The organism is Stenotrophomonas maltophilia group sp. P373 (assembly GCF_053295075.1).
In genome coordinates, this window is the sequence record NZ_CM129994.1 from 2,066,109 (window position 1) to 2,288,469 (window position 222,361).

Below are 222,361 nucleotides of genomic sequence, written 5' to 3' on the forward strand. Positions count from 1 at the left end.
TGACGTCCGGCAGAGGGGTGGCCGGAGCGCCGGGCGCGGCCAACGCCAGCGCCGGCAACAGGCACAGGGCAAGCAACAGCAGCCACGGCATCAGGGTGGCAAGTCGGGTACGGGTGACACGCATGTCAGGGATCCTTGCGCAGCCGCTGCTGCAGCAGCTGGGCGAAATTCGGCAGGTTCTTGAAGTCCGGCACGCGCACCGGTGCCGGTGGCGGCAGCGGCTCGGGCAGGATATGCAGGGTATTGATGCCGCCGGCGGTGACGCCCAGCAGCAGTTGCTGGCCATTGACCTCCACCACCACCACGCGCTCCTTGGCGCCGACACTGAGGCTGGCTACCAGCTTCATGCCTTCGGCCGGGCGGAAGCCGCTGCCAGGCATGCGCTTGAGCAGCCAGCCCAGGCCGATCACCAGCGCCAGCACCGCCAGCAGCGCCAGCACCGCACCGAACAGGCTGGGTGCGGCGGCCGCATGCTGGCCGACCTGCGGGCCGATCGGCGCGGCGGCCTTGCCGACCGCCAGCAGGGTGGAGGCCAGCAGGCTCAACGCAGTCTCCGGATACGCTCGCTGGGGCTGACCACGTCGGTCAGGCGCACGCCGAAGCGGTCGTTGATCACCACCACTTCGCCGTGGGCGATCAGGGTGCCGTTGACGAACACGTCCAGAGATTCGCCTGCACCGCGCTCCAGTTCCACCACCGACCCCTGGTTGAGCTGCAGCAGGTTGCGGATCGGCAGGCGGGCACGACCGACTTCCAGCGACAGGGTCACCGGCACATCGAGGATCACGTCCAGGTTCAGGTCCGGACCATTCGCCTCATCGGCCTGCAGGCTGCTGAACTGGGCCGGGGTCGGTTCGAGGGCGTCGATATCGTTCATTGCGGGTCTTCCTGGATGACGGGTACGCGCGGGCGGGTGCCCGGCGGATGGGTAGCGGTGATCTTCACGGCGTTCATGCCGTTGGCGATGCCGAACTCGCCGGTGAACACGGGGATGTTCTCCACGCATAGCGGCACCTGCGGGCTGAGCTCGATCGGCAGGATGTCGCCGACCTTCAGCTGGGTCAGGTCGCGCAGGGTCATGCGCTTGCTGGCCAGCACGCTGGACAGGGTGACTTCGGCGACGTTGAGCTGCTCACGCAGGGTCTTGCCCCAGCTCTCGTCGCGGTCGTTGCGGTCGCTCTGGATGCCGGCGTCGAGCAGTTCGCGGATCGGTTCCAGCATCGAGTAGGGCAGGGTGACGTGGATGTCGCCGCCGCCACCGTCGAGCTCGACGTGCAGTCGGCACACCACCACATATTCGCGCGGGGTCACGATGTTGGCGAAATGCGGGTTGATCTCCGAGTTGATGTACTCGAAGTCGACATCCATCACCGGTGCCCACGCTTCGCGCAGATCGGCGAAGGTCTGCTTCAACAGCAGGTGGATGACCCGCATTTCAGTAGCCGTGAACTCGCGGCCCTCGATGCGGGTGGGGTAGCGCCCGTCGCCGCCGAAGAAATTGTCGACGATGGCGAACACCAAGGTCGGCTCGAACACGATCAGGCCGGTGCCGCGCAGCGGCTTGAAGCGGATCAGGTTCAGGTTGGTCGGTACATACAGCGAGTGCATGTAGTCGTTGAACTTGATCAGTTCGATGCCGCGCACCGACAGTTCGGCCGAGCGGCGGATCAGGTTGAACAGGCCGATCCGCCACAGGCGCGCGAAGCGCTCATGGACCATTTCCAGGGTCGGCATGCGACCACGGATGATGCGGTCCTGGCTGGCGAAGTCGTACGAGCGCGCTTCGCCTGACGGGGGTTCCGCATCGGTCTCGACCGCGCCACTGTCCACGCCGTGGAGCAGGGCATCGATCTCGTCCTGGGACAGCAGATCATTCATCGGTGGGCCCTTACTGGGTCACGAAGCTGGTGAACAGCAGATCGTCGGCGCCGTTGCTGCCGGTCTCGGCCTTGAGTACCTTCTGCACCTCGGCCAATGAGGCGGCCTGCAGCTTCTGCTTGCCGGCGACATCGGCGATCTGGTCCGGGCTGACCTGCGAGAACAGCATCAGCAGGCGCGCACGGATGGCCGGGGCGTGGGTCTTGATCGCTTCCAGCGCGGCCGGGTCGCGGGTCATCAGCTGGACCTCCAGCTGCAGGTAACGCGGGCCGTCGACCGGGCCATTGAGGTTGACCACGAAGGCCGGGTCCAGCGCGAAGTACTGTGCCGGGGCTGGGGTCGCGCTCTTCTTCGGCGCCTGCGCGGTCTTCTCTTCGTGCTTGGACTGGGTGAAGAACCACACGCCGCCACCGGCGGCAGCGGCGGCCAGTACGGCCACCAGCGCGGTGATCAGGATCGGACTACGCGGCTTGGCGGCCTTGTCCTTCTCTGCGGTCTTCTTGGTTTTGTCAGCGGCTGCGGCCACGGGTGAAGCTCCTGAGGGTTGCTTCACCGGGATATGCAAGGGGCGTGCCGAAGGCCGGGCAGCGGGATGCGACGGAATTCCGTCGGAAACCTGCGCTGGTGGGTGCCGACCCTGGTCGGCACGGCTGTCAGGCGTAGGCGTCCAGCAGTCCGCGCTGGCGGATCAACTGCGCCGACGACACGCTGGCATCGCCCGGCGTCGGTTCTCCGTCGCCGATGATGCCGCTGCCACCGGGCTGGCCCGGCGCATTGCCCTCACCACCCGGTGACTGGTGGCCGACATCGGCGTGGGCCAGCTGGAAGCCCTGTTCGCCCAGCAGCTCGCGCAGGCGCGGCAGGCTGCTTTCCAGCGCTTGCCGCACGTCCACGTGCGGGCTGCTGAAGCTGGCATGCACCTTGTCGCCGTTCAACTGCAGGCGCACGTCGACCGGGCCCATGTCGTCCGGGCTCAGGCGGATGTGGGCGTGGCCGATCTTCTGGTCGGCCAGCCAACCCAGGCGTGCGCCGATGGCCTGGTCGAAGCCATCGTCACCCAGCACGGGTTTCGGCGTCGGCTCGCCATTGAAGATCGCATTGCCGGCGGCGAGCGCCGCCTTGAGGTCCTGTACGGCGGCTGCTGCCGGGGCGTGCAGCAGGGGTGTGCTGGCGCGGTCGCCAACGGCGGCCACGTCACTGCCTTCGCCGCGCTCGCTGCGCTTGCCGGGCAGGATCATCTCCGGCAGTGGCAGCGCCGTGGCATCGTCCGCACTGGTCGCCGCCGGTTTGGCGTCAGCCGCCACTGGGGTTGTGGTGGCCGTCGCCGGCGCGTCTGCAGGCAGTGTCGGGTTCGTGGCGGGGGCAGCAGCAGGCAGCGCGCTACCGTCGCTGGCCAGCGCCGGTGCAGCGGTGGTCGGCAGAGCAGCGGCCGGATCGGCAGGCATCGGCATCGCCAGCACCAGGCCGGCCAGGCCGGGCGGTGGCCACGGGGCGTCCTCGGTCGCGGCGGGCTTGTCCTTCTCGGTGCCGGGTCCCGCTGGGGTCACGGCAACGGGCGGCAGCGACGGCGTTTCAGCGGTTGCCGCTTCGGCGCCCGCATTGCGTTCATCCGGTGCCTGGCCATTGCTGTCGGCAGTCGATGGCGGGCTCGGCGTGGATGGCGTCGGCGTCGTGGCGTTTCCCGCAGACGCGGGCGCGCAGGGCGCACCGCCCTGCAGCAGCTGGCTGAAGTCCTTTCCGCCTTCGCTGCGCGAGGCACGTGCGGCACTGTTGCTGGTGGCGGGCGTGGCCGTGTTGGCGCTGCTGGCGAGCGGGGCGGGCATCACGAGCGGCCTCCCTGCTCGGCGCCGTCCTGGTCTTCGGCCTGCACCAGGCGTGCACGCCGTGCACCAATGTCGTCCATCTCGCGCTGGTCGCGGCGGTCGGTCACCACCTTTTCCTGCGCCCGGTAGCTGGCGGCCAGCTGCTCCAGCACCGCCTTGTCACGGCTGGCCAGGATCAGGCGCGCGCGCTCGGCCTCCACTTTCTCGCGGTTGCCATTGACCGTGGCCTGCTGCTGCTCGACCGCGCTGTCCAGTCGATCGAGGAAGGCGCGGCGGTTGAGCAACTGTGCCGGGCTGGTCGCCGCCATCTGTGCGTTGGCGTACTCCTCGGCATAGCGGCGCAGTTCGTCCAGTCGCGAAAGATGGGTGTCGAGCACGCGCTGGCGTTCGGCCAGGTCGCGGGCGACTGCGTCCTCATGTTCCTGGGCTCGCTTGAGCAAGGGATCGATGCGCTTGGACTGGTTCATGGCTTAACTCTCTTGTTCCACCAGGCGCTGCAGCGCCGCCTGGCTGTGCGGGAGATCTGCGGCCTTGGCAACGTCCTGGCCGAGGAACTCCATGATTTCCGGCCAGCGTTCCAGGGCTTCGTCGGTGGCCGCGTCGTTGCCGCGCTGGTAAGCACCGATCGCGATCAGGTCCCGGTTGGCCGAGTAGGCCGAGACCAGTCGCTTCAACTTGCGGATGCGCAGGCGCCACGGTTCGTCGGCGATTTCCGTGACCACGCGGCTGACCGACGACTCGACGTCGATGGCCGGGTACAAGCCGCTGTCGGCCACGCGGCGCGAGAGCAGGATGTGGCCGTCGAGGATCGCGCGCGCGGCATCGGCGATCGGATCCTGCGGATCATCGCCTTCGGTCAGCACCGTGTAGAACGCGGTGATCGAGCCACGGCCCTTGGCGCCATTGCCGGCGCGTTCGACCAGTGCCGGCAGCTTGGCGAACACCGACGGCGGATAGCCGCGGGTGGTCGGCGGTTCGCCGACCGACAGGCCGATCTCGCGCTGCGCCTGGGCGAAGCGGGTCAGCGAGTCCATCAGCAGCAGCACGTTCAGGCCCTGGTCGCGGAACCACTCGGCAATGGCGGTGGCGCGGTAGGCACCATGCAGTCGCGCCAGCGGCGGCCGGTCGGCAGGGCTGGCGACCACCACGGCGCGGCGCAGGCCTTCCTCGCCCAGCGTGGTCTCGACGAAATCGCGCACTTCGCGGCCACGTTCACCGATCAGGCCGACCACGATCACGTCGGCGGCGGTGTAGCGGGTCATCATGCCCAGCAGCGTCGACTTGCCGACGCCGGAGCCGGCGAACAGGCCGACGCGCTGGCCGCGGCCGATCGGCAGCAGCGCGTTGATCGCGCGCACGCCCACGTCCAGCGGCTGGGTGATCGGTTCACGCGCCAGCGGATTGATCGACACGCCGGCCATGCCAACATGGCCTTCGGCGCGGATCGGGCCCTTGCCATCCAGCGGCACGCCGTCGCTGTCGATGACGCGGCCGAGCAGGCCTTCGCCCACTTCCACGCCGCCCCGGCGCGCCGATGGCACCACCCGGGCGTTGGGCAGCAGGCCATGCAGTTCGGCGCTGGGCATCAGGTAGGTGCGTTCGCCGGCGAAGCCGACCACTTCGGCGTCGACCCAGCCACCATCGACCACTTCCACCTTGCAGCTGGCACCCAGCGGCGCTTCGCAGCCGACCGCCTCCAGGGTGAGCCCGACCGCACGGCGCAACACGCCCTCGCGGATCAGGCCGCGACCATGCGCGGTGTCCACGCGCAGGCCATCCAGGCGCCGCGCCAAGCGCAGGTTGCGGGCTACGGCCCAGTCGGCCGGCGGCGGAGTGGTTTGCGGTCCGACGCTCATGCGGTGGCTCCGGTCTGGCGGATCACCGCATCCAGGGCCCCGCGCAGGCGGGCTTCCAGGGTGCCGTCGATGCGCACGGCTTCGGCGTGCACGCGCAGGTCGCCACGGCTGAGGCTGGTATCCGGTACCAGGCGCTGCACCGGTGAAAGGTTCAGCAGCGGGGCGAGGGCAGCGATGTCATCCGGGTGCAGCCGCACTTCCACCTCGCGGGTGCTGCCCCCCACGGCGTCGATCGCTTCGCCGACCAGCTGCGCCAGCAGTGCCGGCTCGGCTTCGTAGGCGCGGCCGACCAGTGCGCCGGCGATGCGAACCGCCAGTTCGCCGAGTGCACCGACCACTTCGTTCTCCAGCCGCACCAGCGGCCGGCTGAAGTTGTCCAGGATCCCTTCGATCTGCGCGGCGAGGCGACGTACTTCGGCCTGGCCCTGGCCGTAGCCGTCGGCATGGCCCTGTTCGAACCCTTCCTTCTCGGCGCTGTCCTGGATCGCCTGGATCTCTTCAAGGGTCGGCAGCTGCAGCGGCGGCTCCGGTTCGTGTTCCGGATCCGGCTCGGTGAGTTCGAACGCATCCTCCTGCTCCAGCACTGGTTCGGGCTGGGCCAGCAGGTCCGGGGCAAGCCAGCGCACGACGTTGCTCACAGCATGGCCTCCGCGCTGCCACCGATGGTGACGGTGCCTTCATCGGCCATGCGCTTGACGATCGCCAGGATCTCGCGCTGTGCGCCTTCCACGTCGGACAGGCGCACCGGGCCGCGGGCTTCCATGTCCTCCAGCAGGATCTCGGCCGCGCGCTGCGACATGTTGCGGGTGATCTTGTCGCGCACCTTGATGTCGGCGCCGCGCAGGGCCAGGCCCAGGCGCTCGCCGCTCACCTCGCGCAGCACCAGCTGCATCTCGCGATCGTCCAGGTCGACCAGGTCGTCGAACACGAACATCAGGTCCTGGATGCGGTTGCTCAACGGCGCATCGATGCGCGCGATTTCGCCCAGGATTGCCTGGTCCTGGCCGCTGTCCATGAAGTTCAGGATGTTGGCCGCGCACTGCACGCCGCCGATGTTCGACGACTTCAGGTTCTGGTTGCCGGCGAACTGGCGCTCCATGATCTCGTTGAGTTCATTGAGCGCGTTCGGCGGAATACCGTCGAGGGTGGCGATGCGCAGCAGCACATCCACGCGGGTACGGTCCGGCAGCAGCTTCAGCGCGTCGGCGGCCTGGTCGGTTTCCAGGTGCGCCATCACGATGGCGATGATCTGCGGGTGCTCGTTGCGCACCAGGTCGGCCACCGCACGCGGGTCCATCCACTTCAGCGCGTCCAGGCCGGTGGTGTTGCGGCCGAGCAGGATGCGGTCGATCAGGTTGCCGGCCTTCTCGCTGCCCAGCGCCTGCACCAGCATGTTGCGGATGTAGTCATCCGAGCCCACGCCCAGCGAGGTCTTCGAGCCCAGTTCCTGGCCGAACTGGTCCATCACCCGCTCCACCTGCTCGCGGGTGATGTCGGTCATGGTGGCCATGGCGATGCCGATCTTCTGTACTTCCTTGGGTTCCATGTGGCGCAGCACTTCGGCCGCATCCAGCTCACCCAGCGAAAGCAGCAGCACGGCCGCGCGCTGTACTCCGGTCAGTTGTGCCTCAGTCATTGGCCACCCAGCCTTTGACCACCTGGGCCACGCGCTTGGAGTCGGTCTTCACGGCTTCACGCGCCATCCGCAGTCGTTCCTCATATGAATCCACCGGCAGTGCGAGCGCATCCGGTCCGCCCAGGCTTGCCCGGTCGGTGCCCAGCGCTGGCAGCGCAATGCCATCGTCATCGACCAGCTGCACATCCGCGGTGTGCGGTTCCAGGGCCTGTTCGTCATTCTTCTTGCTCTGGCCGGTGATCGCGCGCAGCGCCGGGCGCAGCACGCCGAACAGCAGCGCCAGCACCACCACCGCGCCCAGCAGCATGCGGCCTGCATCGTGCACCCACGGCAGCTCCCACCAGGCCGGGCCTTGTTCGGGCGTGGTCTCGCGCACGAACGGGGCATTCATCACCGACACGGTGTCGCCACGCTCGGCGTTGAAGCCGACGGCCTGCTTGACCAGCGCCTCGACGCGGGTCAGTTCGGCGGCCGACAGCGGCTGCGGGCTCATCTTGCCGTTGGCGCCGGCGCGCGGCACGTTGTCCACCAGCACCGCCACCGACACGCGCTTGATGCGGCCGGCCGGCTGGCGGGTGTGCTGCAGGGTGCGGTCCAGCTCGTAGTTGCGGGTGGCGTTCTTGCTGCTTTCGGTCGGGGTCTGCGCGGTGGCCGGCGCGGCCTGCTGGCCCGGCGGACTGTTGCTGGTTGCACCCGGCACGCCCTGCGGACCCGGCGTGCTGGTGGTGTTCTCGCTCATCTGCTCGCTGCGCAGCTTCTGCGGTTCACCGTTGTAGAGCTCACGGGCTTCCTCGGTCACCGAGAAGTCCATGTCCACGCTCACTTCCGGGTTGACGCGGCCGGGGCCGGTCATCGGCTCCAGCAGCTCGCGGATGCGCTGGTTGAACGAGGTTTCCTGGCGTCGCACCTGCTCGAACTGCGCGGCGTTGACCGCCGCCTCGCTGTTCGGGTCGGTGATGCTGAGCATGCGCCCGCTCTGGTCGACCACGGTCACCCGTTCCGGCGCCAGGTCCGGAATGCTGGCCGCGACCATGTGCACGATGGCGTCCACCTGGCTGCGTTCCAGCTGCTGGCCGCCCCGCAGTTCCAGGGTGACCGAGGCGCTGGCCACGTCACGCTGGCGGGTGAAGGCGCTGGGCTTGGGAATGGCCAGATGCACGCGTGAATCACGTACCGGGCGCAGCGTGTTGATGGTGCGCGACAGCTCGGTTTCCAGCGCGTGCTGGTAGCGCGCGCTTTCCACGAACTGGCTGACGCCGAAGCCCGGGTCGCGTTCCATCAGCTCGAAGCCGAGCTTGCCACTGTCGGTCAGGCCGGAGCCGGCCAGCTTCAGGCGGGCGTCGTGCAGGTTCTTTTCCGGCACGGTGATGCCACCGGTGGCCGGATCGAGCGCGAACGGGATCTGCGCGGCGCGCAGCAGGTCGGTCGCCTCAGCGGTCGCCTTCTGGTCCAGGCCGGTGTACAGCGGGACCATGCCCGGCTTCTGTGACCAGAAGAACACGGACAGGCCTGCCGCCACCGCCACCGCGATCATCGCCATCAGGCCCAGCCGACGGGTGATCTGCAGACTCTGCAGGCGGTCGAACCATTGCCCGGCCTTCTCGGCGTTCAGGCTGTCCTTGGAGAGCGTCAGTGCCATGCGTCTCTATTCCTTACAGCGGCATGTTCATCACGTCCTGGTAGGCCTGGACGAGACGGTTGCGGACTTCCACGGTGGCGCGGAAGGCGATCTGGGACTGCTGCGAGGCGACCATCACCTTGGCCAGGTCGGCGCTGGGGTCGCCCATTTCAAAGGCCTTGGCGAGGGCGCCGGACTTCTGCTGCGCATCGTTGACGCCGGCAATCGCACCACGCAGGGTTTCGGTGAAGCTGGCCGGCTGGGCCTGCGGCGCGTCCAGCACCGTGCCCGGCAGGGCGTTGCTGCGCGGCGTTTCGCCCAGCGGGTTGAGCGCCGGCTGCCCCATCTGGGTCTGATAGGAGCGGATCTGCGAAAGGATCGAAGTGACGGAGTGGGACATCTGCAACGGTTCCAGAAACAGGGATGGGGTTGTCTGCTGGAACCAGTGCAAGTGCCGTGCCGAAACCGGTTTTCGATTCAGTGAAGTGAGGGTTGTGGGTGTACTGGCAGGGCTGCGCCCTGCACCCGCCGAATCAACGTCAACGTCAACGGCGGGCTATCCGTGGGGTGGCGGGGCGGGTCCGGTTGCGGGGGACGCTGCAAGTACCCCTCCGGGGCCCGGCCCAGCCGCTGGCGGCTGTGCGTTCGGGCGCTTGCGAAGCAGTGCTTCGCAAGCAAAGCGCCCTCACCCATGTAAGCTCGGTCGCCGCATCCATGCGGCTCACGCCCCCGCAACCGGACCCACCCCGCCTTCGACAGTTTCACGCTGCTGCCGGTAGATGCTGACCGCTGGTCGGCGCTGATCGGATGGGGTCAGATCCCGTTGCGACGCAACGGGATCTGACCCCATTGAAGGCGCCATTTATCCGGCGTCGGTTTTCTGGCCTACGGCTGCAGGGTCCAGCGGCCGGAATTCTGGCGCTGGCGCGGGGCGATGGGGCCATCGTGCTGGGTGTAGATGAAGCGACCCTGGCGGTCGCTCTGGCAGGTCAGCAGCAGGGTGTAGTGGGCGGGACCGGCCGGGTGGGCCTCGGTCATCTGGATTTCCGCGATATGCGGGGCCAGGCGCTGGTAGCGGTAGCTGCCGCCGATGCGCAAGTCAGTGCCGAGGATGTCCAGCACGTACTGGCTGCCGGCAAAGCTGAGCTGCACCATGCGTCCGGCGTTGGGGTTGTCCGGCGCGTACAGCGGGTCGCTGAGGTTGGTGAACTGGCGCTGGTCCAGCGTTGCGGGCAGGGTGCAGTTGGCGGCAGTGACCAGGGCCGGGTAGAGCAGGCTGGCGAGCAGGGCAAGGCGATGCATGGTGGAACCTCCATGGGTGTGTCCTTGCCATGCTCCGCACTGCGGCCGTGTTGTCTCTAGGAAAACATGCAAAAGCAATGGGCTCAGATCGCGTTCCGCAGCAAAGGGATGTGAGCCCAGGCGCCAGAAGCACCAACGCCCGGGCGAGCCCAGGCGTTCGTGCCCCCTTCATGCTGGTGGCGCGGTTCAGCCGGCCAGTTCGGCCTGCTCGCGTTCGATGCCGTACTTGCGCAGCTTTTCCACCAGGGTGGTGCGGCGCAGGCCGAGCAGCTGGGCGGCGTGGGCGACCACGCCCTGGGTGCGTTCCAGTGCTTCGTTGATCAGGCCAAGTTCGATGCTGGCCATGTGGTTGCGCAGGTCCATGCCTTCGTCGGGCAGTGCGGCCGGTGCCGCCGGGCGATTGACGGCGATACCGTGTTCCAGCGCCGGCTGGTTGCCGCTGCCGGGTGTGTGGAAGGAGAAGCTGCGCAGGTCCAGTCGCTCTTCGCTGGCGGCGGGCGGTGCCGGCGCCAGCGCAGCGACGGCGGCCAGTGCCGCATCGCCACGATAACGGGCCGGCAGGTCCTGTACGCGCACCGAGCCACCCGGATGCAGTACGGCCAGTCGTTCGACCAGGTTGGTCAGCTCGCGCACGTTGCCCGGCCATTCGTAGCCGGCCAGCGCCTGCAGGGCTTCCGGGGTGAAGCGCACTTCGCCACGGCCAGTGCGGGCCAGCTGCGCGGCGATGGTTTCCACCAGTGCCGGCAGGTCTTCGCGACGCTCGCGCAGCGCGGGTACTTCAATCGGGAACACGTTGAGGCGGTAGAACAGATCCTCGCGGAACTTGCCCTCAGCGATGCGGGTCTCCAGGTCGCGATGGGTCGCGGCCACCACGCGCACGTTGCAGCGGATGGTCTGGTTGCCACCCACGCGCTCGAAACTGCGCTCCTGCAGCACGCGCAGCAGCTTCACCTGCATCGGCAGGCTCATGTCGCCGATTTCGTCGAGCAGCAGGGTGCCGCCCTCGGCCATTTCGAAACGGCCCTTGCGCGCGGTGAGCGCGCCGGTGAAGGCGCCCTTCTCATGGCCGAACAGTTCGCTTTCCAGCAGGTCGGCCGGAATGGCGCCGCAGTTGATCGCCACGAACGGTCCGTCACGGCGGGGCGAACGCTGGTGGATGGCGCGCGACACCACTTCCTTGCCGGTACCGGATTCGCCCAGCACCAGCACGGTGGTATCGAATGCGGCCACCTGCTCGATCATGGTGCGCAGGGCGCTCACTGCCGGGCCGTTGCCGGTGGGTCCCTGGTCCTGCGCGGCGCCGGCCTGATGCTCGGCATCCAGGCGCTTGAGGCTGGCGCGGCGCAGCAGGGCTTCCATCTGCGCGTGGCGCAGCGGCGTTTCCAGCGGCCAGATATTCGCTTCATGCAGCCCGTGCTGCTGGGCAAACATTGCGGCATCACCATCGGCCAGCAGCACCGGAGGCGGCAGGCTGCTGCCGCCCAGCCAGTTGTACAGCGCGGTGCTGGCGGGGCTGTTGTCCAGGCTGCCGACGATCACCGCCATCCAGTCGTTCTGGCGCTGCCGGCCCAGGTCGAAGTCGGCCGCGTCGGAGACCCAGCGCGGATTGAAGTCCATGAATTCCAGCAGGGCAACGGTGCGCTCTGCGCGCACAGCGTCGTTGTCCAGCACCAGGATGCGCGATTCACTCACGACTGTTCCTCCCTGAGGCCTTCCAGGATTGGCATGACTTCCTGGATGTAGGACAGCTTGCTGACAAAGTTGTCGGCACCGGCACGCAGCGCGTGTTCGCGGTGCTCGGCGTCGTCGAAGTGGCTGGCGATCACGATGTACGGTGCATCGTCCTGCGACTTGATCAAGCGGGTGGCCTGCAGGCCACCCATCTCCGGCATGGCCAGGTCCATCAGCACCACCTGCGGGCGCAGCGTTTCCGAGCGCTCGATCGCTTCCAGGCCGTTGCCGGCACTGCCGACGATCTGCAGCCAGTCGATCTTGCGGAAATGGCGCATCGCCGCGTTGATGAAGCCCTCGTGGTCATCGACCAGCAGGACCGTGAGCTTGTTCATGTCCAACATCCTTTTCAGCCCACCCGGGCCAGCTGCGGTTGCCTGGCGCTGAGCCGGCGCCGTTCGCGGGCCGGGGCGATATCCAGTTGTTCTCGGTATTTTGCGACGGTTCGGCGGGCAATGTTCACCCCCTGGCGTGACAGCAGGCCGGCAATGGCCTCGTCGGCCAGCGGACGGCCGGCGGGTTCGGCGTCGATCAGGCGGCGGACCATGGCTTTCACCGCCTGGCCGGAGACGCTGGCGCCTTCAAGGCGCACCGCGAAGAAGTGCTTCAGTTCGAAGGTGCCGCGCGGGGTCTGCAGGAACTTGCCGGTGGTGATGCGCGAGACGGTGGACTCGTGCATGCCGATTTCCTCGGCCACTTCCTTCAGGGTCAGCGGCGCCATCGCCTCTTCGCCACGCACCAGGAAGGCGGCCTGGCGCTCGACGATCACACGCGCGGTGCGCAGCAGGGTGTCGTAGCGCATCGACAGGCCGCGGCTGAACCAGCGCGCCTCCTGCAGCATCTCGCGCAGTGCCGGCGCGGCTTCGCTGGTTTCTGCCAGCGCCTGTTCGTACTGGCTGTTGATCGAGACGCGGCGGCTGGTGGCCGGGTTCAGTGCCACCTTCCACTGGCCATCGGCATGCCAGGCGACCACGTCCGGTACCACCACCGCATTGCGTTCGGGCAGCAGGCTGTCGCCGGGGCGCGGCTGCAGCGAGAGGATCAGGCGCACCGCCTCGCGCACGTCGTCGATCTCGGCGTCGTGCTGGCGGGCGAGGGCGGGGTAGTCGTGCGCGGCCAGTGCCTCGAGCGCGCCATCGAGGATGCGGGCGGCCAGGTGACGCGCGGGGACCACGCCGTGCAGGCTGCGCAGTTGTGCCTGCAGGCCTTCGCGCAGGTCCTGCGCAGCCATGCCAGCTGGTTCACCGTGCAGCAGCTGCTGGCGGATGGCCTCGACGCCTTCGGCGGCGATGTCGAACTGGGCGCTGGCCACCAGCTGCAGCTGCGCCAGTGGCGCCTGCAGGTAGCCGGCCTCGTCGCAGTGGTCGAGCCAGAACGCGGCCACCGCCAGTTCGCTGTCGTCCATGTCCAGCGCCAGGCGCTGCAGCACGCGCAGCTGAGGGTCGGTCGACTCACCGGCGGCAATGCGCGCCATGCGGTCGTCGTCGCCGTCCTGCCAGCTGGCGCCGGCCACGTCCCACATCGAAGATTCCGGCAGCTCGTCGAACGCGGCGGTTTCCAGCGTGGCGGCGCTGACCTCGGTGGCATCAGCGGCAGGCGCTTCGGCCTCTTCGATCTCCAGCAGCGGGTTGGAGTCCAGCAGGCGCTGGATTTCCTGTTCCAGGTGCAGGCCATCAAGCTGCAACAGCCGGATCGACTGCAGCAGCTGCGGGGTGAGGTGAAGTTGTTGGCCCAGCTGGGTCGAGAGTGCAGCCTTCATCGTGATTCCCCGGCGCCGCTCCCCGGCGCCTTGTGGAACGCATCTTGCTTTTGATCCGGAATGGGCGGAATCGGGGGGTTCCTGAGGGGATTCGTGGTTGTCCCGACAGGATGTAGGGGTTATCCCTACATTGGCTCGGGATATTGACGAAACGGGCCGCCAAGTCATTGATTCGTCGTGCCGACGCAGCGGGTTTTGCAGCGGCCGGTGTACGGATTCCTGTCAGGGAATGTCGGGGCGACGGGAATTCGTCGCCGGTGCAGTGCCGGGCAGGGGTCAGATCCCTTTCCTGCGGAAAGGGATCTGACCCCATTCGCAGGCAATCACTCCAGCTCGTGCTGGTGGCGCGCGGCCAGCAGCAACAGGTCATTGGCGCGGCGGCAGCCCAACGACTCCATCATGCGTGCGCGATGGGTTTCCACCGTCTTCACGCTGATGCCGAGGTCCGCAGCGATTTCCTTGTTGCTTTCGCCCTTGCCGATGCGGCGCAGGATCTCGCGCTGACGCGGCGACAGCGCGGCAATGCCGGTAGGCTTCTCGCGGCCCAGCATGGGTGCCAGCATCTTGGCCGAGATCTGGGGACTCAGGAACACCTGGCCGGCATGCGCGGCGCGCAGCGCCAGTTCCAGCTCCTGCGGTGCTGCATCCTTCACCACGAACCCGACCGCACCGCGATCCAGGGCGTCGCGCACATGGGCGGCATCGTCGTGCATGGTCATCATCACCACCCGGGTGCCCGGGGCGCGCAGGCGGATGTCGCTGAGCGCTTCCAGGCCGGTGCGGCCCGGCAACGAGAGATCCATCAGCACCACATCCGGCGCATGCTGCAGGGCCAGCTGCAGTGCCTGTTCGGCGTTGCTGGCCTCGGCGACGAGCTGCACGTCGGCAAACCCCTGCAGCAGCCGCGCCAGGCCGGCGCGGACGAGGGTGTGATCGTCGACGATGAGAACTCGCACAGGCACGCAACAGATCCGTGTAGGGGAGTCCACCTTAACTTAGCTGAACGGGCGCGCCAAGGCTTGCCCGCCAAGCGTGATGGTGGCAGCTTTCAGCGCGCCCGGCGCGCCTCGGCCACCTGGCGGCGGTGCAGTCGGAACAGGTGCCGTTCCATTGCCATTTCCAGGCCGTCGCCCAGGCGTTGGAAGCGCAGCCACAGGAAGTGGCCGCCGCTGCTGTCGGCTGCCTCGGCGATCACTTCCACCGGCAGGTCGATGTGGTCGGGCAGCCAGTCGCTGGGCTGCAGGCGCACCACGCCGGCCTGTCCGGGGCTGGCACCACTGCGCGGGCCCAGCTGCAGGCGGATGCCACGGCGCGACCAGCGCACCGGGCGCAGGGGCAGTTCCAGGCCCTGCTGGCGCACCAAGCGGCCGAGCAGCACCATCGCCAGGTCCAGCTTGGCTTCAAGGCGTTGCAGCTGCAGGGTGGCCTCGTTGCGCTCGTCGTGCTCGTCAACACGGCTGTCTTCGACCAGTGCCAAGCTGCGCAGCAGGCCTTCGGCACCGCTGGTGCGTCCGGCCGCGCTGCCCGCCTGGAACTCGGCCGGCAGGGCCAGCTCGCAGCTGAGCGTTTCGTCGAACAGCTCGCTTTCGGCAGGATGGTGCAGCGACGTGGTCGGCAGCTGGGTCATGCCAGCGATTCTGCCTGCAGGTAGGCATGGGCGGCGCGAAGAGAGCGCTGGCCGTCATTCATCAGTGCGGCTGCTGCATCGCGGCGCTGGCGCAGCAGGCCCAGAAGGCTCTGCTGGCGCTCGAACAGGGCGCTCAGCGGCGCGTGGTCCGCAGCGGTCAGCGGCTGGCTGAGCAGGGCATGGAGGGTGCTGTCGTGCCCGTCGAGCAGGCTGTCGGCCTGGTCCAGGGCGTCATCGCCCAGTGCCTTCTCGAAGGCATCCAGCTGCGCGTGCAGTTCGGGCAGGCTCATGGCGCCACCGCGGCCGGGCGGCGCTGTTCGTGCGGGATCGCGTTCCAGGCGCTGTCGATCTCGCCCAGCAGCTGCAGCGATTCATCCAGCGCGGCGCGGTCGTTGTGCAGGTTGGCTTCGGTCAGGCGCTGCAGCACGTAATCGTACAGGGCCGACAGGTTGCCGGCGATCTCGCCGCCGGCCTCATGGTCCAGCGAGCCGTTGAGGTGGCCGACGATCGCGCAGACTTCGCCGATCGCCTTGCCCTTGCCGGCCTGGTCGCCGCGCTCGAGGCTGGCCAGGGCGCGACGCACGCGCTCCAGCGCGCCGGCCAGCAGCATCGCCACCAGCTTGTGCGGATCGGCATCGGCGACCGCACTGGTCACTCCCACCTGGCGGTACTGCTCGGCATATTGACGGCTGGAACCGTACATTCGTGATTCTCCTTGCGCGGGGTGCCGTCGGGCGATCGTGGGGATCGGTGCCGGCGGCGCGGCGATGATTGCTGTTGCGTCCGTTATCGGTGCATTGCGCGGCAAACTTGAGTGCCACGCACGCATCGTCAGCGGTTCAACTGTGCCAGCTGCTGCTGCAGCGCCGTGTTGCTCTGCTGCAACTTGCCCATCAGGCTGTCCAGCGCGATGAACTGCTTCTTGTAGCGCTCTTCCACGCTCTTCATCCGCGTGTCGAGATCCTTGCGGCGCTTGTCGATGTTGTCCAGCGTGGTGTTCAGTCCCTTGGTCCGCGCGACGAACGCGCCTTCCTTGCCGACCGTGGTGCTGACATAGCCGTCGACCAGCGTGTACAGCTTGCCGGCACCGCCGGTATCTCCGGTGATCGCTTGGCGCATCTTCTCCGGCTGGCTGGCCAGTGCGGCGGCGAACTTGGTGGTGTCCAGGATCAGCGTGCCGTCGGCATTGGGGTAGCCGCGGGTATCCAGACCGATCGCCTTGGCATCGAGCTTGTCACCAGCCAGGTCCTTGAGCACGCTCGACATCACCGAGCGCAGTTGGCTGATGGCGCCGCGCATCTGCGCATCACCGGTCAGCGTGGAGGCTTCCTTGGTCTTGGCGTCGTACTTGGTTTCGGTGTTGATCGCCGCCAGTGCGGCGTTGTAGGCGGTGACGAACTCCTGCATCACCTTGGTGGCTGCCGCAGTGTCGGTGCTGATGGTCACCGTGCTGGTGCCCGGCATCTTCAGGTTCAGGGTCAGGCCCGGAACCGCATCGGCCACCGTATTGCTGGCGCTTACGACCTTCACGCCATCGATGGTCAGCTCGGCGTCGGCGGCGGCGGTGTTCTGCTTGAGGCTGTTGACCAGTCCCCCCAGCTTGGCGTCGCTGCCTGCGTATTCGAGCTTGATCGCGTTGGCGGCACCGGTCTTCTCCTGGGCGATCGACAGGTACTGGTTGTCGCCGGAGCTGATCAGGGTGGCCTGCACGCCTTCCTTGCGGCCAGCCGCATCGATCTTGTTGCGGATGGTGGTCAGCGTGTCGCCGTCCTCCACCTCCACGTTCATGGTCTTGGCCTTGTCGCCCACGCCAACGGTCAGCGTCAAGGTTCCGGCAGCAAACGTGTCGGTCTTGGGTACCGAGGTATCGGCGATCAGTTTGTGCGCGGTGGCCAGCGAGGTGACATTGACCACGTGCGTGCCGTTGGAGGCCGCAGCCTTGGTTGTGCCGACGTCATACAGCGCGACCGACGCCGTCAGGATCTCGTCGGTGCCCTTGTCGCCGCCTTTGCTTGCGGTCACGGTGCGCGTGTCGAACGCCGTGGTGGCCTTCAGTGCGGTCAGCGCCGTCTTCAGCTTGTCGAAGGCCGAGGTGATGGTGCCGATCGACGACAGCTGCATCTTGGCCTTGGACTGCTGCAGGTTCAGCGCATTGTCGGCGGGCTTGCGGTCGGCTGCGACCAGCTGGTTGACGATGTCCGAGATGTTGAGCCCCGAGCCAATGCCACCGTATCCAAAGTCTGCCACGTCGTTTCTCCTGGTATCCGGGCCCGGCCGTCGTGCGGTGGCCCGTCGTCAACGAAAATAGCGGCCTGCGCCGCTGGGTCTTGAGGACTTCGTTGATGCACGTGCCGTGCCAATCGCCTGGCGCAGGTTCTGGCACGCGGGTTGCAGGAGGGCTGGGGCAGGGTGCGGGTGGGTTCACCGCGGGCTGCCGGGAGTCTGCAAAAAGCCCTCCCCCAATGCAGGGGAGGGATCAGGCTACTGACAATCGGGGGGAGACGAAGCCGCCCGGTACGTACAGTCAAAGGTACAGCGCTGAAAGAGAGGTCCGCAGGAGCGGGCGATGCCAAGCCGGTTCGGGACTGATCCCGGGCCGGGCATGGCCCGCGCCTTCGTGCATCGTGGCTTCCCGGTTGCCGCTACCGTCGGTTCGACCCGACGGTAGCGGCGCCTTCTTGCCGTGGATCAGCGCAGCAGGCTGAGCACGCCCTGCGGCACCTGGTTGGCCTGGGCCAGCATGGCCGTACCGGCCTGCTGCAGGATCTGGGTGCGGGTCAGCTCGGCGGTTTCCTTGGCAAAGTCGGTGTCCTTGATGCGGCTACGCGATGCCGACAGGTTTTCCGACGAGGTCTGCAGGTTGGCCACCACCGAGGTGAAGCGGTTCTGGATCGCACCGAGGTCGGCGCGGGTGCTGTTGATCGCACCCAGGGCCTTGTCGACCACTTCCATCGCCTGCTGTGCACCCTTCACGGTGGACACGTCGATCTTGTCGGCGAACTTGGCGGTCGGCGCGGCACCTGCGGTGAACCCAGCGATGGTGCTGCTGAAGGCCGTGAAAGCACCGGCATTGTTGACGCTGTCCTTGACCGAGGTCAGGGTGAGCGCGCCGGCCGCGTCGGCTTCGGCATAGACGCCGGTCTCGCCGATCTTGGCATTGATCGCGGTTGCGACGGCCTTGCCGGCTGCCGCGGTGTTGGCGGCCGCATCGCCGACGCTCTTCACGGTCATCGCGTCGAAGTTGACGACGGTGCCCTTGCTGTCGGTGATGGTGAACGCGGCAACAGCGGTATCAACGTTGTCGGCACCGGTGACGGCAGCAGTGGCCGTGGCGAACTGGGCACCACCGAGGGCGTTGGCCTTGGCGTCGATGGTCTTGTCGATGGCGATGGCCTGGCCGGCGTTGGCACCGACCTGGAACAGCTGGCTGGAGAACGAACCGTCCAGCAGCTTGGTGCCGTTGAAGTCCGACTGCTTGGCGACGCGGTCGATTTCCGAGACGAGCTGGGTCACTTCGGCCTGCAGCGCCTTGCGGTCGCTGGCCGAGTTGGTGGCGTTGGCGGCCTGCACCGACAGCTCGCGGACGCGCTGCAGGTTGTTGCCGATTTCGGTCAGCGAACCTTCGGCGACCTGGGCCAGCGAGATGCCGTCGTTGGCGTTGCGGATGGCGACGTCGGTACCGCGGATCTGCGTGCCGAAGCGCTCGGAGATCGCCAGGCCGGCGGCGTCGTCCTTGGCGCTGTTGATGCGCGAACCGGAGGACAGGCGCTGGATGGTGGTGGCCAGCGAGCTGCCGCTGGTGCTCAGGTTGCGCTGAGCATTCAGGGACATGGTGTTGGTGTTGATGACTTGTGCCATGGTGCTTTTCCTTTGGCGAAGGTGGAACGTGTTTCAGGATCCGGGCGCGGCGTCATGCGGCGCCCGGAGGTCGATCAGGGAGCGGATCAGCGCAGCAGGCTGAGCACGCCCTGCGGCACCTGGTTGGCCTGGGCCAGCATGGCCGTACCGGCCTGCTGCAGGATCTGGGTGCGGGTCAGCTCTGCGGTTTCCTTGGCGAAGTCGGTGTCCTTGATGCGGCTACGCGAAGCCGACAGGTTTTCCGACGAGGTCTGCAGGTTGGCCACCACCGAGGTGAAGCGGTTCTGCACGGCGCCCAGGTCGGCACGAGTGCTGTTGATCGCACTCAGGGCCTTGTCGACCACTTCCATCGCCTGCTGTGCGCCCTTGACCGTGCTGACGTCCAGGTCACTGGCGAACTTGGACGCCGGTGCGGCGGTCGCCAGCGTGGCGGTGAAGGTCGGTGCGGTAGCGCCGGTCCAGGTGCCCACCGAAGCGGTGATGGCCTTGAACGAGCCATCGGCGTTGACGCTGTCCTTGACCGAGGTCAGGGTGACGCCAGCGGTGCCGTTCACTTCGGCGTAGACACCGGTCTCACCGATCTTGGCGTTGATGGCAGTCACCAGCGCCTCGCGGGAGGCCTTGCCGGTAGCAGCGGCGTCGGCACCCTGCTTGACATCGACGTCGGCGATGGTGACGCCATTGATCTGCAGGCCAGTGACCTTGAAGTCGGCGTTGGCGCCCGGGTCGGCCAGTGCCAGCGAGTTGGTATCGAACTTGGCGCCACCCAGGGCGTTGGCCTTGGCGTCGATGGTCTTGTCGATGGCGATGGCCTGGCCGGCGTTGGCACCGACCTGGAACAGCTGGCTGGAGAACGAGCCGTCCAGCAGCTTGGTGCCGTTGAAGTCGGACTGCTTGGCAACGCGGTCGATTTCCGAGACCAGCTGGGTCACTTCGGCCTGCAGGGCCTTGCGGTCGCTGGCCGAGTTGGTGGCGTTGGCGGCCTGCACCGACAGCTCGCGGACGCGCTGCAGGTTGTTGCCGATTTCGGTCAGCGAACCTTCGGCGACCTGGGCCAGCGAGATGCCGTCGTTGGCATTGCGGATGGCGACGTCGGTACCGCGGATCTGCGTGCCGAAGCGCTCGGAGATCGCCAGGCCGGCGGCGTCGTCCTTGGCGCTGTTGATGCGCGAACCGGAGGACAGGCGCTGGATGGTGGTAGCCAGCGAGCTGCCGCTGGTGCTCAGGTTACGCTGAGCATTCAACGACATCGTATTGGTGTTGATGACTTGTGCCATGAGGAGAGGTCCTTGAGCGGTTGCACGTGAGTTGGGTCAGACGCCCCCGACGTGCCCCGGGGGCGGCTCATGTCAGCGCTGCAACAGGCTGAGCACGTTCTGCGGTACCTGGTTGGCCTGGGCCAGCATGGCCGTACCGGCCTGCTGCAGGATCTGGGTGCGGGTCAGTTCGGCGGTTTCCTTGGCGAAGTCGGTATCGCGGATGCGGCTGCGCGATGCGGACAGGTTCTCCGAGGAGGTCTGCAGGTTGGCGACCACCGAGGTGAAGCGGTTCTGGATCGCGCCGAGGTCGGCGCGGACGCTGTTGACCGATTCCAGGGCCTTGTCGACGATCGACATCGCCTTCTGTGCGCCTTCGGCGGTGGTGACGTTCAGGTCCTTGACGAAGCTGGCTGCTGCACCGGTCAGGGTGCCGCCGTTGGTGCTGGTCTCGGTCAGGCCGAGGCCGGCGATGGTCGCGGCGGTGACGCCGGCCGGCGGGGTTGCCGCGCTGACGCCCAGGGCGAAGGTCTGGCCATCCTTGACCGAAGCCAGGCTGATGACGCCGGCATTGACCGAGGCCACCACGCCGGTTTCACCCAGCTTGTTGTTGATCGCCGCAGCGGTGGCCGAGGTGATCGACTCGCCGGCCTTCACGGTGAAGTCGCTGATGGTGACCGTGGTGGCGGTGCCGCCCGGCGGGGTGACCGAGACCTGCAGGCCGGAGTAGGTGGTGTCGGCCGTGGCCTTGTCCACCGCCAGCGCGGTGCCGGTGTAGCCGTTGGCGAAGGTGGCAGCCCCCAGCGAATCGGCCTTGGCGTTGACCACGCTGTTGATGGCAATGGCCTGGCCGGCGTTGGCGCCCACCTGGAACAGCTGGCTGGTGAAGCTGCCGTCCAGCAGCTTGGTACCGTTGAAGTCGGCCTGCTTGGCCACACGATCGATTTCCGAGACCAGCTGGGTCACTTCCGCCTGCAGGGCCTTGCGGTCGCTGGCCGAGTTGGTGGCGTTGGAGGCCTGCACACCCAGTTCGCGGATGCGCTGCAGGTTGTTGCCGACTTCGTTCAGCGAACCCTCGGCGACCTGGGCCAGCGAGATGCCGTCGTTGGCGTTGCGGATGGCCACGTCCAGACCGCGGATCTGGGTGGTGAAGCGCTCGCTGATGGCCAGGCCGGCCGCGTCGTCCTTCGCGCTGTTGATGCGCAGGCCGGACGAGAGGCGCTGGATGGTGGTAGCGAGCGAGCTGCCGCTGGTGCTCAGGTTGCGCTGAGCGTTGAGCGACATCGTATTGGTGTTGATTACCTGTGCCATGGGGTCGTCTCCTCTTATATGGAACCCGTTGGTGAATGAAACGAAGCGCCGCCTGTTTTTTTGTGTGGCTGTGTGCTTCGCCGTTGCCAAATGAATAACGGCGCTTTGTCAACAACCTTTAGCCGTGAATTCCGCTGAAGCCGGAATTCGTTGCCTGAAGCTGTTTTCCCGGGGTTTTCAGCCCTGTTGCCAGGATGGAAGCGACCCCGGGAGGGGCGGTCGGGCAGGGCCTGACCAGCGCTGATGAAGGTATCGGCGGGGTGCGACCCGGCTTGATGGGCAATCACGGAAAATCGGCCGGAGATGGCCAGAGGGCCGCGTGGCGGCGGGCAGGCGCGCAAACGAAAAAGGCCGCGATGCAGGGCATCGCGGCCTTTCGGGAGTGACTCGGGCGTGGCGTCAGCGCAGCTTGTTGAACAGCGACATCGACTGCATCTGCGAGAAGATCGTCTGCGCCGCCTGCAGTGCGGTGCTCTGCAGCTGGTACTGGCTCAGCGCATCGGCGTAATCCAGGTCGCGCATCTGCGACAGCGTGGTTTTCAGGGTCACGCCATTGGCCTCGCGCATGTCCGCCGCGTTGTCCAGTGCCTTCAGCTGCGCGCCTCCCGCAGCGCGCGAATCGATCATCCGCTCCGAGGCGCGCGCCACGTCGCGCAGTGCGCTCTGCAGCTGATTCTGCTGCGCAGTCATCTGCGCGGTGGTACCGGTGTCGGCACCCAGCGCGGCGACCAGGTTGTCCATGGTGGCGAAGATGTCGCGGCTGCTGGCGGCCTGGACGCTGAAGCTGTCGCCCGCTGCGGGTGCACCCGTGATGCGCAGGCGTACACCGTTCACTTCCAGGTCGTCGCCAGCCTTGTAGGTGCCGGTGCCGGTCACGTTGCCCGCACCATCCACCACCTCGTACTGGGTGCCGGTGGTGAAGCGCACGCTGAAGCCCTGGCCGTTCCAGCTGTCGCTGCCGTCGCGGGTGATGTTGGTCAGCACGCCGTTGCCGGTGTTGCCGGCCGCGGCGCTGCCGTCAACGAAGCCGTCGCCGGTGGGAATACGCATGAAGATCTCGCTGCCGGGCAGGGCGTCGCGCACATAGGTATCGGGGCCGACTTCAACCTGGCGCTGGGTCTGGTCGCCGCGATAGACGACCTTGCCGTTGATCTTGGCAAACGGCGGGTCACCGTCGTTGGTGCCACCGAACACGTAGCGGCCGGTACCATCGTCGGCGTTGGCCAGCGACAGCAGGCCATCGCGGATCTGGTTGACCTCGGTGATCAGCGTCTTCTTGTCGGCCGCGCTCAGTGCCGGATTGCTGGCCTGGATGGTCAGATCGTTGACGCGCGCCATCAGGTCGTTGACCTGCGCCAGGGTGTTTTCCTGCACGCCCAGGCGGTTCTGCACATTGCCGGCGTTGAGCTTCATGCGGTCCAGTGCGGCCAGGCTGCGGTCAAGGCCGACTGCAGTGCCGGCGGCAACCGGATCGTCCTTGGCGCTGACGATCTTGCTGCCAGTAGCAATCTGCTGCTCCAGGTGGCTGAGCTTGGCCTGCTTGGCCATCATCAGCGACACCGACTGGTTGAACATCATGCTGGTGGAGATGCGGCTGCTCATCGGCGGACGGCCCCCAGGATGGTCTGGAACATGCTGTCGGCGGTGGAAATCAGCTGTGAGGCAGCCTGGTAGGCCTGCTGCAGGCGCAGCATGTCGGCGGCCTCTTCGTCCAGATTCACGCCGGAGACCTCGTCGCGGGCTTCCTGTGCCTTGTCATTGATCACCAGCTGCGCATCGAGCGAGTACTCGGCCGAGCGGGCGGCGGCGCCGACCTGGGTGGTCAGGCCACCCAGTGCACCGTTCAGTGTCACCGTTCCGGCGTTGAAGGCCTTCGTGCTTTCCACCTTGGCCAGCCTGGAGGCATTGCTGTTGTCCGACGAACCGGCCGGGGTCGGGGTGATGTTGAAGGTATCGCCCACCTTTGGCGCACCGTCCAGTACGAAGCTCCAGCCGTTGGCACTGATGGTCTGGCCAGGCGTATAGGTCTGAGGCGGGCCACCGTCGATGGTGTAGGTGGTCGCCGAGGTGAACACGATCGCCGACGGATTGCGCAGGTTCGCGTTGGCCGAATCGTTGACGGTGACGCCGCTCAGTTTGCCGGTACCGGTGTTGGCGGTGGCGGCTGCGCCCTTGACTGCGGCGGCCGCGGCAATGCGCGACGGATCGGTGATGGCCATCTCCAGGCTGCCGGCCACGCCGGCGGTGGGCTGCAGCAGGAAGCGGTCATTGGCCGCCGGGGTGCCGCCGACGACCAGGTTCACGCCGTTGATCACCAGCGGATCGGCGGCGGTGCCGGTACCGGTCAGGGGAATGCTGGCGCCGGTGTCGGCGCGGCTGGCCTTCCAGGTGGTGCCATCGAACTGCAGCACCACGTTCTGCGCGTCCAGTTTGCCCAGGTCGCCATAGGTGGCGCTGAGGCTGGCGGTTCCGGTATTGCTGTTGTTGCCGGTCACGCGCGGGCTGCCGATGTTGAAGAAGTCCCCGCCCATCTGGCCATACAGATCCACACCCTGGTGGTGGACCTGGTTGAAGCTCTCGGCCAGGCCCACCGCCAGCTTGCCCAGTTCGGCCTGCGCAGGCGTCAACACGGTGTCGCGGAATTCCAGCAGGCCACCGATCTGGCCACCGACCGCCTTCGGGTCGAGACGGATGGTGTTGCCCTGGGTCTCCAGTGCCAGCTGCAGGCGCTCGGGCTGGTAAGGATCGGCCACGGTGGTGACCTTGGTCGCCGTGGTACCCACCACCAGCGCGTTGCCGCCGGCAGTGTAGACATTCATGATGCCGCCGTCCTGGATCACCGCGGTGCCACCGGTGTAGCCGATCAGCTGGGTGATCAGCTGATCGCGGCGGTCGAGCAGGTCCGGTGCAGCCGAGGCAATGTTGGTGCCGATGGCACCGTTGATCTGCGCGATCTCCTGCGCAAGGCGGTTGACCTCGGTCGCACCGGCCAGCAGGCCGTTGTTGACCTCGCTGTTGAGATTGTTCAGGTGCGTGTTGAGCTGCACGAAGCGGTTGGCCAGCGCCTTGCCACCGTCGAGCATGTTCTGGCGGTCGGCGGTGCCGGCCGCGTTGGACGACAGGCCACTGACCGAGTCGAAGAAGTTCGACCAGACGCCGGCCACGTTGGTGGCGGCATCGGAGAACAGGGCGTTGACCCGGTCGGCCATGCCCGAAAGCTGCTTCAGGCGCGCCAGCTCACCGCTGCTGTCGAGCAGGCGCGAGATCGCCAGCTGGTCGGCCGTGCGACGGATGTCGGTGATGCGGGTGCCGTTGCCGACCGTGCCGTAGCCATAGTTCTGTGGATCGGCGGTGGCGAAGTTGACCTTCTGCCGGCTGTAGCCGGGTGTATTGAGGTTGGCCACGTTGTGGCTGGTGGTCGCCAACGCTCGCTGGAAGGCGAGCAGGGCACCGGTACCGGTGGAAAGTACGCTGGACATGGTGTTCCTCAACGACGGGTGATACCCAGCGCCGCGGTCGCGGTGCTGGCGAAGGTCTGGCCAAGGCGCGAGCCGGCGTCGGCCACGGCGGCTACGGCGCGCTCGATGGTCGGGCCGCCGGCGATCGCAGCGATCTTGGCGGCGTAGCGCGGATCGGTGGCGTAACCGGCGCGCTGGAGGCCACGGGCGAAGCCCTGCACGTCGGTGCCGGCCTGCAGGGCCTGCTGGTAGCGCGGGCTGGTCTTCAGCAGGCGCACGTAGTCGGCAAAGCTCTCGGCCGCTGAACCGTAGGCGCGGAAGCTGGCGGTTTCGTTGCGGCGCACGCCATCGACATATTCATGGGTGCCGGCCGTGGCGCGCTGGCCGTTCCAGCCAGTGGCCTTGATGCCGAACAGGTTGTGCGAGGTGCTGCCATCGGCATGCTTGATGTGGCGCTTGCCCCAGCCGGTCTCCAGCGCGGCCTGCGCGACCAGGGCGCGGGCATCCACGCCCAGTTCCCTGGCCGCGCTCTGTGCGTGCTGCCAGATACTGGCGACGAAGCCCTCCGGGGTATGCTCGCCGAGCTGGGCGACCGCGGTGCGCGTGGCCAGGGCATCGGCCGGGCTCACGGCCGTGCCGCGATTGCTGGCCGTCGCCGTCCACTGGTCGCTGTTGGCGGCCCAGTCCTCGCCCTGCAGGCTGCCGATGTACGGATCCTCGGTGCCCAGCGAGCGGTGCAGGCCGCTGCTCTCACGGCCGGCGATCAGGTCCAGTGCCTGCTCCATCGGTGCCAGCGCGGCCTGCGCACCGTGCTGCGCGCCTGCGGCCATCTGCTGCAGCATGCGCACGGCCTGGCTGCCATCTTCCAGGGGCAGCGACGGTGCCGGCCTGGCCGGCGCGTTGAGCTGGTAAGCGCGGCTGGCCTTGGCCGGATCCACGCGGGTATCCAGTGCCGGACCTTCGGCGGCCTGGCCGGACAGCTGGCGGGTGATCATGCCGGACAGGCCCAGGCCCTTGCCGCGGGTCATCGCCTCGGCAATCTTCTGGTCGTACATGTCGCGGAACATCTTGTTCTCGCCGGGAAACAGCGAGTCGCCGAAGCTGGCATCGCGCATGCTCTTGACCAGCATCTGTGCGAACTGGCCTTCCAGCTGGCGAGCGACCTTGTCGATCTTCGCCGGATCGTTCTGCTGCGCCGGGTGCAGGTCGAATGCGGGATTGATGCGCATGTCAGATCACCTCAAGCTCGGCACTCAGTGCGCCGGCCTGCTTCAGGGCTTCCAGGATCGCGATCAGGTCGCCCGGTGCCGCGCCTACGGCGTTCACCGCATGCACGATTTCGTCCAGGGTGGTGCCGCCGCTGAACTTGAACATGCGGCTGCCGTCGTTGGTGGCAGTGATGGTGGATTGCGGGCTGGCAACGGTACGGCCGCCCGACAGCGCATTGGGCTGGCTGACGTTGGTGTTTTCCTGGATGGTCACGGTCAGCGAACCATGCGATATCGCGGCCGGCCCCACGCGCACCTGCTGGCCGATGACCACGGTGCCGGTGCGTGAATTGACCACCACCTTGGCCGGGGCGCTGCCCGGGGTCAGTTCCAGGTTCTCGATGCGCGCCAGCAGGCCGATGCGTGCGCCCGGATCAGTCGGTGCGGTGACGGCGACGGTCACGCCGTCGATCGCGCGCGCCGCGCCTTCGCCGAATGCGTTGTTGAGCGCGGCGACCATGCGCGAGACCGTGGTGAAATCGTTGTTGTGCAGGTTCAGGGTGATGTCGCCGCCGTTGGCCAGCGGATCGGGCAGGGCACGCTCCACGGTGGCGCCGTTGGGAATACGGCCGACGCTGGGCACGTTCACCGAGACACGGGAGCCGTCCTTGCCCTGCGCGCCAAAGCCACCCACGATCAGATTGCCCTGGGCGATGGCATAGATCTGGCCATCGGCGCCGCGCAGCGGGGCCATCAGCAGCGAGCCGCCGCGCAGCGACACCGCGTTGCCGATCGAAGACACCGTGATGTCGATCGGCTGGCCCGGCTTGGCGAACGGCGGCAGTTCGGCGTGGATCGCCACGGCGGCCACGTTCTTCAGCTGCGGATTGACGTTCGGCGGCACGTTCACGCCCAGCTCGCCAAGCAGGTTTTTCAGGCTCTGCACGGTAAAGGGCGCCTGGCTGGTACGGTCGCCGCTGCCATCCAGGCCGACCACCAGGCCATAGCCCACCAGCGCATTGCCGCGCACGCCGCCGACCTGGGCCAGGTCCTTGATGCGCTCGGCGCTGGCAGGCGCAGCCATTGCCAGCAGAAGGAAGAATGATCCGTAGAGCGACGCCATGCGTCGCTGCCACGTAGAAGAGAAGAGAGCTTTCATGGCCATACTCAGAACGGCGTCAGGCCGGAATTGAAGAAGCGGCTCAGCCAGCCCATCGCGTTGGACTGCGCGACCGGGCCGCGGCCGCCGTAGACGATGCGGGCCTCGGCCACGCGGCTGGACGGAATGGTGTTGTCCTGGCTGATGTCGCCCGGGCGCACGATGCCCTGCACCTGCACCAGTTCATCGCCCTGGTTCAGCCGCAGGTTCTTCTGCCCCTGCACCACCAGGTTGCCGTTGGGCAGGCGCTGGATCACCGTGACCGTGACGCTGCCCTGCAGGCGGTTGCTCTGCGCGCTGTTGCCCTTGCCGGTGAAGTCACGCGCGCCCTTGGCGGTGGCACTGAGGATGTCCTTGCCGCCCAGGGTGACCGGCGCACCAAGGATGGACGGCGTGCCCAGGCTCAGGTTGGATTCCTTGTTGGTGGCTGTGTTGGCGCTGGTCTGCGCGGTGGTGTTTTCCAGCAGGGTGATCGTCAGCAGGTCGCCGACATCGCGTGCGCGGCGGTCCGAATACAGCTGCAGGGTCGGGCCAGCGGCGTAGATCGCACCGGCGGTGGGCGCGGCCTGCGGCGGCATGATCGGCTGGATCGGCGCCATCGCCGGATAGGGGCGCACGTCGCCCGCGATCACGCAGCCACCGAGCAGGGCGACCACGGTGCAGGCGAGGGCAGTACGGGCGAGGTTGGAAATGGGCGACATGGCGGTTTCCCGGTTGGGCCGGTCAGATCTTGTTGTTGAGATAGCCGAGCATCGAGTCGGTGGTGGAGATCGCCTTGGCATTCATTTCGTAGGCGCGCTGGGTTTCGATCATCGACACCAGCTCTTCCACCACATTGACGTTGCTGCCTTCCAGCGCACCCTGCACCACGGTGCCGAGACCGTTCAGGCCGGGATTGCCGTTCTGTGCCGGGCCCGAGGCCGTGGTTTCCAGGAACAGGTTCTCGCCGCGCGCCTGCAGGCCGGCCGGATTGACGAAGTCGGTCAGGGTCAGCGCACCGACTTCCACCGACGCGGCGTTGTCGGCCATCTTCACGCTGATGGTGCCGTCGCTGCCGATGGTGACCGACTGCGCGCCCTCGGGAATCTGGATGCCCGGCTGTACCGGGTAGCCGCTGTTGGTGACCAGTTCGCTGTCCTGGTTGATCTTGAACGAGCCATCACGGGTGTAGGCCGAGCTGCCGTCGGGCATCTGCACTTCGAAGAAGCCGCGGCCATTGACCATCACGTCCAGTGCGCGGCCGGTCTGCTGCTGGCCACCCTGCTCGAAGTTCTTGGCGGTGGCGACCACGCGCACGCCGGTACCCAGCTGCAGGCCGGTCGGCAGCTGCGTCTGCGCCGACGAAGAGCCGCCCGGCTGCCGCACCTGCTGGTACAGCAGGTCCTCGAAGCTGGCGCGGTCCTGCTTGAAGCCGGTGGTGTTGGTGTTGGCGAGGTTGTTGGAAACCACCGACATGCGCATCTGCTGCGCATCCAGTCCGGTTTTCGCGATCCACAATGCCTGGTTCATCTTCGGAGTCCTGTCTGGGTGAAGCCGGCCGCGCAATGCGGCCCTTGGTAGCGGGTGTGCAAGCGGTGTGCCAGCGCCGCGCCCGGGCGGCGCCGGAAATCCGTCAGCTGCCCAGGCGGAGCAGGCTGTTGGCGCTGCGCGCGTTGTCGTCGCCGTGCTTGATCACCTGAACCTGCATTTCGTACTGGCGCTGCAGCTGGATCATCTGCACCAGCGCACCGGCGGCATCGACGTTGCTGCCCTCCAGTTGCCCGCTGTGCACGACGGTGCCCTGTGCCGGTGCGAACGGCTGGCGCGGGTCGGTGTTGCGGAACAGGCCATCCAGGCCGCGCTCGAGGCGCTCGTCCGGCGCCTGCACCACCTTGATCCGGCCGATCTGCGCCATCGTCTGCGGGCCTTCGCCCTGCGGGATGATCGAGATCGTGCCGTCGGCACCGATCTCCATCGCCTGGTAGGGCGGAATGGCGATCGGGTTGTTGTTGTCATCCAGCACCGTGCGGCCGCTGGAGGTCACCAGCTGGCCGTTCGGCGTCACCGACAGGGCTGCGCCACGCGTATACGCTTCGCTGCCATCGCTCGCCTGCACCGCCAGCCAGGTGCCGCTCTGCAGTGCAAGGTCCAGCGGTTTGCCGGTGATGTGCTGCGCGCCGGGCCGGCGGTTGAAGCCGGCGTCGACGTGCAGCGCATCCACCCGCGAGGCAAAGCCCGGACCCTTGATCGGGAAGGCTTCGGTGTTGGCCAGCGCTTCCTTGAAGCCAGGAGTGTCCGAGTTGGCGAGGTTGTGGCTGAGCGTTCCCTGCGCCTGCAGGGAGGCGCGGGCACCGGTCATCGCCACGTAAAGGGCTTTATCCATGGGGGGAGTTCCGTGACAGGGTCAGCAGCTCATCAACGGATGTTGATGACGGTCTGGGTGATCTGGTCCTGCGTGGTGATCATCTGCGCGTTGGCCTGGAAGTTGCGCTGCGCGGTGATCATGTTGACCAGCTGCTCGGTGAGATCGACCGTGGACGCTTCCAGCGAGCCGGCCTGGATCTTGCCGAGATTGGAGGTGTCCGGCATTCCGGTGCGCGGCGTGCCTGACTCGAAGGTCTCCACCCACAGGTTGTTGCCCTTCGATTCCAGTCCCTGGGTGTTGTTGAAGGTGGTCAGTGCGACCTGGCCCAGCGGCTTGTCGTCGCCGTTGGAGTAGCGCGCATAGACCACGCCCGACTCGGACACAGTGATCTCGTTGAGCTTGCCGGCGGCATAGCCGTCCTGCTGGGTGTTGCGCAGGGCGAACTTCTCGCCGTACTGGGTCGAACCGCTGATGTCCAGCGTCATGTTCAGCTGGCCAGCGCCCGTGGTCGGGGTGAAGGTGCCGAGGCCAACCTTGCCGTTGGCCGGGACGGTCAGCTTGCCGCTGTTGTCGAAGGTGACCGCGGTCGGGGTGCCAGCGGGCTGGCCATCGACATAGTTGTGCACGGTCCATTCGTTGGGGTTGGCGCCCTTCACGAAGTACGAGACCTGGATGTGGCTCACGCCCAGCGAGTCGTACACGGTGATGCCGCCGCTGGAGTGGTTGTAGCTGTTGGAGTCGGTCGGGTCGAACGTGGCCACGGTCGGCTGCTTGGCGTTGGCCGGCAGGGTGAAGCCCACCTTCACTTCGCTGGTCTGCTTCGGCGGGCTGTCGGTGGTCAGCAACTGCAGGTCGACCAGGCGGCCGGCGTCGAAGTTGGTGCCATCGGCATTCGGCGCGAACACCTGCAGGCGCGCGCCCTGCGGATTGACCACATAGCCGGCCGAATCGGTCTGGAAGTTGCCGGCACGCGAGTACACACGCGAACCGTTCATGTTCATGGTGAAGAAGCCCTCACCGGAAATGGCCATGTCCAGGCTGCGCCCGGTCTGCTCGTTGTGGCCCTGGATGAACTGCTGGGCGACGTTGGAGACGCGCACGCCCGAGCCGGTCTGGTTCTTCGACAGGCCATAGCTGGTGGAGGCGAACAGATCGGCGAACTCGGCGCGCGACTGCTTGAAGCCGGTGGTGTTGACGTTGGCGACGTTGTTGGCGGTGACGCTCAGGTCGGTGTTGGCGGCATTGATGCCGGACAGCGAGACATTGAAGCCCATGGGATGCTCCTGGTTGATGCGGGATGTGCGGCTCAGCTGACGCGGAGCACGTAGTCGATCGGGGCCGTGCCCAGGCCCTTGAGGTTCAGGTACAGGCCGTCGGATCCGACGGTCACGCTTTCCACCGGCGCCTGCACATAGGTGGACAGCTTGGTGCTCTTGCCGGCGGTATCGACATGGTTGGCAACGATGGAATACTTGCCCGGCTCCATGCGCTTGCCGTTGGCGTCCTTGCCGTCCCACTGGAAGGCGGTTTCGCCTGCTGCGTTGGCTTCCACGCTCAGCGAGGTGACCTTGGCGCCGGTGGCATCGGTGATATCCACGGTGATGATGCCGGCCGACGGCGCGGCCACCGTGCCCTCGACGCTGCCTTCCTTCTCCAGCACCAGCTTTTCCGATGGCACCAGCACCTGGTGGCCGACCAGCGCCGCGCCACGCAGCACCTGGTCGCTGGCCATCGATTCCTGGAAGCCCTTCACCGTCTTGTTCAGATCGGTGATGCCCTGCACGGTGGACATCTGCGCCATCTGCGCGACCATCTGCGTGTTGTCCATCGGCTTCAGCGGATCCTGGTGCTGCAGCTGCTCGGTCATCAGGCGCAGGAAGTCGGCCTGGTCGAGCGTGTTCTTCTTTTTCGTGGCGTTGCTGTTGGGGGCGTTCAGGCCCAGCGCGGAATAGACGTCCTGGCTGGTCTGGTTGTTGACGGCGGTGGTCATGGCGGTATCCGGTGCTGCGGGCCTCAGCGGCCCATGGTCAAGGTGGCCAGGGCCAGTTCCTTGGCGGTGGTCAACATCTCCACGCCGGCCTGGTAATTGCGCGAGGTCGAGATCAGGTTGACCATCTGCGCCACCGGATCGACGTCGGGCTGGTAGATGTAGCCATCGGCGTCTGCCAGCGGGTGGCCCGGCTCGTAGCGCTTGATCGGCGCCGCCTCGCTCTGGGTGATCTCCTTCACCTTCACCGAGGTGATGTTGGGATCGTTCTTGCTGGTGACGGCCTGGAAGATCGGCTCCAGCGGCTTGTACACGGCGTCGGCAGAACCGGCGACGGTGTCGGCATTGGAGAGGTTGGAGGCGATGGTGCTCATGCGCACCGACTGCGCCTGCAGCGCGGAGCCGGCGATATCGAAGATCGGCAGGTTGCTCATGGCTTATTGCCCCGTGATCGCGGTCAGCATGGAACGCACCTTGCTCTCGACGAAGCTGAGCGAGGCGCGGTACTCGAGCGCGGCTCGGCCATAGGCGGCACGCTCGGCGTCGGGATCGACGGTGTTGCCGTCCAGGCTGGGCTGCACGCCCTCGCGCGCGATCTGGAACGGGTTCAGGCCACTACTGATTTCGTAGTGCTGCTCATGGGTGGTGGCCATCAGGCCGTTGGCATCCTGCCCCTGGGCATGGCGCAGGGCGGCATCGAAGTCCAGGTCCTGGGCCTTGTAGCCGGGCGTGTCGGCATTGCCGAGGTTGCTGGCGATCAGCTTCATCCGCTGTTCGCGCAACGGCATGGCCTGGGCGTGGACGCCCAGGTAGTCGGTAATCAGGTTGCGCACGGTGCACTCCCACGGGAACGTTGCCCGGGAAGCTGCAAGGGGTGTGCCAAGTTCGAGAGGGTAGTGCCGGCCGCTGGCCGGCTCCCCGATGGATCTGCGGTTGCCGGCCAGCGGCCGGCACTACCGGATCAGTGGCCGTCAGGCCGCCATCGCCACCTTGCGCAGGCGGTCCAGCACGAAGTCAGCCAGCTCGTGCGGCGAGTACTTGGCGACGAAGGCGTTGGCGCCGACACGCTCGACCATGGCGTTGTTGAAGACACCCGACAGCGAGGTGTGCAGCAGCACGTAGAGGCCGGCCAGGCCCGGGTGGCGCCGGATTTCCGTCGTCAGCGTGTACCCATCCATGGCCGGCATCTCGATGTCGGAGATGACCATGGCATAGCGTTCGGCCGGGTTCTCGCCCGAGGCGTGGATCTGCAACAGGTGGTCGAGAGCCTGCTTGCCGTCGGAAAGCAGGGTGGCACCCACGCCCAGCTGATCCAGCACGCTGCGGATCTGCTGGCGGGCCACGCGCGAGTCGTCCACCACCAGCACCTGCAGCTGGGGGCCATCGGCGGGCATTGCCATCGCCGGATCGAGTACGGCGTCACCGCGGACCTGGGCGATATCGGCCAGCACGCTTTCAACGTCGATCACCTGGATCAGCTCACCCTGGAAGCGGGTTACCGCGGTCAGGTAGCTCGACTCGGCGCCAAGCTCCGGCGGGGGGTGGATGTCTTCCACCGCGATGTTGACGATGCGTTCGACGCCGCTGACCAGGAACCCCTGGATCGAGCGATTGAATTCGGTGACGACCAGGTAACCCGGCGAGGTATCGGCATCGGGCTCACGTTCGGGGTGGCCGATGGCCAGGCCCAGGTCCAGCACCGGCACCGAGCGGCCGCGCACGTCGGCCACGCCGGCGAACTGGCTGGGCAGGCCGGGTACCTGGAACAGCTCCGGGCGCCGCAGGACTTCCTGCACCTTGAAGACATTGACGCCAAAAAGCTGACGTCCGCCGAGACGGAACAGCAGCAGCGCCAGGCGGTTGTGGCCGGCCAGGCGGGTCCGCTGGTCGATCCGGTTGAGCAGGTCATGGGACATGGCTGCTGTATCGGCGCGTTGGGCGCCAAACTTGAGGGCGCTCTGCCGCCCGCGCGCTCCAGATCGCTTTTGTAGAGCCGACTGCCAGTCGGCTGCTCGTCGATCCGATCGCGGGAAACCCCGCGCTTCGCGCGAAAGTCGACTGGCAGTCGACTCTACCCATCCGGTCGCCTCTCCATCCCGGACCCGACCAACAAGCCCCGTCGTTCTGGCACACCCCTTGCATGCACCTGGGCCAGCTCTTGCCGATTGAAGGAGGCGCCATGTGCCGGGTCACATCTCTATTCGCCATCGCGCTGGCCGTGGCCTCGCCGTGGGCGGCTGCCGCCGACTGGCAGCCGGTGGCAAGCATCCGCGCGGCGGCCTTGTCGACGCTGCCGGCGGGCAGCGAGGGCGAGGCCCAGGTGGCCGATGCGCTGCGCCTGCCGAAGTGCGGGGGGGCGTTACAGGTGCAGCCCACCGCCAACACCACGGTGGAGGTCAGCTGTCCGGATGCGGGCGGCTGGCGCCTGTTCGTGCCGGTAAAGGTGCGGCGCAACCAGACCGTACTGGTGCTCAACCGCGGAATCGGCACTGGAGAAACCCTCACTGCCGCCGATATCACCACTGCCCAGCGTGACGCTGCCCGGATTGCCGGCGCGGTGCTGTCCGATCCCAATGCAGCGATCGGCCGCGTCGCCCGCCGTCCGTTGCAGGCCGGAGCCCTGCTGTCGAACAACGATCTGGTGGTGCAGCGTCTCATCAAGCGAGGAGACAATGTGGCCCTGGTGTCGCGTCGCGGCTCGGTCGAGGTCCGCATTGCCGGCCGTGCGATGGGTGATGCCGGTGAGAACGAACGGGTCTCGGTCGAGAACCTGTCCTCGCGGCGGATCGTGCAAGGCACGGTCGATGCCGCAGGTGACGTAATCGTGGCGCGTTGAATTACCGCAAAATATCCCTAAAGATCACGGCCCTGCGGCCGTTATCCCTTGTGAACGGCAACTCCAGGACACCCCATGAGCCAGAAAATCGACGGCAACCTGCAGGTCCCCCAGGCACTGCGCAGCGTGACGACCCCGGCCAACAAGCCCGGTGTCAGCACCGATGCGGCGGCGCGCCCGGTCGAGGCGGCCGACAGCCTGCGCCTGACCGGCGAGGCCACCAATCTGCAGGCCATCGAGCGCGAGCTGACCACCGCCCCGGCGATCGACGCCCAGCGCGTGGCCGCCGTGCGCGAGTCGCTGCAGAACGGCACCTACAAGATCAATCCGGACGCGATCGCATCGCGCATGCTCGATCTGGACCAGCAGCTGCACGGATGACTGCGGCGATGAGCGAGCCGCTGCAGCGTCTCGCCCAGGCCCTGGACGTTGAACGCCAGGCCCTGGTCGAGCACGACGTGCACGCCCTGATCCGGGCTACCGGCGCCAAGCTGGAAGCGTTGCGTGCGCTGGAAGGCGCGCCACCGGTGGGCGAGGGCGAACAGCTGCAGGAACTGGCCGAGCGCAACCGGGCCAACGGCGTGCTGCTGTCGCGCCGCCGCCGCGAGGTGAACTGGGCGCTGCGCCAGCTCGGCCGCACCGAAGACGCCTCGGCCTACGATGCCAAGGGCCAGTCGCACACGGTCAGCATCGGCCGGCCCCTCGCCGTCGCCTGAGGCGACGGCGGTCGCATAACCCCTCCCGGCGGGCTGAAGCCCGCTGCATGACCGCGTATATTGGGCGCCTGTTCGAACGCCCCGAGTCGCCGTGTCCGCTGCCAACGCCCTGGTTACCGCCCCCCTTCCGCCGCAGCCGGTGCTGCAGGCCCTGCTTGAGCGCCTGCGCGAAGGCCTGCTGCTGTTCACCGATGACGGGCGGGTGGCCCTGGCCAATCCGGCCGCACAGAACCTGCTGGCCAGTGGCGAGGACGGCGGGTTGCCGCCGCCGCAGCGCCTGCGCGAACTGCTGCCGCCCGATGCGCTGGAACAGGCTCGCCAGCATGGTCACTGGAATGGCAGCCTGCCGCTGGGCGAGGGCGTGGTCATCGCCCATCTGTACCACCATGGTCCGGTCGGCCAGGGGCATTTCCTCGCCCTGTTTCGCCACATCGAAGGGCAGGAAGACTACGAACGCGAGCTGCAGCAGCGCCATGCCGAACTGCGCCAGGCCTACCTGCGCCTCAATGGCACCCAGGAAAAGCTGCTGCAGTCGGAGAAGATGGCGTCGATCGGCCAGCTGGCCGCCGGCGTCGCGCACGAGATCAACAACCCGATCGGTTACGTGCACTCCAACCTGGGCAGCCTGCAGGAATACCTGCGCAGCCTGTTCACCGTGATCGAAGCCTACGAGCGCGCCCTGCGCGCGCCGGACCCGAAAGCGCTGATTCCGGAAATCGATGATATCCGTGACCGTCTGGATATCGATTTCATCAGCCGCGACCTGCCACAGCTGATGGCGGAATCGCGCGAAGGCATCGAGCGGGTCACCCGCATCGTGCGCGACCTGAAGGATTTCTCGTATTCCGGCCGCGACGAGTCGTGGAAGCTGGTCGACCTGCACGCGGGCCTGGAATCGACCATCAACATCATCTGGAACGAACTCAAGTACAAGGTCACCCTGGTGCGCGAGTTCGGCCAGTTGCCCCTGGTGGAGTGCCTGCCATCGGAGTTGAACCAGGTCTACATGAACCTGCTGCTCAACGCCGGCCATGCCATCGCCGAGCGCGGCACGATCACGGTGCGTACCGGCGTTGATGGCGATCACGTTTGGGTCGAGTTCGAAGATACCGGCGGTGGCATCTCGCCGGAACTGCGCCAGCGCATCTTCGATCCGTTCTTCACCACCAAGCCGGTGGGCAGTGGCACCGGCCTGGGCCTGTCGATCTCCTACAGCATCATCAACAAGCACCACGGCCGCATCGACCTGGACAGCACGCCCGGCGTGGGCTCGCGCTTCCGCGTGGTGCTGCCGGTCAAGCAGCCGCGCTGACCGCTTCTGGCAGTGCCGGCCGCTGGCCGGCAACCTCATTGAACCCGATTTCCAGAGCAGCCGGCCAGCGGCCGGCTCTACCAGAGGGGATGGTTACCGCAATGGGCGCTCCTCGCCGCCATCTCCGCTCTCCACCGGCGCCGGGCCGGCATTGCTGCGGCGCTGTTCCTCGTACGTGCGGAACGCCTGGTGGATGTGCTTGCGCAGCTCGTCGTCGTTCCACGGCTTGGTCAGGAAGCGATAGATCGCGCCGCGGTTGATCGCATCGGTCACCGTGTTCAGATCGGTGTAGCCCGACAGCACCAGGCGGATCGTATCCGGGTACAGCATCTTCACCCGGCCCAGGAACTCGGTGCCGCTCATGTCGCTCATTCGCTGGTCGGACAGGATCACCTGCACGTCGTTGATCGCCAGCAGGTCGAACGCATCGCGCACGTTGCCGGCGGCCAGGATGCGGTAGCCGTCGCGGCGGAACAGGCGCACCAGTGAGCGCAGCACGTTTTCCTCATCATCCAGCAGCAGCAGCGTCCGGTCCGGGCGCGTCTCGGCGAAGGCTTCCGGGCGCAGGTAGCGGCGGCGCAGGGTCATGCCGGCGGCATCGGCCGACATCGGTTCGCCGAACAGGTAGCCCTGGAACACGTCGCAGTCGTTGCGGCGCAGGAAGCCCAGCTGCGCCTGCGATTCCACGCCGTTGGCGATCACGGTCATGCCCAGCTGGTGGCCCATGGCGATGATCGCGCGGGCGATGGCCGCTTCACGATTGCCGGCCGGCGCGCTCTTGATGAAACTGCGGTCGATCTTCAGCTTGTCCACCGGGTAGCGCACCAGCGCGCTGAGGCTGGAGTCGCCGGTACCGAAGTTGTCCAGGCTCAGGCTGATGCCTTCGTTGCGCAGGTTGGCCAGCGTTTCGTGGACGAAATTGACGTTGTTGGTCAGCGCACTCTCGTTGATCTCCAGCGTCAGCATGTGCGCCGGTACGCCCGCCGCCTGCAGCAGTGACATCACTTCGGCGAAGAAGTTCGGCCGCAGCAGCTGCAGGGTGGACACGTTCACTGCGATGGTGAAGTCATCGAAGCCCTGGTCGCGCCACAGCCGCGCCTGCTTCAAGGCGCCTTCCAGCACCCAGGTGCCGATCTGCACGATGATCCCCAGGCGTTCGGCGGTTCGCATGAAGCGCTCCGGCACCAGCATGCCCAGGGTCGGCGACTGCCAACGCAGCAGCGCTTCCATGCCCACCACGTGGCCGTCGCGCGCGCTTACCAGTGGCTGGTAGCGCAGCTTCAGCTCGCCATTGGGAATGGCATCGACGATCTGGCGCGCGATGATGCTCTCGCTGTGCGCGCTTGGCGGGGTGTCCACCGCATGGATGCGCACGGCATTGCCGCCTTCGCGGGCGGCCTGGTACAGCGCATCCTCGGCATGGTCGAGCAGGCGCGAGGTGCTGCTGGCATGTTCCGGGCACAGGCTCACGCCCAGCTTGCCGGTCATGAACAACGTGTACGGCAGCACCGACAACGGCAGCTCCATCTGTTGGCGGATCTCCTCGGCGAAATCCTCCGGCAACGGCAGATCGGCGGTGCGCGGCACCGCGATCAGGAACTCGTCGCTGCCATGTCGCCACAACTTGCCGCGCCCGCGCAGGTAGGACTGCAGGCGCTGTGCCACCAGCACCAGCGCCTGGTCGCCAACTTCGGCACTCATGTTTTCATTGACCGATGCGAAATGGTCGATGTCCACGTGCATCAGCATCAGTGCGATGCCGCCTGAGGCTGCCTCGGCAACCATTGCCTGCAGCTCGGGGTTGCCGGCGCCAAGGCGGTCGGGAGCGTCATCGATGCTGACCGGGGGCAGGTTGGGATTCCACATGGTTCAGTATTCCGGTGAATCGACGGCAGCCCTGCTGGCCGCCTGGTAGGGGAGGTGGACATCGACCAGGGTGCCTTCGCCATGCGCGGATTCAATCCGCACGTGGCCACCGACGCTCTGTGCGCGCTCGCGCATCACGATGAGGCCCAGGCCGCGCGGGCCGTCCGGATCGAAGCCTTCGCCGTCATCGCGGATCTGCAGGTGCAGGCCGCGCTGGCCGACATCGCGCAGCTGCAGCAGGACCTGGCTGGCGCGCGCATGGCGCAGCGCATTGGTCAGGCTTTCCTGTGCGATGCGGAAGCAGGCCTGTTCGATGCTGTTGTCGGGGCGATGCGGCAACGGCTCGATCTCGGCCAGCAGCTCCACCGGCGAGGAGCGGAACAGAACCCGCGCCTGCCAGCTGAGCGCTGCCTCCAGGCCCAGTGCATCCAGCTGCGGGGGGCGCAGCAGGGTGGAGATGTCTCGCAGTTTGGCCACGGTGGTGTCGGCCAGGCTGACGATCTGCGCCAGATCCTGCCCACGCCGCTGCGGATCGTCCTCTTCCAGCGCGGCGTGCGCCGACAGCTTGATCGCGGTAATGGCCTGGCCGATGTCATCGTGCAGGTCGCGCGAAATCGCACGACGCTCGTCCTCCTGCAGCGAGAACAGCCGCCCGGCCATCGCCTGCAGTTCGCGGTTGCTGGTTTCCAGCGCGCTGCGGATGCGCTCGGAATCACTGAGGTCGCGCACGATCAGCAGCTTGCAGTCGCGGCCACCGTAGCGCACGTCGCCCACCGCCAGGCCGGCATGGAAGCTGCGGCCGTCGCCGCGCTGCATGGCCACCACGCTGCTGTGGCCCGGTCCCAGGTGCGGCTGGCCGGCACGCAGCTGGCTGCGCACCCGCGGCAGGTCTGCGGCAGCGACCAGCGCCGACAAGGGCTCGCCCAGCAGGGTATGGCTGCCGTAGCCGAACAGGCCGGCGGCCCAGGCGTTGGCGTACAACACATGTTCGTCGGAGAGGATCACCACGCCGTCGGGCAGTACCCGCACCAGCTCGCGGAACTGCTCCTCGCGCTCGCGCAGCAGTCGCCGCGACTGCTCGCGTTCGGTCACGTCCTGCAGGGTGCCCAGCACGCGGTTGCGGCCAGCCTCATCGAGACCGCTGGCGGCGCGCAGGTGCACCATCAGCGCGCGCCCGTCCATCGACAGCAGCGGCAGCAGCACGTCCACCTGTACCGGCTCGCCGGAGCACAGCTCGGCCAGCAGCTGCTCGGTCTGGGTGGCGGTGGCCGGGTCGGCCGGCACCAGCAGTTCGTCGAAGCGGTGCCAGCGGCGGGCTTCGGGCGGGCGGCGGCCGAGCAGGCGATAGACCTGGTTGGAATAGCGGCCCAGCCCGGTGGACGGGTCCAGCTCCCAGGCGCCGATGCGGGCCAGTTCGTGGGCTTCTTCCACCCGTGCCAGCGCCTGGTCGCGGCGCAGCTGGGCCAGGTCCTCGGCAGTGCGATCGATGGCGATCAGCAGGCGCGCATTGTGACCGTCGTAACTGATCGCGTTGGAGCGCAGTTCCATCTGCCGCAGCGCGCCATCGCGCAGCTGCAGCTGCGCGCGCAGGATGCACAGCTCGTCGGGCGCCTCGCGGATCGCCTCCAGCTTGGCCTGCAGCGCCTGGCCCTGGCCAGGTGGCCACAAGGCGTCGATGGTCTGTTCCAGCAGCTCATCGCGCTCCCAGCCGAAAGCGGTGCAGGCGGCTGGGTTGGCATCGAGGATCGCCAATGTGTCCAGGTCATAGACGAGGATCGGGCCGGGGTTGCCCTCGAACATCTGCCGCAGGCGCAGCTCCGAGGCCTGCTGGCGGGCGTGGGTATGCAGCACATGCTCGGCCAGCGGGCGCAGCAGCAGGTACAGCAGGCCCGCGCTGGCCAGGGCGAAGAACGAGCCCTTCAGGCCCTGCCACAGGGCCGCCTGCTGCGGATCGGGCACCAGCGCCTGCACCACGCTGTCGGTGGAGATCATCCAGGCCAGCGCCATCACCAGGTAGCTCGACACCACCCGCCGCCGGTCACGGCTCAGTGCCTGCGCCATCCGCGGGTCGGGAACTGGGGCGTTGCCGGTCGGTTCTGCGGGCATGGACGGGGTGGGTGAAAGGGGCGCCGGTCATCTTACCCCGCAGCGTGCCGTCACCACTCAATTATCCGCCGCAGGCGCCGTTAACCACTGCGTGCCCCGCTGACGGGCGAGTCATCCGGAGCAAGATCGCGTGGACCAAGGGATCATCGCCAGCCTGCTGCAGCACCCGCTTGCGTCGGCGCTGGTCATCGTCGACCGTACCGGGCGCCCGCTTGCGGCCAATCCGGCCGCGCGCGAGCATGGCCTGCCGGCCACCGTGGCCGCCTATGCGCCAATGCTGGAAGATCTACGCCTGATGGCCGCTGATGGCGGCATCGTGCCCTGCACGCTGCCAGGCGGCCCGCGCGGCCACTACGACGGCCACCTGCGCGCCGTGCATGACGGTGCCGGCAACCTGCTGGCGTTCACCCTGAGCATTCCCGAGCCGGTGCCGGTCGATGGGGGTGGGCGCTGGGAACTGGCACTGGACAGCGCCGGTCATAGCCTGTGGGACTGGGACATCCCCAGTGACCGGGTGGCGCGCACGCCGGCGCTGGGCGACGAGACGGCCACCGAACTGCTGTCGCGCGTGCACAGCGAGGACATCGACCAGGTGCGTGCCGCGCTCGACGAGCACCTGCGCGGGCGCAGCGAGCAGTACAGCGCACAGTTCCGCTTCCGCCAGGCCGATGGCCAGTGGCGTTGGGTGCTGGATCGCGGCCGCGTGGTCGCGCGCACCGCTGATGGCCAGCCGCTGCGCATGGTCGGCACGCATACCGATATCGAGCAGCAGAAGCAGCTCGAATCGCTGCTGCAGGAACAGCAGCTGCACCTGAGCGAGGCCCAGCGCATCGCCAGCATGGGCAGCTGGTCGTTCGACCCCAACAGCGGGCACTTCTGGTGGTCGCCGGAACTGCGCTCGCTGCTGGCGCTGGAGCACGGCGCCGTGCCCGGCCAGCGGCGCTGGCTGAAGCAGCTGCATCCGCGCTCGCGTGGCGCGTTGCGTGCGGCATGGCGGCGGCTGTGGCGCGATGGTCGTGCCGCCAATCTCGAGCTGGAGCTGACCCGTGGCCATGAGCCATCACAGCACCTGCGGCTGTGGATGCAGCCGCTGCTGGACATGGACGGGCAGCCCAAGCGCCTGCTCGGCCAGGTGCAGAACATCACCGAACAGCACCAGACCGACGCGTTGATTCGCTGGCGCACCGAACTGCTGAACCGGGTTTCCGCGCTGGGCCGCATCGGCGGCTGCGAGATCGAGGTGCAGACCCGGAGCATGCAATGGACCGAGGAATGCTATCGCATCCACGGCCTGCGCAAGGAGCCGATCACCCTCGATCAGGCGATGGCGCTGTATACCGAAGACTCGCGCGATGCGTTCGAGGCGGCGCTGGCCCGCATCGCCAACGGCGGCCTGCCCGAGCAGCTGGACCTGTGCTTCTACCGCCAGTCCGGCCTGCGTGTCTGGGTGCAGGTGCTGATCGAGCTGGATCGTCGTGACGGACTGCCGCCGCGCTTCGTGGTGCTGTTCCGTGACATCACCCGCGAGCGCGAGGCCAACGAGCGCATTGAGCTGCTGGCCCACTACGACCTGCTGACCGGCCTGCCCAATCGCGTGCTGCTCGGCGAACAGACCGCCGAGGCCATCGAGGAGGCGCGTGATCGCGGCACCTCATTGGCGATGCTGTTCATCGACCTGGACGGCTTCAAGACCATCAACGACAGCTTCGGCCACGCCACGGGTGATGCGCTGCTGAAGGCTGCCGCGACCCGCCTGCACCAGAACCTGCGCAACAATGATCTGTTTGGCCGTTTCAGCGGCGACGAGTTCATCGTCGTACTGCGCGACCTGGCTGAGCCCGAGGATGCGGGACATGTCGCCCGCAAGCTGATCGCCTCGCTGGCCGAGCCGCTGCGCCGTGGCGAGACCACGCTGAAGGTCGGTGCCAGTGTCGGCATCGCGATGCTAGGCGATGCGCAGACCGATTTCGATTCACTGCTGCGCGCTGCCGACGCCGCGATGTACGCGGCCAAGGAAGCCGGACGCAACACCTACCAGTATTACAGTCAGGACGCACTGGCCCGCATCCAGCGCAGGCTGGAGCTTGAGCACGCGCTGCACGGTGCGATCGAGCGCGAGGAGTTCAGCCTGGCCTATCAGCCGCTGCTGCATGCCCACCAGGGCGAGCCGCCGGCAATCGAAGCACTGCTGCGCTGGCATCGCCCCGGCATCGGCTATTGCAGCCCGGCCGAGTTCATTCCCATCGCCGAGAAATGCGGCGAGATCGTGCGCATCGGCGACTGGGTTCTGAACGAAGCCTGCCGCCAGGCAACCGCCTGGGACCGGGCAGGACTGCATTTCGACCGCATCGCGGTCAACGTGTCGGCGGTGCAGCTGCGCGACCGTGGCTTCGCCGAACGTGTGATCGAGATCTGCCATGCCCACGGCTGGCCGCCGCAGCGGCTGGAGCTGGAGCTGACCGAATCGGCGCTGATCCGTGACACCGACATCCTGCGCCACTGCTTCGACGTGCTCGAACGGCACGGCGTGCCGCTGGCGGTGGACGACTTCGGTACCGGCTTCTCCAACCTCAATTATCTCAATCGCTTCCCGGTCGGGCGGCTGAAGATCGACCGTAGTTTCGTGCAGGGAATGCTGCACGATTCGGGCACGGCCGAAGTGACCCAGGCCATCGTGCACCTGGGCCACGCGCTGGGCATGAAGGTGGTGGCCGAGGGCGTGGAGACGCACCAGGAAGAAGACATGCTGCGCCGCCAGGGCTGCGACGAGATCCAGGGTTACCTGTACTCGCGCCCGCTCAGCCCGCGCGACCTGGCGCAGTGGCTGCGTCAGCAGCGTCCGTTACCGATGCGCACCGACGCCAGCAGCGAAGCAGTGCTGGTGCGCTGACAGCCATACTTTGGTGGGTGCCGACCTTGGTCGGCACGGATGCATGTACCTTGCGATCATCCACGCATGGCGTGGTTCTACTTGCAGCACCTGCAGTGGCGAGTGCCGGAGCCTGCCACGGTGGGTGCCGACCGTTGGTCGGCGCCGATGCCAGAGATCGCGACCAGCAATGAACGGCGCGGGTTTACCTGTCTTCAGCATCAGACCGCAAGGACCGTCTTGCTGCTGTCTGCTTGGCGAGTGACTTCAATTCAGCGAGACGATCCCGCTTGACCAGGTGCGCTGCCTGCCAGCCACCTTCAACAACCGAGGGTGAGAAGCTGTAGATCTCGTTGGGAGCCAGGTGGCCCAGTAAATCGAGTGCGCGTGCGTACAAGGGCTGCTCGTCATCGTCGGTTGCATCGAGATAGGGCCCATCCAGGTGGTGCAGCAGGAACTCCAGTTTCCAGTTGCGTTCAGTCGCGCCGGCAGTGGCTGCTACATCCGAGTCCGCCGAAACCTGTCCGCTGTGCGGATCGATGCTGATATGCATGGAGGTGTTCTCTCCACACAAGAGCATCTGGCCGAAAGGTGTCACCGCATAGGCATGGAACCGATCAGCACCTTCCATCGGAGTGCCCTGCAGGAAGGCTGCGACAACCCCTGAGTACAGATGCGGATCGACCAAGATGAGCCTGTCGTCGCGATAGCGTGCGAACCCGTCGCGTCGCCACAGCGCCAGCAGCAGGTCGGGCAGCACGCCCTTCCATGCGGCAAGAGTCGCCTCGGAGAGCGCCTCGCCCCGGGAGCTCGCACTGAAGCTCTCCATGAACGCCCTGGTTTCAAAGCTTGATTCCTGCGCTTCGATGCCTGGTTCCACCAACGCATTCCTCCCGGCGTCGAACGGCAGATAATCCAGGAATGTCAGCATTCGCTCGGCCTGTGTGGCTTCCTTGTTCGCCTCCTGAGTTGAGATGATGGCCGCTGTGTTTCCAGAGACGAGCAACAATGTTCCCGCCGAAAGGCTTTGCCAGGGCTCGTTCAGCACCAGATAGCGCTCGGGTGCCTCGTCTACATCCGCGTCCAGGATGATGACCTGTGGACCATCCCGCAGGCATCCGGCGGAGATCTCGACAGTTGCATCGATCGTACCTGCATCAGGATCGGCCACATCCACAGGTGCAGAGTAGGGCTGTTGAAATTCGCCGAAGGACTGGAGCGCTTGGTGAAGGGCGAGCAGGGAGTCGGGATCTACGGCAAGCGGTTCTGAAGCAACCGGGAGCTGCAAAGCGAGTGAAAGGCAGAGGGCGGCGCTGGTCATCGGGCTGATCTGAACCGGAATCGGCCCTTTACGATGAAGCGCCGAGCGCTCACGGTCCATGCAAACAATCCGAAATGCAGGCATCGCAGGGCACTATCAAAGCATGGCGTGGATCTACCTGGGAAACTCCGCCTTCAACTGCATGCGCAGCGCCTCGACAATGGCCGCATAGCGCCGCTTCTGCACCAGATAGCTGGCCAGGAACAGTGGCAGCACCAGCAGCATGGGCGCCACCATCGGGCGCATCGCCACCAGCGGCAACAGCAGCAGCGACAGGATGGCCACGAACCAGCTGCACAGTCCGATCACCCGCACCTCGTGCCGTCGCGCGTTGAGTACGATGCGACCGCGCATCACCGGGAAGTAGCGCAGGCCGAAGCTCGGCGCAAAGCTCTCACGGAACGCCATGCTGCCATCGGGCAGCGCATGGAAGGCCAGTTGCAGCCACTTGTCCTGCGGCAGGTCACGTTCCAGGCTGCCCAGCGAGAGGCGGGCCTGCATGGCGGGCGACGCTGCGATGCGTTCGTTGAACAGGGCGATGCCCCAGCTGAAATAGCCGGTCACCCAGGCCATCAGAAGGACGGTCTCGATCAGGAGCACTGCGATCAGGGCGATGGCCATCGGTCTTCCATGAACGGGACTTGGGCATCATGCCATGCGGGACGGTCCATCCACGCATGGCGTGGATCTACTTCAGGGCTTCGCCATCCAGCCCGAGATCCCAGGCCAGGCCCAGCAGCGCCTCGTCCGCCCGCGACGGGGCAGGGCGCGCGTCCGCCAGCTGCTGCAGCTCGCGGATCTCCTCGCGTGCCACATCCTCCAGCTGTTGCAGCTGCTCACGCACGCTCGCGTTGCGCGGGCGCTCGGTGTCGGTGAGGGCGGGCAGGGCGCGGATCAGGGTCATGGTGCGCGTACAGGATGCATCCAATGGCGGGTTACAGGCAAAAGCCCCGGACGAACCGGGGCCTTGCGGGCTGCCAGCGAGGGCAGCGGACATCAGGATCAGAACAGCTCTACCGTGCCGGCACCCATGCTCTGCTGGGCAACCGGCTTGTGCGGCGGGCGTTCCCATTCGCTGCGCAGTTCGCGCAGGCGGTTGCCGGTGCGCTGCAGGGCCGTGGCGATCTCTTCGTCGAACACGCCGCCATTGCGGTGCAGCAGTTCCTGCAGGGCCACCGCTTCACGGTTGATCGCGGTCAGGCGGTCCAGGTGGGTGTGCACGCCGCCCAGCGCCTGGGTGGCGATGTCTTCGAACTGCAGGGCGCGCACGGCTTCGGCCACGCTGCCATCGATCGCACGTGCGCACTCGGAGACTTCGCGCATGCCGTCGCCGAGCGAGGCATTGATCTGCGCGACATTGTCGAGCATTGCCGCCGCTTCCTGGCGTGCTTCGCGGGAGCGGTCCATGTCACGCGAGGCCATGTGCGAGACCGTCTCGCGCACCTTGGCGATGGCGTCCTTGGAGCTGTGCGCCAGCTTGCGGATCTGCTCGTTGAAGGTGGTCGAGCGCTCGGACAGGTTGCGCACTTCGTCGGCGACCACCGCGAAGCCTCGGCCGGCTTCACCGGCACGCGCGGCTTCGATGGCGGCGTTCAGCGCCAGCAGGTTGGTCTGGTCGGCGATCGACTTGACGTCTTCCAGCAGCGCGAAGATGCCATCCAGGTGCTGTGCCATCTGGTCGATGTGCTGCACGGTGGTGCTGCTCTGGCCGCTCACCTGTTCCAGCGCTTCCACCAGCTGTTCCATGCGGTGGCTGGCGTGCTGGGCGAAACGGGCAACGTCGAGGCCGGCATTGCCTTCATCGCCGGCGCGGTCGACGATGCGCGACAGCGCCTGGCTCTGCTGGCGCGACTTGCGGTTCATCGCATCGAAGCTGCCGCCCAGGCTGGAGACCGCCTGGCGGATCAGGTCGCGGGCGCGTTCCACTTCACCACGCGAACCGTCGATTTCGTTGCCGACGAAGTTGCGCAGTTCGGTCAGCAGCTGGTCCTGCTCACGCAGGACACGGGCATGTTCCGGGGAACGATGCGCCTGGGCGCGGGTGGTCCACCACGCAAAGCCGAGCCAGCTCAGCGTCATCGTGGTCAGGATCGCCCAGCGCAGGGCGGCCGGCCATTCGAAACCGATGGCGAAGGGGAGCAGCAGGGTCAGAGCCAGGGGGGCGGCCAGACGGATGAAAATGCGTGAGTACATGGACGTTCTCGGGAGGTGCACGGAGGATGTATCGGCCGTACCCCCTTTCTCTTTAACGTCGATGTGCTTGGAAGTGCATTCTGAATGCGCCGGTTTTCCGGCGCTTGGCGGCTTCGGGGTCGGAGCCCTTTCCGTGCCGGAAAGGGATCCGACCCCTGGGTAGGCAGCGGCGGGGTCGGATCCCTTTTCATGGAAAAGGGCTCTGACCCCACACCCTTACGCCAGCTGCCGGTCCACGGCCTCGATCATCGCCTTGCGGCCGAACAGGAAGTCCCAGTAGCTGCCGCCCAGCTGGCGCCACAGCACTGCCGAGCGCACCGCGGCCAACAGCAGGGCACGGATCTCGGCCACCACGCCGGCCTGGCCCAGGTAGTGCGGGTTGCCCTGCACCATCACCCGCGGCTTGAGGTGGCTGATGGTGTCCGCGTACAGGCTTCCCAGGCTGGCCAGCACATCCGGGTGGCCGCTGTCGCCCAGTTCGGTGGCCTGGCGCTGGGCACGCTCGATGCCCGAAGCAACCTTGTTCACGGTGGCGCCATCCTGAACGAAGCGGCGCTCCAGCTGCAGCACCGACAGCGCCAGCTTCGGCAGGATCGGATCCTGGCCCTGGTTGCGGAAATAGTTGTGCAGCAGGCGCAGCCCGGCCTTCAGTGCATGGCGGTCACCGAACACCGCCTGCGGCGAGGACGCATCGACACGGAACACGCTGTCCACGGCGGTGCGCACGGCGGCGGCGTCGGAATGGCCGGTATCGGCGATGCGGCGTACCTGCTGCAGGGCCTGGGCAATGCCGGCCAAGGCCAGGACGCGGTCGTCGACAGTGAAACTCATGCAGCGATTACCTCAAAAGGGGAGGGAGTGGTGCGCAGGCGCTGTTCCAGCGGCGCATCGGTGGCGGCGATCACCGCGCCACCCAAGCACACATCACCGTCATACAGCACCAGCGATTGACCGGGGGTAACGGCACGCTGCGGGCGCGCGAAGGTGACCAGCACGCTGCCATCGTCCAGCACGTCGACCGTACACGGCTCATCGGGCTGGCGGTAGCGGGTCTGGGCGGTGCATTCGAAGCGTCGCGCGGGTGGCGAGCCCGAGATCCAATGCGCCGGCTCCGATCGCAGGCGCTCGGACAGCATCCATGGGCTGTCGCGGTCCTGGTCGACGTACAGCACGTTGCTGGCCACATCCTTGCCGACCACGTACCACGGTGCGGCCGGGCGGCCGCGTACGCCGCCGATGTTCAGGCCCTCGCGCTGGCCCAGGGTGAAATAGAACACGCCCGGATGTTCGGCGATCACGCTGCCGTCGGCCGGGTCAAGGATCTGGCCGGGCCTGGCCGGCAGGTAGCGGCCGAGGAATTCGCGGAAATCCCGCTCGCCGATGAAGCAGATGCCGGTGGAATCCTTCTTGGCGTGGGTCGGCAGGCCGACGTCGCGCGCAATCCGTCGCAGGTCGGTCTTCTCCAGGTCGCCGATCGGGAACAGGGTGGCCGCCAGCTGCTCCTGGCCCAGCTGGTGCAGGAAGTAGCTCTGGTCCTTGGAGCGGTCGGCACCGCGCAGCAGCAGCCACTGGTGGCCGCGCTGGGTCACCCGCGCATAGTGGCCGGTGGCGATGCGCTCGGCGCCCAGCTCGCGGGCGGCATCCAGGAAATGCTTGAACTTCACTTCACGGTTGCACAGCACGTCCGGGTTCGGCGTGCGGCCAGCGGCGTATTCGGCCAGGAAGTGCTCGAACACGCCCTGCCAGTACTCGCTGGAAAAGTCCCGGAAGTGGAACGGGATACCGAGCAGGCCGCATACGGCGACCGCATCGCGGCGGTCATCCTCGGCACGGCAGTCACCGCTGCCGTCGTCGGCCCAGTTCTGCATGAACAGGCCGGCCACGGCCTCGCCCTGCTGGACCAGGCGCCAGGCGGCGACCGAAGAGTCGACACCACCCGATACGCCCACCATCACGCGCGGCGTGCTCATGCGACCTCCCGGACTAGCGAAAGCGGATGGCGCTGGCCACCCAGGTAATCCGCCACCACCTGCCAGACCAGCGGGCTGCGCTGGCGCTCGCCGGCGGCCTGCAGCTCGGCCGGGGTTAGCCACAGCGCGCGGTCGATGCCGGTGTCCAGCGGTTGGGCCGGGTCGTGCGAGACCGGGTGTGCTGCGTAGCAGAAGCGCAGGAAGGCGGTGCCGTCGCCGGCAGTCCACTGGTAGCAGCCGATGAAATGGGTCAGCTGCACGGTCCAGCCGGTTTCCTCCCGGGTCTCGCGCAGGGCTGCCTCGGCCAGGCTTTCGCCTGGCTCGAGGTGGCCGGCCGGCTGGTTCAGCACCTGGCGGCCTTCAATGGTCTCTTCGACCAGCAGCACGCGGCCGCCGTCAACCACTACCGTGGCGACGGTGGCGTGCGGTGCCCAGCGCGGGTCCGGCGTGGCGTTCAACTCAGAATTCGTCCTTCTTGGTCAGCTCCAGCTCCATCGCGTCGGCGGTGCGGATGGCCGCATCGATGGCGTCGCTGAGCTGGTCCGGGGTGGCATCGGCGTCGATCTTGACCACGAACATGGCGGTGGTGTCCTGCTTTACCCAGCCCCCCATCTTGGCGTCCTGCGAATCCTCCAGCAGGCGGTTGGCCACGGCCACCGGGAACTGCTTGGTCTTGGCGTTGTAGGCCGGCGACCAGATCTCACGGATGTTGTGGCTGCCGAAATCCTCCACCGCCGAGCGCACGTAGACCATCTGGGTGCGGTCACCCTCGACGTCGAACACCATGCGGTAGTCGCCATCCTCGTCGACTTCGTAGGTATAGCCCAGCTTGTCCAGATGGCGGGCCACGGACTTGTCGGCGCTGGTTGCGGCAGTGGCAGAGCCGGCAGCGGCCAGCGCGATCAGCAGGGCGGGAAGAAGGGTCCTTTTCATGAAGATCCTGTGAAACAGTGTTGGGAGAGGGTGCAATTGTGACGGTGGGCGTGCGTGCCGTCCAATCTGCGGCGGGCCGACGCAGGCCTGCCCGAGCCCCTATAATGGATGGATGCCCCATGAGTCCTCCCCCGATTCCCAGCACGAGCACGGCGTTGCCGTAGAGCCCGCGCGCCCGGAAGTGGCGCCGCCGCCGTTCTACCAAGTGATGCTGCTCAACGACGACTACACCCCGATGGATTTCGTGGTGGATGTGCTGCAGCAGTTCTTCAGCATGGACCTGGACAAGGCCACCCAGGTGATGCTGCACGTTCATACCCGCGGCCGCGGCGTCTGCGGTGTCTTCACCCGCGAAGTAGCCGAGACCAAGGTTGCCCAGGTCAACGAGTACTCGCGGATGAACCAGCATCCGCTGCTGTGCACGATGGAAAAGGCCTGACCGGCTGCCGATTCGCGTCCGGGCACAACGATCCCGGACCCAGTGTGCCCACCAAGGTGGGCACCTACCAAAGCAGAGGCCTGTATCGATCGTGGATGGAGCGCCCCCAGCAAGGTAGGCACCTGCCAAGCGCGGGTCTCAGCTCTCCGCCAGCGCCTCCAGCGCCATCCGCGCCACCGCCTCGTCCACTTCGGCCGGGTCGCCGTCATCCCTTGCCGACAGCGCCATGCTGGCCGCGATCCAGCGCAGCAGGCGCGTGCGCTCCAGGCCGGCCAGTGCGCTGACCTGTTCCAGCCGGGCAGCAAACCGTTCCGGCCGCGTGGCCACGTGGATGCCCGGGCCACAGAGATCCGGATTGCTGAACATCGTCGTGTAGTCGTACGCACGGTCGCCCAGCAACCGCTTCGGGTCGATCGCCAGCCAGCCGCGCGCGCCGAAATCGAGCACGTTGTCGTGGTGCAGGTCGCCATGCAGTGGCCGGACCTCGCGCTCTTCCTGCAGCAACCCCTCCGCCAGTGATCTGCACTGTTCCAGCAGTGGCGGCAGCGCAGCCCTTGGCTGCAGCAGATCGGCGAACCATGTACGCAGGCAGACCAGTTCCGCTGGCGGCGCGCTCCGTGGCCGGTGCAGCCGTTGCAGGACCTGGCACAGGATCGTGGTGCAGGCCTCATCGTCGCCCTCGATCGAGCGTTGCCGCAGCGAGTCGCCGCCGGCACGCTCGATCAGGATCGCCGGCCCGGCGTGGGCCAGCAGGCGGGCAGCGCCATCGCCGTCCCACCAGCGCAGCAGGCGATGGCTGTTCTGCTCCTCCGCTTCGCTGCTGATCTTCAGCATCGCCGGCTCGCCGGCAGCGGTCAGCACCGGCCAGAGCCGGGCATGGGGCGTTTCGATGGCCGGGCCATCACGCCGCAATCGCCAGCGGCTCAGGTAGGGTTCGCTCATGCCGGTTGAGGTCTTCTGGAGTGAACGAAGATCAAGCGTTCTGCAGTGCTAACGCCATCTGAACGCAGCAATCCGCTAGGGTGATGGAAATCGCGTAGTCAGGCCGCATATTGTTCCCATCTGCCGCCGGAGTAATCCATGTTCAGCAAAGACCTCGAACACACCATCGGCCAGTGCTACAAGCGCGCCCGTGAGGCCCGGCATGAGTTCATGACGGTCGAACACCTGCTGTTGGCACTGCTCGACAACCCGTCCGCCCAGGCCGTACTGAAGGCCTGTGGTGCCGACGCCGAACGCCTGCGCCAGGAGCTGGAGCAGGCCATCGAGGCCTCCGTGTCGCGCCTGGCCGAAGATGACGGCCGCGATACACAGCCGACCCTGGGCTTCCAGCGCGTGCTGCAGCGGGCCGTGTACCACGTGCAGTCCTCGGGCAAGAAGGAGGTCACCGGCGCCAACGTGCTGGTCGCCATCTTCGGCGAGAAGGACTCCCACGCCGTCTACTACCTCAACCAGCAGGATGTGACCCGGCTGGATGTGGTCAATTACCTGTCCCACGGCATCGCCAAGCTGGGCGAGGAAGGCGAGCAGCCGTCCTCCTCCTCCGACGGCGAGGGCCGCATGGAAGGCGGGGAGGGTGAGCCGAAGGGTGATGCCCTGACCGAGTTCGCCAGCAACCTCAACGAACAGGCCCGGTCCGGCCGCATCGATCCCCTGGTCGGTCGTGGTGACGAGATCGAGCGCACCATCCAGGTCCTGTGCCGTCGCCGCAAGAACAACCCGCTGTACGTGGGCGAGGCCGGCGTGGGCAAGACCGCCATCGCCGAGGGCCTGGCGCGCCGCATCGTCGAGGGCTCGGTGCCCGACGTGCTTGCCGACGCGGTGATCTATTCGCTCGACCTGGGCGCGCTGGTGGCCGGCACCAAGTACCGTGGCGACTTCGAGAAGCGCCTGAAGAGCGTGCTTACCGCACTGAAGAAGGTGCCCAACGCGGTGCTGTTCATCGACGAGATCCACACCATCATCGGTGCCGGTTCGGCGTCGGGCGGCACCATGGATGCGTCCAACCTGATCAAGCCGGCCCTGGCCTCCGGCGAGCTGCGCTGCATCGGTTCGACCACTTTCCAGGAATACCGCGGCATCTTCGAGAAGGACCGGGCACTGGCCCGCCGCTTCCAGAAGATCGACATCGTGGAGCCGACCGTTGGCGAGACCTACGAGATCCTGCAGGGCCTGAAGTCCAAGTACGAGCTGCACCACAGCGTGACCTATTCGGATGAAGCGCTGCAGGCGGCGGTGGACCTGTCGGTGAAGCACATCGGCGACCGCCTGCTGCCAGACAAGGCCATCGATGTGATCGACGAGGCCGGTGCCCGCCAGCGCCTGCTGCCGGAAGGGCAGCGCAAGGAGCTGATCGACGTCGAGGAAGTGGAGGCGATCGTCGCCAAGATGGCGCGCATCCCGACCAAGCAGGTCAGTGCCACCGACAAGGATGTGCTGCAGCACCTGGAGCGCAACCTGAAGATGGTGATCTTCGGTCAGGACCCGGCCATCGAGACGCTGTCCTCGGCGATCAAGCTGGCCCGCTCGGGCCTGGGCAATCCGGAAAAGCCGATCGGCAACTTCCTGTTCGCCGGCCCGACCGGTGTCGGCAAGACCGAGGTGACCAAGCAGCTGGCGCTGCAGCTGGGCATCGAGCTGGTCCGCTTCGACATGTCCGAATACATGGAGCCGCATTCGATCAGCCGCCTGATCGGTGCCCCTCCAGGCTACGTCGGCTTCGATCAGGGCGGCCTGCTGACCGAGAAGATCGTCAAGACGCCGCACTGCGTGCTGCTGCTGGACGAAATCGAGAAGGCGCACCCGGACATCTTCAACATCCTGTTGCAGGTGATGGATCGCGGCGTGCTGACCGATACCAACGGTCGAGAGGCCAACTTCAAGAACGTGGTGCTGGTGATGACCACCAATGCCGGCGCGGCGCAGGCCTCGCGGCGCTCGATCGGCTTCACCAAGCAGGACCATGCCACCGATGCGATGGAGACCATCCGGCGCAGCTTCACCCCGGAATTCCGCAACCGCCTCGACGCGGTGGTGCAGTTCCAGGCGCTGGGCTTCGAGCACATCCTGCGCGTGGTCGACAAGTTCCTGATCGAGCTGGAGATGCTGCTGCAGGACAAGCACGTCAGCCTGTCGGCCACGCCGACCGCGCGCGACTGGCTGGCCCACCACGGCTTCGACCCGCTGATGGGTGCGCGTCCGATGGCCCGGGTGATCCAGGACAGGATCAAGCGTCCGCTGGCCGACGAGCTGCTGTTCGGCAAGCTGGTCAACGGCGGCAAGGTGAGCATCGATGTGCGCGACGACGAGCTGGTGGTCGAAACCCAGGCCGAACCGGAGCGCCTGCTGCCGGTCACGGTGGAATGAACTGACCCCCGGCCGGTTTCGGCGGACCTGAAATGACAAGGGCGGCTTCGGCCGCCCTTGTTGTACGCGACGTCAGCGGCTGCGCTGGCGGGCTTTCTTCTTGAAGGTTGCCTCGTCAACTGGTTCGATCTGCGACACGATGCAGCGGCTGGAATCGGTGTTCAGCTGGCTGCGGCCGGCAGCGCACAGCAGACCCTGCTGGCCGTCCGTAGCGAAGCTCAGTTTCCGCGAGTAGCCTGCCGCCGAGCAGTCGTCCTGGAAATGCACGACGTAGTGGTCCTGGCCATTGCGCAGCAGGATGTTGCGCGAGGCGCCGGCGCGCACCAGTTGCTGGTCGCTGCCCAGCTGGACGCAGTCACTGGAGGTGGAAAGAGTATCGGCGGCGTGCACGGGCGCTGCGCTGGCGGACACGGCAAGGGCGACGAGCAGAGCGGTCAGCGGGAGCATGTTCATGGCGGGGCAGGGGATGGCGATCCGGACTGGACCGGGTCCCACGATGCCGCTACGGATGCAGATGCGAATCTGCCGCAAGCAGGGCTGACCGACGTCACGGTGAGTTCGGTCACGATGACCTCCGGCAGGGCCGGATTGCAGGCATGACAAAAGGCCAGCAACCAGGGCTGGCCTTGTCGAAGTGGCGCACCGCGCCGACCGCTTACTTCATGCGGTAGGTGATACGACCCTTGGTCAGGTCGTACGGGGTCATTTCAACCTTGACCCGGTCACCGGTGAGGATGCGGATGTAGTTCTTGCGCATGCGGCCGGAGATGTGGGCGATGATTTCGTGCCCATTTTCCAGACGAACGCGGAAAGTGGTGTTCGGCAGCGTCTCGCTGACGGTGCCCTCGAACTCGATGGAATCGTCTTTCGACATGTAGTCCTGTGCGGTTCAGAAAACGGCCACGCTGGGCCTAAGGCGCGGTATTTTACGCGTGACCGGCCCAGCTTGCAAAGTTTGTGTTAACCGCCGGCCAAACGCCGTGCTGGCAAGCGTCCGACCGCCTGGGTCCAGGGGCCTTCACGGCCGTCACGGTGTACGGCCTGACGGACGTGCTCCAGAAAGTCGGCGCGCGGCAGGTGCTCGGCGCCCATCCGCAGCAGGTGCGGGTTCTCCACCTGGGCATCGATCAGTTCCCAGCCCCAGCCGTGAATCGTGGACGCCAGTGCCGCCAGCGCGATCTTGGAACCACCGCTGGCGCCACTGAACATGCTCTCGCCGAAGAACATCGACCCGATGGCCACTCCGTAGATGCCGCCGACCAGCGACTGACGGTCCCAGACTTCGAACGAATGGGCGAAGCCGAGGTCGTGCAACTGGCTGTAGGCCTCGACCATCGCCGGGCTGATCCAGGTGCCGTCCTGGCCGGGCCGAGGTGCCGCCGCACAGGCGCGCATCACCTGGCTGAAGGCGGTGTCGGCGGTGACCTCCCACGTGCTGCCGCGCAGCTGGCGGCGGAAGCGGCTGGACAGGTGCACGCCGTCGGTGCGGAACACCATGCGCGGATCAGGCGACCACCACAGGATTGGCTCGCCCTCGCTGAACCACGGGAAGATGCCGCCGGCATAGGCGTTGAGCAGTCGCACCGGATGCAGGTCGCCGCCCACCGCGAGCAGGCCATCGGGCTGGCGCAGTGCGGTCTCGGCCGGAGGGAAGGGAGCGTCCGGCGCATCGGCCAGGCGCCAGGGCAGCTGGCGGGTCATGCCGTCATTGTATTCGTCGTGGCGGTCGCTGATGTCTGGCACCATCAGCGTCCAACGGCAAGGAGCCCACGCATGAGTGACGCGATCACCGCCATCCTCGATGTGCACGATATCCCGCGCACGCGCAACGACAGCCAGGGCATGCTGCTGGCGCTGGCCACTGAACAGCCCGGCCAGCTCGGTGCGCTGATGCTGCTGGCCCTTGCCCGGCGTTCACCCAGCTCGGCCTTTCTCGACATGGCGCTGGATCTGCTGCCCGATGAAGCGATTGTGCCGGTCTGTGCCGAGGCCTGGCGCCGCTATCGGGATGGCGAGCGCGGCGAACTGCTGGCCAGCGTGATCGAATTCACCAGCTACCAGGCGCCGCAGGTGCTGCAGGACGACTGGGAGGCCTTGCTGGCGCTGGCCACCGAAGACGAGCTGCAGCTGGCTTCGCAGGTATGGCAGGGCCTGCCCTCCGTCATTGCCGTGCAGTGGGCGCAGATTCTGGCTGAGGCCGACGACGATCGCGAGATGGCGCGGGCCAGGGCGCTGCTGCTGGCGGCGCAGCCCGAGCGCTATGCCGTTGCCCGCGGCTACCTCGCTGACTGGGGCGCGCTGGATGCTGAGGTCTGGGCGCACTGGGCCGGCGTCGCCGACGGACCGCAGCCGCGGCGCCTGCATGGGGAGCGGCCGCTGCACATCCGCTTCGACCGCGAGCAGCATCGCGCGCAGCAGGCGGACGAACCGAGCTGGCGCAAGCGCATCTGGCGCCTGCACCCGACCTGGAATGGCGGGCAGGTACAGTACGCCGGGCAGATGGGAGGGCCGCTGGAATCGTTGTGTGGCAGCTGCCATGCACCGCTGCAGCGCCTGCTGCGAACCGACGTTGCCGCGCTGCAGCCGGGCGCGGCGGGTGAGATCACGCTGGGCCTGTGCCTGGACTGCTGCGGCTGGGAAGATCCGCCCGTGCGTTTCTATCGCCACGATGCCAGCGGCCTGCCCAGCTGCCACCCCAGCCAGCGTCTGGAGGTGCCGGCGACGCCGACCGACAGCGGTGACCTCATGCAGGCCGAGGTCGGCCTGGTCGCCATGGACACCATGCGGTGGGAGCAGCAGGACTGGGGCCAGTCAAACCACCGGCAGAACCTGTCGCGCGTGGGCGGCGCACCGAGCTGGGTGCAGAGTGCCTGGTATCCGGCGTGCATCGATTGCGGTGAGGAGATGCCCTTCGTGATGCAGCTGGATTCGACGCTGCCGACCACCGGTGGAGGCGCGCTGCTATGGGGCAGTGGCGGCATGCTCTACACGTTCTGGTGTGCGAAGTGCCGGGTGAGCGGGCACTTCTGGCAGTGCACCTGACGGCCCCGGTTGTCGGAAGGCTTCCTTATTTTTTGAGATTTGTTGCATTCCCGTGGGATGCATCGCCAGTCACCCTCTTGGTTTACATGCCCTGAGCTGACCGCCATGACCTGTGTTGTCGCCATGCAAGAGCTGCTTGAATTGGCCCGAATGCCGGGAGGCTCAGATGGAGCATTGGTTGCGATGCTGGATCTCTATGGGCGTGATCCTGCCGCCCTCTCGACACTGCTCATCCTGGCGATGAAGTTTCAGGCGGAGAAGAGCGGGATGCTAATGGCTGCGGCGGAGTTGCTGCCGGATGAAAGTGTCGCAGAGGTGTGCCGATTTGCCTGGGGCGAGTTCAAGAGCGGTAGCCGCCATTGGCTGGCGGCCAGGATCGCGGCGCAGGCGGCCTATCGTCTCCCCGGATTGCTTCATGATGACTGGGATGCCGTCCTTCGCCTGTCGGCACACGAGCCAATAGAAGGCCCATTCTGGCGGGAGCTGCCGATTGAGGTCGGTCGGAGATGGATCCAGGAGGCAAGAGGGCCGTCGTCGTCTGATGCTGGCTTGCCCGGATTGCCGCTTGAAATGAGTGGGGTAGTGGAGTTCCAGGACGCCGTGCGTGACCCATCTGGTTCACGGGATGAACCTTGGGCGACAATCGGTAGGGAGGGATTGTCTGGCCTTGAGCTGGGCTCGGGACGCGCATTGCATGGAGAGCGTGGTCTCCACCTGCGTTTCAGTGCGCGACTTCAGCGCTTGCAACTGGCGGAAGCCACAAAGGTCGAGCGTCGCCTCCAGCGCTTTCATCCCACCTGGAAGGGTGGGAGTGCGAAGGCAACGGCGCATGTGGGTGGCCGCCTGGAAGGGAGATGCGGAATATGCGGCTCACCGCTGCAGCGTTTGCTGGAACTGGAGCTGGCATTGATCGGCCCGTGCACCCTCTCGAAGGTGACGCTCGGCATATGCCTGGACTGTCCCGACAATGGAGAGTCCGGTTGGTGCCACGGAGATCCCGTGTATTTCCGCCACGATTCGCAGGGCTTTCCCAACGCCCATGAATCGCAGGTATTCGATCCGCGGACATGTCCTGAAACGTCCACCACCCTGATGGAGGCGGAGGTCGATCTGGTCGAGCTTGCGGGTCGGTTCTGGCAACCGCCGAGTTATGTGGGTGGCTTGCAGAATTACAGCCGAGTGGGCGGATTGCCATCCTGGATCCAGAGCGGCTTTTATCTGTCCTGTCCCGATTGTTGCCGCACGATGTTCTTTGTGATGCAGCTTGATTCCCACATTCCATTGGACGATGGCTCCCTGATGCAGTGGATGAATGGAGGCATGCTCTACACGTTCTGGTGCGACCAGTGCAGGATCAGTGGGCACTACAGCCAGTACAGCTGAACCAGTCGAGCAGGTTCGATGCTACGGGAGAAATACCAGTAAGCCGCCGATGTCGGCTGCGCACGATCGTAGGCAGGCAGCTGCGGGGCTGCGCTGGCCGATTGGGCCCAATTTCAGGGCGCGCTGTTCTGGCTTGGCCAATTCTGGTGCTGGAAGATATGCAAGAAATCCTATTGAAGAAGTGAGAGGTGTTCGTCAGGCTGAGGGTTACATCCAGTCCCAGGTTGTTTGATGAAGTTCTTTGCAATGTCTCACGTCAAGGAGCCGGGCAGTCCCGGTTACGTGGAAGCCTTCATCGTTGACAAGGGACACCCGCACCTCTGCGATCACTACTATGCCGACAATGCGTACTGCAAACGTCCCTTATGGCATAGGAGAAGGGAGGGGGAATACGCCCCAGTCTTTCAGCCTGGAATGATCGCGGTGAACTGGGATCCTCGGTGGAGGTTTGACATCTGTAGCGCTAGTAATGGTGCGTACTTTGCGAGTGATCAATTCATGGAGATCACTCGCAACGCAGGGGCAGGAGTCGTCGATCAGTCGCCTCTTACGGTGCGATCGAAGCGCGGTGTTGACTTGGTGCAGTTCGGCTACAACGCGGTGATCTTCAAGGAGCTTGACGTTCTTGACGTTGCGGCAGCTGAGTCACTTCTAGTTCGGGACAGGACGTACGGCCACATCCATCGAGTGAAGAAACTTGTCGTCAGGGAGGGCTTTGTCGAGCCTATTTTTCGATTCAAGGGGATGTCGGGGAGCAGTCATACATTGATCTGCTCTGAGGAGTTTCGACAGGCTGCAGGTGAAGGGCTCAAGGGTGTGGAGTTCATCGACATCGATGGTGCCATCTGGCCGCATATCAAAATCATCTAGGCGCGCGCCACCCTTGAGTTACAAGCGGGCAGTGCCTTGTGAGGTCTCTCCTCGGAACGGTCCATGCCCCTGCAACGCCTGCTGGTACCGCCGCACATCGCGCCGCTCCTGCCGGCACCACTCCTGCAACGCCTCGGCGAAATCCGCGTCGGCCACCCAGTGCCGGCTGCGTACCAGCGTCGGCAGGAAGCCTCGCGCCAGTTTGTGCTCGCCCTGTGCGCCCGGCTCGAAACGGCTCAGCCCTTCGCGCAGGCAGTATTCGATGCCCTGGTAGTAGCAGGCTTCGAAATGCAGGCCGGGCAATGTGGCGCCACCCCAGTAGCGACCGTACAGCGTGTCACCACCGCGCAGGCAAAGTGCGCCGGCGATTGGCTGGCCTTCCTGCTCGGCCAGGAACAGCACCAGCCCACGACCCAATGAAATGGCCAGATGGCGCAGGAAAGCCTCGGTCAGCGCCGGGGCATTGCCGTACTCAAGGAAGGTCTGCAGGTAGAAGCGATACATCGCCTGCAGGTCGGCGCGGCTGGCCTCGTCGCCATGCACCACGCGGAACGTGATGCCCTGGCGGGTGACCTTGGTCCGTTCCTGGCGGATGTTCTTGCGGTGCTTGTGGTTCATCGCGCCGAGGAACTGGTCGAATGTCGCCCAGTCACCCGGGTTCTGCCACTGGAACTGCACGTCCTCGCGCAGCAGCCAGTCATCGCCGAACAGCGCCTCGTCCGCTGCGGTGTGGAAATTGATATGGGCCGATGACACCTCCAGTGCTGGCAGTGCATCACGCAACACCGAAAGCAACGCGGTGCGATCTGAATCGTGACGGGCCAGCAGGCGCGGCCCGGTGACCGGCGAGTACGGCACCGCGCCCAGCCACTTCGGGTAGTAGTCGCGGCCATGGCGGGCATAGGCGTTGGCCCAGGCATGGTCGAACACGAATTCGCCGTGGGAGTTGGTCTTCAGGTAGCCCGGAATGGCGCCGATCAGGCGCTCGCCCTCCCACAGCGTGAAGTGCCGGGGCTGCCAGCCCCAGTCCTCGCGCAGGCAGCCGTGCTGTTCAAGCCCGGAAAGGAAGGCATGGCTGACGAAGGGGTTGCGGCCGTCGTGCAGGGCATCCCAGTCGGTCGCGGCGATGGACTGCAGGGAGTCGAGAAAGCGGGGGGAAGGCATGGGGGAAGGATAGGGCAGATGAAACAGAAAGGCCGACGCACTGGCGTCGGCCTATCATCCGGAGTCGGGTGTGGCTCGACCCTGCAGGAGCGGGTCAGCCTCTCAGCTGGCCTTGCCCTGTGCGTCCAGGTAGCGCTCGGCGTCCAGTGCGGCCATGCAGCCGAAGCCGGCCGAGGTGATCGCCTGGCGGTAGTGCTGGTCGGCTACGTCGCCGGCGGCGAACACGCCTTCCACCGAGGTCTGGGTGGCGTTGCCGCCCAGGCCCGAGCGGATTTCCAGGTAGCCGTTGTTCATCGCCAGCTGGCCGTCGAACAGGGTCGTGTTCGGATGGTGGCCGATGGCCACGAAGAAACCGTGTGCGTCGATGTCGCGGGTGCTGCCGTCCAGGGTGGACTTCACGCGAACGCCGGTCACGCCGGCATCGTTGCCCAGCACTTCCTCCACCTGGTGGTGCCAGACGGTCTCGATCTTGCCTTCGGCGACCTTCCTGAACAGCTTGTCCTGCATGATCTTCTCCGCCTTCAGGGTGTCGCGGCGGTGGACCAGGTAGACCTTGCGGGCGATGTTGGACAGGTACAGCGCCTCTTCCACGGCGGTGTTGCCGCCACCGACCACGACCACGTCCTGGTCGCGGTAGAAGAAGCCGTCACAGGTGGCGCAGGCGGAGACGCCGCGGCCCTTGAAGGTCTCTTCGGTCGGGATGCCCAGGTATTTGGCGGTGGCGCCAGTGGCGATGATCAGCGCGTCGCAGGTGTACTCGTGACTGTCGCCGATCAGCTTGAACGGGCGCTGCGACAGGTCGGCGGTGTGGATATGGTCGAAGATGACCTCGGTCTCGAAGCGCTCGGCGTGCGCCTGCATGCGCGCCATCAGGTCCGGGCCCATCAGGCCGTGGGCGTCACCCGGCCAGTTGTCCACCTCGGTGGTGGTCATCAGCTGGCCACCCTGCTGCAGGCCGGTGATGACGACCGGCTTCAGGTTGGCACGGGCGGCGTAGACGGCGGCGGTCCAACCGGCCGGGCCGGAACCGAGGATGACGAGGCGCTGGTGGCGGGAGGGCAGGCTGGTGCTCATGTAAACTCGCGAAAAGGTAGATGGGACAAGGCGCTGGCGATGTTTGCGCAGCATCCATGGCTGCTCATAGAGTGGCGGCTGGGGCAGGGCGATTCAAGCCGATGAACAGAACGCCGTCATCCAGCGGTGGTTCCGGGCCTCGGATTGCCTTGCCCGACGTCGCATAACTGAAAACTGACGCCGTCTCATTTATTATCAATCACTAACAGCGCATTCCAAAGGTATGGTCTAAGGTGGCGAAGCAGGTCCCTGAACGCTCCAAGTCGGACGACAGCAAGGCGTCACGTCGCACGGCCGCGGCGGCGACGACCGACAATCCACGCCGCCAGCGCCTCTGGCGCGATCTGGGCCTGATCGCCATCGCGCCGGCCCTGCTGTACCTGGCGGCCAGTCTGTTCACCTATTCAGCCACGGATCCGGGCTGGTCGCATACCGGCAGCGTGGTCGCGCCGGTGCATAACCTCGGCGGCCGCGCCGGGGCCTGGATTGCCGACGTGCTGCTGCAGCTGTTCGGCTACATCGCTTTCCTGTTGCCGGTGGTGCTCGGCGCACTGGCGTGGATCGCCATGTTCGGCCTCAAGCGCGAGAGCAAGGGCGAGAACGATCTGGACCCGGCGCTGCGCCTGGTCGGTCTGGTCGGTTTCCTGATCGCCGGCACCGGCTTCCTGCACGTGCGCCTGTTCAGTGGCGATGTCGCCAGTGCCGGCGGCATTCTCGGCAAGCTGGTGGGCAATTCGCTCACGGTGGGCTTCGGTGCGCTGGGGGCGAACCTGTTCGTGCTGGTATTGCTGCTGGCCTCGATCACCCTGGCCACCGGGCTGTCCTGGTTCACGGTGATGGAGAAGATCGGCCGTGGCGTAATGTCGCTGGCACCGCTGCTGGAGCGCAAGAAGGAAGAAGTCAGCGAGTGGAAGCAGACCCGGGTGATGCGCGAGGAGCGCCAGGAAGTGCGCAAGGCCGACGCCGAGGTGCGCGCCAAGCGCGAGCCGGTAAAGATCGAACCGCGCCCTGAGCCGGTGATCGAGAAGAGTGATCGCGCCAAGCGCGATACCCAGATTCCGATGTTCCGTGGCGTCAACGGCGATGGTTCCGACCTGCCGCCGCTGGCGCTGCTGGATGATCCCAAGCCGCAGCCGAAGGGCTACGACGAAGAAACGCTGGAAACGCTGTCGCGGCAGATCGAGTTCAAGCTGAAGGACTTCCGCATCGATGCGCAGGTGGTCGGCGCCAACCCAGGCCCGGTCATCACCCGCTTCGAGATCGAGCCGGCACCGGGCATCAAGGTCAGCCAGATCAGTTCGCTGGACAAGGACATCGCGCGCGGCCTGTCGGTGAAGTCGGTGCGCGTGGTCGACGTCATCCCGGGCAAGTCGGTGATCGGCCTGGAAATTCCCAACGTCACCCGCGAGATGATCTTCCTGTCCGAGCTGCTGCGCTCGAAGGAATATGACAAATCGGCCAGCGTGCTGACCCTGGCGCTGGGCAAGGACATCGCCGGCCGCCCGACCGTGGCCGACCTGGCGCGCATGCCGCACCTGCTGGTGGCCGGTACGACCGGTTCGGGCAAGTCGGTGGCGGTCAACGCGATGGTGTTGAGCCTGCTGTTCAAGGCGTCACCGAAAGACCTGCGGATGCTGATGATCGACCCGAAGATGCTCGAGCTGAGCGTCTATCAAGGCATTCCGCACCTGCTGGCGCCGGTGGTTACCGACATGAAGGAGGCCGCCAACGGCCTGCGCTGGTGCGTGGCCGAGATGGAGCGCCGCTACAAGCTGATGAGCGCGGTGGGTGTGCGCAACCTGGCTGGCTTCAACAAGAAGGTGAAGGAAGCCCAGGACGCCGGCCAGCCGCTGATGGATCCGCTGTTCAAGCCGAACCCGGAGCTGGGCGAGGCGCCGCGTCCGCTGGAAACGCTGCCGTTCATCGTCATCTTCATCGACGAATTCGCCGACATGATGATGATCGTCGGCAAGAAGGTGGAAGAGCTGATCGCGCGCCTGGCACAGAAGGCGCGTGCGGCTGGCATCCACCTGATCCTGGCCACGCAGCGCCCGTCGGTCGATGTGATCACCGGCCTGATCAAGGCCAACATCCCGACCCGCATCGCCTTCCAGGTCAGCTCCAAGATCGACTCGCGCACCATTCTCGACCAGTCTGGCGCGGAGACCCTGCTGGGCCACGGCGACATGCTGTACCTGCCGCCGGGTACTGCGCTGCCCGAGCGCGTGCATGGTGCGTTCGTGTCCGACGACGAAGTACATCGCGTGGTCGAGCACCTCAAGGCGATGGGCCCGGCCGACTATGTCGACGGCGTGCTGGACGAAGTGCAGACGATGGGCGACGGCGTGGTCGTCGGCGCCACTGGCCTGCCCGAGACCAGTGCGGCCGGCGACGAGTCCGACCCGCTGTATGACGAAGCGCTGCGGGTGGTCACCGAGACCCGCCGTGCCTCGATTTCCGGCGTGCAGCGCCGGCTGAAGATCGGCTACAACCGTGCAGCGCGACTGATCGAGGCCATGGAAGCGGCCGGCGTGGTCAGCCCGCCCGAGCACAACGGCGACCGCACGGTGCTGGCACCGCCGCCGCCGAAGTAAGACCCGACGTATCCCCCACGACGTCCAAGGAACCGACGCATGCTTCACCCCGTACCAAGCGCGCTGGCGCTGGCGCTGGCTGCCCTGATGGCTGCCGGCCCGGCACTGGCAGAAACCGCCACCTCCGCGCCCGCCACGGCGCCGCCTTCCACCAGCGGCGATACCGAAGCCAGCAATAATTTCAGCATTGTCCGTTACCGCGCCGACTACCAGGTGCGGCCCGATGCGGGCAATGTGCAGACCGAAACCTACGAAGTCCTGCTCAAGACCAAGGCCTCGGTCGAGCAGTTCAGCCAGGTGCGGCTGAGCTACAGCGAGAAGATGGAAACGCTGGAGGTGCTTGGCGCCTACACCATCACCGCCGACGGCCAGCGCCGCGACGTGCCGGCCGACCGCATCTACACCCAGGAAAGCTACTCCAGCGCCTCGGCGGCGATGTATGCCGACCGCAAGGTGCGGGTGATCGTGTTCCCGAACCTGGCCCCGGGCACGCGCCTGTACTACCAGGTGCGTCGCACCCAGGCTACGCCGTACTTCCCGGGCTATTTCGGCCTGTGGGAGACCTTCAACGTCTTCACCGAGTACGAGGACGCCGAGGTCACCCTGAGTGCGCCGGCCAACCTGCCGATGTTCGTCGACAGCCGCGGCGTGCAGGGCAGTGACCGGCCGACAGTGAAGAATGGCCAGGCGCAATGGCGCTGGCGCTACCAGCGCCGCGAGGCGATGCCGGCGCAGAACTGGTCGGCGGCGGGCTGGGAGTTCGGCCCGAACATCATGGCCAGCACGTATCGTGACTGGTCGCAGATGGGGCGCGCCTACCAGCTCAAGGCGGGCCCGGCGGCCCAGGTGACCCCGGCGCTGCAGGCGCTCGCTGATGAGATCACCGCCGGCATCAGCGGCCGCCGCGAACAGGCTGATGCGCTGTATCGCTGGGTCGCGCAGAACATCCGCTATGTGGCGGTGTACCTGGGCAACGGCGGCCTGGAGCCGAACAGCGCGCAGAGCATCCTCGACAATCACTATGGTGACTGCAAGGACCACGTGACGATCCTCGAGGCGCTGCTGGCGGCCAAGGGTATCGCCAGCTCGCCGGTGCTGATCGGAGCGGGGGGCGGCCCGACGCTGCCGAAGATACCGGTGCTGGGCCGCTTCAACCACGCCATCACCTATATCCCCGAGTTTGATCTTTACCTGGATTCGACCACCGCGTGGGCACGCTTCGGGCAGCTGCCGGAAGGTGACCTGGGTGCGCCGGTGATGCGTACCCGGGACGCTACGCTGGCGCGTACCCCGGCCAATACGCCGGAGCGCAATGCGACGTCGATGGAAGTGCGTTTTACGTTTGATGCCAACGGCAACCTGCGCGGCGAAACGATTCCGAAGCTGGGCGAGAACGCCGAGATCGGCATGCGCGCGCAGTTCTCACAGCTCAACGCGCAGAACCGTGCGCGCGCTGAGGAGCAGATCATGGCCGCCTCAGGTTTCGATGGGCGAGGGCAGCTGCAGATCCAGGGCGTACCGGTCGACCTGACCCGGCCGTTCGGCTACCGCATGGCCTTCCAGGCCGAGGACTACGCCGACTTCAGCGTGGCCGGCGGCATGGCCGTGCCGGACCCGCCGGGTGGCGAGTCGGTGCGTGGCTTGTACGCCACCGCCTCGGCGCCGGCCAACGAGACGCCGTTCTACTGCAATGCCAGCCTGCGCGAGGAAACCTATCGCCTGCAGTTCCCGGCCAATGCGCCGATCATCGCCATTCCGGCCAGCCAGCGCTTTACCAATGCCGCTGGCGAATACCGGGTGGACTGGAGCCGCGAGGGCCAGGAGGTGATCGTGCACCACCGCTTGCAGCAGAACGCGGTGCGTGGGCCGGAGGCGCTGTGCCAGCCGCAGGACTATCCGGCGTTCCGCGCGCTGTACCGCGAAGTGCGTCGCGGCTTCCGCGGCCAGGTGCTGTACGGCAAGCTGCCGGCATCTGGCGGCTGAATCGCCGATGGACGTTCAGGGCGGCATAATGTCGCCCTGATCGCCCATTCATCTTCTCCCGGGCACACTGGCAACCACCTTTCCTGGCGCCCGCGCCCACAGGATTTCCGCATGAACTTCCGCTTCCGCCATTTCCTTGCCACGACTACCCTGGCCGTCGCCTGTGCCGCTGCCGGCAGTGCCTGGGCCGGTGCCCGCGATGACCTGAAGACCTTCACCAGTGGCCTGAAGGGCCTGGACGGACAGTTCAGCCAGCAGGTGTTCGACAGCCGCGGCAAGGTGAAGGAATCGACCAGTGGCCGGGTGGCCCTGTCGGCGCCGCGCCTGTTCCGCTGGGAATATGTGCGCCCGCACGAACAGCTGATCGTGGCCGACGGTAAAAAAGTCTGGATGTACGAGCCGGACCTGGAGCAGGTCACCGTGCGCGAGCAGGGCAAGGAAGAGCAGAACAGCCCGCTGACTGCGCTGATCAACCCGGCGCTGCTGGAACAGCAGTACGACGTCAGTGAAGAGGCTGCGCAGCGTGATGGCCTGCAATGGCTGTCGCTGTCGCCGAAGCGCGAGACCGAAGCCAGCTTCCAGTACGCCGCGCTGGGCTTCAATGCCCAGGGCCTGGCCAAGATGGAGATCACCGACGCGGTCGGACAGCGCACCGTGATCAGCTTCAGTGGCTGGAAGCGCAATCCAGGCTTTGCTGCCGGCACCTTCAGCTTCACCCCGCCGAAGGGCACGGACGTCATCGGTAATTGATCGAGGATGCCGGGCATGACCCGGCGCTACCTGCTCCGGTGGGTGTCAACCGGCACCGCCTTGATGGGTGTCAACCTTGGTTGACGCAATTTTGATCTGCCGGCCAGCGGCCGGCACTACCGGAATCGTCGTCACCCTGTCGCGGTACAATGAGTGGGTGGCAAGACATCGTTCAACTTCCTTCCCCGGCCCCGATCTGCTGAGCGTTGATCGGGAACATCTGCGCCCGCTGGCCGAGCGCATGCGCCCGCGCACCCTCGACGAAATGGTCGGGCAGAAGCGCCTGCTGGCGCCGGACAGCGCGCTGCGTCGCGCGGTCGAATCCGGGCGCGTGCATTCGATGATCCTGTGGGGCCCGCCGGGCTGCGGCAAGACCACGCTGTCACTGCTGCTGGCCGAGTACTCCGATGCCGAGTTCCGTGCCATCTCCGCCGTGCTGTCCGGCTTGCCGGAAGTGCGCCAGGTGCTGGCCGAGGCTGCGCAACGATTCGCCGAAGGCCGGCGCACCGTGCTGTTCGTGGACGAGGTGCATCGCTTCAACAAGGCGCAGCAGGATGCCTTCCTGCCGCACATCGAGCGTGGCACGATCCTGTTCGTCGGTGCCACCACCGAGAATCCGTCGTTCGAGCTGAACTCGGCGCTGCTGTCGCGTTGCCGCGTACATGTGCTGGAAGCGGTATCGCCAACCGATATCGTCGAGGCGCTGGAACGCGCGCTGGGCGACCGCGAACGCGGCCTGGGCGAGGAGGGTATCGAGGTTGCGCCCGAGCTGCTGCTGGAAATCGCCACTGCCGCTGATGGTGACGTGCGCCGCGCACTGACCCTTCTTGAAATCGCCGCCGAACTGGCGGGTGGGGAGGGCGGTCGCATCACCCCGCAGACCCTGACCCAGGTGCTGGCCGATCGTACCCGCCGCTTCGACAAGGGCGGCGAGCAGTTCTACGACCAGATCTCAGCGCTGCACAAGTCGGTACGCAGTTCCAATCCGGATGCCGCGCTGTACTGGCTGACCCGCATGCTCGATGGCGGTTGCGATCCATCCTACCTGGCACGTCGACTGACCCGCATGGCGATCGAGGACATCGGCCTGGCCGATCCGCGCGCGCAGAGCATGGCGCTGGAAGCCTGGGACATCTACGAGCGGCTCGGCAGCCCGGAAGGCGAGCTCGCGTTCGCCCAGCTGGTGCTGTACCTGGCCAGCACCGCCAAGTCGAACGCGGGCTATGCCGCGTTCAACCAGGCCAAGGCCGACGTGCGCCAGAGCGGTACCGAAGAGGTGCCGCTGCACCTGCGCAATGCGCCGACCAAGCTGATGAAGGAGCTCGGCTACGGCGCCGAGTACCAGTACGACCACGACGCCGAAGGCGGCATCGCGCTGGACCAGACCGGTTTCCCGGATGCGATGGGCGAGCGCGTGTACTACAACCCGGTGCCGCGTGGCCTGGAAATCAAGCTGAAGGAAAAGCTTGATCGGCTGCGCGCCGAACGTGAGGCGGCGAGGGCCGCGAACGGCCGTTGAGCTGGCTTATGTAGCATCGAGCGATGCTCGACTCCGCTCTGGACCGACCCAGTAGCACCTGCGGAAGCAGCAGCCGGGCATGGCTCGGCGCTACAGGGGTAATGGCAGTCGAGTGTGGTTCGTCACCACATTGTCCTGCGGGCGCTCCTTTGGCACACTGCGCGGCTGCTTTTTCAAGGATTGATGCCGTGCAGGAAATGATTCTGCCGTTGAAGCGTTATGCCCAGTTCGAGGGTCGTGCCAACCGTCGCGAGTACTGGATGTTCCAGCTGTTCCTGTTGATCGTCTCCGCCGTGCTGATGGTGCCGCTCATCGCCGGGCTGGTGATGCAGTCCGACGTGCTGGGCATCGCGTCGATCATCCTGTTCGTCGTGTTCTGGCTGGCCACGTTCGTGCCGGTCATCGCCGTCACCGTGCGCCGACTGCACGACTGCAACCAGTCGGGCTGGATGTACCTGCTGGCCTTCGTTCCGTTCGGTGGCCTGGTGATCTTCGTGTTCGCGCTGCTGCCAGGTACACCGCAGGAGAACGTCTACGGCCCGGTGCCTGCGGGGCCGTGAGACTGCGTGAGTCGAGCATGGCTCGACTTCTACAGGGCGGGAAAACGAAGCCGGCGTTTCGCCGGCTTCTTTCTTACTTGATGCTGCAGTCGCCGAAGGAAAGGTAGTCCGTTCCCGAGCTGAACTGCAGCGTGCAGCTTGCGGTGAAAGTCGCGCCTTCTTCCAGCGCGCCCAGCTTGGCCGCCTGGTGCTCGTCGTCGCTGGTCAGCCGGGCCAGGACATTGCCCTGGTCGTCGCCGGCCTCGATCAGCGGCTCGCCCGCCAGGTTGCTGGAGACGCCCAGGGCAACGGCAGTGAATGTCACCGTCTGGTTGAGTTCTTCCATGCCCAGTGACGAATTGCCGGCCTCTTCAAAGGCCTGGTAGAGCGTTGGCAGATCCTGTGCGGCATGGGCGGCCAGCGGTGCAAGCAGGCCGAGGGAAAGGGCGATCAAGGCGGTGCGCTTCAAGGTGTTCTCGCAGTCACGGGATTCATTCCCGTGGATGGTGGTCAGTAGATCCACGCCATGCGTGGATGGGTTTGGCAAAGGTCAGGGCGCGGCCGGCGACTCGATTGCCCATCCATCCGCAGCCCTGCGAGGGAAGGGCGCTCCTGCGCCCCGCTGCCCGGCAAAATAGTGGATCCGGTGTTTCCGGCGCAACCGGGAAAATGAATGCATCGCGCGCGTGATACACAGCGTGACGTTTGATCGATGTGATAATCATTCGCGTTTAAGGTAGACTGCGGTCCCCTGAGAACCGGCGGCCTTGGCCGCTCCTGCCGCCACTGATGAAGCTTTTCGTCCTGCCTTCGCGCCGTGGCCCATTGGCCCGCGGCCTGGCTGCCATGATGATGGGTCTGCTCCTGGCCACTCCTTACGCCCATGCGCAGCAGCGTAATCCGCTGCAGAAGATCGGCCACACCGTGCTCGACGAGCCGGCGGCCAGCTATCGCTTCGAGCGTTTCGTGGTGGACAGCCCGGACCAGCAGCGCCGTTGGCGGGTGAACCTGGCGATCCCGGCCAAGGCCGGCAAGACCCCATCCCCGGTGCTGTACGCGCTGGATGGCAATGCCGTGGCCATGGTGCTGGACCAGCGGCTGCTGGCCGAGCTGGCTGCGCGCAAGGCACCGCCGGTACTGGTGCTGATCGGCTACGACAACGACCTGCGCATCGATTCCAGGGCGCGTACCCGCGACTACACCGCGTGGATCGACCGTGCCGACGACGAGAGCGGCACGACCCAGGCCGTCGGCGGCGGCGCTGCGGCTTTCCTTGATGTGATCGAGCGCCGCATCAAGCCGGAAGTCGAGCGTCGCGCACGCATCGATACGCAGCAGCAGGCGCTGTGGGGCCATTCGCTGGGCGGGCTATTCGTGCTCAATGCGCTGTACACGCGACCTGCCGCGTTCCAGTCCTATCTGGCAGCCAGTCCGTCGCTGTGGTGGAGCCAGGGCGCGGCGCTGGGTGATCCGGAACAGCAGTTCGTGCAGAACGTGCACGGCCAGCCGGCCAAGCTCTGGCTGATGCTGGGCGGCGCCGAGCGCGTCGGTGATCGCGGCAAGCGCGATATGAGCAACCCGCGCGTGGTTGCGCACCTGCGCCGGATCAGTGGCGCCACCCCGGATGCGGCGATGCAGTTGTCCGAGCGGCTGGGCAAGGTGCCGGGCCTGAGCGTGCAGTACCGCGAGTTCGACGGCCTCGGCCATGGCCCGATGCTGCCCGCGTCGTTCCATGCCGCGCTGCATGAGTTGTACGGCGTGACCGACCGCAGCGCCGGCGATGGCGTGCCCAATGGCGGTGACAGCGCCGCCGAGTGAATCCCTTCGCACGCGCTGCCGTGCGACCCCACTACCCAGGCGAGGCTGCCGGCGTGCAGCGGCCCAGGCAACCGATGAATCCCGCGCCACGTGGCGCGGCCTACGTGTGCAAGGAGCCTGCCATGTCGTTCCGTCCGTCTTTCCATCTCACCTCTCTCGCCGCCGGCCTTTTGCTCGCGGTGACCGCCACCGCGCAGCCGGTGTTCGATCAGCCGGCCAACGCCACCTTCAAGGGTGAGGTCGTCTCGCGCGGTGAGAACGTGGTTCCCGGCAGCACCGCCGACGTGGTCGGCCGTGGCTTCGTGCCGGGCCAGAAGGTCAGCCTGCTGCGTGGCGACAGCGTGCTCAACGCACAGCCGGTGGTGGTCGATGCCGATGGCAACTTCAAGACCCAGCTGAGCATTCCGACCGACGCGGTGCCGGGCACCCACCCGGTGGTGGTGCGCGCCAGCCAGCCGGCTGCAGCCACCGTGCTGAAGCTGCGCGTGTCGCCGCAGCTGCCGCTGTCCGGCCAGGCGCAGTTCGCCACCCAGTCCAACAAGCTGGTGCCGGGCCTGTACCAGTCCGCCTACAGCGCCGCCAGCAATGCCGTGTTCGTCACCTCGGCCGTGGGCCGCCCGCCGGTGACCCAGTCGCAGCTGCTGAAGCTGGATCCGAAGTCGCTGAAGGTGATCAAGGCGATCACCCCGGCGCAGGTGCCGGGCAGCACCAACGGCGCGGTCTATGCGGTCTACGGTGTGGGCGTGGATGACGCCAATGGCAATGTCTGGGTCACCAATACCCGGCAGAACTCGATTGCGGTCTACCGCCAGAAGGACCTCTCGCTGGTCCACCAGTTCCCCGTCGACACCGTGCCGCATGCGCGCGACGTGGTGGTCGACGGCACCCACGGCAAGGTGTTCGCCTCGGCCACGGGTGAAGACCACCTGTCGGTGTTCGATGCGAAGACGTTCAAGGAACTGCCGCAGGTGACGCTGGAGTCCGGCGTGGATGATGGCAAGTTCACCCCGATGAGCCTGGTGCTGGACGAGAAGGGCGGCAAGCTGTTCACCGTCAGCATCGGTACCCCGGAAGCGGCGGTGATCGATGTGGCCAGCGGCAAGGTCGACAAGGTCATCGACCTGGGCAATTCGATCAGCGCCTCTGGCGTGGCCTTCGACGCAGCACGCAACCGCCTGTACGTGGCCTCGCAGGGCACCGACAACCTGCTGATCGTCGATGTGGCTTCCGGCAAGGTGCTGCATGACGTGCCGGTCGGCGCCGGCGCGCTGAACGTCGCCTTCGATGATGCCTCCGGCCTGGCCTATGTCAGCAATCGTGGCGCCGGTACGGTCACGGTGGTGAACGGCGACGGCAAGGTGGTGGCCAACCTCGATGGCGGCACCCTTCCGAACCATGTGCGTGCCGACGGCAAGGGCAACGTGTTTGCGGTGAACAAGTCACGTAGCGCCGAAGATCCGAAGGGTGATCGCATCACCCGCATCACCCCGAAGCAGTAAGTCACAGGGCAGGGCGGCGTGCGCGTCGCCCTGCCAGCAAGGAGAATGTCCATGAACATCGCGTCCCGTCTGCGCCTGTGTGCGCTCCCGCTGGCTGTTTCGCTGGCGCTGTCTGCCTGCAGTGGCTCGTCAACGCCGTCGGATGGCCACAAGACTGCCGAGCCGCCTGCCGCAACAGCTGCTGCCGAAACCGCGTTGCCGGCAGGCTGGCAGCGCGTGGCCGGTGCCGAGATGCCAGCGGTGCATGAACAGAAGGCCGTGCTGCCGGCCAAAGTGCATTCCGATGACGGTGCTGACATTGAAGTGTCCGACACCAGCCGGATCATTGCCGGTGGTGACGACGTCATCGCGGTGATCGAGGCGCTGGGACTGGGCAAGCAGGTATTCGCTGCGCCGACCAACACCACCACCCAGGCCGGCCTGGCTGCCCCGCACCAGTTCCTGTTCAACCGCACCACGGGCGTGGAAGGAGTGCTGAGCCTGCAGGGCTCGCTGTTCCTCGGCAACAGCCTGCGCCGCCACACCGAACTGGCGAAAAAGCTGCGCGAGGTGGGCGAGCCGGCGGTGGTCATCGATGACCTGCAGCCGGCGCCGGACAAGGTGCGCAAGGTCGCTGCGGCACTAGGGCTGGCCGAAGCGGGGCAAGCACTGGCCACGCAGGTGCAGCGTCAGCTCGACGAGGCTGCAGCGATTGGCAAGGGCCTGGGCCATGCGCCACGATTGATTCACGTTTCGGCAACCGGCGCTGGCGGCTCGCCCACTGTTGCAGGTGCCGACAGCGCGTCGGCGCAGTTGATCGCCCTGGCGGGCGGCATCAACATCGGTACCGAGGCCGGGGTGAAGAATTACTCGCAGCTGAGCAATGAGGGCGTGGTCGCGGCGGCACCGGAAGTGATCCTGGTGACCGAGCATGACCTGCAGCTGTTCGGCGGTGCCGAGGGCCTGTGGAAGGCATACCCGACGCTGAAGCAGACCCCGGCCGGGCAGGCCAATCGGGTCTGGGTGATGCCGGATGTGCAGCTGAAGTACACCAGCGTGGGTTCTGGTGCGGGCGCGCTGGCACTGGCCAAGGCCCTGGCAGCGTTGCCGAAGGCATGAGTCCGGCGGATCGGCGCCGTCGTCGCGGGCGGGCGATGTTGATGGTGGTGTTGCTGGCACTGCTGGGGGCAGTGCTGGCGTCGTTCGCCGTGGGTCCGTTGCGGTTGCCACCGCTGGAGGTGATGCAGGCGCTGGCGGTGAAGCTGGGCCTGCTTGATCCACAGGCGGTCAGCAGTCGCGACCTGGCCGTGGTCTGGCAGCTGCGCATTCCGCGCGCCCTGTTGGGCGCAATGGTTGGCGCCTCGCTGGCGATGGCCGGTGCCAGCCTGCAGGGCCTGTTCGGCAATCCGCTGGCCGACCCCGGCATCGTCGGTGTCAGCCAAGGTGCTGCGCTCGGGGCAGTCGCTGCCATTGTTCTCGGCGCTGCCGGTGCCGCCGGTTGGCTGGTGCCGGTTGCCGCCTTCGTCGGTGGCGCCCTGGCCATCGGCCTGACCTATGCGCTGGCGCGGCCGGGCAAGGGCAGTGGCAATGCGACGCTGCTGCTGGTCGGTATCGCGATGGCGGCGTTCTGTTCGGCGCTGATCGGTTTTCTCACCTATATCGCAAGCGAAAGCGAACTGCAGTCGCTGGTGTTCTGGCAGATGGGCTCGCTGGCACGTGCCAACTGGGCCGATGTGGTGGCGGTGGTGCCGCTGTTTGCGATTGGCGTGTTCGCGTTGCAAAGATTGGCAACGCCGCTGGACATGCTGGCGCTGGGCGAGCGCCCGGCCCAGCATCTGGGGCTGGATGTGACCCGCACGCGGCGCCGACTGGTTGCGTTCAGCGCGCTGCTGGTGGGGGCGGCGGTGGCGTTTGCGGGCTCGATCAGCTTCGTCGGCCTGGTGGTGCCGCACGTGGCGCGCCTGCTGGTGGGTCCCGGCCATCGCTGGTTGCTGCCGTTGTCCGGCCTGCTGGGTGCACTTCTGATCGTGGTGGCGGATACGGCCGCGCGCACGCTGGATCCGCCCGCGGAGATTCCGCTGGGCCTGTTCTCGGCCGCGCTGGGTGCGCCGTTCTTCCTTTGGCTGGTGCTGCAGCAGCGCCGCAAGGCGGTGCCATGAGTGTGCTGCTGAAGCTGCACGATGTGGTGGTGCGCCGCCAGCAACGCGAGATCCTGCACGGCATTTCCTTGGCGTTCGAACCGGGTACGGTGACCGCACTGGTGGGCCCGAACGGTGCGGGCAAGTCCACGCTGTTGGCGGTCGCGGCCGGCGACCTGCGCGCCGATGCGGGCGAGGTGAGCCTGTTGGGCAGGCCGCTGGCCAGCTACAAGGCAGGGCCGCTGGCGCGCGAGCGCGCGGTGATGCCGCAGGAGCACGGCGTGCGTTTTGCCTTCAGCGTCGAAGAGGTGGTGGCGATGGGGCGATTGCCGCATCCGCCGGATCCGCGTGTGGACGACGCGCAGGTGGAAGCTGCCATCGATGCCGCCGAATTGCAGGCCCTGCGCCTGCGCGAGGTGCAGCAGCTGTCCGGCGGTGAGTCCGCCCGGACCACGTTCGCGCGCGTGCTGGCACAGGACACGCCATTGCTGCTGCTGGATGAGCCTACTGCTGCGCTGGATCTGCGCCATCAGGAGCGCACGCTGCGCAGTGTGCGTGCCTGTGCACAAGCCGGTGCGTGCGTGATCGTGGTCCTGCACGACCTCAATCTGGCGGCCGGCTATGCCGACCGTATCGTGCTGCTGGAGCAGGGTGGCGTGGCGGCCGACGGAACGCCATTGCAGGTGTTGACCGAGGACAACCTGCAGCGCGTGTACCAGCAGGATGTAGTTGTGCTGGAGCATCCGCGTCGTGGGGTGCCGCTGGTGGTGGTGACCTGAGCGAAGGTCCGCCAGGTTGCTCCGGGTATCATGGCGGCTTCGTTTTCTTCAATGGACTGATGCCATGTTCCGCACGGTTACCCGCAGCGTGCTGCTTGCCGCGATGATTGCTTCCGTTTACGCAGCCCATGCAGCGTCGACCTCCCAGGTTTCGCTGACCAACGCGGCCGAGAATGCCTCGCTGATCGAAACCCGGCATTCCAGTGGCGACGGTGCCGCAGTGACGTCGATGAAGACGCAGTACTTTGCCAACGAGGAAATGTCGGTGAGCTGGGACGACCAGCAGGTACTTGTGCTGTGCAGTGAAGCGGCGTACCTGCAGATTCCTGCCGCCAAGCTCAAGGCCGGAGCGCTGACTACCGAGCAGCGGCAGATGATCGTCTATCAGGCACTGATGTCCGGCTTGGGGGCTGTCGCGGGGGTTGTCGGGCCGGCAGGCGAGGTGGTAACCGTGGCGGATGACGGTAGCGAGACCCGCAGTGTTGGCGAGAACAGCTGGGCATACGGTATCGAGCGCTACGACGTGATCAGTCAGCGGCTGCCGGATGGTGCTCTTCGGGTCCGAACCCGCAAGACGGAAACCGTGAATACCACGCCGCCGGCGGGCCCGGACGACACATTCAGCACCGAAGATGATCAGGCGGCACGCCTGTCCGAGCTGGCGCCGGTGGGGAGCTGGATCGAGGTCGTGATTCATGGTGGCCCACGGCTGCCGCACGTGGACCCGGCGATTTCGTTGAAGGGCTGGATGTCGATGGGGGATGACCAGCCTGCAACAGTGGCCGAGGCGCGCAAGCTGCACGGCTGCAAGTGAGGGCTGCCAGGGGGCAGAACCCTTTGCCCGGGGCAAAGGGATCTGACCCCGATCTTTGCTGGTCTCATCGTTCTATTTATGTTTGCAATATTCACTTGCGCGCCAGATTGGCAGGTCTAGAATGCGCCCCATGAACCGGATGCCGCTCCTGAAGTTTTTCACCCTGACCCGCGCAAGCGCGGAACGGGCGTGTCTGCCTGGAGCTCCACAGGGCCGCTGAAGCGGCTATCGCTGGATCATCCACAGAGCGCCCTTCGGGGCGCTCTTTTCGTTTCTGCAGTTTCATTTCCCTAACCCGACGTACCGCAAGGAGAACGTGCCATGCACCAGATCGCCGAGACCGAACGCTAGCCGCGCACCCTGTCGCCAACCGGGGTGCGCGGCCCCCATCGTTGGCTTTGCAGGAACCTATCTCATGAACACCCAAGTCCTTTCCCGCCGTCGCAACCTTGGCATCATTGCCCACATCGACGCCGGCAAGACCACGCTGACCGAACGCCTGCTGTGGAAAAGCGGCGAGATCCATCGCGTCGGCGAAGTGCACGACGGCAATGCGACCACCGACTTCTCGGCGATCGAGCGCGAACGGGGCATCACCATTGGCGCGGCCGCCGTGCAGGCGCAGTGGGCACCGCGCGACCTGCCGGCGCATCGATTGACCCTGATCGATACTCCCGGCCACATCGATTTCGCCATCGAAGTCGAACGTTCACTGCGCGTGCTCGACGGTGCCGTGGCCGTCTTCTCGGCCGTGGACGGCGTGCAGCCGCAGTCCGAGACGGTGTGGCGCCAGGCGCGTCGCCATCACGTGCCGCTGATCGCTTTCGTCAACAAGATGGACCGCGTAGGCGCTTCGTTTGAGCGCGTGCTGGAGCAGCTGCAGGACAAGCTGCGCGCGCGGCCGTGGGCGCTGGGCGTGCCGTTGGGCAGCGAAAGCGGCTTCAATGGCTGGGTCGATCTGGTCGATGAGCGCATGCTGCAGTGGCAGGAAGGCGGCGCAACCACGGTGACCCCGTGGGACGAAGCGGCGCGGGCCCAATGGCAGGCCCAGCGCGATGCGCTGGTCGAAGCCGTGGCCGATCATGACGAAGAACTGGCCGATGCCTGGCTGGAAGGTCGCGTGATCGATGCCGGGGCGCTGCGCGCGGCAATCCGCCGGGCGACGCTGGCAGGTGCAGGCGTGCCTGTGCTGGCCGGTGCTGCGTTCAAGGACAAGGGCATCGAGACGCTGCTGGATGCCGTGGTCGATTACCTGCCGTCGCCGCTGGATCGCCCTGCTGTCAGCGCCGAAAGCGATGAGGGCGAGGTGATGCTGCCGCCGGATCCGGACGGTCCACTGGCAGGCCTGCTGTTCAAGATCACCCACCAGCAGCACGGCGCGCTGAGCTTCGTGCGGCTGTACTCGGGCACCTTGAAGGTGGGCGACGCGGTGGCCAGTTCGCAGCATCCTCAAGGGCGGCGTGTCAGTCGCCTGGTGCGGGTGCAGGCCGACCAGACCCATGACATCGAGCAGGCCGTGGCCGGTGACATTGTCGCGGTACTGGGCTGGAAGGATGCGGTCAGTGGCGAGACGCTGAGCAGCCGTGCGCAGCCGCTGCGGCTGGAGAACATCCAGGCCCAGGCGCCGGTGCTGGCCTGGCGGTTGGAGCCGGCGCGTGCGGCGGATCTGATCCGGATGGCGCAGGGACTGGCCAGCCTGGCCCAGGAAGACCCCTCGTTCCGTGTGGAAACGGACCGGGAAACGGGTGAAACCCTGGTCTGGGGCATGGGCGAGCTGCACTTGGAAGTGATGGTCGAGCGCCTGCGCAGCGAATGGAAGGTCGACGTGGCCGTAGGTGCGCCACGCGTGGCCTACCAGGAGACGCCGATGCGCCCGATGACCGGTGTCGTCGGGCGGCTGGTCAAGCAGACCGGTGGACAGGGCCAGTTCGCGCACGTGGTGCTGGATGTGACGCCGCGCGACGACGACCTTGTCGTGTTCAACGACCGCATCGTCGGTGGCGTGGTGCCGCGCAGCTTCATCGCAGCGGTGGAAAAGGGCGTGCGTGCCGCGCTGTCGGAAGGTCCGCAGGGACATCCGGTGGTCGGCATCGAGGTCAGTCTTGTCGATGGCCAGACCCATGCCAAGGACTCTTCGGAGATGGCGTTCCATCGCGCAGGCGCCGAGGCGATCAAGGCGGCGCTGGCCGAGGGTGGCACGCAGCTGCTGGAGCCGGTGATGGCGGTGACGGTGCATTCGCCGTCGGCGTCGGTGGGTGATGTGGTCGGCGACCTCAACCGGCGCCATGGCCGCATCGCCCGCATCGAGGACCAGGACGGTCGTGCCGAGGTCAGTGGTTTCGCGCCACTGGCGCAGTTGGTGGGTTACACCACCTCGCTGCGTTCGCTCAGCCAGGGGCGGGCCAGCAGTGAGGCGCACCTGCACGGCTATGAGCCAGTACGCGCGGCATGAAGAAGGCAAGGGAGCCCGTTCGCGGGCTCCCATTTTTTTTGTCCGGGTTTCCGTATCCACGCATGGCGTGGATCTACCGGGTGACCGGGTCGCGAGCTCTGCAGTAGATCCACGCCATGCGTGGATGGATCCGCACCGACACGGCAACATTGGCGCTGCATCGCACCAAATCTGTAGAAAAAGCTGGATTAAAGTGATGCCTCACGATAAATTGCGCACCCCCCGTTGCTCGCCGCCGCCCGCACCCCTCTCATGCGTGATGACAAAGACCCCGGAACCTTGGAGCTGACCCTGCCGCGCAAGCGCGGTCGTCCGCCCAAGTTCGGGTACGCGATGAGCGATGCGCAGCGGGCGGCGCGCTATCGTGCGCGCAGGGCAGGGCAGGCCAATCATGCCGACGTGCGTTCCTGCAGCGACATGGTGCTGCTGGACAAGATCCGTGCGGCGGTCAGTGCCCGCGACACCGAGCTGGCCGGTTTCCTGGTCCACGTACTCTGGCAGCGCTACCCCCTGCAGCTGAAATAGTTCGCCGGTGGGGTGGCCGTTGTCATCGAGCTTGTTGATAATGCGGGATTCAGGTTGTTCCCGCTGGCGTGCCCGGGATGGCAGGCGCGCATGATCGAACGGTTCCCAACATGACCACCACCAGCGACACCACCACCGAAGCGGCGCCGAGCGGCGCCCCCCTGTTCTATACCCGCCCGGTGCCGCTGCAGGCCGATGTGCATGCCGATCTGCGCATCCTACCGGGCAAGCTGGAGTTCGCCGCCGGCAACAATGCCATTCCGCTGGTGCTGGGCGAGTTCTCGCTGGCCCTGCACCACTTCCCGATCCTGTTTGCCGGCCCGAGCGCGGTTCCGATGGCTGCCGTGGGCGTGTCCGACCAGAACCTGTTCATCAAGGATGGCCTGTGGGAAGACGAGGCCTACATTCCCGCCTACCTGCGCCGCCACCCCTTCATCTTCATCGACACCGGTGCGGAGAATGATTTCCTGCTGGGCATCGACGAAGAGAGCCCGCGCGTGGTCAAGGGGGGCGAGGAAGGCCAGCCGCTGTTCGTTGACGGCAAGGCCACCGAGATGGTGCAGCAGGCCCTGGAATTCTGCGGCCAGTACACCCGCGAACACGAACAGACCCAGGCTTTCTCCAAGGCCCTGGTCGACAACGGCCTGCTGGTGGAGCGCAACGCCACCGTGCGTATCCCGGATGGCCGGGAGTTCAACCTCAACGGCTTCCTGGTCGTGGACGTCGAGAAGTTCGTGGCGCTGCCGGAAGCAACCGTGGTCGAGTGGCACCGCAGTGGCTGGCTGGCACTGATCCACCAGCACCTGATGTCGCTGGGTCGCTTCAATGACCTGACCCGTCGCCAGGTCGAGCGTCTGGCCGCGTGATCAAGGGGTTCGGCAGGGTTCCCGCGACGCGGGCGCCCTGTCCGGCCTGCAGTACGCACAGCAGGCGACGTGCGTCGGTCCAGTCTGGCGTGGCGTCCTGCGCCAGATCGACCAGCTCGGCCGCGATTGCGGCGTGCTCGCATTGACCCAGCATCTGTAGCGCGCCCTGCAATCGGTGCGCGTGATAACCGAGCGCCGATGCGTCTGCACGATCGACAATCCGCTCGATCCTGCTGAGTTCATCGCAGATGTCGGCGCTGTAGGCCGCGTCCATTTCAGTCGCCGGCTCAAGCGCGTCCAGGCTCCCCAGCGCCGGAATGCCCAGCGCAGCGAGCAGTTCGGCGGCGCGCAACGGCTTGGCCAGCACCGCATCGAAACCCGAGCGACGGCAACGTGCGTGGTGACCTCGCCCGGTGCGGGCGGACAAGGCGATCAGGCGGAGCGGATGCCCGTTACGGGCGCGCAGTTCGCGTGCCAATGCGTAGCCATCGATGCCACGCAGCCCGATGTCGATCAACGCGGCAGGGCGGGGGTGGCGTATCTGTTCGGCCAGCGCGCTGGCCGCGTCTTCCAGGGCACATACCTCGGCGCCCCAGCGCCGCAACTGTTCAGCAATGACGTGGCGATTGAGTGCGTGGTCCTCCACCAGCAGCAGTTGCAGCCCGGCCAGTGGCGTGCCCTCCACGGGCATGTCCCGGACACTCTCGGCAGAGTCAGCTGCGCACACCGGCAGGCGCAGGATGAAGCGGCTGCCGCGACCGAGGACGCTGTGCACGGTCAGATCGCCTCCCATCGCACGCGCCAGCTCGCGTGCAATGGAAAGCCCGAGGCCACTACCGCCACGCTGCTGCCCATCGCTGCCTTGACGGAAAGGCTGGAACAGTTCGGCTACCTGTGCTGGCGCGATCCCGATCCCGCTGTCGATCACCTCCATCAGCAGCTCCTGCGGCCGCGCTGCTGGAAGCAGTTGCAGGCGCAGCTCGATGCCGCCGATATCACTGAACTTCACCGCATTGGCCAGCAGATTGCTGGCAATCTGGCGTAGCGCATCACTGTCTACCAGAATGATCGGCGAAGGTTCGGCCGGGGCATCAAGATGCAGTTGCAGCCCTTTCCGTTGCGCCTGTGGCCGAATGGCCTCCAGTGCCTGCCGGCAAAGCTGGGTCGCATCACAGGCTTGTGCATGCGGCCTGAAAGCGCCGCTGGCGAGACGCGAAAAATCCAGTGCGCGATTCAACAGGCCGCGCAGGGATTGGCTGGCGCTGCTGGCAGCGGCGAGCAGATCGCGCTCGCCTTTCGGCAGTGCCGATTGTCCAAGCAGCTCGATCGAGGCCAGTACGGCCTGCGCAGAATTGCGCATCTCGTGACTGATCATCCCGATGGCCTGCGCGCTGCGGCGGTCGCCCCGTACCCGCAGGTGACGGGTCATGGGCCACAGCAGCAGGGCGACCAGCAGAGGGGCCAGCAACAGCCAGCCGCGCGGGGGCGAGGCCTGCATCCAGTCCAGTGCGTTTCCCGCCGCTGCTGGCAGGGTCTGGCCTGCCCACAGGTGGAGCAGGCTCGCATGTTCCTCCAGTGTGATCTCCCGCAATGCCTGTCCGATGCGTTCAAGCAGCTGCTGGTCTTCCTGGCGGACGAGCAGGTAGAGGTCGGTGGAGAAGTCGCTGTCGAATGGCTGCAGGCGCAGGCTGCCGTTGAAATGGCGTCGAACCAGCGGGCGCAGCGTGGATTCCAGGCCAATCGCCACGTCGGCCACGCCGGATTGCACTGCCGCCAATGCTGCGTACCGATCAGGCAGGGGCTGCAGCCGGATCTGAGGGTGATGCGCGCGCAGCCAGCCGGCGTAGGGCCCGCCTTCAACGACGGCGACGACCCGGCCGTCGAGCTCGCGTATCTCCCGTGGCAGCCATTCGCCGGCGCGCCCTGCCAGCAGGGTGGCGCCACCCCGGAAGCGGCTGGACGCGGCAAGGTCGGGGCAGGGTAGCTTCTGGTGTCTCGCACCGCCAAACACCATGACCAGGTCGGCCTCGTGATGGCACACAGCGAGGATTGATGCGGCGGTCGTCGGGTAGGGCTGTTCCAGGAAGCTGAGTTGGGCGTGACGCGCCACCAGGTTGGCGTAGCCATGGGCGAGCGTCGGCGGTGATGACGGATCGGCCATCGCCGCGGGCGCGGGGCGTAGGGACGGGGCGGTGGAGACCCGCACGCTGCTGCCCGGCAGCCAGCGTGGTGACCGGATATCTTCCGCCGACGCAGCGGGAAGGAGAAGCAGCACCAGCAACCCGAGGATCAGCAGGCACGGGCGCAATGGCGCATGGCGCCTCACGGAGACTCCAGCCGTTCACGCAGCGCATAGATCTCCACATCGCTGCGCAATCCCAGCTTGCGCAGCACCGCGACCTTCTGTGTGCTGACGGTCTTGATGCTGCGGTGCCGGCGCAGCGCGATCTCCGATACGGTCAGGCCTTCCAGCAGCAGCTCCAGTACCTCCCGCTCGTTGCGGCTGAGCTCGCCACGATCACCGGCCAGCCTGACGTCCGGCGGAATCCGGATCAGGCCCTGGGAGACGCGCACGATGGCGTCGGACAATGCCGCAAGGGGTTCGGCCTTGCTGACGAACCCACCGAGTCCGGCATCGATCAGGCTGTTGAGATTCGTGGTGGGAGAGAGCGTGGCGAAGGCCAGCATTGGTGTGCGCGGGAATTCGCGACAGAGCAGCGTAACCAGCTCGATGCCGCCCAGGTCGCCACGGGCGAGCGTGAGATCGATGATGGCCACATCCACGGGCAAGCGGTGCAGGCTGTCGATCAGCGCACCGCTGCAACCATGGCTGGCGACGATGTCGAACCGGAGATCGCCTGACAGGTGCAGGGCGGTGCCGCGACGGACGACTTCATGGTCGTCCAGGAGCGCCAGGCGAAGCCGGCGCGGTGCAGGAAATCCATTCATGCGCGGGAGGTGGTCAGCGCCCGTGGGCGTGGCCGCCATTCTGGCGCCGCTGTCGCGTCGAACATCGAATTTGTTGCGTTTTTACGACTATTCCTAAAGATCGATGTATGAGCTCCATCGATAAGAGCTGATCCATGGGCTGGACGTATCGTCAGGTTGAAAGCCGTGTGGACGCAGTGTCCTGGCGCGCTCTCGCTGGGTACAGGTGGCCTGGGTTGCAGGGCTGCCGGCACCCTTCGAGGGGGTGTTAATGTGACGCGTCACGCCGAAGTGCCTGGTCACCCGCGAGCCGAGTGGTGGGCGGTTAGCGATCTATCGCACCGACTGAGGTACGCGCCTGAGCCTGCCGGTGTCGTAGCCCATGGCCGCGATGCGCTCCACGGCGTGCTGGTAGTCGCTGTCCGACACGTGCGGGGTACGCGCCATGTACCAGACATAGTCGCGCTTGCTGCGTGCGACGATGGTCTGGCCATAGTCGTCGTCCAGCCAGGCAATCACATACTCAGCCTGGATCGGCCAGACGAACTGCATGCCCCAGATCGCGCCATTGCCGTTCTTCTCCACCCGGCCAACCGGGTGCATCGACTTCTGCGGGGCGTCGAAACTGCCCTTGCGATAGGTGAAGGTCGTCTGGATGCGCCCGTCCGGCCGCAGTGCATAGCTCTCAACCGCGTCGAAGGCCTCGCGCTCCGGCCATGAGGGTATGTGGGCGATCACATACCAGTCGCCCATGAAGCGCGGCACGTCCACCGAGGGCGGGCGGGGCAGGGGACGGGTATCGCTGGAACTGCAGCCGGAACCGAACAGGCTCAAGGCCAGCAGGGGAAGCAGGGAGCGCATGCGCATGTCACACCTCAACGGGGACGGAACAGATAGTGGGCAACCAGCCACTGCTGGCCATCGTCGTAGCCGAACAGCTCGGCGCAGGCCATCCAGAACATGCGCCAGCGCTGCCACCAGATCTTCGCCGCGGCCTGGCCGTAGGTTGCGACCAGTACCGGCATCACCGCCTCGCGGGCCGCATCCTGGTTGGCCAGCCAATGGTCGGCGGTGCGCTGGTAGTGGGTGCCGTCCAGCAGCCAGCGCTGATCGAGTCGCAGGTCGCGCTGGAAATGCAGCAGGGTGTCAGCGGCCGGCATCAGGCCGCCGGTGAAGAAGTGGCGCCCCATCCAGTTGTCGCCACCCTCGGTCTCGAACGGGTACATCAACGTGCGATGGGCGAAGATGTGCACGAACAGCGCACCGTCGGGCTTCAGCCACTGCGCGATGTGCGCCAGCAGTCGCTGGTAGTTGCGCACATGCTCGAACATTTCCACCGAGACACAGCGATCGAAGCGTGCCGTGGGCAGCTCAAGCTGGTTGACGTCGCGGGTCAGTACCTCGACGTTGTGCAGGCCCCTGGCCTGGCATTGCGCCATGATGTGCTGGCGCTGGCTGTGCGAGTTGGACACCGCAGTGATGTTGGCCTGCCGATAGCGTTCGGCCATCCACAGGGTCAGCGAACCCCAGCCACAGCCCAGTTCGAGAATCTGCTGGCCGTCGGCAAGTCCGGCACGCTGGCCATACAGTTCCAGCATCGCCTCCTCGGCCTGGTCCAGCGTTTCGCGCCCGGTGGGGTAGTAGCAGCTGCTGTACTTCAGCCGCTTGCCCAGGCAGGCCTGGAAGAATGCCGCGGGAACTTCGTAGTGCTGGCGGTTGGCCGCGTCGGTATGCAATGCGAGCGGACTGTCGGTCAGTTCTGCGATGCGACGGCTGAAGCGCGCGGACTGTGCCTCGATACCTCCCGCCGATTCCTCATGCAGGCGTTGCGCGCACAGGCGCCGGATGCCGGCACGCAGCGCCGCATCGGGAACCAGCCCGCGTTCGGCCCAGGCGATCAGCCCGGTTTCCGCATCTTCGGCCGGATTCAGTGACGGGATCGCGCTCATGCGGAATGCTCCTTGGAAGAACGGGGGAACCAGGGAAAGAACATGGGCGTGCTGCGCTGGTAGGCACGGTAGTCGTCGCCGCGGCTGCGCAACGCCTGCTTCTCGGTGAAGGGGATACCGCTGAGATAGCGCAGGAACAGATACATCAGCAGCGGCCCGGCCCACGCCAGCCACCACAGGGGGGAGCCGACGGCAAGCAGCACATAGGTGAACCAGTGCAACCACTCGAAGAAGTAGTTGGGGTGGCGTGAATAACGCCAGAGCCCTTCGCGGCAAGTGCGGCCCTTGTTCGCCGGGTCGGCGCGGAAACGCGCGAGTTGGCGGTCGGCCAGGCTCTCGCCGCCGACGCTCAGCAGCCAGGCCAGGGCTGCGGCGACTGTCCACGGTGTCAGGCCAGCATGGGGATTGGCTGCCACCGCAACGAAGGGCAGGGCGAACAGCACGACCAGCAGCGCCTGCGCCATGAAGAAGCCAAAGATCTTGCCCTGGTGGCTCTGCCAGTGTTCGCGCAGATAGCGGTAGCGCCCGTCTTCGGGTTCGCTACGGACCCGGCGCCACAGGTGCAGCGCCAACCGGCTGCCCCACAGGCCGCCGAGCAGGCCCAACGCAATCCGGGGCAACATCGCGCCATCGCCGAGCAGCGCCAGCAGCAGGGCAGAGGCACCCACGCCCTTGGCCCAGAGCACGTCGACGACGCCGATGTTCTGGTGGCGGCGTTGCCAGGCCCAGCCCCAGCTCATCACCAGCACGGCGTACAGCAGCACCCACAGCAGATTGATCATGGCGATGCTCCAGCCAGGGAGGGCGGGGTGGTGCGAGAGCCGCGACGAGCGGTGACGCACAGCAGCGAAAGCGCGATGCACCAGCCCGCGCCCAGCACCAGCAGGCCCTGCCACGTGGGTGCGGCGAAGCGGACCGCATCGAAACCGCGCGCTGCGGAGAGGTAGGCCAGCGGTGCCAACAGCAGGCCGAACAGGGCCGGCAAGGCAGGGTGGCGCAGCAGGAAGCGCATCGAGGTGGTCAACGTCATCGCGAACGCGGCCCACAGCGCCATGATCCAGGGAGGCGGCACCCAGCCCAGCGGGGCGGCGGCGTAGCGCACGGTGCCGCTGGCGGCAGCACTGGCGTCGACCAGCCATGCGCAGGCCAGTGCCAACACCATCAACCGAAGATCCAGCCGTGGTCGCGGCGACGTCAGCAGCTGGCTGCCGATGTAGAGAGAGGCTGCCAGCAACGCCGGCCACTGCCAGCCGCGCCCGGCGCCGGCCACGGCGCACACCCAGACCAGCTGGTTGCCAAGCAGATTGGGCCAGAATCTGCGCATCTCAGCTGCCTTGGCCCGATGAGGCGCCCGGGCGATGCCCCGGGCGCGCCATCAGCAGATGGGAGACCCCGATCGAGCGCTCCAGGAAGCCGCCCTCGCAGTAGGCCAGGTAGAACTCCCAAAGGCGGCAGAAGCGCGTATCGAAGCCTTGCGCCTGCACGTCGGGCAACCGGTCGAGGAAGCGCTGGCGCCAGGCGCGCAGGGTCAGCGCGTAGGAGTGGCCGAAGTCCTGCTGGGCGATCAGCTGCAGGTCGCTGGACCGCGTTTTGGCGGCCATGATCGCGTTGATCGACGGAATGAAGCTGCCGGGGAACACATAGCGCTTGATGTAGTCGACGCTGCGCCGGGCCTGCTCGTAGCGATGGTCCTCGATGGTGATGGCCTGCAGCAGGGCAACGCCATCAGGCTTGAGCAGGCGCTGCAGCGTGGCCATGTAGGTGTCCAGGTATTCTGCGCCGATGGCTTCGATCATCTCGATCGACACCAGCTTGTCGAACTGGCCCTGCAGGTCGCGGTAGTCCTGCATCAGCAGCGTGACCTGGTCCTGCAGGCCGGCCGCCTGCACGCGCTGGGCAGCCAGCGCGTGCTGCTCGGCGGAGATGGTGGTCGTGGTGACGTGGCAGCCGTAGTGCTGCGCGGCGTGCAGCGCAAAACCACCCCAGCCGGTGCCGATCTCCACCACGCGATCGCCCGGCTTGAGCTGGAGCTGCTGGCAGATGCGGTCCAGCTTGCGCCGGGAGGCGGATTCCAGCGACTCGTCTTCTGTGTCGAACAGGGCTGAGGAATACATCAGGTCCGGCGACAGGAACAGGGCAAAGAAGTCGTTGCCAAGGTCGTAGTGCGCGGCAATGTTGCGGCGGCTGCCTTCACGGCTGTTGCGGCGCAGGCGGTTCCAGCCGCGCAGCAGCCAGCCACCCACGCGGGCCGGGCCGCGCTCCATGCCGTCGAGCAGGTCGCGATTGCGCACCAGCAGCCGGATCAGCGCCACCAGGTCATCGCAGTGCCATTCGCCCTGGATGTAGCTTTCACCTGCGCCCACGCTACCTTGCGCTGCAACCTTGCGGTAGAACGCCGGGTCATCGATGGTGACGGTCACCTGCAGTTCGCCATGGGCTTCGCCCAGCCAGACTTTGCCGAGTGCATCACGCACGCACAGGCGGCCGTCGCGCATGGGGGCAAGCTGTTCCAGCAGGCGGCGGCGCAGGAAGGCATCCAAGGCGCCGGGACGCGGCAGGGCGACCAGGGGAGTCATCGAGTTCATCGCGGTTTCTCGGCAAGGGCAGGGTGGTCATGCACGGGGTTGCGCTTCAGCCACAGCCGCAGCGCGTGCCAGTGGATGGCGGCCATCACCTGCATGGTCATCAAGGGATAGCAGGCCAGGACCCGGGCCAGCCCGCGGCCATCCAGCGCGTGCCGCTGCATGGTCTGGGTGGCATCAAACTGGCGAACGCCTTGGCGCCAGACCTGCATGTGCACGCGCAGATCATCCTCCGGGCAGTTGAATCGCCAGTCGTAGTGGCAATCCATCGGCATGAACGGTGAGACATGGAAGCGCTTGTCGAACCGCCAGCGCAGCGAGGCGCCTTCGTGGGTGGCCGTGGCGACTGGCAGCACATAGGCGTGCCGTTCCTTCCAGGGCGTATTGGTGATCTCGGCGACGATGCAGTCCAGGGTGCTGCCATCGGACTGGTAGCAGTAGTAGAAGCTGACCGGGTTGAATACGTGCCCGGCGAAGCGAAGATGGGTGAGCAGGCGTACCGGGCCGGTAGGCCGATAGCCCAGGGTGGCCGCGGCACGGTCGCGCACCGCATCGGCCAGTGGTTGTGCGGGATTGCCGAAGTAGTCGCTGCGGCGGAACTCGGCCAGGTTGCGGCGATTGACCGACCACAGCCAGCGCCCGGCGAACACGGTCTCCAGCTCGTCCAGATCGAGCAGCAGCTGCGCGATCGGATAGCGGAATGCGTGGGGCTGCGGATGATGCCGTCGGTGCATCACCTGCCCGAAGTAGAGTGCGCTGGCACTCACGCTGCCACCTCGCCGGGTACAACGCTGTCACGGTGCGCGGTGCACTCGCGCATCGCGTCCACCACGCGGCGGGCGCTGCGGATGCCGTCTTCGTGGAAGCCCCAGCCCCAGTATGCGCCCGCGAACCAGGTGTGGTGGCGGCCCTGCAGCTCTGCCCAGCGCTGCTGGGCACGGATAGCGGCATGATCGTGCACCGGGTGGGCATAGTGCAGCCTGCGCAGCACCTTGGCCGGATCGATCGCCTCGCTGCGGTTGAGGGTCACGACCAGCGGGGTGTCACCGGGCAGGCCCTGCAGGAGGTTCATGCAATAGCTGACCGTACAGGGCGCGCCTGGATCCCTGGGAACGTGTGCATTCCATGCAGCCCATGCCTTGCGGTTGCGCGGCAGCAACGATGCATCGGTATGCAGTACTGCTTCGTTGGGCTGGTAGCGGATGGCGCCGAGCACTTCGCGCTCGGCCGGATCGGCGTCACGCAGCAGGGCAAGCGCCTGGTCGCTGTGGCATGCCAGGATGACCTCGTCGAAACCCTCCACGCCCGCCGCGCTGTGCACGCGCGCGCCCCACGGCATGCGTTCGACCGAGTGAACCGGGCATTCCAGCCGCTCGCGCACCCGCCAGCGGGCGCGAAGGGCATCGACATAGCGTGCCGAGCCACCGCTGACTACCCGCCAGGGTGCGCGCCCGGTCATCTGCAGCATCTGGTGGTTGGCCATGAACTGGGCCAGGTAGCGGGCCGGGAACTGCATGACCGTGGCGGTCGGTGACGACCACAGTGCCGAAGCCATCGGCAGCAGGTGCTCGTCGATAAAAGCGGTGCCGTAGCGCTGGCTGCGCAGGTACTGGCCCAGTGTCGGGCCTTCGTCTTCCGCCAGCAGCAGCGGCGCATCCCGGTAGAACCGGCGCAGGTCGGCCAGCATTCCCCAGAAGCGCGGCGAAACCAGATTGCGACGTTGGCAGAACAGGCCATCCAGCGAAGTGGCGTTGTACTCGACGCCGCTGCGCTCGCTGTGCATCGAGAAGCTCATGGTGGTCGGCTGCGAAGCCACACCCAGTTCTTCGAACAGCGCCGTCAGCAGCGGGTAGTGCAGGGGATTGAAGACGATGAAACCGGTATCCACCGCCATGCGCGTGCCGTCCACCTGCACGTCATGGGTGTGGGTATGCCCGCCCAGGTAATCGTTGGCCTCGAACAGCGTCACTTCGTGTTCGCCGTCCAGCCACCAGGCGCTGGCCAGGCCGGCAATGCCGGAGCCGATGATCGCGATGCGCATGTCAGTACCTCGCCTTGGCCAGTACCCACTCGGGGATGGGCTTGAGCCCCTTCACCAGGCCCATGGCCGCCATTGCGCGCAGCCCGTACCAGGTCAGGTCGATCTCCCACCAGCGAAACCCCTGGCGGACGGTGCCGGGGAAGAAATGGTGGTTGTTGTGCCAGCCCTCGCCGAAGGTAAGCAGCGCCAGCCAGAGGTTGTTGCGGCTGTCGTCGCGGGTCTCGAAGCGCCGCCGGCCAAAACGATGGGCCAGCGAGTTGATGGTGACGGTGGCGTGGAACAGCACCACGGTGGAGATGAAGAAGCCCCACACCAGCAACTGCGGGCCAGAGGTGTGCAGTCCGGGCGCCCAGCGCTCCAGGCCGGCGCCGAGTGCGTACAGCGCAGCAGCCAGCAGTACCGGCACCGCCGTATCGAAGCGGTCCAGCCAGCGCAGCTCCGGGAAGCGCGCCAGGTCAGGCACGCGCGATAGATCCGTGGCGAATGCCTCGCGGGTGAGGAACCAGCCCATGTGGCTGCGCCAGAAGCCGCCTTCGCGCGGCGAGTGCGGGTCCAGTGGCTGGTCGGCATGCCGATGGTGATGGCGATGGTGGGCGGCCCACCACAGTGGCCCGCGTTGCACGCTGGACGCGCCGATCACTGCGAACACGAACTGCACCGTTCGCGATGCCTGGAACGTCCGGTGCGAGAAGTAGCGGTGGTAAAAGGCGGTGATCGCAAACATGCGCACTGCGTAGAGGGCTGTGGCGACGATCACTGCCGTCCACGAGATGCCTACCCAGATCACCGCGATGCAGGCCAGGTGCATCAACGCGAACGGTACGGCGCGCAGCCAGTCGATGCGTCCGGGCTCGCCAGCGGCGTGGTCCGCAGCGCTGCCGGTGTCGACCCAGCGCTTCAGGGTGCGCAGCAGGCGCCAGCGTCGGCGGGGGAGGGGCGCTACAGAGGCCATGGCGGATCTCGGCGGGTGTCGTGTCTTCCTCTACGCAGCAGTGCGCGCAATGGATGCGGCCGGCTGTGGAGAATTTCGGCTTCACTTGGGCATCACGCTGCAGCGCCCGACCAGGGGCTGCGTCCAGGCCTGTTGCCATTCGTTGGCGGACCGCTCGGCCACCGGCGAGCTGAAGCGCACCGTGACCTGTGGGTAGGTGCCGCGGGTATCGCGCAGGTTGCTGGTTCCGCGGAATTCCAGCAGGCGGCGGTCGGCGCTGGCATAGACCAGCGACAGGCGCGGCGCGATGCCGCCGTACCAGGTGTCCAGACTGACCTCGATGGCCTGGGCGTCGATGCCCTGCCAGCGAACAGGGCCGGTACGCCGCACCTGCACCGGGAAGAAGCGCTGCCGCCCCGGCACCAGGAAGGGCAGGCTGATGCGCTCACCTTGCAGCAGCGCTGGCCAATGCTGGCGCACCGCGGCGTCGAAGCCCGTGTCGATCACCGCATCCGGTGCCAGCTCAAGCCGACGCTGACGCAGCTCGCTGGCGGCATCTTCTTTCCAGGCGATCGACACCGACTCGCCACTGGCGTCGACTTCAGCGGTTTGCCCGCTACGGCTGTCCTGCAGCGAATAACCCCGGGCCTGCGGGCGGGCGCTGGCCGGCAGATGCTTGCGGGCGAAGGGGCGGCCATCCGGACACTGATAGAGCACCCAGCGCTCGGCACCCTCCGATGGGCCGCGCCGCCAGTGCACTTCACGATAGAGCAGATCGCCCTGCGCCGAGGTGGCCACGCCCTCGTTGCGCAGCCAGGGCGCCGCCAGCGCGGCATGGGGCAGGCACAGCAGCAGCCAGGCAGTGCGCATGGTGTTCATCCGGTAGGGAGGCTCAGGTCATACGGCGGGCGCGGCTGCTTGGATGCACAGTGTCTGCTGCATCCAATGGCCGCCCCTGCGCGTAGAGAGGGCAGACCTTCACCTGCCCGCCGCTCACGCAGATGTACCCTGACGCTGCCAGCACCCTCCTCAACTTCGATACCGCACGCACCGTGTCCAGTTCCCAGCAGCCCAGCAGCGAGCCGACGAACTGGGCCGATGACATGGACAGTGTGGCGCGGCTGCGCGACCGCGACTGTTTCATGCGGATCTATGACTACTTCATGCCTCGGCTGTGCGTGTATCTGCGTGGCCTGGGGGCACCCGACGCCGTGGCCGAGGAAATGGCGCAGGAGTGCCTGCTGCGCCTGTGGTTGCGGGCGGCCGAGTATGATGCGGCCCAAGGCGCGCTGAGTACCTGGCTGTACCGGATCGCGCGAAACCTGCATATCGACCGCATCCGTCGCGAGCGCAGCTGGATGCAGGTGCAGGCAGCGGTGGAAGACGCCGCGGCCGTGGAGATGATCGAGCGCAGCAGCGCCGAGCAGTTCGCCGACCAGGCGCGCCTTCGCCAGCGCATCAACGAGCTGCCCGCCGTGCAGGCGAGGCTGGTGCGGATGTCCTATTTCGAGGCGAAGAGCCACAGCGAGATTGCCCAGGCGCTGGGCATGCCGCTGGGAACGGTAAAGTCACACTTGCGACGTGCGTTCCTGCAGCTGCAGGCCAAAGTGGGAGGTGCGCTGTGAATCCGCACCACCACCTGCACGAATCCACGCTGATGAGCTATGCCGCCGGCGCGCTGCCGGCGCCGTTGAGCATAGTGGCCGGTGCCCACCTCGAGCAGTGCCCCCACTGCCGCCAGCGCCTGCGCGATGCCGAGGCGATCGGCTCGGTGCTGCTGGAGCAGACCCAACCGCCCGCAGCCGATGCGCGTCGCGAGCAGTTGCGCGAGGCCATGCTGATGCAGCTGGCCTCGGACGCGCCGAGCGCCATCGCCGGAGCCAGGCGCCCGGTGCCGAGGGAGCGGCCCGAGGCCGATCCGGACCATCTGCCCGCCTCGTTGCATCCTTACTTCGGCGCTTCGCTCAGTGCCCTGCGCTGGCGCTGGATGGCGCCCGGCGTGCACTGCATCAGGGCTGAGCAGATGCCCTCGCTGATCATGCTGAAGATTGCCCCGGGCAAGTGCCTGCCGATGCACAGCCATGGCCGCAGCGAACTGACCCACATCCTTCGAGGCTCGTACAACGACGCGCTGGGGCTGTTCGCGCCGGGCGACGTGGCGGACCTGGACGAGGAGGTGGAGCATCAACCGGTAACTGCACCCGGTGTTCCCTGCATCTGCGTGTCAGCGCTGGACGCGCCGTTGGTGTTCAGTGGCTGGTTGGCGCGGAAGATCCAGCGTTTCGTGAAACTCTAGCGTGGCTGCGACCATGACCGGGAAAGGTGCGTTGAGGATTCTGTTGACCGGTGCTGCGGGCCTGGTGGGGCAGGGTGTTGCGCTGGCCTGCCAGCGCTCGCCGCAGGTGGCCCACCTGACTGCCCTGGTGCGCAGGCCGGGCAGCCTGAACGGGCCTGGCAGCGAACTGATCGTCCCCGATTTTCTGCATATGCAAGGCCGGCATGAGCAACTGGCCGGCTTCGACGCATGCTTCTACTGTGCCGGTGCGCCACCGGTCGGCACAGCAGAGGCCGAGTATCGACGCGTGACCCTGGACATCACGCTGGCGGTTGCACGCGCCTGGGCGGCGGCGAATCCCGAGGGGCGCTTTCTATATGTATCCGGTGCGGGTGCGGATCCGCAGAGCCGGGTAATGCCGCTGAGGGTCAAGGGCGAGACCGAAGTGGCATTGCAGGCCCTGCCGGTGCGCACGGTGATGCTGCGCCCCGGAGGCATTCGTCCGGTCCCGGGTACCGGCACCCGTCATGCACTGCTGAAGCCGCTGTACTGGGGCGGTGCGCCCTTGATGAAACTGGCCGGCGCCGTTGCGCCGTCGTTGATGACCAGCAATCTGGCGCTGGGCCAGGCGATGATCGCACTGGCCGGGCGGGAGCATCCGCCGGGCACGGTGGAATGCGCGGACATCAACCGGATCGCTGCTGGCGCGCGCGATCCGGCGTCCTGATCTCAGAGTGGCACCGTCTCCAGCGCGGTGCGCACCGCGGTCGCCAGGTCACTGCGGGTAAACGGCTTCGGCAGCAGTGCAACGGCCCGTCCCTGGCTGCCCACCTGGTCGTGGTCGCGCGGATAGCCCGACGTGAACAGGACGGCGACTTCCGGCCAGCGTTCACGGACTTCACGCACCAGCTCCCAGCCCGACATGCCGGGCATCACCACGTCAGAGAACAGCAGGTCCACTTTGGTATCAGGGCGTTCCAGCAGCCGCAGTGCGGAGGGGCCGTCGTGGGCTTCCAATACCCGGTAGCCCAGCAGCCGCAGTGCATCCACCGTGTGGGCGCGGACATCGTCGTTGTCCTCGGTCACCAGGATGGTTTCCTCGCGCGGCGAGTAGCCCGCCAGGCCGGTCTGCGGGGTGCGCGCTTCGGAGGGCAGGGCCAGCAGTGAACGCGGGAACATCATGGTGATGCTGGTGCCGCCGCCTTCCACCGAATCGATCAGTACGTGGCCGCCTGACTGCTTGACGAACCCGTGCACCATCGACAGGCCCAGGCCGGTGCCACGGCCAACCTGCTTGGTAGTGAAGAAGGGTTCGAAGACCCGGGCAAGCGTCGCCGCATCCATGCCGTGGCCGTTGTCACGCACCCGCAGCATCACGTACTCGCCCGGCGTCGCATCCGGGAACAGCGCAGCGTAGTCGTGGTCGAGGTGGCTGTTGTCGACCTCGATCACCAGCCGGCCGCCGTGCGGCATCGCATCGCGGGCATTCACCGCCAGGTTCAGTACGGAGGCCTCCAGCTGGCTGACGTCGATCTCGACACACCAGATGTCCTCGGCGCTGCGGATCTCCAACTGCACCAGCTCACCCAGCGCACGCTGCAGCATGTCGTGCATGTCCAGCAGGCGCTCGTTGAGGTTGGCGGCCTGGCTGCGCAGCGGCTGGCGGCGGGCAAATGCCAGCAGACGCTGGGTCAGGCTGGCGGCACGGACGACACCCTTCAGTGCATTGTCCAGCGCACGGCTCACCATCGCTCCGGGTTCGCCCGCGCGCTCGCTGAGCAGCATGGCGTGCTCGACGTTGCCGGATATGACCGTCAGGATGTTGTTGAAATCATGTGCGATGCCGCCGGTGAGCTGGCCGACCGCCTCGATTTTCTGTGACTGGCGCAGCGCATGCTCAGCCTGCACGCGCGCGGTGGTTTCCACGGCCTCGGAGACCACAGCGGTGACCACCCCTTCCGTATCGAGCAGTGGACGGAACGAGAAATCGAAGCTGCGCCGCCCGGTCGGGAGTTCCAGTTCCAGCGCATGCAGTGAACTGCGGCCCTGTACGGCTGCGGCCACGGCCCGATCGATCAGCGCGCTGATGCCCTCGGTGGTGCCGAACCAGACCGATTCGGCGAAGCGTTGGCCAACGACGTCCTTCTTGTCTCCCAGCACCGCGGCCAGTGACGCGTCATTGGCATCGACCACGCGTCCGGACAGATCCAGCAGCACCTGGTGCTGGAAACTGGATTCGAAGATCGCCTGCAGGCGCCGCTTGCTGGCGCGCAACTCGGCCGTGCGTGCCTGTACCTGCTGCTCAAGCAGCTGGTTGTCTTCGCGCAGGGCCAGCTCGGCCTGCTTCAGCAGCGAAACGTCGCTGCCCAGGCAGATGTACCCGGCCACGCTGCCATCGGCGGCATGCTCGGGCACGCAGTCCATCTGCACGAATCGTAATTCGCCACTGCGATGGATCAGTTCGACCTGGAAGCGGGCTCGCTCCCCCTGCAGTACGCGTTCCAGGCTGGGCAGGGCGTGCTCGAAGGCGGAAATGCCGCTGACATACCGAGCCGGCCGACCCAGCAGTTCTGCAAGGCTGAATCCATGCCAGTCCAGGAACGCCTTGTTGGCAAACCGGTAGCGATGGTCCTTGTCCAACTGGGCGATCAGCGCCGGGACGGCATCGGTGACCTGCTGCAGCTGGGCCTGGCTTTCGTTCAGCGCGGCCTGCGCATTGGCCAGCTGGGTGCGCTCGTGCGCCTCTTGGCGAGCGCGGCGGATGGCGTCGGGCAAGCGTTGCAGGCGTTGCTTCACCACGTAGTCGCGGGCGCCGCGCGTGAGTGCCTGTACCGCCAGTTCCTCGGTAAGGGTGCCGGAAACAAAGATGAAAGGCGTGTGCGGCACGCACTCGCGCGCCAGGGCAAGTGCTGCGTCACCATCGAAGCCTGGCAGGACATGATCAGCGAGGATCACGTCGAACGGGCGATTTTCGATGGCCTCGATGAACGCGTTGCGGGTCCACAGGCGCTCGGCCTCGAAATCGAGGCCGGCACGCTGCAGCTGGGCGCTGATCAGCTCCGCATCAAGCGCGCTGTCCTCCAGCATGAGGATGCGCAGGCGCTCGCTGCGGCGCGATCCATCACGCATTGCGCTGCCCCGAACCGTTGGGCCGATGCGGTGGCGGCTGGTTGGTGATGCCCCAGAACATGCCCAGGCCCTGGATGGCGTCGAAGAATTCCTTGAAGTCGACCGGCTTGACCACGAATGCGTTGACGCCCAGTTCGTAACTGCGCACCAGATCCTGCTCCTCGCGCGAAGAGGTCAGCATCACAACCGGGGTGCTGCTCAGGTACGGGTCGCCACGGACCTGCTCCAGTACTTCCAAGCCATTGACTTTGGGCAGCTTCAGGTCCAGCAGCACGACCACCGGGCCGCCGTGCATGGCACCGGCGAACTTGCCTTCGCAGCGCAGGTAATCCAGCGCTTCGGCGCCGTCGCGTACATGGATGACATCGTTCAACAGCTGGCAGCGCTCAAGCGCGGCCATCGTCAGCTCTGCATCCTTGGGGCTGTCCTCTACCAGGAGGATCGGCCGCAGGTCCCTCATGGGTGTTCTCCTGTGGAGCGAGGTAGGGTGAAGTGAATGGTGGCGCCCTTGCCGGGCTCGCCCTCGGCCCAGGTACGGCCGCCATGGCGGCCGATGATGCGGCGTACGTTGGCCAGACCGATGCCGGTGCCTTCGAATTCTTCCACATGGTGCAGGCGCTGGAACACACCGAACAGCTTGTCGACGTAACGCATGTCGAAGCCGCAGCCGTTGTCGCGCACGAAGAAGTGATCTTCGTCGTCGCTGCGGTCGTGCCCAATCTCGATCATCGCGTGCTCACGCTCGCGGGTGAACTTGATCGCGTTGGCCAGCAGGTTCTGCCAGACCAGGCGAAGCATCGTCGGGTCGGCTTCCACCTCCGGCAGCGGCGCGAGCGTCCACTGCACGTCGCGGCCGGCGTAATCCAGCGCCAGGCTCCGGCGCACGTCCTCGGCCAGGGCAGCCATGTCCAGCCGCACCCGCCCCAGCGTGGAGCGTCCCATCTGCGAGAAGCTGAGCAGGTCATCCACCAGTGTGCCGGCGGACTTTGCCGAATCGACGATCGTATCCAGGAAGCGGCGCTCGGTCTCGTTGAGGCGGTCGCCCGCCGAGCTGCCAAGCAGCTCCGAATAGCCCACGATGTGGCGGAAGGGGGCGCGCAGGTCGTGGCTGACCGAATAGGAAAAGGCTTCCAGTTCCTTGTTGCTGCGCAGGAGCTGTTCGTTCAGTTCCGCCATCTCCTCGGCCTTGCGCAGCACGATATCGACGATGGCCGTGCGCATCTCGTGTGCCGCATCGCAGTCGGCGTCGGTCCACGGCAGGCTGCGCTGCCGCACGGTCTCTTTCCAGGCGTCGAAGGAGCTCCGCGGGGAGAGTGCGACGCCGGGCGCTGCGGTCTTGCGGGGGTCTCCCCCCCAGCGCACGGTTCGCACCACCTCCGGCCGGAACCACATCAGGTAGCTGTCATGCAGCTGCGAAATGGACACTGCCAGCAGGCCGCTGGCTACATCGGCCAGGTGCGCGGCAGGCGACCAGTCGGCGGCAAGGTGGTCGGTGCAGTAGGTTTCCTGGCCGGGCTGCCGGGTAGCCAGCCAATCGGCCAGCGCCAGCACGTCGCTGGCGGGCGGGCACTCACCCACGCGCATGCAGTCGCCCTTGTGCACGATGGCAGCCCCGGCCGCGCCGGTCAGCGACAGCAGGCTGCCTTCGTCCTGGCGCAGGGCCGCCATGAATTCTTCGTCGCCGGCCATGCGGCCCAGCAGCTTGACCAGTATCGAGCGACGCGCGACGCGTTCTTCAATCGCGAGCGCGCGCTCCTTCAGTGCAATCTGCAGCGACAGGATCTGGCCCATGAACTCGCAGGCGGTACGCACGTGGTAGGGCAGGCGGCGTGGCTGCACGGTGTGGCAGGACACCAGGCCCCATAACCGCCCCTCATGTACCAGTGACACCGACATCGACGCCCCGGTCCCCATGTTGCGCATGTACTGAAGATGCACGGGGGACACGCTGCGCAGCACGGCCAGGCTCAGGTCGGTCGGTGGCGCCTCGCGGTGGTCTTCGGCCCGCATCAGCGGGGTAGGGGTATAGTTGTTGTCCGCGATCAGGCGCACCCGGTTCCGGCGGTACAGTTCGCGGGCCTGTGCGGGAATGTCCGACTCGGGAAAGCGCAGGTCCAGGTAGGACGGCAACAGGCCATTGCCATCTTCGGCCACCACGATGCCATTCCAGCCAGCATCGAATTGATAGACCAGGGTGCGGTCAAAGCCAGTGAGCCGCCGCATGTGCGCGGCCGCAAGCCTGCACAGGTCTTCCACCGTCGCTGCCGATTCAATGCCGGTCATCAGCTCGCGGATGGCTGGATACAGTTCTTCCAGCGAACCGGGCTGGCCGGGAACCGGCGCCTCCAGCTCGACCAGAAGATCCGTGGCGGAGCGGTGCACGAGCAGCTGATGGCGGCCGTGCCCATCCAGGTGCACCGCACCGACATGCGCGCTGCTGCCCACCGTCGCCTGTTGCAACACGCCCTGGAACGGTGCCAGCACGCCGCCCAGCACTTCACTGACGTGCTGCATCAACGGTTCGCCGAACTGTTTCAGCAGCCCGGGGTGGCTGATGGCGCGCTCGCGTACCTGCAGGGACTGCGGTTCAACGACCAGAAGCACACCGTAGGGCTGGATCGCGCCAGGGGTGTGGATCGGTTCGCGCGCGCAACGGGACAGGGCAGTGTCGTGCGCGGATTCGGTAGGAGGCGTCAAGGGCGGGACTCATGATTCGTGGATGGCTGGAAAGGCCCAGCACTGCATCCGGTGTGCATGAATGGTGAAGCAAAAGCGTGCCGCCGCATACCATCATGTGAATGTGAAGGGCCTTTCATTCAAACCTGAATTCTTCATCTACGCAGCGACGGATGTACTGGAAGGCGTCTGTCGCGCCCCTGCATGCCTGCGCGCGCTCCTGGCCACTTAAAACGAGGACATCCAGCTCCTCCTGCTCGCGTCTCCAGTATTCGGCCACACCGAGCTCGGAAGGGCGCAGGTGGCGCGCGCCGTACCCGGCATGAAGCTGCAACGCAGCGGCCATCTTCAACAGCACGGCCGCCCCCAGCGTCGAGCCCTCCGCCACGTAGCGCCAGCCCAGAACGGTCGCTTTCGAGAACACATGCGGCTGCGGTTGCCAGGCATGGGGTGCCGGCACGGAAGCGCCGAGGTCGCGAAGATCCTCCTCGATCAGCGGCAAGCGGGTCGCGCCCGGATCCTGCATCCGGTACAGCGGCGCAACAGCGCTATGGAAGTGCCATTGCACGCGCAGGAAGCAGAGGTAACGCTGGCGCGACGCGAAGATGTGTTGCTGCAACAGGTGCTGGTCGAGGCGATCGTGGGCCGCTCGGGTGTGCGCTTTCAGGGCGGCGCTGAGGGCAATGGGGTGATCGGGTTGTGCTGGCAATGTGGATGTAGGCATCGGGGCGCACCCTAGCAGATTTCGATGCAGAGACCGGTGCAGGTTTCGCGGCCAGCACATCTGCGCTGCACGCCAGCTAGACAGCGGCTGCCCTACGGTGACTGCAATTCCAACAGATGCCACGCCCGTGAACCTGCAGACCGCACCCGCGCCCCAGTACCGTATGCTCCCTGACAGCTGCCAATTTGAATTGCTGGATGTGGATGCACTGCAGGATCCAGCCAGTGGCCGGCTGCTGCACCTGTACTCGCTGGTAGCGCGTTGCCTTTCCTGCGAGACGATCTTCAAGGCAGAAGAAGGGCAGGGCCTGGTCAGCCATACTGCAGCGCGAGTGGTGCGGTGCCCCACCGGTTGCGGGCAGCAGGCGTTCAAGCCGGCCCTGCTGCGAACCTGGCGCCCGCAGGCCGTGGCCCAGGCGTGAGCAGCAGAGATCACAGCAGCCCGGGATTGGCCCGCCAGACGGCGAAGTTGAGCGCCGAGGCGAACGAAATCCAGGCAAGGTAAGGAAGCAGCAGCACCGCCGCAAGCCGGCGGATGCGCGCGAACATGACGATCGTCGCGCACACCAACACGATCAATACAAGAATGTCGGCGAAGGCAAGCGCGCCCAGCTTCCAGCCGAAGAACAGCCAGCTCCACAGTGCGTTGACGGCCAACTGCACCAGATAGAGCAGCAGCGCGGGCCGTGCGCCGCGCCAACCGCGTTCGCGCCAGACCAGCCAAGCGGCAACCGCCATCATGGCGTAGAGCAGTGTCCACACCGGGCCAAAGACGCTGGCCGGTGGTGCCCATGCGGGGAGGGCAAGGCTGGCGTAGAAGCTTGCTGCGGACGTGGACGCCCACGCCCCCAGGGTTGCCGCGACGAAGGTGATCGCCACCCATCCCAGAAGTCCGGAAACCTGTGAACTCCGCTTCATACCGTGCAGCTCCTTGATACGTATGCGGCCTGTCTACGCACAGGGGCAGCGAATGGATGCAGGCTGTCGGCCTTCAATCTGAAGAGCCGACGGCACCGGCTCCCTGGCTCGCTGGCAGCAGGGAAGGTCGCTGGTCAAACCACTCCCTTGCCTTCGCCAGGTGCCATTGGCGCTGGTCACCGTCCAGCTCGATGCCCGCACCCAGCAGCCCCCAGCGCAGGTAGAGATCACCGCGCTTGCGCTGGTCGAGCAGATCCAGCCGCGCGCGTACCGAAAGCCGATCGTTCTCGGCCTGCAGTCCATCGATGATCAGATGGCCCGGGCGCCAGCGCAGCGTCGCCCGTGCCTGCACCTGGCCGGAATCCAACAGCGACAGGGTCCAGCGCGGGTAGTCGGTACGCTCTGCGAACAGTGCAAGCAACGGCCGGGCATCGCTGAGATCCAGATCCGTGGTGGCATCGACCTGGAAGGGCGACTGCGCGTCGATGCGGCCACGCTTGAAGGCCACGCGGCCTTTCCATGCGCTTGCCCGCTCTGCGCCCGCCACCTGCACATTGCGAAGTTCGACGGTGGTGCCGGACAGATCGAAATGACGCTGATTGAAGTCACCGCGGCGCAGTGTTGCCTTCACGTCGATGTCGCCGCCCATATCCAGTCCTGCCACCTTGGCACTGGCATTGCGCCCCAGCAGCCGGGCAGTGCCATGGCCGACGCGTCCATCGGTGTCGAGCGTGGCATCGCCGCTCAGGCTGCCGGTGCCACGGAGCAGTCGCACCTGCGGCGAGTCCAGGTAGCGGTTGTAGGCGGCCAGGTCGGGAATCGTTGCTTGGCTGAAGCGCAGGTGCGCGCGGACACCCTTGCGCAGCTCCTGCAGGCGACCATCACCGGTCAGGTCCAGGGCCAGATCACGGCCGTCGAACAGGCGCACATCCTTGGCATCGGTTGGCCGTGCAGTGAATCGTGGCAGCCGGACAGCCAGCTGTGCCTGGCTGGGGCTGCCGGCCTTCAATTCGCCATGGGCGCTGGCCGTGCCCGCCAGTCGTACGCCGGCGACTTCGGCCACGGCTTCGGCGGCCGGAATGTCCACGGTGCTGCCTTCGATCAGTTCGCCGTTGCGCACGCGCAGATCCGCTTTCAGCGTGCCACCGCCGTCCAGCTGCAGCCACGGCTTGCGAACGAACAGGGCAGGGATCCAGTTGAGCGAAGTGAACGTCCATTCGCCGCGCACGGTACCAGAGCTGCGTTCCAGCAGCTGGGCGGGCTGCTGGAAGGGGATGTCCCGGCCACGGACGCGCAGATCCGCATCCACTTCACTGCCTGAGCCGGGCTTGGGCGGCAGGCGGGCCTGCAGGCGCAGGTCGTTGGACACATTGAGCTGCAGGGCCAGGACGCCGCGATTGGGGGCACCATCACCCAGGTAGAGCGGCACCTGCCAGATCGCGCGGTCCCCGGGCTGCAGCTGGCCGTCGATCAGGTGCAGCGCCAGCTGCAGGCGTCCGGGCACGGGCGCGCTGGAGATCTTCGGCGTTGTGGCATCCGTGTCCATGCGCAGGCCCTGGCTGCGGGCGTCGACCTCAAGCTGGGCATGCAGCAGCTTCAACTTGGCCAGACCGGGCGCCTGGTCCCGATAGTGGCGCGGATAGCTGAAGCGCGCTGTGAGATCCATGTCGCCCAACAGCTGCACGCCGTCAAAACTGGTGTCCGCATCGCCGAACGCCACCTCGGATTCGAAGAGCTCCGACGGCCCGCCGCGCAGCTGCTTGAGAAAGCCCACCGTACCCCGGCCCTTGCCAATGATCAGCAACTTGCCAAAGCGTGCGCTGCGGATGCTGTCGCTGTGGATGGCATCGAAACGGAGCGTCCAGCCGCGGTCGCTGCGCGGCGGTGGCGGGATGGCTTCTTCGACGCGGCTGATTTCGGCGGAAACCCCCGTCGCCTGCAAGCGCGGAACCCGTACCTCGCGCTGGAACAGGGGCAGCACCGCCAACCGGGCGCTGGCGCGCTCGGCATGCAGCACGTAGACCGTGTGGTTCACGTGGCCGCGCATGTGCACGTTCCAGGCGATGACATGGCCGGGCAGCAGCGTGATGGCCGGGCCGGTGGTCATCACGAACTTGTGCGGCTTGCGGTTGGTGACCTGATCGAACAGCGGGGTATTGAGGAAGATGTTGCCGGCCAGCAGGTACAGCAGGTAGATGCCCAGCAGGACGTACGCGGGAACGCGCCACCGTCGAAGCCGGTGCGGGATGTGCACGGAAACAGGAGACATCTACTGCTCTGAGGGCCGGAATTTCCACAACTATTGCGGAGCCGATGGCGGTGGCGCGTGAAGCAGCTACGGGGCAGGCGCTGGATTCTGGTAGTGTCCGGCCTGGTCACGACCACAGATCTGCAGGAGACGCATGGAGATCCGGCCCGCCCGTGCAGGCGATTTCGACGCGATGTGGGGCATGTTCAAGACGGCCATTGCGGCGCAGGATGCGCTGCCCTTTGCTGGCTCTTTCGCTGTCGAGACGTTTCGCACGCATTGGTTCCAGGCCCAGGCACCTCATGTAGCTGTGCTGGAGGGCCGGGTTGTGGGCATGTACAAGATGGGCCCGAATTTCCCTGACCTTGGGGCGCATGTGGCCAGCGCCACGTATGTGGTGGATGCGCCGGCACAAGGGCAAGGTGTGGGCCGGGCCCTGGTGGAACACAGCCTGGAGCGGGCGAGGGCGGAAGAATTCCTGGCCATGCAGTTCAATTACGTGGTCAGTACCAATGCCCCGGCCGTGGCGCTGTACCGGAAGCTGGGGTTCGATGTGGTGGGAACGCTACCGAAGGCGTTCCGGCATGGGACGCTGGGTCTGGTGGATGTCTTTGTGATGCACAGGTTCCTGTGATGCGATGCGTCCGCCGCGCGTGGTCGGCGATATCCAGCCGAGGCTGGCTGCACAATTCCTGAGGATGTCCCTTGAATCCATTGGTACAGTTTCTGCTGAGTCTGCTGGCGGGCGCGTTCCTCTTTCTGTTGGCTGTGGGGCACGACTACTGGAAGCGCCTGCGTTGGCTCTTCGGATGGGATCCCAATCTGGGCCATGAATCTGCAGACAAGCTCATTTCCATCGCCAACAGGACGGTGCTGGTGACGGCCGCCTTGCTGTTGGTCTGGGCGGTGACAGGCCCATCCCCGTACCGGAGGAACTGGGAGATGGAGGTTTGGGGTTTGGCGGCCGGCACGTTGATTGCGTATGTGGCGCTCATCCTCAGCGCATCGACGCGGGCCCGCGCCTAGATGGCATGGAGCTCGCCGGCATGGAACGAGCCGAATAGCGTGACGCGTCACGACCAGTGAGTGGCTACGGCTGGGGTGCCAGAACGCGCTCCTGAGGCCTCGGTCGTTGGTGCCGAATCGGCGAAAGCGCTCTTGCCAGGCTGGCGTGCAGCCACGGCAAGATCAGCGGCAAAACTACGCCCGCAAAGCCGTCTTTACCCGCCACTGTCAGATCCGCAAGATCCTTTGCCATTCCTGCAGAGGTTGAGGCAAGCCCAAAGGGCGGTTGGCAGTGATCGAATCACTGACAATCAGGCCGGCGCCTGGAGTGGATCAGGGGCGTGACTGGTGAAGCCTGGATCGGGCAATGGCGTAATGAACATAATATACATTATGCGAAATGCCGTATCGGGCGTGACCCGGTTCGTAGGCTCTGCTTGGCAATGGCTGCGGCTCTGGCTCGGCTCTTGCCTGCCTGTTCGTTCCCCCGACAAGGACGAGCTCGCAGCATGATCAAGATGGATCCCCACGACCGCATAGATCTAACCGGCCCTTGGGCCGGTTTCGGATTCCAAGGCGGGCACATGTTCACTCCCGAAGGTCATCAGCTGGAGCCATGCGACATGGCTTGGTGGTCCCTGACCTGCAACATTGCCCGGGAATGGCGACTGATGATGGCCGAGGCTGCACCCCGGGCTGCAACTGCCCGGACGGCTTCAACTACGGCGAGATCTAGTGTCATCTACCTGGCCGAAGCCCTCAGAATTCGCCGAGATCGGCGGTTCGGCGTGGGCGACCCCGGTTCCGACGCCGGGGCGTCCAATGTTGTCTACATGAGCCGTGGGCCGAGGCCCCGCCAGCGCGTGTAAGGCGCCACCGTAGGGGCGCTGCCCCTACACCCCGAGGTTACTGCTCTCGGCAGCGCTGCCAGCCGCCTGCGGGTGCTGAAACTTGCTCCCAACCATTCTGGATTTTTCGAAACGCCTGACCGCCGATACAGGCGAATCCTGATCGCTTAGCCGCATCGGATCCAAGTGAAGGCAGCTGCACGACGCTATCCGAAGGACCGGGGCGCCCAGCACGGCGCGACTCGTCCTGGAGCGTGTTTGCTTCCAATCCATCGCAGAATTTCTTCATTCCTGGATGCGGATGATTCGGCCAACGATACTGTTCGCAGTTGAATGGCGTTGTCGTCTTCGCCATCGAGTTGTGCGCGGCCTTGGGCGCTGCCGGAATTGGCTTTGGCGCCGGGCCTCTCGCTGAATGAATCTGCTGCGCTGACGCCGCGCCAGTCACGACCAGCAACACGCATATCGCCCCGAGTCGAATGTCCATATTCCCCCTCCAGATTGGGGGGATGGTACTCGATCCCTGTGATTTGCGTGACGCATCACGCCTCAAAAGCTGGGCGGGTATGGCTTCGATTCCGGGAATGTCCCCATAGGGCGCTCACCGACCCGAACCAGCGTCCCCCCGGCAGTGGACGCCGCCCCCTGTGCGCTGATGACCCGGACGCCAGCACCGGCCTCACTCCCTGCGGTCGCAATGCCGGTGCCAGCGTCCGGCTTGTCCAGGCGGTAGAGCGTCGGGTCTTCCTCCCGTCGCGGCGCCTGGCGCGGCCATGGCGTAGCGACCAGCTTGTAACGATCGGCGCTGATGTTGGCGCCATAGGCGAACACCCGCACCCGGAACCCCAGTGCAATCAACGCGTCGAACGTCAGCTGATCGACCGTGTTGTTGCTGCTGTCCACCCACTCGACCATGCCGACCTGGCGGTCGCCAAAGACAGCCGTGAGCGCCAGTCGGATACGGTTGGCCTTCGACAGCTGCGCCACGTAGCGCTGCTCTGGCGTCAAGGCGTCCATAGGATCAGGCTCCGCCTTGGGCGCGGGCACGCCCGGCAGATTCGGAATCGTGCTTTGATCTGCCGGCGCCGCGGCGGTGACGCCATGCAGCTGCTTTTCCTTCGCCTTTCCTTCCTCCGGAACCAGCCCGCCGCCACTCAGGAAGAAACCGATAAAGGCCACGGCGCCGACGATCCCGACCACGCCCATTACGCCGCCTTTGAGCGCGAGCGCCTTCCAAACGTTGGTGCCGCCCTCCTCGTACACCTCGGTATTCTCAGCGCCCACGGCGTAACCGTGGTAGAGCGGGTAGATCGCGTGATCGTACTTCTCAGTCTTGCCCCCTACCCGCTCATACTTGCCCGGCGAGGTGGTGTGGAAGAAGGTCACCCGGTAGCGGTTCTTCATGCCTACAGCGGTGAGCTTCTGGAAGACGTTCTTGCGCTCGATGCGCGCACGCACCGCCTGATGAACGCGGTTGATCCACTGCGTCATGATGACCGCATCGCCGCCGTTCTGACCAAGCAGCGCCCAGAAATTTTCTACCGCATCGGGCAACGGCTGGCGCTGTGCGACGTAGAACTCATGCACCTCATCAATGACGCACAGCGAGTCTTTGAACTGATCCGGAATGCACCACTGGCCGGTCACATCATCCTTGTAGCAAGCGAACGTCGCTGCCACGTCCTTCGTGTCTACCAGCGTGAGCAGCTGCTGCACCTCATCAACCGCCATGCCCAGGTATTCCGCGATTCGCTCATGGCTGAGGCCATTGAGGCGGGCGAACACCCGTCGCCCCTTCTTGATCGTCGGCAGGATGTGGTTCTTAACCGCGTCATAGCTCTTCCCTGCACGCGGAACGCCTTCATTGAAAACCAGCATGTCACCATTTCCCCATAGTCATGACCTTGCGCAGAATCCGGAACGCGACGGCGGAGCCGATGAGCGCCAAACACTCGCCAAGCTTGAATGTCTGCACGAACCATCCCACCGTGCTGCCCGCATTTCCAAGCAGCGTGCCGATGCTGTAGTTCTTCAACACATCCGGAACCGGCAGAGCGCCAATCATCTTGATCATCAGCGCCAGCATCGTCTGAATGGCGAGAATGAGCAGGTCATTGAAGAACGCAACAAGGGCGTCCCAGAAGCGTTGTATCTGCCGGAGCAACCATTGAGTGAGGTCGGTCAACCACCCGGCGTGCGGCATCAGGAAGGCGAGAGTGTTCATCATGTCAGTGCGATCCTTGCGGCCATAAATGCCGCGATAGCGAGCAGTACCCAGCCCATCAGCAGGAATGACTCATAGATGACGCCGTAGCAGTGAAGATCGAAGGTCATCGTGTCCCAGTACTGCGACGCCGGTAGCGTGAAAACAGGGCAGCTGCCGCCGACGCTGACGGTGAAGAACGACTTGGTTGCTTGGATGATCGGCAGCTTCTCGGCCTGCTGCTTGAAGTCGTTGAACACCTTGTCCAGCGTCAGGTTCTTGTCCCGCTCGTACAGGGGGCCGCCATCGCTACCGACCTCGCCGGGACCATCTCCGTCGCCCTCACCGGGACCTGGCCCCGGGCCGGGACCACCGCCGTCCCCATCACCGTCCCCATCTCCGTCGCCATCGCCGTCGCCATCGCCGTCTCCCCCGCCGCTGCCGCCATCACCGCCGCCGGGGTTGTTTCCACCACCGTCGCCGTCACCGCCGCCGTTGTCGCCACCACCATCGCCGCCGCCCGGATCACTACCGCCGCCGTCACCACCGCCGCCCTCCCCCGGATCGCCGCCATCCCCTGCAGGCGTCGGTGCTGGCGCATCAGACTCTGTGCAAGTTCCGCCAGTGGGGAAGAAGCCGACGCCTGCCGCCCCTTCCGGATCAAGTGAGCTGGTGTACATGCAGCCGTTGTGACAGGCATTCACAGTGGCCGCTGTCCCTCCACCTTGCCAGCCAAGTTCATATGGGCGCGTCGAGCAGGCGCCATTGAAGTAGAACTGCTGGGTGTTATCGTCGCCTGCGGCGTTGTAGCACCGAACCGCACCACCATTCGGCCCCTCAGCAACGGCACACGTAAAAGAGCCGCTAGCGGCAGTGCCGCCTTGCGGACAGTCCTGGCGAACAGTTGGCTTGCCCCAAGGATTGCCCGGAACGTCGAACTTCTGCTTGGTGCGCTCAATCGCCGCTTTGCACATCGCGTAGGCCTTGCCCTGATCGCAGGTCCCGTTGCTGGGGCAATCCGCAGCGGCTCGCGCGTGCCCAGGCATCAGCAGCGCCAAAGATGCGAGCATTGCCAGCGCGAGCATCCGGATCATGCGTCCAGCCCCATGCACGCCACCACGCCACACAACGCGCTCAGCAGTCCCGCGAAAAGGCACCAGATCATCGCATTCCCCTCGCGATGAAGAATCGCGCCACCTTCGGCGCGGCCCACAGTGCGAATTCGATCTGCGCCGCGATTGCGGCTGCTCCACAGATCGCCATGACCACCAGCTGTGGGCGGATGTTTGCAAGGATGCTGTCAAAGTCCATATCGCCTCCAATAAAAAGGGGCAGGTAACCCTGCCCCACCCTGCCCTTGCGATCAGCCGCCGAAGAATCCAGCCACCTTCTTGGCTGCCCACTTGCCGAAGCCAACCAGCGCGATCAGCGCGGCGGCACCAGCGAAGGCGGTCAGTGCGCCGGCCACCGACAGGCCGCTGAGGATGCTTTCGTAATCCATGGTGAAACTCCTTTCATGAGTAGTTGGGTTACCGGTGTTTGTCGAAGAACGTCGCCACGGAACCGGCAATCCGACCGGCGACGAAGAGGAAAAGAAGGAGGCCGAACGGACCGCCTGCCCATACCGCCAGCTGCTCTTTGCTTGGAGGCTGGAAGGCGTCCGCGATGACGGTCACCATGGATGCCTCTGCGCTGCTCATCAGCACATACCCCGCGCACTGATCAACGGGCTGACCGGTTGGGATCAGCTTTCCGTCTTCCCCGAAGACAACGCAGAGACCCAGGGCTTAGGCCTTCGCCGCCACTGGCAGCGCCTTGGCCGAAAGCGGAACGAGGTCCACGTAACGCTTCAGGATCAGGTCCCCGTACTGGCTCAGTGCGAAGGACTGCGGATCAATGTCGTACTCCCCCGGCGGGTACGGCGGGCGCGAGCCGAGGCCGACACGGAACGGCAACTCGAAGCCGTTGCCGAAATCGAGGCCAACCATCTGGGAGCGGATGATGGAGTTGGTCTTGCTGTTGTGCCGTTCTTCGACGGCGGCGGACTTCACGCGGCAGATAGGCATAGTTCTTCTCTCACATAGCGATGGAGTGGTTCACCCTTGGAAATGCCGCGAAAACGTCCGGGGTGACCGTCACGGACGACGCGAGCCAGCAGGAAGTCGGTGAACGAATCTCCGAACGCTCCATGCAGAACACTGAGGGCCGGGCCTACTTGGCGCTCCATCCAGAGCACCATTGCCTCGGCAGAAACTTCGACGTGCTTGCGAATCGTGCGCAGCCGTGTGCACACGCCCTTGATGAGGTCCTGCAGCGCGCTGTACGAGCCGCGCAGGTATGCACCCGGGTTCAACAGCACATCCAGCGGGATTTCCATGTGCTTGCCGTACAGGCGCACTTCCGCGCGCACCCAACGTGAGGACGGCAGGCCCTCGGCCTTGCCCTTCTCGTACACGCACAGTTCCTTGTGGCCTTTGCCGCCGACGTACAGCGTGCAGCCGGCGTTGTGGCCTTCATCGGAAATGAAACGGTGACGCGGAGGGCATCCGCCCTCGGTAAAGCCGCCCTGTGCGGCAACCTCGCGGAGCGCATGCACGTCCAGGCGCTCGCCCTCGTAGTCATCGTGCGCGCAGTCAACGCGAGTGATCTTGGCATCGAGCATGGAGCACTGCTTGTAGACGCGCGCCCAGTCACGAATCCATTTGCAGCCCATACCGGTCAGGCTCAGGCATACGGTGCTTTTCTTACCGCCGATGCCGACGCGGCCAACAACTTCGTTTTCCCGGTCGATCAGCACCGCCGATTGCTCGTAGAAGTTCCAGTTCTTCTCCCGAATTGCACCGGCAACAACTTCGCCACGGAAGCCGAAGATGCGGAACAGCAAGAGGTCCAGCTTCTTGCAGTTCACTTCTTCAAGGGCGGAGAGCGGGACCACAATGGTCAGGTAGTCAATGATTGCGTCCTGCTGACCCTTTTGGCCCGTGTTACTCCCCGGGCCAATCTCCGCCGCCGCCCGCTGCCCCTTTTCACCGGGCGAAAGCGGGGAAAAGCCCCCTGCCCCGCCCTCTACGGCCATCCTGAAGCGTGCGCGATCAACGGCCATAGGGGGCCTCCTGTACCATGCCACCAACACCAACAGAGGGCGCACAAATGGCAAAGCCACCCACCGTAAACATGGAGCACCTGGGAGCCGCAGTGGACGGAATCGCAACAACGAACGCGATGATGTTCATGCTGTTGGCCTCCCCAGAGCAAAGCGATGCCGCGCTTCGATTACTTGACCGGATTGCGCAGATGCCACCCGGAGAGGACCCTGTAAACAACGCGCTGCGCGCGATGGTTGCTGAAGCGACTGCCCGGTCGATTCGAGGGCTGCAAGAACTTGGACAAGCATCGCCCCGCGCTGCCGGTTCATCAGAGCGATAGCAAAGCGATCAACGGCCATTGGCGCGCCCCTCAACCAGCTTCCACAGGCGACGAAACGCCAGCCACGCCTGCTCGATCACGATGGCGACGATTGCCCCAGCGAGAACGAGCGCGATAAGCACTGCGCACGCAGTGAGGCCCATATCGAACTTCGCCAGTTCGGCGAACGAGGGGTATCTGCTCATGCCGCGCGCCCCCTGTGGCGCTGATAGGACTCTTCGTCCTGAACGGTCCAGCCCGACGCGGCCAGTTCGGCGCGTGCCAGGGCGATGAAGGTTGCTTCCTTGGCGCGCCGGATGGCGGCACGGTCACGCCGGTCCAACAGCCACGACACGATGCGGGCAGCGCCGATGGAGACGGCCGCAACTGCTCCCAGCAGGGCGAAGGCAAGAATGGGCTCGGTCATGCCAGAATCCCCGGTTGAACAGGACCGCCACAGGGGGTGGTATGGACGCGAAGGATCAAGCTTCTATCAGTCGGTGGGATGCAGGAATAGCCTGCGCAATCTCCCTTGGTCTGGGGGGCGTTTTGATGGCCGTGGTACTGATAGGAAGCGATATTCCCCTTAAGTGCATTGAGGCCGGGAACGCCGCTGACTGGCTGGCTGCTGCCGGTGCATGGGTCATTGGTATGGCAGCGGCGTACTACACGCGCCAATCCCATGTGCACAGGGTTGAGGAAGCTGAAAGAGAAGCTGAGCGGGTTAGACGAAAGTCCATAGCGCTGTTGACTGCGACGTTCGGTGCAACGAGCAAGATTGTCGGACTTGATGGCATGGTCAGGCGCTTTAAGGAAACGATCGAGGGTGACCGACCCAAGGCCTGGCAGTTCGAGAATTTGATGAACTTGATGGATCCGACTATCGGCGACATCGTTCTGCCCGATGACACAATGGCTCTGCTTGACACGGACGCAGTGACGAAGCTGGCGCTGATCAATGGGACGCTGGGTACTTTGCGCCAGTACATCTGGCGAGGCCGAAAATTCTTCGATGGATACGCAGAGAGCATGCGTGGGCCTGTTGACGATCCCGACGCCGCTCTTGTCGACGAGCTCTACAAGGGCGTTGAAGAGTTGATGGAGAATCGAACTGCGTTCGCTGAATTGGTGGTCAATGTGATTCAAAGCTTGCGCCAGCCTCCCATCAAGTAGTTCTGCTATGCCCTTCCGCGCGCCGCGCTTCGAAGCTCGGCGCGATTCAAGGCCCTTGGATCTCAGGTGTGATTCAATACCCTTGAATTCTGAAAATCAAGGGGCTTGAAGCGAATGGACGTCAATTCCCTGCTCGACCAGGCGAAAGAGGCGTGTGGCGTTAGCTACGACAAAGACTTAGCGCCCCGCCTCGGCGTGCGGCCGTCCGCGATTAGCAACTATCGAAAGGGCGTTTCGCACCCGGATGCCGTGGTTTGCGCAACTCTCGCCGGCCTGACGGGAGTGCCGCTTGCCCGCGTTCTGGGTGTAATCGGCGAGGCGCGAGCTATCAGCCGAGAAGAGAAGGCTGTCTGGCGGAAGCTTGCAGCGACAGCGATGGCGCTTTGCCTCGCTGTTGGATTCGCCCTGCCCCACAAGGCGCAAGCTGCAGTCTCAGGATTTGAGAGCACTCACGCTGTATACATTATGCGAAATGGCGTATCCGTCAAATCTGGGCCTTTGTTGGCTCTGCATGGCAATGGCTGGGCCTCTGGCTCGGCTCTTGCCTGCGTCCTCAGTCCCCGGCCAAGGATGAGATCGCGGCATGATTGAGTTTGACCCGCACCAACGTATCGAGTTGACCGGCCCTTGGGCCGGTTTTTCTTTCCTCGGTGATCGCCTGATCACGCCCGAAGGACGCGAGCTGCTGCCCGAAGATTTGGCCTGGCTGTCGCTCACCGCCTGCCAAGCGCAGGAATGGCGCCGCATGATGGAAGCTGCCCGTTCGGCGCCGTCGCTCGACAGTTCCAGAAATGCACGCAATCGCGATGCCGGCATCCGCCATCATCCTGCCACTGTCGTCAATCTGCGGGATGTGGTGAGCCAGCGCAAACTGCGGTCGGCCGAGGCCGGCCCCGCCACCCAATCGTCGGCGAGCCTCCTGCCGGATCCGGGAGCGAGGCCTCGTCGCCGCCTGTGAAGTATCCGGCAAAGACGGCCCCGCACTCCTACATCCGCCCAGCTGACGAGTTCCAGCGGTCTCCCAGAGTGGTTAAGTGCCTGGTGAGCGCCTCTTCCACATCACGCTTGCCAGCGATGGTGTTGCTATAGAAGATCGTCCTTAGCCCGGAGACATCGAACGGCAGCCTCGATCTCGATCGATCAGAAAGCAGAATGGTCGGTGTACCAAGTGCATGTGCGTAGCCGACCTCGTAGAAAACATTTGGGTTGTCGGGGGTGATATCAGCGATCACCACAGAGCTATCTCGCAAGGAGCGAATGATGTCATCAACGATCATCGTTGAGGTATGGAACTCATCTGCTCGAACGACCCTGTAGCCAAAGTGTTCGCATACCGGTTTGATGACCTCTCGGTAGAGAGAATTGAACTCGTCTGTGAACTGCATGACTACGAAAGCCACCGGCTGACGAGTCTTGACTGAGATTTTCCGAACTTCACTGCCGGCGGCGCCGAAGAACGCAAAGTACAGCTGCCCCCTTGCGGTTGGAAATGTTGTCGAAACAATATTTACGCCGTCAACGAACAAGGAAACTTCGCTACCTTCGACGACGACGCGCATCCTTCTCCATTGGTTGAGGATAGGGGCAGCTCCATGCCCGACGCCACCTTTCGGTTCCCAAGTGGATCTCTCTCTGAACGCTGCGAACCCGTAGGGTGCATGCATCACATTGACGCCCGCAAAAAGATCCGAATTGCTTCCTGGGATAGCAACCTGGACGCTTGCTTGAGGGTCGGATATGCGGAAATCAAACTCGACGGATCCTTGCTCAAAGTCAATGTTTGAGCGAATCATCCCGAAGAGTGGATCCCCAAGGGTGCCAAGTGTGTCATCGCGATCTAAGAAGGTGATGTGGTCATCGCCTATGTTGAATCGCCCAGCTGTAGCGATCCATGTGACGTGCTTTGAATCTGCCATACCCCCTCCCCCTGCCTTCTTGCTGAAGTTGACGGGAATTATTCACTAAATCACAGGTGCGGTGCAGTGTGGCCAGCGCCGTGAACTTTTAGCTGCCTTCGAGCAGCACTGGAAAATGCGGTCATCGGCGGCGATAGCTTGCCCCGACGCCGAGCCTGTAGCAGCAGTTCCTTCAGATACCGGGGCCGAGACCATGCCGGTGCGTGTGAGGCGCTTCCGTAGGGCGCTGCCCCTACACCAGTATCACTGCTCCCTGCAGCGCTGCCAGCCGCCAGCCGCCAGCCGCCAGCAGGCGCTGAAACCTGCTCCCAGCCATTCTGGATTTTTCGGAACGCTTGGCCTCCGATACAGGCGGAGCCTGATCGTCTGGCCGGATCTGTCCCAATTCCATATTCCCCTCCTGATGGGAGGGATGGTACTCGATACCGTCGATTTGCGTGACGCGTCACGCCTTGGGGGGCGGTACGGTTTCGATTCGGAGGACGTACCCAAGGGGCGCTTCCCAGCTGCAATTAGGGTGCCCCGTTCGCCGCGGCGGTGGTCGGCTATGTCTCGTTCGCTCTCGTCACAGCCGACCCCGCCGCAGCCTTGATGCGTGCGGTCGTAGCATCGGACTGCTCGCCAAACGGGTCCACGGGCCAAGTCGCCGCGATGATCTCGTGGCCCTTCGCTTGGATCAACACGCCAAACTCCTTACGCGTCACGGAGTGGCCCAGTGCCCGTGGCTGCTCCGTAGTGGACGTCTCAAGCCCCCTGTGGGCGGAACCAAGATGCCGCACTGGCCACACTAGCCCGCGGGCTGCGCCTTGGCATTGGTCGTCGTGACGAGAATGTACTGCGCGCCCGCAATTTTTTTCCTCGGACTTCGGTGCGTCTACCATCTTCGTGACCAGCGTGGCCCGCTGAGCGCAACACGGCGCGTCGCGCCAGGAGGGGCGCCAGACATGGCGATGTCTCTGGGAAGCCCCCTGCTGCGGTCTAGATATGCCCGCCTGGCCTATCTCTGAGTGTCCAGTCGCTCTCGAAGCAGTCTCTTTCAGTTCCGACGTGGGCATTAAATAATCGTGAGCACATGTCGGCGTCGGCAAGAAATACAGAGATCCACACGCTGAAGAATCCATGCCCCACAGCCAACTCAGCGATTGTTTCGCGAAAGTCACTATTGTCGTTGCGCGCAAGCATTGCTTGCATGCGTATGGCGAGCTGCCACACCCTCTCCCGCTGCTCGAAGCGCTTGTCCCTATCGCTAGGGAGCTTGTCAGGAGTTTGACCGGGGTGTCGGTCAAGTCCTACCAGTTCAATTAAGGCTGAGGTCTTGGCATAGACATTCGGACTCAGCGCGGGCGATGGAACTACCATGCCTCCGGCCTTATACTCAATGGCCTTTAGGGTGTTGTCCTTGTCCGGCCACAAAAAGTCGCAATCATTTGTAGGGGTGCTACCCTTTGTTGAGTTGCAATTGACGCAACCAAGAAGGAAATTTGTCCAGTCTGTCTCGCGTGCTGCATCCAAACACTTTGGTGAGACATGCTCCACAGCCAATAGCGCTGGGAAGCGACGCTCGCAGTAGCTACAGTAGCTACCAAAACAGTCCTCTAAATCGCCGATAGCATCCTGGTATCTCGTGTATGCCTTCGGTGCCGCGCCTCGTTTCACTGGTCTCATGGCGCTTGCCTCTCGAGCTTCATCACCTTAAGAAGGGCACTGACAGCTGGGTCCGATGTGAATGGCTCGCTGGCTTCCCGGTATCGCAGCTCGGCCAGCTGTAGATCCTCCAGTCTCACTTGTGTCGGTGCGACTGCGTGTATCTGAAGAAGCGAAAAGTACTTCTCAGCCGCTTTGCTTAACATCTCTGATCGAGCACTGCGCTGAGGCTGATCGATTCCCTGAATATTTTCAGCAATATCTTCGATGCTCTCGCCCCCATGCAAGAATATTCCGGCAGATGCGGGGTCAATAGATGTCACCTGGTTGCGCTGGGTCGCTTGAATTACGAATGGTGAATGTGTAGTTGCAATGAACTGGCAGCCGGAAAATAGATCTTCTAATGCCGGCACAATCTTGCGTTGCCACTTCGGGTGAAGGTGAACATCTATTTCGTCGATAAGCACGATCCCTTCGCCCTCGCCAAGCGGGGATCCTTCGTTCCTGATGGATAACTGCCGGGCGATATCAACGAACAGCGAAAAAAGCCTCTGCTCCCCGTCGGAAAGCTGACTCAATGGAAGTGCTCCAATTTTTCGTCTAATCATGATTCTTGGGGCAAGCTTCACCTCCAGGGAGCAGTTCATCAAGTATCGTCGAGCGGCCTCCGACGGCATATCAGCGCTCTGCCATATCGATTTCAAGCTGGGTATGCCTCGTTGACCGAGGTCGAACTCGTTGGAATCTGGCGCGAGAACCATTTTCGGTTGGTCAGGCCAGCTGTAGTTCCGCCCCCTTCGTATTAAGCTCTGCTGAAAATAACGCATCGCAACATCGCGCGCGAGAGTTTGTATTTCTGCCTCAAAACGCGGACGCCTCCCGGAGCCTTCATTGGCTACAAGTGAACAGTCATAGGGTTCAAAGCGCCAGTAGAAGTCGCCCATGTCAGGAGAAAAAGTTGAGAGTACTTTTCCAACAAATTCCCTCACCGAACGACTGCTTCCAAATTTCTTGGACCTATCTGCTATCGTCCTCTGACGAACCCTTTCCTCGGCGGCATAAAGAAACTCTTCACTACCTCGCGATGGATCGTTGACAAGCTCCCGAACTAGCCGCCCTCGCTTCGCCTTAAGCGCGGAACATATGGATTCGCTCGATGAGTACAGAAGGACGAGCGGCGCGCTTTTTCGGTCCTTGGTGCGCTCGGCAGGTTTCCATAACTCCTTGTAAAAACTGAATTCCTTGAATTGGTTGCCACTACGCACAACTGCGATAACTTCCGCGCGGCGCGCACCAAATCCAATATCGCCATCTTGAAGGTTGAAGCTTGACCCGCGCTGCTTCGCGCCTGCCATTGCAGCAAGTAATCCACGCAGAATGGTGGTCTTCCCAGCCCCATTTTCTCCGACGAGTAGATTAAATCCAGGTCGAAAATAGAAGGTCTGGTGTTCGAATTGGCGAACACCGATCAATGTCAAGCTATCCAAGTGCATTTGCGCGAGAGTCCTTTGATTCGCGGTGTTTGGGCATTATATACAGATGGCCGCTCTTAGCCTAAGCGGTAACGTCGGATGTTGTCCCGGCCGGCACAATGCCGCATGGCTGGAGCGGACCAAGGCTGCGTTGAAGGCCTGCTGACGCCCGACGACCTTTGGTAATCCTGTCGCATCCGGCTCGCTCACAGCCTCGCCGGGCGGATGCCGACACTCATTAGGCACGCACCACTGACATGGTCGACAGCCTTGCAGCGCAAGGCTCCCGCCTCATTGCGCCGTATGCAACGATTCTGAAAATGTTGAAAGTGGTGTCGGCATCAGCCTTACTGCATTGGCATCGCACACAACCGGGCGTATTTCTTTGCGTGCCACCGAAAACGGGTGGTCGAGGCCTCGAAATCCTCGGTTCTGCAATCGTAAAAAGCGCTTGCCAGTCGGCACCACCGCCGCGTGGTGCCGACTGGCAATCCGTCAGCCGGCTATGGCGGGCGGTGCGTGGAGGCCTTGTGCCTGCCGGTCTGATTGCACACCGGATTTCGAGCCACGCATCGTCCGCCACCTTTATCGGTGGCGGCTTCTGCATGCACGCAAGGAGCCCCGCCATGACCCAGCCCCACTCCCCTGCCCCGCACCCCATCCACGACGTGCCTGCGAATGGCCCTGCGCTGGACCCGAACACTCTCATCGCCCTGCTGCACAGCATCGGCGCCGGTGCCGCCTCCGATGGTCAGCCCTGGCCGGAACGGCATCAGATGCCGGGCCGACGCATCGCCTTGGCGGATACCGACTGCTCGCTGGCGGGTCTTCGGGTGGTGCTGGAGATCCTGCTGGCCGCACAGCGTGCCCGCGAAAATGGCGAACTGGAGCAGTACGTTGGCCCACGCGTGATGGAGGGGCTGATCATGGCTGGAATCGGCCTTGCCGCACACGCCAGTACCCGACTGCATCCGGAGGGCTGAGTGGCCTGGTGGCGCTGGGTGGCCACCGCGCTCTGTCTTGTGGTGGTGGTTGCTGCACAGACGCAGTGGCTGGCACCGCCCAAGCCCTCGCCTATCGGTTTCCACAGCATCCCCGGCGATCGCTTTCTGCAATTGCGCCGCCAAGCCATGCAGTTCGTGGAGGCTCGGCCACGACAGGGCTTCCAGTTCGTTGAGCGGCATCGAGATGCCGCGTTCCAGGTTCATTGCCGAGGCATACCCGTGCTGTGGCTGGAGAGGCGCCCGCAACATCTGCTGTTGCAGGTCTCACTGGACGCGAAGCAGCGGGCGCCTGCCATTGTGCGGTTGCGGGCGCTCCTGCAATGGCAGTTGGAGCCGTTGGATTACCTGGAGCAGGTACTGGCTGGCGTGCCGGAACCTGTTCTGTTGGATCGGGTGCTGCAGATTCTTGCTGGTGATGTGCCTGATGGGGCGCGATGTGGCGTGCCGTAGTCGAGCATGGCCCGACTCTACAGGGTTGCGGGCAGCGAGGGTTCGGGCTGCAGCTCTGCCGCTCGTCACCTGCGCGACAGGCATTGGTCCAGTGATCATGCGAGTCACCTCCCGGCATCGATCCAGCCCGCATCGCGCGCACGCGCAAGATCTTCTGGCGTATCGATATCCAGGCCCAGTTCCGGTGCCTGTAGGACATGCACCGTATCGACAGGAAGTTGCCGCAGGCGCGCTCCGAAGCCGCGGTCAACGGTTGCATACGCAGAGTTGAACCATGCACGCGGCACTACTGCAGGAATGCCAAGCGCGTCTCCATGATGGGTACCCGCGCACCCTGACGCTGAGACGCGGGCACCCGAAAGCAGCGCCTGCAGATGGGAGCGCTCGATTGCGGGCTGGTCGCATGCCACGACCATTACCGCGGTCACCGTGGGCAGCAGGCGTGCGCCGGCAACCTGCAGGCTGCTCGCCAGGCCGCGTTCCCAGTGGGGGTTGGTTACCGGAGTGGCCTCCAGGCCGGCAATGCTGGATGTCACGGCCTGTGCGTTCGCGCCCACCACGACCAGTACCTGCGCTGGCGCGAGCTCCCGCGCCAACCGCACCACGCGATGTACCAAGGTCTCGCCCTGCCGGGTCAGAAGCTGCTTGGGCTGGCCAAGTCGGGTGCTCCCGCCGGCAGCCAGCACGACGACCGCATGCGCGTCAGTCACCTGCCGTGCGCGCTTCGCCATTGCTGCAGCTGCGCGGCGATGCTGAGCGAAATCGCCTCTGGCCCCCGGCCGCCGATGCTCAGGCCGACCGGTGACCGAAGTCTCGGGGACAGGCGGTGGCGCTGTTCCGGTGTCAGCAGCTTGAACAGGTCCTCGCGCCTTCGCCGTGGCCCCAGCAGTCCAATGAACGCGACGTTGGTATCAGCCAGGGCCACCAGCGCCTCCCGGTCCAGTTCGAAATCGTGATGCATCACCAGTACCGCGTCGCACGGGTCGCCATGAAGGGCCTCGGCCGGGTTGGTCTGACGATGCGCATCTGCGCACTGCCCGGCTGAGGCCCAGCGCGCTCGCCGTTCGGCCACGCTGACCCGCCACCCCAGGCCGCGCAGCAACGGAACCAGGAAGGGCGTTTCGGGACCGCCCCCCAACACCAGGGCCCGCGGAAGCCGGGGCAACGGCAAATGCCATGCTCCCTCGCCAAAGGGCTGCGTACCCTCCATCGGATGCAGCTGCCACGCCTGCTCGTGATGGCCGGCACGGAAAATGACCTGCCCCGACGTGCGAAGGTCGCGCTGGAGTGACACACCCTCGCGCAGCCAGACCTCGATGACGTCGTCGATGCCGGCCATGGCACGCAATGGCAGGAGCGCAATCCGCAGCCGGCCGCGGCAGCCGAGCGCAGACCCACTCAACAGGTCGTCGTCACTGCGGGTGTCGATCTCGATCCAGTCGACCCGCCCTGCCGCGCTCACCTGCTCCGCGCGTCGCGCGAGCTCGGGCTCCAGGCATCCGCCGCTCAGCCAGCCGACCTGGCCGCCGTTGCAGAACAGCACCATGTCGCCGGCACCGGCGTAGGTGGAGCCGTCGGTTTCCAGCACCAGCGCGAGCACGGCGTGCTCCCCCGCGCGCACGCGCGTCAAGGCCGTCTCGAGCACGCCACGCGGGCTGCCTTCGGCGAGGAAGCCCGGCGCTGCCGACAGGTGCTCGGCAAGATCGCCGGGCTCCCCTCCGCCTGCGGCGGAGGCCTCCAGAGTGGGCGAGGCTGCGGGTCGGTCCATGCGCAAGGATCAGCCCACGTCGGGCAAGCCGGGCAACAGCTTGTCCAGGGTAATGGGATAGTTGCGCACGCGCACGCCGGTTGCGTTGTAGACCGCATTGGCGATCGCGGCGCCGACCCCGCAGATGCCCAGTTCACCCACACCCTTGGCCTTCATCGGCGAGATCACCGGATCCAGCGTGTCGAGGAAGACCACTTCCTGGTACGGGATGTCGGCGTGCACGGGAACCTCGTAGCCGGCCAGGTCGTGGTTGATGAACAAGCCCAGCCGTTTGTCGACCACCAGCTCCTCCATCAGGGTCGCGCCCGCACCCATCACCATCCCGCCGATGACCTGGCTGCGTGCGGACAGCGGATTGAGAATCCGGCCGCCATCGCATACGGCAAGCATGCGGCGGATGCGCGTCTCTCCCGTGTAGGCATGCACGGCAACCTCGCAGAAATGCCCTGCATAGGTGCCGACGTCGTAGCCTTGCTTGAAGTCGCCGAAGGCAATGCCGTCCTCCGCCGACAGGGTGCCCGCCTCCGCCAGCTTGATGGTCCGCCCATCCGCCTGGATGCGGCCATTGGCGAAGTCTGCGGTGTCGCCGTCGAAGCCGAGTTTCTCGCCGACCTTGCGGCGCAGGCTGACGCACGCCGCGTACACGCCTGCGGTGGAGCTTGCCGCGCCCCACTGGCCGCCGGAACCGGCGGAGGCGGGATGACGGGAGTCGCCGAGGGTCACCTGGACCCGCTCCAGCGGCACGCCCATGGTCTCGGCTGCCGTCTGCGCGATGATCGTGTAGGAGCCGGTGCCGATGTCGGTCATGTCGGTCTCCACAATCACCCCGCCCTGGCCGTCAAGCCGGACCCGCGCCGCCGACTTCATCGTCGGTGCGCCGCGATAGCCCGCAGACACGCCCATGCCGACCAGCCAGTCCCCTTCCCTGACCTGCGCCGGCCTGGGGTTGCGCTTGTTCCAGTTGAAGCGCTCCGCGCCTTCGCGCAGGCAGCGCACCAGGTTGCGGTCGGAGAACTTCTTGGACGGATCGCCGGGTACCACCTCGGGTTCGTTGAGGATGCGGAACGCGATCGGGTCGAGACCCAGCTTCTCGGCCATTTCGTCCATCGCCACTTCCAGCGCCATGTGGCCCGGTGCTTCGCCCGGTGCGCGCATCGCATTGCCTTCGGGCATGTCGAGCGTGGCGATGTAGTTGGCCACCAGACGGTTGGCGCCTGCATAGAGCTTGGGCGTCTGCAGGGTGCCGTTTTCGCCATCCTCGCCGTTGATGTTGCCCGACCAGTTCTCGTGGGCGATGGCGGAGATCCGGCCATCCTTTCCGCAGCCGATCCGGATGCGTTGAATTGTCGCGTGCCGGTGGGTGGTGTTGTTGGGCATCAACGGGCGTTGCAGCGCGATCTTCACCGGCCGCCCGACCTGCTTGGCCGCCAGCGCGGCCAGTACCGCGTCGGCACGGATGAACAGCTTGCCGCCGAAGCCGCCGCCGATATAGGGCGAGTCCACGCGCACCTTGGCAGGATCGATGCCGAGGATCGCCGCCATGCCCTGCCTGGCCCAGTCGATCATCTGGTTCGCCGTCCACAGCGTGAGCGTGTCACCCTCCCAGGCGGCGATGGTGGCGTGCGGCTCCATCATCGAATGACTTTCGTCGGAGGTGTGGTACGTCTCGTCGAGCTTGACCGCGGCGCTCGCGTAGGCAGTGTCGAAATCGCCCAGCGCCTGCCGGTCGGGCTTGCCGTCACGCCCCTTTGCCAGCGGCGCGGACGGTGCCAGGGCGGGGAAATCGAAGCGGCCCTTGCCGCGCTCGTAGCGGGTGCGGATCAGCGCCGCGGCGGCGCGGGCCTGCTCGAAGGTCTCTGCCACCACGCAGGCGATGGCCTGGTGGTAGTGGGCTACTTCGGGCCCGCCGAACAGCGGTGCATTGTTCCAGTTCGATGTGCCGACCGGCTTGGTTTCCGGTGCGGTGATGACCGCCAGTACGCCGGGCGCGGCACGTGCGCGGGAGGCATCCATCGAAATGATGCGCCCCTTGCCGATGCCCGCACCGACGATGTAGCCGTAGGCCTGGTTCGGCGCAACGTCATGGCGCTCGTAGGCATAGGGGGCGGTACCGGTGGTCTTGCGTGGGCCGTCGATGCGCGGCGTCGACTTGCCGACGACCTTGGCCTTGTCGAACAGGTTATCGCCGGCGGGGGCGTTGAATTCAAGGGGCATCAGCGCTCTCCTTCCACCAGCACCGCTGCGAGGGTGCGCTCGGCGAGCGCGATCTTGAATGCATTCTCCCGCGTCGGACGGGCACCGGCGAACACCTGCCGGGCCGCGGCCTTTACGCCGTCGCGCAGCAGCGGTTCGGCTGCCTCGACGCGCCACGGTTTCGGCGCGACCCCACCGAAGGCGAACCGCGCCGAGCCGTCACGCTGCACGACCGCGGCGACCGACACCAGTGCGAACGCATAGGACGCGCGGTCACGTACCTTGTGGTACACGTGCCGACCGCCCAGGGGTTGTGGCAGCGTGACGTGGGTGATCAGCTCACCGCGCTGCAGCACGTTGTCCTGCTGCGGCTTGTCGCCGGGGGAACGATGGAAATCGGCAATCGGGATGCTGCGCGTACTGCCGTCACCCCTGACGGCCTGGATCGAGGCGTCCAGCACCCGCAGGGCCACCGCCATGTCGCCCGGATAGGTCGCGATGCAGCTGTCCGAGGTGCCGATCACGCCCATCTGCCGGGAGAACCCCTCGAGTGCGCCGCAGCCGGATCCGGGCAGGCGCTTGTTGCAGGGCAGATTGGGATCGTAGAAATACGGGCAGCGCGTGCGCTGCAGCAGGTTGCCGCCGGTGGTGGCTTTGTTGCGCAACTGCCCGGAGGCACCTGCCACGATCGCGCGGGTCAGCACCGCGTAGTCGCGGCGCACGCGCTCATGCGAGGCCAGCGCGGTATTGGTGACCAGCGTGCCGATGCGCAGGCCGCCCTCGTCGGTGGGTTCGATCCTGTCCAGGCCGATGTCCTGCACATCGACCAGGTGCGCTGGCGTCTCGACCTCCAGCTTCATCAGGTCGAGCAGATTGGTCCCTCCGGCCAGGAACTTCGCGCCCTCGGTACCGGCGACGGCCCTGGCGGCCTCGGCCGGGGATTTCGCGCGTTCGTAACTGAAGGCCCTCATGAGCGCCTCCCTGCAGAGGTCACGCCAGCGACCTCTGCCATCGCCTCGGCAATATTGGAATAGGCGCCGCAGCGGCAGAGGTTGCCGCTCATGCGTTCGCGCATTTCCATGTTGGTGGCCTGGGGCCGTGCGCTGACATCCGCCTGCACATGGCTGGGGACACCCCGCTTGATCTCATCCAGTACCGCCACCGCCGAACAGATCTGCCCCGGCGTGCAATACCCGCACTGGTAGCCATCATGCTTGATGAAGGCGGCCTGCATCGGATGCAGGTCATCGGGAGTTCCGAGGCCTTCGATGGTGGTGATGGCATCGCCCTGGTGCTGTACCGCCAGGCTGAGGCAGGCATTGATGCGCTCACCGTTGACCAGCACGGTACAGGCACCGCATTGACCGTGGTCGCAGCCCTTTTTCGTTCCAGTCAGCTTCAGATGTTCGCGCAGGGCATCGAGCAGCGTGGTCCGGGTGTCGAGCTCAAGCTCCCGCCGCTCGCCGTTGACGGTCAAGGCCACCGTGCTGATGACCGGCGGCCTGGGCGGCGGGGGCGCGGCCAGTTCGGCGGCGAGCGATGATGCCCCCGGTGCGGCGGACATCGCCACGGTCGTGACGCCGCCGGCGATCACCTGGCGACGCGTCAACTTCATTCCTTCATCACAACTTGGCACAGTGACCTCCTGGCGTTCGGGGAAACCCCGTGGCTGGATGGACGCGCTCACACTACCGAAGGGCCACTATGCCCATCCGTGGGGTACAGATCTGTGAAGTCGGCGAAATGTACGAACCTGCCAAGGCAGTCAGCCTGAGTGCCCAGAAGAACATGTTGTAGCAAGTCCGAAGAAATCGACTGCATCCAGCCCTTTCATGGACGCCCGGACTCATTCCCAGCCTGCAGGCCAACTACGGCGGGCTTGTCTGAGTTGCCACTTCCCATGGTCGAGCATGGCTCGACTCTACAGAGGCGAAGCCTGCGGGCCGACCCGCACATGCACCGCATGGCTGATGCCACGATGGAACATCTTGGCGTGCGGGCAAACGCGTTCGGTGTTGCGAACGAGTTCGCAGGCCAGGTTCTCATCCATGCCGGGAAGATATACCACGATCTCGGCCGACAGCAGGTACAGCCCATCTGCCGGATCACGGGCGAAGGTGACCGCCACTTCGATGCTGGGGTTGTGCAGCAGCAGGCCGGCGCGCGCGGCCACCAGCACCATGGCACCGTGGAAGCAGCCGGCATAGCCCGCAGCCAGCAGCTGCTCGGGATTGGCGCCGCCGCCAGGTCCGCCGAGCTCCGGCGGCAGGCGCAGGTCCACCGCCAGTGCACCGTCGTCCGATCGCACGACGCCGGACGCCCGCCCATGCTGGGCCTGGCCTCCGCTCACCCGCACGCGGCCGGTGTACAGCGGCTTCACGTCGTCGCCCTGGTAGCGGTCCAGCATGGCAGGCGAAGGCGGCTTCAGCTCGGTCATTGCACGGCTCCATCAAACGCAGCTGCGGCAGGCGATCGATTCGCCGCTCAGGCAGGCTGCCGCTGCAACAGACCGGACTGCTGCAGCCAGGCTTCGAAATCGACCTGCCCCAGCCACGCGTGGCCGGCAGGCACCAGCGTCTCGATCTGAAGCGGCGCGCCGAAGTACAGTGCATCGGCGTCCGCCACCACCTGCCGGGAATCACCCGTCAGTTGCAGATAGCGCCTGGCCAGATCCGCCATCGCGCTGCGCTGCGGCCCGGCGATCTCCAGCACGCCATTGGCTGGCGCCTGCTGCGCGATGCGTGCCACCGCTTCGGCAACATCCTCGGCGGCAATCGGCTGCACGTCGGCGGCCGGCAGCCGCACGGCCGTCCCGTCGCCGGCGGACTGGATGATGCCCGGCAGGAACTCGAAGAACTGCGTGGAATGGATGATGGTGTACGGCAGGCCCGAGTCGCGGATCAGCCGCTCCTGGGCGATCTTGCCGCGGAAGTAGCCACTGGCGGCAAGCTTGTCGGTGCCAACAACAGAAAGCGCGACATGGTGGCGCACGCCGGCACGGGTGGCGGCCGCAAGTATGTTGTGGCCGGCGGTCACGAAGAACGAAAGCACTGCTGCGTCTTCGAACGAGGGCGAGTTGGCCAGGTCCACCACCACGTCGACGCCGTCCATGGCGGCATCCAGGCCCTCACCGGTCAGCGCATCCACCCCGGTGGAGGGCGCTGCCACCACGATCTCATGCCCGGCGACACGCAGGCGCTCCACCACCTTGCTGCCGATGCGGCCGGTACCACCGATGACGAGGAACTTCATTGCGTGTCTCCTGGAATATAGAGGGGCTACCGGCGTGTGGCCGGGCGCAGGCATCGTAGGTGGCGCGGGCGCGAGGCAGTAGGTCCGTGACCGGCCGCGCACTGTTGCCCGGCGCGCACCAGTACGCTCAGGCCAAGGCAGGCTGTGCGCCTGGCTTCAGAGGGGTGGCCTGCTGGCGTGCTTCCCAGTGCGAGATCACATCCAGTTCGAGCGCGCGCACCCGCTGCGTGCTGAAGTCGATGAAGGCACGCACGCGCTTGGGCAGCTGGCGGCGGCTGAGGTAGCACAGGTAGTGACCGCGATCGAGCGGCGCATGCCGATCCAGGCAGGTCACCACCCTGCCCGCCCACAGCGCTTCACGCACCTGATAGCTGGGCAGCTGGGCGATGCCCAGCCCGTCGATGACGGCCTGCAGGGCCAGGTCGGCATCGTTGAACACCAGTGCAGCAGGCGGCTGAAGGTGTACTTCGGCACCGTCGACACGGAATTCCCAGGGCTGCATGCGTCCGCCCGGCAGGCGCCGCCCGATGCAGGCATGCGTGGGCAGCGTGTCCACCGACGCGGGAAGGCCGTGCACCTGCGCGTACGCCGGTGATGCACATACGACCAGCTGCATCGGCACCAGCTGCTTGGCAATCACTTGGCTGTCTTCCAGTAGGCCGTCGCGAAACGCCACGTCGATGCGATCACCGGCCAGGTCGGGGGCCTGCTCGTCCAGCAGCAGTTCTACAGAGACCTGCGGGTACTCGGCACGGAAGGCTGCCAGCAAGGGCGCAATCACCCGACGGCCGAAGCCGTGGCTGGCACTGATGCGCAGGTGCCCGCGCGGCGGGCCCTCGCGCAGGTCGCGCATTTCCTCCAGCGCCTGCAGGATGCAGGTCACGCCCGGGTTGCAGCCCTCGAGGAACAGCTCGCCTTCGCGGGTGAGCGTGGTCGAGCGCGTGGTGCGCAGGAACAACCGCACGCCCAGCTGGCTTTCCAGCTTCTGCACGCTGCGGCTGACGGCCGAGCGGCCGATGCCGAGGCGGTCGGCCGCGCGCGCGAAGCTGCCCTCGGACGCCACTGCAATGAAGGCCAGCACGCCGGCGTAGCTGGTGGAGAAGGACGCATTGAGCGCATCGTGGCCGTCGCTGGCCAGGCGGGGCGTTGCGGCGTTCATGGGTGGCCTGGCTCCGGGCGGGCACGTTGTGCGTGCAGGTGGCTCCGCGCCAGCTTCAACCGTTGCCTGCACGCGGCAAGATCGAGCCCCAGCAGGGGCACGATGTCCTCGAATCCGGCACCCAGCACGTCGTGCAACAACAGTACCGCACGTGCATCGGGCGGCAGTTCGCGCAATGCGGTGAGGAAGGCCTGCCAGACCTGTTCGCTGGCAGGGCGCGATGCGGTGCGCAGGTGCGATGAGGTGTCCATGCCCGGCAGACGGCCGAGCATCGGCCGCTGTGACAGGACATTGGTGTCTTTCATGCAACAGCGTGCGTCCCGGCCCCCGCCTACCGGCATTGCGAATGCAGGCCTAGCCTCGCTGTGCCCTTCACACGCTACAGGAACACACCATGACCGCACGCCTGGATTACGCCGCGCAATCCCCCGAACTGTTCAAGAAGCTCGGCCTGTACTCGCATGCCGCCCACACCGCCTCGATCGAAGCGGCCATCATCGATCTGGTCAACATCCGTGCATCGCAGCTCAACGGCTGTGGCTTCTGCCTGGACATGCACGTGAAGGAGGCCACCCTGCGTGGTGAGCGCCCGCTGCGCCTGCATCACCTGGCAGCATGGCGTGAATCGACGCTGTTCAGCCCGCGCGAGCGCGCCTGCCTGGCCTGGACCGAAGTACTGACCCAGCTGCCGGCGCAGGGTGTGCCCGACGAGCTGTACTCGCGCGTGCGCGGCCAGCTGTCCGATCAGGAGATTGTCGACCTCACCCACGCGGTGATGGCGATCAACGCCTGGAACCGCGCCAACGTTGCCTTCCGTACCACGCCCGGCACCCTGGATACGGCCTTTGGCCTGGACAAGGCCGGCCTGGCCTGATCCTTCGGCCGCTGCCCCATGCTGCGGCCCTCCTCTACCGCTTTGGAGACCTGCCATGCGTCGCTCTGTTCTGGTCCTGTTTGCGCTGCTGCCACTGTGCGGCGCTGCCGCCACCCCGCCCTCTGCTGCGCCCCAGCCCCTGGTGCGCGAGGTGATGACCCGCGCCCTGCCGGAGCAGCCCGGCAAGGAAGCGCTGATCCTTACCGTGGAGTATCCGCCGGGTGGCGCCGATCCTGTCCACCGCCACGATGCCCATGGCTTCGTCTATGTCCTGGAAGGGCGGATCGTGATGGGTGTTGCTGGCGGCAAGGAAGTCACCCTTGGCCCGGGCGAGGCCTTCCATGAAGGCCCGGCCGATCTGCACACCGTAGGCCGCAACGCCAGCGCCACCGAGCCGGCGAAGTTCGTGGTGTTCCTGATCAAGGACATCGGCAAGCCGGCGGTGCTGCCGCCGCACTGATCGCACGTCCGGCGCTGGCACCAACGACAGGTTCCCGGGTGTCACAATCCGGGGACCTGTCCCGTCTACGCTGGCATGGACGAATCCACTGCGCTGTTCTCACGCCTCCGCCCACGCCTGTTCGGCGTGGCCTACCGCATGCTTGGGTCTTCGCACGAAGCCGAAGACGTGGTGCAGGATGTCTGGCTGCGCTGGCATGGCACCGACCAGTCACAGATCGAGAATCCGGAAGCCTGGCTGGTGGCGACCACCACCCGTCGCGCCATTGATGGCCTGCGCCTGGCCCGGCATGCGCGCGAACACTATGTGGGCATGTGGTTGCCCGAGCCGCTGCTGACCGATGACACCGCCACGCCCGAGTACGTGCTGGAAACCGCCAGCGATCTGTCGGTCGCCTTCCTCAGTGTGCTGGAACGGTTGGCCCCTGATGCGCGTGCGGCTTTCCTGCTGCACGACGTGTTCGATCAGGATTACGCCGTGGTCGCGCGCACCCTGGACAAGACGGAAGCCGCCTGCCGGCAGATCGTGCATCGTGCGCGCCAGCAGCTCCGGCAGGAACGCCCGCGCTACAACGTCTCGCAGGACGTGCACCAGAAACTGCTGCGCCGCTTCGCCGAGGCCGCGTCCAGCGGCGATTTCCGCACGATGAAGGCCTTGATGACCGAATCGGCCGAGCTGGTGGGTGACGGCGGCGGTATCGTCACCAGCTTCCCCGGGCCGATGGTCGGGGGTGCACGCATTGCCCAGCTGCTGTATGCCCCGCACCTGCGGCGCAGCGCGCAGTTGCGGATGGTGCCGGCCATGCTCAACGGACGGTTGGGACTGCTGCGCTATTTCGATGGCGAGCTGGAGGCGGCGATGGCCTTCGAGACCGATGGCGAGCGGATCACGCAGATCCTGGTGCAGCGCAATCCGCACAAGCTGCAGCGGTTGGCCCACCCCACCGCCATCCAGTAGATCCACGCCAGGCGTGGATGGCGTCCGTTGTTGGCCTCGCCCTTGCGGGTTTCGAGCGGGGCGCCGACGCGCCCCGTCGAAAACTCGTGCTTGCGCTGTATCCGCAGGATCCGATCAGAAGTCCCAGAACACCGGCACCCAGCGGAACGTCTCGCCCTCCAGCGACACCCGGCCCACTGACGGGAACGGAAGATGCGTGGCCACCAGCATTTCGCCGGTGCCGGCCAGTTCCTTCAGCAGAGCAACGCGAACGCGTGCGGATTCCTCCGGGTCGTGCTCGAAGCCGTTGTGCCAGTTCGGTTGGTCGAAGCCGACCGCGAACACCGCGTCACCGGCAAAGGTCAGGGCCTGCCCCGCAGACGCCACGCGCACCACGCAGTGGCCCGGGGTATGCCCACCGGTACGGCGGGCCGTCACGCCCGGTGCGATCTGCTGTTCGTCCTGGAAGGTGTGCACATAGCTGCTGTACTCGGCCCAGAAGTGCTTGGCCGTGGCGCGCAGCGCATCGGGGAAGCCCTGCGGCATGTTGGTACGGCTGAAGTCCGGCGACTTCCAGAACTCGACTTCCGCGGCTGCGACGTGGATTTTCAGGTCCGGGCGCAGCTGTTCCTTTACGCCTTCAACCAGCAGGCCGCCGACGTGGTCCATGTGCATGTGGGTGATCACCACGTCGGTGATTTCGCTCAGGTTGATACCGGCGGCACCGAGGCGGCGGATCAGCTGGCCGGCGCGCGGCAGCTGCAGGTCCGGGTCCATGCCCAGGCCGGCATCGATGAGGATGGCGCGATCACCGCTGTGCACCACCATCACGTTCAATGCCCAGTCGAAAGCATCCTGGGGCAGGTACATCTCTTCGAACCATTGGGCACGGTCGTCCGCCGGCACGTTGTGGCCGAGCATCTGGGTGGGCAACGGCAGGACGCCATCGCTGATCACCAGCACTTCGACGTCGCCCACTTTCAGGGCGTAGCGCGAGGGCACCAGTTCATCGAGGGCGGGAGCAATGGGCGCGGCGTTGTTTTCCATACTGAACATGAGGGATCTCCACGATGAGGCGTTGGGCGGGCAGCAATGCAAGGCTGGCGCGCACGAATCCGGGCGCTTGCCCATGGCGCAGGCCGTGACATTGCCAGGGCACGGTTGCCTGGCAGGCCAGCGCTGCGGAGTTCATGGGAAGACGGGCCACTGCGCGGGCAATGGGCCCGGAACACGGCAGGTGCCGTGTGGGATCAGCCTAGGCAGCACGCCGCAGGTGCGGTAGCGCCGTGAAGGGGTACGTCATGTTGCGTTCCGGGAAGCAATGCGGAACCGGCTGCAATGCCACCATTGCAAGCGCCTCTGGCTCGTTCGGTAGTGCGCAGGCCCAGGTCGGGCAGCTTCGGATGATCATCCAGTCGACCCCACTGTGGATCCGTGCACTCAGGACGCTCTATCAAGAAATCCGGACAGTTCATCACTCGGACGCCTGATTGCAGGCGCAAAGTACGTCTCACCACCCACCCATGAGAGCTCCCGCATGAACACCTTCGCCCGTACCCTGGCCGTTGCCACCCTCGCCCTCTCGGTCCAGGCCGGCCTGTCCGCGCAGGCCGCCGAACCGGCCAGGCCGGCGGCAGTCACCAGCATCGCGCGCACCGCCAGCTACATCACCACCGCCGATGGCGTGCAGCTGTACTACAAGGACTGGGGCCCGAAGAACGGCCCGGTCGTGACCTTCAGCCACGGCTGGCCGTTGAACTCGGACAGCTGGGAATCGCAGATGATCTTCCTGGCCAACCACGGCTACCGCGTCATTGCCCATGACCGTCGCGGCCACGGCCGTTCCAGCCAGCCGTGGGATGGCAACGACATGGATCACTACGCTGATGACCTGGCCACGGTGATCAATACGCTGGACCTGCACGATGTGACCCTGGTGGGCTTCTCCACCGGTGGCGGCGAAGTGGCGCGCTACATCGGCCGGCATGGCACCGGGCGGGTGAAGAAGGCCGTGCTGATCAGCTCGGTACCGCCGTTCATGCTGAAGACCGCCGACAACCCGAACGGCCTGCCGATCGAAGTGTTCGATGGCATCCGCAAGGCACAGATGGATAACCGCGCGCAGCTGTACAAGGACATTCCGTCGGGCCCGTTCTATGGCTTCAACCGCCCGGGCGCGAAGGTGTCGCAGGGGCTGATCGATGCGTGGTGGGCACAGGGCATGCAGGGCGGCCACAAGAACACCTACGACTCGATCGCTGCGTTCTCGGCCACCGATTTCCGCGCAGACCTGAAGAAATTCGATGTGCCCACCCTGGTCATCCACGGTGACGACGACCAGATCGTGCCGATCGACATCTCGGGCCGCCAATCGGCGAAGCTCATCAAGGGCGCAAAGCTGATTGTCTACCCGGGTGCGCCGCACGGCCTGACCGACACCCACAAGGACAAGGTCAACCAGGATCTGCTGGCGTTCCTGCAGGAAAAGTGAGTGTACGGGGCTCCGTCGTGATGGCGGAGCCCTTCCTCCCCAGAGGCAGGGCCGGCACCGGACGAGCGCCGGCTGCCACGTCAGTGCACGATTGCGGCCGTGGGATTTCAAGCCAGTCATGGCGCGCGGTGTGCACCTTGATGAAGGGTTAACCTCCAACAAAGCACACTGCGCTCTCACGGCTCTTCTCCGGCGCAGAATCCTTTGCTCCCGTGTCCAGCCTCAGACGACACGGCCATGCATCCTCCCAATGCCTTCCGGATCCACGCGATCCAGCCCCTTCTTGCGCGCAATGGCGCCATCGTTCGCCTCGATCAGTTGCGATCGACCTGCAAGAGCTGCGGCTTGCGCTCCTCAATGACCCAGGACGCCGGCATCAAGACGAGTCCATTGGGCACGACGCTCACGTGCCCCGCGTGCGGTGCCACGGGGCTGATGGACGAGGTGGAGATATGGCACCACTGGCTCGAACAGTGCCGGCGGGAACGGATGCTGGCGCTCTTCGATCCCGCACCTGACGAACCTCTGGAGCCTGATGGCCCCGAATGAGAGCGACGCATGGGCTGTCCGGCCGGCGCCTCAGCGCCGCGCCTCAACCGTCGCCGGGGTGACGCCCTGCCAGGCTACCCATCGTGAAGGCGTAGCCCGCCTCCTCCAGCAGCGCTCTCATGCGCAGCTCCACACGCCGGGGGGAAAGCAGGCTGTTGGGCGCGTACAGGGCATAGACGTAGCCTGCGCCGTCGATGATCTCGCGGCGCACGGCGCACTCATTGGATTCGGCAGCCTCGGACCAGACGGACATCAACCTGGCGGGACTGATGGATTGGCCGTTGCGAAGACGGAAGAACAGCCAGCGCACTCCCAGGGAACGCACCGGATTCAACCTAGCCACTGCGAACCCCCGATGCGCCGGAAAAGGTCCCTCAGGACCTCTGGATCCAAGCGTGGATGCTCGTCTTTCGAAGAGCGCGGAAGGTCGATACGTGCGGCGCCGTTCACCAGCGCGGGCAGATCGGACTGAAGGTCGATCCACCACCCCGTGGGCAGCCGGAGCCCCGTGCCCGTTCTATCGTAGATGCAGATCGGAAAAGTCATGGCGTTGCTCCTGGATGACCCGAGCATACGCCTGCGCGATGTCAGGTCTGGATGCGACGCCTAGGAAGATGCCGCATCGACGCGCTTTGCGCATTCGAATACGTGTGCTTCGTCCTGCTGGACCCTGCGGAACGACTCCAGCCAGCCGAACGCTGCGCCACGATTGTGAATCGTTTCGCCAAGCCTTCCGGTCAGGCACCGTGCGCACTCCATCCCGCCAGGACTGGGCGCATCGCAGCAACGGCATTGCGCCATCGTCGTCGTTCTCTCCGGGCGGCACTGGTACATGATCTTGGTCATCAGGCTGATCGCCTGGCTTTGCGAGGACATGCGCGCTCCCTGTCTGCTGCGGAAGCAGCCGCTCGGTGCGCGGCTCCTCCTGTTCCTCAGCGGCGGGTATCGCCGCCGAGACCGCCCTTCTTTTCATCCGCTGGCTTCGGGCTCTCGCTATCCTTGTTGTCCTGCTGCTGTTGCTGTCCTTGCTTGCCGGGCTCCTCCCCGCCGGGTTCGCCCCCCTCGCCCTGCCCCTGCGGTGCAGGCTGTTCTGCTTCAGCGGACGCGTTGGAGCGGTCATTCCTGTTCTGTTCGGGGACGCTGTTCATTTCGATTCTCCGCCGCAGCAAGTCTGCTGCCGATTGACTGTGGGCCTGTTGCCGTTACGGGAACGTGCCGGCAAGCGCGTTGTATGAACGGTTGTGATGAACAGGCTCCCGGCAGCGAGCGTGTACAGTGAGGTTTCGAACAGGGGTAGGCGCCGTGAGCCACGGAAGAAGCAAGCACGTTGTCGATGTGGAGCGCGAGCTGGCCCACTGGGAAACCGCCTTCAATCTGGGTGCGCTGCCCGCGATGAGTTTCCGGCACGAAGTGGCGCCGGTCATCCGGCTTGCCTGCGATATCTATGTGAGATATCCGCACGGTACCCGGTCAGCCTGGATGGACGATCTGCAGTGCCGCCTTGCGAAACGATCAAGCCTACGCGGCCACCCTGGCGCGGCAGAGATTGCCGATCGTTGCTGGACGCTGCTGTCCTGCGGCTAGGCGCCTCCTGCCGGACGATTCCGCTCGCGCACACCCTGCCCCAGCTCGGATGCCAGGAACGGCGCCGTCCTGCTGCCCTTGGCGCGGGCCACCTGTTGCGGCGTGCCCTTCGCCACGATGGTGCCGCCTGCGCTGCCAGCGCCCGGACCGACGTCGATCACCCAGTCGGCCTGTGCGACAGAACGCATGTCGTGCTCGATCATCACCACCGTGTTGCCTGCGTCCACCAGCCGCTGAAGCTGCACCAGCAGCCTGTCCGCGTCTGATGCATGCAGGCCGGTGGTGGGTTCGTCCAGCACGTACAGCGTGCGCCCGCGCTGGCTGCGCTGCAGCTCTGTGGCCAGCTTGATGCGTTGCGCCTCACCCCCTGAAAGCTCCGTGGCCGGCTGGCCCAGCCGCAGGTAGCCCAGGCCGATCTCCTGCAGCAACTGCAGCGGGCGGGCGATGGCCTCTTCTTCGGCGAAGAACGCATGGGCCTGGTCCACCGTCATCTGCAGGACCTCGGCAATGTTGCGGCCGTTCCACTGCACCTTCAGCGTGGCCTCGTTGTAGCGGGCGCCATGACAGGTGGGGCACGGCGCATAGACGCTGGGCATGAACAGCAGTTCGACGCTGACGAAACCCTCGCCTTCGCAGGTCTCGCATCGCCCCTTGGCTACGTTGAACGAAAAGCGGCCCGCATCGAATCGGCGACGGCGCGCGTCGGGTGTCGCGGCGAACAGCTTGCGCACGTGGTCGAACAGGCCCGTGTAGGTAGCCAGGTTGGAGCGTGGCGTGCGGCCGATGGGCTTCTGGTCCACCTGCACCACGCGCTGGATGGCGTCCACGTCGCCGGCCAGCTGGCCCCGCGTTGCTTCGATTACGGTGGGTCCTTCGGCAGGTGCGCTGTCGGCGCCGTCGTCTGCCGTCTCATGCCCGAGGTGCAGCAGCATCAGCTCGGGCAGCGCCTGCGCCATCAGGCTGGATTTGCCCGATCCGGAAATGCCGGTCACTGCAGTCAGCAACCCCAACGGCACCTGCGCATCCACACCGTGCAGGTTGTGGCGGTGGATGCCTTTCAGCGCCAGCCAGCTGTTGGCACTGCGCTGCCGGCTGGCCGGCGCGGGCACCCGGTCGAACAGGTACTGCGCCGTGCGCGAATCCTGAACGTTGCGCAGGCCGTCGGGCTCGCCACTGTAGAGAACGCGTCCGCCATGTTCCCCTGCCTGCGGGCCCACATCCACCAGCCACTGCGCGCGGCGCATCAGCTCCAGATCATGTTCAACAACGAACACCGAGTTACCGCCGTCGCGCAGGCGTTCCAGCGCGTCGTACAGCGCCTGGCTGTCGGCCGGATGCAGGCCGGCCGACGGTTCGTCGAGCACGTACAGCACGCCGAACAGCAGCGAGCTGAGCTGCGTGGCCAGGCGCAGGCGCTGCAGTTCGCCGGCCGACAGTGTGGGCGTGGCGCGGTCCAGCGAGAGATAGCCCAGGCCGAGCTCGCGAAGTTGCCGTACCCGCGCCATGACCCCGCCCGCGAGCCGTTGCGCCGCCAGGCGCTTTTCCTCTGACAGGGCTGAGGTCAGGCGCACGTCAGGGGCGCCTTCGTGGGTCGCGCGGCCACTTGCTGCCCGCTTGGCGCGATCGCTGGGCGTTGCACGCCTGCTGGTACGCGCGCCGTGGCTGTGTGCACTGAAATCGCCCTGCGCGATGGGCTCGAGCAACGCCGCCAGCTGGTCCAGCGGCAGCCGCATGAACTCGCCGATGTCCACGCCGGCGAAGGTGACCGAGAGCGCTTCCGGCTTCAGGCGCTTTCCCTGGCAAGCGGGGCACAGCCGGCCTTCCATGTAGCGGGAAACACGCTTGCGCATCAGCGCGCTCTGGGTGTTGGCAAAGGTGTGCAGCACGTAGCGGCGTGCGCCGGTGTACGTACCCATGTAGCTGGGCTCCAGCTTGCGCTTGAGCGCGGCGCGGGTCTCGGCCGGCGTGAAGCCGGCATAGACCGGCACCGTGGGCGTTTCCTCGGTGAACAGGATCCAGTCGCGGTCCTTCTTCGGCAGTTTCTTCCACGGCACATCGATGTCGTAGCCCAGCGTGACCAGAATGTCGCGCAGGTTCTGGCCATGCCATGCCGGTGGCCAGGAGGCGATGGCGCGCTCGCGGATGCTCAGCGAAGGGTCCGGCACCATCAGTGCTTCAGTCACTTCGTAGACATGCCCCAGGCCATGGCAGGTGCTGCAGGCGCCCTGTGGGGTGTTGGGCGAGAAGTCTTCGGCGTACAGCATGGGCTGGTGGGCCGGGTAGGCCCCTGCCCGCGAGTACATCATGCGCACCAGGCTGGACAACGTCGTCACACTGCCCACCGACGAGCGCGCATTGCTGGCACCGCGCTGCTGCTGCAGGGCGACAGCCGGCGGCAGCCCGTCGATGGCATCCACGTCGGGTACGCCGGCCTGGTCGATCAGGCGGCGTGCGTACGGCGCGACGGATTCGAAATAGCGGCGCTGCGCTTCGGCGAAGACCGTGCCGAAGGCCAGCGAGGACTTGCCGGACCCGGACACGCCGGAGAACACCACCAGCGCATTGCGTGGAATGGAGACGTCGACATTCTTCAGGTTGTGCTCGCGCGCACCGCGGACCTCGATGCAGCCGCTGGCTGCGGCAGCACATGACGATTCGCCAAAGGGGGTGTTGGACATTTCAGCATTCCTGCATTCGGTGGGCGGATCGCGCATGGTGCGCCCGAGCGGCCATTGTCACCGGTCCGGAGTGAATGGCGCGAGGGCGCCGGAGGCGGGATGCTGTCTTCACCTCTCGTTCGTACGGCGTTGCCCAGCCAAGGGCTAGCGTGGGGCTGCCCACACACCGGAGGCCCTCATGCACCCCGACGTACTTGGCTGGGCCGCCACGGCGGTACTGATGACAACCTTGATCCGGCAGATGGTGAAGCAGTGGCAGTCGTCCAACCCGGAAGCCGTATCCAGGTGGCTGTTCGCAGGCCAGATGACCGCATCTGCGCTGTTCACGGTGTACAGCGCGATGCTGGGCAGCGTGGTCTTCGTGGTGACCAATGCGATGCTGCTGTTGACGGGGGTGGTGGGCCAGGTGATGGCGTGGCGCCGCCGCGGCCGACGCCGGGCTCCCCCGCCCTGCTGATTGTTAATGCGCGTTGCCTGAAGGTTTGACATTACTTTCCCCCACCGTTGATGGGGCCGGACCGTCACACGGATGAGGAGGCCGCTGCATGCCGTACGGTTCTGGCGCACTCTCGTAAAGACCGTGCGCAGTAATCCTGCGGGCGCTCACATGCCGCCTTCACCTGGCCCCTGCCCGATCGCAACCGGGCAGGACCTACGCTGAGCACTCCACTCACTGCGGAGCCCAGTATGGCTATCAAGACGGCGGAAGACCTGTTCATCCACGAACTCTCGGATATCTACAGTGCCGAGAAGCAGCTGACCAAGGCCCTCCCGCGCCTGGCCCGTGCGGCCGAGAACCCGGACCTGGCGGCAGCGTTCGAAACGCACCTGGAAGAAACGCAGGGCCAGATCGAACGCATCGATCAGGTGGTGGAGGTGCTTGGCATTCGCCTGAAGCGCATCAAGTGTGCGGCGATGGAAGGCTTGGTGGAGGAAGGCAAGGAAGTGATCGACAGCATCGACAAGGGGCCGGTGCGGGATGCGGCCCTGATCGGCGGCGCGCAGAAGGTCGAGCATTACGAGATTGCGTCCTACGGCACCATCGCCGCGCTGGCCAAGCAACTGGGCTACAAGGATGCCCTTCCGCTGCTGCTGGAGACGCTGGAGGAAGAGAAGGCCACCGACGAGAAGCTGACCCTGCTGGCCAAGGGCGGCGGCAACGCCAAGGCCGCGCAGGCCGCCTGACCGGCGCACGCCGGAACCCGGCGGCCACGGATGGCCGCGTCAGGGCCCGTACAGCACCTGATCATTCGGGCAGAAGAACGTGCGTCGCCGTGTGGTCCCCAGGTAGAGCTTGCTGATCGGGCCGCCGCACAGAGGGCAGACCTTTTTCGTGTGCACCTGCCAATGCTTCTTCAGTTCGAAACGGCGGTTCCACTCCAGGAAATCAAAGCTGTAGGCGCGGGCCTGCTCGATCATGGCGGTAAGCCTGCGTGGTGGCAGGTCGCCCAGCCGGGTGGCCGGATGCACGCCTATCCGGAACAGCACCTCGTTCTTGATGATGTTGCCCACGCCGGCGAAGACGGTCTGGTCCAGAAGCGCATCACAGACCATGACATCCGGCAGGGCCTTCAGCTTGCGCCGGGCCAGCTTTGGATCCCAGGCATCATTCATCACGTCCGCCCGCCAGTCGTAGATGTCGTCCAGAGGTTGGTCAATCAAGCGCACGGAACACGCATAGAAGTTCAGCTCACCGTTGTCGAACACCAGCGATACCCGCGCCGGGGTCGGCTTCCGTTCGTCAATGCGCCAGCTGCCGAACATCATCAGGTGGATGCGCAGCGTGTGGCGGCTGAATTCCAGCAGGAGGTGCTTGCCCCAACTGCGGACCGCCTTGACCCTGCGGCCCTGCAGCGGTGACAGGTCGATGCGGCTGTTACCGGACACGGCGCGGACCACGTGCCCCTTGAAGTGGCTCGCTGCTTCGCGCAGCAGCACGATCGAAGGGCCTTCAGGCATGTGCATTCTCCTGCAGAAGTGCCTGCAGGCGCAGGGCGTTGCCGGTGGCGTGACTCAGTGCGGTATTGTCCAGTACGAACCAGGCGGGTCGTTGCGCGTCGGATTCGCGCCGCAGCCGTTCCGCGAGCCCGGCCAGGGCCTGTTCACTGTACGCACTGCGATAGATCTGCGGTTGGCCGTGCCAGCGCCAGTAGCTCCAGGTGCCGTCACCGCCGGGGATCGCTGCCGCTGGCACACGTGCCGGATCTGCGGCGACCCGTGCCACGCCATGCGCACTCAGAAGTGCATCCACTTCCGGCGTGAACCAGCTCAGGTGGCGCGGCTCGCACGCCACATCGGCCTGGGTGCGTGAACGCAGGTCCCGCAGGAATTCCCTGGTCGTGGCCGCGTCGTACACCAGGCTTGGCGGCAACTGCAGCAGTAGCGGCCCCAGCTTTCCACCCAGCTCCAGCACGCCATCCAGGAACTGTTCGAACGGCTGCATCGCATCGCGCAGCCGACGCTCATGGCTGATCTCCCGCGGCAGTTTCACCGCGAACCGGAAGCCCTCCGGAACGCTCACCGCCCATCGCGCGTAGGTGCTGGGCTGGTGCGGTCGATAGAAGGACGAGTTGATCTCCACCATCGGCAGGCGTGTGGCATAGCGCTGCAGTGCGCTGTCGCCCGCGCCGAACGCTTCGTGAACCGCCCGCGGCAGCGACCAGCCCGCACAGCCAACACGCAGTGGGGCGGATGCACGCGGGGCGGCCGCGGCCTTCATCGTACCGACTGCCGGTACGGTTCCAGGGTCTCTCCCGCACCTGCATCCGTCTGCAACGGCGAGACCGACAGCAGACGATCCAGCGCACTGCTTCCCGAGTCGAGCGCCGACGCGCTACGTACGAAGCCGGTCCAGTCGGAGATGGCGATCTTTCCCAGCGCCAGTTCGTCCACCCGCACGCTGCGCATCCGCCAGTGCGGAAACTGTCGGCGCCCCACCCTGCCCCGGTTCAGCTCGACGATCCCACTGTGGCTGCAGGCCGCGAGAATGCGTGTGTACGCCGCATTGATCCCGGCCTCCGGGCCCTCCAGATACTGCAGGAAGCGCGAGCCATCGAACAGCAGCGTGCCGGTGACATCGACGGATTCGTTGAACTGCACCGCTTCGGCCACAAGCTGCTGCAGCCGCGCTGCGGTCAGCTTGCGGGAGGCTTCACTCACGTAGGCAATCGCACGAAGAGGCATGGCACCACCGATGGTTGCGGACCGCTTTACCTTAGCGATGCCGGTCGTACGCGCGGTGAGTCCGGTGTGGAGGCTGCGTCGAGTTGCGGCGCGTCCACGCCGCTTGGGCATGACGCGCTGATCGGGCACAAGCCGCAGACCACCGCAATGTCCGGCGCGCCCGGTACGCAGCCACCTCAGCAGGGGACCGCCTCGTCGGGAGGTGTGAACCGCCCAAGGTGTGCGCTGCACGCAGCCCTGATGCAGCGATAGCATCTACGGACTTCGGGATGGCCCCGCTCCGCGATCAGGGCATCGGGCTGGACAGTGCCGCGCCGCCGGCTCGACCTTGCAGGCTGCCACCCGACGCGCGCGGAGCGTCCGTTGCCACCAGCGCCTGTACCACACGATGTTGCATACGATGAGCGCCGCCCTCCACGCCCACGACATACACGAAGCGCCCATCGAACTTGGCGTGCGCGCCCTCCAGGAGATCGTCAGCCTGCAGCGCCCGCTTGAGCGACTTCATCCACGTGCGTTCAGGCATGCGGTCCAGTTCCACTACGATGGCAGTGCCACCGCAGTCCAGCGGCATGCACTCGACACGCAGCACGCGTGGAGAAGCAGAATCGGTTCCGGATAGCGGCATGAGAGAAGCTCCAGTGCGGGGGACGGCGGCAGTATCCATGCCACGTGCCAAGGCGCCGTCAACGAGCTCCATCCGGCCCTGCACGCTGCCTCGACGGTGCCGGAAGCGCGCTTCACGGGCTTCGCGCCGGGCTGACAAGCCGCACGCACCGTATTGATGCTACACAGCACAGACTGGCGTTCCCGAAGCAACACAGGCTGCACACATGCAATCCGGATTGAGCCAGCGCAGATGCAACCTGCTGCTGGTGGAAGACCAGCTCGACCTGGCAGCACTGATGGAACATGCACTTGAGGACGCTGGCGACCAGGTGACACACGCCTACAGCGTGTTCGACGCGCTGGGACTGCTGGATACCCAGCGGTTCGACGGCGCCGTGCTGGACGTCGAGCTTCGAGACGGCGTGGTATTTCCAGTCGCTGATCGCCTGGCGGAACTTGGCATCCCCTTTCTGTTCGTCTCTGCGGTCTATGACCAGCTGGTGCCACAGCGCCACCGCCGCGCCGCCTTCGTGGCCAAGCCATTCCACATCGATCAGTTGCAGGACACTGTGCGGCGTGTGATCAGCTGCACAACATGCTAGCACCCGTCCCGCACTTCAGGCGGCGTTCGCGTAGGGCTCAACGACTGCAAGCAGCTTCTCCATCGCTTCGGCTTCGTCCTGGCTCGTTACCGCCCGCTGGATGAAACGGCTCCAGTCAGCTAGGGCGATCCTCTGCAGCTCGCCCGCGCTGACCGACAGGCAGCGCATCGGCCAGAACGGCAACCGCCGCTGCCCGACACGGCCACGCCCGAGTTCGGTCAGTTCGGTATGGCTGCGGGCGCCGCTTACGCGGGAGAAGGCAACATCCAGCCCGTCCGCGGGGCCTTCCATGTATTGCAGGAAGCGCTGCCCGTCGAACAACAGGACCCCGGTCACGCCCGCTGATCGATTGAAGCGGGCCGCATCTTCCATCAGTGCAGCCAGGCGTTCCGGCGTGAACCCGGGGGCAGCCCGGCTGGCGTAGACAATCGCGCTGTTCGGCATCGGCCGCTCCTGCTCTCCCAGCCGATCAATCTAAGGTCGGCAGCGTTCACGCGCCGTAAACGCGTACAGGGAGCGCGTCACATATCGGCCGATGTGCCCGGGTTTCATGGGATTCGGCCTGAATCGGAGGCGCCTGACGGCGCGACCGTCTGCTGCGGTGCGGCGAAATGGCCGGTGTTTACGCAATGGCCGGCCCGGTCAGCACGGCAGGGGCACCCGCCGCCCCCATTTCCGCCAGATAGGCTGAAAATCCCCCTGCGGCGCGCCCTTCCAGACGCGCACTGGTGAAGACGACGGGAGCACCGGCCCAGCGTACATCCGCGCCGCAGGCCTGCAGCGCCCTCACCATCTGGACGTCTTCCCCGCAGCGCAAGGCAGGAAAACCGCCGACCGCACGATAGAAATGGGCAGAGACACCCAGGTTGGCACCATGGATGCGCCCGTGACCTTCCCCCCACTGCTGCCGCCCCTGGAATACCCTGCGCAGGCGATGTTCGGACGGGCAGCGCGCCGCAATGTCCACCAGTCCGCAGAAGGCGTCACACGGCTGCTCCAGTTGTCCAACCAACCAGTCGCCAGGGACCTCGCTATCAGCGTCGGTGCTGGCCAACCACCTGGCGCCGCGACCCAGCAGCTCGACGGCGGCCGCTGCGCGGGCAATCCCCACGCAGCGTGCATCCAGCCGCACAATGCCGACGCGCTGTTGGTGGCAGATGGACGCCGTCGCATCCGAGCAAGCGTCCAGTGCAACTACCACTTCGACCGCTTCGCCGCCCAGGCCCGGGTGCAGGGCCGCCCTTCGGATCGATTGCAGGCAGCGCGCCATGCTGGCTGCCTCGTTGTGCGCGGGGACCAGAACGCCTATCACCGCAGCCCCTCGTTGCGGGCCAGTGACAGCGTGCCGCGCGTCCAACCCTGCAGCACGAAGTCCGCATCGCGATAGTGGAAGGCTTCGTGCAGGCCGTCGGCAAGGCAGCGATGCACGACTTCGGTCCGGCTCACCCGCCCGGGGAACGAGGGCAACCAATGGCAGGCGACCAGCAATCCGTCGTCACGAAGTGCTTGATCGATTCCGGCCCGCAGCTCGCGAAGGGCGCTCGTCCCCAGGTAGTAGCCCATCTCACCGCAGACGATCAGGTCGAAGCGCCCCGGCGGCCATTGCTCGGGGTGGCTGGCGCAGTGGACCTGCACGTGCGGCAGGTGGGCCAGGTTGCGGCGGGCCCGGAACGCTGCGCGCGGGCTGATATCGGTGGCCAGCAGGCGCTCACAGCGGGCCGCCAGGGCCTCGGTCAGCACGCCGTTGGAGCATCCCAGCTCCCAGCCACGATTGAACTGGCGCTGGCTCAGGCTGGCCAGCAGCAACGCACGCTTGCGTTCTTCATACCACCGACTGCGGTAGCCAAAAGGGTCTTCCTGCTCATGCAGTTCATCAAAGTACGGTTGCGCGCTCATGCCAGAAATACCTCGTAATCGCGGAAAAATCGGGCCAGTACATGGGAAGGCAGCACCGGCGGGCTGTTCAGGCCCGACACGTTGCCCGTCTGCGTCCGGAACCGGGCGATCGCACTTCGTTTCACCGACGCCACTGCGGAAATGTCGACAAGCTGCGGGAACTCCCACGCCATATGCGCGCAGGCCGGATCCAGCCAGTGCCAGCCCCATACCGGGTACTCCAGGCGACGGCAACCCACTGCGCGCGCGGCGCGGCAGGCTGCACGCCCTGCCGCTTCGTGATCGGGATGCCCATCGAAGCGCCAGGGCGCCAGTACCAGATCGCCCGGCTGCAGGTGCTGCTGCAGCCAGTCCTGCAGGCCCTGTTCGTGCTTGCTGACCGCGCCATCGCCGATGCCGAGATGAAACGTCGCGTCGGCCGCAATCCCAAGTTCCGCCAATGCGGCTGCAAGCTCTGCCCGACGCGCCGACCGCAGGCGCTCCGGTGTCCACCACGGTTCACCCGGATAACACGCTTCACCATCGGTCACGGCAATGACGCCAACCTGCATGCCCTGTGCCGCGGCATGATGGAGCAGCCCACCACAGCCAAGAATCTCGTCGTCGGGATGCGGCGCAACGACCACAAGGCGGTCATGGTCGGCGCACAGTGAACGGGCGGACGTGGACGGTTGCTGCCAGAGCCAATCGCAGCGCAGCCAGGCCTGTTCCTGAGTTCCCTGTCCTTGCAGGGGTGTGCTGGCTACAGCGCCCATGCGGTCTCCTCGGCTGCCCGCTGCTCACCCAGCCACTGCCAATCGCGATCGGCATGGCACTGCCTGAGGAACACCGTCAGGTCCGCCCAGCGGCGGGCGTGACCGTCTTCCAGGCACATCGGCGCCGGACCGAGCGCCCGGCCTGCAAGGTCCAGGACGCGCGTCGCCGCCCGTTCGACCACGCAGCGCAGCCGCACTACGTCTTCCCGATGCGCCAATTGGGGCGCGTCGTCGATGCGTGCGGCCACTTCGCGAAGCAGCGCCGCAGCCGGCCCCAGCACAAGGTCCGCTGCACCCAGCAGCCGTGCGCGGTTGCCGTCGCTGCAGGCCGGCCGCATGCGTTCAGCCAGTGCCACCGCTGCGCCAAACCAGACCGCCGCGATACCGGCTCCGCCATGCCAGAAGCCCGGCCGTTGCAGGTAGGCGTCGCGCGGTCCCAGAATCGTCATCGGTGCGCCGTCGAAGCGCACCGTCGTGGACGGAATGCCGGCCATGCCAGCCGCCGGCCAGGGCTCACCCGAAAGCGTGCACCAATGCTCCGCCGGCACATGGCACAGCCACACGCCGTGTGTGTTCCGCACGGTTACCAGTGCCGCATCCACCCACGCGCTGCCTGAACACCAGGGCTTGTCACCATACAGTCCCCCGCCGGCGTCGATGCGCAGGGTGTTGGCTGGGCCTTCTGCGGCCCACACCGCCAGCAGCTGCCCCTCAGCAACCCTAGGCGCGTTCAGCTCGGCAATGATCGCCAGGGCGTCGTAATGCGCTTCCAGTACCTTGGCCAGGCAGAGGTCCTCTGCCCCCCACGCCGCCAGCGCCCGCCAACGCTGCAGCGTGTGGCCACTTCCGGGCAAAGGGAGCGCGGGCTGCTGGGCGAGAACCTGGCGCGCGCGGTTGAACAGCGAAGAAGGCGACGTCACATCCTGCATGGCCGGTCTGCAATGAAGATAGGTGATGAACGTAGGCGCCCTGCGGTCACATCACTGTCTTGGCGGTGTGGCGGCCACATGAATACCCGGCGCAGTGTTCCTCACGCGCTCACCGCTGGCGCTGTTCGCTGGCACGCACGCACTGGCGCAGCTCCCATAGCCATGGCAACACCACCAGGCCAAGCGCCGGCAGCAGTACGAACCCCCACAGCGCCGGTGCTGCCGGTGCCACATTGACTGCCCATCGAGGTTCGGCCTGCCACGCCACCCCGCCCAGCAGCACCCAGGGAGCGGCGTCGAGCACACTGTGCACGTGCTGCTCGGCCGGGCTGATGCGTCGCCGCCCGTCCGCGCTGACGGTGTCGAGGTAGCCGGCGATTGCATGCGCGATGACCAGGACTGCCAGCAGCGTGACGAGCAACCACGTGCTTTCCAGCACGAGCCACGCCAGCATGCCGCTGCCGATGAGCAGCAGCTGCAGCCCATGCAGCAGGCTCTCGCGCATCGCGGACGTGTGCGGCAGGTCGGTGCGCCGGTGAAAGTGGAAGTCCAGCGCACCGGCGGCCAGCCAGACTACGTAGACACAGGCCATGACAATCCAACTCATGACGGCCTGCTCAGGGAGTCAATACGATCTTGCGGCAGTCGTCGTCCTTGGCGTCGAACATCGCATAACCTTGCGCTGCGTCGGCCAGGCGCATCCGGTGCGAGATGATGTCCCCCGGATCCAGCTTTCCTTCCAGGATTGCGTCCAGCAGTTCCGGCATCAGTCCCTGCACGTGAGTCTGCCCCATCTTGAATGTCAGGCCCTTGTCGAACGCATCGCCCAGCAGGAACCCGTGGATGAAACCGGCATAGACACCGGGAATGCTGACCACGCCGCCGCGGCGGGCGGCAGCGATGCACTGACGGATGGCCACGCCACTGCTGCCTTCCAGTTTCACGGCGGTCAGCGCTGACTCCAGGGCACTGCCCTCGGCCTCGAAACCGACGGCCTCGATGCAGGCATCCACGCCGCGCCCACTGGTCTGGGTCAGTATGTAGTCGGCTGGGTCCTCGATCTCCTTGAAGTCGATCGGCATCACACCATAGGCACGGCGCGCGTAGTCCAGGCGGTAGCGAAGATGGTCGACCATGAAGATGGTCTCCGCACCCAGCAGCCGGCAGCAGGCCGCGCTCATCAGTCCCACCGGACCGGCACCGAAGATGGCTACTGTCGAGCCCGGCTTGACCCCAGCGTTCAGCGCGGCCTGATAGCCGGTGGGCAGAATGTCCGACAGGAACAGAACCTGTTCGTCGGCCACGCCTTCCGGAATGCGCAGTGGGCCCACATTCGCCTTGGGCACGCGCACGAATTCGGCCTGTCCGCCTGCCACGCCGCCATACAGATGGCTGTACCCGAACAACGCCGCCGGAGGCAGAAGGCCCTTCTGGTTCAGCGCAGCGCCCTTGCCCGTGTTGGTGGTCTCGCAGGCAGCATACTCGGCCAGCCGGCAGTGAAAGCACTCGCCACAGGCGATCACGAAGGGGATCACCACGCGATCACCCGGCCTCACCTGCGTTACGCCGCTGCCGACCTCTTCCACCACGCCCATGAATTCGTGGCCCAGCACATCGCCGTCATGCAGATCGGGAATCTTGCCCCTGTACAGGTGCAGGTCCGAACCACAGATGGCGGTGGCGGTAACCCTCAGGATCAGATCGTCCTCAGCCGCCAGTACCGGGTCCGGCACGGTCTCGACTCGCACATCCTTGCGGCCGTGATAGGTCAATGCCTGCATCGTGCTTCTCCAGAAGATCGGAACGACAGCATCGCAGGCACGTCCTCCCGCCCCGGTGACATCCAGGTGTGCGCAGCGTTCATTTCGCGGCGTCGGGGCGTTAACCCCTCCCGGGCCACGCTGCGAACACCCACCACAGGAGCCCACCATGAACGACAAGCAGCCTTTCAATCCAACAACAGACGTGGACGATCAATCGAAAGCGCACACGCCGGACAAGCGACGCAATGATCGAGCGAAGTGGAAAGAGCACGACATGCCGGACGACGGCGATGGCCCCAAGGCCGTACCTGAGGACTACGAACGTCCCGACCCAGATCCGACGGGCAAGCGTTGAGGCCGCCTCACATCCTGGATGCGCCGGATTCACGCGTCATGGTGCGCTGCCGGCGCAAGCTGCATGCACGATTTCTGGTCGGCCTGAACGAGGTGTTGCATGTGGAAACGCAACGGTCTCTCGCTGGTACTGCTTGCACTCACTGTCGTCTTCATTGCCGGGCAGGCAGTTGCGGGACATCACGTGCACAATCAGGAGTTGACCCAGCACGGACGCGCGCCGGTCGACCTGTGGCACTACCTGGCGACCGGGCATTTCGTGAGCGCTACATTCGAAAACTGGGAGAGCGAGTTCCTGCAGATGGGGATGTACGTTCTTCTGACCGTCAGTCTGCGCCAGCGTGGCTCAGCCGAATCCCGGCCGCTGGACCCCGCGCAGGAGCAGAACCGCGTGGAGCCGGGACCTGCGCCGTGGCCGGTTCGTCGCGGCGGCGCATGGAAGGTGCTCTACGCTCACTCGCTTGCGATCGCCTTCGGGCTGTTGTTCCTGCTCAGTTTTACATTGCATGCATTGGGTAGCTGGCGCGCCGAGCAGGTCGAGCAACAGTTGCAGGGATTGCCGGTGCCGGGTTTCCTGGAGCATCTGGGCAGCAGCACGTTCTGGTTCGAATCGATGCAGAACTGGCAGAGCGAATTCCTTGCCGTGCTGTCCCTGGTCGTGCTCACGATCTTCCTGCGGCAGAAGGACTCACCGCAATCCAAGCCGGTCGACGCTCCGCACGCGCAGACAGGTGATTGAGCCATGGGAAATGCTCCGTCAACCGCCTTGCTGATCATCGATATGTTCAGTCGCTTCGACTTCCCGGGTGCGCAGGCGCTGGCACCGGCTGCGGAGCGGGCGGCCAGACAGATCCGGCGCTTGAGAGACCACTTCGATGACCACGGATGGCCGGTCATCTACGCCAATGACAATTTTTCCGACTGGAAGCGTGACTTCCGTCAGCAGGTAGCACAGTGCCAGCGGGACGGAGGACCGGCCGGGCGAATTGCCGGTCTCCTCTCTCCCCTGCCCGACCACTACTTCGTGCTCAAGCCCAAGCATTCGGCGTTTCTGGCCAGCCCGTTGCCGATTCTGCTGGCCAAGCTCGGCGTGCGCAGCCTCTGGCTCGCTGGGATGACGGCCGATTCGTGTGTCCTGGCTACTGCGCTGGACGCCAACGCCAGGGAATTCGACGTGGTGGTGGCTCGGGAGGCCGTGGCGGGAATGCCGGCCCGGAAACAGCGTGCAATGGCGCTGCTGGCCGAATCGGGCGCGGCCCGGGTCGCGCGGCTCGCCTCGCTAGTCCCGGCATGACCGGCCGGAGCGGGCTCAGGCCCGGTCTGCGATTCCCTTTACACCGGCGTGACCGGCGCAATGTGCGCAGCAGAAGATCTGACCGCTTCCTTCAACGCCATGGCCGATGATCGTGCAGTCGCAATGTGCGCAGCGCGGTGCGAACGCGTGGATGGCGCACTCGAACGAATCGAAGGTGCCGCTGCGTCCACCCTGCTGGAGGGTGAAGCTCTTGTCGTAGTCATTGCCGCAGACATCACAGGTAGCCATGGGGCACCTCATGCGGAGAAAGGAGCATGCAGTGTCGCGGGCGCGGGTGTCGGCGGTCGTGAATGCATCGTGTCGCCAGCGTGCAGAACACCGATGTGTTCATTACGCAGGCTGCAGCCCGCGTTGCCAACGCCCAGCCCACGCGTCTCAGCGTGCCTTGCCGGGCTCGGCACTGCCACCAGGCGATGTGCCGCGACCACAGGGAAACGCCGCGCGCAGCCCTTCGACAACCAGGGGAGACGCATCCTGTTGCAATCGCACGCGGGGCAGCTGCCGGAGATGGGAAGACACCTGATCGACCAGTTCATGCGGAAGGATCCGGCCCTGCCCACACCACTGACCGCGGCTGGCATCGGCGACACCCAGGATATAGCTGCTGGCCCGGGCGCTGGACAGCCCCCGGCAGTGTTCGCCATCGCAGAACCCGTCAGCGCCTTTGCCCTGCAGCAGCGTGATGAGCTCGGCCCCACTGACAAGCCAAGTGCGTTCCGGTTGCGTTGTGCCTGCCACGGCGGGTCCCACCAGGGCGCCGAGGCACAGTGTCAGGAGCCAACGCATGCGGCGGTGCGCGCGGCGGGCGTGATGTCCTTTCATATCGGGGTCCTGGCTGTCGTTTTTCTGGATTCCACGCGGTGCCGGTCAGAGTTGATCAAGCTGATTGCGTGGTTCAAACGCCGGGTCGTCCTCAGCTTCCAGCATGGCATCCACCAAGGCGTCGAAGGGCGCGGCAGCGGTATCCAGGTCCGTGGAAGAAAGGAATCCGGATTCCCCCTGGCCGGCCAGGGCAATCGCGGCAACGGTCTCGCGCTCACCTTCCTCTGCCCAGAGATAGTCGTGGACCAGTGCCACCCCGTGGTCGCCCGCCTTCAGGAAATCGGCCGCGCCCCGTGCCACAGCCAGAAACGCGATGAGATCGTAGAGGCTTTCCGAATACGTCAGCGATCCCGCAACAAAGTGCGTACCAGTGCGGTCATAGGCGGCAACCTGGATATTCTCGGCCTGCGCGGATGCAAGGAAGGCCTTCAATGCGGCGCGATTGTCGGGGTAGCGGGCCAGCAGGGCCTGGCAGGCTATGAGCAGTTCATCCAACGCCTCGTCGCTTGAAGACGCCAGGCATTCACCGTTGCCCAAGCGCCACGGCCCGGCGATGCATCGCCAGTCGGACCATCGGGATGGCGAAGGCAGGGGCGCCGCCAGCCATCTGGAGAGATCTTCGTGGCGCAACTGCAGGCGCAACAGCGCTGAATAAGGCTCTGACAAGGCGATGACCCATCCGGTCTGCGTGTCCAGATGGCTTTTAGCAGACAACGCGCGCCCCGCCAACACCCCAGTGCCAGCCTCATGGACTGCGACTGCTACTGCCGCAGACGCGGCGCCGGACTATCGCGCAGCCGTTGACCCTCTCACCACGCATCTTCCCGTCATCACCAGTCTGCGTACCGGCAGCTCCGGCATGCGCAGGCGCTCCAGCAACAACGCCATCGCAGCTCGCCCCATCTCTTCAACCGGCTGCTCGACCACGGTAATACCCGGTTCGACCAGCTCGGTCCATCGCTCGTTGTCGAAGCCTGCCAGCGCCAGCTCTCCTGGAATCGCAAGCCCAGCGCTGCGGGCCGCTTTCAATGCGCCCATGAGCAGCAGGCTGTTGCTGGCGACCAGCGCATCGGGACGCGAAGGACTGGTCAACCACTGCTCGACCGTTGCGATGGCGGCCTCGGCCGTGGGCTCTACCTCGCGGTAGTCCGGTTCCAGCCCGTGCCTGCGCATTGCAGCGATATAGCCGTCGCGGCGTTCGGCCGCGGTGGTACTGGTGCTGCCGAACAGGCCACCGATGCGGCAATAGCCGCGCTCGGCCAGGTGTTCGACCAGGCCCGCCATCGCCGCTGCGTTGTCGAGGACCACGCTGTCGATCGAGCCACCGGGTGCGGCACGATCGACCAGTACCGTCGGGTAATCCAGCGTGAGCCGGTCCAGCCGCCCCACCGTGGTCCGGGTGGGCGCAAAAATCAGCCCACTGATGCGTTCCTCATGCATCAACTGCAGATACAGCGCCTCGCGCTCGGGGTCCTCATCGGTGTTGCAGAGGGTGACGCGAAGGCCTTCCCGGTACGCGACTTCCTCCACGGCGCGGATCAGCGCGGTAAAGAACGGGTTGCGGATATCGGCCACGATCAGGCCGATGATGCCGGTATGCCGGGCGCGCAGGCGTCTTGCCTGCAGGTTGGGGTGATATCCGGTCTGGCGGATCGCCGCCTCCACCCGGCCGCGCACCGCCTCGCTGACCGGGCCGCCGCCGAGCACCCGAGACACCGTGGACTTGGATACCCCCGCCACGCGTGCGACGTCATTGATGCTGATGCTCACTGGTATCGTTCCCGGAATCGAGCGCTTTTCTGGGCCGGACGGCCGTCCAGGACCATGTTAACGCCAAAGGACTATTGGATTTTTGTGCACTGCACATTGAAATGGCGAGTGGGAACGTTCCCAATACATCTCAGCCACCCCTTCCGCGGAGCCCCCTTTGTCGCCCCAGACCTCCCCTTCCCCGGCCAGCCGGGAACTGATCCGCCTGGATGCGCGGGCGCAGGACAAGACCGATGCCATTGCGCAGGTCGCCCAGATGCTGGTCGCGTCCGGCTGCGTGGCGCCGGGTTACGAAGCCAGCATGGGGCGGCGCGAAACGCTGGCGAACACCTTCCTTGGACACGGCGTAGCAATCCCGCACGGGCTTGGCGAGGACCGCCATCTGGTGCACCGCGATGGCATCGCCGTGCTGCAGTTGCCGCAAGGCGTGGAATGGAACCCGGGACAGATCACCCGTCTGGTGGTCGGCATCGCTGCCCAGTCGGATACCCACATCACGGTGCTGCGCCGCTTGACCCGGCTGATCCAGGACGAGTCCACGCTGCAGCGGCTGTTCACCACCACCGAGGCGGGCGAGATCGTGAACGCGCTGGCCGGCGATGTTGCGATTGCCGCCACCCACGCGCCAGCGGTGGATCTGGCCGAGCGCTTCGAATGGACCATCGCCTACCCCAACGGACTGCACGCCCGTCCTGCCACGCGCTGGGCCGAGACGGCGCGCGGCTTCGCAGCCCGCGCGCAGGTCCGCGTGGGCGATCAGGCGGCCGATGCCAAGAGTCTGGTAGCGCTGCTTCAGCTCGGGTTGCGTGAGGGCGATGCCGTGCGTGTTTCTGCCGAGGGCGCCGATGCCCCCGCGCTGCTGGCTGCGCTGCGCAAGGTCATGGATGGATTGGTCGCACAGGAAAGGGCTGATGCCGAGCGTGCAGCCCAGCGCAAGGCAGCAGCCCCTGTCGCCGGGTGGAAACCGCCCGAAGCGCAGGCGACGATCATTGGCATCGGCGCCAGCCCCGGATTGGCGATCGGCCCGGTGCATGTGCTGGCCAGCACGCAGGCGGAAGTCACCGACCGTCCTGCCCCGCTTGGCGAGGGCGGCGCACGCCTGCAGGATGCACTCGGCCGCACCCGCCAGCAGCTGGCCGCCCTGCAGGACGACACCCAGCGCCGCCTTGGCGCTTCGGATGCGGCGATCTTCAAGGCGCAGGCCGCGCTGCTCGACGACACCGACCTGATCACCCGCACCTGCCAGCTGATGGTCGAAGGCCATGGTGTGGCGTGGTCATGGCACCAGGCCATCGAGCAGATCGCCTCCGGGCTGGCGGCGCTGGGCAATCCGGTGCTGGCCGGGCGCGCGGCGGACCTGCGTGATGTCGGCCGACGCGTGCTGGCGCAGCTTGACCCTTCTGCTGAAGGTGGTGGCCTTGCGGATCTGCCGTCGCAACCGTGCATCCTGATCGCCACAGATCTGTCGCCTTCGGATACCGCCAATCTCGACACCGGTCGCGTGCTCGGCCTGGCCACCGCGCAGGGCGGGCCGACCTCGCACACCGCCATCCTCTCGCGCACGCTGGGCCTGCCGGCGCTGGTGGCCGGCGGCGCCGGGCTGTTGGCGATCCAGCCAGGCCGCGAAGCGATCCTGGACGGCAGCAGCGGACGGCTCTACCTGTCCCCCTCCGAAGCCGATCTCGCCTCGGCACGCGAATGGATCGCCGAACAGCAGCAGATCCGCGAGCGCGAAGCCGCGCAACGCGCGCAACCCGCCCAGACCCTCGACGGCCACCGCATCGACATCGGCGCCAACGTCAACCTGCCCGACCAGGTGCCACTGGCACTGGAACAGGGTGCGGAAGGCGTCGGCCTGATGCGCACCGAGTTCCTGTTCCTCGAACGTGGCAGTACGCCCAGCGAGGAGGAGCAGTACACCACCTACCTGGCGATGGCCAAGGCACTCAACGGCCGCCCGCTGATCGTGCGCGCGCTCGACATCGGCGGCGACAAGCAGGTGGCGCACCTGGAACTGCCACGCGAGGAGAACCCGTTCCTCGGCGTGCGCGGCGCGCGCCTGCTGCTGCGCCGCCCTGACCTGCTGGAGCCGCAACTGCGTGCGCTGTATCGCGCCGCCAAGGACGGTGCACGCCTGTCCATCATGTTCCCGATGATCACGTCGGTGACCGAGCTGGTCGCACTGCGCGCCATCTGTGAGCGCCTGCGTGCCGAGCTGGAGGCGCCGGTGGTGCCGATCGGCATCATGATCGAAGTGCCGGCTGCCGCCGCTCAGAGCGACGTACTGGCGCGCCATGCCGACTTCTTCTCGATCGGCACCAATGATCTGACCCAGTACGTGCTGGCGATCGACCGCCAGAACCCGGAACTCGCCGCCGAGGCCGACAGCCTGCATCCGGCGGTGCTGCGCGCGGTCCGCGCCACGGTTGAAGGCGCACGGCTGCATGGGCGCTGGGTCGGCGTCTGTGGCGGCCTGGCCGGCGATCCCTTCGGCGCCATGTTGCTGGCTGGCCTGGGCGTGGACGAACTGTCGATGACTCCGAACGACATCCCGGCGGTGAAGGCGCGCCTGCGTGGCACCGCGATGACCGAACTGCAAGCGCTGGCGAGCACCGCACTGGGGTGCGAAACCGCCGAGCAGGTGCGCGGCCTCGATGGAGCGCGCGCATGACCGCCCGCGCCGTCACCGTGACCCTGAACCCGGCCATCGACCAGACCGTGCGCCTGGCCCGCCTGCAGCCAGGCCGCGTGCATCGCGCCGGCAGCTCCCGCGACGACGCAGGCGGCAAGGGCATCAACGTGGCGGCCTGCCTGGCCGACTGGGGCGTGCCGATCACCGCGCTGGGCGTGCTGGGCGACGGCAACGACGGCGTGTTCCGCACGCTGTTCCGTGAGCGGGGCATCATTGACGGCTGCCTGCGCGTTCCGGGCCATACCCGCACCAACATCAAGCTGGTCGAAGAGGCCAACGGCGAAACGACGGACATCAACCTGCCAGGCCTGGCCGTGGACGCTGCCGATCTGGACGCGGTGTCGCGCCAGCTCGGCGCCCTGCTCGCGCCCGGCCTGCCGGTCGTGCTGTCCGGCAGCCTGCCGCACGGACTACCGGCCGATGCATGGGCGCGGTTGCAGGGGCAGGCCGGAACGGCCGGTGCGCGCGTGCTGCTGGACACCAGCGGCGATGCGCTTGCAGCTGCGCTGGACGGCGCGCGGGGCGCGCTGCCCTACGCCATCAAGCCCAACCGCCACGAACTGGAGGCCTGGACCGGCACGTCGCTGCCGGATCGCAGCGCACTGCGCGCTGCAGGCCAGGCCTTGGTCGAACGCGGTGTCGCACTCGTTGCCATCTCCATGGGGACCGACGGCGCGCTGTTCATTGATCGCGCCGGCGCCCTGGTCGCGCGACCGCCGCGTCTGGCCCAGGGCAGCACGGTGGGCGCCGGTGATGCCATGGTCGCCGGCATCGCCGCCGCGCTGTTGGAGCGCTCCCTCGACCTGGCCGCCTGTGCACGACTGGCCACGGCGTTCTCGATGAGCCGGCTGGATAGCGGAGACGCGCGGCGGCTCGATCCGGCGCAGGTGCGCGCCGGGGCCGGCGATGTACTGATCGAGCGGTTGGATTGAAACACCTGCCGGAGGAGCAGCGGTTGGCTTCGGGCCACCCGCGATGCCTCCGGCAAGGACGAACCCGAAGCATTCCAGGAGTTCCCATGCACGCTTCCACCGTAGTCATCGCCGCTGGCGAACGCAGCATCGAGGCGGTACTTGCCGCCGAGGCTCTGCGTCGCGCGGCCCGCCAGCGCGGGCTTGAGCTGATGATCGAAATCCGCAGCGACCAGGGCGTGACCGGCGCGCTGCCCGCCTCGGACGCCGCCTCCGCGACCCAACTGCTGCTGGTGGGCGATGGCGAGGCAGACATCGCACGCTTCGGCAATGCCCGGATCGTGCATGCCAGCCTGGGCGAGGTATTGGACGATCCGGTCGCCGCGCTTGCACCGCTCGCAGCCGCGCCGGCCAGTGTCCCCGCCACCGGGGCTGGCAAGCGCATCGTTGCCGTCACCTCCTGCCCCACCGGCATCGCTCACACCTTCATGGCGGCAGAAGGCCTGCAACAGGCTGCCAAAGCGCTGGGCCATGCGATCCGGGTGGAAACACAGGGCTCGGTCGGCGCGCAGGATGCGTTGAGCGATGCGGAAATCGCCGCTGCCGATGTGGTGCTGATCGCCGCCGACCGCGAAGTCGATCTGGCGCGTTTCGCTGGCAAGCGCCTGTTCAAGAGTGGTACCAAGCCGGCGATCAATGACGGCCAGAACCTGATCCGCAAGGCGCTGGCCGAGGTCGGCGTGCACGCGGGGACAGCGGCTTCGGGCCGTACCGCAGAAAAGAACAAGAGCACCGGCCCTTACAAGCACCTGATGACCGGGGTGTCGTTCATGCTGCCTTTCGTGACAGCCGGCGGCCTGTTGATCGCCCTGGCGTTCGCGCTCGGCGGCATCTATGCCTTCGACGATGCCCACAAGGGAACGCTGGCCTGGTCGCTGTTCCAGATCGGCGCCAAGTCCGGTTTCATGCTGATGGTGCCGGCGCTTGCCGGCTACATCGCCTACTCCATCGCCGACCGCCCCGGCATCGCGCCCGGCATGATCGGCGGGCTGGTTGCGGTCAACATGGACGCAGGTTTCATCGGCGGCATCCTGGCGGGCTTCATCGCCGGCTATGGCGTGCACTGGATCAACCGTGCGCTGCGCCTGCCGCGCAGCCTGGAAGGCCTCAAGCCGGTGCTGATCCTGCCGGTGCTGGGCACGCTGCTGGTCGGCCTGCTGATGATGTACGTGATCGGCACGCCGGTGGCCGCACTGCTGGCCTGGCTGACCGACTGGCTGCGCGGCATGGAGGGCAGCAGCGCGATCCTGCTCGGTTTGCTGCTGGGCGGCATGATGGCCGTTGACATGGGTGGACCGGTCAACAAGGCGTCCTACGCCTTCTCCACCGCCCTGATTTCCAGCCAGGTCTACACGCCGATGGCGGCGACCATGATCGGCGGCATGACGCCACCGCTGGGCATCGCGCTGGCGACGTGGTTGTTCAGCAACCGCTTCACTGCCGAGGAGCGCGGCACTGCCGGTGCCGCCGGCGTGCTCGGCCTGAGCTTCGTGACCGAGGGGGCTATTCCCTACGCGGCACGCGATCCGCTGCGCACCATTCCTGCGCTGATCCTCGGCTCGGCCGTGGCCGGTGCGATCTCGATGGCCGCAGGCGTCGAGTTGAAGGTGCCGCACGGCGGTGTGTTCGTGCTGCCGATCCCGAACGCGGTCACCCATCTTGGTGTCTACCTGCTGGCGCTGTTGGCCGGCGTGGCGGTCACCGCGATTGCACTGCGCATCCTCAAGAAGCCGGTCACGGCCCCCACCCTGTAAAAGGAACCCCGCCCATGACCTGCGCTTCCTGCCGCCTGGTGCCGGTAGCGATCCTGCTGACCCTGCCCTCACTGACCGTAGCTGCCAACGCGAGTGATGTCCTCACTCCCAAACTGGCTTACACCGGCGAGGCGGCCGCCACGCTCGATGGTGGCAAGCGCAGCGGCACCGCTTACGCCGGCCAGCTGATGTTCGGCGCCGATGTTGACCTCGACGCTGCGTTCGGCTGGCGGGGGGCCACGATCAAGGCCTATGGCATCAATCGCCACGGCACCAACCTCGCCAACAGCAGCACCGGCAACAGCACCTCGGTGCAGGAAATCTACGGCGGCCAGGGGACCCGCCTGGCCAACCTGACCCTGGAACAGAAGCTGTTCAACGACCGGCTGGTGCTGGAGGCCGGCCGCAGCGTCGCCAACATCCACCACCTCGGGTCGGAGCTGTGCCAGTACTTCCAGGGCAACTCGGCGTGCGGCAACCCGACCTACGTTTTCCGCACCAGCAACTTCACCTGGTGGCCGGTGTCGAGCTGGATGGCCGACGCCACGGCCTGGGTGACGCCCGATGTCTATGTCCGCATCGGTGCCTACCAGGTCGATCCCAGCCAGGCCGAGGATGGCCAGCATGGCCTGAAGTGGAATACGAACCAGGCCACCGGGTGGATCGTGCCCTACACGATCGGCTGGCGCAGCCCGGCTTCGGCACGACTGAAAGCCCGCTACGAACTCGGTGGCTGGCAGGACAACTCGACCTATCGCGATCCGCTGCGCGATGCCAACGGCATTCCCGCGCTGCTCAGTGGCCAGGAGTACGCCGCACGCCACGGTCGCTCCGGTGCGTTCGCGCGCTTCGAGCAGCAGCTTACCGGCGATGGCAATGGTCGCGGCCTGACCCTTTTCGGCGCCGCGCTCAAGGGTACCTCCGGACAGCTGATCGAGGATCACTTCCTGCAGGCCGGGCTTGTGCAGAAAGGCACGTTCGCCCGCCGGCCGCAGGACAGCATCGGCTTCGTCGTCACCCGGCAGAAGTACAGCGGCATCGCGCTGGAGAACCTCCGCCTGGCCCGCGCTGCCGCCGGCGGCAGCGGCACCCCGCACGGAAGCCAGGTGATGATGGAGCTGAGCTATGGCATCCAGCTCACCCCGCAGCTCAGGATTGCACCGAACCTGCACTACATCGTGCATCCGGACCCGTTCAACGAACCTGCGCGCCAGCGGGACCTGCCGAATGCACTGATCGCGGGCATGCGGGTTGACTGGAACCTGTAGCAGATCGCGCGTGTCGGTCAGGCGCAGCCCGTGTCAGGCACCAGGGTCCACACCCGCTCCGGGCGGCGTACCGACACTCCGGCCCGGCTTCAGCTGCTGTCCGCCACCCACGCCAGTTCGAACGTCAACGCGAGGCGCTGGCCAGGCTCCAGCCGGTGCGGCGCCAGCGTGAAGCCGTCCGGCGGGCCACTCTGCGGTTCGACACAGGTGGCGTGCGGCGCAGCGTCGTAGACCACCCAGTGGTCGTGGTCCGACCTCAGCCGCAGGCGTTGGCCTTCGCGTACCAGCGTGATGTCACCGTCGGCAACGAAGCAGTCATCCCAGGGGCCGGTGGTGGGCTCCACGTGGGGCAGCGTGGCAATACCTTCCCTGTCCCGCGGATACATCGAGCGAGGATTGAACAGCAACCGGTCCGGCTTCCGGAACCAGGGGTGCCAGCCCAGCACCGCCGGCATCGCCTGCCCGCCCGCCTGGACCGAGAGGCGCAGCTGCAGGCTGTGAGGGTGCAGGCTCACTTCCTGGAGGGCGACGCCACCGAAGGGCCAGTACCTGTCGCGTGGCAGCGCCAGCGACAGCGTGGCCGTGGCTGTCTCCATGCGCTCGACCTGCCAGGGCCGCGTGAAGCCCACGCCATGGATGGCATGCCCGCCGAAATTGAGCGGCAGCGCATGCGGCGCGCCGTCGAAGCGGAACTGTCCCTGGCGGATACGCCCGGCCCACGGCACCATCGGGTAACACCCCCATGCGATCGCGGCCGGCCCGGCATCCTGCGCGTCCACCAACCATTCCACGCCTCTGTAACGTAGGTGCGCGATGCGCCCGCCCGCCCCTGCGGCGAGCGCAACCTCCAGTTCGCCGCACCTCAGCCAATGCAGCTCACCGGCCGCCAGCGGGGCCAGCGCATCATCCCTCGGCAACATGCGCTCAGGCCCCATAGGGATTGATCGTTCGGATGCGTCCGTCCGGCTCCATGTGCAGCGGCGTGCACTTGGCCGAGCGCAGGTGGGTGATGCCGCCGGACATCAGCGCATCGTGATAGAACAGGTACCACTGTCCCTGGAACTGGCAGATGGAGTGGTGGGTGGTCCAACCGACCACGGGGGTGAGGATCACGCCAGCATAGGTGAACGGCCCGTACGGGCTGTCTCCCACGGCGTAGCACAGCTGGTGGGTGTTGCCAGTGGAGTACGACAGGTAGTAGCGACCCTGGTACCTGTGCAGCCACGGGCCTTCGAAGAAGCGGCGCGCGTGGTCGTCCGCACGCAGCGGCTGGCCATGCTCATCCAGGATCTGCACTTCGCGGGTAGGCTCGGCCAGCTCGGTCATGCCGGCATCCAGGCGGCCCACGCGCGGCCCCAGGGCCGGCGCGCTGCCCTCGGGTTCCTCGTGCGCTTCGCTGTACTGGTTGTCACGATACTTCTGCAGCTGCCCGCCCCAGATGCCGCCGAAGTACAGGTAGTGGCTGCCATCGTCGTCCTCGAACACGGCCGGGTCGATCGAGTACGCGCCCTTGATCGGCTCCGGCTGGGGCACGAATGGGCCCTCCGGTCGCGCACCGATTGCCACGCCGATGCGGAACCGGCCCTCGGCGTCCTTGGCCGGGAAGTAGAGGTAGTAGCGGCCATCGCGGCAGGCAGCGTCTGGGGCCCACATCTGTTTCCGCGCCCAGGGCACGTCGCGCACGTGCAACGCCATGCCGCAATCGACGGCAGTGCCGTTGGGCGTATCCATCTTCAGCACATGGTAATCCTGCATGCCGAAATGGCCGCCTTCATCATCGAAGGGCTGGCCACCGTCGATGTCGTGCGACGGATAGATGTACAGGCGTCCCTCGAACACGTGTGCCGAAGGGTCGGCGGTGTAGATGTGGGTCACCAGCGGTTGCGAAATGGCGTGTGCGCTGAGCTGCGCAAGACGGGCTTCGCTGGCCTGGCCGTCTTCACCGGCAGAGAGGTCGATCATGGTTGTCATCTTGGCGTTACGCGGAGGCGTCGGCGGAACGGCGACGCAGGTGGAGATCCTGCTCGATGCGCGTTTCCGCGCGCTTGTCGATCCGGTAGAAGAACAGCAGCGCCACGGCGAGCAGGAACGGAAGGGAGCAGTAGACGCTTACGGTCAAGCGGATGCCCTGCACCACGGCCTCAGGCTGCTGCACCAGGCCTGCCTGGTAGCCGTAGTGGGCAAGGATCGCGGCGACCAGTGCGCCGCCCACGCTGAGGCCGATCTTCAGGCCACACAGCATCGCCGAGAAGATGATCGCAGTGGCTCGGCGATGGTTCTTCCACTCCGAGTAGTCCGCGACGTCGGCGATCATCGCCCACAGCAACGGGATGGTGATGCCATAGCAGAAGCCATGCAGCATGAAGGCTGCGAACGCCACCGCCACCGCCGTGGGTGGGAACAGGTAGAAGGCCAGCAGGAACAGGGTCGAAACAAACAAGGCGCCACCGAAGACATCGCGCTTGCCGAAGCGATCCGCCAGCCGCCGTGATACACCAATACCCAGGATCATGCAGAGGATGCCGCACGCGTTGAACAGGCTGAACGCCGAGGTGGCCGCGTCCTTCGGCCAGGTGAACGCCGCGAAACCGGCGCTGGCGAGGGCGCCATTCAATGCACTGATCAGGCCATTGAAGCCTGAGTTTTCCAGGAAGCTGGCCAGCGCCGCTTCGCTCATGTAGTACTGGAAGTAATAGATGTAGGTGCCGCCTTTCAACGCCAGGTTGATGAACACCAGCACGGTCAGCGCCAGCATCACCTGCCACGGGCGGTTGTGCAGCAGGTCCGACAGGTCCTGCACTATGCCGCCGGTCTGCTCGCGCGTCGGCACGATGCGTTCGCGGGTGGTGGCGAAGGTGATCAGGAAGAACACTGTTCCGATCAGTGCGAAGGCGGTCATGACCTGTTCGAAGCCGCGCACCCGGTCGCCGTCACCCAGAATCAGCACCAGCGGCATCAGCAGCACCTGGATGATGAACTGCGCGATCATCACGGCCACGAAGCGGTAAGCCGAAAGGCTGTTGCGCTGCGCCATGCTGCCGGTCAGTACGCCGCTCAGCGCCGAGTACGGCAGGTTGTTCGCGGCGTAAACGCAGACCAGCAGCGCGTAGGTGCCCAGTGCATAGATCACCTTTCCGCGCTCGCCCAGGTCCGGGGTGCTGAACGCCAGCAGGGACAGTACGCCAAAGGGGATGGCCGTCCACAGGATCCACGGGCGGAAGCGGCCCCAACGGGTGGACGTTCGGTCAGCCGCGATGCCGATCAACGGCGTGAACACGAACGCACCCAGCAGGCCGACCACAAAGATGATCGTGGCCGCGGTCGCCGCTGGCAGGCGGTAGACGTCGGTGTAGAAGAATGCCAGGTAGGTGATCAGGGTCTGGAAGATCAGGTTGGCAGCGAGATCGCCCAGGCTGTAGCCGAGCTTCTCGCGTACCGACAGCGCGTGTTCAGTGCTTGCCATGCAGCGGACGTCCTGGAAAAGGGATCTGGTCGAAGGGGAATCGATGCCGACGAGGGCGATCAGTCATGCGCGGGCACCACGGTGAACCTGCCCTGCGCACGAATATCGGCACTGGACGCCCCTACCCTGACCTCGTAGGCACCGGGCTGCACCGCGTACGCCGCACGCGCTTGGTCATAGTGGCGCAGGGCCTGCGCTGCCTCCAGGGTGAACGTCACCGTGCGGCGTTCGCCCGGAGCCAGATGGACCCGCTGGAAGCCGCGCAGTTCCTGCACGGCCTCACCGCCACCGGCGTGTTCGCGCCGCACGTACAGCTGTACCACTTCGTCACCGCTGCGCGTGCCTGCGTTGGCCACATCCACCGCCACGCCCAGGCGGCCATCGGCGCCGATCGTGTCCGCATCGAGGCGGAGCGCTCCATAATCGAAGCGCGTGTACGAGAGCCCGTGACCAAACGGGTACAGCGGCGTGCCGCGGAAGTAGCGGTAGGTACGGCCCTCCATGGCGTAGTCGTCGAATGCCGGCATCGCTTCGCCGGCCTTGTAGAACGTGACCGGCAAACGGCCGGCGGGATTGACGTCGCCGAACAGCGCCTGGCCGACGGCCGTGCCGCCGCGCTGCCCGGGGTACCAGCTCATCAGGATCGCCGGCAGATGCGCCTGCGCCCAGTCCACGGCGATGGCCGAGCCGCCGGTGAGTACCATCACCACCGGCTTGCCGGTAGCGTGCAGGGCCTCCAGCAGGGTGCGCTGCGGCGCGGGCAACCGCAGGTCGGTGCGGTCGCCACCGGCAAAGCCCGGATAGTTGACCGTCATCTCCTCGCCTTCGACATCGCCGGTAAGGCCACCGACGAACACCACCACGTCGGCATCGCGTGCGGCATCGAGCGCTTCATCGAACGGCGCCTTGGCGCCGGGCATGCGCCACCCCAGGCGCACGCCGGCATCGCGCTGGTCGTCGTAGTATTCCAGTTTCAGGTCATAGGCACGCCCCGCCTGCAGGTCGAGTTCGACACCCTCGGCATGCAGGCGATCCGTGTTCATCCAGTGATCGATCACACGCTTGCCGTCAAGGTACAGGCGGTAGCCATCATCGCCGGCCACCTCCAGCCGGTAGCGACCGGACACGGGGGGCAGCAGCTGGCCGCTCCAGCGGATGCTGAAGCGGTCGTTGGGAATCCCCTGCCCCGGTGCCGCTTCGCCGCGTGCCAGCAGGTTGTCGGTCGGCGAGCCCCGGTCCCAGCGGAAGCCGATCTGCGCGTCGGTCCGCACCAGGGCCGGAGTGCCAGACGGGTCGGGCGTGCGGAAGTACTCGCCGCGCAGGCCGCGCTCGGGCGAGTCCGCCGAGGGCCGCAGGAAGGTCGGCTCGATCAACGGCGTTGCACCGGGATCGTCGCGCCCTTCCACCAGGTCCACGCCACGCGCATACCGCACCTCAGCGCCCTTGGCCGCCTCGCGTATGCCCTGCAGGATCGTGACCGGCGCGGCCGGTGTGCCGAAGTAGTTGCCGAGCAGCGCCATGGTGTCGTCGGCGGTGGGTCCAACCACGGCAATGCGCTTGGTGTCGCGCGACAGCGGCAGGATGCCATCGTTCTTCAGCAGCACCAGCGATGCCTGCGCGGCCTTCAGGGCAAGCGCATCATGGGCCGGCGCCTGGTTCGCCGAGGCCGGAATGCGCGCCCAGCGCACCCGCTCCGGCGGATCGAACATGCCCAGGCGCATCCGTGCGGTGAACAGGCGGGTCACCGCATCGTCGATCTCCGCTTCGCTGATCAGCCCCTGGCGCACTGCCGCAGGCAGCGTTGCGTACTCCTGGCCGCATTCCAGCTCCGTGCCGTTCCTGACCGCCAGCGCCGCGGCGGCTTCGCGCGTGCCGACGATACGGTGGTGCTTCCAGATGTCGACGATGGCCCAGCAGTCCGAGACCACGTAGCCCTTGAAGCCCCAGTCGCGTCGCAGCAGATCACGCAGCAGGAAGCGGCTGGCGCTGGCGGACTCGCCGTACACGCGGTTGTAGGCGCCCATGACCGCATCCACTTCGCCTTCCTTCACCAGCGCCTCGAACGCCGGCAGGTAGGTTTCGTAGAGGTCGCGCCGGCTGGGGCGTGCATCGAAGTGATGGCGGTCGGCCTCCGGCCCGCTGTGCACGGCCAGGTGCTTGGCGGTGGCGTCCAGCTTGCGGTAGACGGGGTCGTCGCCCTGCAGGCCGCGTACGAAGGCCACGCCCATGCGCGCGGTGAGGTAGGGATCCTCGCCGTAGGTCTCCTGTCCGCGACCCCAGCGCGGGTCGCGGAAGATGTTGACGTTCGGCGACCAGAAGGTCAGGCCCTGGTAACGGCCATGCGCGCCTTCGCGGAGGAACTGGTGGTGCTTTGCGCGGGCCTCGTCGCTGATGGTCGTGGCCACCTGCCCCATCAACGGTACATCGAAGGTCGCGGCCAGGCCGATTGCCTGCGGAAACACCGTGGCCTGCCCTGCCCGTGCCACGCCATGCAACCCCTCATTCCACCAATCGTAGGCGGGCACACCCAGCCGTTCGATTGCCGGCGCGGCATTCTGCATCTGTGCCGCCTTCTCTTCCACGGTCATCTGCGCGACGAGTGCGGCGGCCCGTTGCTCGAAGCTTGCCGAGACATCCAGCCAGGGCCGTGGCGCGGCCGCGGATGCGGCGGCCGCCACGCAGCTCAGGACGAACACGGTGGCCAGGCCGCGCCACGTAGGGCGGCGGGTCCTGGACGAAATCGACAGTCTCATTTGCTTCTCCCGGTGCGCTCGTCGCGCGCGAAGGGACCCAACAGTGCGCCCACGAAGCCGCCTGCCCGGTCCGTACTCAGAACGGTGCCGTCCACGTCGCCTGCGAGCAGTTGCCAGCCCTGCCCGTCGCCGATGTCGAACGAGAACGCGTAGTCGCCCTCGTTGCCGGCAATCTTCAGGCGCAGCGCTGCAGACGCCGGCACGTCATGGCTGGCCAGCGTCCGCGTGCTGCCCCCCCCGTCACGCGCTTCGAGGAAGAGCGAGAGGCGCCCCCCGCCAAGGTCACGAACGCCGAGGAAGTACCAGTACGCCTCGCTCTGGAACGCCGCCAGACCGGCGGCGACACCGGGGGCTGGCGGGGTCATCGCGGTGCTCGCCTCGAAGCGCAGGTGCTGCTGGCGCCGGCCGAGAAATGCCGGATTGCGCAACGTGTCCAGATCCTCGGCAAGCGGGTGCACGGCCAGCATGCCGGGGCGCTTGTGCAAGTCAGCCCAGGCATGCCTGGGCACGCGCACGCGCAGCCACTGGCGATCGAGCGCTGGGCCATCAAAATTGTCGCGCGCCACGAAATTGCCGGTCGACGGGGCCTGCGATGCCTCGCCCTGCATCCACGACGGCGCCTCGGCCACGTAGGGAATGGCCTGGTCGGTCGGCAGGATCTGCGGCCAGCCATCCTGCCATCGCACCGGCAACAGGTAGGTCTCGCGCCCGGTGTTGTAGTGGCGCTTCTGATAGTTGCGGCTGGCCAGGAACACCGCCCACCACGAGCCATCCGGGCCTTCGACCAGGTCGGCGTGGCCGGCATTGGTGATCGGAAGCGGACGGTCGTCCGGCAGCTCGCGCTGGGTCAGGATCGGATTGCCCGCATAGGCAACGTAGGGTCCCCACACCGCGCGGCTGCGCAGCACCACCTGCGAATGCTGCGGCCCGGTACCCCCTTCAGCGTCGGACAGGTAATACCAGCCCTCCCGCTTGTAGATGTGCGGTCCCTCGATCCAGATCGGATTCTTCGCTGGCTCCACGCCTCCATCAACCAGCACCCGGCGTGGCCCGACCGGCTTGAATGCCGCCAGATCGATCTGCTGCATCCAGATGGCGCGGTGCCCGTCGTAGCGCGGCGGACCGGGCGGTGCATCGTTGTTGATCAGGTACACCTTGCCGTCGTCGTCGAAAAACAGTGATGGATCGATGCCATCGATGCCGGGCAGCAAGTGCGGATCGGACCACGGCCCGGCCGGGTCGCGCGCAGTGGCAATGAAGTTGCCGCCGCTGTCGGTGGCTGTGGTCACCACGTAGAAGACCCCGTCGTGGTACTCGATTGTGGGGGCAAAGATGCCGCGCGAGACGCTCAGCCCGTCGAAGTCCAGCTGCGTGGGGCGGTCAATCACATTGCCGATCTGCTTCCAGTGCACCAGGTCAGCACTCTCGAACACCGGAATGCCCGGGAAGTAGGTGAAGCTGGAATTGACCAGATAGAACCGGCCGTTCGCGCGCACGATGCTGGGATCGGCATGGAAACCGGCCAGTACCGGATTGCGGTAGTGCCCGGCCGGCAGCGGCACTTCAAACGCCTGGTCATTGCCGCGGTACTCGAACCAGTCGAAGTACACCGGCGGAGCGTCCGGCGGCGCGCTGGCCCGGGCGGCTGCGGCCGACAGCAGGAACACTGCCGCCAGCAGCTGGCGCGCCATGGATCTCAGGCCGGCCCTGTCGCGGGCCACAGGGGACTGCGTAGACAACGTCATCATCGTCGGGCCTCGGCTTCGGCAATGGGAAGTTCGAACGGGCCGGCCGGCGCCCCGCTGCGATCGCGCAGCGTGCACACCGGGCCATCGGCCCAGCAGTAGCGGACATGCGTTGCGCGCGTCGACCGTGGGCCGCGCAGCAGGATCCGGCGCCCATCCAGTCCGGCGTCGCCGTAGTCGCAGCGGCCGGTATCACCCCTGGTCTCGCACAGTTCAAAGCCAATCGGTCGCAGTGCACCGGTTGCGGTGAGCGCGCCTTCGACATCCTCGAACGCGATGGCCACGCCCGCGGGCGTCCGCACGGCCGTGACCGCCCGCGGACCTGACGGTGCCAGATCCTGCTCGCCGTACACCACGTGGCGGGCCACGCGCGCCAGGCGGCGCCCGAGCTCCTGCTTGTTCGGCGGGTGGATGTCGTAGGCGTCGCCGATGTCGATGGCAATGGCGAGCCCGCTCCGCGCATCCTCGGCTGCGACGCGCCGCTGCGCCTCGCGCACCTGCGCCCAACCGCTGTCGGCGGGCGCGACCGGCGGCTGGCCATAGCTGGCCAGCTGCACGAGCAGCAGTGGTGTGCGTGCACCGAACTGACGCCGCCAATCGTCGCGCAGCGCACGCAACCGCGCCGCGTATGCCGCGCCATCACCGGTGTTCGATTCGCCCTGGTACCACAGCATGCCGCGCAGCCCGAAACCGCCGAGCGGTGCGATCATTCCGTTGTACAGCGTCGACAGCCCGGTGGCGGCCTGCCAAGGGGCAAATGGCGGCGCCTGCTGGCCTGGCGCCACCCGGTACTTCCACGGACCCTGCAGTGCCACCCGCTCACCGTCGTCGAACTGCAGGCCGTATGCCGTGGCGGGGCCGGCCAGGCCGCCTTCGCCGTAGGTGTCCAGCACGTTGACCGCAATGACGTTGGATCCTGCCTTCAGCAGGCCACGTGGCAACGGGTAGCGCCTCTTGCCGGCGCCGTACTGGCTGCCGACGGCGACCCCGTTCACCCAGGTCACGTCCACCTCGTCGGCCGATGCCAGCTCCAGGGTCGCGCCGCGTGCAGCCTGTTCAGCGCTCAGCATCACCTGCGTGCGATACCAGACCATGCCGTTGTAGTCGGCAAGCGCGGGCTCGTTCCAACGCTCCCATGCGCCCAGTGTGGCCGGTGCGCGCGACCATCCTCGGTCATCGGCATCCGCGCGCCATGGGGCGTCGCCGGGCAGCGTGCCGTCGCGTGTGGCCCACCAGTGCTGCCAGTAGCGGCCCCAGGCTGCGCGTGCCTCCAGCGGATCACGCGCAGACCGCGCGAGGATATCGAGGGCCTCATCCAGGCCGCCCTGCCCGCGCAGCGCACCAACGCTGGTCCAGGCCTCGATCCGCGAGCCACCCCACGCTGCCTCGATCAGCCCCATCGGCACGTCGACCGTGCGCTGCAGTTCGCGCGCGAAGTAGAAGCAGGTGGCGGAGAAATCGCGCACCGTATCAGGCGTTGCCGATGTCCAGGCAGTGCTGCCGTTGAAGCTCTCCCGTGCCTGCACGGCGGCGTGCTGCGGCACGGTGAACAGCCGGATCCGTGGCATCGTGGCTGCGGCGATCTCGCTGGCTGCGTTGAGCGAGCGCCACACCGGCAACTCCATGTTCGACTGGCCCGAGCACAGCCACACGTCGCCGACCAGCACGTCGCGCGCCATCTCCCGATGCGTTCCGGCGTTTACCTCCAGCGTGTAGGGACCGCCAGCGGCGACCGGGTACAGCGTCGCCTGCCAGCGGCCTGCGGCGTCCGCCCGGGTGCTTACCGCCTGCCCGGCAAACGTCACGGAAACCGGCTGCCCAGGGCCTGCGTGCCCCCAGACCACAATGGGCCGGTCACGCTGCAGGACGGCGTGATCGCTGAACAGCGGATGCAGCAATCCCGTCGTTTCCCGCGCCGCGGCCGGCATCGCCACCACTGCCACAGCCATCATCAACAGCGCACACCCGACCGCTCCGAACCTGCTCATCGGCCATCCCCCGGTGCGGACGGAAACTGCAAGGCCTGGTAGTACGACAACGGATGCGGCGGTGGCTGTTCGCCCGCGGGCAGCGGGCGGCCACTGAGCGACTGGAAGTACGCCACGCTGGCGTCACGCCACCATTGCGCTTCGTCGTGCTGGATCTGCAGGAACGCCGCGACGTGCCGATGCCGCTGCGGATCGATCCGGTCGCGCAGGCCGGCCCAGGTCGCCTGCATCGACTGCACCTGGCGCACGCCGCGCGAATAGCGCCCGACCAGTTCGTCCCAGAGCGTCCTCCCCGAGCGCATGCGGTGATCCCACGGCACATGATGGAACCACAGCAGCAGCGACTCGGGCACCCGCTCGGGGTCGCCATAGACCTCGGCGACCTGCGGGGCGTACTGGCCCACGGCGTTGCTTCCGCCGGCGCTGCGGTCAAAGCCGATGCCCTTGCTATCGGCTCGGTGGTAGTAGACCGACGTCCAGTCCGCACGCGGGCCGCCGTCCACCCAGGGGCCGGGGCCGTAGTGATGGCCGCGTGCCATGAGGTGATGCAGGCCCAGCGGCGTCATGTAATCCACTGCCGCCTCGCGCGAGTCCATCATCATCCGCACGATCGGGCCGGTCACCTGCGGGTCGGGCGAGAACGTCAACGCTGCCCAGTCTTCGGCAATCGCGCGCGCGGATTGCTGCGGGTTCCAGGCCAGCCGGCCGAAGGCGTACCAGTTGGCCTGGTCGAAGTGCGAGCCACTCCAGGTGCGGTCCACGCCGATGTTGGCGACGCCGGCAATACCGGTCAGTGCGTGGCCCTCCAGCGAGCCATCGATCACGCGGGCAACCGTGGAGCCCTCGCCGCGGGCATGGGTGTCGGCCTGCAGCACTTCCTCGTAGAGCGTTCCCAGGTAGATCAGGTGCGTCGCAAAACCCAGGTATTCCTTGGTGATCTGCAGTTCCATCATCAGCGGCGTGCGTGGCATCGCGCCGAACAGCGGATGGAACGGCTCGCGCGGCTGGAAGTCGATGGGGCCGTTCTTCACCTGCACGATCACGTTGGGGCGGAAGGCACCGTCCAGCCCGACAAACTCGCTGTACGCCTGCTTGGCGCGATCTTCGGGAACCTCGTGCGAATACACGAAGGCCCGCCACATCACCACGCCGTTGTAGGGCGCCAGCGCGTCGGCCAGCAGGTTGGCGCCGTCGGCATGGGAACGACCGTAATCCTGCGGGCCGGGTTGCCCCTCCGAGTTCGCCTTGACCAGGAAGCCGCCGAAATCCGGAATGCGCGCGTGGATCTCATCGACCTTGTCGCGCCACCAGCGCCGCACAGCCGGATCCAGGGGATCGGCCGTTGCCAGGCCGCCGAGCTCGATGGGCGCACTGAAGCGCGCGCTCAGGTAGACCCGGATGCCATAGGGGCGGAACAGGTCGGCCAGCGCTGCGGCCTTGGCCAGATAGGCCGGCGACAGGCTCATCGCACTGGCATTGACGTTGTTGAGGACGGTGCCGTTGATGCCGAGCGAGGCGTTGGCACGGGCGTAGTCGGTGTAGCGCGGGTCACGCCATTGCGGCAACGTCTGCCAGTCCCACAGCGAGCTGCCCGCATAGCCACGCTCGACGTAGCGGTCCAGGTTGTCCCAATGGTCGAGCACGCGCAGTGCGACCCGCGGCGACTCCCGCACGTCCAGGCCCTGCAGCGGCATGCCACGCTGCAACAGGCGCAGCAGGTGGAACATGCCATACAGCACGCCGACATCCCGGCGTGCCGCCACCAGCAGCACATCGCGCCCCCCGGTCCGGACCTGCCGGATCAGGAAGCCCTCGTCGCCCAACGTGGCGATCTCGTTGCCGAACGCGGCAACCAGCGCCGAAGACTGCGGCGTACCCAGCACCAGGGCATGGTCAGTAGTGATTGCCGTTCGCATTGGCGGGGCCGTTCCCAGCAATCCAGAAAGGCTGCGCGCAAGCTCGTCGCGGGTTGCGCGCTGCATCGGCGTGCCATCCGGGGCCACCACTTCGGCCAGCTGCCGCCGGTAGACGGCAGCGACCGTTGTGGCAACCGGCTGGTAGCGCATCCACAGCGCATAGCCATCCTCCGCCCGTGCTCCGCCAACACAGGCCAGCAGCACGAGCAGGGCGCACAGGCGCGTGCCGACAGCGCGCAACAACGGCGTTAACATGCGCCTTTGTAGACTACGTCCGGGCCCGGGGCAGCGCATCATCGTCCTTCGCACCCGCGCGGCAGCGCCACCAAGAACAAAGGGATCGTGCATTGGACAAGCCGAAGAAATCGGTTCGCCGCAGAACCGCAGGCGTGACGATCGACGAGGTTGCGGCCCTTGCCGGCGTTTCGCCGATGACCGTGTCGCGGGTGATCAACCAGGGCAAGGTGCGCGACGTCACCCGCGAGCGCGTGCTGCGCGCCGTGCGTGAGCTCGGCTATACGCCCAATCTTGCCGCCAGTTCGCTGGCCGCCGCACAGCACACGCGCATTGCGCTGATCTACACCAACCCCAGCGGCGCCTACCTGCGCGAACTGCTGGTGGGCCTGCTGCGCGTCGCCTCCAGTTCCGCCATCCAGCTGGTCATCGACTACTGGGACAACCTGGATGCCGAATCCGAACGCAAGGCGGCGCGTGCGCTCGCCGGACGCGTCGACGGGGTGATCCTGCCGCCCCCCCTGTGCGAATCGCAGGCCGCCGTAAGCGAACTGGTCAAGGCAGGCATTCCGGTCGTGGCCATCGCATCGGGGCGCCTGAGCGAGGCCCTGTCCTGCGTCCGCATCGACGATTTCAGTGCCGGCAAGGAAATGACCGATCACCTGCTTCGGCAGGGACACACCCGCATCGGTTTCATCCGTGGGCGCGATGACCTGAGCGCAAGTGCGCTCCGCTACGACGGCTTCGTCACCGCCCTGCGCGAGGCCGGGCTGGCGGTGGAGCCTGGCCTGGTCCAGCACGGTGACTACACCTACCGGTCCGGCCTGGCTGCCGCCGAAAAGCTGCTGTCCCAGCGCCGCCCACCGACCGCGATTTTCGCCAGCAACGACGACATGGGCGCTGCCGCCATCTCCGTCGCGCATCGGCGCGGGCTGGAAGTGCCGCGCGACCTGTCGGTCGTGGGTTTCGATGACACCTCGGCCGCCACCACCGTGTGGCCGGAACTGACCACGATCCACCAGCCCATCGCCTCGATGGCCAACGCGGCCGTCGACATCCTGCTGCGCACCATCCGCCGTCCGGCGGCGGACGCAACGGTGCTGCGCGATCATGTGATGCCGCATCGGCTGATCGCACGCGATTCGGTCGCCGCGCCGCCCCGGCGGCGGTAGCGCAGGCATCATGCTCCGCATCCGAGGGTGACCTCGGCTTCGTTCAGCGCACCCAGCGCGACGCGTGACACCGAGATCGTCATCGCATCGCCCGTCACCACCGACCACGGTCGGTCGATCGCGTCCATCCTTGCACCCGCCCTGGCCAGGCACTTCAGCGGCACGCCGACACGCTTCCACTGGCCCTGTGGAAGCGCCGCCAACGCCGGCCCGATGGCGACGCGCGCCGAGCAGCCCGCACTGCAGCCCACCGACAGCCACGCCTCACCCTTCGGGGCTGCGTCCACCCGTAGCGTGGTCAGCAGCATCAGGTCGCCGTTGGATTCGCGCTGCAGGTCCAGCGCCGTGTGCGACTGCAGTGCAGCGACGGCCTCGCCCTTGCCCGACCAGGCCAGGCGTCGCCCATCCTCCTGCGCCAGATGATCCACGCCGGTGATCTTCAGCCGGTCATCGGGCAATGCGTCCGGTACGCGGGTCACGGTCAGGCCCTGGCCAGCGGCATCCTCGAGCCGCAGTGCCATGCCAGGGCCTGCGTCACCACGCGCGAAGAAGACGCCGGTCGCGCCTTCGTTGCCGGTCACGCCCGATGCCTCCGGCAGCGCGGCCAGGTCGCCGTTGTCGGCGTAGGTCAGGCCGAAGCCGAACGCAAACAACGGATCGTAGTCCTTCTGGCCGACGTTGTTGGCGTACTGGGTGGCGGTGCGCGGCCAGCTGAAACTGAGCTTGCCCTTGAAATCGTGCTGCACGCGGCCATCGCTTCCGCGCAGCAGTACATCGGCAATCCCGGCGCCTTCCGAGCCCGGCAGCCACGCAGCCACGAAGGCATCGGCGGCATTGATTTCCCGGTTCACCCAGAGCGGCCGCCCGCTCAGGAAAACCGCAACAACCGGTATGCCTTCGGCCTTGAGCCGCTTGAGCAGCGCCAGGTCCGTTTCGTTGCCGGGCTTGTAGGCCAGCGTCGGCCGGTCTCCCTGGAACTCGGCATAGGGGTCTTCGCCAAACACCACCACCGCCACATCGGGCCTCACTGCATAGCGACCGTCAACGGCAAGCACGGCTTCACCACCCGCCGCGCTGGCCTGGCGCGCGATGCCCTCATAGATCGTGTCCGCATTGGGGAAGTCCTTGCGGGTGGTGCCGGTGCCCTGCCAGTTGAGCGTCCAGCCGCCCGCCTGCTTGCCGACATCGTTGGCACCGTCGCCGGCCACGAGGATCCGCTGCTTCGGAGACAGCGGCAGGACGTGGTCCTGGTTTTTCAACAGGACCAGCGATTCGCGCACGGCCTGCCGGGCGACCGCGCGATGTGCCGGCGCGCCGATCAGTGCGAACTGCCCGCCGACGGCCCGCGTGGATGGCCTGCCGGCCTCGAACAGCCCAAGGCGGAACTTGACCCGCAGGATCCGGCGCACTGCATCGTCCAGCCGCTGCGTCGTGATCCGGCCGTCCTTGACCGCAGCCAGCGTCGTCTCGTAGAAGCCCTTCCAGCTGTCCGAAGCCATCGCCATGTCCAGGCCCGCGATGATGGTGGCCGGGCAGTCTGTGGTGGTGCAGCCCTTGACCTGTCCATGACCATTCCAGTCACCCACCACGAAGCCACCGAAGTTCATGCGGCCCTTGAGCACATCGGTGAGGTAATGCCGGTGCCCATGCATCTTTTCACCGTTGACGCTGTTGAACGACGCCATTGCGGTCTGCGCGCCGGCGGCGATTGCCGGCGGGTATCCGGCCGCGTGGATGCGAACCAGATCTGACTCGCTGATACGGGTGTCGCCCTGGTCCTTGCCGTCAGTGGTGCCACCATCGCCCAGGAAGTGCTTCACCGAGGCGATTACATGGCGGCCATCGAGGAACTCCGGTGTTCCCACCCTGCCCTGCAATCCCTCCACCATGGCGGCGGCATAGCTGGCCACCACCTCCGGCGATTCGGAGTAGCCTTCGTAGGTGCGTCCCCAGCGATCATCCTGGGGTACCGCAACGGTCGGCGCGAACGTCCACTCCATGCCGGTGACGCGGGTCTCCAGCGCGGTGATGCCACCGATCTGCCGCAGCAGCTCCGGATTGCGCGTGGCGCCCAGCCCGATGTTGTGCGGGAACAACGTGGCACCCATGATGTTGCTCTGCCCGTGCACGGCATCGATGCCGAACAGCAGAGGGATGGGCTTGCCGCCTTTGGACGTATCCATGGAGGCGTCGTAGAACGCGTCGGCCAGCGCCAGCCATTCGGCCGGCGAGGCGTCATAGCGGCCGCCGGGATCGGAGTTGCCTCCGGCCAGGATCGAGCCGAGGCGGTAGCGGCGCACGTCGTCGGGGGTGACGCTGGCGATGTCGCCCTGCACCAGCTGGCCGACCTTTTCCTCCACCGTCATGCCGGCCATCAGGTCGGTGATCCGCTTCTCCAGCGCAGGATCCGCGGCCAGTGGCCAGGTGACCTGCGGCCACGGGTCGCTGGCGGTTCCCGCAGTGGCGGCGGGCCGGTCCTGCCCGTGGCAACCGAGCAATCCCAGCATCACTACCGCGAGCAGCGTGCCGCTGCGGGATAAGGAGGTCTGCGATGTCATGGCGCTCATCCTTCCATCTGCTCCAGTTCCTTGCCCTTGGTCTCGTGCACATGCCGGACGACGAAGATCACCGAGATCACGGCAGCGGCCAGGTAGATGCCGTAGGTGGCTGCCAGCCCTGCCGCGGCCAGCAGCATCGGGAACGTCACCGTGACCACGAAGTTGGAGGTCCACTGCGCCGCGCCGGCGACCGCCAGTGCCGAACCCCGGATCTGGTTCGGGAACATCTCGCCCAGCATCACCCACATCACCGGCCCCCAGGACAGATTGAAGAACACGACGTAGGCATTGGCCGCCACCAGCGCCAGCGTGCCCATGCGGCCGGGCAGCTGCAGATGCCCGTCGGCCAGCGAACCGCTGGCAAACGCCACCACCACCAGTGCAAGCGACAGCGACATCCCGGCCGAGCCGAACCACAGCAGGGGCTTGCGGCCGATCCGGTCAATCAGCAGCACGGTGACCACGCAGGCGCCGATGCTCAGTGCGCCGGACAGCACGTTGATCAGCAGTGCGTCGTTCTCGGAAAAGCCGACCGCCTGCCACAGCACGGCGCCGTAATAGAACACCACGTTGATGCCGACCAGCTGCTGGAAGCAGGCCAGCCCTACGCCGACCCACACGATCGGGCGGATCCGCCCGGTCAGCGTGCTCTTCAGGTCCGACAGTCGCGGGCGATGATGGTCGTTGGACAGCGAGGCATCGATCTCCTCGAGCGTGGCCCTGGCCTTGTCGCTGCCCAGCAGCCGGGTCAGTACCCGCAGGGCGTCGTCCTTGCGTCGTTTCACCACCAGGTAGCGCGGGCTCTCCGGAATGGTCAGCAACAGCAGCAGGAACACCAGTGATGGCGCGGCCTGCATCCAGAACATCCAGCGCCAGGCGGCCTGCCCGCCCCACAGCGGTTCGGTCGACGCGCCCGCTGCGGCCGCCAGCAGGTAGTTGGACAGGAACGCGGCCGTGAGGCCGGTGATGATCGCGATCTGCTGCACGGTAGCCAGGCGTCCGCGGTAACGGGCCGGAGCGACCTCCGCAATGTAGGCCGGCGAGATCACGCTGGCCGCGCCGACCGCGAATCCACCCACCACCCGCGCGGCAATGAACCAGGCCGACGAGACCGCCGCCCCGGCACCGAGTGCCGACAGCAGGAACATCACTGCCGACAGGATCAGCACGTTGCGGCGGCCCAGGCGATCGGCCAGCCGGCCTGCACTGAACGCGCCCACCGCACAGCCCAGCAGCATCGACGCGATCTCGAACCCCTGCATCCATTCACCGGACCGGAACGCCTGGTGCAGGCCATCCTGGGTACCGTTGATCACGCCGCTGTCGAAGCCGAACAGAAAACCGCCAATCGTCGCCACCACGCTGATCAGTACGATCAGCCGCGTGTTCTCACCGCTGCCTGCTGCCTGGTTCATCCCCGTCCCCTTGAGTGCACCGTTGCCGCCGTTGGCCTGCGTGCCGCGCTCAGCGCAGCAGGTACTGGTTGAGCAGGTTTTCGTAACGCTCCTGCTTGCCGCTGGCCTGGCGCGGTTCGCCGAGGCGGGCGGCCAGTGCCGCAAGGTCCGGCAGGCTGAGCGTGCCACGCTCGAAATCCTGGCCGGCGCCGGAATCGAAGCTTGCGTAGCGCTGCGCACGCCATTGCTCCCACGGCGACTCGGTCAGCAGTGCATGGGCAACCTCCAGCCCGCGTGCGAACGCATCCATGCCGCCGATATGGGCAATGAACAGATCCTCCAGGTCGGTCGACTCACGGCGCACCTTCGCATCGAAGTTCAACCCGCCCTCCAGCCCGCCCTGGCGCAGCACGACCAGCATTGCGCCCACGGTGTCGTACAGATCGCTGGGGAACTGGTCGGTGTCCCAGCCGTTCTGGGCGTTGCCGCGATTGGCATCGATGCTGCCGAGCAGGCCATGATCGGACGCGACCTGCAGGTCGTGCTCGAAGGTATGGCCGGACAACGTGGCGTGGTTGGCCTCGATGTTGAGCTTGAAGTCCTTGTCCAGCCCGTGTTGCTTCAGGAAGCCCACCACCGTGGCACTGTCGAAGTCGTACTGGTGCTTCATCGGCTCCATCGGCTTGGGCTCGATCAGGAAGTTGCCCTTCAGCCCGATGCTGCGGCCATAGTCGCGTGCCATGGTCAGGAAGCGCGCGAAATGCTCGATCTCCCGCTTCATCTGGGTATTGGCCAGCGACGCATAGCCTTCGCGCCCGCCCCAGAACACATAGTGCTCGCCACCGAGTTCGACCGTGGCCTCCAGGGCGGCCTTGACCTGCACGGCTGCACGCGCGACCACCGCGAAGTCGGGATTGGTCGATGCGCCGTTCATGTAGCGCGGGTGCGAGAACAGGTTGGCCGTGCCCCACAGCAGCTTGACGCCGGTGGCCTCCTGGCGCGCCTTGGCCAGGCCCACCATATGCGAGAGGTTCTTCTGGTACTGGCCGATGTCGTCGGCATCCGGCGCCAGGTCGATATCGTGGAAGCACCAGTACGGCACGCCCAGCTTGGTGAAGAACTCGAACGCCGCGTCCACCTTTGCTTCGGCCGTGGCCAGTGGCGAGGCGGCCTCCCACGGGAACTGGCGGGTGCCCGGGCCGAACGGATCGTGCCCGGCATTGCAGAAGGTGTGCCAGTAGCACACGGCGAAGCGCAGATGCTCCTGCATGGTCTTGCCACCGATGACCCGGTTGGCATCGTAGACCTTGAAGGCAAGCGGATTGTCCGAGCCCTTGCCCTCGAACGGAATGCGGCCGACGCCGGGGAAGTATTCCTTGGCGCCGATGAAGGGCTGCGTGCTCATGGTGCGTGCTCCTGTCGTTGTACGGGGTGTCGTGGAGGAGTCATCAGCCGCGCTGCAGCGGCGTGATGACATTGAGATGACTGAGGAAGCGTGCGTAGGCCCGTGCATAGGCATCGCTGCGGTCCGGATCCGGCCGTGCGGACAGCGCGGGATCGACGGTGACGTGGCGCGCGGTGATGTCGCTGATCGAGGTGGCGTCTCCCTGCGCCCGGGCGAGCGCCCACAGCGCCTGCAGTGCCGCACCAAACGCCGCACCTTCGGCCTGCACCGGGACGTCCACCGGCAGGCCGAACACATCAGCCACCAGCTGACGCCAGGCAGCGCTGTTGCTGCCACCGCCGGTGAGCACGATGCGATCGAACTGCATGCCCGCGCGGACGAAGGCGTCGTAGCCGTACTTCAGGCTGTAGGTCGCGCCCTCCATGGCGGCGCGGTACACATGCGCCGGGGTGAAATTGGCAATGTCCAGGCCAGCCAGCACGCCCTTGCCCAGCGGCAGGTCAGGGGTACGTTCGCCATTGAGGAACGGCAGCATCACCAGGCCCCCTGCCCCCGGCGGCGTTGCGCGAAGATGCGCGTCACCGTCGCGGCTGCTGAAACCGAAGGCGGTGGCCACGCGTTCGGTGGCCACGGTGCAGTTCATGGTGCAGATCAGCGGCAGCCAGCCCCCCGTGGACGAGCAGAACGCCGCCCACGCGCCATCCGGATCGATCACCGGCGAGCCGGAATACGCAAACAGCGTTCCGGAGGTTCCCAGGCTCATCGCCAGCCGCCCTTCCGTGACGCAGCCGGTGCCGATCGCTGCCATCATGTTGTCGCCGCCGCCAACGGCCACCTTCACCGCCGCTGCAAGCCCGAGCGCGGCCGCAGCCTTGGGCGCGATATCGAACAGGGCATCGGGCGCAGCGATCGGCGGCAGGCAGGCAGCAAGATCACGATCAGGATCGGTTGCGCGCAGCAGTTCCTGCGACCATGTGCGTGTGCGCACGTCCAGCCAGCCGGTGCCGGACGCATCGCCAAGCTCGCAGAACCGCTGCCCGGTCAACACGAAATTCAGGTAGTCGTGTGGCAGCAGGATGGTCGCCAGCCGCGCATAGGCGTCGGCACGGTGGGTCCGGGTCCAGGGCAGCTTGGAGGCCGTGTAGCCGGCCAGGATCGGATTGCCCGCCAGCGCGATGGTCCGCTGGAACCCGCCCACGGCCTCCATGATCTGGATGCATTCGACCGAGGTGCTGGTGTCGCACCACAGCTTGGCCGGCGCCAGTACCTCGCCAGCATCATCGACCGGCACGAACCCATGCTGCTGGCCCGATACCGCCAGCGCAACGATGCGTGCGCGCAGCGAGGGATCGATCCGGGCAAAGCAGTCGCGCAGGGCCGACACCCAGTCGGCCGGCGCCTGTTCGCGGCTGCCGTCGGCACCGCGGTCCAGCGCGAGCGGCGCGCTGGCCGAGGCCACCACCGCCTGCTTCCGCGGGTCATAGACCAGCACCTTCAGGCTCTGCGTCCCTGCATCGATCCCTGCAACCAGACCCATCGAAACCGCCTCCGATCAACAAAAAGGTAGCGCTAACATTCCGTGGACTCAAAAAGGGGGCGTGGTGTCCGGCCCCCTCGTTGCCACCGCGCGCGTCATCGCCAGCGGTGTTGCCGCACTGTAACCAGCTGCAGCGGAAAAAGCGTGCTGCAACGCAAAAGCCTGCTACGCGCTTGCTGCCGTCGAACGCCACACGTCCACGCCGGACCTGCAGTACTGCGCGATGAACTCCGCCTGCGCCGGCATCTGCGCGGCGGCCTGCTGCACAGGCCTTTGGATGCCCTTCAACAAGGTGCGCAGATCGACATCACTCACGGCCCGCGCCAGCGGGTGGGCAGGACCGGGCGCGATGCCCTGCCCGAGCAGCACGCTGGTCCAGGATTCGACACGGAACAGCTCGCCGGGGTCCTGCCACGCATGTGCACGCTCGCGCCACGCCTGCAGCCGCTGCTGCAGCGATTCCGGCACGCGCATCTCGCGACAGGCCTTCCACATCGGTTCGCTGCGCTGCGTGGCGTGGTAGTGCAGGATGATGAAGTCGCGCACGTGCTCCATTTCCTGGCGGCTGACATCGTTGTACAGCTGCACCAGCGACGCACTGATGCCGTCGAACGGGAACAGCTGGATCAGGCGCACTACCGCGCTGATTGTCAGATGGATGCTGGTCGACTCCAGCGGTTCGATGAAGCCGCTGGCCAGCCCGAGCGACACCACGTTCCTGTTCCAGGCCTTCAGCCGGCGTCCACTGCGGAACGGCACCTTCCATGGATCGCGCAAGGGTGGAGCCCCGGCATCGCGCAACAGTTTCGCGGCGGCCTCGTCATCGGACAGATGGCGGCTGTCATACACCAGCCCGCAGCCAACGCGGTGCTGCAGCGCGATATGCCAGCGCCACCCCGCCTCGTGGGCGATCGCCCGGGTATAGGGCACCGGCGGCGCCACCGTTTCGGTCTGCACCGCCACGGCCCGGTCGCACGGCAGCCATTCGTGCCAGTCCTCGTAGCCGGTGCCCAGTGCCTGCTCGATCAGCAGGCCGCGGAAGCCGGTGCAGTCGATGAACAGATCGCCCTCGATCACCTGCCCGTCGTCCAGCACCAGCGCCTGCACCGACCCGTCGTGCGCGTGCTGCCTGACCTGGGCGATCCGGCCTTCGATCCGGCGCAGGCCGTGGGCCTCGGCCCTACCGCGCAGGAACCGCGCATACAGCCCGGCATCGAAGTGATACGCATAGCTGGCCTGCGGCTGGGTGTGCAGCGAGAAGCGGTCGCCACGCGAGGCGATGCTCTCCAGGCAGAAGTCGCCCAGGTCCGAGGGCATGCCGCGGCGCAGGCTGTCCAGCCAGAAGTGATGGAAGGGGGCCGCCCAGGTGCCATGGCCGATGGTGCCGAACGGATGGAAGAAGCGATCGCCCGGCAGGCGCCAGTTCTCGAACGAGATCGACAGCTTGAAGGTGCCGGCCACCGCACGCAGGAACTCCTGCTCGTCGATCTGCAGGAAACGGTGGAAGGTGCGGATCGGCGGCACAGTGGACTCACCGACACCGACCGTGCCGATCTGCTCGGACTCGACCAGCGTGATCTCCAGCTGGTCACGGAACTGGTGCGCAAGCGCGCAGCCGGCCAGCCAACCCGCCGTACCGCCACCGGCAATGACCACCTTGCGGATGCGCCCTGAAGGCGTGCTCTGGGTATCCAACATGGTGCCCTCTATCAACGGTTGAGCCTGCCCAGCAGCATCGCGCGCATGCGGCGGGCGCGCTGCTCGTCAAACGGTGCCAGATCCCCTCGCGCGGCGTCAGGCAGGTGCTGCCCCGCGCGCTCGCCAGGGCCGAATGCGTAGTAGCGGAAGAGCCCTTCCCATGCCTGCTTTTCGCGCGCCGGCAGATCACGCACGGCCCACATCGCGTGGTGCAGCGCCGCCAGCGCGGATCCCAGCCAGGCCGGCGAGCTTCGCCACCAGTAGTTCACCAGCACGTTGAACGGTTCCAGGCTGCGTACATGGTGCCACCACATGCTGGGAATGAAGATCGCATCGCCGGGCCCAAGCACCGCACTGCGCGCGTGCGCCAGCGCCTCGCGGAAACGTGGATGCCGATCGAAGTCTGGCTGTTCGAAGTCCACCACGCTGACCACCTGTCCGCCCGGCGTGGGATCGAGCGGGCCCGGATAGAGGTTGTCGATCTGGGCGGGCGGGAACAGGGTGAACTCGCGCCGCCCCACCGCGCAGCAGGCGAGGTTGTCGGGTGTGTCGAAATGGCACGAGGCCGTCACCCGGTTGCCGATCCAGATGCTGGCGGTGGCGTCGATGCCCTGCTTCGCCAGACCGGCGTCGTTGGCCTGCGCGAATGCCGGCAGCAGTGCCCGCGCAATCGGCAGCGAGGCCACGTAGTAAGTGGGCGGTTGCGGTGCATGCAGCGTCATGGCGATCTCTTCCAGCACCTGGGCCAGCACGCCGCGCCGCGCTTCGAAGTTCAACCGGGTGAAGTCCGCGCTGTAGAACGGGCGCCCCCCGATCTCGGCGCCGCCGAACGAGTACTGGATGGGTGCACCCGCATCGACGCTGCACAGGTACGCCATTGCATCCTGCACCCCGCCCAGCCCGGCCTGGACCAGTGGCCAATCGGTGGCGATGCCACGCAGTACGACCGGCTCACCGGCCTCCACCAGGTCAGCCAGTGGCAAGGCGGCAGGATCGATGCCTTCCAGGATCCGCATCGGCAGGGTGGCCTGCACCGGTCAGTTCCTGGCCGCCTGCGCGGTGCCGTCCTGGACGCGGAGACGGCGCTGCTTCTCGGCGATCAGGCGGCGCATGTTATGCAGCGAGGCAAGCATCAGGTACGCACCCTCCAGGTAACCGGCGCGGTTCAACGCAGCCAGGCGTGGACTGTCCAGCGCAGCCAGGCGCTCGCGGTCGATGCCGTGCAATCCGCTCACGCTCACCCGGTGGTGCGGCGCGAGCTGCACATCAAGCGTGACCGGCTGGATGAGCCCGCAGTCGTCGAGCATCGTGAACATACTGGCCGCGAAGGCACTGCCCTCTTGGATGCCGCGCAGAACGCCGGCGATGTGGTCCAGGTAAGGCGTGTTGCCGCCCTGCGGCAGGAACACCGGCTCACCGGCGCCGGCGGTGACGCGCGGATGGTCCAGGTCCACGTGCATCACCGAATCCTGGGTGAGCACGCCATCCACGTAGTGCTCCTGGAAGCCGATCAGGAACGGCCCTTTGGCCGCCGCGCCTGGCAGGTAGGAAGCATTCCAGCGCCCGTCCTGCAGGAACAGGTTCTCGTGTTGTTCGAAACCCAGCAGGGCCACGGACTGCCACGCCTTCGTCCCGGTATCCCTGCGCAGGAAGATCGGATACTCACGCTGCAGTTCGGCGAACTCGCTGGGATAGGCCGGCACCATGCCCACGGCATCGCCGAACTGCGGCCCGAATCCGGTGGCGACCCTCAGGTCCCGATGCGCGATGTTGTTGAGCATTTCGTAGCGGGCCATCAGGGTATCCAGTCCAGTGCGGGGTGGCTGGCCGGCAGCGTAGCGCAGGCGCGACAGGTGCGGCGACACCGTCCCGGCAGGGCACCGCTGGCGGGCAGTGGTGCCATGCCGGACGCATCGGCAACCAGGCTCAGAACTTGTAGCGTACGCCCAGCATGTAGCGCGGGCTCTGGTCTGCCAGCTTGACGATCATCTGCGAGGTGCGCGAGCGCCACCGCACATCCTCGCCGGTCAGGTTGATCGCCTCCAGGCTGAAGGACCAGTGGTCATCCAGCGCGTAGTTGACGCTGAGATCCCACTGCTCGTACGGCTCCACATAGTAGGGATTGCGGCTGGAGCCCTGGTTGGCCAGGATCAGGTACTGGTCGCGCCAGTTCCATGCCAGGCGCACCGACCACCCGTACTTCTCGTACATCAGCATGGCGTTGGCGGTGTCGCTCAGGCCGGTGAGCGAGAACTGGTCGATGCCCGGGTCACCGCCATTGTTGTAGCCGACATCGCCTTTGACCACGGTGTAGTTGGCCAGCACGCCGAAGCCGGTGTCGCCGAAGAAGTACTGTCCGCCCAGCTCCCAGCCATGCAGCTTGGATTTGTTCTGGTTGATCGGGCGATTGACGTTGAACTGGTACAGCGGGTCGTTGGGCTGCCCATACAGATCGTAGGCCGCTTCGGTGGCCAGCACCTGCGCATCAGTGCCGTTGTAGGCGCCCAGGCCGGCAGGATTGTTGCGCAGCAATGCCAGTGCGGTGAACAGCGAGGTGTCGTTGGCCGAGCAGGCAGCGGCATTGGCCGGCCCGACCTGGGCGACGCAGGCGCCACTGGTCAGGAAGTCCAACGCCGCCCGCGCATCCGGCCCGGAGGTCGGGTCGGTGAGGCCGTACAGGCTTTCCTGCACGACGGTGTTGCCGATGAAGTTGCTGACCGACTTGTTCCAGTAGGTCAATGACACATAGCTGGCGTCGGCGAAGTACCACTCCAGCCCCAGGTCGAGGTTGTCCGATTCCAACGGCTTCAGGCTCGGGTTCTGCGAGTTGCCGCTGGCGCGCGACGAGGGATCGATCAGCACCGAGCCGAACGGCTGCTGTGCCCCGGGTCCCGCATAGAGATTGCCATACGGCGCGCGGGCGATGCTTTTGCCGAACGAAACGCGGCCCTTCAGCTCCTCGGTGAGGTCGATGCTGAAATCAAGGTTGGGCAGGATGTAGCTGTAGCGCGCCTTCTCCGTGAAGGGCTGCTGCTCATCGGACAGCACGATGCGGAAATCGTTGTTGGCCTGCCACTCGATGGACTCGGGGACGGCAATGACCGAGGTCGACACCACGTCAGTGGTTTCATAGCGCACGCCCAGGCGGGTGTTGGTGCGCATGCCACCCAGCTCCCCGTCCAGCTCCACCTGGAAGTACGCCGCCTTGGTCTTCTCTTCCACGAAGTTGTCGGCCGCGCGTTGCGGGTTCACACCCAGGCCGACGCCGTACTCGCGCGATGCCCATTGCGCGAGCTGCCCGGCATTGCCGCGCCAGGCGGGCCAGCTGTTGGCACTGTAGTCGTCGAACAGGCCGACGATGCTGACCGGCTGCAGCAGGTCCATCAGGCCTGCGGCGGTATCCCGGTCCACGTTGGCCACGCCCCAGTCGCCCAGGGTCGAGTAGGCCTCGGCGGCCTGGATGCGGTGGGTGGTGGACTTGTTGGTGTCCACGCCGAACTGGAAGCGCCCGTGGTCGAAGTTCCATTCGCCATCGACGCGCGCCTGCTTGATCTCGCTGATCTGGGTCTGCGCGTTGACGCGCAGCACCTGCGTGCCGACCTCGCCTTCCTGGAAGCCCGGATTGACCACGCCATTGGTCCCGGCGAGCGCATCGGCGGTGCTGGGATACCAGACCTGGGTGCCAACCGGCAGGCCATTGTTGAAGTTCAACTCCTGCACCCAGGAGCCACCGCAATGCGGGCCACGAGTGCAGTTGTTGGTGCCGGCGATGCTCATGAAGATCGAACCACCGCCGGTGAGCGGGTCATTCGGGCGGCTCTCGTTCTTCGAGTTGTGCGCATCGAAACTGAGCTTGAAGCGGTCGCTGACATTCCAGACGGCATTGAAACCCAGCGAACCCAGCTTGTATTCCTGCACGCTGCGCTGCTGTTCCAGGCCGAAATCCTTGGTGCCGGCGATTTCACGGATGTATACCGGCGTCGCGACGGCGCCACTGGTGTCGAACTCGACGTTGGTGTAGTTGCTGTTCTGCAGCCACATGCCCTGCTCGCCGCGATTCTCGGTGATCTCGTTGGTCGAGTAGGTGTAATCCACGGTCAGGGTCAGGCTGTCCGTCGGTGCGAACTGCAGCACGGCCTGGCCGTTGACGCGTTCGCGCTCGAATTCGGAGAACGCGTAGCGCAGGTCGTTGGGCCGCGCGTAAAGCTGGCCGACGGCCGGGGCATTTACCACGGTCGGATTGCCCGGCATCGACCCTGTCCACGGCTGCACGTTCCAGTAGTTCTCCGTGGCCTGCACCGAGCCACCCTTGCGCTTCTGCTGGCTCGCGCTGAGGCTGACGCCAAAGGTCTTTTCCGGATTGCTGTAGCTGAAGATGCCCGACAGCTCCGGTGTCAGGTCATTGTCGAACGGCTGGCTCTGGTCGGACACCAGCTTCGCCCCGGCGTTGGCCACGATGCCGGCGTGATCGAGCGGGCGCGAGGTCAGGATGTTGATCGTCGCGCCGATGCCGCCGCTGGGCACCTGTGCCTGGCTGGTCTTGTAGACCTCGATACCATTGATGGCCTCGGCGGCCAGCTGCGCGAAATTGAAGGCGCGGGTGCCGCCGTCGACACCGCCGATGGCGACCTGTCCAGAGGCACCGAATGCATCGGCGCCCGGCATCTGCCGACCGTTGAGCGTGACCATGTTGAACTGGGGGCCGAAGCCACGCGCGGTCACCTGCGCACCCTCGCCGTCACGGCGCTCGATGGAGATGCCGGTGATGCGCTGCAACGACTCGGCAAGATTGGTATCGGGGAACTTGCCGATGTCCTCAGCGCTGATCGCGTCGACCACGCCCGCCGAGTCGCGCTTGATGTCCATGGCCTGGCTCAGGCTGTTGCGTATGCCCGTGACCTGCACTGCATCGAGCTGGGTGGGCTGCGACTGGCTCTGCGGCTGCTGCCCGGTCGCCGGTGCTGCGTCCTGCGCAAAGGCAGGATTGATGACCAGGGCGCCACCCACGAAGGTGAACATGGCCCGGGACCGGAACTTCGCCAATGCGCGGCTCATGAACCGGACCTCGGGGCCAGGGTGCCGCGGAAACTGCAGGTGCTCATGAAAGTCCCCTCTGACATACGATCGAATGGATGTACCGCCCCCTCCCAGGGGCACGCACGGGCGTGGCCCGCATTCCAAACCGAACAGCACGGGTGCTCGGGCACGCCGCGACTTACACTTGCTTTTCAAGCCTGCCAGGACAAACACGCGGCAAAGAAGGCAGCCCCTGGACCTTGGATCCCCGTCCGACTGGTAGCGCTACCATCGCGTTGCAGCGGAGAGTAATCACCTCGGTTCGCCGTTGTCACCATGCAGCGCAGCAAAACCGCCTGCGGGCCAAACCGCTGATGACTCGGCCGTTGCTGCATCCGGTCACGCTCACCCGACGTAGGAAAAATGCCCGCACTTGCGGGTCATCCAGAAAGGAACGCACCGTGAACGCTCTTCAGCGCATCGCCGCCGCAGTCGGCTTCGCCGTACTCGTTTCGTCCGGCTCCTCGGTTTTCGCCGCCAACACCGTCATCGTTGGCGGGGCAGAAATGTACCCCACCAGGACCATCGTCGAGAACGCCGTCAATTCCAAGGATCACACCACGCTGGTTGCAGCGGTCAAAGCAGCCGGCCTGGTCGACACCCTCAACGGCGCCGGGCCCTTCACTGTTTTCGCGCCCACCAATGCGGCCTTCGAAAAGCTGCCTGCAGGCACTGTCGAGACACTGGTGAAGCCTGAAAACAAGGCACAGCTGACCCGGATCCTGACCTACCACGTCGTCCCGGGCAACTACAGTTCCGCCCAGCTTCTGGCCGATGCCCGCAAGCACAGCGGCAAGGCCACCCTGAAGACCGTGCAGGGTGAGCCTCTCACCGTGGCGCTCCACGATGGCAAGCTCTGGGTCATCGACGCAAAGGGTGGAAAGGCAGGCATCAGCGTTGCAGATGTCGGCCAGTCCAACGGCGTCATCCACGTGGTCGACACCGTGCTGATGCCCAAGTAAGCGGCCTCACGCAACGGGCATCCGGCGCGATGCCCGTTGCCCGGGCCGGTCATCCCGACGTCACCATGCGGATCCCTGCCCGGCATGGCGTCGTGGCTACCACTCCGGCCCGAGCAGCTTGGTCACTTCGGCCTCCAGTTTCTGCGCGGCCTCATCCTGGGAGGCGACCTTGATGCTCAGCCCCGACTGCGCCGGCCCCGGCACCAGCTGGTAGCGGTTGATGGTACCGCCACCGTCGCCGTCCAGCGCTACCCGCGCCACTACCGTGCGGCCATTGGCGTGGAAGGTCCAGTCCTGATAATCAAACATGCTTCAGTAGGTGTGCCGCCAAGATGTCATCCCACTTTTAGCGGCACGACAGTGAAGAACGCTCCAGGAGGATGTTCAGAGCGCGTGGACATGATGACGACAGGGCCTATTGCAGTGTCCGCGCCAGCTGCAGGACATCGGCGAAGAAGGAGGGATAGTCGTCCTGTGGAGCGCTGTGGGTCTCGCGCCGGTGAACCAGACGCACGGCGACCACGCGCTGTTCCGGGACGATCATCAGGTATTGGCCCAGGTAGCCGTTGGCGGCAAAGCCGACGACCGGTCCCCGTGAGATGTCGTAGAGATCGGCGAGCTTCAGGCCGCGCGCGGAGATCTGGCTGCCGTAGCGCTGGGACCAGTCCGCGCCCAGCTGATTGGCGAGGAAGGCGACCAGTGCGCTGCGGCTTTCGAATACTCGCCCTGCGCTGGCCTGCAGTGCGCGCTGTACGTCGTCATCCACGCCCCTTTTCACCAGCAGATCCCGTAGCCGGGGCTTGAGCTGGTACCGTTCCCAGGCCGGTATCCGCCACCACAGCAGCCCAACATCTGGCGCACGGGCGCTTTCGGTCGTCATCAACGCGACCGACTGCTCACTCAGGAGACGCCTGCCATCCGGTGCCACGCCTCCGTCCAGCAACAGTTGCCCGATGGCGGCAAGATCGGCCGCGCGCAGGGACAGCCCGGCCATGCCCAGCGGGGTGCCTGCCTCATCCTTCATCCAGGTGTAGTGGGCAATGCCCAGGGGCTTGAACAGCCGCGCGTCCAGATACGCGTCCACAGGCTCGCCTGCCAGGCGCTCGACAATGCCGGGCAGCAGGTTGGTAGCCTTGTTGTTGTAGGAGAACACGTTGCCCGGGTCATCGCTCAGCTCGGCAGCCAGTGCCAGCTTGACCAGGTCCGGGGCCCCTTCCAGCTCTTCGCCCGCGTTCGCCACGTTCTGCAGGCCCGAGGTATGGTCCAGCAGCATGCGCACGGTAATGGCGCTCTTCCTGCCCTGCTTCCATTCGGGATAGATCCGGCTGACCGGCGTATCGATCGAAGCCAGCTTTCCTTCGTCCAGCAGCAATGCAATGGCCAGCGCGACGACCGACTTGGTGGCCGACATCAGGTGAACGGATTCCTGCCCGGCGGCGGGCTTCAGCTCAAGCAGCGTCTCCCGCTCATGCATCACCAGGACCGCATCGGAATGCGCGGCGCGTGCGTTGCGCTCGATCGCGGCAAGGGCATCGGCACGTGTCGCCGCTTGGCTGGGCCCGGCGATGCCGAACACCAGGGCCAGGGCGCAGGACAACCAGCAGGATCTTGGCATCGCAATCTCGTCCAATGGGTGTGTGCGTAGATTGACTACATTTGTAGTCACGCTGCAGTGCCTGAAGTCATGGCCCGCTTGAGTGCTGAACGTGGGCTGGGCGCCGCCCCCCGGCCCACCTGCAACGCGGTCCAGGGCAGCAGTCGCCAAGCCGCGCCGCACGGTATGATGCGGCGACCCGGAACCTGCGATGATTTGCAGCGGCCGCCCATCCGCTGATCGCGCGCGCCAGGCCCCACCTGCGCCGGGGTCGCTGCAGGTGCCGCTGAAGCCCCACTCCATGCTCGCCCCCCAAGCCCCCCTCGTGATCTGGGCAGCGGTCGCCGTTGCCACCCTCGGTCTGCTGTTCCGTCCTTTGCGCATCCCCGAATATGTGTGGGCGTTGGGCGCTGCCGCCCTGTTGCCGTTGCTGGGCGCGGTGTCGCTGCATACCGCATGGGGTGCGGTGGCCGAAGGCCGCGACGTCTACCTGTTCCTGGTCGGCATGATGATGCTGGCCGAACTGGCGCGGCGCGAAGGCCTGTTCGATTGGGTCGCGTTGTACGCGGTGCGGCATGCGGGCGGATCCGGGCGACGCCTGTTCGACCTGGTGTTCCTGGTCGGCACGCTGGTGACGGTGTTCCTGTCCAACGATGCAACGGCCGTAGTGCTGACGCCGGCGGTCTACGCTGCCTGCAAGGCGGCGCGCGCCAATCCCCTGCCCTACCTGTTCGTCTGTGCATTCATTGCCAATGCGGCCAGCTTCGTGCTGCCCATTTCCAATCCGGCCAACCTGGTGGTGTACGGCCAGCACCTGCCGCCGCTGCTGCAATGGCTGGCGCAGTTCGCGCTGCCGTCGGCGGCGGCGATCGGTGCCACCTATCTGGTCCTGCGCTGGGTGCACCGGCGCGAGATCGCCCAGCCGCTGGTGACCGCGCCGGCGCATCGCCCGTTGACCGACGGCGGCCGGCTGAGCGCACTGGGCGTGCTGTTCACCGGCACCGTGTTGCTGGTCACGTCGGCCTTGAACGGGCCATTGGGCCTGACCACGTTCTGCGCAGGTACGGTGAGTGTTGCGGTGGTGGCGATCCGCCAGCGGCGCAGCCCGCTGCCACCGCTGCGCCACGTGTCCTGGGGGGTGCTGCCGCTGGTGGCGGGACTGTTCGTGCTGGTGGAAGCGGTGGCGCAGACCGGTGTCATCCAGACCGCGGCCAGCGCCCTGCAGGCCCTGGCGCAGGCATCTCCCCGCCAGGCCAGCTGGCTGGCCGGTGGCGCGGCTGCGCTGCTGAGCAACGTAGCCAACAACCTGCCGGTCGGCCTGGCCGCCGGTTCGCTGGGGCAGATGGCCGACCTGCCGGCGCAGACCCGTGCCGCATTGCTGGTCGGCGTGGATCTGGGACCCAACCTGTCGGTCACCGGTTCGCTGGCGACGATGCTGTGGCTTGTGGCGCTGCGCCGCGAGGGCGAGCATGTCAGCGCGCTCGACTTCCTGCGCGTCGGCGCGCTGGTGATGCCGCCGGCGTTGATCGGAGCACTGCTGCTGCTCTGATCGGCGCACGAGCGGCATGCGCTTCTAGAAGGCCACCTGCAGGCGGGTGTTGAAGGTGGTGCCTTCATCCCTGCCCTGGCCGGTGCCGCTGCGGTTGCGGGTCTGCCAACGGATCGCCTCGAACATCACGCGGCTGAAATCGTTGAGATACCAGTTCGCACCCAGCGTCCACGCGTGGCCAGTACCGCCACTGGGCAGCTCGGCATAGTCCACATCCTCGTAGCGCCCCTTCAGTTCCCATGCCCCGGCACCGCCGCGGGTGACAGGATCGGCCACCTTGACCCGGCCCCAGGTGCCGGCCTTGCCCGAATAGGCCGGCCTTGCACCGGCCAGGAACCAGCCAGCCGAAATCGCCCAGGCCTGGTGGTCCAGATCGTAGCGCCCGCTGGCGTCGGCCCCGCGCAGGTTGCGCGTACCCCATTCGCCGGTCGCCCAGGCCGGCCCGAAGAAGCCTGCCAGTTCCGCGCCATAGGCCGTGCTGCGCTCGGCGCCCAGCAGTGTGCCCGGCGCGATCTTGACCAGGTCGTTGAAGTGCCCGGCGATGGCCGAACTGCGGACGACGCCGCTGGCGCCTGCGGCGATCTCCTCGTGGAAGGCCCAGGCCCCCAGGTGCACCGTGACCGCATCACTGGCCACCGGGTTCCAATGCACGCGCGTGGCCCAGGTCTGGCTGTCGTTGTCGGTGCCGGCGTTGTTGAGATCGTTGCCGGCCACCGACAGGCTGGCATGCCAGTCCTTGCCGTACACGCGCTCGGTCAGGCCGACACCGAACAGGCCGCGCTGCGGCAGCATCAGCGTGCCGACCACGTTGCGGTCCTGGAACGGCGTGTTGGAAGTGCTGCTGGAGCCGTCGATACCCCGGTCGTTGAGGCGGTTGCCCACGGTCAGGTCGGCCGGCAGCCCGAACAGGCGGTGGTCCACGGTGGCGTAGACCGACTTCCACGCCACCGCGTTGTCGGCGAAGTCACCTTCCACCGCCCAGCCGAGGATGCCATAGCGGCCTTCGGCGCCCAGCCGCACCGAGCGGATCTCGGTACCGGAGATGTTGCGGTCACTCACTGATGATCCGTCTGTGCTGGATGCGTCGACGAACAGGCGTCCGCGCGGACGGAACGCCACGCTGCCATCGGCACTGCTGAACTCCGGTGCGCCCTTGGACCAGGTGACCTTGGGCGCCTTGGCCTGGCTGGATTCCAGTGCGGCGACGCGGGTGTCCAGCGCGGGGCCCTGCGTTGCGGCCGCCGCACCGGCGGTGCTGTGCCCGCCCTCCACGGCACGCAGGCGCGCCTCCAACTGCTGGATCTGCAGCGCCTGCTGCTGCACCAGGCGTGAGAGTTCGGCCTGGCTCAGTGGTGCGGGTGGGGACGAAACAGCCTGGGCGCCAGCATGGCCACTGGCCAACAGCAGGCCGAGCGCGACCGACAGCGCTGCCAGCGGCAGCACGGTGGAATGGTTCATGGACTCTCTCCGGCCAGCCGGCCCCCTGGCCCGGCGCTGGCCTGTTGCGGTGGTGCGGGGGAAGATCGGGGGAGGAAGCGCGCGCCGCCGGATCGGCCCGGCGGCGCGGCAGGCGGGCTCAGCCCGGCCCGGTCAGCTGGTGGCCTGGGCCTGGGCGTTGGGACGCCAGGTGATCAGCTTGTTCTCGACCACGTCCAGCAGCGCGTCGATGACCAGCACGAAGGCGGCCAGGATGATGATGCCGGCGAACACACCGACGGCGTTGAAGTTGCCTTCTGCCTGCGCGATCAGGTAGCCCAGGCCCGCCGAGGCGCCGAGGTACTCACCGATGATCGCGCCGACCACGGCGAAGCCCACCGAGGTGCGCAGCGAGGACAGGATCCAGCTGGCCGCTGCCGGGAAGTAGACATGGCGTAGCAGGTCGCTGCGGCTTGCGCCCAGGATGCGGGCATTGGCCAGCACCACCGGATTCACCTCGCGTACGCCCTGCATGGCATTGAAGAACGTGGTGAAGAACACCAGGGTGACCGCCAGCGCCACCTTCGACCACAGGCCCAGCCCCAGCCACAACACGAAAATCGGGGCCAGCACCACGCGCGGAATTGCGTTGAAGCCTTTGATGAAGGGATCGAGGATGCGCGCCGAGCGGCGGCTCAGGCCCAGCCAGACACCGCCGGCCACGCCGAGGCCGGTGCCGATGATGTAGCCCAGCGCGGTTTCGGTCAGCGTGATGTAGACGTGCTGGTAGAACGAGGTATCGGACAGCCAGGTCCAGGCCTGCTGCACGATCGCCGTTGGCGATGGGAAGAAGAACGGATCGATCACGCCCAGCGCGATGCCGCCCTCCCAGCCGCCGAACACGGCCACAACCAGGGCCAGTTGGATGAACTTGTCAGTCTTGGCGTGCATAGCTCTTCTCCACTTCGCCGCGCAGGCAGGCCCAGATGTCGCGGTACAGGTCGGTGAAACGGTCATCCAGCTTGATTTCGGCCACGTTCCGCGGCCGTTCCAGATCCACGTCGAAACTGCGCACGACACGGCTGGCCGGGCCGGAGGACAGCACCACCACGCGGTCGCCCAGGGCGATCGCTTCTTCCAGATCGTGGGTGATCAGGATCACCGAGCGCCGGTCCTCCTGCCACAGGCGCAGCAGCTCGTTCTGCATCAGGTGCCGGGTGTGGATGTCCAGCGCCGAGAACGGCTCATCCATCAGGATCACCTTCGGCTCGACGATCAACGCCTGCGCCATCTGCACGCGCTTGCGCTGGCCACCGGACAGCTGGTGGGGGTAGCGATGCTCGAAACCGGCCAGGCCGACCTTGGCCAGCCACGCGTTGGCCTTGGCCTTGCGTTCGGCTTCGGGCACGCCACGGAAACGCAGGCCGAGCTCAACGTTCTGGTATGCGGTCTTCCACGGCAGCAGCGCGTCCTGCTGGAACAGGTAGCCCACCGACTCCTGGACCCCGCTGACCGCACGGCCGTCGATGCTGACCTGGCCGGACGACGGCTTCAGCAGGCCCGCCACGGAATTGAGGATGGTGCTCTTGCCGCAGCCGGTTGGCCCAACGATGGCAAGGAACTCGCCATCACCTACCTGGATGTCGACATCACGAACGGCGGTGAATTCGCCGAAGGACATGGTCACCTTGTTGAGCGCGACCATGGTCTGTGCAGGCTCCAGCTGCGGTGCGCCATTGAGGTGGCGCACGGTGGCATTGAGGGCCATGGGGTTACCTCCGCTTACGGTTGGGCAGCCGGCGCCGCAGCGTTGGCACGCTCGACGAAAGCATTGGTGTAGGTGCGGGACAGATCGATGTTGGCCTTGGCCACGTCCGTATTGAACTCGCGCAGCACCTTCAACGGCGTTTCCAGATCAGCCGGCGTGAAATGACCGTCGCGGGTGAAGATCGCGCGGGCGTTCTCCACCGCGCGCGCATAGGTGGCGCGGTCGCCAGAAACGTAGCTGTCCGGCAGCGCCGCAACGATGTCTTCAGCACTGTTGTCGGCGATGAACTTCAACGCCATCTGCTCGGCGCGGGCAATCTTCTCGGCCGCTTCGGGGCGCTTGTCCAGGAAGCTCTGGTTGGCGTACATCACCGAGGTCGGGTACAGGCCGCCATAGACCTGGCGGGCGCCGTCATCGCTGCGCGCGTCGAGGAGGATCTTCCCGACCTTGCGCTCGGTGATCAGGGTGGCGGCCGGGTCGTAGTTGACCAGCAGGTCGATCTTGCCCTGCTCCAGCGCGGCTACCGCTGCGGCGCCCGAGCCGACGCCGATCAACGAGATGCTGTCAGCCGGAATATCGTGCTGGGCGAGGAAGTGACGGACGAAGAAATCCGACGATGAGCCCGGTGCGGTAATGCCGACCTTCTGGCCCTTGATGGTCTCCGGGCGGGCCGGATCGAAGGTGGCATCCTCGCGGCCGGCCATCACCAGGCCGGAGTTGCGCGAGAGCAGCACGAAGGCCACCACGTCCTTGCCCTTGGCCTGCATCTGGATGGTGTGGTCGTAGAAGCCGACGGCCACGTCGGTGGAATTGGCCACCAGCGCCTGCAATACCTTGGAGCCGCCCTGGGCGAAGTTCTCGGTCTTCACCTGCAGGCCGACGTCCTTGAAGTACCCCTTGGCGTCGGCGATGAAGAACGGCAGGTTGTTGAGGTTGTAGGAGCCGACGCTGATGCGTACCGGTGCATTGTCACCACCGCCGGCGGATGCGCCTTCGGTGCGCCCGCTGTTGCTGCATCCGGCCGCGGCCAGACCAGCCGCGCACAGCGCGGCCATCAAGAACTGCTTGTACATCATCCCTCCCAGGAGTGAAGCATCTACGTTGTAATGGCGGGCATGCGCACCTGCGCCGGCCCGTCCGGGTTCAGATCATGCCGCTGACGTCCATTGGCGGGCTTGGGTGGAACCGGCCACGGCAAGTGCTGGCGTGGTGGCAAACACGCGGCCCTCGAACAGGCGGCGTGCGGTGCGCACGACGCTGGCAACGACCGGCGCATCCTGCGAGCTGCGACTGAGGCCCACCTCCAGGGCCCCGCCCGGATGTTCGAGGGTAAGGCTGCCGGGAACGGACAGGCATCCGACCAAAGTGTGGGCCAGCGTGCCCGGCGTAACGGCGGCGGTGGCCAGGCCAACCGCGCCGGTAATGGCCAGCGCGGTGTGGCATTGATGCGGCATGAAATAGCGCACCTGCAGATCGCCCCCATGTTGCGGCGCCGACAGCAGCACCGGCTTCGGAATGACCTTGTTGCCGGCGTCGGCGATGCCCATGCGGGCGCCTGCCTCGATGCGCAGCGCTTCCAGCCGGCGCATGAATACCGCGTCCGCGTTCAGTTCGGCGGGCGGGGCATCGCCGCGCACGCCCAGGTCTTCTGCACGTACCAGCATCATCGGCATCGCGCAGTCCACCAGGCTGACCGGCACGCCATCGATGGTCTCCTGCGCATGCCCGCTGGGCAGCAGCTTGCCGGTGCGGGCACCTGCCGCATCAAGGAAGGAGAGCCTGACCGGCGAGGCCGAGCCCGGCGCGCCGGCAATGCGCGTATCACCGCGGTAGACCACATTGCCGCCCGGCGTTTCCACCGTGGCGATGATCAGCTTGCCGGTGTTGACGTTGTGGATGCGCACCTCGGTCTGCGGATCCTGCGCCTGCACCAGCCCACGCTCGATGGCATACGGGCCTACGGCCGCCAGCATGTTGCCGCAGTTCGGCGAGGTATCCACCACCTGCTGCTCTACCCGTACCTGGGCGAACAGGTAGTCGACATCGGCGTCCGGACGGCTGGAGCTGTCGATGATCGCCACCTTGCTGGTCAGCGCGTTGCCACCGCCGATGCCGTCGATCTGCAACGGATGGCCCGAGCCCATCACTTCCAGCAGCAGGCGATCGCGTTCAGCGATGTCCATCGGAAGGTCGCTGGCCAGGAAGAACGGGCCCTTGGAGGTACCGCCGCGCATGAGCACGCAGGGAATGCTGAGCAGATCGTTGGACATACGTGTGCTAGATTGATGCGTATAAGGGATGAATGACCCCTCTGTGATTCGATACTGGCATGACCCCAATTGATCTGTGAATTGCTGATTTTCGGATGATTGATACCCCATGAGCATCAATTGCGAAATCCTGGATCTGCGTGCGTTCCTGCTGGTCTCGGAGACCCGCAGCTTCCATCGCGCCGCGGAAATCCTGCACGTCTCCCAGCCAGCACTCAGCCGACGGATCCAGAAGCTGGAGCAGGCCGTGGGTTCGCCACTGCTGGAGCGCACCACGCGCAGCGTCAGTACCACCGCTGTCGGCGAGAACCTGCTGCCGCTGGTACGCCGCATGCTGGAGGAATTCGATGGCTCGCTGTTCTCACTGCGCGGCCGGGAGGACACCCGCGGCGCCACCGTGACCATCGCGTGCCTGCCGACGGCGGCGTTCTACTTCCTGCCCAGCGTGATGGCGCGTTTCCACGAAGCGCACCCGAACGTGCGCTTCCGCATCCTGGATATCCCGGCGACGGAGGGTCTGCAGGCAGTGGAACGTGGCGAAGTCGAGTTCGGCATCAACTTCATGGGCGCCAACGATCCCAATCTCGACTTCGACGTACTGGCTGAGGACCCCTTCGTCCTCGCCTGCCGACGTGATCATCCGCTGGCCCGCAAGCGCAAGGTGGAATGGGCTGATCTGGCCGAGCACCAGCTGATCACCGTGCATCGCACCAGCGGCAACCGCACGCTGCTGGACGGCGCGCTGGCGCGCGAGAACCTCAAGTTGAGCTGGCACTACGAGGTGACGCACCTGTCGACGTCACTGGGCATGGTCGAGGCCGGTATAGGCGTGTCGGTGCTACCGAAGATGGCCACGCCGGACGGGGATCACCCCACCCTGGTGACACGCGCGATCGGCAATCCTGTGGTATCGCGCACGATCGGGATCGTCCGACGCCGGGGCGCCCTGCTCTCGCCCACGGCGGAGCGCTTTCTGCAGATGCTGATGAGCCAGTGGCGCGGGGAGGCGTGAGCAACTGCGCGGTTCACGCGCCTATGCGTTCCGGCGCGCCAGACGCTGGCAGGGCCGCCCTTCATGACGAAGCCGCGAAGATCGACGCAATACCCGCGAGCGATCCCACGGCCACCCACGAGAGCGTGGCGAATGCAACCAGCAACACCTTCCGGTGGACGACCTGCGCTTCGTTTCGGGACTCCGGCCGCCGCGCATAGGGCCTGGAGAAACCCAGGAGTTCGCCGGTGACTATCAGCGCCCCCATGAAGATCAGTGCGGTCGCGCAGAAGCCAAAAATGGAACCAATGAGGGCCACATGCTGGGCATCGCCAATAGCCGGCTGCGTCCCGGCCAGCGCCTCCACAAGTTGCCCCGTCCACCGTGCGGGCAGCCAGGCCAGGGCGGCGACAATGCTGAAGTGACTGACCACGTTGATCCAGAACCAGGATGTGGTCTTCATGACGTCAGCGTTTCCGGTGTTGGCCAGTGGCGGGCATCGTGACGCCTGCGTCAGCACCGCACAACCCTGCATGGGGAAGCCGGCCAGCGGCCGGCACTACCCGGGCGATCAGCCTGCGGTTTCCAGCCCCTTGCCTGCCGCATCCATCCGCAGCGAGGCCAGGTACCGGGCGTACTTGCCCACGAAGATGCCAGTGAACCCGCCCGTCAGCAGCAGGTAGGCGGCACTGAAGCCGGCATGGGCGGACAGCGACGGCGACACCGCAAATGCGACTTCGAAGCCGTACTTCACCAGGAAGGTGGCCAGCAGCAGCGGCAGCAGGCTGAAGTCCGCGCTGCGCCAGAGCCTGCCGGTGCTGCGGTCCAGCGTCAGCTTCAATCGATTCAACAGCAGCCAGGCAAGCGTCGCGCCCGTGGCGATGCCGGCCAGCCATTCGCTCCAGGCGCTCAGCGAAGCGCCGAAGCGATGGCTGACCGACCACGCACCCCAGACAGCGAACAAGGCGGGTACGATCGCCAGCTTCTGCAGCGAGGTCTCGGCCGGCTTCATGGCGGCGATGCCACGGGTGATCAGGAAGGCCAGGAGCAGCCACACCCAGATTGGCGTCTGCGAGACGAGGTGCTGGAGCATGTTCATGAGCGGTCCCCTTGGTAAGTGGTGGCGAGGTGCCCTCGCCTTGGCGCTCACTATTCGCTTCCGCCCGGGTTGCAACCAGTGACAGCTGTCAGCCATCGGGGATGACCCGCTGGCGTGCTGCCCGGCCTCCGGCAGCTGTTGGGTAGATACGCCCGGTACGTCCTGCGCCGGCCGGCCTTCGGCCCGCGCTACCATTACCACGACGCCGCTGCGAGCCACGCGCATGTACCACGACCCTGTCCGACGCCGTCTGTGTGCGGCGCTGCTGGCCACCGGCTGCGGCCTGTCCGCATCATCGGCGCTGGCGAGCCGGGCGACGTTAGCGGGATGCAGTTCGCTGACCGCATTGCTGCAGGCCGAACGGCAGCCTGGCATGGCGGCGGTTCTGGTCGATCACGGGCGCATTGCCGCGCTGTCCACGACCGGGCGGCTCAGTGACAGCCGGACTGCACCGATTGATCGCCATACCGTGTTCGAACTGGGGTCGATCACCAAGCTGTTCACGGCCCTGCTGATATTCCGGCTCCAGCAGCGGCAGCTGCTCGACGTCACCGCGCCCATCGGCCTGTACGTGGAGGGGTTGCCTTCCGCTTGGGCATCCACTTCGCTGCTGCAGCTGCTGAGCCATACCTCAGGCATTCCCAACTATCTGAATGAAGACAACTTCCTGCGGTTGATGCCGACGAATCCAGGCCCCCGTGAACTGCTTGCAGAGGTGGCCGAGCGGCCGCTGGAGTTTGCGCCCGGTGCGCGGCACGCCTACTCCAATACGAACTACATCCTGCTCGGCCTGGCCATCGAGCATGCGACCGGCATGGATTACTGGCGCATCCTCCAGGAGGAGATCCTGTCGCCGCTGGGCATGCGTGATGCGGGGCCGCGTCGTGCAGGGGAGCGGCGCCGGATTGCCCAAGGGCATCTGTTCCAGGATGGCCACTGGCGCGCACCGCCTCCCACTGCTCCGGGCTCGGCATGGGCCGCCGGCGGCCTGCTCGCGAGCATCGACGACATGGCGCGCTTTGCTGTGGCGCTGGACCAGCATCGACTGCTGCCCGAGGCGTCCCTGAAACGGATGTGGTGCGACACACTGCTCTCCAATGGCAGCAACGCGGGCTGGGGGGCCGGCTGGGAAGTTTCCGATGGCGGAAAGGTCGTCGGCCATGGCGGCGGAACCGCAGGCTTCACCGGGTATCTCCGGCACCGTCCCGCCGATCGAAGAACACTCGTCGTGCTGATCAATCGCGCCGGAGACATCAACCCGCAGGGTATTGCAGAGCGCCTCGACCTGGGCATGCGTCACTGCAATGGGAGGCTTTCCAGGCCTGCGCCCGCGCTGGAACATGCCGGCGCCCGGACAACGCGACTCCTGCAGTGATGCGGATCATCCGCTCTGGCTGATTGAAATGCGCCGCCGGTACTGCGCCATCCACTCCAGCGACGGCGCAACACCACCGAACGGGAAGAAATGCGGGCTGACCGGGCCATGGGCGTCCGTCAGCCCGTTCACCAGTCGATCGACGAACACCTCCGGCCCCGCCGTTCCCAGCAGCCGGCCGATCGAGATGCCATACCGGGCCAGCATCGATGCACTGGCACCTACGCCGCACATCGCGGCGTATCGAAGCAGCCGGGTGATGCTGGCTGGGCCCGGCACACCGACCAGCACCGGAACCGCGATGCCACGCGTGCGCAGTCCATCCAGCCAGGCCAGCACGGTATCGGCATCGAACGCGAACTGGGTGACGACCAAGGGGGCCATGCCGCGTGCCTCGATGGCCTGGCATTTACGTTCAAGCGCCTGCCAGCGTTGATCGCTGCTCATCACCGGATGCCCTTCCGGGTGCCCGCCGATAGCAACGACCTTGATGCCGCACCGTTCCAGAAGTCCGGCCTCGATGATCGAAATGCTGTCTGCAAACGCTCCAGCAGGCGTGGCGAGGTCACCGGCGATCACCAGGCACTGCTCGACACCAGCCTCGCTGGCCGCGCGCTCAAGGAACCGCCCGAGTACCGCGCGCGAGCCGATACGCCGCGCAGACAGATGCGGCATCGGCTCGAATCCGAGCGCGCGCACCGTGCGCGCGGCGGCCAGTCGGGCGTCGTCATCCTCGCTGGCCAGGTAGGGAATGGAGATGACCGTACCGCGCGGGATCCGATCCGCCTCGGCGCACAGCGCGGGCATGGCCTTCGCGCTGACTTCCAGTGAAAAAGCGCTGATGAAGGCGTCCGCCCGCAGTGACAGGCCTGCCGGCATCAACGTGCTCCGCCCACATTGCCGGCAAGCGGCGAGCTGTTGCGGGCCAGTTCGATGAAGGCCTGCAGGTAGTCGATACCGGTATCGGCCTCGCGCGCGCCCAGGTAGATCTGCTTGGGGATGCCCTTGGCGCCCAGCCGTACGGGCACCACGTCCATGCGCGTGGCGTACTCCTCCACCAGCCAGCGCGGCATGGCAGCCACGCCGCGGCCGCTGGCCACCATCTGCATCATGATGTCGGTGGTTTCAATGGCCTTGTGGCGCCGCGGGGTGATGCCGGCCGGCAGCAGGAACTGGTTGTAGATGTCCAGGCGCTCGAACGGCACCGGGTAGCTGATCAGCACTTCCTGGCTGAGCTGGCGCGGCTTTACGTGGTCCACCTTGGCCAGGGCGTGGTTGCTGGCCACCACCAGCACCTGCTCGTAGTCGAACACAGGGATGAACTTCAGGCCCGGCTTCAGCAGTGGATCGGGCGTGACCAGCAGGTCGATCTCGTAGCCGAACAGCGCGCCGATGCCGCCGAACTGGAACTTCTGCTTGACGTCCACATCCACGTCCGGCCACGCGGCCAGGTACGGCGAGACGATCTTCAGCAGCCACTGGTAACAGGGGTGGCATTCCATGCCGATGCGCAGCGCGCCGCGCTCGCCCTGGGCAAACTGGCGCAGGCGCTCCTCGGCCAGGTCCAGCTGCGGCAGCACCCGGTTGGCGACTGCCAGCAGATATTGCCCGGCCTGGGTCAGCCGCAGGCTGCGGCCTTCGCGCAGCCAGACATCGGTACCCAGCTGCTGCTCCAGCTTCTTCATGCTGTGGCTGAGCGCCGACTGGGTCAGGTTGAGCACGCCGGCAGCAGCGGTGAGCGAGCCCTGCTGCTCGACCTGCTGCACGATGCTGAGGTGGATCCGCTCCAACATTAAGATGAATCTCACTCATGGATAGGTGAAGTAATACCATTTTACGTCATGAAAAGGCATGACTAGGATCGGGTCATGCCTTCATCCCAACGCCCCCTCCGTATCGTCGCCGTTTCCGGTGGACTGCAGCGCCCCTCCCGGGCCGCCACCCTCGCCGAGCACCTGCTGGGCCTGATCGGCGAGAACATGCGCAGCGAACAGCAGCTGATCGAACTCGGCGAACTGGCGCCGCAGCTGGCCGGTGCGCTGTGGCGTTCGCAGCTCCCGGAGGTTGTCGAGCGCCAGCTGGTGGCCGTCGAACGGGCCGATGTGCTCGTGGTGAGCACGCCGGTCTATCGCGGCTCCTACACAGGGCTGTTCAAGCACTTCTTCGACTTCATCGACCAGGACGCGCTGGTCGATACCCCCATCCTGCTGGCCGCGACCGGCGGCAGTGACCGCCATGCACTGGTGATCGATCACCAGCTGCGGCCGCTGTTCAGCTTCTTCCAGGCCCGCACCCTGCCCCTGGGCGTGTATGCCACCGACCGCGATTTCGCCGAGGGGCGCGTACACAACGAAGCGCTGATCCAGCGCGCACGACTGGCGGTGCAGCGCGCAATGCCGCTGCTTGCGCTGTCCCATCGCCGCGCGCCACTCGCCGCCGCTGAGGCCATCGAAGCCCTTTGAATGCCAGATGCCGCCGACCTGCCTCTGGATGTCACCCCGCAAACGGAACGCCGCCCATGACGAACGACGCCTTCACCTTCAGCATCACGCGCATCCCCTTCAACGAGGACTACCAGCCGGCCGAAGGCACGCGCATCACCACCAACTTCGCCAACCTGGCGCGCGGCGCATCCCGGCAGGAGAACCTGCGCAACACGATCAGCATGATCAACAACCGCTTCAATGATCTGGCGCATTGGGACAACCCAAGCGCCGATCGCTACGCGGTCGAGCTGGACATCATCTCGGTGGAGATGCACATCGATGGCAACGCGGGCAGCGCCCCCTTTCCCTTGATAGAAGTGCTGCGCCCGACCATTGTAGACACGCACACCGGCACACGCACCGAAGGCATCGTCGGCAACAACTTCTCGTCCTATGTCCGTGACTACGACTTCAGCGTGGTGCTTCCGGCCAGCAACGAAGGCAAGGACACCTTCGGCCTTCCGGAGGGCTTTGGCGACCTGCATGGCAAGCTGTTCCAGCACTTCCTGCGCTCGGACGCCTACCGCGCCAACTTCAGCAAGGGACCGGTGATCTGCATCAGCGTTTCCAGCAGCAAGACCTACCACCGCACCGAGAACCACCATCCAATCCTGGGCGTGGAATACCGCCAGGGTGAGTTCTCCCCCACTGACCAGTACTTCGACAAGATGGGCCTGCGGGTACGCTATTTCATGCCGCCGGGCAGCGTCGCACCGCTGGCGTTCTACTTCCAGGGCGACCTGCTGGGCGATTACTCGAACCTGGAGCTGATCGGCACCATCAGCACGATGGAGGCCTTCCAGAAGATCTACCGCCCGGAGATCTACAACGCCAATTCCGTGGCCGGCAAGGTCTACCAGCCCAGCCTGAAGCACCAGGATTACTCCTCCACCCGCATCGTCTACGACCGCGAAGAGCGCAGCCAGCTGGCGGTCAAGCAGGGCCGGTTCACCGAAGAACACTTCATCAAGCCGTACCGCGCCGTGCTTGAGCAGTGGGCCGCCCGCTGATCCATCGATTTCCCATTCGCCCCCAGGACACACCACACGATGCCGACGAAGACGCTGCTCCCCACCTCCACCGCAGGCAGCCTGCCCAAACCCTCCTGGCTGGCAGAGCCCGAGAAGCTCTGGTCACCCTGGAAGCTGCAGGACGAAGGCCTGATCGAGGGCAAGCAGGACGCCCTGCGCCTGTCCCTGCAGGAACAGCAGCATGCCGGCATTGATATCGTCAGTGACGGCGAGCAGACCCGCCAGCACTTCGTCACCACCTTCATCGAGCATCTCAGCGGCGTCGACTTCGAGAAGCGCGAAACCGTGCGCATCCGCAACCGCTACGATGCCAGCGTGCCGACCGTGGTTGGCGCCGTGAGCCGCCCCAGGCCGGTATTCGTCGAGGATGCGAAGTTCCTGCGCCGCCAGACCACGCAGCCGATCAAGTGGGCGCTGCCCGGCCCGATGACGATGATCGACACGCTGTACGACGCGCACTACAAGAGCCGCGAAAAGCTGGCCTGGGAGTTCGCGAAGATACTCAACGAGGAAGCGAAGGAGCTGGAGGCCGCCGGCGTCGACATCATCCAGTTCGATGAGCCGGCCTTCAATGTGTTCTTCGACGAAGTGAATGATTGGGGCGTAGCCGCACTGGAGCGCGCGATCGAAGGGCTGAAGTGCGAGACGGCGGTACACATCTGCTACGGCTACGGCATCAAGGCCAACACCGACTGGAAGCAGACCCTGGGGTCGGAATGGCGCCAGTACGAGGAGTCGTTCCCCAAGCTGCAGACCTCCAGCCTCGACATCATCTCGCTGGAATGCCACAACTCCCATGTGCCGATCGACCTGATCGAGCTGGTGCGCGGCAAGAAGGTGATGGTCGGCGCCATCGACGTGGCCTCCAGCACGGTGGAAACCCCGGAGGACGTGGCCAACACCCTGCGCAGGGCGCTGCAGTTCGTGGACGCCGACAAGCTCTACCCGAGCACCAACTGCGGCATGGCGCCGCTGGCGCGCGATGTGGCCAGGGGCAAGCTGCGCGCGCTCAGCGCGGGGGCGAGGATCGTGCGCGAGGAACTCTCGGCATAAGCCTGGCCGGGGAGGCATTGCCGTTCGAATGCCGGCTTGACGGAGCCTGCCCGGGTATCGACCAGGCTCCACCTCGCCCCTGCAGCTCCGGCCGGGTCTTCATCGCGGGCTGTCGCGGCGCCAGTGCCTGTTTGATCCGTACCACCTCACCCGCCCCGGCCTCGGCCAGGCGGCGGGCCTGCTGCCGTTGTTCCCGCGAAAGTGCGGGCGACGGCGCAGCGCTTGTTTCCGGCGCCACGTCCACCAGGCGTGCCACCGCCTCGCGCAGCCGCAGCTGTGGGCAGAGCCGCGCGGCACACCAGCGCTCGGCGTAGCGCCTGGCCTGCCGCACATTCGTGGCGGCCACCACCTTGGTCTGGGACATCTTGCGTGCGTCCAGGTACACCCGGAACCCGAGCACGGCATGCGGCACGATGTTGGCCACGGAACGCCCGTTCCACCACAGGTCCCAACGCTCGCCGCTCTGCACCCAGCCGGAGGGCCGGGTGACCGTCATGAACTCTGGAAGATCGAACGGAGAACTCATGCCGGGAAGGATACGAGCGCCCGTCGCACCGGCTGAGATCCGCGCCGTGTGCTTGTTCTTGACCATGAATCGTTAAGGCGCGCTTCCTTCCGCTACGCCTGCTCCGCGCCGTCGCGCCAGGGGAACAAGAACTGAAGTTTCGCGTCACGCATCGATGATGCTTTCGATCCAATCGATGTAGCGGGACACGCGCACGTTGTAGACCACCTGCCCGTAGAAACCCGCCTCCAGCGCATGCTCGGGAACGGCGGTGATCCAGGAACCGAGGCCCACCAGCTGCCAGGCCCCATCTTTCCTGATCACCAGCGGGCCACCGCTATCGCCGTTGCCGAGCACGCCTTCAAGGGGAAGGCCCTGCGGAGGCGGATCGAAACGGTACCAGAGATAACGCGCGTTGCCGCCGGTGATCGCGTTGCAGGCCCGACGCAGGGTCGTCCGATGTGACCCGCCGGGTACCAGTCCAGTCGCTCCGTTGCCGGTGGCGCCCTTCCCTATCAGGGCGGCGACCTGCGTGACCTCGTCGGCGCCACGGTAGAGTGCGACCGGCGGAACATCGCTCACCGGTGCGGCAAGTTTGATCAATGCAATGTCATCGGACGCCGCCAGAAACGCGTGGATTTTCGACGCACTCCCCGTTGCCATGGCTTCCTTGCCCAGTGCCTCGGGCATTGGCCTGTAGCCGGGATGCAGGAAGACACGCTCGACGCCGTAGCCCTTCCCATCAAGGGTGATGGTGGCGCCCATCCCCTCCATCGGTGCGGCATGCGCTGCGGTCAGCACCCAGCGCGGTGCGATCAGGACGCCGTGCCCCTCGCCTGGCATGTCCGCCAGTGCCGGGAACACCGATGCGTCGATCTGGTACCTGGCATCGTCAACATCATCGCGGATGACCACGGCACCGGCAGCGAACGGGAGCGTGGCCAATGCCAGGAGAATCCAGCGGTTCATGATTGCTTTCATCCCTGCAGTTCAATCACAACAGCTTAGGGCATGACCCTGCCATACCGGGACATCGTGCGACCAATCCCGGCGATGGCCGACGAACGCGGGGAAACGGGAGTTGAAGCCAGGCAGGCCATGCCCTACCTGCGGCCCCGATAGGGTTCGCAGCCCACGCCGTCATTGTCACGATCGAGGTGCGGGCCATACCCCGGATCACCACGCCGTACCGGCGCCGCCCCGGCGGCGCGGGCCTCCGCGCAGTTGGCAAACACCCGGGAACTGCGCGCGGGGGCGGGGGCGAAACTGCTGCGCGGAGTGTCGACGTATCGAGGGGCGGTTGGAGCGCCTCGATGGCAGTGATACTCACCCGTTTTCCGGTTGGTGTGGCACCCCTGCTTGTCGAGCCCGCCCGGATGCGCGAGCGCATTGGCGGACAGTGCCAGTGCGAGCATGCCGGATGCAGTCAATACGCTGGAAACGCGGCGTCGGGTGTCCATGCCTTCCCCCTGTCAGGCAATCCTGCCAAGGGGAAGGCTAGCATGGTGTCTCGACCGCCAGGTTTGACGCTGCAGCGGCTGCCACTCAACGCAGGTAGTCCTTCAGGAACAGCCAGGTGATCAGCGTCGGCAAGATCAACAAGAAGAAGCTGCGGCGCCTGCACGACCCGGAGGCAGGCGCCGGCAGTCGCTGATCCCTGAGCGGCCACGGGCTCTGCGCCAACGCGGGGAAATCAATGCACCCGCGCTCCTGTTCCGTCGGTTCCGCCGCATACATCGTGGCTGGCGCCGATCCTCCCTCGCCCCTCGCTCCTACAGTGGATTCGCGGCGACGCACGGCCTGCACCCCCGATGGCAACGCCGCCGCCCCCACTTTTCGAGCCCACAGGAGCGAGACATGGCATGCCTTTCCCGGACTATCGCTGACACAGCGGCAATGCGCCCAGCCCCCTCCACGCAGGTTGAACGGGGGGGTGCTCCATGAACCAGGTCTACGTCGCAGTCTGGGATGGAGCCCACTATCTGGTCGTCCGCAAACGGGTGCTCAACAGCTGGTGGGGCAGCAATTCCGTTGTCGTACTTTCTGCCGAGGCGATGGCCGCTGTGCTGGCCATCCGCAACGCGTCCGGCGGTGGCACAGAGCAGGACTGGGATCTGGTGAAGAAGCTGCTTTCCGGCGCCTGGCGCGCCGCAGGGTCAGTCGCCTACCGCGGCGAACGCACGCTGCCCCGCACCATGGACGCACTGGACCGGGCGCTTGAAAGCGCCGAACGCACGCATCCGCAAACCGATGACATCGCCATGGAGACGCTGGCCGCTCTGCAGAGCCTGTTCCGCGAGGACGCAAGAACCCCTCCCACGTTCAGCGCTGCGCGTGCAACCTTGCGGGAGCTCTCCATCGCGTTGCCGCCGCCCACCCGGGGTGCGCCGAACTGGGCCGCTGCGTTGATACTGGCACAACGCCTGGTGGCGGAAGTCGGAGCGTGGTCGGATGCCCTGCCCCCGGCGCTGGTGAACCAGGCGGGCCAATGGGCCCTGCCCGGCGGCGGCCGCCTGAACAACGAACGCAAAGAGCGCGCCGCGCGCCGCGAGTTCGAGGAGGAGCTCGGCATCTGGCTTGGGCAGGGACGCGCCGCATGCGATCTGCGTGCCCGGCTGTTTCCGGATGGGGGAGGCAGCTTCTCCCTGGTTCGCTTCCGCACCACGGCCGAGGAGCTTCTGCGGATGGCGCAGGAGGCCGAGAACAACGTCCAGGCCAGTGCCAGCAGCCCTGCGCGCCCCCAGTCCTGCCTGGTGACCGACTGGGAAGTGGCGAGCATCGGACGGGTGCCGGTGGCCAATCTGCGCAATGTCCTCGGGGCACGTGTGGAGGTTCCGGGCGAAGGAACACTGGAGGTTGACGAGGCCCTGGCCGGCGCCAGGCCCGGTGGCCAGGAGATCGACTGGTACCGGGAGATCGCCGCTCTGCTGTCACCCGCCTGAGCCTCCAGCGCGCACCCGTGTGATCCCCTGCAACCCTAGCGAGGCCCCTCCATGAAAGAAAGCACGCCCGAACGCGAGGCCCGGCGCCACATCAGCAAGCAGCTCACCGCGCAGATCAACAACGCGCAGGTGTATCCCGACGTCCGCTCGGTCGTGGTGAAGGCCCTGGCCGACATCAAGGACCAGCTGCGCAGCCTGTCCAGCAAGATACGGCGGGATTACAACCTGAAACCCGGTGAGCCGTTGATGTTCTTCTACGTCAAGGGCGGCAATGCGCTGGACGCACTGCTTGAACGCCCGGCAGACCCGCCGCCGACGCTGTTCGATTTCGGCCGGTCCGACTGGGACACGCAGGTGGTGATCAACCCCTGGATCCCGATCCCGGCACAGGACGCCCTGCACGGCGGTGTTGAAGACATCGTGATCGACGTGATGCAGGGTGCCGGCCTCAACATCGCGCTGGAGATCAGCGTCTTCCCACCCAACCAGAATCCGCTGGCCGGCCAGGTGGTGGATCTTGCATCGGTGGACATCCATGTGCCGCCCGGCCAGCAGTGCCTGGTGACATGTGACAACCCGCAGACGTTCCGGAAGGTGTACGAACGTGACCGCGCGGGCCTGCATCTGTTCACCAGCGAGCCATTGAAGGGCATCGGCACGTCCGCGCCGGTAACAAGCCCGTCCGTGCTGCCCCCTCCGCAGCCACCGTTGCCGCAGCCCGTGCAGCCGCCGCCTGTCCCTCCGCCGCCACCCGGCATCATCCTCAACGACGGCATCAAACCGTTCGTGCTGTATCGCATGGGCTATACCTGGCACGCGCGATGGGTGAAGGATCCGAAGGCGCCTGCCGGCGATGACCCGGTGACGCCGCGGCCGATCCTGATGGAACTGATCGATGTCACCACGCCGCGCCGCGATACCGTGGAGGCCGTGACAGTGTGGTCGGACAGCATCCGCAACCACCTGGTGATTGCCGAGGATGCCGGTTCTGAAGAGCGCTGGCGGCTGCCCCTGCCCAGCATGGAGTACCACCTGTGGGAAGGCCTGACCATGCTGTGCGAGATCGCTGCCTATCCCGGCTGGCCAGGCGCGGACAAGCTGCAGAAACGTCGCCGCAACGTGCAGCGCATCCACGACTGGTACCGCGACCAGCAGGGCGACCTGGCGACGTTCGGCCGGGTGATCGATGGCATCGCGGCGGCGCCGGTGTTCGCCGATGACACGGACTGCATGCAGCAGGTCGATGCCTGCATGCGTATGGTCAAGGCGCGCATGCAGGCGTCAGCCTCGGGATTCGATCACGGCGCGCTGTCGGCCACCCACGCGCAGCGTCTGGCGCACGGGCGGCAATGGGGCGTGCAACGGGTCGCAGCGCTGCTGCAACGCCTGGGTGCACCTGCCGCTTCGTGCGGCTACAGCGACGATCTCGCCTTGATCGGGACACTGGCACAGAACCCGTACCTGGATGTCACCCAGGTGCCGATCTCCGGCGTCGACTGCGCGATGATCATCCGCACCGACCCTGCAACGCTGCGCAAGGCGACGGCGGCCAACTGCTTCCTTGCGCTTGCCCAGGATCTCGGCGCGCACATGACCATCGAGGATTCCCTGCACTCGACCGTACGCGCCACAGGTGTCAGCTACGAGCGGACGCTGGTGATCTTCGATGCGCCGCATTCGCCGTCGGCGCGCGTGGCCAAGGCAATCCTGACGTTGACCACTGCAGGCCCGATCGATTGCCCATTCCACGACAGCCCCCATGGTTCCGGACAGGCCATCGCACCGTTGCTGGACATGGACAACCAGCGCAAGGTGGCGGCCTCGCTCATCCAGGGTTTCGTGCAACGGGCGAACCTGTCCAGGCAGCACGAGATGATCCGAGTGTTGCTGCCGTAGGGGGAGTGAGCCGCGCCCCCCCTGCCCTGCACCTGGATCGCATCAATCGCGCACACTCCGCCGCAGCACAGGTGCGGAGCAACTGATCCACCGGGAAACGCCTTCGCCCGGCATGGCGTCGAGCGAAGGCCGTGTGGCTTTGAATCAATGCAGCGGCACCTTCAGCACCGAAGGCGCGTTGGCCGGCGAGCTGAAGGTCACCGCCCCCCCCAGCTGGCTGATGCCCGCATAGCGCAGGTCCACGGTATCGACCACCAGGGTCAGCCGGCTGCCGGTCGGGAGGTTCCAGCTGCTGGCTTCCAGGCGAAGATCGATGGTTCTCGGCTGGCCGGGCGTGGCACCGCGCAGGGTGTACGGCTTGTGGCTGATCAGCTGGCCGTTGCCCAGCATATCCTCGGCATACAGGTAGGCATACAGCGTGGTGTTGGCGCGAGTGGGCGTCACCGTCAACCGCACTTCCGGTGCGCCATCCAGGCGGCGTGCACTCCAGTAGATCGGGCCCTGCCAGACGCCTGCGGCGTTGCGGCCAACGAATGGTACATAGGCACCGGGCGGCAGGTTGAACATCTGCAGCGCGCCGGACGCCATCACCACGCCGGAGTTGGCGGCAGTCAGCAGGCCGCTGCCGATCCGGTAGTTCCAACCGGTGCCGCCACCGCTCTCGGCCAGCCCTCCGGTGGGCAGCAGAAGCCCGGTCGGCGCGGTCAGCCCGTAGCTTACGGCGCCGGTAGAGGTGGCCTGCCAGTCCGGATAACGGCTCCAGCTGCCCTTCTGCGACTTCAACTGCACCGCCGGCTGGCGATCGATGCCATTGGCGACGCCCTTGAGGTAGTGGTCGAACCAGTCGCCCACCGTGGCATAGACCTCATTGGGAATGCCGAGCGCACCGAAGGCTTCGTTGAGGGCGTGGTCGCCATGGCGCAGCTGCAACTGCTTGGGTCCCTTCAGGCGGGTGAAGAAGTCGACCAGCTGGCCCGGCGGAAACAGGCTGTCGTTGAAGGCGTTGGCGAGGAATACCGCGGGTTGGTTGGCATTGATCTCATCAAGGCTGCTGGCCGGGCTGCGCTGTGCCGCCACCGGCAGCAGCGAGTCCACCGCCCCCTGGTAGTTGCCGACCAGCACATTGCCGTTGATGGTGACCAGCTCCGCCCCGGGGCGGCCAGTGGCCAGGCCGGCTGCCACCAGCAGGGCAATACCTTGCGCGCTGGGCGTGTCATGGCTGTAGAGCGACGCCTGCAGGTCGGCCCAGCCGCTCAACGCGGCAACGGCCTTGATGCGCGGGTCGCGTGCTGCCGCCAGCAGGCTGGTGCCGGCCCCATAGGAGATGCCCGATACACCGATTCGTGAGGGGTCGGCACGGGTGTTGTCCAGCGCCCAGTCAATCAGTGCACTGACGTCCTCGACCGTGGCCGGCCCGGCGATGTCGATGCTGCCGCCCGACTCCCAGAAGCCGCGCGAGCTGTAGCTGATGACCACATAGCCGCGCTGCGCCAGCGACTGTGCCACGCCCACGTACTCCACGCTGGGCACTGCCCAGCTGCTGGGCATCACCAGCAGCGGATAGCGGCCACTGCCGGCCTCTTGGGGTTCGATGACGAAGGCCCCGAGGGGCGTGCCATCCCAGCTGGGGATGGTGCGATGGGTGGTCTTGACCGTGGCCGCCAGGGCCGCGGGCGCCAGCCCGGTCAGCAGGATCAACAGCAGCAAAAGCTTGCGCATCGTCGTCTCTCCCCGTCGGTGGTGGTGCAACGGGTCGGACCGTACCAGTGCGAATGGTGGCTGGCACCTTGCGACGCAACATGCCGCAAAGCGCGCCTTGCTATGCTTCGAGGCACTGCGGGCCCTCCGCAGTCTCCCATCAAAGCAAGGACGCCCCCGATGCACAGGATGCTCGTCGCAGGCACGCTCTCCAGCGTTGCCTGCCTGTTCGCCCCTTCAGTGTTGGCAGAAGATGCCCCCGAACCCGCCAACGACTGCGCGGACATTGCGCGGCTGATGGCCAACGACGACTTTGCGGCACTCGACGCGATGGCCGCGCGTTTCCGCAAGGGCGAGCTCAACGCCGCCGGCCAATCCCGGCTCGGCCGTTTCTACATCTGCATGTCGCGTGCAATCGGCACGTCGCGGCAGGAGGTTCAAGCCTGGAACGACTGGTCTGCGTGGGCGGCGCGCTGGGTTCAGCACGCGCCGAAGTCTGCGGCGGCCCACCTGATCACTGCACGGATTCCACTCAACCTGGCCTGGAGCTACCGCGGCAACGGATACGCCAACACCGTCAACGACGAAGACTGGGCACAGTTCCATGAGTACAACGCGGTTTCGCGGGCCTACCTGCAATCGCATGAGGATGTTGCCGGCGGCGACCCGTTCTGGCACGAGATGAACGTGCTGATCGCGCTGCGCGAAAGCGCGGATGACGACGAAATGCTGGCGCTCGTTGATCGAGCAGCGAAGGCCTTCCCCGACTACGAACCACTGCACCTCATTGCCATGGAGTACTTCACGCCGGCCTGGGGCGGCAGCGCGCAGAAGATGGAAGCCTTCGCGCGGCACTCGATGGCCAGCGCACCAAAGAAGAAGCGGGCCATGCGCTACGCACGGCTGTACTGGTCGGCCACCGAGTATTCGCCCGATCACTTCCGCGCGGCGAAGCCCGATTGGCCGCTGATGCGCCAGGGACTGGACGAAATCGCCCAGCAGTACCCGACCATCGACAACCTGGAATCGATCGTCCGCTATGCCTGCCTGGCACGCGACAGCGACGCACTGGTCCGCTGGAACCGTTTGTGGTTGAGCCGCAGCGGTTTCGACGAGGCGGCCATTGCGAGCTCGACCGAGCAAAGCAAGGCCGCATGCCTGGCGCCGGACGAAGAACAGGAAGCATTCCTGTAGCGCCCGCCGCCGCAGGCCCTGGCGCGCAGCTGGCAGGCCTGCCAGGCGCCTAGCACGCGCGCGTGTCATCCACGCGCCGCGTGATCTGACATATCACCAGTGCTTGCGCATGATCACAGCTTCGCCCTTTCGTCATTGACCACAAGGCGCCAGCTTGTGACGCTTATGACACCGCAGGGCTGATGGCCCAACAACGCGGCCAGGCTCCACCGCAATCCGCAGCATCCGTCTCCGCAGCATCTCCGCATGTCCTCGCCCCGGCCAGGTCGTGACGGGCGGCTGCGCCCTGAATCTTCTGCTGGAGAATCGAAATGCGCCTTGCAGGCTTTGTCTTTGCCATCGTACTCAGTGCTTTTGCCGGTGCTGCACAGGCCCAGGTGGTCACCCTCAACAAGGGCGGCTTCGTGCTGACCTACGACTGCAGCATCCACAGCGCCACCCGCTACGAGTACACGCTTACCGCCGATACCGGTTCGGCCGCACGGCCGTCCAGCTTCTACAAGGACCCGGACCTGCCGGCCGGCTGCCTGGGCCAGACCAGCACCGCGTCCTACGCCAGCATCAGATCCGGCTATGACCGTGGCCATCTGGTCACGTCCAACCACATGGACTACGACGCGACCTACATCCGTCGCGCCAACTACATGACCAACATCGTGCCGCAGGTGTCCAGCTTCAACCAGGGCATCTGGGTGAAGGCCGAAAACGTGGCCGAGTGCTACCGCGACATCGCACCGGTGGACGTCTACGGTGGTGTGGTCTACGGCGACGCCGCCAACGATTACTTCCTCGCCAGCCATGGCATCCCGACCCCGGAGTTCTTCTGGAAGACGATCATCACCCGTGACCCGAACACCGGAACCGCCAAGGCGATCAGCTGGATCATTCCCAACGAGGCCAACCTCGGCAGCCTGGACAACTACCTGGTGACGATTGCCGATCTGGAGGAGCTGCTGGGCGCCAGCTATGTGGCGATCAACGCACCGGCCTCGCTGAAAAGCATGCTGCCGGCCACCACCTGGCCACAGCCTGCAGGGTGTGACCTGGGCTGATCGGCAGGCGGAGGAATCACGATGCCTGCACGCGCAGCCATCGTGACGCCAGCACTCTGGCAACCAGGAACTGCACTGCGGCGCCGACGACGGTGGCAACGACAAGCCCGCGCCCTGTCGTTGGCGCCCCGCCGGACAGCATTCGCATCAGGTAGGCCATGCTGGCCAGGATGATCAGCAGCGTCGTGGCAAGCAGGATCAGCGACGCCACCATCCTGCACGCCGTCGATGCGGGTTCTGGCGACGGCGCGCTGGCCCACAGGCCGGCAAACGTAGCCAGTGCGCAAGACCCCAGCAGGACCAGGCTGGCAATCTGCAACTGCGCGGCGCCGTCGGCGACGGGCATGATGAACTTGCCTGGCGAGAATCCCGCAGGCAGCAGCAACACCAGGACGGGGAGCAGGCAGCTGCCGGCCAGCGTCACCGCGCCGGCGATGCCGGCACTGATGAGGCGATGGTGCCGGGCCTGGGATCGCACTCGGTTCAAGGGGTATTCCCGTGCAGGCGCTGGGTGAGGTGGCCCGGCAGTCTAGCGTTCCTGTGGCCAGCGTGCCCTGCCCGTCCCGCTATGGGAAAATGGCGGGCGCTTCGCCCTTTTGGCTGTTCCCGGAGTAGTAGATGTCCCGTTTCCCCTTCGATGCCGTGCTGTTCGACTGCGACGGCGTACTGGTCGATTCCGAGCCGCTGGTGGCCCGCGTGCTCTCGGAAATGCTGACCGCACGCGGCTGGCCGCTGACCCCGGCGCAGGCCGGCGAGGTCTTCCTGGGCCAATCCGTGGCCCATCTGGCCGGGCTGATCGCAGAGCGCACCGGCAAGCCGTTCACCGAGGAATGGCTGGAGGAGTTCCGCCAGCAGCGCAACCGGGCGCTGGAACGGGATCTGGAGCCGATCCGGGGGGCGCCCGAGGCCGTGCGTGCGATCGCCGCAGCGACCGGTGGCCGCATTGCCTGCGCGTCCGGTGCCGACCTGATCAAGGTGAAACTGCAGCTGGGCAAGGTCGGCATCCTCGATGCCTTCGGCGACCACGTCTACAGCGGCCAGGACATGCCGAACACCAAGCCGCACCCGGACGTCTACCTGGCGGCCGCTGCCGCGCTGGGTGTGGATCCGAAGCGCTGCGCGGTCATTGAAGACACCGTGACCGGCGCGACCGCCGGCGTGGCGGCGGGTGCCACCGTGTTTGGCTTCAGCGAGGGCGGCCCGCACCACAGCACGCCGGAGGCCCTGCGCGCTGCGGGTGCGAAGGTGATCTTCCAGCGCATGGACCAGCTGCCGGCATTGCTGGCGGCCTACGCCGCCGACGCTGCCGCCTGAGGCGGCCTCAGCCTGCAGCGCCCAGCGTGGCGCTGCGGCGTTTCCCGGTGTAATGGAGCACGAACAGGTACAGGCCAGTGAACAGCTGCAGGAACAATGGCGGCAGCGGCGAATAGGTGATCCACGCTGCCGGCTCGCCCTGCCCCAGCCCGCGAGCGGCGAAATTGGCGATCACCGCCAGGGTGAAGACGATCGAGGTCCAGCGATGCACGTGCCGCGCCCAGCCACCCCGGCTCATTGACGGCGCCTCGCTTCGGATCGGGCTTCGATCATCTTCCAGCCATTGCCGGACGGGTCACGGAATCCGGCATCGATGGCGCCATAGCGTTCGACCGGCTCCTGGGTGAACTCGACGCCCCGTGCCAGCCATTGCGTATAGCGCGCCCGACAGTCATCGACGGCCAGCACCAGCGGCGGCATTGCGCCTTTCGCCACCAGCTGCTGCAGTGCCTGCGCGGTGGCCGCGTCGTGGGTGGGCGGGCCCGGAACGAACAGCCCCAGCTGGAATCCGTCCTGGCCGGGGCTGCGTACCGTCAGCCAACGGTAGCTGCCATTGCGCACATCGGTGTGCACTTCGAAACCGAGCATGCCGACGTAGAACGCGAGCGCTTCATCCTGGTCGCGCACATACAGGCCGACCGTGTTCACAGTGTTTGTCATGGGACCTCCCTCACGTGGGATCCACGTTAGCAACCGCCGCGCGCCGGCGCTTCTCCAAAACTGCCATGTTCAGGTCCGGTCGCTGCGCGGCACGTGCGTGGCACTCCGGCACGCAGGCCGGCGTCGCCTGGCCGGCCCGCTCACGCTCGCGCACGTTGCCCGGGCTGTCGCCGGTGATGTCACGGAAGATGCGGCCGAAGGTGCCCAGGCTGCTCCAGCCGGTCTGCGCGGCGATCTCGGTGACCGGCAGGTCGGTGTCACGCAACATCGCCACGGCCCGTTCGATGCGGCGGCTCAGCAGGTAGCGGTGCGGCGGCAGCCCGAATGCCTGCTTGAACGAACGCGCGAAATGCGCCGCGGATACGGCACTCACTTCGGCCAGGCGGGCCACCGGCCAGTCCTCGTGGCTGGCATGGTCCATCCGGTCCTTGGCACGCAGCAGGCGTCGCAGCAGTTCGGGGCTCTGGTTCATGCCGCCACCGTGCGCGCCAGATGATGTCGCGCCGCATGCCTGGCCTGCGCGGCCTGCTCGCCCAGCCAGTCACCGAACGCAATGACCTTGGCGCACCGGCTGCGCGCCGTCGGTGCGACGAACCAGAAACCCCGCCCGTCGCTGGCCACACCGGGATGTGCCTGCACCAGGCGCCCGCTGTCCAGTTCGGCCTGGAACAGGATTGGCGAAGCAATGGCGATGCCCTGCCCGGCAATGGCCGCGCCGACGTCCAGATGCTCTACCGCAAAGGGGCTGACCGGGCTCTCCTCGGCCGGCGGCGGAACCGCGCCATGTGCGGAAAACCACAGTGCCCACCAGTCGGGCCTGCCGAGCAGCGGAACCTCCAAGGCCCGGCGCCCGAGCCCGTCTGCCGCCGGCAGCAGCGCTGGCGCGCACAACGGGGTGAAAATGCTGGGGAACAGGGGCGTGGCCTGCAGCCCGGGCCACTCGCCATGCCCATTGCGGATGGCAGCATCAAAATGCCCGGCGGCCAGGTCCTGCGGCTCTGCCGACAGGTCCAGTTCCAGCACGATGCTCCGATGGCGGCCGCGGAAACTGCCCAGCCGCGGTGTCAACCAGCTGGTGCCCAGCGTGGGTAGCACGGACAGGCGCAGTCGCGCCGCATCCATGTCTGCGGCGCGCATGAAACTGGCACGAAGCGCGTCGAAGGCCCGGGTGGCCTCCTGCGCGACGCTGGCACCCGCTGCCGTCAGTTCCACATGCTGTGCGTGGCGCAGGAACAGGCAGGTGCCGGTCTGGGCCTCCAGCCGGCGCACGTGGTAACTCACCGATGCCGCACTGGTGTCGAGCTCCTCGGCAGCACGGGCGAAACTGCCCAGCCGCGCCGCCGCTTCGAAGGCGCGGATGGCGACAAGCGATGGAAGCTGGCGTTGGGTCACCATAAGTGTGGCTTAGCCTGAGCCCCGATATCTGCGTGGTCAATCCCCCTCGCACCCGCAACGATGGAGGCAATTCCGGCAAGGGGTCACGCACATGGATCGACGGCAGTTCCTGGCCACCTTGGCCGCGGCGGCAGCCTCAAGCGCCCTGCCCTCGGGGCGGCCCCTGGCCAGCCACAGCGAAGACTGGAAATGGTTACAGGGCAACTGGCGGGTCCGGCACCAACGGCTGAAGGAGCGCCTGCTGGGTGATACCCGCTGGGAAGCCTTCAGCGGCGCCAGCGCGGTCTGGCTCACCCTGGGCGGACTCGGCACCATCGATGACAACGTCATGGCGCTGCCTTCGGGTCCCTACAGGGGCCTGGGCGTGCGTGCGTTTGATCCGGTGTCTTCCACGTGGTCGATCTGGTGGATCGATGGACGCAACCCTGCCCATATCGAAGCGCCCGTGCGCGGCGTCTTCGAAGGCGATGGCGGCAGCTTCCGTGGTCGTGATCACTTCAAGGGACGCCCCATCGACGTCTGGTTCCGCTGGCATGACATCCATGGCGAGGAGCCCTGGTGGGAGCAGGCGTTCTCCGACGATGCCGGCGCGCACTGGGAAGTGAACTGGCGCAACTGGTTCCGCCGCACTGCGGCAGCCCCCTCTCCGCTTCCGAAGCTGCCGGATGCACCGCGCGATTTCGATTTCCTGGTGGGCCATTGGAACGTGCGCCATCGTCGCCTGCGCGCTCGGCTGGCAGGCAGTGATGCGTGGGACGCGTTCAACGGCACCCTGCACAACTGGCCGGTACTGGGAGGATTCGGCAACGTGGGCGACAACCTGATGGACGTGCCGGGAGCACCACTGCGCGGCATGGGTATGCGCGCCTGGAGTGCGGCTGAGCGGCACTGGCTGAGCTGGTGGCTGGATGGCCGGGAGCCGACCCGGATCGGCGCGCCGCTGCGCGGTGGTTTCGAGGCCGGCGTCGGGCGCTTCTTCGGCGATGACCAGCACGACGGACGGGCGATCCAGACGCGGGTGATCTGGTCACGCATTACCCCGCGCTCGGCGCGCTGGGAACAGGCGGCTTCGACCGATGGGGGACGCAGTTGGGAAACCAACTGGGTCAGCGACTTCGAGCGGCAGGCATGAAAGCGCTGCTGGCCGTGATGCTGCTGGTTGCTGCGTCGCCCCCCGCGACTCCCTCAAGGGTGCTGCAGATCGTCGGCCCCGCCGAACGCTTTGCGCCGGGCGTTGCATCCACGCAGTACGACGAGATTCGACTGACCTTGAGCCCGGACGGAAACACCGCACTGTGGTTCAGCCGCAACCGTCCCGGCGGTCCGGGCGGGTATGACATCTGGGTCTCCCGCCACGATGGGCAGCGCTGGCGGCCGGCGACGCCGGTCTCGTTCAACACGGCTGGGCGCGACTTCGATCCCGCCTTTTCTGCCGATGGCCGCACGGTGTATTTCTGTTCGGATCGAGCAGGCGGCCAGGGCGGCGACGATCTGTACCGGGTCAGCATTGGACGCGACGGTCGATTCGGCGAACCGGAGAATCTGGGCCCCGCGGTGAACAGTGCGGCCGACGAGTTCGCACCGATGCTCTCCCCGGACGGTCGTACGCTGTTGTTCTCCAGCGATCGCGCGGGCGGTGCCGGCGGCCATGACCTCTACAGCGCCACGATGATCGGCGGCGTGGCGCAGCTGGCGCGGCCGCTGGTCGGTGGCATCAATACCGCCGCGCAGGAGTTCGATGCCACTTTCCTCGGCGACGGCCGAACGGTGGTGTTTGCCCGCGCCCTGGACTTCGGCAGTGCACCGGTGCGCCAGTTCATTGGCTACGAGCGTGGAGGCCGTTATGACGCGGGCCATGCATTGCCCTCCCCGGTGAACGAAGCCTTCGGCGACAGCTACGGTGCGATGCTGGATGGCTCGCAACCTGACACTTTGACCTATTCGGCGCGGCGCGCAGACGGTGCGGGGTTGGACCTGTACCGCATCCGCTACCGTTCGGGCGAACCATGATCCGCGCTCAGCGCTGCGCCGGCAGTTCCAGCCGATGCTTGCGGCACAGCCGGTACACGGTCACCCGCGAGATCTGCATCTGCCGTGCGCACTCGGAGACGTTGTAGCCGGTCTGGCGCAGGGTCTGCAGCAGCACATCGCGCTCGGCCTGGCCGCGGGCATCCTGCAGCATCGCGCCCGGCGGCGCATGCTCGGCCCCACCCAGTTCAAGGTCACGCTCGCTGATCAGCTCGCCTTCGGCCATGATCGCCGCCCGCTGCACCCGGTTGAGCAGTTCACGCACGTTGCCGGGCCAACCGAAGCGTCGCATCGCCTGCAGCGCGGCGGGCGCAAAGCCACGTGCACGCACGCTGTGGCGCAGGCGGAAGCAGCGCAGGAAATGCTCGGCCAGCAGCTGCACATCGGCGCCACGCTCGCGCAAGGGCGGCATCAGCAGGCGCAGCACATTGAGCCGATAGTAGAGATCGCTGCGGAACCGCCCCTGCGCCACCGCGTGCTCCAGTTCGACGTGGGTGGCCGCGAGTACGCGCACGTCGGCCCGCAGCGGCTGGCTGCTGCCGACGCGCTCGAAGGTGCCTTCCTGCAGCACGCGCAGCAGGCTGGTCTGCGCCTCCGCCGGCAGGTCGCCCACCTCATCGAGGAACACGGTGCCGCCGTGTGCGGCTTCGAATACGCCTATCTGGCGCTTGTCGGCGCCGGTGAACGAGCCGCGCTCGTGACCAAACAGCTCCGACTGCACCAGGCTGGCCGGAATGGCACCGCAGTTGACCGCGATGAACGGCTTGCCCGCACGGCCGGACAACGCATGCAGCGCGTGAGCCGCCAACTCCTTTCCGGTACCGGTTTCGCCGGTGACCAGCACCGGCAGTTCGACCGGCGCGAACTTGTGCAGCACGGTGCGCACCGCATGCAACGCTGGACTCTCGCCGATCAGTGCGCGTGGTCCCTGGCCGCCGCATACCTCGCTGGCAGAAGGATCATCCGCGTCGAACTGCTGGCGCATCGCCGCCACCAGGTCCTGCAGGCCGAAAGGCAGCGTGAACCGCGAGATGCAACGCTGCAGCAAGGGCAGCCACGCTGCAGGCGTGGGCCCTGCGCCGGGTGGCAGCACCGCAAGCCAGGGCAGATGCACGTGCTGTTCGATCCATGGCGCCAGCAACTGCAGCGCGGGCGTATCCAGATGGCGAAGATCCAGCACAGCGAGCAGCCGATCACGCCCGCGCAGCCCGATCGCCATCGCCGGGTCGGGATGGATGCGGCGCACGTACCAGCCTGCGGCCGCCAGCGCGCTGCGCTCGTTCGCCAGCGGCTCGCCGAACCAGAGCACGCAACGTGATGTAGAAGCCTCCGGGACCGCCGCCATGCTTCCCCCAGCATCCGGACACCGTCGGCGGACTGTCAGGCAATCACCGGCGTGCCGCCCTCCGCCGGGACCCTCTACGGCCACCGCAGCGGCCTTTGATGGGCGGATCCTAGCGCTGCGCTAAACGGCGGCGCAATGAGCGCCGCGTCAAGAGACCACCGGCTGAAGCGGCATCGTTGCAGTCCGCGACGGCACCTGTAACACCCGTGTGACAGTCGGGCGCCCGCCTTGCCCTGCGGCGCTTGGTACAGCGCAATCCCAACATTTCTCCGACGCCGCTGTAACAGCGCGGCAGCAGCACCCCACGCCTGCCAGCGCCTGGCGCCAGGGCGGCCAAGCCTTGCAGGGTTGGCACGGTTGATGCGTGGTTCCGCCGCACCCACCACGGGAGATCGGCATGGACGGCATCACCCCCATTCGCGGCCTGCTGGCAACGCTGGCCATGGCCCTGCTGTCGGTTGGCGCGAGCGCCTCTGCCTCCGGTGCACGCCAGGGCGTGAAGGCTCAACCGGGCGAAATCGTCCTGTTGCGTGATGTGTCCGCACGCCCGGCCTATCGCATGGCGCCGCCCGGCATGGCGCTGATCGCCGACCCGAAACCCCAGCGCGAGATCGCAGCGGCCCTCGGTGCGGGTGCCCCGGCAAACGGGATGGACGAGCTGAGCGATGAGGACTACGCAGGCATGGGGGCGGGTCAGGCAGCCACGGCCACCGCACCCGCAGGCACCACGGTCGAACGCGTGACGCAGCAGGCATTGGGCGGTACGCTCGGCCGCCACGGTGACGGCATGGTCGGCAGCAGTCTGGGGAGCGCCATGAGCGGGCCGCTCGGTGCGGTCGGAAACAGTACCCGCAGCATCGGCGATACCGTGCGCGGCGCAATCGGCCAGTTCCCGCTGCAGGGCATGGCCCCGGCGGGTGGCAAGTGAGGCGGGCGCACTGGCTGCTGCTGATCCTGCCTGCCACGCCGTTGATCGCGCAGGCCGATGACTACAGCGGCATGCTCGCCTACCTCGACGTTGCCCGCATCGACGGCCGTGCACTGGCCGGCGCGAACGGCGCCATCGCGGTCAACCAGGCGGCCGGCGACCTCAATATGCAGGCCAACCTGCGCGGCATCGCCACGGGCGAACATGCCGAAGTCTCGATCGGCAACCGACAACTGCGCGGTGGCAACCGCGTGCTGGGTGCACCGATGCACGCCACTGCCGTCATCGATGGCAAGGCGCTGGCCGGTGCCAGCGGCATCGCATCCATCAACCAGGCCAGCGGCATCGCCAACACGACGCTCAACGTCGTCAGCGCGACGCTGGCCCGACAGGGCATACGCGAAACCGACGATACGGCGTTGGCCGCCGAAGGTTCCGTGTTGGCAGGGGGGCGGGACGACGCCGGTCGCGGCGTTGCGACGGGCACCCGCAGCGCCGGTGTCACCAGCACGGCGCTGCGGGGATTCGACGGGGTCCTGCAACTCAATCAGATCGCGGGCAGCGGCAATGACACGGCCAATGTACTCGGCCTGGTCGTGCAGGACCGCCCGTGACAACCACCCAACCGATGCACCACCCGATGAGAGAGAGGGCACCATGAAAGCGACCGTCAAACGGACCATGCTCGCCATGGCGATTGCCACTGCCTCGACCGCCGCTGCGGCCAATGGCTGGGACAACCAGAACGCCAACGCGAACATCAACCACACCCACACCGTCAGCGAAACCCGCAACGAGACGCACAACCATACCGACAACGACGTGCGCAACCGCACCGTCAACGTCAATGTGCAGAAGCACAGCACCATCCAGGCCGACGAACGCAAGGAAAAGAACAACCACGGCGTCGACGTGAACCTGGAGAAGGACCTGCGACTGAGCACCGACATCAATTTCTCCGGCGACCCGAACATCACCGGCGACATCGACCTCGACTCGGCGGCCATCGCCGTGATCGACAACCGCCAGTCGATCAGCAACAACGCCACCAGCAACAGCCTGGTCACCAACAGTGCCTCCATCGGTGACAGCGTGGGCGCAGGTGCCTCCGGCAACCTGGGCTTCAACGTGGTATCGGGCGACAACAACGCCCAGGACAATGCCGCCTCGTTGTCCGCCGCCGACGCGTCCTTCAGCTTCGGCATGGCCGACGCCGAGGTGTTCGTCAACCAGGCCGGCTTCGGCAACGCCACCATGAACTCCGGCGTCACCAATGCCGCGGGTCTCAGTGGCAATGCCTTCGGCGGTGCGTCCGGCAACATCGGCGTGAACATCGCCTCGGGCAACAACAACGAGCAGAAGAATGCGCTCGCCGCCTCGGTCGCGACCACCGCAGTGGCGCAGTCGAGCATCAGCTCCAACCAGGTCTCCACCGGCAACACGGTCAGCAACGCCGGCTTCGTGCAGTCCTACACCGATACCGTGCAGGTCGGCATGCGTGGCGGCGTCAGCGGCCTGACACTGGCCTATGGCGCGGGAACCTACCGCGGCACCGGCAACGCCTACCAGATGGCCAACTACTACCTGGATACGTGGAGTGGCGAGCTGCCGCACCCGGGTGGCAACAGCACCGGCCATATCGATCTGGACAACCAGATCCAGAACGCCACGATGAACCCCAACCGGCCGGGGGTGGGTGGCCTGGGCTTCGATACGCGTGAGAGTGGCACCAGCCAGTTCGTCGAACTGGGCGTGGCCGACCTGTATGCCAGCCTCAGCGGCACGGTCAGCACCACGCGCTGGGTGAACGTCAACGCGACCAACACCTCGGCCTTGTCGGGCAGCGCCTTCTCCGGCGCCTCCGGCAACATCGGCGTGAACGTGGCCGCGGGCACCGGCAACCTGCAGGCCAACAGCCTGGCCCTGGCAGTCGCCCAGCCCAGCACCGGCAGCGGTGGTGGCAGCGGCGAGTAAGCGCAACACCCCGGCCGTCCGCCAATGGCCGGGTTCCCGGGAGCTCCTGTTCCTCCTCCCCCTTGGGACAGGGGCTCCCCCTTGCTGCCGGAGAATGCGATGTTCGGCCACCGTCTCTCGATACGCCTGCTGGCCTGCCTGCTGTTGCTGGGCGGCGCGTCCGCGCGGGCGGGCGACGTCGGCTTCGCCGGCGTACTGCCCAATGGCGCGCTGCTGCAGCAGAAGGTGGAGAGCATGCAGGAACGGCGCTACCGCAACGTGGTACGCCAGCACACCGATTACAGCTGCGGAGCGGCCGCACTGGCGACCATCCTGCGCCATGCCTACCACCTGGACACCGACGAGGCGACGGTGATCGAAGGGATGATGGGGGTGTCCGACCCGGCGCTGGTGGCCGAGCGCGGTTTTTCACTGCTCGACATCAAGCGCTATGTGGAATCGCTGGGCATGCGTGGGCGCGGCTATCGCATCGATGAGGCACGCCTGCGCACGCTTCGCGTTCCCGGTCTTGTGCTGATGGACGTGCGCGGATTCCGCCACTTCGTGGTGCTCAAGCAGGTACGCGACGGCGTGGTCGAGGTGGCTGATCCCATCCTTGGCAACCGCAGCCTGGCGCTGCCTGAATTCCTCGCTGCCTGGCCATCGCGTGCCGTATTCGTGGTGATCGGCAGTGATTTCGATCGCAACACAGTCCTGCTGCAACCCAGCGAACGACCCAGTGCCCGCGCGCTCTACGCGCGACAGGGGCCGATCACCGATGCCGAACTGGTCGACTTCGGCTTCAGCCACGCCGACCTGTTCTGAAGGAGGCTCCGCCATGTTCCGCCACCGACTGTTGATGGCCCTGCTGCTGGCCTGCCCCGCCCTGCCCCTGCAGGCAGCGGACGCGGCGCCCGGGCGTGGCCTGAAGGAAATTCCGGATCCCGAACTGAACCTGATGCGCGGCCGCTACACCGTAGGTGGCAATACCGTGGCCTGGTTCGGAGTGACGATGGTCTCGCAGTGGCAGGCCAGCAACGGAAGCGTGCTGCAGGGTGCGTTGACCCTGGGCATGGACTTCCGCGGCGGCGGCAGCCCGAAATTGAGCTTCCAGCCCAGCGTGCACGTGACCGCCGCAGATGCGCCGCTGCCTGACACGCAGGGTCGCCACATCGACAGCAGTGGCCTGGCCAACGCCAGCGGCCTGGTGCAGAGCGTGCAGGTGGCCGGCGATGGCAACGTCGCCCGCAATGCGACCACGCTGGTGGTGCGCAACGGCACGGTGCCGGCCCGTTCGTATGACGGTGCCCATTCGCTCAGTGCGCAGGGTGCAGGCGTCTCGGCCTCCGCGGTGCTGGACGGCAACCAGGCACGCCTGCAGTTGCAGGTGGATGGCCAGGGCCTGGTCCAGCAATGGATACGCAACGGCAGCGTCGGCCAGGGCATCGCCCTGAACGGTGACGGCCAGATGGCCAGCAACCAGCTGCGGCTGGAGCTGGTGCGGGATACCGCGGGCGGCAACCTGCCGTTGAGCCAGAACGTGGCCCAGGCGATTGCGATGAACCGCGGCATGGGGCCGGGCCGGTAGCACCACGGCACGGCGTTGGGGGAAGCGTTGCACAACGCAGGACACGAACATGCACACCCTGATGAGGATCACACCGTTGGCGCTGGCGGGGCTGGCGGGCACCGCCTTCGCCGCGCCACCCGCGGCGGACGATGGCGCCGACGTGCAGGCACTGGCCAACCAGCTGGAGCAGCTCAAATCCAACTATGCGCAGGAAGTGCGGCGGCTGCGCGAACTGGACATGCAGGTGCAGGCCATGCAGGCGCGGCTGAGTGGGAAGGTTGGCCCGATGGCCCTGTCTACGGCTACGGCAGTCGAGCGTGGCGCGACTCTACAGACTTCGTCGGGTGGCGAAGGCTACGCCAGTACCGCCGCCGAGGCACAGCAGGCGAAGCAGGAATCGCGGCGCAGCGTGGATGATGTGAAACAACAGCAGTCGGCGCTGTTCTCGCGCCGCTTCACCGTCGAGAACAGCCTCACCTACGCCCGCTACGACCGCAAGCAGCTCACCCTCAATGGTTTCCTGGCGCTGGACGCGATCTTCCTCGGCAACATCGCCATCGAGAACGTTGAATCCGATTCGCTTACCTACAACCTGGCCGCACGTTGGGGTGTCAGCCCGAACCTGACGCTCAACCTGGACGTGCCTTACCTGGCGCGGCGCACCGTCTACCAGAAGGGCGGCGCCGGCGGTGCGGCGGCCGCGATCGCGCAGGAAGAAACCAATGGCAACGGGCTGGGCGATATCGGCCTGAGTGCGAATTACCGCTTGTTCGGCGAACGCGGCTGGCGCCCGGAGACCGTTCTCACTGCCGGCGTGACCGCCCCTACCGGGCGCGCACCTTACGGTCTGGACTGGAAGGTGATCGAGCGAGACGACGATGACTACATCCGCTTCGCCGTACCCAGGGAACAGCCCACCGGCAATGGCGTGTGGCAGGCCAATGTGGGCCTGTCGATGGTCAAGACCGCCGATCCGGCGATCCTGTTCGCCAACGTCGGCTATGTGCATTCGTTCCCGCGTGGTTTCAGCGACATCGACAGCAACCCCGACACGGTCAACCCGGGTGACGTGAAGCTCGGCGGCGCGGTCTACTTCGGCGCTGGCGTGGCCTTTGCGTTCAACGAGCGCACCAGTCTCAGCCTGTCCTTCAGCGACCGCATCAGCGCCCGCGCTTCCACCCGTTTCCAAGGCGGGAAGTGGATGAAAGTGATCGGCAGCGACGCCAACGCGGCATCACTGAATCTGGGCGTGACCTACGCGCTCAACCAGCACACCACACTGGTGACCCTGCTGGGCATCGGGCTGACCCCGGATGCACCGGACTTCACGCTGGCGTTCAAGATCCCTTACATGCTCTGAGCGGCCGGACCCGGCGACGACGTGGCCACGGCCCGTCGCCGCCGGATCGCGCTACCCACGCGCAGCCTCTGTGTGTGCCCCAGGGCAACCCGCAAGCGCTGGCGACGACGGCGATGATCATCAGTTCCGCCGCATTCACGCCGCACCTTCACGGTGATCCCCCCGCATTCTCCGTCGATTCCGCCAATCCGGCGGCGACGCCATTTCCTACTCTGGCCCCACGGTGAGGCCCAGGCCGCTGCAGGCGACGCACCGTGACACTGGATACCACGCACTTCCACCCTTTCGCAGGAGCAGGACATGGCATTTCCAACC

General features: G+C 66.2%; 222 protein-coding genes (2 of these 222 only partly in view). 73 read left to right on the forward strand and 149 right to left on the reverse strand.

What is annotated here, in order from left to right:
- The 36 genes from fliP to ACSYHF_RS09710 form a co-directional block, all read right to left on the reverse strand.
- Positions 1 to 124, reverse strand: the 5' end (the start) of a protein-coding gene (gene fliP, locus ACSYHF_RS09535; protein ID WP_049460579.1) for a flagellar type III secretion system pore protein FliP. It extends 656 nt beyond the left edge of the window; 124 of the gene's 780 nt are visible here — the first part of the coding sequence; it begins with the start codon at positions 122 to 124; its stop codon lies off the left edge, out of view.
- Between the two features lies 1 nt (position 125).
- Entirely contained in the window at positions 126 to 524 is a 399-nt protein-coding gene (gene fliO, locus ACSYHF_RS09540; protein WP_447576432.1) for a flagellar biosynthetic protein FliO, read from the reverse strand.
- Between the two features lie 17 nt (positions 525 to 541).
- Complete coding sequence (fliN, locus tag ACSYHF_RS09545; RefSeq protein ID WP_005409543.1) at positions 542 to 877, reverse strand: flagellar motor switch protein FliN; 336 nt, start codon at positions 875 to 877, stop codon at positions 542 to 544.
- Entirely contained in the window at positions 874 to 1,878 is a 1,005-nt protein-coding gene (gene fliM / locus ACSYHF_RS09550) for a flagellar motor switch protein FliM (protein ID WP_005416434.1), read from the reverse strand. Before fliM ends, fliN begins: the two co-directional genes overlap by 4 nt.
- Before the next feature lie 10 nt (positions 1,879 to 1,888).
- Entirely contained in the window at positions 1,889 to 2,404 is a 516-nt protein-coding gene (locus ACSYHF_RS09555) for a flagellar basal body-associated FliL family protein (protein ID WP_005416435.1), read from the reverse strand.
- A gap of 127 nt (positions 2,405 to 2,531) precedes the next feature.
- On the reverse strand, positions 2,532 to 3,701 hold the full coding sequence (locus ACSYHF_RS09560) for a flagellar hook-length control protein FliK (RefSeq protein ID WP_447576371.1): 1,170 nt from the start codon (positions 3,699 to 3,701) through the stop codon (positions 2,532 to 2,534).
- A complete protein-coding gene (gene fliJ, locus ACSYHF_RS09565) occupies positions 3,701 to 4,168 on the reverse strand; it encodes a flagellar export protein FliJ (RefSeq protein ID WP_005416437.1) in 468 nt (155 codons plus the stop codon). The genes ACSYHF_RS09560 and fliJ overlap by 1 nt, the downstream gene beginning before the upstream one ends.
- A gap of 3 nt (positions 4,169 to 4,171) precedes the next feature.
- Positions 4,172 to 5,557 (reverse strand): FliI/YscN family ATPase, encoded by a 1,386-nt coding sequence (locus ACSYHF_RS09570; protein WP_049412897.1) that lies wholly within the window; start codon positions 5,555 to 5,557, stop codon positions 4,172 to 4,174.
- A complete protein-coding gene (locus tag ACSYHF_RS09575; RefSeq protein WP_095377985.1) occupies positions 5,554 to 6,195 on the reverse strand; it encodes a FliH/SctL family protein in 642 nt (213 codons plus the stop codon). Before ACSYHF_RS09575 ends, ACSYHF_RS09570 begins: the two co-directional genes overlap by 4 nt.
- Positions 6,192 to 7,178, reverse strand: coding sequence for a flagellar motor switch protein FliG (fliG, locus tag ACSYHF_RS09580; protein WP_024958226.1), 987 nt, complete (start codon positions 7,176 to 7,178; stop codon positions 6,192 to 6,194). The genes ACSYHF_RS09575 and fliG overlap by 4 nt, the downstream gene beginning before the upstream one ends.
- Before the next feature lie 7 nt (positions 7,179 to 7,185).
- Entirely contained in the window at positions 7,186 to 8,832 is a 1,647-nt protein-coding gene (fliF, locus tag ACSYHF_RS09585; protein WP_005416440.1) for a flagellar basal-body MS-ring/collar protein FliF, read from the reverse strand.
- Between the two features lie 13 nt (positions 8,833 to 8,845).
- Positions 8,846 to 9,211, reverse strand: coding sequence for a flagellar hook-basal body complex protein FliE (fliE, locus tag ACSYHF_RS09590; RefSeq protein ID WP_005409552.1), 366 nt, complete (start codon positions 9,209 to 9,211; stop codon positions 8,846 to 8,848).
- A gap of 485 nt (positions 9,212 to 9,696) precedes the next feature.
- The gene (locus ACSYHF_RS09595) at positions 9,697 to 10,113 is read right to left on the reverse strand and encodes a hypothetical protein (RefSeq protein WP_134969352.1); all 417 of its coding nucleotides are present in this window, start codon (positions 10,111 to 10,113) and stop codon (positions 9,697 to 9,699) included.
- A gap of 186 nt (positions 10,114 to 10,299) precedes the next feature.
- Entirely contained in the window at positions 10,300 to 11,805 is a 1,506-nt protein-coding gene (locus ACSYHF_RS09600; RefSeq protein WP_197599034.1) for a sigma 54-interacting transcriptional regulator, read from the reverse strand.
- Positions 11,802 to 12,179: a response regulator gene (locus tag ACSYHF_RS09605; RefSeq protein WP_005409556.1), complete on the reverse strand. Its 378-nt coding sequence runs from the start codon at positions 12,177 to 12,179 to the stop codon at positions 11,802 to 11,804. Before ACSYHF_RS09605 ends, ACSYHF_RS09600 begins: the two co-directional genes overlap by 4 nt.
- Positions 12,180 to 12,193: 14 nt before the next feature.
- On the reverse strand, positions 12,194 to 13,603 hold the full coding sequence (gene rpoN, locus ACSYHF_RS09610) for an RNA polymerase factor sigma-54 (RefSeq protein WP_447576372.1): 1,410 nt from the start codon (positions 13,601 to 13,603) through the stop codon (positions 12,194 to 12,196).
- 323 nt (positions 13,604 to 13,926) lie between these two features.
- A complete protein-coding gene (locus ACSYHF_RS09615; protein WP_005413261.1) occupies positions 13,927 to 14,559 on the reverse strand; it encodes a response regulator in 633 nt (210 codons plus the stop codon).
- Between the two features lie 92 nt (positions 14,560 to 14,651).
- Positions 14,652 to 15,230 (reverse strand): PilZ domain-containing protein, encoded by a 579-nt coding sequence (locus ACSYHF_RS09620; RefSeq protein WP_197599033.1) that lies wholly within the window; start codon positions 15,228 to 15,230, stop codon positions 14,652 to 14,654.
- Positions 15,227 to 15,520 carry a hypothetical protein gene (locus ACSYHF_RS09625; RefSeq protein ID WP_005416446.1) on the reverse strand — a complete coding sequence of 98 codons (294 nt, stop codon included), beginning with the start codon at positions 15,518 to 15,520 and terminating at the stop codon, positions 15,227 to 15,229. The genes ACSYHF_RS09620 and ACSYHF_RS09625 overlap by 4 nt, the downstream gene beginning before the upstream one ends.
- Positions 15,517 to 15,933: a flagellar export chaperone FliS gene (fliS, locus tag ACSYHF_RS09630; RefSeq protein ID WP_005416447.1), complete on the reverse strand. Its 417-nt coding sequence runs from the start codon at positions 15,931 to 15,933 to the stop codon at positions 15,517 to 15,519. The genes ACSYHF_RS09625 and fliS overlap by 4 nt, the downstream gene beginning before the upstream one ends.
- A gap of 128 nt (positions 15,934 to 16,061) precedes the next feature.
- A complete protein-coding gene (fliD, locus tag ACSYHF_RS09635; RefSeq protein ID WP_095377989.1) occupies positions 16,062 to 17,477 on the reverse strand; it encodes a flagellar filament capping protein FliD in 1,416 nt (471 codons plus the stop codon).
- A 441-nt stretch (positions 17,478 to 17,918) separates the two neighbouring features.
- Positions 17,919 to 19,088, reverse strand: a complete 1,170-nt coding sequence (locus tag ACSYHF_RS09640; RefSeq protein WP_061478706.1) for a flagellin — start codon at positions 19,086 to 19,088, stop codon at positions 17,919 to 17,921.
- Between the two features lie 86 nt (positions 19,089 to 19,174).
- Complete coding sequence (locus ACSYHF_RS09645) at positions 19,175 to 20,365, reverse strand: flagellin (RefSeq protein ID WP_065198647.1); 1,191 nt, start codon at positions 20,363 to 20,365, stop codon at positions 19,175 to 19,177.
- A 72-nt stretch (positions 20,366 to 20,437) separates the two neighbouring features.
- On the reverse strand, positions 20,438 to 21,655 hold the full coding sequence (locus tag ACSYHF_RS09650; RefSeq protein ID WP_005416451.1) for a flagellin: 1,218 nt from the start codon (positions 21,653 to 21,655) through the stop codon (positions 20,438 to 20,440).
- 399 nt (positions 21,656 to 22,054) lie between these two features.
- Positions 22,055 to 23,257, reverse strand: coding sequence for a flagellar hook-associated protein FlgL (gene flgL, locus ACSYHF_RS09655; protein ID WP_005416452.1), 1,203 nt, complete (start codon positions 23,255 to 23,257; stop codon positions 22,055 to 22,057).
- Positions 23,254 to 25,134: a flagellar hook-associated protein FlgK gene (flgK, locus tag ACSYHF_RS09660; protein WP_005416453.1), complete on the reverse strand. Its 1,881-nt coding sequence runs from the start codon at positions 25,132 to 25,134 to the stop codon at positions 23,254 to 23,256. Before flgK ends, flgL begins: the two co-directional genes overlap by 4 nt.
- Positions 25,135 to 25,142: 8 nt before the next feature.
- The gene (gene flgJ / locus ACSYHF_RS09665) at positions 25,143 to 26,342 is read right to left on the reverse strand and encodes a flagellar assembly peptidoglycan hydrolase FlgJ (RefSeq protein WP_005416454.1); all 1,200 of its coding nucleotides are present in this window, start codon (positions 26,340 to 26,342) and stop codon (positions 25,143 to 25,145) included.
- A 1-nt stretch (position 26,343) separates the two neighbouring features.
- Positions 26,344 to 27,486, reverse strand: coding sequence for a flagellar basal body P-ring protein FlgI (locus ACSYHF_RS09670; RefSeq protein ID WP_032954158.1), 1,143 nt, complete (start codon positions 27,484 to 27,486; stop codon positions 26,344 to 26,346).
- A 2-nt stretch (positions 27,487 to 27,488) separates the two neighbouring features.
- Entirely contained in the window at positions 27,489 to 28,181 is a 693-nt protein-coding gene (gene flgH / locus ACSYHF_RS09675) for a flagellar basal body L-ring protein FlgH (RefSeq protein ID WP_005416456.1), read from the reverse strand.
- Positions 28,182 to 28,203: 22 nt separating this feature from the next.
- On the reverse strand, positions 28,204 to 28,989 hold the full coding sequence (flgG, locus tag ACSYHF_RS09680; protein ID WP_005416457.1) for a flagellar basal-body rod protein FlgG: 786 nt from the start codon (positions 28,987 to 28,989) through the stop codon (positions 28,204 to 28,206).
- Between the two features lie 103 nt (positions 28,990 to 29,092).
- Positions 29,093 to 29,842 carry a flagellar basal body rod protein FlgF gene (locus ACSYHF_RS09685; protein ID WP_111178528.1) on the reverse strand — a complete coding sequence of 250 codons (750 nt, stop codon included), beginning with the start codon at positions 29,840 to 29,842 and terminating at the stop codon, positions 29,093 to 29,095.
- A gap of 32 nt (positions 29,843 to 29,874) precedes the next feature.
- On the reverse strand, positions 29,875 to 31,098 hold the full coding sequence (gene flgE / locus ACSYHF_RS09690; RefSeq protein ID WP_134956015.1) for a flagellar hook protein FlgE: 1,224 nt from the start codon (positions 31,096 to 31,098) through the stop codon (positions 29,875 to 29,877).
- A gap of 32 nt (positions 31,099 to 31,130) precedes the next feature.
- Positions 31,131 to 31,814, reverse strand: a complete 684-nt coding sequence (locus tag ACSYHF_RS09695; RefSeq protein ID WP_447576373.1) for a flagellar hook assembly protein FlgD — start codon at positions 31,812 to 31,814, stop codon at positions 31,131 to 31,133.
- A gap of 23 nt (positions 31,815 to 31,837) precedes the next feature.
- A complete protein-coding gene (gene flgC / locus ACSYHF_RS09700; protein WP_005416461.1) occupies positions 31,838 to 32,245 on the reverse strand; it encodes a flagellar basal body rod protein FlgC in 408 nt (135 codons plus the stop codon).
- Positions 32,246 to 32,248: 3 nt separating this feature from the next.
- Positions 32,249 to 32,644 carry a flagellar basal body rod protein FlgB gene (flgB, locus tag ACSYHF_RS09705; RefSeq protein WP_005409576.1) on the reverse strand — a complete coding sequence of 132 codons (396 nt, stop codon included), beginning with the start codon at positions 32,642 to 32,644 and terminating at the stop codon, positions 32,249 to 32,251.
- A 138-nt stretch (positions 32,645 to 32,782) separates the two neighbouring features.
- The gene (locus tag ACSYHF_RS09710; protein ID WP_019659622.1) at positions 32,783 to 33,727 is read right to left on the reverse strand and encodes a chemotaxis protein; all 945 of its coding nucleotides are present in this window, start codon (positions 33,725 to 33,727) and stop codon (positions 32,783 to 32,785) included.
- Between the two features lie 263 nt (positions 33,728 to 33,990).
- Here ACSYHF_RS09710 and flgA point away from each other — a divergent pair, with 263 nt between their 5' ends.
- The 4 genes from flgA (at position 33,991) to ACSYHF_RS09730 (ending at position 36,675) form a co-directional block, all read left to right on the forward strand.
- On the forward strand, positions 33,991 to 34,647 hold the full coding sequence (flgA, locus tag ACSYHF_RS09715) for a flagellar basal body P-ring formation chaperone FlgA (RefSeq protein WP_005416463.1): 657 nt from the start codon (positions 33,991 to 33,993) through the stop codon (positions 34,645 to 34,647).
- Positions 34,648 to 34,722: 75 nt separating this feature from the next.
- On the forward strand, positions 34,723 to 35,028 hold the full coding sequence (gene flgM / locus ACSYHF_RS09720; RefSeq protein WP_005409579.1) for a flagellar biosynthesis anti-sigma factor FlgM: 306 nt from the start codon (positions 34,723 to 34,725) through the stop codon (positions 35,026 to 35,028).
- On the forward strand, positions 35,025 to 35,363 hold the full coding sequence (locus ACSYHF_RS09725; RefSeq protein ID WP_014037132.1) for a FlgN family protein: 339 nt from the start codon (positions 35,025 to 35,027) through the stop codon (positions 35,361 to 35,363). Before flgM ends, ACSYHF_RS09725 begins: the two co-directional genes overlap by 4 nt.
- Before the next feature lie 91 nt (positions 35,364 to 35,454).
- Positions 35,455 to 36,675, forward strand: coding sequence for an ATP-binding protein (locus tag ACSYHF_RS09730; RefSeq protein WP_053496680.1), 1,221 nt, complete (start codon positions 35,455 to 35,457; stop codon positions 36,673 to 36,675).
- 93 nt (positions 36,676 to 36,768) lie between these two features.
- Here ACSYHF_RS09730 and ACSYHF_RS09735 read toward each other — a convergent pair whose 3' ends face one another.
- Both ACSYHF_RS09735 and ACSYHF_RS09740 read right to left on the reverse strand, forming a co-directional pair.
- Positions 36,769 to 38,541 carry an EAL domain-containing protein gene (locus tag ACSYHF_RS09735; protein WP_065196741.1) on the reverse strand — a complete coding sequence of 591 codons (1,773 nt, stop codon included), beginning with the start codon at positions 38,539 to 38,541 and terminating at the stop codon, positions 36,769 to 36,771.
- A 3-nt stretch (positions 38,542 to 38,544) separates the two neighbouring features.
- Positions 38,545 to 40,647, reverse strand: a complete 2,103-nt coding sequence (locus ACSYHF_RS09740) for a sensor histidine kinase (RefSeq protein ID WP_197599028.1) — start codon at positions 40,645 to 40,647, stop codon at positions 38,545 to 38,547.
- Positions 40,648 to 40,777: 130 nt separating this feature from the next.
- Between ACSYHF_RS09740 and ACSYHF_RS09745 the strand changes: the two genes are divergently transcribed.
- Positions 40,778 to 43,537 (forward strand): bifunctional diguanylate cyclase/phosphodiesterase, encoded by a 2,760-nt coding sequence (locus ACSYHF_RS09745; RefSeq protein ID WP_049461077.1) that lies wholly within the window; start codon positions 40,778 to 40,780, stop codon positions 43,535 to 43,537.
- 184 nt (positions 43,538 to 43,721) lie between these two features.
- On the opposite strand, the gene ACSYHF_RS09750 is transcribed toward ACSYHF_RS09745, so the two are convergent.
- From ACSYHF_RS09750 to ACSYHF_RS09785, 8 genes are all read right to left on the reverse strand, one after another.
- Entirely contained in the window at positions 43,722 to 44,897 is a 1,176-nt protein-coding gene (locus ACSYHF_RS09750; protein ID WP_181357038.1) for a GAD-like domain-containing protein, read from the reverse strand.
- Between the two features lie 54 nt (positions 44,898 to 44,951).
- Positions 44,952 to 45,458: a hypothetical protein gene (locus ACSYHF_RS09755; RefSeq protein ID WP_197599027.1), complete on the reverse strand. Its 507-nt coding sequence runs from the start codon at positions 45,456 to 45,458 to the stop codon at positions 44,952 to 44,954.
- A gap of 67 nt (positions 45,459 to 45,525) precedes the next feature.
- Entirely contained in the window at positions 45,526 to 45,741 is a 216-nt protein-coding gene (locus ACSYHF_RS09760; RefSeq protein WP_033835502.1) for a hypothetical protein, read from the reverse strand.
- 98 nt (positions 45,742 to 45,839) lie between these two features.
- The gene (locus ACSYHF_RS09765; protein ID WP_005416472.1) at positions 45,840 to 47,030 is read right to left on the reverse strand and encodes a methyl-accepting chemotaxis protein; all 1,191 of its coding nucleotides are present in this window, start codon (positions 47,028 to 47,030) and stop codon (positions 45,840 to 45,842) included.
- Positions 47,031 to 47,246: 216 nt separating this feature from the next.
- The gene (gene hflD / locus ACSYHF_RS09770) at positions 47,247 to 47,861 is read right to left on the reverse strand and encodes a high frequency lysogenization protein HflD (protein ID WP_005416473.1); all 615 of its coding nucleotides are present in this window, start codon (positions 47,859 to 47,861) and stop codon (positions 47,247 to 47,249) included.
- Positions 47,858 to 49,000: a tRNA 2-thiouridine(34) synthase MnmA gene (mnmA, locus tag ACSYHF_RS09775; protein WP_005416474.1), complete on the reverse strand. Its 1,143-nt coding sequence runs from the start codon at positions 48,998 to 49,000 to the stop codon at positions 47,858 to 47,860. Before mnmA ends, hflD begins: the two co-directional genes overlap by 4 nt.
- Entirely contained in the window at positions 48,997 to 49,458 is a 462-nt protein-coding gene (locus ACSYHF_RS09780) for an NUDIX hydrolase (protein ID WP_049460786.1), read from the reverse strand. The genes mnmA and ACSYHF_RS09780 overlap by 4 nt, the downstream gene beginning before the upstream one ends.
- A gap of 1 nt (position 49,459) precedes the next feature.
- On the reverse strand, positions 49,460 to 49,933 hold the full coding sequence (locus ACSYHF_RS09785) for a hypothetical protein (protein ID WP_005416476.1): 474 nt from the start codon (positions 49,931 to 49,933) through the stop codon (positions 49,460 to 49,462).
- A 112-nt stretch (positions 49,934 to 50,045) separates the two neighbouring features.
- Between ACSYHF_RS09785 and clpS the strand changes: the two genes are divergently transcribed.
- On the forward strand, positions 50,046 to 50,372 hold the full coding sequence (gene clpS / locus ACSYHF_RS09790; protein WP_005416477.1) for an ATP-dependent Clp protease adapter ClpS: 327 nt from the start codon (positions 50,046 to 50,048) through the stop codon (positions 50,370 to 50,372).
- A 138-nt stretch (positions 50,373 to 50,510) separates the two neighbouring features.
- Here the strand turns inward: clpS and ACSYHF_RS09795 are convergent, their stop codons facing one another.
- A complete protein-coding gene (locus tag ACSYHF_RS09795) occupies positions 50,511 to 51,314 on the reverse strand; it encodes an APH(6) family putative aminoglycoside O-phosphotransferase (protein ID WP_447576374.1) in 804 nt (267 codons plus the stop codon).
- A 138-nt stretch (positions 51,315 to 51,452) separates the two neighbouring features.
- On the opposite strand from ACSYHF_RS09795, the gene clpA reads away from it, so the two are divergent.
- Complete coding sequence (gene clpA / locus ACSYHF_RS09800; protein ID WP_138951115.1) at positions 51,453 to 53,738, forward strand: ATP-dependent Clp protease ATP-binding subunit ClpA; 2,286 nt, start codon at positions 51,453 to 51,455, stop codon at positions 53,736 to 53,738.
- A 72-nt stretch (positions 53,739 to 53,810) separates the two neighbouring features.
- Here the strand turns inward: clpA and ACSYHF_RS09805 are convergent, their stop codons facing one another.
- From ACSYHF_RS09805 to aat, 3 genes are all read right to left on the reverse strand, one after another.
- Complete coding sequence (locus tag ACSYHF_RS09805; RefSeq protein ID WP_049460780.1) at positions 53,811 to 54,191, reverse strand: hypothetical protein; 381 nt, start codon at positions 54,189 to 54,191, stop codon at positions 53,811 to 53,813.
- 202 nt (positions 54,192 to 54,393) lie between these two features.
- The gene (gene infA, locus ACSYHF_RS09810; protein WP_005409596.1) at positions 54,394 to 54,612 is read right to left on the reverse strand and encodes a translation initiation factor IF-1; all 219 of its coding nucleotides are present in this window, start codon (positions 54,610 to 54,612) and stop codon (positions 54,394 to 54,396) included.
- 86 nt (positions 54,613 to 54,698) lie between these two features.
- Entirely contained in the window at positions 54,699 to 55,439 is a 741-nt protein-coding gene (gene aat / locus ACSYHF_RS09815) for a leucyl/phenylalanyl-tRNA--protein transferase (protein ID WP_425604624.1), read from the reverse strand.
- A 72-nt stretch (positions 55,440 to 55,511) separates the two neighbouring features.
- On the opposite strand from aat, the gene ACSYHF_RS09820 reads away from it, so the two are divergent.
- From ACSYHF_RS09820 to ACSYHF_RS09830, 3 genes are all read left to right on the forward strand, one after another.
- Complete coding sequence (locus ACSYHF_RS09820; protein ID WP_329915292.1) at positions 55,512 to 56,780, forward strand: hypothetical protein; 1,269 nt, start codon at positions 55,512 to 55,514, stop codon at positions 56,778 to 56,780.
- A 123-nt stretch (positions 56,781 to 56,903) separates the two neighbouring features.
- Complete coding sequence (locus ACSYHF_RS09825; protein ID WP_447576375.1) at positions 56,904 to 58,163, forward strand: hypothetical protein; 1,260 nt, start codon at positions 56,904 to 56,906, stop codon at positions 58,161 to 58,163.
- 231 nt (positions 58,164 to 58,394) lie between these two features.
- A complete protein-coding gene (locus tag ACSYHF_RS09830; protein WP_329915296.1) occupies positions 58,395 to 59,033 on the forward strand; it encodes a hypothetical protein in 639 nt (212 codons plus the stop codon).
- Positions 59,034 to 59,051: 18 nt separating this feature from the next.
- Here ACSYHF_RS09830 and ACSYHF_RS09835 read toward each other — a convergent pair whose 3' ends face one another.
- Both ACSYHF_RS09835 and trxB read right to left on the reverse strand, forming a co-directional pair.
- Positions 59,052 to 60,197 carry a GNAT family N-acetyltransferase gene (locus ACSYHF_RS09835; RefSeq protein WP_095378003.1) on the reverse strand — a complete coding sequence of 382 codons (1,146 nt, stop codon included), beginning with the start codon at positions 60,195 to 60,197 and terminating at the stop codon, positions 59,052 to 59,054.
- A 102-nt stretch (positions 60,198 to 60,299) separates the two neighbouring features.
- Positions 60,300 to 61,271, reverse strand: coding sequence for a thioredoxin-disulfide reductase (gene trxB / locus ACSYHF_RS09840; protein WP_005416486.1), 972 nt, complete (start codon positions 61,269 to 61,271; stop codon positions 60,300 to 60,302).
- A 233-nt stretch (positions 61,272 to 61,504) separates the two neighbouring features.
- Between trxB and ACSYHF_RS09845 the strand changes: the two genes are divergently transcribed.
- The 5 genes from ACSYHF_RS09845 (at position 61,505) to ACSYHF_RS09865 (ending at position 68,677) form a co-directional block, all read left to right on the forward strand.
- Complete coding sequence (locus tag ACSYHF_RS09845; protein WP_005416487.1) at positions 61,505 to 63,865, forward strand: DNA translocase FtsK; 2,361 nt, start codon at positions 61,505 to 61,507, stop codon at positions 63,863 to 63,865.
- Between the two features lie 39 nt (positions 63,866 to 63,904).
- Positions 63,905 to 65,848 (forward strand): DUF3857 domain-containing protein, encoded by a 1,944-nt coding sequence (locus ACSYHF_RS09850; RefSeq protein WP_329915299.1) that lies wholly within the window; start codon positions 63,905 to 63,907, stop codon positions 65,846 to 65,848.
- A gap of 111 nt (positions 65,849 to 65,959) precedes the next feature.
- On the forward strand, positions 65,960 to 66,598 hold the full coding sequence (gene lolA, locus ACSYHF_RS09855; RefSeq protein ID WP_111127699.1) for an outer membrane lipoprotein chaperone LolA: 639 nt from the start codon (positions 65,960 to 65,962) through the stop codon (positions 66,596 to 66,598).
- 241 nt (positions 66,599 to 66,839) lie between these two features.
- Positions 66,840 to 68,117: a replication-associated recombination protein A gene (locus tag ACSYHF_RS09860; protein ID WP_242014726.1), complete on the forward strand. Its 1,278-nt coding sequence runs from the start codon at positions 66,840 to 66,842 to the stop codon at positions 68,115 to 68,117.
- Positions 68,118 to 68,305: 188 nt separating this feature from the next.
- A complete protein-coding gene (locus tag ACSYHF_RS09865; protein ID WP_026346975.1) occupies positions 68,306 to 68,677 on the forward strand; it encodes a DUF805 domain-containing protein in 372 nt (123 codons plus the stop codon).
- 73 nt (positions 68,678 to 68,750) lie between these two features.
- Here ACSYHF_RS09865 and ACSYHF_RS09870 read toward each other — a convergent pair whose 3' ends face one another.
- Positions 68,751 to 69,125 (reverse strand): hypothetical protein, encoded by a 375-nt coding sequence (locus ACSYHF_RS09870; protein WP_005416493.1) that lies wholly within the window; start codon positions 69,123 to 69,125, stop codon positions 68,751 to 68,753.
- Between the two features lie 320 nt (positions 69,126 to 69,445).
- On the opposite strand from ACSYHF_RS09870, the gene ACSYHF_RS09875 reads away from it, so the two are divergent.
- The 9 genes from ACSYHF_RS09875 (at position 69,446) to ACSYHF_RS09915 (ending at position 79,526) form a co-directional block, all read left to right on the forward strand.
- On the forward strand, positions 69,446 to 70,474 hold the full coding sequence (locus tag ACSYHF_RS09875) for an alpha/beta hydrolase (RefSeq protein WP_197599023.1): 1,029 nt from the start codon (positions 69,446 to 69,448) through the stop codon (positions 70,472 to 70,474).
- Positions 70,475 to 70,596: 122 nt separating this feature from the next.
- Positions 70,597 to 71,973 (forward strand): YncE family protein, encoded by a 1,377-nt coding sequence (locus tag ACSYHF_RS09880; protein ID WP_329915301.1) that lies wholly within the window; start codon positions 70,597 to 70,599, stop codon positions 71,971 to 71,973.
- Between the two features lie 51 nt (positions 71,974 to 72,024).
- Entirely contained in the window at positions 72,025 to 73,071 is a 1,047-nt protein-coding gene (locus ACSYHF_RS09885; RefSeq protein WP_329915303.1) for a heme/hemin ABC transporter substrate-binding protein, read from the forward strand.
- Entirely contained in the window at positions 73,068 to 74,111 is a 1,044-nt protein-coding gene (locus tag ACSYHF_RS09890) for a FecCD family ABC transporter permease (protein ID WP_329915305.1), read from the forward strand. The genes ACSYHF_RS09885 and ACSYHF_RS09890 overlap by 4 nt, the downstream gene beginning before the upstream one ends.
- Positions 74,108 to 74,869: a heme ABC transporter ATP-binding protein gene (locus ACSYHF_RS09895; protein WP_005416498.1), complete on the forward strand. Its 762-nt coding sequence runs from the start codon at positions 74,108 to 74,110 to the stop codon at positions 74,867 to 74,869. The genes ACSYHF_RS09890 and ACSYHF_RS09895 overlap by 4 nt, the downstream gene beginning before the upstream one ends.
- 64 nt (positions 74,870 to 74,933) lie before the next feature.
- On the forward strand, positions 74,934 to 75,683 hold the full coding sequence (locus tag ACSYHF_RS09900; protein ID WP_111200894.1) for a hypothetical protein: 750 nt from the start codon (positions 74,934 to 74,936) through the stop codon (positions 75,681 to 75,683).
- Positions 75,684 to 76,098: 415 nt separating this feature from the next.
- Complete coding sequence (gene fusA / locus ACSYHF_RS09905; protein WP_447576376.1) at positions 76,099 to 78,135, forward strand: elongation factor G; 2,037 nt, start codon at positions 76,099 to 76,101, stop codon at positions 78,133 to 78,135.
- A gap of 252 nt (positions 78,136 to 78,387) precedes the next feature.
- A complete protein-coding gene (locus tag ACSYHF_RS09910; protein WP_005409616.1) occupies positions 78,388 to 78,660 on the forward strand; it encodes a hypothetical protein in 273 nt (90 codons plus the stop codon).
- A gap of 110 nt (positions 78,661 to 78,770) precedes the next feature.
- Entirely contained in the window at positions 78,771 to 79,526 is a 756-nt protein-coding gene (locus ACSYHF_RS09915) for a SapC family protein (RefSeq protein ID WP_053496662.1), read from the forward strand.
- Here ACSYHF_RS09915 and ACSYHF_RS09920 read toward each other — a convergent pair.
- The 11 genes from ACSYHF_RS09920 to ACSYHF_RS09970 all read right to left on the reverse strand — a co-directional run bounded on the left by ACSYHF_RS09920 (position 79,483) and on the right by ACSYHF_RS09970 (position 90,827).
- Complete coding sequence (locus ACSYHF_RS09920) at positions 79,483 to 81,852, reverse strand: ATP-binding protein (RefSeq protein ID WP_447576377.1); 2,370 nt, start codon at positions 81,850 to 81,852, stop codon at positions 79,483 to 79,485. The genes ACSYHF_RS09915 and ACSYHF_RS09920 overlap by 44 nt on opposite strands.
- A complete protein-coding gene (locus ACSYHF_RS09925; RefSeq protein ID WP_447576433.1) occupies positions 81,849 to 82,475 on the reverse strand; it encodes a LuxR C-terminal-related transcriptional regulator in 627 nt (208 codons plus the stop codon). The genes ACSYHF_RS09920 and ACSYHF_RS09925 overlap by 4 nt, the downstream gene beginning before the upstream one ends.
- A 312-nt stretch (positions 82,476 to 82,787) precedes the next feature.
- Positions 82,788 to 83,321 (reverse strand): lipocalin family protein, encoded by a 534-nt coding sequence (locus ACSYHF_RS09930; RefSeq protein WP_005416504.1) that lies wholly within the window; start codon positions 83,319 to 83,321, stop codon positions 82,788 to 82,790.
- An 8-nt stretch (positions 83,322 to 83,329) separates the two neighbouring features.
- Complete coding sequence (locus tag ACSYHF_RS09935; protein WP_005416505.1) at positions 83,330 to 84,403, reverse strand: SAM-dependent methyltransferase; 1,074 nt, start codon at positions 84,401 to 84,403, stop codon at positions 83,330 to 83,332.
- Positions 84,400 to 85,185 (reverse strand): DUF1295 domain-containing protein, encoded by a 786-nt coding sequence (locus ACSYHF_RS09940; protein WP_053496659.1) that lies wholly within the window; start codon positions 85,183 to 85,185, stop codon positions 84,400 to 84,402. Before ACSYHF_RS09940 ends, ACSYHF_RS09935 begins: the two co-directional genes overlap by 4 nt.
- Entirely contained in the window at positions 85,182 to 85,727 is a 546-nt protein-coding gene (locus ACSYHF_RS09945) for a DUF2878 domain-containing protein (protein ID WP_447576378.1), read from the reverse strand. The genes ACSYHF_RS09940 and ACSYHF_RS09945 overlap by 4 nt, the downstream gene beginning before the upstream one ends.
- A 1-nt stretch (position 85,728) precedes the next feature.
- Entirely contained in the window at positions 85,729 to 86,988 is a 1,260-nt protein-coding gene (locus ACSYHF_RS09950; protein ID WP_447576379.1) for a class I SAM-dependent methyltransferase, read from the reverse strand.
- Positions 86,985 to 87,752, reverse strand: a complete 768-nt coding sequence (locus tag ACSYHF_RS09955) for a DUF1365 domain-containing protein (protein ID WP_188247396.1) — start codon at positions 87,750 to 87,752, stop codon at positions 86,985 to 86,987. The genes ACSYHF_RS09950 and ACSYHF_RS09955 overlap by 4 nt, the downstream gene beginning before the upstream one ends.
- The gene (locus tag ACSYHF_RS09960; protein ID WP_447576380.1) at positions 87,749 to 89,026 is read right to left on the reverse strand and encodes an NAD(P)/FAD-dependent oxidoreductase; all 1,278 of its coding nucleotides are present in this window, start codon (positions 89,024 to 89,026) and stop codon (positions 87,749 to 87,751) included. The genes ACSYHF_RS09955 and ACSYHF_RS09960 overlap by 4 nt, the downstream gene beginning before the upstream one ends.
- Before the next feature lies 1 nt (position 89,027).
- Complete coding sequence (locus ACSYHF_RS09965; protein WP_138951147.1) at positions 89,028 to 89,978, reverse strand: acyl-CoA desaturase; 951 nt, start codon at positions 89,976 to 89,978, stop codon at positions 89,028 to 89,030.
- An 81-nt stretch (positions 89,979 to 90,059) separates the two neighbouring features.
- Positions 90,060 to 90,827 carry a hypothetical protein gene (locus ACSYHF_RS09970; protein WP_032954199.1) on the reverse strand — a complete coding sequence of 256 codons (768 nt, stop codon included), beginning with the start codon at positions 90,825 to 90,827 and terminating at the stop codon, positions 90,060 to 90,062.
- A 131-nt stretch (positions 90,828 to 90,958) separates the two neighbouring features.
- On the opposite strand from ACSYHF_RS09970, the gene ACSYHF_RS09975 reads away from it, so the two are divergent.
- From ACSYHF_RS09975 to ACSYHF_RS09985, 3 genes are read left to right on the forward strand one after another with little or no spacing between them, the layout of a single operon-like run.
- Positions 90,959 to 91,582 (forward strand): sigma-70 family RNA polymerase sigma factor, encoded by a 624-nt coding sequence (locus tag ACSYHF_RS09975; RefSeq protein WP_053496654.1) that lies wholly within the window; start codon positions 90,959 to 90,961, stop codon positions 91,580 to 91,582.
- Positions 91,579 to 92,253: a ChrR family anti-sigma-E factor gene (locus ACSYHF_RS09980; protein WP_065196721.1), complete on the forward strand. Its 675-nt coding sequence runs from the start codon at positions 91,579 to 91,581 to the stop codon at positions 92,251 to 92,253. The genes ACSYHF_RS09975 and ACSYHF_RS09980 overlap by 4 nt, the downstream gene beginning before the upstream one ends.
- A gap of 13 nt (positions 92,254 to 92,266) precedes the next feature.
- The gene (locus ACSYHF_RS09985; protein ID WP_262233079.1) at positions 92,267 to 92,959 is read left to right on the forward strand and encodes an NAD-dependent epimerase/dehydratase family protein; all 693 of its coding nucleotides are present in this window, start codon (positions 92,267 to 92,269) and stop codon (positions 92,957 to 92,959) included.
- A gap of 2 nt (positions 92,960 to 92,961) precedes the next feature.
- On the opposite strand, the gene ACSYHF_RS09990 is transcribed toward ACSYHF_RS09985, so the two are convergent.
- The 4 genes from ACSYHF_RS09990 to ACSYHF_RS10005 all read right to left on the reverse strand — a co-directional run bounded on the left by ACSYHF_RS09990 (position 92,962) and on the right by ACSYHF_RS10005 (position 98,761).
- Positions 92,962 to 95,361 carry a response regulator gene (locus tag ACSYHF_RS09990; RefSeq protein WP_447576381.1) on the reverse strand — a complete coding sequence of 800 codons (2,400 nt, stop codon included), beginning with the start codon at positions 95,359 to 95,361 and terminating at the stop codon, positions 92,962 to 92,964.
- Entirely contained in the window at positions 95,354 to 95,821 is a 468-nt protein-coding gene (locus ACSYHF_RS09995) for a response regulator (RefSeq protein ID WP_005416517.1), read from the reverse strand. Before ACSYHF_RS09995 ends, ACSYHF_RS09990 begins: the two co-directional genes overlap by 8 nt.
- Positions 95,818 to 98,058, reverse strand: coding sequence for an ATP-binding protein (locus tag ACSYHF_RS10000; RefSeq protein ID WP_095378019.1), 2,241 nt, complete (start codon positions 98,056 to 98,058; stop codon positions 95,818 to 95,820). Before ACSYHF_RS10000 ends, ACSYHF_RS09995 begins: the two co-directional genes overlap by 4 nt.
- 115 nt (positions 98,059 to 98,173) lie before the next feature.
- Positions 98,174 to 98,761, reverse strand: a complete 588-nt coding sequence (locus ACSYHF_RS10005; RefSeq protein WP_447576382.1) for a biliverdin-producing heme oxygenase — start codon at positions 98,759 to 98,761, stop codon at positions 98,174 to 98,176.
- Positions 98,762 to 98,888: 127 nt separating this feature from the next.
- Between ACSYHF_RS10005 and ACSYHF_RS10010 the strand changes: the two genes are divergently transcribed.
- Complete coding sequence (locus tag ACSYHF_RS10010) at positions 98,889 to 99,182, forward strand: hypothetical protein (protein WP_053496649.1); 294 nt, start codon at positions 98,889 to 98,891, stop codon at positions 99,180 to 99,182.
- A 10-nt stretch (positions 99,183 to 99,192) separates the two neighbouring features.
- On the opposite strand, the gene ACSYHF_RS10015 is transcribed toward ACSYHF_RS10010, so the two are convergent.
- Positions 99,193 to 99,678, reverse strand: a complete 486-nt coding sequence (locus ACSYHF_RS10015) for a TspO/MBR family protein (protein ID WP_180867919.1) — start codon at positions 99,676 to 99,678, stop codon at positions 99,193 to 99,195.
- 73 nt (positions 99,679 to 99,751) lie between these two features.
- The gene (locus ACSYHF_RS10020; protein ID WP_447576383.1) at positions 99,752 to 101,947 is read right to left on the reverse strand and encodes a hypothetical protein; all 2,196 of its coding nucleotides are present in this window, start codon (positions 101,945 to 101,947) and stop codon (positions 99,752 to 99,754) included.
- A 133-nt stretch (positions 101,948 to 102,080) separates the two neighbouring features.
- Between ACSYHF_RS10020 and ACSYHF_RS10025 the strand changes: the two genes are divergently transcribed.
- The 3 genes from ACSYHF_RS10025 (at position 102,081) to ACSYHF_RS10035 (ending at position 103,800) form a co-directional block, all read left to right on the forward strand.
- The gene (locus ACSYHF_RS10025) at positions 102,081 to 102,560 is read left to right on the forward strand and encodes an N-acetyltransferase family protein (protein ID WP_447576384.1); all 480 of its coding nucleotides are present in this window, start codon (positions 102,081 to 102,083) and stop codon (positions 102,558 to 102,560) included.
- 71 nt (positions 102,561 to 102,631) lie between these two features.
- Positions 102,632 to 102,952: a hypothetical protein gene (locus ACSYHF_RS10030; protein WP_053496645.1), complete on the forward strand. Its 321-nt coding sequence runs from the start codon at positions 102,632 to 102,634 to the stop codon at positions 102,950 to 102,952.
- 563 nt (positions 102,953 to 103,515) lie between these two features.
- The gene (locus ACSYHF_RS10035) at positions 103,516 to 103,800 is read left to right on the forward strand and encodes a DUF3653 domain-containing protein (protein ID WP_447576434.1); all 285 of its coding nucleotides are present in this window, start codon (positions 103,516 to 103,518) and stop codon (positions 103,798 to 103,800) included.
- Positions 103,801 to 103,837: 37 nt separating this feature from the next.
- Here the strand turns inward: ACSYHF_RS10035 and ACSYHF_RS10040 are convergent, their stop codons facing one another.
- The 11 genes from ACSYHF_RS10040 to ACSYHF_RS10090 all read right to left on the reverse strand — a co-directional run bounded on the left by ACSYHF_RS10040 (position 103,838) and on the right by ACSYHF_RS10090 (position 109,814).
- Complete coding sequence (locus tag ACSYHF_RS10040) at positions 103,838 to 104,266, reverse strand: hypothetical protein (protein WP_447576385.1); 429 nt, start codon at positions 104,264 to 104,266, stop codon at positions 103,838 to 103,840.
- A 62-nt stretch (positions 104,267 to 104,328) separates the two neighbouring features.
- Positions 104,329 to 105,657, reverse strand: coding sequence for a zonular occludens toxin domain-containing protein (locus ACSYHF_RS10045; RefSeq protein WP_447576386.1), 1,329 nt, complete (start codon positions 105,655 to 105,657; stop codon positions 104,329 to 104,331).
- Between the two features lies 1 nt (position 105,658).
- A complete protein-coding gene (locus tag ACSYHF_RS10050) occupies positions 105,659 to 106,006 on the reverse strand; it encodes a phage coat protein (protein WP_447576387.1) in 348 nt (115 codons plus the stop codon).
- Positions 106,003 to 107,076, reverse strand: coding sequence for a hypothetical protein (locus tag ACSYHF_RS10055; protein WP_447576388.1), 1,074 nt, complete (start codon positions 107,074 to 107,076; stop codon positions 106,003 to 106,005). Before ACSYHF_RS10055 ends, ACSYHF_RS10050 begins: the two co-directional genes overlap by 4 nt.
- 67 nt (positions 107,077 to 107,143) lie before the next feature.
- Positions 107,144 to 107,293, reverse strand: coding sequence for a capsid protein (locus ACSYHF_RS10060; protein ID WP_152906945.1), 150 nt, complete (start codon positions 107,291 to 107,293; stop codon positions 107,144 to 107,146).
- A 52-nt stretch (positions 107,294 to 107,345) separates the two neighbouring features.
- Entirely contained in the window at positions 107,346 to 107,483 is a 138-nt protein-coding gene (locus ACSYHF_RS10065) for a hypothetical protein (RefSeq protein WP_032958702.1), read from the reverse strand.
- A gap of 28 nt (positions 107,484 to 107,511) precedes the next feature.
- Positions 107,512 to 107,661, reverse strand: coding sequence for a hypothetical protein (locus ACSYHF_RS10070; RefSeq protein ID WP_447576389.1), 150 nt, complete (start codon positions 107,659 to 107,661; stop codon positions 107,512 to 107,514).
- Positions 107,662 to 107,769: 108 nt separating this feature from the next.
- The gene (locus ACSYHF_RS10075; protein WP_229767312.1) at positions 107,770 to 108,033 is read right to left on the reverse strand and encodes a G5P family DNA-binding protein; all 264 of its coding nucleotides are present in this window, start codon (positions 108,031 to 108,033) and stop codon (positions 107,770 to 107,772) included.
- Positions 108,030 to 109,085 (reverse strand): replication initiation factor domain-containing protein, encoded by a 1,056-nt coding sequence (locus ACSYHF_RS10080; RefSeq protein ID WP_447576390.1) that lies wholly within the window; start codon positions 109,083 to 109,085, stop codon positions 108,030 to 108,032. The genes ACSYHF_RS10075 and ACSYHF_RS10080 overlap by 4 nt, the downstream gene beginning before the upstream one ends.
- 331 nt (positions 109,086 to 109,416) lie before the next feature.
- Positions 109,417 to 109,593 carry a hypothetical protein gene (locus ACSYHF_RS10085; protein ID WP_447576391.1) on the reverse strand — a complete coding sequence of 59 codons (177 nt, stop codon included), beginning with the start codon at positions 109,591 to 109,593 and terminating at the stop codon, positions 109,417 to 109,419.
- Positions 109,590 to 109,814: a hypothetical protein gene (locus tag ACSYHF_RS10090; RefSeq protein ID WP_447576392.1), complete on the reverse strand. Its 225-nt coding sequence runs from the start codon at positions 109,812 to 109,814 to the stop codon at positions 109,590 to 109,592. Before ACSYHF_RS10090 ends, ACSYHF_RS10085 begins: the two co-directional genes overlap by 4 nt.
- Positions 109,815 to 109,939: 125 nt before the next feature.
- Between ACSYHF_RS10090 and ACSYHF_RS10095 the strand changes: the two genes are divergently transcribed.
- The 3 genes from ACSYHF_RS10095 (at position 109,940) to ACSYHF_RS10105 (ending at position 111,518) form a co-directional block, all read left to right on the forward strand.
- Entirely contained in the window at positions 109,940 to 110,560 is a 621-nt protein-coding gene (locus ACSYHF_RS10095) for a hypothetical protein (RefSeq protein ID WP_447576393.1), read from the forward strand.
- 114 nt (positions 110,561 to 110,674) lie between these two features.
- A complete protein-coding gene (locus tag ACSYHF_RS10100; protein ID WP_447576394.1) occupies positions 110,675 to 111,151 on the forward strand; it encodes a DUF3693 domain-containing protein in 477 nt (158 codons plus the stop codon).
- Positions 111,144 to 111,518, forward strand: a complete 375-nt coding sequence (locus tag ACSYHF_RS10105; protein ID WP_197599011.1) for a DUF3653 domain-containing protein — start codon at positions 111,144 to 111,146, stop codon at positions 111,516 to 111,518. The genes ACSYHF_RS10100 and ACSYHF_RS10105 overlap by 8 nt, the downstream gene beginning before the upstream one ends.
- A gap of 28 nt (positions 111,519 to 111,546) precedes the next feature.
- Here ACSYHF_RS10105 and ACSYHF_RS10110 read toward each other — a convergent pair whose 3' ends face one another.
- The 3 genes from ACSYHF_RS10110 to ACSYHF_RS10120 all read right to left on the reverse strand — a co-directional run bounded on the left by ACSYHF_RS10110 (position 111,547) and on the right by ACSYHF_RS10120 (position 115,613).
- Positions 111,547 to 112,476, reverse strand: a complete 930-nt coding sequence (locus ACSYHF_RS10110; RefSeq protein ID WP_134955159.1) for a hypothetical protein — start codon at positions 112,474 to 112,476, stop codon at positions 111,547 to 111,549.
- Between the two features lie 978 nt (positions 112,477 to 113,454).
- Positions 113,455 to 114,141, reverse strand: coding sequence for an HNH endonuclease (locus ACSYHF_RS10115; protein WP_447576395.1), 687 nt, complete (start codon positions 114,139 to 114,141; stop codon positions 113,455 to 113,457).
- The gene (locus ACSYHF_RS10120) at positions 114,138 to 115,613 is read right to left on the reverse strand and encodes an AAA family ATPase (protein WP_197599009.1); all 1,476 of its coding nucleotides are present in this window, start codon (positions 115,611 to 115,613) and stop codon (positions 114,138 to 114,140) included. Before ACSYHF_RS10120 ends, ACSYHF_RS10115 begins: the two co-directional genes overlap by 4 nt.
- A 605-nt stretch (positions 115,614 to 116,218) precedes the next feature.
- On the opposite strand from ACSYHF_RS10120, the gene ACSYHF_RS10125 reads away from it, so the two are divergent.
- Both ACSYHF_RS10125 and ACSYHF_RS10130 read left to right on the forward strand, forming a co-directional pair.
- Positions 116,219 to 116,575, forward strand: coding sequence for a hypothetical protein (locus tag ACSYHF_RS10125; protein ID WP_447576435.1), 357 nt, complete (start codon positions 116,219 to 116,221; stop codon positions 116,573 to 116,575).
- Positions 116,576 to 117,046, forward strand: a complete 471-nt coding sequence (locus ACSYHF_RS10130) for a hypothetical protein (RefSeq protein ID WP_447576396.1) — start codon at positions 116,576 to 116,578, stop codon at positions 117,044 to 117,046. It begins immediately after the preceding gene.
- A 104-nt stretch (positions 117,047 to 117,150) separates the two neighbouring features.
- Here the strand turns inward: ACSYHF_RS10130 and ACSYHF_RS10135 are convergent, their stop codons facing one another.
- The 9 genes from ACSYHF_RS10135 to ACSYHF_RS10175 form a co-directional block, all read right to left on the reverse strand.
- Entirely contained in the window at positions 117,151 to 117,777 is a 627-nt protein-coding gene (locus ACSYHF_RS10135; RefSeq protein WP_447576397.1) for a nucleotidyltransferase family protein, read from the reverse strand.
- Positions 117,753 to 118,814 (reverse strand): XdhC family protein, encoded by a 1,062-nt coding sequence (locus tag ACSYHF_RS10140; protein WP_447576398.1) that lies wholly within the window; start codon positions 118,812 to 118,814, stop codon positions 117,753 to 117,755. Before ACSYHF_RS10140 ends, ACSYHF_RS10135 begins: the two co-directional genes overlap by 25 nt.
- 9 nt (positions 118,815 to 118,823) lie before the next feature.
- On the reverse strand, positions 118,824 to 121,028 hold the full coding sequence (gene paoC / locus ACSYHF_RS10145) for an aldehyde oxidoreductase molybdenum-binding subunit PaoC (protein WP_447576399.1): 2,205 nt from the start codon (positions 121,026 to 121,028) through the stop codon (positions 118,824 to 118,826).
- Positions 121,028 to 121,978: an FAD binding domain-containing protein gene (locus ACSYHF_RS10150; protein ID WP_447576400.1), complete on the reverse strand. Its 951-nt coding sequence runs from the start codon at positions 121,976 to 121,978 to the stop codon at positions 121,028 to 121,030. The genes paoC and ACSYHF_RS10150 overlap by 1 nt, the downstream gene beginning before the upstream one ends.
- The gene (paoA, locus tag ACSYHF_RS10155; RefSeq protein WP_019336581.1) at positions 121,975 to 122,622 is read right to left on the reverse strand and encodes an aldehyde dehydrogenase iron-sulfur subunit PaoA; all 648 of its coding nucleotides are present in this window, start codon (positions 122,620 to 122,622) and stop codon (positions 121,975 to 121,977) included. The genes ACSYHF_RS10150 and paoA overlap by 4 nt, the downstream gene beginning before the upstream one ends.
- A gap of 306 nt (positions 122,623 to 122,928) precedes the next feature.
- Positions 122,929 to 123,444, reverse strand: coding sequence for an Ohr family peroxiredoxin (locus ACSYHF_RS10160; RefSeq protein WP_447576401.1), 516 nt, complete (start codon positions 123,442 to 123,444; stop codon positions 122,929 to 122,931).
- A gap of 47 nt (positions 123,445 to 123,491) precedes the next feature.
- Positions 123,492 to 124,259 carry an SDR family oxidoreductase gene (locus tag ACSYHF_RS10165; RefSeq protein ID WP_447576402.1) on the reverse strand — a complete coding sequence of 256 codons (768 nt, stop codon included), beginning with the start codon at positions 124,257 to 124,259 and terminating at the stop codon, positions 123,492 to 123,494.
- A gap of 127 nt (positions 124,260 to 124,386) precedes the next feature.
- Positions 124,387 to 125,418, reverse strand: a complete 1,032-nt coding sequence (locus tag ACSYHF_RS10170) for a LysR family transcriptional regulator (RefSeq protein WP_134729277.1) — start codon at positions 125,416 to 125,418, stop codon at positions 124,387 to 124,389.
- Positions 125,415 to 125,723 (reverse strand): sigma factor-like helix-turn-helix DNA-binding protein, encoded by a 309-nt coding sequence (locus tag ACSYHF_RS10175; protein ID WP_329915346.1) that lies wholly within the window; start codon positions 125,721 to 125,723, stop codon positions 125,415 to 125,417. Before ACSYHF_RS10175 ends, ACSYHF_RS10170 begins: the two co-directional genes overlap by 4 nt.
- An 89-nt stretch (positions 125,724 to 125,812) precedes the next feature.
- On the opposite strand from ACSYHF_RS10175, the gene ACSYHF_RS10180 reads away from it, so the two are divergent.
- From ACSYHF_RS10180 to ACSYHF_RS10190, 3 genes are all read left to right on the forward strand, one after another.
- The gene (locus tag ACSYHF_RS10180) at positions 125,813 to 126,292 is read left to right on the forward strand and encodes a carboxymuconolactone decarboxylase family protein (protein ID WP_005416554.1); all 480 of its coding nucleotides are present in this window, start codon (positions 125,813 to 125,815) and stop codon (positions 126,290 to 126,292) included.
- 55 nt (positions 126,293 to 126,347) lie between these two features.
- Complete coding sequence (locus tag ACSYHF_RS10185; RefSeq protein ID WP_447576403.1) at positions 126,348 to 126,752, forward strand: cupin domain-containing protein; 405 nt, start codon at positions 126,348 to 126,350, stop codon at positions 126,750 to 126,752.
- 75 nt (positions 126,753 to 126,827) lie between these two features.
- Positions 126,828 to 127,709 (forward strand): RNA polymerase sigma-70 factor, encoded by an 882-nt coding sequence (locus ACSYHF_RS10190; RefSeq protein ID WP_447576404.1) that lies wholly within the window; start codon positions 126,828 to 126,830, stop codon positions 127,707 to 127,709.
- A gap of 114 nt (positions 127,710 to 127,823) precedes the next feature.
- Here ACSYHF_RS10190 and ACSYHF_RS10195 read toward each other — a convergent pair whose 3' ends face one another.
- A complete protein-coding gene (locus tag ACSYHF_RS10195) occupies positions 127,824 to 128,744 on the reverse strand; it encodes an MBL fold metallo-hydrolase (RefSeq protein ID WP_447576405.1) in 921 nt (306 codons plus the stop codon).
- A gap of 481 nt (positions 128,745 to 129,225) precedes the next feature.
- Here ACSYHF_RS10195 and ACSYHF_RS10200 point away from each other — a divergent pair, with 481 nt between their 5' ends.
- Both ACSYHF_RS10200 and ACSYHF_RS10205 read left to right on the forward strand, forming a co-directional pair.
- Positions 129,226 to 130,179: an alpha/beta fold hydrolase gene (locus ACSYHF_RS10200; RefSeq protein ID WP_069138527.1), complete on the forward strand. Its 954-nt coding sequence runs from the start codon at positions 129,226 to 129,228 to the stop codon at positions 130,177 to 130,179.
- A 237-nt stretch (positions 130,180 to 130,416) separates the two neighbouring features.
- Positions 130,417 to 130,728 carry a hypothetical protein gene (locus ACSYHF_RS10205; RefSeq protein ID WP_005416559.1) on the forward strand — a complete coding sequence of 104 codons (312 nt, stop codon included), beginning with the start codon at positions 130,417 to 130,419 and terminating at the stop codon, positions 130,726 to 130,728.
- A 43-nt stretch (positions 130,729 to 130,771) separates the two neighbouring features.
- Here ACSYHF_RS10205 and ACSYHF_RS10210 read toward each other — a convergent pair whose 3' ends face one another.
- The 4 genes from ACSYHF_RS10210 to ACSYHF_RS10225 form a co-directional block, all read right to left on the reverse strand.
- A complete protein-coding gene (locus ACSYHF_RS10210; RefSeq protein ID WP_005416560.1) occupies positions 130,772 to 131,053 on the reverse strand; it encodes a hypothetical protein in 282 nt (93 codons plus the stop codon).
- A 281-nt stretch (positions 131,054 to 131,334) separates the two neighbouring features.
- Entirely contained in the window at positions 131,335 to 131,604 is a 270-nt protein-coding gene (locus ACSYHF_RS10215; RefSeq protein WP_065196287.1) for a hypothetical protein, read from the reverse strand.
- A gap of 56 nt (positions 131,605 to 131,660) precedes the next feature.
- A complete protein-coding gene (locus tag ACSYHF_RS10220; protein WP_111128475.1) occupies positions 131,661 to 131,876 on the reverse strand; it encodes a hypothetical protein in 216 nt (71 codons plus the stop codon).
- 432 nt (positions 131,877 to 132,308) lie between these two features.
- Positions 132,309 to 134,990, reverse strand: a complete 2,682-nt coding sequence (locus ACSYHF_RS10225; RefSeq protein WP_095377599.1) for an excinuclease ABC subunit UvrA — start codon at positions 134,988 to 134,990, stop codon at positions 132,309 to 132,311.
- Between the two features lie 178 nt (positions 134,991 to 135,168).
- Between ACSYHF_RS10225 and ACSYHF_RS10230 the strand changes: the two genes are divergently transcribed.
- Together ACSYHF_RS10230 and ACSYHF_RS10235 are read left to right on the forward strand one after the other, a co-directional pair.
- Entirely contained in the window at positions 135,169 to 135,447 is a 279-nt protein-coding gene (locus tag ACSYHF_RS10230; RefSeq protein ID WP_134955598.1) for a hypothetical protein, read from the forward strand.
- 230 nt (positions 135,448 to 135,677) lie between these two features.
- On the forward strand, positions 135,678 to 136,175 hold the full coding sequence (locus ACSYHF_RS10235) for a YciE/YciF ferroxidase family protein (protein WP_005416567.1): 498 nt from the start codon (positions 135,678 to 135,680) through the stop codon (positions 136,173 to 136,175).
- 39 nt (positions 136,176 to 136,214) lie between these two features.
- Here the strand turns inward: ACSYHF_RS10235 and ACSYHF_RS10240 are convergent, their stop codons facing one another.
- The 4 genes from ACSYHF_RS10240 to ACSYHF_RS10255 all read right to left on the reverse strand — a co-directional run bounded on the left by ACSYHF_RS10240 (position 136,215) and on the right by ACSYHF_RS10255 (position 138,801).
- Positions 136,215 to 136,949, reverse strand: a complete 735-nt coding sequence (locus ACSYHF_RS10240) for a DNA-formamidopyrimidine glycosylase family protein (protein ID WP_447576406.1) — start codon at positions 136,947 to 136,949, stop codon at positions 136,215 to 136,217.
- On the reverse strand, positions 136,942 to 137,709 hold the full coding sequence (locus tag ACSYHF_RS10245; protein ID WP_447576407.1) for a DUF72 domain-containing protein: 768 nt from the start codon (positions 137,707 to 137,709) through the stop codon (positions 136,942 to 136,944). Before ACSYHF_RS10245 ends, ACSYHF_RS10240 begins: the two co-directional genes overlap by 8 nt.
- Complete coding sequence (locus ACSYHF_RS10250) at positions 137,706 to 138,173, reverse strand: BLUF domain-containing protein (protein ID WP_447576408.1); 468 nt, start codon at positions 138,171 to 138,173, stop codon at positions 137,706 to 137,708. The genes ACSYHF_RS10245 and ACSYHF_RS10250 overlap by 4 nt, the downstream gene beginning before the upstream one ends.
- 286 nt (positions 138,174 to 138,459) lie before the next feature.
- A complete protein-coding gene (locus tag ACSYHF_RS10255; RefSeq protein WP_080376901.1) occupies positions 138,460 to 138,801 on the reverse strand; it encodes a hypothetical protein in 342 nt (113 codons plus the stop codon).
- A gap of 205 nt (positions 138,802 to 139,006) precedes the next feature.
- Between ACSYHF_RS10255 and ACSYHF_RS10260 the strand changes: the two genes are divergently transcribed.
- Positions 139,007 to 139,384, forward strand: coding sequence for a response regulator (locus ACSYHF_RS10260; protein WP_111201028.1), 378 nt, complete (start codon positions 139,007 to 139,009; stop codon positions 139,382 to 139,384).
- Between the two features lie 15 nt (positions 139,385 to 139,399).
- On the opposite strand, the gene ACSYHF_RS10265 is transcribed toward ACSYHF_RS10260, so the two are convergent.
- The 7 genes from ACSYHF_RS10265 to ACSYHF_RS10295 form a co-directional block, all read right to left on the reverse strand.
- Positions 139,400 to 139,828 carry a BLUF domain-containing protein gene (locus ACSYHF_RS10265; protein WP_005416573.1) on the reverse strand — a complete coding sequence of 143 codons (429 nt, stop codon included), beginning with the start codon at positions 139,826 to 139,828 and terminating at the stop codon, positions 139,400 to 139,402.
- Positions 139,829 to 140,006: 178 nt separating this feature from the next.
- On the reverse strand, positions 140,007 to 140,696 hold the full coding sequence (locus ACSYHF_RS10270) for a glycosyltransferase (RefSeq protein ID WP_005416574.1): 690 nt from the start codon (positions 140,694 to 140,696) through the stop codon (positions 140,007 to 140,009).
- On the reverse strand, positions 140,693 to 141,280 hold the full coding sequence (locus ACSYHF_RS10275; protein ID WP_111128460.1) for a class I SAM-dependent DNA methyltransferase: 588 nt from the start codon (positions 141,278 to 141,280) through the stop codon (positions 140,693 to 140,695). Before ACSYHF_RS10275 ends, ACSYHF_RS10270 begins: the two co-directional genes overlap by 4 nt.
- Positions 141,277 to 142,035, reverse strand: a complete 759-nt coding sequence (locus ACSYHF_RS10280; RefSeq protein WP_329845279.1) for a PIG-L deacetylase family protein — start codon at positions 142,033 to 142,035, stop codon at positions 141,277 to 141,279. The genes ACSYHF_RS10275 and ACSYHF_RS10280 overlap by 4 nt, the downstream gene beginning before the upstream one ends.
- Positions 142,023 to 142,964 carry an acyl-CoA dehydrogenase gene (locus tag ACSYHF_RS10285; RefSeq protein WP_447576409.1) on the reverse strand — a complete coding sequence of 314 codons (942 nt, stop codon included), beginning with the start codon at positions 142,962 to 142,964 and terminating at the stop codon, positions 142,023 to 142,025. The genes ACSYHF_RS10280 and ACSYHF_RS10285 overlap by 13 nt, the downstream gene beginning before the upstream one ends.
- A 109-nt stretch (positions 142,965 to 143,073) precedes the next feature.
- Entirely contained in the window at positions 143,074 to 143,571 is a 498-nt protein-coding gene (locus ACSYHF_RS10290) for a hypothetical protein (protein ID WP_262233099.1), read from the reverse strand.
- 10 nt (positions 143,572 to 143,581) lie between these two features.
- Entirely contained in the window at positions 143,582 to 144,745 is a 1,164-nt protein-coding gene (locus tag ACSYHF_RS10295) for a zinc-dependent alcohol dehydrogenase (RefSeq protein ID WP_069138505.1), read from the reverse strand.
- 148 nt (positions 144,746 to 144,893) lie between these two features.
- Here ACSYHF_RS10295 and ACSYHF_RS10300 point away from each other — a divergent pair, with 148 nt between their 5' ends.
- The 3 genes from ACSYHF_RS10300 (at position 144,894) to ACSYHF_RS10310 (ending at position 146,375) form a co-directional block, all read left to right on the forward strand.
- The gene (locus ACSYHF_RS10300; protein ID WP_447576410.1) at positions 144,894 to 145,082 is read left to right on the forward strand and encodes a hypothetical protein; all 189 of its coding nucleotides are present in this window, start codon (positions 144,894 to 144,896) and stop codon (positions 145,080 to 145,082) included.
- A gap of 99 nt (positions 145,083 to 145,181) precedes the next feature.
- Entirely contained in the window at positions 145,182 to 145,820 is a 639-nt protein-coding gene (locus ACSYHF_RS10305) for a DUF6766 family protein (protein ID WP_447576411.1), read from the forward strand.
- A gap of 3 nt (positions 145,821 to 145,823) precedes the next feature.
- On the forward strand, positions 145,824 to 146,375 hold the full coding sequence (locus ACSYHF_RS10310; protein WP_329845284.1) for a cysteine hydrolase family protein: 552 nt from the start codon (positions 145,824 to 145,826) through the stop codon (positions 146,373 to 146,375).
- A 15-nt stretch (positions 146,376 to 146,390) separates the two neighbouring features.
- On the opposite strand, the gene ACSYHF_RS10315 is transcribed toward ACSYHF_RS10310, so the two are convergent.
- From ACSYHF_RS10315 to ACSYHF_RS10330, 4 genes are all read right to left on the reverse strand, one after another.
- The gene (locus tag ACSYHF_RS10315) at positions 146,391 to 146,624 is read right to left on the reverse strand and encodes a hypothetical protein (RefSeq protein WP_329845285.1); all 234 of its coding nucleotides are present in this window, start codon (positions 146,622 to 146,624) and stop codon (positions 146,391 to 146,393) included.
- 147 nt (positions 146,625 to 146,771) lie between these two features.
- Entirely contained in the window at positions 146,772 to 147,218 is a 447-nt protein-coding gene (locus ACSYHF_RS10320) for a Rap1a/Tai family immunity protein (RefSeq protein WP_447576412.1), read from the reverse strand.
- A gap of 45 nt (positions 147,219 to 147,263) precedes the next feature.
- Positions 147,264 to 147,932 carry a hypothetical protein gene (locus ACSYHF_RS10325; RefSeq protein ID WP_447576413.1) on the reverse strand — a complete coding sequence of 223 codons (669 nt, stop codon included), beginning with the start codon at positions 147,930 to 147,932 and terminating at the stop codon, positions 147,264 to 147,266.
- Positions 147,933 to 148,004: 72 nt separating this feature from the next.
- Entirely contained in the window at positions 148,005 to 148,988 is a 984-nt protein-coding gene (locus ACSYHF_RS10330; protein ID WP_447576414.1) for a LacI family DNA-binding transcriptional regulator, read from the reverse strand.
- Between the two features lie 157 nt (positions 148,989 to 149,145).
- On the opposite strand from ACSYHF_RS10330, the gene ptsP reads away from it, so the two are divergent.
- The 4 genes from ptsP (at position 149,146) to ACSYHF_RS10350 (ending at position 155,673) form a co-directional block, all read left to right on the forward strand.
- Complete coding sequence (gene ptsP / locus ACSYHF_RS10335) at positions 149,146 to 151,659, forward strand: phosphoenolpyruvate--protein phosphotransferase (protein WP_447576415.1); 2,514 nt, start codon at positions 149,146 to 149,148, stop codon at positions 151,657 to 151,659.
- Positions 151,656 to 152,612, forward strand: coding sequence for a 1-phosphofructokinase family hexose kinase (locus tag ACSYHF_RS10340; RefSeq protein ID WP_447576416.1), 957 nt, complete (start codon positions 151,656 to 151,658; stop codon positions 152,610 to 152,612). The genes ptsP and ACSYHF_RS10340 overlap by 4 nt, the downstream gene beginning before the upstream one ends.
- An 86-nt stretch (positions 152,613 to 152,698) precedes the next feature.
- On the forward strand, positions 152,699 to 154,405 hold the full coding sequence (locus ACSYHF_RS10345) for a PTS fructose transporter subunit IIC (RefSeq protein ID WP_065186397.1): 1,707 nt from the start codon (positions 152,699 to 152,701) through the stop codon (positions 154,403 to 154,405).
- A gap of 14 nt (positions 154,406 to 154,419) precedes the next feature.
- Complete coding sequence (locus ACSYHF_RS10350; RefSeq protein ID WP_329845287.1) at positions 154,420 to 155,673, forward strand: carbohydrate porin; 1,254 nt, start codon at positions 154,420 to 154,422, stop codon at positions 155,671 to 155,673.
- 89 nt (positions 155,674 to 155,762) lie between these two features.
- Here ACSYHF_RS10350 and ACSYHF_RS10355 read toward each other — a convergent pair whose 3' ends face one another.
- Genes ACSYHF_RS10355 through ACSYHF_RS10385 form a run of 7 tightly spaced genes read right to left on the reverse strand, consistent with a single transcriptional unit; the run spans position 155,763 to position 167,793 of the window.
- Positions 155,763 to 156,608, reverse strand: coding sequence for an aldose epimerase family protein (locus tag ACSYHF_RS10355; protein WP_447576417.1), 846 nt, complete (start codon positions 156,606 to 156,608; stop codon positions 155,763 to 155,765).
- The gene (locus tag ACSYHF_RS10360; protein ID WP_204325504.1) at positions 156,598 to 157,635 is read right to left on the reverse strand and encodes a glycoside hydrolase family 43 protein; all 1,038 of its coding nucleotides are present in this window, start codon (positions 157,633 to 157,635) and stop codon (positions 156,598 to 156,600) included. The genes ACSYHF_RS10355 and ACSYHF_RS10360 overlap by 11 nt, the downstream gene beginning before the upstream one ends.
- 16 nt (positions 157,636 to 157,651) lie before the next feature.
- The gene (locus ACSYHF_RS10365) at positions 157,652 to 159,136 is read right to left on the reverse strand and encodes an MFS transporter (RefSeq protein WP_447576418.1); all 1,485 of its coding nucleotides are present in this window, start codon (positions 159,134 to 159,136) and stop codon (positions 157,652 to 157,654) included.
- A 59-nt stretch (positions 159,137 to 159,195) separates the two neighbouring features.
- Positions 159,196 to 161,889: a glycoside hydrolase family 3 C-terminal domain-containing protein gene (locus ACSYHF_RS10370; RefSeq protein WP_447575591.1), complete on the reverse strand. Its 2,694-nt coding sequence runs from the start codon at positions 161,887 to 161,889 to the stop codon at positions 159,196 to 159,198.
- On the reverse strand, positions 161,886 to 163,580 hold the full coding sequence (locus ACSYHF_RS10375; RefSeq protein WP_447575592.1) for a glycoside hydrolase family 43 protein: 1,695 nt from the start codon (positions 163,578 to 163,580) through the stop codon (positions 161,886 to 161,888). Before ACSYHF_RS10375 ends, ACSYHF_RS10370 begins: the two co-directional genes overlap by 4 nt.
- A gap of 53 nt (positions 163,581 to 163,633) precedes the next feature.
- On the reverse strand, positions 163,634 to 165,586 hold the full coding sequence (locus ACSYHF_RS10380) for a sialate O-acetylesterase (RefSeq protein WP_447576436.1): 1,953 nt from the start codon (positions 165,584 to 165,586) through the stop codon (positions 163,634 to 163,636).
- A gap of 32 nt (positions 165,587 to 165,618) precedes the next feature.
- Positions 165,619 to 167,793 (reverse strand): alpha-glucuronidase family glycosyl hydrolase, encoded by a 2,175-nt coding sequence (locus ACSYHF_RS10385; protein WP_447575593.1) that lies wholly within the window; start codon positions 167,791 to 167,793, stop codon positions 165,619 to 165,621.
- A 92-nt stretch (positions 167,794 to 167,885) separates the two neighbouring features.
- On the opposite strand from ACSYHF_RS10385, the gene ACSYHF_RS10390 reads away from it, so the two are divergent.
- The gene (locus ACSYHF_RS10390; RefSeq protein ID WP_032954175.1) at positions 167,886 to 168,944 is read left to right on the forward strand and encodes a LacI family DNA-binding transcriptional regulator; all 1,059 of its coding nucleotides are present in this window, start codon (positions 167,886 to 167,888) and stop codon (positions 168,942 to 168,944) included.
- A gap of 8 nt (positions 168,945 to 168,952) precedes the next feature.
- On the opposite strand, the gene ACSYHF_RS10395 is transcribed toward ACSYHF_RS10390, so the two are convergent.
- From ACSYHF_RS10395 to ACSYHF_RS10430, 8 genes are all read right to left on the reverse strand, one after another.
- Complete coding sequence (locus ACSYHF_RS10395; RefSeq protein ID WP_329845294.1) at positions 168,953 to 171,511, reverse strand: glycoside hydrolase family 3 protein; 2,559 nt, start codon at positions 171,509 to 171,511, stop codon at positions 168,953 to 168,955.
- Complete coding sequence (locus tag ACSYHF_RS10400; protein ID WP_005416600.1) at positions 171,508 to 172,917, reverse strand: sugar porter family MFS transporter; 1,410 nt, start codon at positions 172,915 to 172,917, stop codon at positions 171,508 to 171,510. Before ACSYHF_RS10400 ends, ACSYHF_RS10395 begins: the two co-directional genes overlap by 4 nt.
- A gap of 49 nt (positions 172,918 to 172,966) precedes the next feature.
- Positions 172,967 to 174,301 carry a xylose isomerase gene (xylA, locus tag ACSYHF_RS10405; RefSeq protein ID WP_447575594.1) on the reverse strand — a complete coding sequence of 445 codons (1,335 nt, stop codon included), beginning with the start codon at positions 174,299 to 174,301 and terminating at the stop codon, positions 172,967 to 172,969.
- A 43-nt stretch (positions 174,302 to 174,344) separates the two neighbouring features.
- Entirely contained in the window at positions 174,345 to 175,838 is a 1,494-nt protein-coding gene (gene xylB / locus ACSYHF_RS10410; protein WP_447575595.1) for a xylulokinase, read from the reverse strand.
- Positions 175,839 to 176,003: 165 nt separating this feature from the next.
- A complete protein-coding gene (locus ACSYHF_RS10415; protein WP_329888211.1) occupies positions 176,004 to 177,536 on the reverse strand; it encodes a tryptophan halogenase family protein in 1,533 nt (510 codons plus the stop codon).
- An 11-nt stretch (positions 177,537 to 177,547) separates the two neighbouring features.
- Positions 177,548 to 178,570, reverse strand: a complete 1,023-nt coding sequence (locus ACSYHF_RS10420) for a cupin-like domain-containing protein (protein WP_188247441.1) — start codon at positions 178,568 to 178,570, stop codon at positions 177,548 to 177,550.
- A 3-nt stretch (positions 178,571 to 178,573) separates the two neighbouring features.
- Complete coding sequence (locus tag ACSYHF_RS10425) at positions 178,574 to 179,332, reverse strand: SapC family protein (RefSeq protein ID WP_188247442.1); 759 nt, start codon at positions 179,330 to 179,332, stop codon at positions 178,574 to 178,576.
- A 130-nt stretch (positions 179,333 to 179,462) separates the two neighbouring features.
- Positions 179,463 to 182,591 (reverse strand): TonB-dependent receptor, encoded by a 3,129-nt coding sequence (locus ACSYHF_RS10430; RefSeq protein WP_329845300.1) that lies wholly within the window; start codon positions 182,589 to 182,591, stop codon positions 179,463 to 179,465.
- A 422-nt stretch (positions 182,592 to 183,013) separates the two neighbouring features.
- Here ACSYHF_RS10430 and ACSYHF_RS10435 point away from each other — a divergent pair, with 422 nt between their 5' ends.
- A complete protein-coding gene (locus ACSYHF_RS10435; protein WP_329845301.1) occupies positions 183,014 to 183,574 on the forward strand; it encodes a fasciclin domain-containing protein in 561 nt (186 codons plus the stop codon).
- 96 nt (positions 183,575 to 183,670) lie between these two features.
- Here ACSYHF_RS10435 and ACSYHF_RS10440 read toward each other — a convergent pair whose 3' ends face one another.
- A complete protein-coding gene (locus ACSYHF_RS10440; protein WP_005416609.1) occupies positions 183,671 to 183,883 on the reverse strand; it encodes a hypothetical protein in 213 nt (70 codons plus the stop codon).
- A gap of 106 nt (positions 183,884 to 183,989) precedes the next feature.
- Entirely contained in the window at positions 183,990 to 185,171 is a 1,182-nt protein-coding gene (locus tag ACSYHF_RS10445; protein WP_005416610.1) for a serine hydrolase domain-containing protein, read from the reverse strand.
- A 298-nt stretch (positions 185,172 to 185,469) separates the two neighbouring features.
- On the opposite strand from ACSYHF_RS10445, the gene ACSYHF_RS10450 reads away from it, so the two are divergent.
- Positions 185,470 to 186,717 (forward strand): arsenic transporter, encoded by a 1,248-nt coding sequence (locus ACSYHF_RS10450; protein ID WP_447575596.1) that lies wholly within the window; start codon positions 185,470 to 185,472, stop codon positions 186,715 to 186,717.
- A gap of 24 nt (positions 186,718 to 186,741) precedes the next feature.
- On the opposite strand, the gene ACSYHF_RS10455 is transcribed toward ACSYHF_RS10450, so the two are convergent.
- The 5 genes from ACSYHF_RS10455 to ACSYHF_RS10475 all read right to left on the reverse strand — a co-directional run bounded on the left by ACSYHF_RS10455 (position 186,742) and on the right by ACSYHF_RS10475 (position 192,171).
- A complete protein-coding gene (locus tag ACSYHF_RS10455; protein ID WP_134956389.1) occupies positions 186,742 to 188,175 on the reverse strand; it encodes an OprO/OprP family phosphate-selective porin in 1,434 nt (477 codons plus the stop codon).
- Between the two features lie 132 nt (positions 188,176 to 188,307).
- A complete protein-coding gene (locus ACSYHF_RS10460) occupies positions 188,308 to 189,084 on the reverse strand; it encodes an ABC transporter permease (protein WP_005409726.1) in 777 nt (258 codons plus the stop codon).
- Positions 189,068 to 189,901, reverse strand: a complete 834-nt coding sequence (locus tag ACSYHF_RS10465) for an ABC transporter ATP-binding protein (protein WP_053496569.1) — start codon at positions 189,899 to 189,901, stop codon at positions 189,068 to 189,070. The genes ACSYHF_RS10460 and ACSYHF_RS10465 overlap by 17 nt, the downstream gene beginning before the upstream one ends.
- 14 nt (positions 189,902 to 189,915) lie before the next feature.
- Entirely contained in the window at positions 189,916 to 190,974 is a 1,059-nt protein-coding gene (locus ACSYHF_RS10470) for an ABC transporter substrate-binding protein (RefSeq protein ID WP_329846849.1), read from the reverse strand.
- Positions 190,975 to 191,049: 75 nt separating this feature from the next.
- Complete coding sequence (locus ACSYHF_RS10475) at positions 191,050 to 192,171, reverse strand: 4-oxalomesaconate tautomerase (RefSeq protein WP_447575597.1); 1,122 nt, start codon at positions 192,169 to 192,171, stop codon at positions 191,050 to 191,052.
- A gap of 109 nt (positions 192,172 to 192,280) precedes the next feature.
- Here ACSYHF_RS10475 and ACSYHF_RS10480 point away from each other — a divergent pair, with 109 nt between their 5' ends.
- Positions 192,281 to 193,183: a LysR family transcriptional regulator gene (locus tag ACSYHF_RS10480; protein WP_010485668.1), complete on the forward strand. Its 903-nt coding sequence runs from the start codon at positions 192,281 to 192,283 to the stop codon at positions 193,181 to 193,183.
- Positions 193,184 to 193,244: 61 nt separating this feature from the next.
- Here the strand turns inward: ACSYHF_RS10480 and ACSYHF_RS10485 are convergent, their stop codons facing one another.
- Positions 193,245 to 193,625, reverse strand: coding sequence for a hypothetical protein (locus ACSYHF_RS10485; RefSeq protein ID WP_005416617.1), 381 nt, complete (start codon positions 193,623 to 193,625; stop codon positions 193,245 to 193,247).
- Between the two features lie 108 nt (positions 193,626 to 193,733).
- Positions 193,734 to 194,261 carry a DUF6622 family protein gene (locus tag ACSYHF_RS10490; protein ID WP_262233118.1) on the reverse strand — a complete coding sequence of 176 codons (528 nt, stop codon included), beginning with the start codon at positions 194,259 to 194,261 and terminating at the stop codon, positions 193,734 to 193,736.
- Positions 194,262 to 194,484: 223 nt separating this feature from the next.
- On the opposite strand from ACSYHF_RS10490, the gene ACSYHF_RS10495 reads away from it, so the two are divergent.
- Positions 194,485 to 195,636 (forward strand): serine hydrolase domain-containing protein, encoded by a 1,152-nt coding sequence (locus ACSYHF_RS10495; protein WP_262233119.1) that lies wholly within the window; start codon positions 194,485 to 194,487, stop codon positions 195,634 to 195,636.
- A gap of 6 nt (positions 195,637 to 195,642) precedes the next feature.
- Here the strand turns inward: ACSYHF_RS10495 and ACSYHF_RS10500 are convergent, their stop codons facing one another.
- Positions 195,643 to 196,515: a methylenetetrahydrofolate reductase gene (locus ACSYHF_RS10500; protein ID WP_262233120.1), complete on the reverse strand. Its 873-nt coding sequence runs from the start codon at positions 196,513 to 196,515 to the stop codon at positions 195,643 to 195,645.
- Positions 196,515 to 197,429 carry a LysR family transcriptional regulator gene (locus ACSYHF_RS10505; protein WP_005416621.1) on the reverse strand — a complete coding sequence of 305 codons (915 nt, stop codon included), beginning with the start codon at positions 197,427 to 197,429 and terminating at the stop codon, positions 196,515 to 196,517. Before ACSYHF_RS10505 ends, ACSYHF_RS10500 begins: the two co-directional genes overlap by 1 nt.
- Positions 197,430 to 197,504: 75 nt before the next feature.
- Here ACSYHF_RS10505 and msuE point away from each other — a divergent pair, with 75 nt between their 5' ends.
- The 3 genes from msuE to ACSYHF_RS10520 are packed head-to-tail and all read left to right on the forward strand — an operon-like array spanning position 197,505 to position 200,206.
- Positions 197,505 to 198,098: an FMN reductase gene (gene msuE, locus ACSYHF_RS10510; protein ID WP_069138487.1), complete on the forward strand. Its 594-nt coding sequence runs from the start codon at positions 197,505 to 197,507 to the stop codon at positions 198,096 to 198,098.
- A gap of 56 nt (positions 198,099 to 198,154) precedes the next feature.
- A complete protein-coding gene (locus ACSYHF_RS10515; RefSeq protein ID WP_095377561.1) occupies positions 198,155 to 199,132 on the forward strand; it encodes a DUF1852 domain-containing protein in 978 nt (325 codons plus the stop codon).
- Positions 199,133 to 199,171: 39 nt separating this feature from the next.
- Positions 199,172 to 200,206, forward strand: coding sequence for a methionine synthase (locus ACSYHF_RS10520; RefSeq protein WP_095377560.1), 1,035 nt, complete (start codon positions 199,172 to 199,174; stop codon positions 200,204 to 200,206).
- Here ACSYHF_RS10520 and ACSYHF_RS10525 read toward each other — a convergent pair.
- The 3 genes from ACSYHF_RS10525 to ACSYHF_RS10535 form a co-directional block, all read right to left on the reverse strand.
- Complete coding sequence (locus ACSYHF_RS10525) at positions 200,163 to 200,798, reverse strand: hypothetical protein (protein WP_069138485.1); 636 nt, start codon at positions 200,796 to 200,798, stop codon at positions 200,163 to 200,165. The two genes, ACSYHF_RS10520 and ACSYHF_RS10525, sit on opposite strands and share 44 nt — an antisense overlap.
- Before the next feature lie 78 nt (positions 200,799 to 200,876).
- Positions 200,877 to 201,680 (reverse strand): S1 family peptidase, encoded by an 804-nt coding sequence (locus ACSYHF_RS10530; RefSeq protein WP_095377614.1) that lies wholly within the window; start codon positions 201,678 to 201,680, stop codon positions 200,877 to 200,879.
- Between the two features lie 134 nt (positions 201,681 to 201,814).
- Positions 201,815 to 202,171, reverse strand: a complete 357-nt coding sequence (locus tag ACSYHF_RS10535; RefSeq protein ID WP_088123868.1) for an excalibur calcium-binding domain-containing protein — start codon at positions 202,169 to 202,171, stop codon at positions 201,815 to 201,817.
- Between the two features lie 480 nt (positions 202,172 to 202,651).
- On the opposite strand from ACSYHF_RS10535, the gene ACSYHF_RS10540 reads away from it, so the two are divergent.
- Both ACSYHF_RS10540 and ACSYHF_RS10545 read left to right on the forward strand, forming a co-directional pair.
- Positions 202,652 to 203,653, forward strand: a complete 1,002-nt coding sequence (locus ACSYHF_RS10540) for an NUDIX hydrolase (protein ID WP_005416628.1) — start codon at positions 202,652 to 202,654, stop codon at positions 203,651 to 203,653.
- A 51-nt stretch (positions 203,654 to 203,704) separates the two neighbouring features.
- On the forward strand, positions 203,705 to 205,549 hold the full coding sequence (locus ACSYHF_RS10545; RefSeq protein ID WP_447575598.1) for a hypothetical protein: 1,845 nt from the start codon (positions 203,705 to 203,707) through the stop codon (positions 205,547 to 205,549).
- Positions 205,550 to 205,693: 144 nt separating this feature from the next.
- On the opposite strand, the gene ACSYHF_RS10550 is transcribed toward ACSYHF_RS10545, so the two are convergent.
- Entirely contained in the window at positions 205,694 to 207,268 is a 1,575-nt protein-coding gene (locus ACSYHF_RS10550) for a S15 peptidase family protein (protein WP_447575599.1), read from the reverse strand.
- Positions 207,269 to 207,427: 159 nt separating this feature from the next.
- On the opposite strand from ACSYHF_RS10550, the gene ACSYHF_RS10555 reads away from it, so the two are divergent.
- Positions 207,428 to 208,441: a DUF4034 domain-containing protein gene (locus ACSYHF_RS10555; RefSeq protein ID WP_065177777.1), complete on the forward strand. Its 1,014-nt coding sequence runs from the start codon at positions 207,428 to 207,430 to the stop codon at positions 208,439 to 208,441.
- A gap of 311 nt (positions 208,442 to 208,752) precedes the next feature.
- Positions 208,753 to 209,493: a DNA/RNA non-specific endonuclease gene (locus tag ACSYHF_RS10560; RefSeq protein ID WP_065177776.1), complete on the forward strand. Its 741-nt coding sequence runs from the start codon at positions 208,753 to 208,755 to the stop codon at positions 209,491 to 209,493.
- Between the two features lie 16 nt (positions 209,494 to 209,509).
- Here the strand turns inward: ACSYHF_RS10560 and ACSYHF_RS10565 are convergent, their stop codons facing one another.
- Entirely contained in the window at positions 209,510 to 209,980 is a 471-nt protein-coding gene (locus tag ACSYHF_RS10565; protein WP_238562402.1) for a hypothetical protein, read from the reverse strand.
- 131 nt (positions 209,981 to 210,111) lie between these two features.
- Here ACSYHF_RS10565 and ACSYHF_RS10570 point away from each other — a divergent pair, with 131 nt between their 5' ends.
- Positions 210,112 to 210,807: an HAD family hydrolase gene (locus ACSYHF_RS10570; RefSeq protein WP_005416634.1), complete on the forward strand. Its 696-nt coding sequence runs from the start codon at positions 210,112 to 210,114 to the stop codon at positions 210,805 to 210,807.
- A gap of 7 nt (positions 210,808 to 210,814) precedes the next feature.
- Here the strand turns inward: ACSYHF_RS10570 and ACSYHF_RS10575 are convergent, their stop codons facing one another.
- The 4 genes from ACSYHF_RS10575 to ACSYHF_RS10590 are packed head-to-tail and all read right to left on the reverse strand — an operon-like array spanning position 210,815 to position 212,862.
- Positions 210,815 to 211,045, reverse strand: coding sequence for a hypothetical protein (locus ACSYHF_RS10575; RefSeq protein ID WP_095377556.1), 231 nt, complete (start codon positions 211,043 to 211,045; stop codon positions 210,815 to 210,817).
- A complete protein-coding gene (locus ACSYHF_RS10580) occupies positions 211,042 to 211,467 on the reverse strand; it encodes a VOC family protein (RefSeq protein WP_005416636.1) in 426 nt (141 codons plus the stop codon). The genes ACSYHF_RS10575 and ACSYHF_RS10580 overlap by 4 nt, the downstream gene beginning before the upstream one ends.
- 10 nt (positions 211,468 to 211,477) lie before the next feature.
- Positions 211,478 to 211,939: a helix-turn-helix domain-containing protein gene (locus ACSYHF_RS10585; RefSeq protein ID WP_065177773.1), complete on the reverse strand. Its 462-nt coding sequence runs from the start codon at positions 211,937 to 211,939 to the stop codon at positions 211,478 to 211,480.
- Positions 211,936 to 212,862, reverse strand: a complete 927-nt coding sequence (locus tag ACSYHF_RS10590; protein ID WP_447575600.1) for a LysR substrate-binding domain-containing protein — start codon at positions 212,860 to 212,862, stop codon at positions 211,936 to 211,938. Before ACSYHF_RS10590 ends, ACSYHF_RS10585 begins: the two co-directional genes overlap by 4 nt.
- A gap of 91 nt (positions 212,863 to 212,953) precedes the next feature.
- On the opposite strand from ACSYHF_RS10590, the gene ACSYHF_RS10595 reads away from it, so the two are divergent.
- Together ACSYHF_RS10595 and ACSYHF_RS10600 are read left to right on the forward strand one after the other, a co-directional pair.
- Complete coding sequence (locus tag ACSYHF_RS10595) at positions 212,954 to 213,994, forward strand: hypothetical protein (RefSeq protein ID WP_447575601.1); 1,041 nt, start codon at positions 212,954 to 212,956, stop codon at positions 213,992 to 213,994.
- Entirely contained in the window at positions 213,991 to 214,872 is an 882-nt protein-coding gene (locus tag ACSYHF_RS10600) for a TolB family protein (RefSeq protein ID WP_447575602.1), read from the forward strand. The genes ACSYHF_RS10595 and ACSYHF_RS10600 overlap by 4 nt, the downstream gene beginning before the upstream one ends.
- Positions 214,873 to 214,879: 7 nt before the next feature.
- On the opposite strand, the gene ACSYHF_RS10605 is transcribed toward ACSYHF_RS10600, so the two are convergent.
- Entirely contained in the window at positions 214,880 to 216,235 is a 1,356-nt protein-coding gene (locus ACSYHF_RS10605; protein ID WP_447575603.1) for a sigma-54 interaction domain-containing protein, read from the reverse strand.
- A gap of 397 nt (positions 216,236 to 216,632) precedes the next feature.
- On the opposite strand from ACSYHF_RS10605, the gene ACSYHF_RS10610 reads away from it, so the two are divergent.
- The 7 genes from ACSYHF_RS10610 to ACSYHF_RS10640 all read left to right on the forward strand — a co-directional run.
- A complete protein-coding gene (locus ACSYHF_RS10610; protein WP_447575604.1) occupies positions 216,633 to 217,163 on the forward strand; it encodes a hypothetical protein in 531 nt (176 codons plus the stop codon).
- Positions 217,160 to 217,777: a hypothetical protein gene (locus ACSYHF_RS10615; protein WP_447575605.1), complete on the forward strand. Its 618-nt coding sequence runs from the start codon at positions 217,160 to 217,162 to the stop codon at positions 217,775 to 217,777. Before ACSYHF_RS10610 ends, ACSYHF_RS10615 begins: the two co-directional genes overlap by 4 nt.
- A gap of 43 nt (positions 217,778 to 217,820) precedes the next feature.
- A complete protein-coding gene (locus ACSYHF_RS10620; protein WP_447575606.1) occupies positions 217,821 to 219,137 on the forward strand; it encodes an adhesin in 1,317 nt (438 codons plus the stop codon).
- 99 nt (positions 219,138 to 219,236) lie between these two features.
- Positions 219,237 to 219,941, forward strand: coding sequence for a C39 family peptidase (locus tag ACSYHF_RS10625; protein ID WP_005416645.1), 705 nt, complete (start codon positions 219,237 to 219,239; stop codon positions 219,939 to 219,941).
- Positions 219,942 to 219,954: 13 nt separating this feature from the next.
- On the forward strand, positions 219,955 to 220,704 hold the full coding sequence (locus ACSYHF_RS10630) for a hypothetical protein (RefSeq protein ID WP_005416646.1): 750 nt from the start codon (positions 219,955 to 219,957) through the stop codon (positions 220,702 to 220,704).
- Between the two features lie 49 nt (positions 220,705 to 220,753).
- Complete coding sequence (locus tag ACSYHF_RS10635; protein WP_005416647.1) at positions 220,754 to 222,046, forward strand: transporter; 1,293 nt, start codon at positions 220,754 to 220,756, stop codon at positions 222,044 to 222,046.
- Positions 222,047 to 222,346: 300 nt separating this feature from the next.
- A protein-coding gene (locus ACSYHF_RS10640; protein ID WP_005416648.1) for a RebB family R body protein crosses the window boundary here: on the forward strand, positions 222,347 to 222,361 show its 5' end (the start). The gene runs 276 nt beyond the window's last position; only the first 15 of its 291 coding nucleotides appear in the window; it begins with the start codon at positions 222,347 to 222,349; its stop codon lies off the right edge, out of view.

Excerpts from the sequence above, each read along its gene's own strand:
- fliN (WP_005409543.1), bottom strand. The coding sequence starts at position 877 with ATGAACGATATCGACGCCCTCGAACCGACCCCGGCCCAGTTCAGCAGC.
- fliM (WP_005416434.1), bottom strand. The coding sequence starts at position 1,878 with ATGAATGATCTGCTGTCCCAGGACGAGATCGATGCCCTGCTCCACGGC.
- ACSYHF_RS09560 (WP_447576371.1), bottom strand. The coding sequence starts at position 3,701 with ATGCCCGCCCCGCTCGCCAGCAGCGCCAACACGGCCACGCCCGCCACC.
- fliJ (WP_005416437.1), bottom strand. The coding sequence starts at position 4,168 with ATGAACCAGTCCAAGCGCATCGATCCCTTGCTCAAGCGAGCCCAGGAA.
- ACSYHF_RS09570 (WP_049412897.1), bottom strand. The coding sequence starts at position 5,557 with ATGAGCGTCGGACCGCAAACCACTCCGCCGCCGGCCGACTGGGCCGTA.
- fliF (WP_005416440.1), bottom strand. The coding sequence starts at position 8,832 with ATGGCACTGACGCTCTCCAAGGACAGCCTGAACGCCGAGAAGGCCGGG.
- fliE (WP_005409552.1), bottom strand. The coding sequence starts at position 9,211 with ATGTCCCACTCCGTCACTTCGATCCTTTCGCAGATCCGCTCCTATCAG.
- ACSYHF_RS09595 (WP_134969352.1), bottom strand. The coding sequence starts at position 10,113 with ATGCATCGCCTTGCCCTGCTCGCCAGCCTGCTCTACCCGGCCCTGGTC.
- ACSYHF_RS09605 (WP_005409556.1), bottom strand. The coding sequence starts at position 12,179 with ATGAACAAGCTCACGGTCCTGCTGGTCGATGACCACGAGGGCTTCATC.
- rpoN (WP_447576372.1), bottom strand. The coding sequence starts at position 13,603 with ATGAAGGCTGCACTCTCGACCCAGCTGGGCCAACAACTTCACCTCACC.
- ACSYHF_RS09620 (WP_197599033.1), bottom strand. The coding sequence starts at position 15,230 with ATGACCCAGCTGCCGACCACGTCGCTGCACCATCCTGCCGAAAGCGAG.
- ACSYHF_RS09625 (WP_005416446.1), bottom strand. The coding sequence starts at position 15,520 with ATGAGCCTGCCCGAACTGCACGCGCAGCTGGATGCCTTCGAGAAGGCA.
- fliS (WP_005416447.1), bottom strand. The coding sequence starts at position 15,933 with ATGTACGGTTCCAGCCGTCAATATGCCGAGCAGTACCGCCAGGTGGGA.
- ACSYHF_RS09640 (WP_061478706.1), bottom strand. The coding sequence starts at position 19,088 with ATGGCACAAGTCATCAACACCAACACCATGTCCCTGAATGCTCAGCGC.
- ACSYHF_RS09645 (WP_065198647.1), bottom strand. The coding sequence starts at position 20,365 with ATGGCACAAGTCATCAACACCAATACGATGTCGTTGAATGCTCAGCGT.
- ACSYHF_RS09650 (WP_005416451.1), bottom strand. The coding sequence starts at position 21,655 with ATGGCACAGGTAATCAACACCAATACGATGTCGCTCAACGCTCAGCGC.
- flgL (WP_005416452.1), bottom strand. The coding sequence starts at position 23,257 with ATGAGCAGCCGCATCTCCACCAGCATGATGTTCAACCAGTCGGTGTCG.
- flgK (WP_005416453.1), bottom strand. The coding sequence starts at position 25,134 with ATGTCCAGCGTACTTTCCACCGGTACCGGTGCCCTGCTCGCCTTCCAG.
- flgJ (WP_005416454.1), bottom strand. The coding sequence starts at position 26,342 with ATGCGCATCAATCCCGCATTCGACCTGCACCCGGCGCAGCAGAACGAT.
- ACSYHF_RS09670 (WP_032954158.1), bottom strand. The coding sequence starts at position 27,486 with ATGGCCATGAAAGCTCTCTTCTCTTCTACGTGGCAGCGACGCATGGCG.
- flgH (WP_005416456.1), bottom strand. The coding sequence starts at position 28,181 with ATGTCGCCCATTTCCAACCTCGCCCGTACTGCCCTCGCCTGCACCGTG.
- flgG (WP_005416457.1), bottom strand. The coding sequence starts at position 28,989 with ATGAACCAGGCATTGTGGATCGCGAAAACCGGACTGGATGCGCAGCAG.
- ACSYHF_RS09685 (WP_111178528.1), bottom strand. The coding sequence starts at position 29,842 with ATGGATAAAGCCCTTTACGTGGCGATGACCGGTGCCCGCGCCTCCCTG.
- flgE (WP_134956015.1), bottom strand. The coding sequence starts at position 31,098 with ATGGGCTTCAATGTCTCGCTGTCCGGCATCAATGCCGCCAACACCGAC.
- ACSYHF_RS09695 (WP_447576373.1), bottom strand. The coding sequence starts at position 31,814 with ATGACCACCGCCGTCAACAACCAGACCAGCCAGGACGTCTATTCCGCG.
- flgC (WP_005416461.1), bottom strand. The coding sequence starts at position 32,245 with ATGAGCAACCTGCCGATCTTCGATATCGCCGGCTCCGCGCTGCAGGCG.
- ACSYHF_RS09710 (WP_019659622.1), bottom strand. The coding sequence starts at position 33,727 with ATGTCCCATGACCTGCTCAACCGGATCGACCAGCGGACCCGCCTGGCC.
- flgA (WP_005416463.1), top strand. The coding sequence starts at position 33,991 with ATGTGCCGGGTCACATCTCTATTCGCCATCGCGCTGGCCGTGGCCTCG.
- flgM (WP_005409579.1), top strand. The coding sequence starts at position 34,723 with ATGAGCCAGAAAATCGACGGCAACCTGCAGGTCCCCCAGGCACTGCGC.
- ACSYHF_RS09725 (WP_014037132.1), top strand. The coding sequence starts at position 35,025 with ATGACTGCGGCGATGAGCGAGCCGCTGCAGCGTCTCGCCCAGGCCCTG.
- ACSYHF_RS09735 (WP_065196741.1), bottom strand. The coding sequence starts at position 38,541 with ATGTGGAATCCCAACCTGCCCCCGGTCAGCATCGATGACGCTCCCGAC.
- ACSYHF_RS09740 (WP_197599028.1), bottom strand. The coding sequence starts at position 40,647 with ATGCCCGCAGAACCGACCGGCAACGCCCCAGTTCCCGACCCGCGGATG.
- ACSYHF_RS09750 (WP_181357038.1), bottom strand. The coding sequence starts at position 44,897 with ATGGACCGTGAGCGCTCGGCGCTTCATCGTAAAGGGCCGATTCCGGTT.
- ACSYHF_RS09755 (WP_197599027.1), bottom strand. The coding sequence starts at position 45,458 with ATGGCCATCGCCCTGATCGCAGTGCTCCTGATCGAGACCGTCCTTCTG.
- ACSYHF_RS09760 (WP_033835502.1), bottom strand. The coding sequence starts at position 45,741 with ATGACCCTGATCCGCGCCCTGCCCGCCCTCACCGACACCGAGCGCCCG.
- ACSYHF_RS09765 (WP_005416472.1), bottom strand. The coding sequence starts at position 47,030 with ATGTACTCACGCATTTTCATCCGTCTGGCCGCCCCCCTGGCTCTGACC.
- hflD (WP_005416473.1), bottom strand. The coding sequence starts at position 47,861 with ATGAGTTTCACTGTCGACGACCGCGTCCTGGCCTTGGCCGGCATTGCC.
- mnmA (WP_005416474.1), bottom strand. The coding sequence starts at position 49,000 with ATGAGCACGCCGCGCGTGATGGTGGGCGTATCGGGTGGTGTCGACTCT.
- ACSYHF_RS09785 (WP_005416476.1), bottom strand. The coding sequence starts at position 49,933 with ATGAAAAGGACCCTTCTTCCCGCCCTGCTGATCGCGCTGGCCGCTGCC.
- clpS (WP_005416477.1), top strand. The coding sequence starts at position 50,046 with ATGCCCCATGAGTCCTCCCCCGATTCCCAGCACGAGCACGGCGTTGCC.
- ACSYHF_RS09795 (WP_447576374.1), bottom strand. The coding sequence starts at position 51,314 with ATGAGCGAACCCTACCTGAGCCGCTGGCGATTGCGGCGTGATGGCCCG.
- clpA (WP_138951115.1), top strand. The coding sequence starts at position 51,453 with ATGTTCAGCAAAGACCTCGAACACACCATCGGCCAGTGCTACAAGCGC.
- ACSYHF_RS09805 (WP_049460780.1), bottom strand. The coding sequence starts at position 54,191 with ATGAACATGCTCCCGCTGACCGCTCTGCTCGTCGCCCTTGCCGTGTCC.
- infA (WP_005409596.1), bottom strand. The coding sequence starts at position 54,612 with ATGTCGAAAGACGATTCCATCGAGTTCGAGGGCACCGTCAGCGAGACG.
- aat (WP_425604624.1), bottom strand. The coding sequence starts at position 55,439 with ATGACCCGCCAGCTGCCCTGGCGCCTGGCCGATGCGCCGGACGCTCCC.
- ACSYHF_RS09820 (WP_329915292.1), top strand. The coding sequence starts at position 55,512 with ATGAGTGACGCGATCACCGCCATCCTCGATGTGCACGATATCCCGCGC.
- ACSYHF_RS09825 (WP_447576375.1), top strand. The coding sequence starts at position 56,904 with ATGCAAGAGCTGCTTGAATTGGCCCGAATGCCGGGAGGCTCAGATGGA.
- ACSYHF_RS09830 (WP_329915296.1), top strand. The coding sequence starts at position 58,395 with ATGAAGTTCTTTGCAATGTCTCACGTCAAGGAGCCGGGCAGTCCCGGT.
- ACSYHF_RS09835 (WP_095378003.1), bottom strand. The coding sequence starts at position 60,197 with ATGCCTTCCCCCCGCTTTCTCGACTCCCTGCAGTCCATCGCCGCGACC.
- trxB (WP_005416486.1), bottom strand. The coding sequence starts at position 61,271 with ATGAGCACCAGCCTGCCCTCCCGCCACCAGCGCCTCGTCATCCTCGGT.
- ACSYHF_RS09850 (WP_329915299.1), top strand. The coding sequence starts at position 63,905 with ATGCTTCACCCCGTACCAAGCGCGCTGGCGCTGGCGCTGGCTGCCCTG.
- lolA (WP_111127699.1), top strand. The coding sequence starts at position 65,960 with ATGAACTTCCGCTTCCGCCATTTCCTTGCCACGACTACCCTGGCCGTC.
- ACSYHF_RS09860 (WP_242014726.1), top strand. The coding sequence starts at position 66,840 with ATGCGCCCGCGCACCCTCGACGAAATGGTCGGGCAGAAGCGCCTGCTG.
- ACSYHF_RS09875 (WP_197599023.1), top strand. The coding sequence starts at position 69,446 with ATGAAGCTTTTCGTCCTGCCTTCGCGCCGTGGCCCATTGGCCCGCGGC.
- ACSYHF_RS09880 (WP_329915301.1), top strand. The coding sequence starts at position 70,597 with ATGTCGTTCCGTCCGTCTTTCCATCTCACCTCTCTCGCCGCCGGCCTT.
- ACSYHF_RS09885 (WP_329915303.1), top strand. The coding sequence starts at position 72,025 with ATGAACATCGCGTCCCGTCTGCGCCTGTGTGCGCTCCCGCTGGCTGTT.
- ACSYHF_RS09890 (WP_329915305.1), top strand. The coding sequence starts at position 73,068 with ATGAGTCCGGCGGATCGGCGCCGTCGTCGCGGGCGGGCGATGTTGATG.
- ACSYHF_RS09895 (WP_005416498.1), top strand. The coding sequence starts at position 74,108 with ATGAGTGTGCTGCTGAAGCTGCACGATGTGGTGGTGCGCCGCCAGCAA.
- ACSYHF_RS09900 (WP_111200894.1), top strand. The coding sequence starts at position 74,934 with ATGTTCCGCACGGTTACCCGCAGCGTGCTGCTTGCCGCGATGATTGCT.
- fusA (WP_447576376.1), top strand. The coding sequence starts at position 76,099 with ATGAACACCCAAGTCCTTTCCCGCCGTCGCAACCTTGGCATCATTGCC.
- ACSYHF_RS09910 (WP_005409616.1), top strand. The coding sequence starts at position 78,388 with ATGCGTGATGACAAAGACCCCGGAACCTTGGAGCTGACCCTGCCGCGC.
- ACSYHF_RS09915 (WP_053496662.1), top strand. The coding sequence starts at position 78,771 with ATGACCACCACCAGCGACACCACCACCGAAGCGGCGCCGAGCGGCGCC.
- ACSYHF_RS09925 (WP_447576433.1), bottom strand. The coding sequence starts at position 82,475 with ATGAATGGATTTCCTGCACCGCGCCGGCTTCGCCTGGCGCTCCTGGAC.
- ACSYHF_RS09930 (WP_005416504.1), bottom strand. The coding sequence starts at position 83,321 with ATGCGCATGCGCTCCCTGCTTCCCCTGCTGGCCTTGAGCCTGTTCGGT.
- ACSYHF_RS09935 (WP_005416505.1), bottom strand. The coding sequence starts at position 84,403 with ATGAGCGCGATCCCGTCACTGAATCCGGCCGAAGATGCGGAAACCGGG.
- ACSYHF_RS09940 (WP_053496659.1), bottom strand. The coding sequence starts at position 85,185 with ATGATCAATCTGCTGTGGGTGCTGCTGTACGCCGTGCTGGTGATGAGC.
- ACSYHF_RS09945 (WP_447576378.1), bottom strand. The coding sequence starts at position 85,727 with ATGCGCAGATTCTGGCCCAATCTGCTTGGCAACCAGCTGGTCTGGGTG.
- ACSYHF_RS09950 (WP_447576379.1), bottom strand. The coding sequence starts at position 86,988 with ATGAACTCGATGACTCCCCTGGTCGCCCTGCCGCGTCCCGGCGCCTTG.
- ACSYHF_RS09960 (WP_447576380.1), bottom strand. The coding sequence starts at position 89,026 with ATGCGCATCGCGATCATCGGCTCCGGCATTGCCGGCCTGGCCAGCGCC.
- ACSYHF_RS09965 (WP_138951147.1), bottom strand. The coding sequence starts at position 89,978 with ATGGCCTCTGTAGCGCCCCTCCCCCGCCGACGCTGGCGCCTGCTGCGC.
- ACSYHF_RS09970 (WP_032954199.1), bottom strand. The coding sequence starts at position 90,827 with ATGCGCACTGCCTGGCTGCTGCTGTGCCTGCCCCATGCCGCGCTGGCG.
- ACSYHF_RS09975 (WP_053496654.1), top strand. The coding sequence starts at position 90,959 with ATGTACCCTGACGCTGCCAGCACCCTCCTCAACTTCGATACCGCACGC.
- ACSYHF_RS09985 (WP_262233079.1), top strand. The coding sequence starts at position 92,267 with ATGACCGGGAAAGGTGCGTTGAGGATTCTGTTGACCGGTGCTGCGGGC.
- ACSYHF_RS09990 (WP_447576381.1), bottom strand. The coding sequence starts at position 95,361 with ATGCGTGATGGATCGCGCCGCAGCGAGCGCCTGCGCATCCTCATGCTG.
- ACSYHF_RS09995 (WP_005416517.1), bottom strand. The coding sequence starts at position 95,821 with ATGAGGGACCTGCGGCCGATCCTCCTGGTAGAGGACAGCCCCAAGGAT.
- ACSYHF_RS10005 (WP_447576382.1), bottom strand. The coding sequence starts at position 98,761 with ATGCCTACATCCACATTGCCAGCACAACCCGATCACCCCATTGCCCTC.
- ACSYHF_RS10015 (WP_180867919.1), bottom strand. The coding sequence starts at position 99,678 with ATGAAGCGGAGTTCACAGGTTTCCGGACTTCTGGGATGGGTGGCGATC.
- ACSYHF_RS10020 (WP_447576383.1), bottom strand. The coding sequence starts at position 101,947 with ATGTCTCCTGTTTCCGTGCACATCCCGCACCGGCTTCGACGGTGGCGC.
- ACSYHF_RS10025 (WP_447576384.1), top strand. The coding sequence starts at position 102,081 with ATGGAGATCCGGCCCGCCCGTGCAGGCGATTTCGACGCGATGTGGGGC.
- ACSYHF_RS10035 (WP_447576434.1), top strand. The coding sequence starts at position 103,516 with ATGTTCACTCCCGAAGGTCATCAGCTGGAGCCATGCGACATGGCTTGG.
- ACSYHF_RS10040 (WP_447576385.1), bottom strand. The coding sequence starts at position 104,266 with ATGGACATTCGACTCGGGGCGATATGCGTGTTGCTGGTCGTGACTGGC.
- ACSYHF_RS10045 (WP_447576386.1), bottom strand. The coding sequence starts at position 105,657 with ATGCTGGTTTTCAATGAAGGCGTTCCGCGTGCAGGGAAGAGCTATGAC.
- ACSYHF_RS10050 (WP_447576387.1), bottom strand. The coding sequence starts at position 106,006 with ATGATGAACACTCTCGCCTTCCTGATGCCGCACGCCGGGTGGTTGACC.
- ACSYHF_RS10055 (WP_447576388.1), bottom strand. The coding sequence starts at position 107,076 with ATGATCCGGATGCTCGCGCTGGCAATGCTCGCATCTTTGGCGCTGCTG.
- ACSYHF_RS10060 (WP_152906945.1), bottom strand. The coding sequence starts at position 107,293 with ATGGACTTTGACAGCATCCTTGCAAACATCCGCCCACAGCTGGTGGTC.
- ACSYHF_RS10065 (WP_032958702.1), bottom strand. The coding sequence starts at position 107,483 with ATGGATTACGAAAGCATCCTCAGCGGCCTGTCGGTGGCCGGCGCACTG.
- ACSYHF_RS10070 (WP_447576389.1), bottom strand. The coding sequence starts at position 107,661 with ATGGTGACCGTCATCGCGGACGCCTTCCAGCCTCCAAGCAAAGAGCAG.
- ACSYHF_RS10080 (WP_447576390.1), bottom strand. The coding sequence starts at position 109,085 with ATGGCCGTTGATCGCGCACGCTTCAGGATGGCCGTAGAGGGCGGGGCA.
- ACSYHF_RS10085 (WP_447576391.1), bottom strand. The coding sequence starts at position 109,593 with ATGAGCAGATACCCCTCGTTCGCCGAACTGGCGAAGTTCGATATGGGC.
- ACSYHF_RS10090 (WP_447576392.1), bottom strand. The coding sequence starts at position 109,814 with ATGACCGAGCCCATTCTTGCCTTCGCCCTGCTGGGAGCAGTTGCGGCC.
- ACSYHF_RS10095 (WP_447576393.1), top strand. The coding sequence starts at position 109,940 with ATGGCCGTGGTACTGATAGGAAGCGATATTCCCCTTAAGTGCATTGAG.
- ACSYHF_RS10100 (WP_447576394.1), top strand. The coding sequence starts at position 110,675 with ATGGACGTCAATTCCCTGCTCGACCAGGCGAAAGAGGCGTGTGGCGTT.
- ACSYHF_RS10105 (WP_197599011.1), top strand. The coding sequence starts at position 111,144 with ATGATTGAGTTTGACCCGCACCAACGTATCGAGTTGACCGGCCCTTGG.
- ACSYHF_RS10110 (WP_134955159.1), bottom strand. The coding sequence starts at position 112,476 with ATGGCAGATTCAAAGCACGTCACATGGATCGCTACAGCTGGGCGATTC.
- ACSYHF_RS10115 (WP_447576395.1), bottom strand. The coding sequence starts at position 114,141 with ATGAGACCAGTGAAACGAGGCGCGGCACCGAAGGCATACACGAGATAC.
- ACSYHF_RS10120 (WP_197599009.1), bottom strand. The coding sequence starts at position 115,613 with ATGCACTTGGATAGCTTGACATTGATCGGTGTTCGCCAATTCGAACAC.
- ACSYHF_RS10125 (WP_447576435.1), top strand. The coding sequence starts at position 116,219 with ATGACCCAGCCCCACTCCCCTGCCCCGCACCCCATCCACGACGTGCCT.
- ACSYHF_RS10135 (WP_447576397.1), bottom strand. The coding sequence starts at position 117,777 with ATGGCGAAGCGCGCACGGCAGGTGACTGACGCGCATGCGGTCGTCGTG.
- ACSYHF_RS10140 (WP_447576398.1), bottom strand. The coding sequence starts at position 118,814 with ATGGACCGACCCGCAGCCTCGCCCACTCTGGAGGCCTCCGCCGCAGGC.
- paoC (WP_447576399.1), bottom strand. The coding sequence starts at position 121,028 with ATGCCCCTTGAATTCAACGCCCCCGCCGGCGATAACCTGTTCGACAAG.
- ACSYHF_RS10150 (WP_447576400.1), bottom strand. The coding sequence starts at position 121,978 with ATGAGGGCCTTCAGTTACGAACGCGCGAAATCCCCGGCCGAGGCCGCC.
- paoA (WP_019336581.1), bottom strand. The coding sequence starts at position 122,622 with ATGAAGTTGACGCGTCGCCAGGTGATCGCCGGCGGCGTCACGACCGTG.
- ACSYHF_RS10160 (WP_447576401.1), bottom strand. The coding sequence starts at position 123,444 with ATGACCGAGCTGAAGCCGCCTTCGCCTGCCATGCTGGACCGCTACCAG.
- ACSYHF_RS10165 (WP_447576402.1), bottom strand. The coding sequence starts at position 124,259 with ATGAAGTTCCTCGTCATCGGTGGTACCGGCCGCATCGGCAGCAAGGTG.
- ACSYHF_RS10170 (WP_134729277.1), bottom strand. The coding sequence starts at position 125,418 with ATGAACGCCGCAACGCCCCGCCTGGCCAGCGACGGCCACGATGCGCTC.
- ACSYHF_RS10175 (WP_329915346.1), bottom strand. The coding sequence starts at position 125,723 with ATGAAAGACACCAATGTCCTGTCACAGCGGCCGATGCTCGGCCGTCTG.
- ACSYHF_RS10180 (WP_005416554.1), top strand. The coding sequence starts at position 125,813 with ATGACCGCACGCCTGGATTACGCCGCGCAATCCCCCGAACTGTTCAAG.
- ACSYHF_RS10185 (WP_447576403.1), top strand. The coding sequence starts at position 126,348 with ATGCGTCGCTCTGTTCTGGTCCTGTTTGCGCTGCTGCCACTGTGCGGC.
- ACSYHF_RS10190 (WP_447576404.1), top strand. The coding sequence starts at position 126,828 with ATGGACGAATCCACTGCGCTGTTCTCACGCCTCCGCCCACGCCTGTTC.
- ACSYHF_RS10195 (WP_447576405.1), bottom strand. The coding sequence starts at position 128,744 with ATGTTCAGTATGGAAAACAACGCCGCGCCCATTGCTCCCGCCCTCGAT.
- ACSYHF_RS10200 (WP_069138527.1), top strand. The coding sequence starts at position 129,226 with ATGAACACCTTCGCCCGTACCCTGGCCGTTGCCACCCTCGCCCTCTCG.
- ACSYHF_RS10205 (WP_005416559.1), top strand. The coding sequence starts at position 130,417 with ATGCATCCTCCCAATGCCTTCCGGATCCACGCGATCCAGCCCCTTCTT.
- ACSYHF_RS10215 (WP_065196287.1), bottom strand. The coding sequence starts at position 131,604 with ATGTCCTCGCAAAGCCAGGCGATCAGCCTGATGACCAAGATCATGTAC.
- ACSYHF_RS10220 (WP_111128475.1), bottom strand. The coding sequence starts at position 131,876 with ATGAACAGCGTCCCCGAACAGAACAGGAATGACCGCTCCAACGCGTCC.
- ACSYHF_RS10225 (WP_095377599.1), bottom strand. The coding sequence starts at position 134,990 with ATGTCCAACACCCCCTTTGGCGAATCGTCATGTGCTGCCGCAGCCAGC.
- ACSYHF_RS10230 (WP_134955598.1), top strand. The coding sequence starts at position 135,169 with ATGCACCCCGACGTACTTGGCTGGGCCGCCACGGCGGTACTGATGACA.
- ACSYHF_RS10235 (WP_005416567.1), top strand. The coding sequence starts at position 135,678 with ATGGCTATCAAGACGGCGGAAGACCTGTTCATCCACGAACTCTCGGAT.
- ACSYHF_RS10240 (WP_447576406.1), bottom strand. The coding sequence starts at position 136,949 with ATGCCTGAAGGCCCTTCGATCGTGCTGCTGCGCGAAGCAGCGAGCCAC.
- ACSYHF_RS10245 (WP_447576407.1), bottom strand. The coding sequence starts at position 137,709 with ATGAAGGCCGCGGCCGCCCCGCGTGCATCCGCCCCACTGCGTGTTGGC.
- ACSYHF_RS10250 (WP_447576408.1), bottom strand. The coding sequence starts at position 138,173 with ATGCCTCTTCGTGCGATTGCCTACGTGAGTGAAGCCTCCCGCAAGCTG.
- ACSYHF_RS10255 (WP_080376901.1), bottom strand. The coding sequence starts at position 138,801 with ATGCCGCTATCCGGAACCGATTCTGCTTCTCCACGCGTGCTGCGTGTC.
- ACSYHF_RS10260 (WP_111201028.1), top strand. The coding sequence starts at position 139,007 with ATGCAATCCGGATTGAGCCAGCGCAGATGCAACCTGCTGCTGGTGGAA.
- ACSYHF_RS10265 (WP_005416573.1), bottom strand. The coding sequence starts at position 139,828 with ATGCCGAACAGCGCGATTGTCTACGCCAGCCGGGCTGCCCCCGGGTTC.
- ACSYHF_RS10275 (WP_111128460.1), bottom strand. The coding sequence starts at position 141,280 with ATGAGCGCGCAACCGTACTTTGATGAACTGCATGAGCAGGAAGACCCT.
- ACSYHF_RS10280 (WP_329845279.1), bottom strand. The coding sequence starts at position 142,035 with ATGGGCGCTGTAGCCAGCACACCCCTGCAAGGACAGGGAACTCAGGAA.
- ACSYHF_RS10285 (WP_447576409.1), bottom strand. The coding sequence starts at position 142,964 with ATGCAGGATGTGACGTCGCCTTCTTCGCTGTTCAACCGCGCGCGCCAG.
- ACSYHF_RS10290 (WP_262233099.1), bottom strand. The coding sequence starts at position 143,571 with ATGAGTTGGATTGTCATGGCCTGTGTCTACGTAGTCTGGCTGGCCGCC.
- ACSYHF_RS10295 (WP_069138505.1), bottom strand. The coding sequence starts at position 144,745 with ATGCAGGCATTGACCTATCACGGCCGCAAGGATGTGCGAGTCGAGACC.
- ACSYHF_RS10300 (WP_447576410.1), top strand. The coding sequence starts at position 144,894 with ATGAACGACAAGCAGCCTTTCAATCCAACAACAGACGTGGACGATCAA.
- ACSYHF_RS10305 (WP_447576411.1), top strand. The coding sequence starts at position 145,182 with ATGTGGAAACGCAACGGTCTCTCGCTGGTACTGCTTGCACTCACTGTC.
- ACSYHF_RS10310 (WP_329845284.1), top strand. The coding sequence starts at position 145,824 with ATGGGAAATGCTCCGTCAACCGCCTTGCTGATCATCGATATGTTCAGT.
- ACSYHF_RS10315 (WP_329845285.1), bottom strand. The coding sequence starts at position 146,624 with ATGGCTACCTGTGATGTCTGCGGCAATGACTACGACAAGAGCTTCACC.
- ACSYHF_RS10320 (WP_447576412.1), bottom strand. The coding sequence starts at position 147,218 with ATGAAAGGACATCACGCCCGCCGCGCGCACCGCCGCATGCGTTGGCTC.
- ACSYHF_RS10340 (WP_447576416.1), top strand. The coding sequence starts at position 151,656 with ATGACCGCCCGCGCCGTCACCGTGACCCTGAACCCGGCCATCGACCAG.
- ACSYHF_RS10345 (WP_065186397.1), top strand. The coding sequence starts at position 152,699 with ATGCACGCTTCCACCGTAGTCATCGCCGCTGGCGAACGCAGCATCGAG.
- ACSYHF_RS10350 (WP_329845287.1), top strand. The coding sequence starts at position 154,420 with ATGACCTGCGCTTCCTGCCGCCTGGTGCCGGTAGCGATCCTGCTGACC.
- ACSYHF_RS10355 (WP_447576417.1), bottom strand. The coding sequence starts at position 156,608 with ATGGGGCCTGAGCGCATGTTGCCGAGGGATGATGCGCTGGCCCCGCTG.
- ACSYHF_RS10360 (WP_204325504.1), bottom strand. The coding sequence starts at position 157,635 with ATGATCGACCTCTCTGCCGGTGAAGACGGCCAGGCCAGCGAAGCCCGT.
- ACSYHF_RS10365 (WP_447576418.1), bottom strand. The coding sequence starts at position 159,136 with ATGGCAAGCACTGAACACGCGCTGTCGGTACGCGAGAAGCTCGGCTAC.
- ACSYHF_RS10370 (WP_447575591.1), bottom strand. The coding sequence starts at position 161,889 with ATGAGACTGTCGATTTCGTCCAGGACCCGCCGCCCTACGTGGCGCGGC.
- ACSYHF_RS10375 (WP_447575592.1), bottom strand. The coding sequence starts at position 163,580 with ATGGCGCGCCAGCTGCTGGCGGCAGTGTTCCTGCTGTCGGCCGCAGCC.
- ACSYHF_RS10380 (WP_447576436.1), bottom strand. The coding sequence starts at position 165,586 with ATGATGGCTGTGGCAGTGGTGGCGATGCCGGCCGCGGCGCGGGAAACG.
- ACSYHF_RS10385 (WP_447575593.1), bottom strand. The coding sequence starts at position 167,793 with ATGTTAACGCCGTTGTTGCGCGCTGTCGGCACGCGCCTGTGCGCCCTG.
- ACSYHF_RS10395 (WP_329845294.1), bottom strand. The coding sequence starts at position 171,511 with ATGAGCGCCATGACATCGCAGACCTCCTTATCCCGCAGCGGCACGCTG.
- ACSYHF_RS10400 (WP_005416600.1), bottom strand. The coding sequence starts at position 172,917 with ATGAACCAGGCAGCAGGCAGCGGTGAGAACACGCGGCTGATCGTACTG.
- xylA (WP_447575594.1), bottom strand. The coding sequence starts at position 174,301 with ATGAGCACGCAGCCCTTCATCGGCGCCAAGGAATACTTCCCCGGCGTC.
- xylB (WP_447575595.1), bottom strand. The coding sequence starts at position 175,838 with ATGGGTCTGGTTGCAGGGATCGATGCAGGGACGCAGAGCCTGAAGGTG.
- ACSYHF_RS10415 (WP_329888211.1), bottom strand. The coding sequence starts at position 177,536 with ATGTTGGATACCCAGAGCACGCCTTCAGGGCGCATCCGCAAGGTGGTC.
- ACSYHF_RS10425 (WP_188247442.1), bottom strand. The coding sequence starts at position 179,332 with ATGGCCCGCTACGAAATGCTCAACAACATCGCGCATCGGGACCTGAGG.
- ACSYHF_RS10430 (WP_329845300.1), bottom strand. The coding sequence starts at position 182,591 with ATGAGCCGCGCATTGGCGAAGTTCCGGTCCCGGGCCATGTTCACCTTC.
- ACSYHF_RS10440 (WP_005416609.1), bottom strand. The coding sequence starts at position 183,883 with ATGTTTGATTATCAGGACTGGACCTTCCACGCCAATGGCCGCACGGTA.
- ACSYHF_RS10450 (WP_447575596.1), top strand. The coding sequence starts at position 185,470 with ATGCTCGCCCCCCAAGCCCCCCTCGTGATCTGGGCAGCGGTCGCCGTT.
- ACSYHF_RS10455 (WP_134956389.1), bottom strand. The coding sequence starts at position 188,175 with ATGAACCATTCCACCGTGCTGCCGCTGGCAGCGCTGTCGGTCGCGCTC.
- ACSYHF_RS10460 (WP_005409726.1), bottom strand. The coding sequence starts at position 189,084 with ATGCACGCCAAGACTGACAAGTTCATCCAACTGGCCCTGGTTGTGGCC.
- ACSYHF_RS10465 (WP_053496569.1), bottom strand. The coding sequence starts at position 189,901 with ATGGCCCTCAATGCCACCGTGCGCCACCTCAATGGCGCACCGCAGCTG.
- ACSYHF_RS10470 (WP_329846849.1), bottom strand. The coding sequence starts at position 190,974 with ATGTACAAGCAGTTCTTGATGGCCGCGCTGTGCGCGGCTGGTCTGGCC.
- ACSYHF_RS10475 (WP_447575597.1), bottom strand. The coding sequence starts at position 192,171 with ATGTCCAACGATCTGCTCAGCATTCCCTGCGTGCTCATGCGCGGCGGT.
- ACSYHF_RS10480 (WP_010485668.1), top strand. The coding sequence starts at position 192,281 with ATGAGCATCAATTGCGAAATCCTGGATCTGCGTGCGTTCCTGCTGGTC.
- ACSYHF_RS10485 (WP_005416617.1), bottom strand. The coding sequence starts at position 193,625 with ATGAAGACCACATCCTGGTTCTGGATCAACGTGGTCAGTCACTTCAGC.
- ACSYHF_RS10490 (WP_262233118.1), bottom strand. The coding sequence starts at position 194,261 with ATGAACATGCTCCAGCACCTCGTCTCGCAGACGCCAATCTGGGTGTGG.
- ACSYHF_RS10495 (WP_262233119.1), top strand. The coding sequence starts at position 194,485 with ATGTACCACGACCCTGTCCGACGCCGTCTGTGTGCGGCGCTGCTGGCC.
- ACSYHF_RS10500 (WP_262233120.1), bottom strand. The coding sequence starts at position 196,515 with ATGCCGGCAGGCCTGTCACTGCGGGCGGACGCCTTCATCAGCGCTTTT.
- ACSYHF_RS10505 (WP_005416621.1), bottom strand. The coding sequence starts at position 197,429 with ATGTTGGAGCGGATCCACCTCAGCATCGTGCAGCAGGTCGAGCAGCAG.
- msuE (WP_069138487.1), top strand. The coding sequence starts at position 197,505 with ATGCCTTCATCCCAACGCCCCCTCCGTATCGTCGCCGTTTCCGGTGGA.
- ACSYHF_RS10515 (WP_095377561.1), top strand. The coding sequence starts at position 198,155 with ATGACGAACGACGCCTTCACCTTCAGCATCACGCGCATCCCCTTCAAC.
- ACSYHF_RS10520 (WP_095377560.1), top strand. The coding sequence starts at position 199,172 with ATGCCGACGAAGACGCTGCTCCCCACCTCCACCGCAGGCAGCCTGCCC.
- ACSYHF_RS10525 (WP_069138485.1), bottom strand. The coding sequence starts at position 200,798 with ATGGTCAAGAACAAGCACACGGCGCGGATCTCAGCCGGTGCGACGGGC.
- ACSYHF_RS10530 (WP_095377614.1), bottom strand. The coding sequence starts at position 201,680 with ATGAACCGCTGGATTCTCCTGGCATTGGCCACGCTCCCGTTCGCTGCC.
- ACSYHF_RS10535 (WP_088123868.1), bottom strand. The coding sequence starts at position 202,171 with ATGGACACCCGACGCCGCGTTTCCAGCGTATTGACTGCATCCGGCATG.
- ACSYHF_RS10540 (WP_005416628.1), top strand. The coding sequence starts at position 202,652 with ATGAACCAGGTCTACGTCGCAGTCTGGGATGGAGCCCACTATCTGGTC.
- ACSYHF_RS10545 (WP_447575598.1), top strand. The coding sequence starts at position 203,705 with ATGAAAGAAAGCACGCCCGAACGCGAGGCCCGGCGCCACATCAGCAAG.
- ACSYHF_RS10550 (WP_447575599.1), bottom strand. The coding sequence starts at position 207,268 with ATGCGCAAGCTTTTGCTGCTGTTGATCCTGCTGACCGGGCTGGCGCCC.
- ACSYHF_RS10555 (WP_065177777.1), top strand. The coding sequence starts at position 207,428 with ATGCACAGGATGCTCGTCGCAGGCACGCTCTCCAGCGTTGCCTGCCTG.
- ACSYHF_RS10560 (WP_065177776.1), top strand. The coding sequence starts at position 208,753 with ATGCGCCTTGCAGGCTTTGTCTTTGCCATCGTACTCAGTGCTTTTGCC.
- ACSYHF_RS10570 (WP_005416634.1), top strand. The coding sequence starts at position 210,112 with ATGTCCCGTTTCCCCTTCGATGCCGTGCTGTTCGACTGCGACGGCGTA.
- ACSYHF_RS10575 (WP_095377556.1), bottom strand. The coding sequence starts at position 211,045 with ATGAGCCGGGGTGGCTGGGCGCGGCACGTGCATCGCTGGACCTCGATC.
- ACSYHF_RS10580 (WP_005416636.1), bottom strand. The coding sequence starts at position 211,467 with ATGACAAACACTGTGAACACGGTCGGCCTGTATGTGCGCGACCAGGAT.
- ACSYHF_RS10585 (WP_065177773.1), bottom strand. The coding sequence starts at position 211,939 with ATGAACCAGAGCCCCGAACTGCTGCGACGCCTGCTGCGTGCCAAGGAC.
- ACSYHF_RS10590 (WP_447575600.1), bottom strand. The coding sequence starts at position 212,862 with ATGGTGACCCAACGCCAGCTTCCATCGCTTGTCGCCATCCGCGCCTTC.
- ACSYHF_RS10595 (WP_447575601.1), top strand. The coding sequence starts at position 212,954 with ATGGATCGACGGCAGTTCCTGGCCACCTTGGCCGCGGCGGCAGCCTCA.
- ACSYHF_RS10600 (WP_447575602.1), top strand. The coding sequence starts at position 213,991 with ATGAAAGCGCTGCTGGCCGTGATGCTGCTGGTTGCTGCGTCGCCCCCC.
- ACSYHF_RS10605 (WP_447575603.1), bottom strand. The coding sequence starts at position 216,235 with ATGGCGGCGGTCCCGGAGGCTTCTACATCACGTTGCGTGCTCTGGTTC.
- ACSYHF_RS10610 (WP_447575604.1), top strand. The coding sequence starts at position 216,633 with ATGGACGGCATCACCCCCATTCGCGGCCTGCTGGCAACGCTGGCCATG.
- ACSYHF_RS10620 (WP_447575606.1), top strand. The coding sequence starts at position 217,821 with ATGAAAGCGACCGTCAAACGGACCATGCTCGCCATGGCGATTGCCACT.
- ACSYHF_RS10625 (WP_005416645.1), top strand. The coding sequence starts at position 219,237 with ATGTTCGGCCACCGTCTCTCGATACGCCTGCTGGCCTGCCTGCTGTTG.
- ACSYHF_RS10630 (WP_005416646.1), top strand. The coding sequence starts at position 219,955 with ATGTTCCGCCACCGACTGTTGATGGCCCTGCTGCTGGCCTGCCCCGCC.
- ACSYHF_RS10635 (WP_005416647.1), top strand. The coding sequence starts at position 220,754 with ATGCACACCCTGATGAGGATCACACCGTTGGCGCTGGCGGGGCTGGCG.